Annotated in this window: 159 protein-coding genes and 7 pseudogenes; 98 read left to right on the forward strand and 68 right to left on the reverse strand. The window is 68.3% G+C overall.

Features of this window, described 5'->3' with window-relative positions; all coding sequences use genetic code 11:
- Window positions 1-295: 295 nt before the first annotated feature.
- The 7 genes from rpsB (at window position 296) to ADBZ6K_RS13120 (ending at window position 8,345) form a co-directional block, all read left to right on the forward strand.
- Window positions 296-1,129, forward strand: coding sequence for a 30S ribosomal protein S2 (gene rpsB, locus ADBZ6K_RS13090; protein WP_526347264.1), 834 nt, complete (start codon window positions 296-298; stop codon window positions 1,127-1,129).
- Window positions 1,130-1,147: 18 nt separating this feature from the next.
- Window positions 1,148-1,984 (forward strand): translation elongation factor Ts, encoded by an 837-nt coding sequence (gene tsf, locus ADBZ6K_RS13095; RefSeq protein ID WP_526347266.1) that lies wholly within the window; start codon window positions 1,148-1,150, stop codon window positions 1,982-1,984.
- A gap of 384 nt (window positions 1,985-2,368) precedes the next feature.
- Window positions 2,369-3,532 carry an ABC transporter permease gene (locus tag ADBZ6K_RS13100; RefSeq protein WP_526347268.1) on the forward strand — a complete coding sequence of 388 codons (1,164 nt, stop codon included), beginning with the start codon at window positions 2,369-2,371 and terminating at the stop codon, window positions 3,530-3,532.
- A 2-nt stretch (window positions 3,533-3,534) separates the two neighbouring features.
- Entirely contained in the window at window positions 3,535-4,101 is a 567-nt protein-coding gene (locus ADBZ6K_RS13105; protein ID WP_526347270.1) for an ABC transporter permease, read from the forward strand.
- Window positions 4,102-4,106: 5 nt separating this feature from the next.
- Window positions 4,107-4,823, forward strand: coding sequence for an ABC transporter ATP-binding protein (locus ADBZ6K_RS13110; protein WP_526347272.1), 717 nt, complete (start codon window positions 4,107-4,109; stop codon window positions 4,821-4,823).
- Window positions 4,824-4,863: 40 nt separating this feature from the next.
- Window positions 4,864-6,372 carry an amino acid permease gene (locus ADBZ6K_RS13115; protein ID WP_526347274.1) on the forward strand — a complete coding sequence of 503 codons (1,509 nt, stop codon included), beginning with the start codon at window positions 4,864-4,866 and terminating at the stop codon, window positions 6,370-6,372.
- Window positions 6,369-8,345: a primary-amine oxidase gene (locus tag ADBZ6K_RS13120; RefSeq protein WP_526347276.1), complete on the forward strand. Its 1,977-nt coding sequence runs from the start codon at window positions 6,369-6,371 to the stop codon at window positions 8,343-8,345. Before ADBZ6K_RS13115 ends, ADBZ6K_RS13120 begins: the two co-directional genes overlap by 4 nt.
- Before the next feature lie 89 nt (window positions 8,346-8,434).
- Here ADBZ6K_RS13120 and ADBZ6K_RS13125 read toward each other — a convergent pair whose 3' ends face one another.
- The gene (locus ADBZ6K_RS13125) at window positions 8,435-9,349 is read right to left on the reverse strand and encodes a LysR family transcriptional regulator (RefSeq protein ID WP_526347278.1); all 915 of its coding nucleotides are present in this window, start codon (window positions 9,347-9,349) and stop codon (window positions 8,435-8,437) included.
- 142 nt (window positions 9,350-9,491) lie between these two features.
- Here ADBZ6K_RS13125 and ADBZ6K_RS13130 point away from each other — a divergent pair, with 142 nt between their 5' ends.
- From ADBZ6K_RS13130 to ADBZ6K_RS13140, 3 genes and pseudogenes are all read left to right on the forward strand, one after another.
- A complete protein-coding gene (locus tag ADBZ6K_RS13130) occupies window positions 9,492-10,586 on the forward strand; it encodes a tartrate dehydrogenase (protein WP_526347280.1) in 1,095 nt (364 codons plus the stop codon).
- A 29-nt stretch (window positions 10,587-10,615) separates the two neighbouring features.
- On the forward strand, window positions 10,616-12,076 hold the full coding sequence (locus ADBZ6K_RS13135) for a dicarboxylate/amino acid:cation symporter (protein ID WP_526347282.1): 1,461 nt from the start codon (window positions 10,616-10,618) through the stop codon (window positions 12,074-12,076).
- A 56-nt stretch (window positions 12,077-12,132) separates the two neighbouring features.
- Window positions 12,133-12,829, forward strand: a pseudogene (locus ADBZ6K_RS13140) (glycerate kinase).
- A 51-nt stretch (window positions 12,830-12,880) separates the two neighbouring features.
- Here the strand turns inward: ADBZ6K_RS13140 and ADBZ6K_RS13145 are convergent.
- From ADBZ6K_RS13145 to ADBZ6K_RS13155, 3 genes are read right to left on the reverse strand one after another with little or no spacing between them, the layout of a single operon-like run.
- Window positions 12,881-14,008, reverse strand: a complete 1,128-nt coding sequence (locus ADBZ6K_RS13145; RefSeq protein WP_526347284.1) for a glycerate kinase — start codon at window positions 14,006-14,008, stop codon at window positions 12,881-12,883.
- On the reverse strand, window positions 14,005-14,967 hold the full coding sequence (locus tag ADBZ6K_RS13150; protein WP_526347286.1) for a 2-hydroxyacid dehydrogenase: 963 nt from the start codon (window positions 14,965-14,967) through the stop codon (window positions 14,005-14,007). The genes ADBZ6K_RS13145 and ADBZ6K_RS13150 overlap by 4 nt, the downstream gene beginning before the upstream one ends.
- A gap of 45 nt (window positions 14,968-15,012) precedes the next feature.
- Window positions 15,013-15,438, reverse strand: coding sequence for a MarR family winged helix-turn-helix transcriptional regulator (locus tag ADBZ6K_RS13155; RefSeq protein ID WP_526347288.1), 426 nt, complete (start codon window positions 15,436-15,438; stop codon window positions 15,013-15,015).
- A 45-nt stretch (window positions 15,439-15,483) separates the two neighbouring features.
- On the opposite strand from ADBZ6K_RS13155, the gene ADBZ6K_RS13160 reads away from it, so the two are divergent.
- The 4 genes from ADBZ6K_RS13160 to ADBZ6K_RS13175 all read left to right on the forward strand — a co-directional run bounded on the left by ADBZ6K_RS13160 (window position 15,484) and on the right by ADBZ6K_RS13175 (window position 18,574).
- On the forward strand, window positions 15,484-16,164 hold the full coding sequence (locus tag ADBZ6K_RS13160; protein WP_526347290.1) for a class I SAM-dependent methyltransferase: 681 nt from the start codon (window positions 15,484-15,486) through the stop codon (window positions 16,162-16,164).
- Window positions 16,165-16,286: 122 nt separating this feature from the next.
- Window positions 16,287-17,078, forward strand: a complete 792-nt coding sequence (gene pyrH / locus ADBZ6K_RS13165) for a UMP kinase (protein WP_526347292.1) — start codon at window positions 16,287-16,289, stop codon at window positions 17,076-17,078.
- Between the two features lie 53 nt (window positions 17,079-17,131).
- Window positions 17,132-17,689 (forward strand): ribosome recycling factor, encoded by a 558-nt coding sequence (frr, locus tag ADBZ6K_RS13170; RefSeq protein WP_526347294.1) that lies wholly within the window; start codon window positions 17,132-17,134, stop codon window positions 17,687-17,689.
- The gene (locus tag ADBZ6K_RS13175) at window positions 17,690-18,574 is read left to right on the forward strand and encodes a phosphatidate cytidylyltransferase (protein WP_526347296.1); all 885 of its coding nucleotides are present in this window, start codon (window positions 17,690-17,692) and stop codon (window positions 18,572-18,574) included.
- On the opposite strand, the gene ADBZ6K_RS13180 is transcribed toward ADBZ6K_RS13175, so the two are convergent.
- On the reverse strand, window positions 18,543-19,478 hold the full coding sequence (locus ADBZ6K_RS13180) for an EamA family transporter (protein ID WP_526347298.1): 936 nt from the start codon (window positions 19,476-19,478) through the stop codon (window positions 18,543-18,545). The genes ADBZ6K_RS13175 and ADBZ6K_RS13180 overlap by 32 nt on opposite strands.
- Window positions 19,479-19,670: 192 nt before the next feature.
- Here ADBZ6K_RS13180 and rlmN point away from each other — a divergent pair, with 192 nt between their 5' ends.
- Window positions 19,671-20,795 (forward strand): dual-specificity RNA methyltransferase RlmN, encoded by a 1,125-nt coding sequence (gene rlmN / locus ADBZ6K_RS13185; protein ID WP_526347300.1) that lies wholly within the window; start codon window positions 19,671-19,673, stop codon window positions 20,793-20,795.
- Window positions 20,796-20,873: 78 nt separating this feature from the next.
- On the opposite strand, the gene ADBZ6K_RS13190 is transcribed toward rlmN, so the two are convergent.
- Together ADBZ6K_RS13190 and ADBZ6K_RS13195 are read right to left on the reverse strand one after the other, a co-directional pair.
- On the reverse strand, window positions 20,874-21,128 hold the full coding sequence (locus tag ADBZ6K_RS13190) for a DUF2631 domain-containing protein (RefSeq protein WP_526347302.1): 255 nt from the start codon (window positions 21,126-21,128) through the stop codon (window positions 20,874-20,876).
- A 9-nt stretch (window positions 21,129-21,137) separates the two neighbouring features.
- Window positions 21,138-22,541 (reverse strand): cryptochrome/photolyase family protein, encoded by a 1,404-nt coding sequence (locus ADBZ6K_RS13195; RefSeq protein WP_526347304.1) that lies wholly within the window; start codon window positions 22,539-22,541, stop codon window positions 21,138-21,140.
- 88 nt (window positions 22,542-22,629) lie between these two features.
- Between ADBZ6K_RS13195 and puuE the strand changes: the two genes are divergently transcribed.
- The 13 genes from puuE to ADBZ6K_RS13260 all read left to right on the forward strand — a co-directional run bounded on the left by puuE (window position 22,630) and on the right by ADBZ6K_RS13260 (window position 35,856).
- Window positions 22,630-23,556 (forward strand): allantoinase PuuE, encoded by a 927-nt coding sequence (gene puuE, locus ADBZ6K_RS13200; protein WP_526347306.1) that lies wholly within the window; start codon window positions 22,630-22,632, stop codon window positions 23,554-23,556.
- A gap of 46 nt (window positions 23,557-23,602) precedes the next feature.
- The gene (locus ADBZ6K_RS13205; protein WP_526347308.1) at window positions 23,603-24,016 is read left to right on the forward strand and encodes an ester cyclase; all 414 of its coding nucleotides are present in this window, start codon (window positions 23,603-23,605) and stop codon (window positions 24,014-24,016) included.
- Window positions 24,017-24,119: 103 nt separating this feature from the next.
- A complete protein-coding gene (gene dxr / locus ADBZ6K_RS13210) occupies window positions 24,120-25,394 on the forward strand; it encodes a 1-deoxy-D-xylulose-5-phosphate reductoisomerase (protein WP_526347310.1) in 1,275 nt (424 codons plus the stop codon).
- Entirely contained in the window at window positions 25,391-26,629 is a 1,239-nt protein-coding gene (locus ADBZ6K_RS13215; RefSeq protein ID WP_526347312.1) for a M50 family metallopeptidase, read from the forward strand. Before dxr ends, ADBZ6K_RS13215 begins: the two co-directional genes overlap by 4 nt.
- Window positions 26,630-26,636: 7 nt before the next feature.
- On the forward strand, window positions 26,637-27,791 hold the full coding sequence (gene ispG, locus ADBZ6K_RS13220) for a flavodoxin-dependent (E)-4-hydroxy-3-methylbut-2-enyl-diphosphate synthase (RefSeq protein WP_526347314.1): 1,155 nt from the start codon (window positions 26,637-26,639) through the stop codon (window positions 27,789-27,791).
- A gap of 50 nt (window positions 27,792-27,841) precedes the next feature.
- Complete coding sequence (locus tag ADBZ6K_RS13225; RefSeq protein ID WP_526347554.1) at window positions 27,842-28,696, forward strand: GNAT family N-acetyltransferase; 855 nt, start codon at window positions 27,842-27,844, stop codon at window positions 28,694-28,696.
- Between the two features lie 37 nt (window positions 28,697-28,733).
- Window positions 28,734-29,396 (forward strand): GNAT family N-acetyltransferase, encoded by a 663-nt coding sequence (locus ADBZ6K_RS13230; protein ID WP_526347316.1) that lies wholly within the window; start codon window positions 28,734-28,736, stop codon window positions 29,394-29,396.
- A gap of 265 nt (window positions 29,397-29,661) precedes the next feature.
- Entirely contained in the window at window positions 29,662-31,479 is a 1,818-nt protein-coding gene (locus ADBZ6K_RS13235) for a penicillin-binding transpeptidase domain-containing protein (protein ID WP_526347318.1), read from the forward strand.
- A 21-nt stretch (window positions 31,480-31,500) separates the two neighbouring features.
- Window positions 31,501-32,097 carry a DUF1707 domain-containing protein gene (locus ADBZ6K_RS13240; RefSeq protein WP_526347320.1) on the forward strand — a complete coding sequence of 199 codons (597 nt, stop codon included), beginning with the start codon at window positions 31,501-31,503 and terminating at the stop codon, window positions 32,095-32,097.
- Window positions 32,098-32,161: 64 nt separating this feature from the next.
- Window positions 32,162-33,019, forward strand: a complete 858-nt coding sequence (map, locus tag ADBZ6K_RS13245; RefSeq protein ID WP_526347322.1) for a type I methionyl aminopeptidase — start codon at window positions 32,162-32,164, stop codon at window positions 33,017-33,019.
- Window positions 33,020-33,057: 38 nt separating this feature from the next.
- Window positions 33,058-34,563 carry a cobyric acid synthase gene (locus tag ADBZ6K_RS13250; RefSeq protein WP_526347324.1) on the forward strand — a complete coding sequence of 502 codons (1,506 nt, stop codon included), beginning with the start codon at window positions 33,058-33,060 and terminating at the stop codon, window positions 34,561-34,563.
- A gap of 9 nt (window positions 34,564-34,572) precedes the next feature.
- Window positions 34,573-35,238 (forward strand): hypothetical protein, encoded by a 666-nt coding sequence (locus ADBZ6K_RS13255; RefSeq protein WP_526347326.1) that lies wholly within the window; start codon window positions 34,573-34,575, stop codon window positions 35,236-35,238.
- 75 nt (window positions 35,239-35,313) lie between these two features.
- The gene (locus ADBZ6K_RS13260; protein WP_526347328.1) at window positions 35,314-35,856 is read left to right on the forward strand and encodes an alpha/beta hydrolase; all 543 of its coding nucleotides are present in this window, start codon (window positions 35,314-35,316) and stop codon (window positions 35,854-35,856) included.
- 9 nt (window positions 35,857-35,865) lie between these two features.
- Here the strand turns inward: ADBZ6K_RS13260 and ngg are convergent, their stop codons facing one another.
- A complete protein-coding gene (gene ngg, locus ADBZ6K_RS13265) occupies window positions 35,866-37,656 on the reverse strand; it encodes an N-acetylglutaminylglutamine synthetase (protein ID WP_526347556.1) in 1,791 nt (596 codons plus the stop codon).
- Between the two features lie 68 nt (window positions 37,657-37,724).
- Window positions 37,725-39,554 (reverse strand): N-acetylglutaminylglutamine amidotransferase, encoded by a 1,830-nt coding sequence (locus ADBZ6K_RS13270; protein WP_526347330.1) that lies wholly within the window; start codon window positions 39,552-39,554, stop codon window positions 37,725-37,727.
- Between the two features lie 268 nt (window positions 39,555-39,822).
- Here ADBZ6K_RS13270 and eat point away from each other — a divergent pair, with 268 nt between their 5' ends.
- The 16 genes from eat to ADBZ6K_RS13350 all read left to right on the forward strand — a co-directional run bounded on the left by eat (window position 39,823) and on the right by ADBZ6K_RS13350 (window position 54,889).
- Window positions 39,823-41,391 (forward strand): ethanolamine permease, encoded by a 1,569-nt coding sequence (gene eat, locus ADBZ6K_RS13275; RefSeq protein WP_526347332.1) that lies wholly within the window; start codon window positions 39,823-39,825, stop codon window positions 41,389-41,391.
- Window positions 41,392-41,450: 59 nt separating this feature from the next.
- The gene (locus ADBZ6K_RS13280) at window positions 41,451-42,998 is read left to right on the forward strand and encodes a xylulokinase (RefSeq protein WP_526347334.1); all 1,548 of its coding nucleotides are present in this window, start codon (window positions 41,451-41,453) and stop codon (window positions 42,996-42,998) included.
- A gap of 5 nt (window positions 42,999-43,003) precedes the next feature.
- The gene (locus ADBZ6K_RS13285; RefSeq protein WP_526347336.1) at window positions 43,004-44,347 is read left to right on the forward strand and encodes an iron-containing alcohol dehydrogenase; all 1,344 of its coding nucleotides are present in this window, start codon (window positions 43,004-43,006) and stop codon (window positions 44,345-44,347) included.
- The gene (locus tag ADBZ6K_RS13290; protein ID WP_526347338.1) at window positions 44,347-45,108 is read left to right on the forward strand and encodes a 1-(5-phosphoribosyl)-5-((5-phosphoribosylamino)methylideneamino)imidazole-4-carboxamide isomerase; all 762 of its coding nucleotides are present in this window, start codon (window positions 44,347-44,349) and stop codon (window positions 45,106-45,108) included. The genes ADBZ6K_RS13285 and ADBZ6K_RS13290 overlap by 1 nt, the downstream gene beginning before the upstream one ends.
- Before the next feature lie 9 nt (window positions 45,109-45,117).
- The gene (locus ADBZ6K_RS13295) at window positions 45,118-45,885 is read left to right on the forward strand and encodes a GntR family transcriptional regulator (protein ID WP_526347340.1); all 768 of its coding nucleotides are present in this window, start codon (window positions 45,118-45,120) and stop codon (window positions 45,883-45,885) included.
- Between the two features lie 122 nt (window positions 45,886-46,007).
- Complete coding sequence (locus ADBZ6K_RS13300) at window positions 46,008-47,366, forward strand: glutamine synthetase family protein (RefSeq protein ID WP_526347342.1); 1,359 nt, start codon at window positions 46,008-46,010, stop codon at window positions 47,364-47,366.
- 88 nt (window positions 47,367-47,454) lie between these two features.
- Complete coding sequence (locus ADBZ6K_RS13305) at window positions 47,455-48,210, forward strand: gamma-glutamyl-gamma-aminobutyrate hydrolase family protein (RefSeq protein ID WP_526347344.1); 756 nt, start codon at window positions 47,455-47,457, stop codon at window positions 48,208-48,210.
- A 28-nt stretch (window positions 48,211-48,238) separates the two neighbouring features.
- Window positions 48,239-49,612: an aldehyde dehydrogenase family protein gene (locus ADBZ6K_RS13310; protein WP_526347346.1), complete on the forward strand. Its 1,374-nt coding sequence runs from the start codon at window positions 48,239-48,241 to the stop codon at window positions 49,610-49,612.
- A gap of 8 nt (window positions 49,613-49,620) precedes the next feature.
- On the forward strand, window positions 49,621-50,394 hold the full coding sequence (locus ADBZ6K_RS13315) for a 3-oxoacyl-ACP reductase (protein WP_526347558.1): 774 nt from the start codon (window positions 49,621-49,623) through the stop codon (window positions 50,392-50,394).
- Window positions 50,395-50,407: 13 nt separating this feature from the next.
- The gene (locus ADBZ6K_RS13320) at window positions 50,408-51,151 is read left to right on the forward strand and encodes a FadR/GntR family transcriptional regulator (protein ID WP_526347348.1); all 744 of its coding nucleotides are present in this window, start codon (window positions 50,408-50,410) and stop codon (window positions 51,149-51,151) included.
- Window positions 51,152-51,160: 9 nt separating this feature from the next.
- Window positions 51,161-51,490 (forward strand): ArsR/SmtB family transcription factor, encoded by a 330-nt coding sequence (locus tag ADBZ6K_RS13325; RefSeq protein ID WP_526347350.1) that lies wholly within the window; start codon window positions 51,161-51,163, stop codon window positions 51,488-51,490.
- Between the two features lie 37 nt (window positions 51,491-51,527).
- Window positions 51,528-51,920: an ArsR/SmtB family transcription factor gene (locus tag ADBZ6K_RS13330; protein ID WP_526347352.1), complete on the forward strand. Its 393-nt coding sequence runs from the start codon at window positions 51,528-51,530 to the stop codon at window positions 51,918-51,920.
- A 377-nt stretch (window positions 51,921-52,297) separates the two neighbouring features.
- Window positions 52,298-52,984 carry an energy-coupling factor ABC transporter permease gene (locus ADBZ6K_RS13335; protein WP_526347560.1) on the forward strand — a complete coding sequence of 229 codons (687 nt, stop codon included), beginning with the start codon at window positions 52,298-52,300 and terminating at the stop codon, window positions 52,982-52,984.
- On the forward strand, window positions 52,981-53,340 hold the full coding sequence (locus ADBZ6K_RS13340; protein WP_526347354.1) for a PDGLE domain-containing protein: 360 nt from the start codon (window positions 52,981-52,983) through the stop codon (window positions 53,338-53,340). The genes ADBZ6K_RS13335 and ADBZ6K_RS13340 overlap by 4 nt, the downstream gene beginning before the upstream one ends.
- A 2-nt stretch (window positions 53,341-53,342) precedes the next feature.
- Window positions 53,343-54,122 (forward strand): cobalt ECF transporter T component CbiQ, encoded by a 780-nt coding sequence (gene cbiQ / locus ADBZ6K_RS13345; protein WP_526347356.1) that lies wholly within the window; start codon window positions 53,343-53,345, stop codon window positions 54,120-54,122.
- Window positions 54,107-54,889: an energy-coupling factor ABC transporter ATP-binding protein gene (locus ADBZ6K_RS13350; protein WP_526347358.1), complete on the forward strand. Its 783-nt coding sequence runs from the start codon at window positions 54,107-54,109 to the stop codon at window positions 54,887-54,889. Before cbiQ ends, ADBZ6K_RS13350 begins: the two co-directional genes overlap by 16 nt.
- A gap of 409 nt (window positions 54,890-55,298) precedes the next feature.
- Here the strand turns inward: ADBZ6K_RS13350 and mtr are convergent, their stop codons facing one another.
- Both mtr and ADBZ6K_RS13360 read right to left on the reverse strand, forming a co-directional pair.
- Window positions 55,299-56,711: a mycothione reductase gene (gene mtr / locus ADBZ6K_RS13355; protein WP_526347360.1), complete on the reverse strand. Its 1,413-nt coding sequence runs from the start codon at window positions 56,709-56,711 to the stop codon at window positions 55,299-55,301.
- A gap of 4 nt (window positions 56,712-56,715) precedes the next feature.
- Window positions 56,716-57,687, reverse strand: a complete 972-nt coding sequence (locus ADBZ6K_RS13360; protein ID WP_526347562.1) for an alpha/beta hydrolase — start codon at window positions 57,685-57,687, stop codon at window positions 56,716-56,718.
- A gap of 224 nt (window positions 57,688-57,911) precedes the next feature.
- On the opposite strand from ADBZ6K_RS13360, the gene mqo reads away from it, so the two are divergent.
- Genes mqo through ADBZ6K_RS13395 form a run of 7 tightly spaced genes read left to right on the forward strand, consistent with a single transcriptional unit; the run spans window position 57,912 to window position 66,731 of the window.
- A complete protein-coding gene (gene mqo, locus ADBZ6K_RS13365; RefSeq protein ID WP_526347362.1) occupies window positions 57,912-59,462 on the forward strand; it encodes a malate dehydrogenase (quinone) in 1,551 nt (516 codons plus the stop codon).
- Between the two features lie 13 nt (window positions 59,463-59,475).
- Window positions 59,476-59,943 carry a GNAT family N-acetyltransferase gene (locus ADBZ6K_RS13370; protein ID WP_526347364.1) on the forward strand — a complete coding sequence of 156 codons (468 nt, stop codon included), beginning with the start codon at window positions 59,476-59,478 and terminating at the stop codon, window positions 59,941-59,943.
- The gene (locus ADBZ6K_RS13375) at window positions 59,940-61,832 is read left to right on the forward strand and encodes a magnesium chelatase subunit D family protein (protein ID WP_526347366.1); all 1,893 of its coding nucleotides are present in this window, start codon (window positions 59,940-59,942) and stop codon (window positions 61,830-61,832) included. Before ADBZ6K_RS13370 ends, ADBZ6K_RS13375 begins: the two co-directional genes overlap by 4 nt.
- A 10-nt stretch (window positions 61,833-61,842) precedes the next feature.
- Window positions 61,843-62,457: a cob(I)yrinic acid a,c-diamide adenosyltransferase gene (cobO, locus tag ADBZ6K_RS13380; RefSeq protein ID WP_526347368.1), complete on the forward strand. Its 615-nt coding sequence runs from the start codon at window positions 61,843-61,845 to the stop codon at window positions 62,455-62,457.
- A gap of 34 nt (window positions 62,458-62,491) precedes the next feature.
- Window positions 62,492-63,859 carry a cobyrinic acid a,c-diamide synthase CobB gene (locus tag ADBZ6K_RS13385; RefSeq protein WP_526347370.1) on the forward strand — a complete coding sequence of 456 codons (1,368 nt, stop codon included), beginning with the start codon at window positions 62,492-62,494 and terminating at the stop codon, window positions 63,857-63,859.
- 22 nt (window positions 63,860-63,881) lie between these two features.
- Window positions 63,882-65,117 (forward strand): uroporphyrinogen-III C-methyltransferase, encoded by a 1,236-nt coding sequence (cobA, locus tag ADBZ6K_RS13390; RefSeq protein WP_526347564.1) that lies wholly within the window; start codon window positions 63,882-63,884, stop codon window positions 65,115-65,117.
- A 33-nt stretch (window positions 65,118-65,150) separates the two neighbouring features.
- On the forward strand, window positions 65,151-66,731 hold the full coding sequence (locus tag ADBZ6K_RS13395; protein ID WP_526347372.1) for an MFS transporter: 1,581 nt from the start codon (window positions 65,151-65,153) through the stop codon (window positions 66,729-66,731).
- Between the two features lie 121 nt (window positions 66,732-66,852).
- Here ADBZ6K_RS13395 and ADBZ6K_RS13400 read toward each other — a convergent pair whose 3' ends face one another.
- Genes ADBZ6K_RS13400 through ADBZ6K_RS13420 form a run of 5 tightly spaced genes read right to left on the reverse strand, consistent with a single transcriptional unit; the run spans window position 66,853 to window position 72,130 of the window.
- Window positions 66,853-67,296, reverse strand: coding sequence for a PleD family two-component system response regulator (locus ADBZ6K_RS13400; protein ID WP_526347374.1), 444 nt, complete (start codon window positions 67,294-67,296; stop codon window positions 66,853-66,855).
- A gap of 20 nt (window positions 67,297-67,316) precedes the next feature.
- A complete protein-coding gene (locus ADBZ6K_RS13405; RefSeq protein ID WP_526347376.1) occupies window positions 67,317-69,518 on the reverse strand; it encodes a sensor histidine kinase in 2,202 nt (733 codons plus the stop codon).
- Window positions 69,515-70,687 carry a hypothetical protein gene (locus ADBZ6K_RS13410; protein ID WP_526347378.1) on the reverse strand — a complete coding sequence of 391 codons (1,173 nt, stop codon included), beginning with the start codon at window positions 70,685-70,687 and terminating at the stop codon, window positions 69,515-69,517. Before ADBZ6K_RS13410 ends, ADBZ6K_RS13405 begins: the two co-directional genes overlap by 4 nt.
- Window positions 70,684-71,739, reverse strand: coding sequence for a hypothetical protein (locus ADBZ6K_RS13415; RefSeq protein ID WP_526347380.1), 1,056 nt, complete (start codon window positions 71,737-71,739; stop codon window positions 70,684-70,686). Before ADBZ6K_RS13415 ends, ADBZ6K_RS13410 begins: the two co-directional genes overlap by 4 nt.
- Window position 71,740: 1 nt before the next feature.
- On the reverse strand, window positions 71,741-72,130 hold the full coding sequence (locus ADBZ6K_RS13420; protein ID WP_526347382.1) for a hypothetical protein: 390 nt from the start codon (window positions 72,128-72,130) through the stop codon (window positions 71,741-71,743).
- A 357-nt stretch (window positions 72,131-72,487) separates the two neighbouring features.
- On the opposite strand from ADBZ6K_RS13420, the gene ADBZ6K_RS13425 reads away from it, so the two are divergent.
- Window positions 72,488-74,245, forward strand: coding sequence for a proline--tRNA ligase (locus tag ADBZ6K_RS13425; protein WP_526347384.1), 1,758 nt, complete (start codon window positions 72,488-72,490; stop codon window positions 74,243-74,245).
- A 160-nt stretch (window positions 74,246-74,405) separates the two neighbouring features.
- On the opposite strand, the gene ADBZ6K_RS13430 is transcribed toward ADBZ6K_RS13425, so the two are convergent.
- Window positions 74,406-74,876 (reverse strand): ferritin-like domain-containing protein, encoded by a 471-nt coding sequence (locus ADBZ6K_RS13430; protein WP_526347386.1) that lies wholly within the window; start codon window positions 74,874-74,876, stop codon window positions 74,406-74,408.
- Window positions 74,873-75,406, reverse strand: coding sequence for a hypothetical protein (locus ADBZ6K_RS13435; RefSeq protein ID WP_526347388.1), 534 nt, complete (start codon window positions 75,404-75,406; stop codon window positions 74,873-74,875). Before ADBZ6K_RS13435 ends, ADBZ6K_RS13430 begins: the two co-directional genes overlap by 4 nt.
- 150 nt (window positions 75,407-75,556) lie before the next feature.
- On the opposite strand from ADBZ6K_RS13435, the gene rimP reads away from it, so the two are divergent.
- The 7 genes from rimP to ADBZ6K_RS13470 all read left to right on the forward strand — a co-directional run bounded on the left by rimP (window position 75,557) and on the right by ADBZ6K_RS13470 (window position 83,339).
- A complete protein-coding gene (gene rimP, locus ADBZ6K_RS13440; RefSeq protein ID WP_526347390.1) occupies window positions 75,557-76,117 on the forward strand; it encodes a ribosome maturation factor RimP in 561 nt (186 codons plus the stop codon).
- A complete protein-coding gene (nusA, locus tag ADBZ6K_RS13445; RefSeq protein ID WP_526347392.1) occupies window positions 76,114-77,166 on the forward strand; it encodes a transcription termination factor NusA in 1,053 nt (350 codons plus the stop codon). The genes rimP and nusA overlap by 4 nt, the downstream gene beginning before the upstream one ends.
- Window positions 77,167-77,333: 167 nt before the next feature.
- A complete protein-coding gene (locus ADBZ6K_RS13450; protein WP_526347566.1) occupies window positions 77,334-77,582 on the forward strand; it encodes a DUF448 domain-containing protein in 249 nt (82 codons plus the stop codon).
- 77 nt (window positions 77,583-77,659) lie between these two features.
- The gene (gene infB / locus ADBZ6K_RS13455; protein ID WP_526347394.1) at window positions 77,660-80,485 is read left to right on the forward strand and encodes a translation initiation factor IF-2; all 2,826 of its coding nucleotides are present in this window, start codon (window positions 77,660-77,662) and stop codon (window positions 80,483-80,485) included.
- A gap of 35 nt (window positions 80,486-80,520) precedes the next feature.
- A complete protein-coding gene (gene rbfA, locus ADBZ6K_RS13460; protein ID WP_526347396.1) occupies window positions 80,521-81,042 on the forward strand; it encodes a 30S ribosome-binding factor RbfA in 522 nt (173 codons plus the stop codon).
- Window positions 81,017-82,009: a DHH family phosphoesterase gene (locus ADBZ6K_RS13465; protein WP_526347398.1), complete on the forward strand. Its 993-nt coding sequence runs from the start codon at window positions 81,017-81,019 to the stop codon at window positions 82,007-82,009. Before rbfA ends, ADBZ6K_RS13465 begins: the two co-directional genes overlap by 26 nt.
- Before the next feature lie 19 nt (window positions 82,010-82,028).
- Window positions 82,029-83,339, forward strand: coding sequence for an MATE family efflux transporter (locus ADBZ6K_RS13470; protein WP_526347400.1), 1,311 nt, complete (start codon window positions 82,029-82,031; stop codon window positions 83,337-83,339).
- 83 nt (window positions 83,340-83,422) lie between these two features.
- Here the strand turns inward: ADBZ6K_RS13470 and ADBZ6K_RS13475 are convergent, their stop codons facing one another.
- A complete protein-coding gene (locus tag ADBZ6K_RS13475; RefSeq protein WP_526347402.1) occupies window positions 83,423-83,983 on the reverse strand; it encodes a class I SAM-dependent methyltransferase in 561 nt (186 codons plus the stop codon).
- A 55-nt stretch (window positions 83,984-84,038) separates the two neighbouring features.
- On the opposite strand from ADBZ6K_RS13475, the gene ADBZ6K_RS13480 reads away from it, so the two are divergent.
- The 5 genes from ADBZ6K_RS13480 (at window position 84,039) to truB (ending at window position 87,694) form a co-directional block, all read left to right on the forward strand.
- Entirely contained in the window at window positions 84,039-84,305 is a 267-nt protein-coding gene (locus tag ADBZ6K_RS13480; protein ID WP_526347404.1) for a DUF2277 domain-containing protein, read from the forward strand.
- Window positions 84,302-84,892: a DUF1802 family protein gene (locus ADBZ6K_RS13485; RefSeq protein WP_526347406.1), complete on the forward strand. Its 591-nt coding sequence runs from the start codon at window positions 84,302-84,304 to the stop codon at window positions 84,890-84,892. Before ADBZ6K_RS13480 ends, ADBZ6K_RS13485 begins: the two co-directional genes overlap by 4 nt.
- A 210-nt stretch (window positions 84,893-85,102) precedes the next feature.
- Window positions 85,103-86,053, forward strand: a complete 951-nt coding sequence (gene pptH / locus ADBZ6K_RS13490; protein ID WP_526347408.1) for an ACP phosphodiesterase PptH — start codon at window positions 85,103-85,105, stop codon at window positions 86,051-86,053.
- Complete coding sequence (gene pptT, locus ADBZ6K_RS13495; protein WP_526347410.1) at window positions 86,050-86,775, forward strand: 4'-phosphopantetheinyl transferase PptT; 726 nt, start codon at window positions 86,050-86,052, stop codon at window positions 86,773-86,775. Before pptH ends, pptT begins: the two co-directional genes overlap by 4 nt.
- Before the next feature lie 19 nt (window positions 86,776-86,794).
- Window positions 86,795-87,694 carry a tRNA pseudouridine(55) synthase TruB gene (truB, locus tag ADBZ6K_RS13500; protein WP_526347412.1) on the forward strand — a complete coding sequence of 300 codons (900 nt, stop codon included), beginning with the start codon at window positions 86,795-86,797 and terminating at the stop codon, window positions 87,692-87,694.
- A gap of 30 nt (window positions 87,695-87,724) precedes the next feature.
- On the opposite strand, the gene ADBZ6K_RS13505 is transcribed toward truB, so the two are convergent.
- The 10 genes and pseudogenes from ADBZ6K_RS13505 to mntR form a co-directional block, all read right to left on the reverse strand.
- Window positions 87,725-88,000, reverse strand: coding sequence for a hypothetical protein (locus ADBZ6K_RS13505; RefSeq protein ID WP_526347414.1), 276 nt, complete (start codon window positions 87,998-88,000; stop codon window positions 87,725-87,727).
- Window positions 88,001-88,044: 44 nt separating this feature from the next.
- Complete coding sequence (locus ADBZ6K_RS13510; protein ID WP_526347416.1) at window positions 88,045-88,686, reverse strand: bifunctional 4-hydroxy-2-oxoglutarate aldolase/2-dehydro-3-deoxy-phosphogluconate aldolase; 642 nt, start codon at window positions 88,684-88,686, stop codon at window positions 88,045-88,047.
- 4 nt (window positions 88,687-88,690) lie between these two features.
- Window positions 88,691-90,583, reverse strand: coding sequence for a phosphogluconate dehydratase (edd, locus tag ADBZ6K_RS13515; RefSeq protein ID WP_526347418.1), 1,893 nt, complete (start codon window positions 90,581-90,583; stop codon window positions 88,691-88,693).
- A 296-nt stretch (window positions 90,584-90,879) separates the two neighbouring features.
- Entirely contained in the window at window positions 90,880-91,179 is a 300-nt protein-coding gene (locus tag ADBZ6K_RS13520; RefSeq protein ID WP_526347568.1) for a hypothetical protein, read from the reverse strand.
- Window positions 91,156-91,521: pseudogene (locus ADBZ6K_RS13525) on the reverse strand (NAD(P)-binding domain-containing protein); the annotation flags it as partial. The pseudogene ADBZ6K_RS13525 and the gene ADBZ6K_RS13520, both read right to left, overlap by 24 nt.
- Window positions 91,509-91,676, reverse strand: a complete 168-nt coding sequence (locus ADBZ6K_RS13530; protein ID WP_526347578.1) for a hypothetical protein — start codon at window positions 91,674-91,676, stop codon at window positions 91,509-91,511. The pseudogene ADBZ6K_RS13525 and the gene ADBZ6K_RS13530, both read right to left, overlap by 13 nt.
- Before the next feature lie 118 nt (window positions 91,677-91,794).
- Window positions 91,795-91,962 (reverse strand): hypothetical protein, encoded by a 168-nt coding sequence (locus tag ADBZ6K_RS13535; protein WP_526347580.1) that lies wholly within the window; start codon window positions 91,960-91,962, stop codon window positions 91,795-91,797.
- Window positions 91,955-92,237: pseudogene (locus ADBZ6K_RS13540) on the reverse strand (transaldolase family protein); the annotation flags it as partial. The gene ADBZ6K_RS13535 and the pseudogene ADBZ6K_RS13540, both read right to left, overlap by 8 nt.
- 191 nt (window positions 92,238-92,428) lie before the next feature.
- Window positions 92,429-92,638 (reverse strand): annotated as a pseudogene (locus tag ADBZ6K_RS13545) (L-idonate 5-dehydrogenase); the annotation flags it as partial.
- A gap of 65 nt (window positions 92,639-92,703) precedes the next feature.
- On the reverse strand, window positions 92,704-93,408 hold the full coding sequence (gene mntR / locus ADBZ6K_RS13550) for a manganese-binding transcriptional regulator MntR (protein ID WP_526347420.1): 705 nt from the start codon (window positions 93,406-93,408) through the stop codon (window positions 92,704-92,706).
- 81 nt (window positions 93,409-93,489) lie between these two features.
- Between mntR and ADBZ6K_RS13555 the strand changes: the two genes are divergently transcribed.
- From ADBZ6K_RS13555 to ADBZ6K_RS13585, 7 genes are all read left to right on the forward strand, one after another.
- On the forward strand, window positions 93,490-94,464 hold the full coding sequence (locus tag ADBZ6K_RS13555; RefSeq protein WP_526347422.1) for a bifunctional riboflavin kinase/FAD synthetase: 975 nt from the start codon (window positions 93,490-93,492) through the stop codon (window positions 94,462-94,464).
- Between the two features lie 97 nt (window positions 94,465-94,561).
- Window positions 94,562-94,831, forward strand: a complete 270-nt coding sequence (rpsO, locus tag ADBZ6K_RS13560) for a 30S ribosomal protein S15 (protein WP_526347424.1) — start codon at window positions 94,562-94,564, stop codon at window positions 94,829-94,831.
- A 372-nt stretch (window positions 94,832-95,203) separates the two neighbouring features.
- A complete protein-coding gene (locus ADBZ6K_RS13565; protein WP_526347426.1) occupies window positions 95,204-97,459 on the forward strand; it encodes a polyribonucleotide nucleotidyltransferase in 2,256 nt (751 codons plus the stop codon).
- Window positions 97,437-98,792, forward strand: a complete 1,356-nt coding sequence (locus tag ADBZ6K_RS13570) for a M16 family metallopeptidase (protein WP_526347428.1) — start codon at window positions 97,437-97,439, stop codon at window positions 98,790-98,792. Before ADBZ6K_RS13565 ends, ADBZ6K_RS13570 begins: the two co-directional genes overlap by 23 nt.
- 52 nt (window positions 98,793-98,844) lie before the next feature.
- Complete coding sequence (locus tag ADBZ6K_RS13575) at window positions 98,845-100,671, forward strand: FAD-dependent oxidoreductase (RefSeq protein WP_526347430.1); 1,827 nt, start codon at window positions 98,845-98,847, stop codon at window positions 100,669-100,671.
- Entirely contained in the window at window positions 100,664-101,149 is a 486-nt protein-coding gene (locus ADBZ6K_RS13580) for a hypothetical protein (protein WP_526347432.1), read from the forward strand. Before ADBZ6K_RS13575 ends, ADBZ6K_RS13580 begins: the two co-directional genes overlap by 8 nt.
- Window positions 101,150-101,277: 128 nt before the next feature.
- Complete coding sequence (locus tag ADBZ6K_RS13585) at window positions 101,278-102,336, forward strand: methyltransferase (protein WP_526347570.1); 1,059 nt, start codon at window positions 101,278-101,280, stop codon at window positions 102,334-102,336.
- A 4-nt stretch (window positions 102,337-102,340) separates the two neighbouring features.
- On the opposite strand, the gene ADBZ6K_RS13590 is transcribed toward ADBZ6K_RS13585, so the two are convergent.
- The 6 genes from ADBZ6K_RS13590 to ald form a co-directional block, all read right to left on the reverse strand.
- Window positions 102,341-103,993, reverse strand: a complete 1,653-nt coding sequence (locus ADBZ6K_RS13590; protein ID WP_526347434.1) for a long-chain-fatty-acid--CoA ligase — start codon at window positions 103,991-103,993, stop codon at window positions 102,341-102,343.
- On the reverse strand, window positions 103,990-107,061 hold the full coding sequence (locus ADBZ6K_RS13595) for a type I polyketide synthase (protein WP_526347436.1): 3,072 nt from the start codon (window positions 107,059-107,061) through the stop codon (window positions 103,990-103,992). Before ADBZ6K_RS13595 ends, ADBZ6K_RS13590 begins: the two co-directional genes overlap by 4 nt.
- Window positions 107,058-107,324, reverse strand: coding sequence for an acyl carrier protein (locus ADBZ6K_RS13600; RefSeq protein ID WP_526347438.1), 267 nt, complete (start codon window positions 107,322-107,324; stop codon window positions 107,058-107,060). Before ADBZ6K_RS13600 ends, ADBZ6K_RS13595 begins: the two co-directional genes overlap by 4 nt.
- A complete protein-coding gene (locus ADBZ6K_RS13605) occupies window positions 107,321-108,274 on the reverse strand; it encodes a hypothetical protein (protein WP_526347440.1) in 954 nt (317 codons plus the stop codon). Before ADBZ6K_RS13605 ends, ADBZ6K_RS13600 begins: the two co-directional genes overlap by 4 nt.
- Window positions 108,271-109,422, reverse strand: a complete 1,152-nt coding sequence (locus ADBZ6K_RS13610; protein WP_526347442.1) for a ketoacyl-ACP synthase III family protein — start codon at window positions 109,420-109,422, stop codon at window positions 108,271-108,273. The genes ADBZ6K_RS13605 and ADBZ6K_RS13610 overlap by 4 nt, the downstream gene beginning before the upstream one ends.
- Before the next feature lie 325 nt (window positions 109,423-109,747).
- Window positions 109,748-110,857, reverse strand: coding sequence for an alanine dehydrogenase (gene ald, locus ADBZ6K_RS13615; RefSeq protein WP_526347444.1), 1,110 nt, complete (start codon window positions 110,855-110,857; stop codon window positions 109,748-109,750).
- Between the two features lie 93 nt (window positions 110,858-110,950).
- Here ald and aldR point away from each other — a divergent pair, with 93 nt between their 5' ends.
- Both aldR and ADBZ6K_RS13625 read left to right on the forward strand, forming a co-directional pair.
- A complete protein-coding gene (gene aldR / locus ADBZ6K_RS13620) occupies window positions 110,951-111,466 on the forward strand; it encodes an HTH-type transcriptional regulator AldR (RefSeq protein ID WP_526347446.1) in 516 nt (171 codons plus the stop codon).
- Between the two features lie 162 nt (window positions 111,467-111,628).
- The gene (locus ADBZ6K_RS13625) at window positions 111,629-111,940 is read left to right on the forward strand and encodes a hypothetical protein (RefSeq protein WP_526347448.1); all 312 of its coding nucleotides are present in this window, start codon (window positions 111,629-111,631) and stop codon (window positions 111,938-111,940) included.
- 310 nt (window positions 111,941-112,250) lie between these two features.
- On the opposite strand, the gene ADBZ6K_RS13630 is transcribed toward ADBZ6K_RS13625, so the two are convergent.
- Window positions 112,251-113,657 carry an HNH endonuclease signature motif containing protein gene (locus ADBZ6K_RS13630; RefSeq protein WP_526347450.1) on the reverse strand — a complete coding sequence of 469 codons (1,407 nt, stop codon included), beginning with the start codon at window positions 113,655-113,657 and terminating at the stop codon, window positions 112,251-112,253.
- A gap of 155 nt (window positions 113,658-113,812) precedes the next feature.
- Between ADBZ6K_RS13630 and dapB the strand changes: the two genes are divergently transcribed.
- From dapB to ADBZ6K_RS13650, 4 genes are all read left to right on the forward strand, one after another.
- The gene (gene dapB / locus ADBZ6K_RS13635; protein ID WP_526347452.1) at window positions 113,813-114,550 is read left to right on the forward strand and encodes a 4-hydroxy-tetrahydrodipicolinate reductase; all 738 of its coding nucleotides are present in this window, start codon (window positions 113,813-113,815) and stop codon (window positions 114,548-114,550) included.
- 19 nt (window positions 114,551-114,569) lie between these two features.
- Window positions 114,570-115,037, forward strand: coding sequence for a hypothetical protein (locus tag ADBZ6K_RS13640; protein WP_526347454.1), 468 nt, complete (start codon window positions 114,570-114,572; stop codon window positions 115,035-115,037).
- Window positions 115,034-115,486, forward strand: a complete 453-nt coding sequence (locus tag ADBZ6K_RS13645) for a flavodoxin family protein (RefSeq protein WP_526347456.1) — start codon at window positions 115,034-115,036, stop codon at window positions 115,484-115,486. The genes ADBZ6K_RS13640 and ADBZ6K_RS13645 overlap by 4 nt, the downstream gene beginning before the upstream one ends.
- A gap of 122 nt (window positions 115,487-115,608) precedes the next feature.
- A complete protein-coding gene (locus ADBZ6K_RS13650) occupies window positions 115,609-116,070 on the forward strand; it encodes a hypothetical protein (protein ID WP_526347458.1) in 462 nt (153 codons plus the stop codon).
- Between the two features lie 11 nt (window positions 116,071-116,081).
- Here the strand turns inward: ADBZ6K_RS13650 and ADBZ6K_RS13655 are convergent.
- A pseudogene (locus ADBZ6K_RS13655) lies at window positions 116,082-116,414 on the reverse strand (HpcH/HpaI aldolase/citrate lyase family protein); the annotation flags it as partial.
- Window positions 116,415-116,784: 370 nt separating this feature from the next.
- Between ADBZ6K_RS13655 and ADBZ6K_RS13660 the strand changes: the two are divergent.
- Both ADBZ6K_RS13660 and ADBZ6K_RS13665 read left to right on the forward strand, forming a co-directional pair.
- Window positions 116,785-117,333, forward strand: a complete 549-nt coding sequence (locus ADBZ6K_RS13660) for an NAD(P)-binding domain-containing protein (protein ID WP_526347460.1) — start codon at window positions 116,785-116,787, stop codon at window positions 117,331-117,333.
- Window positions 117,333-118,283, forward strand: coding sequence for an NADP-dependent oxidoreductase (locus ADBZ6K_RS13665; protein WP_526347462.1), 951 nt, complete (start codon window positions 117,333-117,335; stop codon window positions 118,281-118,283). The genes ADBZ6K_RS13660 and ADBZ6K_RS13665 overlap by 1 nt, the downstream gene beginning before the upstream one ends.
- Here the strand turns inward: ADBZ6K_RS13665 and ADBZ6K_RS13670 are convergent.
- Window positions 118,274-118,828 (reverse strand): MarR family winged helix-turn-helix transcriptional regulator, encoded by a 555-nt coding sequence (locus ADBZ6K_RS13670; protein ID WP_526347464.1) that lies wholly within the window; start codon window positions 118,826-118,828, stop codon window positions 118,274-118,276. The two genes, ADBZ6K_RS13665 and ADBZ6K_RS13670, sit on opposite strands and share 10 nt — an antisense overlap.
- Before the next feature lie 131 nt (window positions 118,829-118,959).
- Here ADBZ6K_RS13670 and ADBZ6K_RS13675 point away from each other — a divergent pair, with 131 nt between their 5' ends.
- Window positions 118,960-119,415, forward strand: coding sequence for an ester cyclase (locus ADBZ6K_RS13675; RefSeq protein WP_526347466.1), 456 nt, complete (start codon window positions 118,960-118,962; stop codon window positions 119,413-119,415).
- A gap of 91 nt (window positions 119,416-119,506) precedes the next feature.
- Here the strand turns inward: ADBZ6K_RS13675 and ADBZ6K_RS13680 are convergent, their stop codons facing one another.
- Entirely contained in the window at window positions 119,507-120,388 is an 882-nt protein-coding gene (locus tag ADBZ6K_RS13680; protein ID WP_526347468.1) for a helix-turn-helix domain-containing protein, read from the reverse strand.
- A 158-nt stretch (window positions 120,389-120,546) separates the two neighbouring features.
- Here ADBZ6K_RS13680 and ADBZ6K_RS13685 point away from each other — a divergent pair, with 158 nt between their 5' ends.
- The gene (locus ADBZ6K_RS13685) at window positions 120,547-121,323 is read left to right on the forward strand and encodes an SDR family oxidoreductase (RefSeq protein WP_526347470.1); all 777 of its coding nucleotides are present in this window, start codon (window positions 120,547-120,549) and stop codon (window positions 121,321-121,323) included.
- A gap of 17 nt (window positions 121,324-121,340) precedes the next feature.
- Entirely contained in the window at window positions 121,341-122,075 is a 735-nt protein-coding gene (locus tag ADBZ6K_RS13690; protein ID WP_526347472.1) for an SDR family oxidoreductase, read from the forward strand.
- 354 nt (window positions 122,076-122,429) lie between these two features.
- Here ADBZ6K_RS13690 and ADBZ6K_RS13695 read toward each other — a convergent pair whose 3' ends face one another.
- Window positions 122,430-123,167, reverse strand: a complete 738-nt coding sequence (locus ADBZ6K_RS13695) for a dienelactone hydrolase family protein (protein ID WP_526347474.1) — start codon at window positions 123,165-123,167, stop codon at window positions 122,430-122,432.
- A gap of 229 nt (window positions 123,168-123,396) precedes the next feature.
- Here ADBZ6K_RS13695 and ADBZ6K_RS13700 point away from each other — a divergent pair, with 229 nt between their 5' ends.
- The 3 genes from ADBZ6K_RS13700 to ADBZ6K_RS13710 all read left to right on the forward strand — a co-directional run bounded on the left by ADBZ6K_RS13700 (window position 123,397) and on the right by ADBZ6K_RS13710 (window position 126,071).
- The gene (locus tag ADBZ6K_RS13700) at window positions 123,397-124,197 is read left to right on the forward strand and encodes a thymidylate synthase (RefSeq protein WP_526347476.1); all 801 of its coding nucleotides are present in this window, start codon (window positions 123,397-123,399) and stop codon (window positions 124,195-124,197) included.
- A gap of 154 nt (window positions 124,198-124,351) precedes the next feature.
- Window positions 124,352-124,837: a dihydrofolate reductase gene (locus tag ADBZ6K_RS13705; RefSeq protein WP_526347478.1), complete on the forward strand. Its 486-nt coding sequence runs from the start codon at window positions 124,352-124,354 to the stop codon at window positions 124,835-124,837.
- A gap of 16 nt (window positions 124,838-124,853) precedes the next feature.
- Window positions 124,854-126,071, forward strand: a complete 1,218-nt coding sequence (locus ADBZ6K_RS13710) for a winged helix-turn-helix domain-containing protein (protein ID WP_526347480.1) — start codon at window positions 124,854-124,856, stop codon at window positions 126,069-126,071.
- 171 nt (window positions 126,072-126,242) lie between these two features.
- On the opposite strand, the gene ADBZ6K_RS13715 is transcribed toward ADBZ6K_RS13710, so the two are convergent.
- The 4 genes from ADBZ6K_RS13715 to ADBZ6K_RS13730 form a co-directional block, all read right to left on the reverse strand.
- Window positions 126,243-126,506 carry a hypothetical protein gene (locus tag ADBZ6K_RS13715; RefSeq protein ID WP_526347482.1) on the reverse strand — a complete coding sequence of 88 codons (264 nt, stop codon included), beginning with the start codon at window positions 126,504-126,506 and terminating at the stop codon, window positions 126,243-126,245.
- Between the two features lie 68 nt (window positions 126,507-126,574).
- Window positions 126,575-127,162 carry a tRNA-specific adenosine deaminase gene (locus tag ADBZ6K_RS13720; RefSeq protein ID WP_526347484.1) on the reverse strand — a complete coding sequence of 196 codons (588 nt, stop codon included), beginning with the start codon at window positions 127,160-127,162 and terminating at the stop codon, window positions 126,575-126,577.
- Between the two features lie 135 nt (window positions 127,163-127,297).
- Window positions 127,298-127,882 (reverse strand): TetR/AcrR family transcriptional regulator, encoded by a 585-nt coding sequence (locus ADBZ6K_RS13725; protein ID WP_526347486.1) that lies wholly within the window; start codon window positions 127,880-127,882, stop codon window positions 127,298-127,300.
- A 4-nt stretch (window positions 127,883-127,886) separates the two neighbouring features.
- A complete protein-coding gene (locus ADBZ6K_RS13730) occupies window positions 127,887-129,377 on the reverse strand; it encodes an FAD-dependent oxidoreductase (protein ID WP_526347488.1) in 1,491 nt (496 codons plus the stop codon).
- 80 nt (window positions 129,378-129,457) lie between these two features.
- Here ADBZ6K_RS13730 and thyX point away from each other — a divergent pair, with 80 nt between their 5' ends.
- Genes thyX through ADBZ6K_RS13745 form a run of 3 tightly spaced genes read left to right on the forward strand, consistent with a single transcriptional unit; the run spans window position 129,458 to window position 132,827 of the window.
- The gene (thyX, locus tag ADBZ6K_RS13735; protein ID WP_526347490.1) at window positions 129,458-130,210 is read left to right on the forward strand and encodes an FAD-dependent thymidylate synthase; all 753 of its coding nucleotides are present in this window, start codon (window positions 129,458-129,460) and stop codon (window positions 130,208-130,210) included.
- Between the two features lie 24 nt (window positions 130,211-130,234).
- Complete coding sequence (gene dapA / locus ADBZ6K_RS13740) at window positions 130,235-131,137, forward strand: 4-hydroxy-tetrahydrodipicolinate synthase (RefSeq protein WP_526347572.1); 903 nt, start codon at window positions 130,235-130,237, stop codon at window positions 131,135-131,137.
- 13 nt (window positions 131,138-131,150) lie between these two features.
- Window positions 131,151-132,827, forward strand: a complete 1,677-nt coding sequence (locus tag ADBZ6K_RS13745) for a ribonuclease J (protein WP_526347492.1) — start codon at window positions 131,151-131,153, stop codon at window positions 132,825-132,827.
- Here ADBZ6K_RS13745 and ADBZ6K_RS13750 read toward each other — a convergent pair whose 3' ends face one another.
- Window positions 132,828-133,646 (reverse strand): mycofactocin-coupled SDR family oxidoreductase, encoded by an 819-nt coding sequence (locus tag ADBZ6K_RS13750; protein ID WP_526347494.1) that lies wholly within the window; start codon window positions 133,644-133,646, stop codon window positions 132,828-132,830.
- Window positions 133,646-133,960 (reverse strand): putative quinol monooxygenase, encoded by a 315-nt coding sequence (locus tag ADBZ6K_RS13755; RefSeq protein WP_526347496.1) that lies wholly within the window; start codon window positions 133,958-133,960, stop codon window positions 133,646-133,648. Before ADBZ6K_RS13755 ends, ADBZ6K_RS13750 begins: the two co-directional genes overlap by 1 nt.
- A gap of 215 nt (window positions 133,961-134,175) precedes the next feature.
- Here ADBZ6K_RS13755 and ADBZ6K_RS13760 point away from each other — a divergent pair, with 215 nt between their 5' ends.
- Complete coding sequence (locus ADBZ6K_RS13760) at window positions 134,176-136,731, forward strand: DNA translocase FtsK (protein ID WP_526347498.1); 2,556 nt, start codon at window positions 134,176-134,178, stop codon at window positions 136,729-136,731.
- Between the two features lie 93 nt (window positions 136,732-136,824).
- Here ADBZ6K_RS13760 and ADBZ6K_RS13765 read toward each other — a convergent pair whose 3' ends face one another.
- Window positions 136,825-137,340, reverse strand: coding sequence for an amino-acid N-acetyltransferase (locus ADBZ6K_RS13765; RefSeq protein ID WP_526347500.1), 516 nt, complete (start codon window positions 137,338-137,340; stop codon window positions 136,825-136,827).
- A 55-nt stretch (window positions 137,341-137,395) separates the two neighbouring features.
- On the opposite strand from ADBZ6K_RS13765, the gene pgsA reads away from it, so the two are divergent.
- From pgsA to pspM, 5 genes are all read left to right on the forward strand, one after another.
- A complete protein-coding gene (gene pgsA, locus ADBZ6K_RS13770; RefSeq protein WP_526347502.1) occupies window positions 137,396-137,992 on the forward strand; it encodes a CDP-diacylglycerol--glycerol-3-phosphate 3-phosphatidyltransferase in 597 nt (198 codons plus the stop codon).
- The gene (locus ADBZ6K_RS13775) at window positions 137,970-138,458 is read left to right on the forward strand and encodes a CinA family protein (RefSeq protein ID WP_526347504.1); all 489 of its coding nucleotides are present in this window, start codon (window positions 137,970-137,972) and stop codon (window positions 138,456-138,458) included. The genes pgsA and ADBZ6K_RS13775 overlap by 23 nt, the downstream gene beginning before the upstream one ends.
- A 102-nt stretch (window positions 138,459-138,560) precedes the next feature.
- On the forward strand, window positions 138,561-138,881 hold the full coding sequence (clgR, locus tag ADBZ6K_RS13780; RefSeq protein WP_526347506.1) for a transcriptional regulator ClgR: 321 nt from the start codon (window positions 138,561-138,563) through the stop codon (window positions 138,879-138,881).
- Window positions 138,882-139,011: 130 nt separating this feature from the next.
- Window positions 139,012-139,821, forward strand: a complete 810-nt coding sequence (gene pspA / locus ADBZ6K_RS13785; protein ID WP_526347508.1) for a phage shock protein PspA — start codon at window positions 139,012-139,014, stop codon at window positions 139,819-139,821.
- A gap of 10 nt (window positions 139,822-139,831) precedes the next feature.
- Window positions 139,832-140,644 carry a phage shock envelope stress response protein PspM gene (pspM, locus tag ADBZ6K_RS13790; protein WP_526347510.1) on the forward strand — a complete coding sequence of 271 codons (813 nt, stop codon included), beginning with the start codon at window positions 139,832-139,834 and terminating at the stop codon, window positions 140,642-140,644.
- 19 nt (window positions 140,645-140,663) lie between these two features.
- Here the strand turns inward: pspM and ADBZ6K_RS13795 are convergent, their stop codons facing one another.
- Both ADBZ6K_RS13795 and ADBZ6K_RS13800 read right to left on the reverse strand, forming a co-directional pair.
- Window positions 140,664-141,086, reverse strand: coding sequence for a DUF5313 family protein (locus ADBZ6K_RS13795; RefSeq protein WP_526347512.1), 423 nt, complete (start codon window positions 141,084-141,086; stop codon window positions 140,664-140,666).
- An 18-nt stretch (window positions 141,087-141,104) separates the two neighbouring features.
- Window positions 141,105-141,278 (reverse strand): annotated as a pseudogene (locus ADBZ6K_RS13800) (limonene-1,2-epoxide hydrolase family protein); the annotation flags it as partial.
- A gap of 82 nt (window positions 141,279-141,360) precedes the next feature.
- Here ADBZ6K_RS13800 and ADBZ6K_RS13805 point away from each other — a divergent pair.
- Window positions 141,361-142,533, forward strand: coding sequence for a glycosyltransferase (locus tag ADBZ6K_RS13805; protein WP_526347514.1), 1,173 nt, complete (start codon window positions 141,361-141,363; stop codon window positions 142,531-142,533).
- Window positions 142,534-142,542: 9 nt separating this feature from the next.
- Window positions 142,543-142,737, forward strand: a complete 195-nt coding sequence (locus ADBZ6K_RS13810; RefSeq protein WP_526347516.1) for a DUF3046 domain-containing protein — start codon at window positions 142,543-142,545, stop codon at window positions 142,735-142,737.
- A gap of 29 nt (window positions 142,738-142,766) precedes the next feature.
- On the opposite strand, the gene ADBZ6K_RS13815 is transcribed toward ADBZ6K_RS13810, so the two are convergent.
- The 18 genes from ADBZ6K_RS13815 to ADBZ6K_RS13900 form a co-directional block, all read right to left on the reverse strand.
- On the reverse strand, window positions 142,767-143,534 hold the full coding sequence (locus ADBZ6K_RS13815) for a DUF6390 family protein (RefSeq protein ID WP_526347518.1): 768 nt from the start codon (window positions 143,532-143,534) through the stop codon (window positions 142,767-142,769).
- Complete coding sequence (hypE, locus tag ADBZ6K_RS13820) at window positions 143,534-144,610, reverse strand: hydrogenase expression/formation protein HypE (protein WP_526347520.1); 1,077 nt, start codon at window positions 144,608-144,610, stop codon at window positions 143,534-143,536. The genes ADBZ6K_RS13815 and hypE overlap by 1 nt, the downstream gene beginning before the upstream one ends.
- Window positions 144,603-145,703 carry a hydrogenase formation protein HypD gene (gene hypD / locus ADBZ6K_RS13825; RefSeq protein ID WP_526347522.1) on the reverse strand — a complete coding sequence of 367 codons (1,101 nt, stop codon included), beginning with the start codon at window positions 145,701-145,703 and terminating at the stop codon, window positions 144,603-144,605. Before hypD ends, hypE begins: the two co-directional genes overlap by 8 nt.
- A complete protein-coding gene (locus ADBZ6K_RS13830) occupies window positions 145,703-146,041 on the reverse strand; it encodes a HypC/HybG/HupF family hydrogenase formation chaperone (protein WP_526347524.1) in 339 nt (112 codons plus the stop codon). The genes hypD and ADBZ6K_RS13830 overlap by 1 nt, the downstream gene beginning before the upstream one ends.
- A 35-nt stretch (window positions 146,042-146,076) precedes the next feature.
- Window positions 146,077-148,404: a carbamoyltransferase HypF gene (gene hypF / locus ADBZ6K_RS13835; RefSeq protein ID WP_526347526.1), complete on the reverse strand. Its 2,328-nt coding sequence runs from the start codon at window positions 148,402-148,404 to the stop codon at window positions 146,077-146,079.
- The gene (locus ADBZ6K_RS13840; RefSeq protein ID WP_526347528.1) at window positions 148,401-148,667 is read right to left on the reverse strand and encodes a HypC/HybG/HupF family hydrogenase formation chaperone; all 267 of its coding nucleotides are present in this window, start codon (window positions 148,665-148,667) and stop codon (window positions 148,401-148,403) included. Before ADBZ6K_RS13840 ends, hypF begins: the two co-directional genes overlap by 4 nt.
- A gap of 3 nt (window positions 148,668-148,670) precedes the next feature.
- Window positions 148,671-149,147, reverse strand: a complete 477-nt coding sequence (locus tag ADBZ6K_RS13845; protein ID WP_526347574.1) for a hydrogenase maturation protease — start codon at window positions 149,145-149,147, stop codon at window positions 148,671-148,673.
- A gap of 39 nt (window positions 149,148-149,186) precedes the next feature.
- Window positions 149,187-149,306 carry a DUF6893 family small protein gene (locus ADBZ6K_RS13850; protein WP_526347530.1) on the reverse strand — a complete coding sequence of 40 codons (120 nt, stop codon included), beginning with the start codon at window positions 149,304-149,306 and terminating at the stop codon, window positions 149,187-149,189.
- Complete coding sequence (locus ADBZ6K_RS13855; protein WP_526347532.1) at window positions 149,294-150,634, reverse strand: hypothetical protein; 1,341 nt, start codon at window positions 150,632-150,634, stop codon at window positions 149,294-149,296. The genes ADBZ6K_RS13850 and ADBZ6K_RS13855 overlap by 13 nt, the downstream gene beginning before the upstream one ends.
- A gap of 28 nt (window positions 150,635-150,662) precedes the next feature.
- Window positions 150,663-151,310 (reverse strand): DUF6084 family protein, encoded by a 648-nt coding sequence (locus tag ADBZ6K_RS13860; protein ID WP_526347534.1) that lies wholly within the window; start codon window positions 151,308-151,310, stop codon window positions 150,663-150,665.
- The gene (locus ADBZ6K_RS13865; RefSeq protein WP_526347576.1) at window positions 151,307-151,978 is read right to left on the reverse strand and encodes a DUF5947 family protein; all 672 of its coding nucleotides are present in this window, start codon (window positions 151,976-151,978) and stop codon (window positions 151,307-151,309) included. Before ADBZ6K_RS13865 ends, ADBZ6K_RS13860 begins: the two co-directional genes overlap by 4 nt.
- Window positions 151,979-152,052: 74 nt before the next feature.
- Entirely contained in the window at window positions 152,053-153,015 is a 963-nt protein-coding gene (locus tag ADBZ6K_RS13870; protein ID WP_526347536.1) for a NifU-related iron-sulfur-binding protein, read from the reverse strand.
- A gap of 3 nt (window positions 153,016-153,018) precedes the next feature.
- On the reverse strand, window positions 153,019-154,815 hold the full coding sequence (locus ADBZ6K_RS13875) for a nickel-dependent hydrogenase large subunit (RefSeq protein ID WP_526347538.1): 1,797 nt from the start codon (window positions 154,813-154,815) through the stop codon (window positions 153,019-153,021).
- A gap of 95 nt (window positions 154,816-154,910) precedes the next feature.
- Window positions 154,911-155,966, reverse strand: coding sequence for an NADH-quinone oxidoreductase subunit B family protein (locus ADBZ6K_RS13880; RefSeq protein WP_526347540.1), 1,056 nt, complete (start codon window positions 155,964-155,966; stop codon window positions 154,911-154,913).
- Window positions 155,967-156,041: 75 nt separating this feature from the next.
- Window positions 156,042-156,890, reverse strand: a complete 849-nt coding sequence (hypB, locus tag ADBZ6K_RS13885) for a hydrogenase nickel incorporation protein HypB (RefSeq protein WP_526347542.1) — start codon at window positions 156,888-156,890, stop codon at window positions 156,042-156,044.
- Window positions 156,891-156,892: 2 nt separating this feature from the next.
- Window positions 156,893-157,222 (reverse strand): hydrogenase maturation nickel metallochaperone HypA/HybF, encoded by a 330-nt coding sequence (locus ADBZ6K_RS13890; RefSeq protein WP_526347544.1) that lies wholly within the window; start codon window positions 157,220-157,222, stop codon window positions 156,893-156,895.
- A gap of 60 nt (window positions 157,223-157,282) precedes the next feature.
- A complete protein-coding gene (locus ADBZ6K_RS13895) occupies window positions 157,283-160,834 on the reverse strand; it encodes an nSTAND1 domain-containing NTPase (protein ID WP_526347546.1) in 3,552 nt (1,183 codons plus the stop codon).
- Window positions 160,831-162,228 carry a TIR domain-containing protein gene (locus ADBZ6K_RS13900; RefSeq protein WP_526347548.1) on the reverse strand — a complete coding sequence of 466 codons (1,398 nt, stop codon included), beginning with the start codon at window positions 162,226-162,228 and terminating at the stop codon, window positions 160,831-160,833. The genes ADBZ6K_RS13895 and ADBZ6K_RS13900 overlap by 4 nt, the downstream gene beginning before the upstream one ends.
- A gap of 709 nt (window positions 162,229-162,937) precedes the next feature.
- Between ADBZ6K_RS13900 and recA the strand changes: the two genes are divergently transcribed.
- Both recA and recX read left to right on the forward strand, forming a co-directional pair.
- On the forward strand, window positions 162,938-166,384 hold the full coding sequence (recA, locus tag ADBZ6K_RS13905; RefSeq protein WP_526347550.1) for an intein-containing recombinase RecA: 3,447 nt from the start codon (window positions 162,938-162,940) through the stop codon (window positions 166,382-166,384).
- The gene (gene recX, locus ADBZ6K_RS13910; protein WP_526347552.1) at window positions 166,353-166,883 is read left to right on the forward strand and encodes a recombination regulator RecX; all 531 of its coding nucleotides are present in this window, start codon (window positions 166,353-166,355) and stop codon (window positions 166,881-166,883) included. The genes recA and recX overlap by 32 nt, the downstream gene beginning before the upstream one ends.
- On the opposite strand, the pseudogene ADBZ6K_RS13915 reads toward recX, so the two are convergent.
- A pseudogene (locus ADBZ6K_RS13915) lies at window positions 166,880-167,159 on the reverse strand (amino acid ABC transporter permease); the annotation flags it as partial. The gene recX and the pseudogene ADBZ6K_RS13915 overlap by 4 nt on opposite strands.

Here is a 167,159-nt window from a genome sequence, read left to right on the forward strand (position 1 = left end):
ACACCAGCGCCGCGACGATGATCGCGATCCACCGCATGTGCCCAGCCCAGCCGACGAGGACAGTGCATGCCAGGCCGGCGCCGGAAGCTGTGGACGGGGAGCGCTCTGTGGACGGAGCGTTGCCGGGCGGCGTGTAAACTGCTACCCGCAGCTCGCACGCGCGGGCTGACTTCGCGCGCCTGCAGCCGACCGAATGCCGGTAGGTCCCCTCACCCGGGGTCCGGCATTCCGCAGGTGCCAGGGCCCGGCTTCACCCGATGCCGGGCGTCAACCGACAACAAAAGAGGCATAACTCATGGCTGTTGTGACCATGAAGCAGCTGCTTGACAGCGGCACCCACTTCGGGCATCAGACCCGGCGCTGGAATCCCAAGATGAAGCGGTTCATCTTCACCGACCGCAACGGCATCTACATCATCGACCTGCAGCAGACGCTGACCTACATCGACAAGGCGTACGAGTTCGTCAAGGAGACCGTCGCCCACGGTGGTTCGGTCCTGTTCGTCGGCACCAAGAAGCAGGCTCAGGAGTCCATCGCCGACGAGGCGACCCGCGTCGGCATGCCCTATGTGAACCAGCGCTGGCTGGGCGGCATGCTCACCAACTTCTCCACCGTGCACAAGCGTCTGCAGCGCCTCAAGGAGCTCGAGGCGATGGAGCAGACCGGTGGCTTCGAGGGTCGCACCAAGAAGGAAATCCTGATGCTGACCCGCGAGAAGAACAAGCTCGAGCGGTCCCTGGGTGGTATCAGGGACATGCAGAAGGTGCCCTCGGCCATCTGGGTCGTCGACACCAACAAGGAGCACATCGCCGTCGGCGAGGCCCGCAAGCTGGGCATCCCGGTGATCGCGATCCTCGACACCAACTGCGATCCCGATCTGGTCGACTACCCGATCCCGGGCAACGACGACGCGATCCGCTCGGCCGCGCTGCTGACCAAGGTCGTCGCGTCTGCCGTCGCCGAGGGTCTGCAGGCCCGCGCCGGCCTGGGCAGCGGCGATGGCAAGCCCGAGGCCGATGCGGCCGAACCGCTCGCCGAATGGGAGCAGGAGCTGCTCGCCAGCGCATCGACAGGTGCACCGGCGGCCGGCGGCGACGCGACCGACACCACCACCCCAGAAGTTTCCTGACAAAAGGGAAAGGCTGAAATGGCTAACTACACCGCCGCCGACGTCAAACGACTCAGGGAGTTGACCGGCGCCGGCATGCTCGACTCGAAGAACGCGCTGGTGGACGCCGGCGGCGACTTCGACAAGGCCATCGAGCTGCTGCGCATCAAGGGCGCCAAGGACGTCGGAAAGCGCGCCGAGCGCGCGACCGCCGAGGGCCTGGTCGCCGCCAAGGGCGGTGCGCTGATCGAGCTGAACTCCGAGACCGACTTCGTCGCCAAGAATGCCGAGTTCCAGGCGCTGGCCGAGCAGGTCGTCAAGGCCGCGCTGGAGGCCAAGGCCACCGACATCGACAGCCTCAAAGCGGCTCACATCCCCGGGGACCCGGCGACCCGTACGGTCGAGCAGGCCGTCGCGGACCTGTCGGCGAAGATCGGTGAGAAGCTCGAGCTGCGCCGCGTCGCCTACTTCGACGGCGCCGTCGAGCCCTACCTGCACAAGCGTGCGGCCGACCTGCCGCCCGCCGTGGGTGTGCTGGTCGAGTTTGAGGGATCCGACGGAGCGGGCAGGGATGCCGCGCACGCTGTGGCGCTGCAGATCGCCGCGCTGAAGGCCAAGTACCTGACGCGCGACGACGTACCCGAGGACGTGGTGGCCAACGAGCGCCGCATCGCCGAGGAGACCGCCAAGGCCGAGGGTAAGCCGGAGCAGGCGCTGCCCAAGATCGTCGAGGGCCGGGTCAATGGCTACTACAAGGACGTCGTGCTGCTGGAGCAACCGTCGGTGTCCGACAACAAGAAGACCGTCAAGGCGCTTCTCGACGACGCGGGCGTGACCGTGACGCGGTTCGTCCGCTTCGAGGTCGGCCAGGCCTAGTCGTACAGCTCGGTCGTACACCTCGGTCGTACAGCTCGGCGGCCCCGCGGTGTCCCGGTGATCCGGGAAGCCGCGGGGCCGTTTTGCTGCTCATTCACGGTTGTGACAGGGCGAGGGAACCCTCGTCGCCGCGACGGGCGAAGGCCCGACGACCTGATACCAGCCGGCACCCGGTCCCGACAACGGTATTCATAGGCCCGGCACCGCTGCTGGTGGGCAATTTCGAGCGTGAACCCCCACTTTGGACGACGAAATCCGTTGCCTGCTAGACCTTCCTGTGAAGCTGCTGCAGACACGCTATGTTTACAGAAACCCCTGCGAGTTAACCCCGACGACATTCGGGGCTGTGACGGGTGAAATAAGGCGATCTCACCATCGTGACTCGTGGAGACCGTTGCGCCCGTAACCACTCGAGCACCGGCGATAGCTGCGGCTCCCGGAAACACCTTCGTGTGTCTCGTCCGGTTCGCGGTGGCCAACATCCGTCGCCGTCCCGAACGGTTTGTGCTGTCCGTCATCGGCATCGCCCTGGCTATCGCCTGTGTCACCGTCGTTCGCACGATCTCGTCGAGTTTTGCCATCACCGGCGCGGATTCGGTCACCGACGTGCTCGGCGACGCGCAGCTGTGGGCGGTGCCGGCGGCGGGCGTGCAGTATGACGCCGACGCTCAGGCGCTCGTCGCCGGCGGCGCTGCACCCTCGATCACGATCCCGCCGGGGTGGACGGCCACGCGCACCCTGTCCGGGGTGTCCGACGTCGACGGGCATCGGGTGTCGGTGCGGGGCACGGATCAAATACCCAGCGGCCAAACGACTTTGGGATCCGGCCTGGCTGACCGTCTCGGGGTGGATCCGGGCGACCGCGTCGTGGTCGGTGGCCAGAGCGTGGTGGTGTCGGTCGACGGCGCCGGCCAGTCGATGACTGTGAACACCCGCCTGGCGCGAACGGTGGTCGGAGACAACGGCTGGTGGACGATCGTGGCGCCGCCCGGTGCGGAGAACCGCCGCGACCTGGCGCGGATCTTCGCCGACGAGGTCGGGCTACCGTCGACATCGGACCCGTCGACGATGCCCGACCCAGCGGAATCCGGCCTGGTCTATGACACCGTCGGCGGTTCGGGACCGCTCACCTTCGAGCAGAAGTTCTCGGCGCTGTTCTCCGGCAAGGTCACCAGCTCGACGCTCGGGCTGATCTCGACGATCGGTCTTGCCCTCGGATTCGTCATCGCCGTGTCGTCGTTCCTCGCCGCGGTGCAGGAGCGCAAGCGTGAGTTCGGGATCATGTCGAGCATCGGTCTGGCTGACGAAGTGTTGTACTTCTTCCTCGTCGAGTCCGGGATCGTGTTCCTCGCGGCGTATGTGATCGGTGTACTCGGCGCGGGTGTCGCTGTGGCGCTGGTGATTCCCGGCATCGTGACACCGATGGCGTGGCTGCAGGCGTCGGCGATGGTCGCGGCGTTCCTGCCTGCGATGGCGATCGTCGGTGCGCTCGTGCCGGTGCACCGGTTGTTGCAGCAGAGGCCGGTCTCACTCCTGGGGGAACGATAACGATGATGCGCAAAGGCCTGTCCTACGGTTGGCTCGCCGCGCGCAGGCGGGTCCGGGAGATGGTGCTGCCCGCCATCACCACCGCGACCGGCGCGTTCCTGGTGGTCATCGTGTTCGGTATGGCCGACGGAATCCGTGCGCAGTCGGCGTCTTTGGGTCACGCCGACCAGATAAACAGGGCGGTGGTGCTGATCGCCGTCACGGTGCTGCTCGTCGGTGTCGTCGAGGTGGCGGTCGCCACCACCCGTACCGTCGCCCACCGCACCCGTGAACTCGGCGTGCTCGGCGCCAACGGTGTACCGCGTAAACCGGTGGTGACCGCGCTACTCGTCGAACCCGTCATCGCGGCGGTGCTCGGCGCCCTGGGGGGCGTGGTGCTGGCCGCCATCACCGGGATCGTGCTCGGCGCCACCGGATTCGTGCCGACGGGCGTTTCGGTCGGGGGGCTGCTCCTCGGCTCTGGGATCGCCGCGCTTGTCAGCGTCATCGCGGCCGTCGCCACCAGCATCGTGCCCACCTGGAACGCGGCTTCGCGGCCGCCTATCCGATCCCTGACGTCCGGAGGATGACCCGAATGACCGCCTTGGACAAGGAACTCGAGCAACCCGACACCGCGGCCGCACCCGTCATCGAGATCTCCGACGTCTGGAAGCTGCACAAGCTCGGCGACGAAGTGGTCAAGGCCCTGGTTGCCGCCGAACTTACCGTGATGCCAGGCGAATTCGTCTGTCTGATGGGTCCGAGCGGCAGCGGCAAGTCCACACTGCTCAACATTATCGGCGGGCTGGATCGCCCGACCAAGGGCAGCGTGAAGCTGGCCGGCGCCGACACCTCCCGACTGACGGAGAGCCAGTTCGCCGCGCTGCGCCACGACACGATCGGCTTCATCTTCCAGAGCTACAACCTGATCCCGTTCCTGTCGGCCGTGGAGAACGTCGAGCTGCCGCTCATGTTCGAACCCTACGACCGCAAAGCGCTGCGCAAGCGCGCGCTCGAACTGCTCGACCTGGTGGGGCTCAGCCACCGGGTAAACCACCAGCCGACCAAGATGTCTGGCGGCGAGCAGCAGCGCACCGCCATCGCCCGCTCGCTGATCAGCAATCCGACCCTCGTTCTGGCCGACGAACCGACGGCCAACCTCGACCACCGTACGGGGGAGACGGTGGTGCGCATGTTGCGCGACCTGTGTTCGACACTCGGTGTCACGGTGGTCGCCAGCACCCATGACCCCACGGTGGCCGACGAAGCGACCCGTGTCGTCCGGATGAAGGACGGACAAATCGTCAACTGACCAAGTCTGTTGATGCCCAACAATTTTGGGAGACATTCGAATGACGCAAGAAATGGAGGCCGCGCCGCCATCAGATCGTGACAAGCTGATGACGACCGAGCTGGTTCCCGAGCAGATCCTGCCCAAGGTGATGAGCACGTTCGGATTGACGGCGGCGTACGTGTTCATCATCTGCTGGATCACCGGCTCATCGGTGATGGCGGCGGGCGGCTGGACCGCCATCCCGATGTGGGTATTCGGCATCCTGACGTTCCTGGTGCCGGCGGGTATGGCGGTTGTCGAACTCGGCAACCTGTGGCCCGGCCAGGGCGGCGTCTACATCTGGGCGTACCGGACGATGGGGGAAACCTGGGGCTTCATCGGCGGCTACCTGTCGTGGGTGCCGGTGATCCTCAACGCGGCGTCGTCGCCCGCGGTGGTCCTGCAGTTCCTGCTGCTGGCGTTCCACGCCGAACTCGGACTGACCACCAGCATCATCCTGCAGTTGGTGATCCTGTGGACGGTGGTCGCGCTGGCGCTGGCGAAACTCGCGGCCAGTCAACGCATCATGAACATCGTCTTCGTGATCTACGGGGTGCTGGCACTGACGATCTTCGTCTGCGGCCTGCTCTACGCCGGTCAGCACGGATCCGGCACACCGTTCAGCTTGCACGACGCCATCGTCCCCAACTTCGCGGCCGCCGGATTCCTGTACGGCACCGTGCTGCTGTTCCTGCTCGGTGTGGAGACCCCGTACAACATGGGCGCGGAATTCCTGTCGGTCCGCAAGAGCGGGCCGAAGATGATCCTGTGGGGGTCGGCGGCTCTGGTGGCGATCTACCTGCTGACCACCATCGGCACCATGCTGGTGCTGCCCAGTGACGAGATCGATCCGGTGACCGGCGTGATCGCCAATCTGGGGACGTCGGGATTCCCCGGCCTGATGGAGATCGCGGCGGTCGTGCTTGCCGGCATCATCATCGTCGCGTTGATGACCTACCAGGTCGCCTATTCCCGGCTGATCTTCGTCTCCGGGCTCGAGCGTCACCTGCCGCGGCTGTTCACCCACCTCAACCCGCGCACCCGAAACCCGGTGACCGCCATCCTCATCCAAGGTGTCATCACGTCGCTGATCCTGGTCGGGCTGTACTCGCAGAGCAGCATGGCCAATGTGACCATCTATCTGCAGGGCGGCCTGAGCACGGTGTGGCTGATCTCCGGGTTCTTCTTCCTGTTCCCGCTCATCATCGCCCGCAAGAAGTACGCCGATCGCTATGCCAACGAACAGTTCTGGCGTATTCCCGGCGGCATGGTCGGCGTCTGGCTGACCGTGATCGTCGGCACGCTGGGGACCATCGGCGGCATCTACTACTCGTTCGTGACGCCCTGGATCGATGTGCCAGCGGCGACCTGGATGACCTGGGTCGGCGGCATCGGCCTCGGCATGGTCGCGTTGGGGCTGGTCGTCTACATCTTCGGCCGGCGCTCGGCGCACAAGGTGTCGCAGGAAGACGCGCTTGCCCACCTCGCCGTACTCGACCTCACCGAAGGGAAGGACATCAGCAAATGACCACGGACAGCACCCTGGTGAAGACGCCGGGGACCGGCGATTCGGTGCGTTATCCGCTGGATCCGCTGAGCGGCGACGAAATCGAGGCCGCGGCGGCGGTCGTCAAGGAATCCGAATACGGCACGGCGACACTGAAGTTCGTCATGATCCAGCTCGCGGAGCCGGACAAGACGGACACGCTTACGTTCGAAGGCGCGGCAGACCTGCCCCGGCGGGCGTTCCTGACGATGTACGACGCCGCCGTCAAGCTCGTCTACGAGGCCATCGTGGATCTCGGTGCCCGGGTGATCGATTCGTGGACCGAGGTTCCCGGACGCTTTCCGTCCTACCTGGTCGAGCACATGACGGGGGTGGAGGAGAAGGTCCGCGAGGATCCGCGCTGGCAGGAGGCGATGCGCAAGCGGGGGATCACCGACTTCGACCTCGCGATGATCGACCCGTGGCCCGCGGGCTACTACGGCCCCCAGGACCAGTACGACAGCTCGGCGCTGATCTGCCGCCCGCTGACGTTCATGCGTTCTGCGTCAGGCGAACACGGGTACGCCCGGCCGGTCGAGGGCCTGATCGTCACGTTCAGCCTCGACACCATGGAGGTCATCGACGTCGAAGATCACGGTGTGGTGCCGCTGCCGCCCAAGGCGGGCAACTACTCCGAGGAATTCATGTTCGCGGACGGCAACCGCCCAGCCTTCACCCAGTTCCGCGACGACGTGAAGCCCATCGAGATCACCCAGCCCGACGGGCCGAGCTTCACCGTCGAGGGCTGGAACGTGACGTGGCAGAAGTGGTCTCTGCGGGTGGGTTTCAACCCACGTGAGGGCATCGTGCTGCACGAGGTCACCTACACCGACCGCGGCGAGACCCGGCCGATCATCTACCGCGCCTCGCTGGCTGAGATGGTGGTGCCCTACGGCGACACCTCGCCCACCCACTGGAACAAGAACGTGTTCGACATGGGTGAGGTCGGAATGGGGTTCTCGGCCAACCCGCTGACGCTGGGGTGTGACTGTCTCGGCGAGATCTTCTACTTCGACGGCACGGTCAACGACTCCGACGGCAACGCGGTCACCATTCCCAACGCGATCTGCATGCACGAGGAGGACTACGGGATCTCCTGGAAGCACACCGATTTCCGCACCGAAGAGGTGGAGGTGCGCAGGTCACGGCGGCTAGTGGTCTCGATGATCTGCACCGTGGGCAACTATGAGTACGGATTCTTCTGGTACTTCTACAACGACGCCTCCATCGAGGTCGAGGTCAAGCTCACCGGCGTGCTCACCACCGGAGCGGTGCCCGACGGCGAAACCCCGCGCTGGGGCAAGTTGGTCGCCCCCGGCATCTACGGGCCCAACCATCAGCACTTCTTCAACTTCCGCCTGGACATGAGCGTCGACGGACCGGGAAACAGTGTTTACGAAGTGGATTCGATTCCCGAGCCCGATCCGGAGCTCAACCCCCACCACAATGCGTGGATCACCCGCGACACCCTGGTGGCCTCCGAGGCCGACGGCGCGCGGGACTGGGAGTTCTCCACCGGGCGGTACTGGAAGGTCGCCAACCCGTCCAAAATCAACGAGCTCGGCAGCCCGGTCGCCTACAAGCTGGTGCCCCGCGAGGTGGTGCCCGTGATGGTGCAGGAGGGGTCGTACATCTACGACCGCGCCCGCTTCGTCCAGCACAATCTGTGGGTCACCAAATACGATCCGGCCGAACGGTTTCCGGCCGGTGAATACATGTATCAGTGCGCCGACGCGCAGGGTCTGCCAGAGTACATCGCCGACGACGCGCCGCTGGAGGACACCGACGTCGTGCTGTGGTACACCGTCGGCGCACACCACATCGTGCGGCCCGAGGACTGGCCGGTGATGCCGTGTGCGTACATCGGCTTCCACCTCAAGCCGGTGGGCTTCTTCGACGGCAACCCAGCGCTGGACATCCCGCCGTCCCCGCCGGCGGCCTGCCACCACCACTAGCCCGCTGACGCACCACTCAGCCCGCCGAGCAGACGCAAAGGTGCCCATTCCGTAAGTAAATGAGGCACTTTCGCGTCTGCTCGCGGTTGCTAGTCGGGGTGCCGGCGGGCGTGCCTGGCCGTTCGGCTGCCGTACGCGCGCGCGTGGTCCATCAGCGTGGCCGCCGGCGGGGTGAGATGGTTCTGCCGGCTGACGGCGGCGACGTGCAGGTAGGACTCGGGGACGATGCGCTGCACATGCGCCCCGGCGCGGCGGGCGGACTCGGTCCATGCGGAGGGCATGACGGCGCGGCCGAGCCCGTTGAGCACCATCGGAAGGATGGACGTGCGATGGGCGATCTCGGCCGCGATCGTCAGGTCGTTGCCGTCGGCCAGCACGTCGTCGACGAGTGCACGCATCAGTGAACCCCGTTGGGAGACGATGACGCGGTAGCCGTCGAGGTCTTCGCGCCGCACGGTGGGTCCGTCGACGACCGGGTCGTCGGGTCCGGAGATCAGCACCAGCGCTTGGCTTTCCAGTGCGACGACGCTCAGGTCGGGGGCTCGGGTCGGCTCGGGGGAGCCGAGGACGCCGATTTCGCAGACTCCGCTGCGGACGCTGCCCAGGATCTCGTCGGGGGTGAACCCCGCTTCGGCGTTGATGGTGACGTCGGGGTGCCGGCGGGCGAACGCGGTCAAGATGGTCGTCAGTGGCTCCATGCCCGGCGAGGGCATGGTGATCAGGTCGATGCGGCCGCCCCGCAGACCTTTGAGCGCGCGCATCGCCGCCGCCGCCTCGTCGACGTCGCGCAGGACGACCCGGGCCGGACCGACCAGGGCCTTCCCGGCCTCGCTGAGCACGACCCCGCGTCCGACGCGGTGAAACAGCGGGGTGCCCAGTTCGCGTTCGAATCCCGCGATGGCCTGAGACAACGAGGGCTGGGCGACCACCAGATGCTCGGCGGCCCTGCTGAACCCGCCGTGGTCGACCACCGCCAGGAAGAACTTGAGTTGTCGGACGTCCACGGCGCCACCCTTTGACCTCGCTTGATAGGCGCAGGCTATACCCCGGATCGCAACTACGTCTTGGACTCGGTTGCCGCGCGTGGCCGCTAATGAGTGACACACGCACTGTGATGCGGACAACAATCACCCAAGGAGACGGACCATGACCGAGCAGGTTTTCAAGATCGCAGCGATCCCCGCCGACGGGGTTGGCAAGGAGGTCGTCGCCGCCGGGCGCCGGGTGCTCGACACGCTGGCCGAACGGTCCGAGGGCCGGTTCAGGTTCGAATGGACCGAATTCCCTTGGGGCTGTGAGTATCACGCACAGACCGGCCGCATGATGGCCGAGGACGGCCTGGAGACGCTGAAGGCCTTCGACGCCATCTACTTCGGCGCCGTGGGATGGCCCACCGTGCCCGACCACGTCAGCCTGTGGGGGCTGCGACTCAACGTCACCCAGAACTTCGACCAGTGGGCCAATATCCGGCCGGTGAAGTTTCTGCCCGGTGTGACCTCCCCGCTGCGCAAGGCCGACGACACCGAGCTGGACTGGGTGGTCGTGCGGGAGAACAGCGAGGGCGAATACGCCGGCCTGGGCGGACGCAATCTGTCGGGCCGCGGTGTCGGCAACGAGGTCGCCCTGCAGACCGCGCTGTTCACCGAGAAGGGCTGCGAGCGCATCATGCGGTTCGCCTTCGACCTGGCCCGGACCCGCCGGGTCAAGAAGGTGTCCAGCGTGACCAAGTCCAACGCCCAGCAGTACGGCATGGTGCTCTGGGACGAGGTCTTTGCCCGGGTCGCCGCCGACTATCCCGATGTCGCCACCGAAAGCGTGCTCGTCGACGCGATGAGCGCGAAGTTCATCCTGCATCCCGAGGAGCTGTCGGTCGTGGTGGCCTCCAACCTCAACGCCGACATCCTGTCGGATCTGGGCTCGGCGCTGGCCGGCAGCCTGGGCGTGGCGGCCAGCGCGAACCTCAACCCGGAGCGGCGCTTCCCGAGCATGTTCGAGCCGGTACACGGCTCGGCACCCGATATCGCCGGGCAGGGGGTCAGCAACCCCATCGGTGCGATCGCCAGTGCGGCGCTGATGCTGGATCACTTCGGCCTGCACGAGGAGGCCCGCAGTGTGGAGTCCGCCATCGAAACCGCCACCGGCGGCGGTGTGCTCACCCGCGACATCGGCGGCACTGCGGACACCGACGCCATGACCGACGCGATCATCACCGCCCTGACCCCGGCCCTGACGCCGGCCTGACGCCCACCCGTAACGAGAAGGTTCACATCATGATCGACATCGATTCGCCGGCCGACGATCGTCCGGCACCGCAGAAGAAGCGGTGGTTCAAGCAGCTCTACTTCTGGGTTCTGGTCGCCATCGTCCTGGGCGTCCTGGTGGGCTGGCTGGCCCCGTCGGCCGGCGAGGCGCTGGAACCCATCGGGACCACCTTCGTCACCGCCATGAAGATGCTCATCTGCCCGATCGTGTTCCTCACGATCGTCGGGGGCATCGCCAGCGTCGCGGACCTGAAAAAGGTCGGCATGACCGGGATCAAGGCCCTGACCTACTTCCAGGTGGGAACCATCCTCGCGATGGTCACCGGTCTGGTGGCGATCAACCTGTTCCGCCTGGGCGACGGCGTCAACGCCGACGTCAGCACGATGCAGGCCAGTGAGTCCGCGCAGAAACTGATCACCACCGGTGAGGAGAAGCAGTGGTGGGAGTTCATCACCCACCTGGTGCCCAACAGTGTCGTCGGCCCGTTCGTCGAGGGCGACATCCTGCAGGTCATCTTCCTGGCGGTGATCTTCGGGGTGGCGCTCAACGCGGTCGGCCAGATCGGCGGCCCCGTCCTCGGCGCGGTGAACCGCCTGACGGCCATCGTGTTCAAGGTGCTGGGCTACGTCATGAAGCTGGCCCCGCTGGGCGCGTTCGGGGCGATGGCCTACGCCGTCGGCAAGTACGGCGTGTCCACCCTGACCAGCCTGGGCAGCCTGATCCTGTTGTTCTACGCCACCTCCGCACTGTTCGTGTTCGTCGTCCTCGGCTCGGTAATGGCCTACCTGCGACTCAACATCTTCCACATGCTGCGCTACCTGCGTGAGGAACTGCTGCTGATCCTGGGCACCTCGACCGCCGAACCGGCATTGCCCGGGTTGATGCGCAAACTCGAATACGCCGGGGTCAGCAAGCCAACCGTGGGTCTGGTGGTCCCGACCGGGTACAGCTTCAACCTCGACGGGGCCGCGATCTACCTGTCCCTGGCAGCGTTGTACATCGCGCAGGCCACCAACACGCCGCTGACGATCGGCCAACAGCTGGGACTGCTCGCGGTGATGTTGCTGACCTCCAAGGGCGCCGCCGGTGTGGCAGGTGGTGGGTTCATCGCCCTGACCGCCACGCTGAGCACCATCGGTCACATCCCGGCGATCGGCATCATGCTGGTGTTCGGCATCGACAAGTTCATGTCGGAGTGCCGCGCCCTGGTCAACTTCATCGGAAACGCGGTGGCCACCCTGTTCATCGCGAAGTGGAACCGTGAACTCGATGTGGACCGGGCCCGGGATGTGTTCGCCGGCAGGAACGTTCCCGATGTTCCCACACTGCCAGGTGAGAACCCTACTGAGCTCGTGACCGTCTCCGAAGCGCCGCAGCGCACCGGGGATGGGGGCACCCTCGACGCCCGCTCCGGGGGTGGCAACAGGTGCGACGGGGTGCCGGTGCTCGCGAGCACGACTGCGCATTGAACACGACTGCACTGAACACGACGCATTGATCGAACACCCACTAACAGGAGACGACCGTGACCACCGTTCTGATCGCCCCGGACAAGTTCAAGGGCAGCCTGTCGGCCGCAGAAGTCGCCGACACCCTGGCCGGCGGGCTGACCCGGGCCGGGATGGACGTACTCACGCTGCCGCTGGCGGACGGCGGCGACGGCAGCGTCGCCGCCGCCCTGGCGGCGGGCTCCACCGCCCACCTCGTCACCGTGGCGGGCGCAACCGGCAACCCGCACAACGCGACCATCGCGATCGACGGTGACACCGCCGTCGTCGAGGTGGCCAACACCTGTGGGCTGGCCGCCGCGCCCGGCGCCGGAGCTGCGGGCGGGTGTGGCTACGCCGCCGCACTGCTGGGTGCGCGAATCGTATCCGGCGCGGACTTCTTCCTCGACCTACTTGACTTCGAAACACACTGTGCCCAAGCTGATTTCGTGATCCACCGGGGAGGGGCGCCTCGACACCCAGACATTGAGCGGCAAGCTCCCCGCGCCCGTCGCCACGCGTGCGGCGGCCAAACCCGTGATCGCCGTGGTGGGCACCGACCTGCTCGGGTCCCACGCCTCGCCATTCGCCGCCGTCTTCGCGGCGTCGGACCACTCAGCCGTCGACACTGCTCGTGATCCGATTGCCACCCGTGCCGCGCTTCGGGCCATCGCCGCGCGCATCGCCGGGAGCCCGCCGAGCAGACGCAGAAGTACCCATTTCGTAGGGAAATGAGGCACTTCTGCGTTTGCTCGCGGGGAGAACAGAGGGGAGATGGGCGGGGGGCTACCCGAGTTCGCGGCAGACTTGCGCGGTCGCCCGCGTCAGGGACTGCGGGCCCTCGCGCAGTGCCTGCTCGATGGGAGTGCCCGGCGCGGTGATGCCGACGAGCCGGTCCACGCCGTGTTCGAGCAGGACGTCGGCATCCGGTGCGACGCGTCCGGCGAAGATCACCACTCGGGCGCCCGCGCCGGTGGCGACCTCGGTGACGCCGAACGGAGTCTTGCCCATCAGCGTCTGCGCGTCCACGCTTCCTTCGCCGGTGAAGACCCAGTCCGCGTCCCGAACCGCACGTTCCAGCCCGACGGTCGCTGCGACCTCCTCGACACCGGGATTGCTTTCGGCGCTGAGGAATTCGAGGAAGGCGAAGCCGAGACCGCCCGCCGCGCCCGCGCCGGGCACCTCGGAGCGCACCTCCCCGCCGCGGGTGGCGGCGGCGACCGACGCCAGCCGGCCCAACGCGGATTCCAAGCGTTCGACGTCGGCCGGGGTCGCACCCTTCTGCGGGCCGAACACCGCGCTGGCACCCCTCGGGCCGAGTAGCGGCGCGGTGACGTCACAGGCAAGTCGGACACGCACGGCGCCCAATCGGGGATCGAGTCCGCCCAGGTCGATGTGGTCGAGACCCTCGAGGGCGGCGCCACCGGGGGGCAGGGGATTGCCGTCGGCGTCGGCGAACACGGCGCCGAGGGCGGTCAGCATGCCGGTCCCCGCGTCGTTGGTCGCCGATCCGCCCAGGCCGACCAGGAACTCGGTCGCACCGTGGTCGAGCGCGGACAGGATCAGCTGGCCGACGCCAAAACTGCTGGCCCGCAGCACGTCTCGCTCGCCCGGCGCGATCAGTTCGATTCCCGCGGCGGCGGCCACCTCGATCACCGCAAGGTTGCGGTCGGCGACGTAGCCGTATTTGGCGGAGACCGGACGGCCGAGGGCGTCCTGCGCTTCGACGGTGACATAGTCGCCGTCGAGCGCGTCGACCACCGCTTCGACGGTGCCTTCACCGCCGTCGGCCATCGGAACGCCCACGCAGTCGGCGTCGGGGAAGACCGTCAGTACGCCGTCGCGCATCGCCGCCACTGCCTCGGCCGCGCTCATCGACTCCTTGAACGAGTCCGGTGCGAGGACGAACTTCATGCGACCGGGGTCAGCGCCGGGCGGCCCCCGAGGACCGCGGCGGCGTTGTCGATGGCGAGGATGGCCATTGCGTCGCGGGTCGCTTCGCCGGCACTGCCGATGTGGGGGGTGAGGACGAGATTGGGCACGTCCAGCAGTCTAGGGTCGATGTTCGGCTCGTTTTCGAAGACGTCCAGCGCCGCGCCGCCGATCCGCCCTTCTCGCAGCGCCGTGATCAGCGCGGTTTCGTCGACCACCCCGCCGCGGGCGGTGTTGATCAGATACGCGGTCGATTTCATCGTGGCGAGCGCCGCCGCGTCGATCAGATAGTGCGTCTCGGGCGTCAGCGGGGTGAGGACGCAGACGATGTCGCTGTCGGCCAGCAGCGTCGCGGTGTCGACGAACGTGACCGCGTCCTCGGCCGTTCCGGGCCCTCTGCTGCGGGCGGTCGCCAGGACCCGCATATCGAATGCCTGCGCCCGCTTGGCCACGGCCCGCCCGATGCGTCCGTAGCCCAGGATGCCCAGCGTCGCACCCGCGCTGACATCGAGTCCGACCAGCATGCGCGGCCCCCACACCCACGGCGTGCGCGACCGGACGAACCGGTCCGCCTCGGTGATCCGCCGTGTCACGGCCAGGATCAGGGCGAACGTCAGGTCGGCGGTGCAACGGTCGAGCACGCCGGGCGTGTTGGTGACGATGACGCCCGCCGCCGTCGCGGCGGCCACGTCGATGTTGTCGTAGCCGACGGCCACGTTGGCCACCACCCGCAGCCGGTCGCCCGCCGCCGCGAGTAGGTCCGCGTCGACGCGTTCGGTGATCGTCACGACGGCCGCTGCGGCCCCGGAGATGCCCTCCTCGAGTTCGGCGCTGGTCGGTGGCGCCTCTCCGCCCACCCGCAGCGGCACGTCCAGCGAGCGCAGGTGAGCCATCGCGCGTGGCGTGAGCAGCCTTGACACATACAGCGGTCCGGCGGTCATGAGCGTCCTCCTCCGACGGCGGGGGGCCTGCCGCTGGTGATCCTCTCAGTCGGTGCCCAGCGCGGCCAGCACCCGCTTGAACTCGCGGCGCTGCGCCTCGGTGAGGCCGGACATCAGCCGCCGCTCGGCGGACTGCACGCCGGCATCGGTGCGCTTCACCAGGTCCTCGCCCGCCCGGGTGAGGCGGGCGGGCAGCGCGCGTCCCGACTCGACGCTGGCGGGCCGGGCGATCAGCCCACGCTCCTGCAGGTCGCGCACGACCGTGTTCATCGCCTGCGGGGACACCCCTGCGGCGCGTGCCAGTTCGGCGTTGGACCGATCGGGGAACCGCGACACGAACCGCAGACAGATGTATTGCGGGAACGTCAGATTCAGCGGATCGAGGACCGCGGCGGTCACGTCACCGCGCAACGCATTGGCGACCCGGTACATCAGGTACCCCAGCGGCTCATCCTCCAGGCGCACATCCATGTCAGGCATCTTGACATATATCAAGCAGATTGATACGACGGAAGGATGACAACACCACAAGATCTTTTCGAGTCGGCGTACCGCGGTGAAGCTCCCGAGTTCGAGGGCTTCCGGCCACCGTGGAGCATCGGCGAACCCCAACCCGAGATCGCCGCGCTGATCGAGGAGGGACGGTTCCACGGCGACGTGCTCGACGCCGGTTGCGGCGAGGCTGCCGTCTCGCTGTTCCTGGCCGAACGCGGCTTCACCACCGTCGGGCTGGACCTGTCGCCGACCGCCATCGAGCTGGCGCGTGCGGAGGCGGCCCGCCGCGGACTGACCAACACCTCCTTCGAGGTGGCCGACATCAGCTCCTTCACCGGATACGACGGCCGGTTCGGGACCGTCGTCGACAGCACGCTGTTCCATTCCATGCCGGTGGAGGCGCGGGAGGGCTACCAGCGCTCGATCGTGCGCGCGGCCGCTCCTGGCGCGTCGTACTTCGTGCTCGTATTCGACCGCGCGGGAATGCCGGAGAACGGACCGGCCCATCCGGTGTCGCGTGACGAACTTCACGACGTCGTGTCGCGGTACTGGGCGGTCGACGAGATCAGGCCCGCCCGCATCCACGCCTACCTGCCCGAGGGGGTCACCGCCCTGGAGGAATTTGCCGGCCTGGACATCCGCGACGAACCCAACGGCCGCAAGTCGATGGCTGCCTGGCTGCTCTCCGCGCACCTGGCCTGACGAGCGCGAAACCGCGAATTCGTCAGCGGGCGCAGGGCCAACCGGGCGAACCGGCTCGCCCTTTGGGAGGATGGTTGGGTCTGGGAACTGCGCCCCGGAGGCGCTTTGAAGCGAGGAGACCGATGGCGGAGCGAGATGTCGCTGGTGAGGCAGCTTCGGGAACCAACGGCACCGCGTCGCCGGCATCCTCGGAAGACGCGCTGATCAGGCCGATGTATTCACGTGTCCTGCTCAAGCTCGGCGGCGAGATGTTCGGTGGCGGGCAGGTGGGCCTCGACCCCGACGTCGTCGCGCTGGTCGCGCGGCAGATTGCCGAGGTGGTCCGCAGCGGGGTCCAGGTGGCCGTCGTGATCGGCGGCGGCAACTTCTTCCGCGGCGCACAGCTGCAGCAGCGCGGCATGGAGCGCACCCGCAGCGATTACATGGGCATGCTCGGCACGGTCATGAACAGCCTTGCGCTGCAGGACTTCCTGCAGAAGGAAGGCATCGACACCCGGGTTCAGACGGCCATCACCATGGGGCAGGTCGCCGAACCGTACATCCCGCTGCGGGCCAGGCGGCACCTCGAGAAGGGCCGCGTGGTGATCTTCGGGGCGGGCATGGGTTTGCCGTACTTCTCCACGGACACCACCGCCGCGCAACGCGCGCTGGAAATCGGCGCGGAGGTGGTGTTGATGGCCAAGGCCGTCGACGGGGTGTTCACCGCCGATCCCAGGGAGGACCCCGACGCGGAGCTGCTGACCGCGATCACCCACCGCCAGGTCATCGACCGCGGCCTGCGGGTGGCCGACGCCACCGCGTTCAGCCTGTGCATGGACAACGGGATGCCGATCCTGGTGTTCAACCTGCTGACCGACGGCAATATCGCGCGGGCGGTCGCAGGTGAGAAGATCGGAACTCTGGTCACCACGTGACGCGTGGTACGGGAGAATCGTCCCGGGAGAGCGACTGCGACGGGAGTTAGACAGTGATCGACGAAACCCTCTTCGACGCCGAAGAGAAGATGGAGAAGGCGGTGTCGGTGGCGCGCGACGACCTGTCGTCGATCCGCACCGGTCGGGCCAACCCTGGCATGTTCTCCCGCGTCGCGGTCGACTACTACGGATCGTCGACACCCATCACACAGCTGTCGAGCATCAACGTGCCCGAGGCGCGGCTCGTCGTCATCAAGCCCTACGAGCAGGCCCAGCTCAAACCGATCGAGGATGCCATCCGCAACTCCGACCTCGGGCTCAACCCGTCCAACGACGGAAATCTGATCCGGGTCTCGATCCCGCAGCTGACCGAGGAACGCCGCCGCGACCTCGTGAAACAGGCGAAGTCCAAGGGCGAGGATGCGAAGGTCTCGGTGCGCAACATCCGCCGCAAGGCGATGGAGGAGCTCGGCCGCATCAAGAAGGACGGCGAGGCCGGCGAGGACGACGTCAGCCGCGCCGAGAAGGACCTCGACAAATCCACCCACCAGTACACCAACCAGATCGATGAACTGGTGAAACACAAAGAGGGCGAGCTGCTGGAGGTCTAGGTGACCGACCGGCACGCAAGACCCGTGGCTAGTACCGACGCCGACCCGCCGGTCGCGGCTAAGAAGCCGTCCCGCGCGGGACGCAACCTGCCCGCTGCCATCGCGGTGGGCGTCCTGCTCGGCGGTTCGGTGATCGCCATCCTGCTGTTCGCCCGTCACCTGTGGGTCGTCATTGTGGCCGCGGCGATGCTGCTGGCCACCCACGAAGTCGTGCGCCGGCTGCGTGCCGGCGGCTTCGCCATCCCGATCGTGCCGCTACTCGTCGGCGGACAGGCCATGATCTGGCTGACCTGGCCGTTCCGGGAGGCCGGCGCCCTGGGCGCGTTCGGCGGGACCGTTGTCGCGTGCCTGATCTGGCGCCTGCTCTCCGGAGGCCTGAAGAACGCTCCGGTCAACTACCTGCGCGACGTGTCGGTCACCGTCTTCCTGGCCGCCTGGATCCCGCTGTTCGGCGCCTTCGGCGTGTTGCTGGTCTATCCGGAGGACGGTTCGGCACGCGTCTTCTGCCTGATGTTGGGGGTGGTGTTCTCCGATATCGGCGGCTACACGGCCGGCGTGCTGTTCGGCAAGCACCCGATGGTGCCGGCGATCAGCCCGAAGAAGTCCTGGGAGGGATTGGCCGGGTCGCTCGTCTTCGGTGTCGCCGCATCGGTGCTTGCCGTGACGTTCCTGCTGGACAAGCCGGCCTGGGTCGGCATTCCGCTGGGCCTGATGCTGGTCGTCACCGGAACGCTGGGCGACCTGGTCGAGTCGCAGGTCAAGCGCGACCTCGGCATCAAGGACATGGGCACCTTGCTACCCGGACATGGGGGGCTGATGGACCGTATCGACTCGGTGCTGCCGTCGGCCGTCGCTACCTGGATCGTCCTGACGCTCCTGGCCTGAGCCCTTGGCGTTTGTGGCCTGCGCCCTTGGCGCTGTAGAGCCAGCACGCCGCGGCGCCCAGCACCAGCCCGAACACGATGCCGACGTCGGGACGCTGGCCGAGCATCACCCACGAAAGCAGCCCAGCCACCGCCGGTATCACCGCGAACAGCGTCGTCACCGCAGAGGCGCCGAATCGGCCGATGGCGCGCACGTACAACGTCATCGCCAGGACGGCGTTGACGAGGACGACAGCGCCGACCGCCGCCGCGGCCTTCCACGGGTCGGTGACAGTCAACGGCATCAGGGCGGCGAGGACAGCGACGGGAATCAGGCTGACGGCGTTCTGCAGCGCGGCGGTTGCGCGAAAGTCCACGCCGGCACAGAATCGCTGCTGGTAGACGCCGCCGAGCGCCAGGCTGAACAGGGCGACCACCAGCAGGACCACCACCAGGTCGACGCCGCCGACGGCCAGCAGGCGGCCGGCGCAGGCGGCCAGCACCGCGGCCACCCCGAGCGTGAGCGCGCCGACACGCGCCCAATTCAGCCGCTCACCCAGCACCACGGTCGCCAGCAGCGCCGTGATCACCGGGTTCATCGCGATGATCACCGCACCGAGGACCGCGGGTGCGCCGTGCAGCAGCGCCAGATACAGGCAGGTGAACTGCAGTGCCTGCGTCAACAATCCGCTCACGGCGACGTGCGCGAGCGTCCGTCGCGTCGGCCACGCCACCCGGGCGGCCGCGGCCCAGCCGCCCAGGATCGCCCCGGCCAGGCCGAACCGCAGCCCGAGGACCGCCATCGGGGACATCGTCGAAACGGCAAGCGCGCCAACGGGGAAGCCGAGTGCGTAGAAGAACGTGAGGATCGACGCCGCAACGGTGGGCATGGCCGGCATGGGCGCTGCTGCCGGAGATGCTGCCATGTCTCCATGGTGTCCGGTCGCGCTGGCCGACGTCCAACGAATATCGGACGGCGGGGCTGTCCGCCGCCCGCTGACCGTCGACGTATCGCACACGAATCGTCGGCTGGCGTGTCGTGAGCCCGCGTTCACCAACCACTCGGTGGACTTGGCCGCCGTATCGGCCGCGCCGGAGATGCGATACTGGCAGCACTCATGTCTGTGTCATTGCCCCTGGTGTTCGACGCGCCGCGACGTGCCATGCCGCCGCGCCATTTCGCCGACCTTGACGACCCCGGCCGTGCCGCGGCGGTCGCCGAACTCGGGCTGCCCGCCTTCCGGGGCAAGCAGCTGGCCAACCAATACTTCGGACGGCTCATCGCCGACCCACATCAGATGACCGACCTGCCCGCTGCGGTGCGCGATGAGGTCGCCGGTGCGCTGTTCCCGCGGCTGGTCGACGCGCTGCGGGAGATCGAATGCGACTCGGGGGAGACCCGCAAGACGCTGTGGCGCGCGGTGGACGGCACGACGTTCGAGTCGGTGCTGATGCGGTACCCGCAGCGCAACACGGTGTGCATCTCGTCGCAGGCGGGCTGCGGCATGGCCTGCCCGTTCTGCGCGACCGGCCAGGGCGGCCTGAAGCGCAATCTGTCCACGGCAGAGATCCTCGAGCAGGTGCGGTCGGCGGCCGTCGAGCTACGCGACCGCGACTCCGACGCGATCGCGCCGACAGCGCGCGGCGCCCGGCTGTCCAACATCGTGTTCATGGGCATGGGTGAGCCGCTGGCCAACTACAACCGCGTCCTGGCCGCGGTCCGCCGGATCATCCAGGCGCCCCCGGGCGGGTTCGGTATCTCGGCGCGCTCGGTGACGGTGTCGACGGTGGGGCTGGCGCCCGCGATCCGCAAACTCGCCGACGAACGCCTCGGCGTGACGCTGGCGCTGTCGCTGCACGCACCCGACGACGAGCTGCGCGACACGCTCGTCCCGGTCAACAACCGGTGGAAGGTCGCCGAGGCGCTGGATGCCGCGAAGTACTACGCGGAGGTGACCGGCAGGCGTGTGTCGATCGAATACGCGCTGATCCGCGACGTCAACGACCAGGCGTGGCGCGGCGATCTGCTGGGCAAACGCCTGCACGGCGCGCTCGGGCCGCTCGCGCACGTGAACGTGATCCCGCTGAACCCGACCCCCGGAAGTGAATGGGACGCGAGTCCCAAAGCGGCCGAACGTGAGTTCGTCCGGCGGGTAAGGGAGCGCGGGGTGTCGTGCACCGTTCGTGACACGCGCGGCCGTGAGATCGCCGCCGCGTGTGGTCAGCTGGCCGCCGAAGGCTGAGGCCACATCTGGGCCCCTATATCTTGGGCCTGGTTCTTATCTTGGGCCTGGTTCTTCTGCTCCTCGCGTCCGCTGGCGCTAGCGGATCCAGCCCCGGCGCCGTCCCAACCAATTGCGGAACACGACGGCCACGATGACCACGGCGAATCCGATCAGGAACCAGTCCTCGACATGGCCGACATGGTTGCCGTGGAGCATGAACAGCAGGAATGCCGCCGACAGCAGGCCACCGATCTGAAGCAGGGTGTGGTTCTCCTTGGACCAGCCCCACTCGGCGGACGGCACCTCTTCGACATCGACGCCGGTGTGTCGTTCCACCTCGGTGTTCGCCACGACTGCTCCTCACGACATCGGCTCTGACAGGGCTCGGTCAACTGCCCACATTCTGGCATACGACGCAGCGTCGTACGTCGGTATGGCGCCGTACCGGCGCAAAGCCGTGGCGCGTTCGCGTTGGTGATCGACGATCGGCTCCGGATATCCCTGCGGCCGGTCTTCACCGATGCGGTGCACATCGTCGACCTCCGCCAGCTCGGGCACCCACCGGCGGATATACGCGCCGTCGGGATCGAACTTCGCCCCCTGACTGGCCGGGTTGAAGACCCGGAAGTACGGCGCGGCGTCGGTGCCGCAGCCCGCACACCACTGCCAGCCGTGCTGATTGCTGGCCATGTCGCCGTCGACAAGCTGATCCAGGAACCATCGAGCACCCCACTGCCATGGCAGATGCAGGTCCTTCACCAGGAACGACGCCGCGATCATCCGCACCCGGTTGTGCATGAACCCGGTCTGGGCGAGCTGGCGCATCCCCGCGTCGACGATCGGGAACCCCGTCGCACCGGCCTTCCAGGCCTCGAACCGATCCCGCGCGGCGTCGTCGGTGTCCACCTCGATCCCGTCGAACGCCCGGTTCCAGTTCCACCAGGCGCTGTCCGGCCATGCGTACAGCACCGACGCGTAGAAGTCGCGAAACGCCAACTCCCGCAGGTACGCGCGGGCACCTTCGCCGCCGCCGAGGTCGACGGCCATGGACCGGGGGTGGATGGTGCCGAACTTCAGATGGGCCGACATCCGGCTGGTGGTGTCGAGGTCGGGGCGGTCGCGGTTGCGGGCATAACCCTCAAGTCCGTCCGGACCAGAGGTCACGAACGACCTCCACTGCCGCCGTGCCGCGCGCTCGCCCGCGGGCATCTCGAGGTCGGCATCCCCGTCGGGAATCTCCGTGCGAGCGGGCAGACCTGCCGGATCGACCCAGCTCGCGGTGCGCGGGCCGGTGGTCGCGGGCGCTCGCCAGCCGTGGTCGAGCCACGCCCTGAAGTACGGGGTGAACACCTTGTAGGGCGATCCGTCCTTCTTGACGACGCGGTGCGGTGACACCAGGTACGGCGAACCCGACGACTCCAGGGCCACCTCACCCAGCGCGGACCGCACGGCCGCATCGCGGCGCATGCCGAACGGTGAGAAGTCGGCCGAGATGTGCACCGACGTCGCCCCGACCGCCCTGGCCAGCTCGGGTATCCGCACCTCCGGGCGGCCGCGGCTGACGTGCAGACGGCCGTCGAGCCGGTCGTCGAGGTCGCGCAGCGCGTCGTAGAGGTACCGCAGCCGGCGCGCGCCCGACGTCGCGGCCAGCCGCGGATCCAGCACATAGCAGGCCAGCACATTGCCGTCGGGGCGCGCGGCGTCCAGCAGCGGCGGCAGATCGCTCAGCCGCAGATCCCGGCGGAACCACATCAGGGTGGGCACGTCCACCATGCTGCCCGGTGCGAGCGCCGCTCAAACGTCTCACACGTCTCAGACATCGAAGGTCGCCGCCTGCTGCCAGAATGCCTGCATGAGCCCAGGCCCCACCGACGAGTACCCGCGGGACATGATCGGCTACGGACCCCATCCGCCGGACCCGCGCTGGCCCGGCGGGGCCAACGTCGCGGTGCAGTTCGTGCTCAACTACGAGGAAGGCGCCGAGAACTCGGTGCTGCACGGCGACAGCGCCTCCGAGACGTTCCTCTCCGAAGTTGTTGGGGCGCAAGCATTTCCGAACCGGCACATGAGCATGGAGTCGCTCTACGAGTACGGCTCGCGGGCCGGGCTGTGGCGGGTGCTTCGGGTGTTCGACCGCCGTCAACTGCCGTTGACCATCTTCGGGGTGGCGCTGGCACTGGCCCGCAATCCCGAAGCGGTCGCAGCGTTCCAGGCTCGGGGCGACGAGATCGCCTGCCACGGGCTGCGCTGGATCAGCTACCAGTCGGTCGATCCCGAGGTCGAGCGCAAGCACATGGCCGAGGCGGTGCAGCTGATGAAGGAGGTGACCGGCGAGGCCCCGCTGGGCTGGTACACCGGCCGGGACTCGCCGCAGACCCGCTTCCTCGTCGTCGAACACGGCGGGTTCCTCTACGACTCCGACTCCTACGCCGACGATCTGCCCTACTGGACCCGCGTCGATGGCCGGGATCACCTGGTCGTTCCCTACACGCTGGACACCAACGACATGAAGTACGTGTCGATGAGCGGATTCCCCTCCGGCCAGGAGTTCTTCACCTACCTGCGCGACGCGTTCGACGTGCTCTACGCCGAGGGCGAGGCGGGTGCGCCGAAGATGCTGTCGATCGGCCTGCACTGCCGGCTGGTGGGGCGCCCGGCGCGGGTCGCGGCGCTGGAACGGTTCCTCGACCACATTCAGTCCCATGACAAGGTGTGGATCGCGCGGCGGGCGGACATCGCGCGGCACTGGGTGGAGCATTTTCCACCTGGCGCCGTGTAGCGCCGATACGCACCTGGCGCGGATAGTCGCGGATAGTGTGGTCGGCGTGGGCGATTCGCGCGAAGACGAGGTTCGTGAACTGACCGAATGCCTGTATGCGGCGCTGGATCGCCAGGACTGGGCGACGGTGGATCAACTGGTCTCCCGACGGATGGTGGCACATGTGGCGGGTTCGCCGCCGATGGGTTTCGACGAATGGCGCGCGGGCCTGGCGGCGTTTTACCGTGGCTTCCCCAACGGCCGCCACGTCATCGAGGAAGCGTTCGTCGACGGCTCGCACTGCATCACGCGGGGCCGGTTCGTCGGAACCCACCTCGGCGAGTTCAACGACATCGCACCGACCGGCGCGGAGGTGTCGGTGGCGCTCATCCACATCGACCGGTTCCAGGGTGACGAGCTCATCGAGCATCGCGGTCAGCTGGACTTGCACGGCCTGCTGCGGCGGATCGGATCCGCCTGACGGGGTGATCCTGCTCACGGATCCGCCGGCCTCGCTGGCGACGGCGTCGTCCTGATAGTCAAGCCCGGCACCGATCACCCGCGCGAGGCGGCACAATGGGTCGGTGAGCAGTTCCGACGGCCAGCGGCGTTGGGGGCACGATCCGTCCGGTGACGGCGATGTCCCGGACCGGCTGCGCGTGCTGATCCTCGGCAGTACGGGCTCGATCGGCACCCAGGCGCTTGAGGTCATCGCGGCCAACCCCGACCGCTTCGAGGTCGTCGGGCTGGCCGCGGGCGGTGGTAACCCCGACCTGCTGGCCCGCCAGCGCGCCGAAACCGGCGTCACCAACGTCGCCGTCGCCGACGAGTCCGCAGCGCACCAGGTCGGCGACGTCACCTACGTCGGCCCCGACGCCGCCACCCGCATCGTCGAGAACACCGAAACCGATGTCGTGCTCAACGCGCTCGTCGGTGCGCTCGGTTTGCAGCCGACGCTGGCGGCGCTTGCCACCGGGGCGCGGCTGGCGCTTGCCAACAAAGAATCGCTGGTGGCCGGCGGGCCGTTGGTCATCAAGGCCGCCGCGCCCGGGCAGATCGTGCCCGTGGACTCTGAGCACTCCGCGCTGGCGCAGTGCCTGCGCGGCGGCACCGCCGACGAGGTCGCCCGGCTGGTCCTCACCGCGTCGGGCGGACCGTTCCGCGGCTGGTCGGCCGCCGACCTGGAATCCGTCACCCCCGAGCAGGCAGGCGCCCACCCGACCTGGTCGATGGGTCCGATGAACACGCTGAACTCGGCATCGCTGGTCAACAAGGGCCTCGAGCTCATCGAGACGCACCTGCTGTTCGGCATCCCGTATGACCGCATCGACGTGGTCGTCCACCCGCAGTCGATCGTGCATTCGATGGTGACGTTCACCGACGGTTCGACCCTGGCGCAGGCCAGCCCGCCGGATATGAAGCTGCCGATTGCGCTGGCCCTCGGCTGGCCGTCGCGGGTCGCGGGCGCGGCACTGGCCTGCGATTTCACCACGGCCGCCAGCTGGGATTTCGAACCGCTGGACGCCAAGGTGTTCCCGGCCGTGGAGCTGGCCCGGCGCGCCGGCGAGCGCGGCGGCTGCCTGCCCGCGGTGTACAACGCCGCCAACGAGGAGGCCGCAGCGGCCTTCCTGGCCGGCCGCATCGGTTTTCCCGCCATCGTGGCGACGGTCGGCGACGTCCTGCACGCCGCGGACTCATGGGCCGCCGAACCAGCTACCGTGGAGGACGTACTCGACGCGCAGCGCTGGGCCAGGGAGCGGGCACGGCGGGCGATCGAGCGGGGCCCCGAAATCGGTATGGCGAGGGGCGGCGGGAAGGGCCCGGTCACCGGGGCAGGAAAAGGGCTGGTAACAAGATGATGTTCGCGATTGGCATCGTGCTGTTCGCATTGGCCATCCTGCTGTCGGTGGCGTTGCACGAATGCGGGCACATGTGGGTGGCGCGCGCCACCGGCATGAAGGTCCGCCGCTACTTCGTGGGGTTCGGGCCCACGGTGTGGTCGACGTTTCGGCCCAACAAGCTGGGCGAGACCGAATACGGCATCAAGGCTGTCCCGCTGGGCGGCTTCTGCGACATCGCCGGGATGACCTCCGTCGAGGAGCTCAAACCTGGCGAAGAGCGCTACGCGATGTACAAGCAGAAGGTGTGGAAGCGCGTCGCGGTACTTGCCGCGGGCCCCGCGATGAACTTCCTCATCGGCCTGGTGCTGCTGTACGGCATCGCCGTCGTCTGGGGGCTGCCCAACCTGCATCCGCCCACCACCGCGATCGTCGGCGAAACATCCTGTGTGGCCGCCGAGGTCACCCAGGGGGAGCTCGCCCAGTGCACCGGCCCCGGACCCGCGGCGCTGGCGGGGATCCGGGCGGGGGACACCGTGGTCAAGGTCGGCGGCACCGACGTGGCCAACTTCGACGAGCTGGTCACCGCGGTGCGCGGCCTGACCGGCCCGACCGAGTTCACCGTGCGGCGCGACGAGAACGGCCAGCCGCACGAGTTCACCACCGTCGTCGACGTCACCCAGACCCAGCGCTGGACCAGCGCGGGCGAGGGCGCCCAGCCTGCGCCCGCCGAGGTGGGGGCGATCGGCGTCGCCGCGGCCCAGTTCGGGCCGACGCAGTACAACCCGCTCTCGGCAGTGCCCGCGACCGTCGCGTTCACCGGTGACCTGGCCGTCGAGATAGGCAAGTCGCTGGCAAAGATCCCCACGAAGGTCGGGGCGCTGGTGCACGCGATCGGAGGCGGGGAACGTGATCCCGAGACCCCGATCAGCGTCGTCGGCGCCAGCATCATCGGCGGCGACACCGTCGACCACGGCCTGTGGGTGGCGTTCTGGTTCTTCCTCGCACAGCTGAACTTCGTGCTCGGCGCCATCAATCTGGTGCCACTGCTGCCCTTCGACGGCGGCCACATCGCGATCGCGGTATTCGAGAAGATCCGCAATATGATTCGTTCGGCACGCGGCATGGTCGCCGCGGCGCCGGTGAACTACCTCAAACTCATGCCCGCCACCTACCTGATCCTGTTCGTGGTGGTCGGTTACATGCTGCTGACCGTCACCGCCGACCTGGTCAACCCGATCCGACTGTTCCAGTAGGAGAACCATGACGTCCATCGGTCTGGGGATGCCCGCTCCGCCCGCACCGACGCTGGCTCCCCGCCGCAAAACCCGCCAGCTGATGGTTGGCGACGTCGGCGTCGGCAGCGACCACCCGATCTCGGTGCAGTCGATGTGCACCACCAAGACCCACGACATCAACGCCACCCTGCAGCAGATCGCCGAGCTCACCGCGTCGGGCTGCGACATCGTGCGGGTGGCCTGTCCGCGCCAGGAGGACGCCGACGCGCTGACCGCGATCGCCAAGAAGTCCAAGATCCCGGTCATCGCCGACATCCACTTCCAGCCGAAATACATCTTCGCCGCGATCGACGCCGGGTGCGCCGCGGTCCGGGTGAACCCGGGCAACATCAAGGAGTTCGACGGCCGCGTCGGCGAGGTCGCCAGGGCGGCAGGAGCGGCGGGCATCCCGATCCGCATCGGCGTCAACGCCGGATCCCTGGACAAACGGATGATGCAGAAGTACGGCAAGGCCACCCCGGAGGCGCTCGTCGAATCCGCGCTGTGGGAGGCGTCGCTGTTCGAGGAACACGGATTCGGCGACATCAAGATCAGCGTCAAGCACAACGATCCGGTCATCATGGTCGCCGCCTACGAGCAACTCGCCGCGCAGTGCGACTACCCGCTGCACCTCGGCGTCACCGAGGCGGGCCCCGCGTTCCAGGGCACCATCAAGTCCGCGGTCGCGTTCGGTGCGCTGCTCTCCCGTGGCATCGGTGACACCATCCGCGTCTCGCTGAGCGCTCCTCCGGTCGAGGAAGTCAAGGTCGGCAACCAGATCCTGGAGTCGCTGAACCTGCGGCCCCGGTCGCTGGAGATCGTGTCCTGCCCGTCCTGCGGCCGCGCCCAGGTCGACGTCTACACGCTGGCCAACGAGGTGACCGCCGGCCTGGAGGGCATGGACGTGCCGTTGCGCGTCGCGGTCATGGGCTGCGTCGTCAACGGCCCCGGTGAGGCCAGGGAAGCCGACCTCGGCGTCGCGTCCGGAAACGGCAAGGGACAGATCTTCGTCCGCGGCGAGGTGATCAAGACCGTGCCCGAGTCGCAGATCGTGGAAACACTCATCGAAGAGGCGCTGCGAATCGCGGAGGAACGCGGCTCAGATGATGCGAGCGGTTCGCCGATCGTCACCGTAAGCTGAACCGTGGCGCTGTGATCAAGGTCACCCCGGTCCTGCAGAAAGAGTCCCCGATGTCGGCTCCGCCGCTATTCCGCCTCGTCGACGAGGGCCGGGTGTCGGTGGCGCGCGACGCGGCCGCGGTGTGCCGGGTGCTGAGCGAGGACCCCGTCGGTTCCTGCATGGTCGCGTCCCGGGTCGCCGACCACGGCATCGAACCAAGCTCCATCGGCGGTGAGCTGTGGACGCGGCGGCACGTCGACCACTCCCTGTGCTACGCCGGGCCCAACCTGATTCCGGTGCGCGGCCACCTCAACGACATGTACGCATTCGCCGACAAGGCGATGAGCACCGCCCGGCGATGCTCCTCGCTGGTCGGGCGCGCCGAGTTCGTGCTCCCGATGTGGCGCCGGCTCGAGCACGCCTGGGGTCCGGCTCGCGACGTGCGTGAGGACCAGCCCCTGATGGCGCTCGACTCGGCGCCGCTGTGCGCGATCGATCCGACGGTGCGGCAGGTCCGGATGGAGGAGCTGGACGCGTATCTGGTTGCCGCCGTTGACATGTTCATCGGCGAGGTGGGTATCGACCCACGCCTGGGCGACGGCGGCCGGGGGTATCGCCGCCGGGTCGCAGGGCTGATCGCCGCCGGCCGGGCCTGGGCACGGTTCGAACACGGCGAGGTGGTGTTCAAGGCGGAGGTCGGATCGCAGTCGCCGCACGTCGGGCAGATCCAGGGGGTATGGGTGCACCCGGAGTGGCGCGGCCACGGCCTGGGCACCGCAGGGACGGCCACCCTGGCGGCCGCGATCGTGCGCGGCGGGCGGATCGCCAGCCTGTACGTCAACAGCTACAACACGGTGGCGCGGGCGACCTACGCGCGGATCGGCTTTGCGCAGGTGGGGACGTTCGCGACCGTGCTGCTCGACTGACCACTGCGCCGATCGGCGTTGCTCTACGCTTCACGTCATGACGACCGATCACGACCGTAGGGTCACGCGCCGCGAGATCGCCGACGCGCTGGTGAACGCGCTCGAACGGCGGCACGAGGTGCTCGACGCCATTGTGGAATCGCAGAATTTCGATGCCGCCGTCGACGCGATCGCCACGCTGCTCGCAACCTCGCGGGTGGCCGGCGAAGCGGTGATGGCCCTGTCGTTTCAGCGACTGACCAAGGATTCCCGCCGTAAGATCGCCGCCGAACTCGATGACCTGAACAATCAGCTCAGCTTCACCACCCGCGAGCGCCCGGCCAGTGTCGGTGACAACCTGGTGCTGCGGCCGTTCGTCGCGGCGTCGGACCGCGACATCTTCGCCTCCCGCACCGAGGATGTCGGCGCTGCCGGTGACGGTTCGGATACGCCCGCGGGCAGCGTGGACGACGAGATCGCCGCGGCGGCAGCGCGAGTGGCGGCCGAAGAGGCGGTCTGGCTGGTGGCCGTCGACGGTGCCGACAAGGTCGGCATGATCTTCGGCGAGCTGGCCAACGGCGAGGTGAACGTTCGGGTGTGGATCCGTCCCGAACACCGCAAGCGCGGGTACGGCACGGCGGCGCTGCGCAAATGCCGTTCGGAGATGGCGGCCTACTTCCCGGCCGTTCCGCTGGTGGTGCGTACCCCCGCGGCCTCTTGACGTTCAGCGCCCAGCGCTTGAGGAGCGCTTGGGGAGCGCTTGGGGAGCGGTGCGCCGAGAGTGACGCCACGGCGGGAAAACTCGAAGAATCCCGCCGTGCCGTTACCGTCGGCGCGCGGGTGGCGAGAGCCCCGTCAGTGCCCGGGCAGGCGGCGTGCGCCCCGGGCCCCCGGGGGCCGGGCAGCCGGCGAAACTCGACAGATCACGGTTCCGTCTCGGTGCGCCTTCGATAGTTTCCGCGCCGCTGCTCTTAACATCTGCCGCAATGGCAACTTTCGTCACATCTGCATCACGCGTCACGGGCTTGCTCACCGCGGTGCTCGTGGTCGCCGCCACGATCAGCGCGTGCACGCCGCGCCCGGACGGCCCCGAACCCTCGGCTGAGCGATTCTTCGCCGCGCTGGCCACCGGCGACCTCAGCGCCGCGGCCGAACTCAGCGACCGGCCCGCCGACGCCCGCGCCGCCCTCAATGCGGCATGGGCCGGACTGCAGGCCACCCGGCTCGACGCCCAGATCGTGGCATCCAAGTACGCCGAGGACACCGGCAGCATCACCTACCGCTACACCTGGCACCTGCCCAAGGACCGCACCTGGGCCTACGACGGCCAGCTCAACATGGTGCGCGACGAGGGGCGCTGGGAGGTCCGCTGGAGCGCCACCGGGCTGCATCCCAGGCTCGGCGAGCACCAGACGTTCGCACTACGCGCCGACCCGCCGCCGCGGGCCTCGGTCAACGAGCGCAGCGGTTCCGACGTGCTGGTGCCGGGAAACCTGTACCACTACCAGCTGGACGCACAGGCCGCCGGCGCGCAGCTGATGTCCACCGCACGGGCGGTCGCCGACGCGCTGCGGCCGTTCGACAACACCATGGACGCCCAGCGGCTGGCCGAACAGGCTAGCGGCGCAACGGGTCCGCTGAGCCTGATCACGCTGCGTCAGTCCGACCACGACCGGGTGGCACCGGCGATCGCCGCGCTCGCCGGTGTGGTCATCACCCCGCAGGCCGAGCTGCTTCCCACCGACGACACCTTCGCCCCGTCCATCATCCGGCAGGTCAAACAGGAGGTGATGCACGAACTCGACGGGCAGGCCGGCTGGCGGGTGGTCACCGTCAACCAGAACGGCGTCGACGTCGACGTCCTCAACGAGGTGCCGGGCAACCCCGCGCCGTCGGTCACCATCAGCCTGGACCGTGCGGTGCAGAACGCCGCCCAGAACGCCGTGAACACCGCGGGTCTGCAGGCCATGATCGTGGCCATCAAGCCATCGACCGGCGAGATCCTGGCGGTCGCCCAGAACAAGGCCGCCGACGTCGAGGGCCCCGTCGCCACGATGGGCCTCTATCCGCCCGGGTCCACGTTCAAGATCGTGACGGCCGGGGCGGCCATCGACCGCGACATGGCCACGCCCAACACCCTGCTGGGCTGTCCCGGCCGCATGGACATCGGGCAACGGACCGTCCCCAACTACGGCGGCTTCGACCTCGGCACCGTACCCATGTCGCGGGCATTCGCCAGCTCGTGCAACACCACCTTCGCCGAACTGGCCAGCAAATTGCCTCCGCGCGGGCTGACCACGGCTGCCGCGCAGTACGGCATCGGACCGGACTACCGGATCGAGGGAATCTCGACGGTGTCGGGTTCGGTACCCCCGACGGTCAACCTCGCCGAGCGCACCGAGGACGGCTTCGGTCAGGGCAAGGTGCTGGTCAGTCCCTTCGGAATGGCGCTGGTCGCCGCGACGGTTGCGGCTGGCAAAACCCCTGTGCCACAACTCATCGAGGGCCGCCCCACCACCGTCATCGGCGACCGCAGCCCGATCACCCCCAAGATGATCGACGGCCTGCGCCCGATGATGCGGCTGGTGGTGACCAACGGCACAGCCGACGACATCGCCCCGGCGGGCGACGTCCGCGGGAAGACCGGTGAGGCGGAGTTCGCCGGCGGATCGCACTCGTGGTTTGCTGGATACCGCGGCGACCTGGCCTTTGCCGCCCTGATCGTGGGTGGAGGCAGTTCGGAGTACGCGGTGCGGATGAGCAAGGCGATGTTCGACGGTTTGCCTGACGACTATCTGGCATGAGTAGCCTTGTCAGAGGTAACCATGACAAGAAACGACATCGCCATCAATCACGAACACGCGGAACTGCGCATATCCGACGCGGACCGCAACGGAACACTGCGCAGGCTGCACAATGCGGTGGCGCTCGGGCTGATCGACATCGAGGAATTCGAGGAACGATCGGCACGCGTATCGCAGGCCCGGATGCGGTCGGATCTCGACACGCTCGTCGGTGACCTGCCCGGCCCCGGCGCCATCGTCACGTCGGCCGCCGACCGGGTGGAGCTGCGCGGCGTGCTCGGCTCGCTCAAACGGCACGGTGAATGGATCGTGCCCACCCGCCTGGCGCTGGTCCGGCGGATGGGCTCGGTCGAGCTGGACCTGACGCGGGCACGGTTCGCCGGGCCGATCGTGGTCGTCGAACTGGATATGAAGCTCGGCGGGGTCGAGGTTCGGCTGCCCGACGGGGCCAGCGCCTCGATCGACGATGTCGAGGTCATCGTCGGCAGTGCCTCCGACCATCGCAAGGACGCCCCGGCGGAGGGCCGCCCCCACGTGATCTTCACCGGCCGGCTGGTGTGCGGCTCGCTGGACATCTACGGGCCGCGGCGCACCCGGTTCTGGCAGCGCGGCGCCTGACCGCCTGACCGTCGCGGTTCCATCGCGGGCCGCTGCCGGAGCTGGCACCGGTTACGCTGGCACGATGACCGTTCGCTCTGCGTTGCGCGCCGGCGTGGTGTCACCGACGCTGCCGGTGCCCAAGTCGATCCCGCGCCCGGAGTACGCCTGGCAATCGACCGTGCAGGAGGGCTCCGAGCCCTGGGTGCAGACACCCGAGGTGATCGAGAAGATGCGCGTCGCAGGCCGCATCGCCGCCGCAGCGCTGGAGGAGGCGGGTAAGTCCGTCGCCCCGGGTGTGACGACCGACACGCTGGACCGCATCGCCCACGAGTACATGATCGACCACGGGGCCTACCCGTCGACCTTGGGCTACAAGGGTTTTCCGAAGTCCTGCTGCACGTCGCTCAACGAGATCATCTGCCACGGCATCCCCGATTCGACGGTCATCGAGGACGGCGACATCGTCAACATCGACGTGACCGCCTACATCGGCGGCGTGCACGGCGACACCAACGCCACCTTCCTGGCCGGCGATGTCTCGGAGGAGCACCGCCTGCTCGTCGAGCGCACCAGGGAGGCGACCATGCGGGCCATCAAGGCCGTCAAACCCGGACGGTCCCTGTCGGTCATCGGCAGGGTGATCGAGTCGTACGCAAACCGGTTCGGCTACAACGTGGTTCGCGATTTCACCGGCCACGGCATCGGCACCACGTTCCATAACGGGCTGGTGGTGCTGCATTACGACCAGCCTGCCGTCGATACGGTGCTCGAACCGGGCATGACGTTCACCATCGAACCGATGATCAACCTCGGTTCGCTGGACTACGAGATCTGGGACGACGACTGGACCGTGGCCACCAAAGACCGCAAGTGGACCGCGCAGTTCGAGCACACCCTGGTGGTCACCGCCGACGGCGCGGACATCCTGACGGTCGCCTGAATGCGTCTGCTCGCGCAGAAAGGGTGTGCGGGAACAAGGTGAGCGCGGCGCATAGCGAGAGCGGGGCGCTGCTCGTCGCGGGCACCACATCCGACGCGGGTAAATCGATGGTCGTCGCGGGCCTGTGCCGGCTGCTGGCGCGCAAGGGCGTTCGCGTCGCACCGTTCAAGGCGCAGAACATGTCCAACAACTCGGCGGTCACCGTCGAGGGCGGAGAGATCGGCCGCGCGCAGGCGGTGCAAGCCCGCGCCGCCGGTTTGGGCCCCAGCGTCCGGTTCAACCCGATCCTGCTCAAGCCGGGCGGCGATCGCACCTCGCAGCTGGTGGTCCGCGGCACGGTCGCCGGGTCGGTGGCCGCCGCGGACTACATCACCCACCGGGACCGCCTCGCCTCGGTGGTGGCAGACGAATTGGCATCGCTGCGAGCCGAATTCGACGCCGTCATCTGCGAGGGTGCAGGGTCGCCCGCCGAAATCAATTTGCGGGCAACGGATCTGGCGAACATGGGGTTGGCGCGCGCGGCGGGTCTGCCCGTCGTGCTCGTCGGCGACATCGACCGCGGCGGCCTGCTGGCCCACCTGTTCGGCACGGTCGCGATCCTGGAGCCGCGGGATCAGGCGCTGATCGCCGGTTTCGTCGTCAACAAGTTCCGTGGTGATCCAGCGCTGCTGGCGCCTGGGCTCGATCAGCTCAAAGCCCTCACCGGACGCCCGACCTACGGCGTCATCCCGCATTGCGACGGGCTGTGGCTGGACGCCGAGGATTCGGTGTCGGTGCTGTCCGGGCGAGTGGTGGGCGCACCTCAGCCGCCGCGCGGGCGGGACTGGCTGACGGTGGCCGCGATCCGGCTGCCCCGGATCTCCAACTCGACGGACGTCGAGGCGCTCGCCTGCGAACCGGGTGTGTTGGTGCGATGGGTAACCGATACCGCCGGCCTGGCCGACGCAGACGTGGTCGTGTTGCCGGGCAGCAAGGCCACCGTCGACGACTTCGGCTGGCTGCGCGAGCGGGGCCTGGCCGACGGCATCGTCGCGCATGCCCGTGCGGGGCGGCCCGTGCTGGGCATCTGCGGCGGCTTCCAGATGCTGTGCCGCCGCATCGAGGACACCGTGGAATCTTCGGCGGGCACCGTCGAGGGCCTCGGCCTGCTCGACGCCGACATCGTGTTCGCCCGCGACAAGACGCTGCGGCACTGGGACACCCCGCTGCGCGGCTACGAGATCCACCACGGACAGGTCGGCCGGTGCGGCGAGGACACTTGGCTGGGGGTGGGGATCCGCCGCGGTGGCGTGTTCGGCACCCACTGGCACGGTCTGCTCGACAACGACGAAGTGCGCCGCGACTGGTTGACAGAGGCGGCCGACGCCGCGGGACGCGACGGGTTCGTGGTGGCGACCGACGTCGACGTCACCGCCCGCCGCGATGCCCAACTCGACGTGATGGCGGATTTGCTGGCCACCCATGTCGACATGGACGCGTTGCTTGGCCTGCTCGACGGCCCGCCGCCCGCGCGGCCTACTGTCGCGACCCGCCTGCATGAGTAGCCTGGATCCATGAGGCACGGGCCCGCCCGGGCGGTACTGGCCGTTCTGGTGACGTTGCTCGCCGCGTGTACGCACACCGTCGACGGGACGGCCAACTGGCCGGGGGCCAGGCTCTCCAGCGTGCTGCTGACTGCGCGAGACTTTCCCTCCGGTGTGCAGTTCGACCGCATCGTCGACGACGTGGGCAGCGGCCCTGGCGGGGGCGCTCCGCCGCCGATGATGTCGGCGCCTGCCGGTTGCACCGACGCCCTGACCAAGGTCATCGGGGACGACGCCGCGCGCGGACCGGGCGCGGCGGTCAAGTACGTCGTCGCCTACGACGGAGCGAGGATCGTCATGACGGTGCTCACGTCGAACCTGGACATGAAACGACTCTCCGCTGCGGCCGATCGGTGCGCCTGGTATCACACGTTCTTCGACCCGGCCGAACCCGGCATCCCGATCACCACCACCAGAATCGCGACCGACCGCCCCGACGCGCTGGCCTACCGGCAGACGATGACGCTGCGCGGCGTCGACCACAGCGTGTACTTCTCCTTCGAGAACGTCGGCGATTTGGCGGTGTTCGGACTGGCCCTGCCTACCCCGAATCCGACGATTCCCGTCAAAGGCACGCTGCCCCAAACGTTTCTGGATATCGCGGATAAGCAGGCGCAACGCATGCACACCGGATGACGGGCGAGTTATCGACCCGGGTAATCCACGGGAAATCCGGCCCAACGAGGCGTGCAGAAGCTGTAGCGTGGCCGAGTGCTCTCCACCATGGTGACCGTCGACGGGTATCCGGTGCCCGTCGACGTCGCCGTGGTGCTGCTGGGCGCCGCCCAGCACGCGCCGTCCGCCTACGACGCCGTCTGCCAGCGGTTGCACACCGCCTCGCTGCGCACCGTCGTCATCGCCACCGATCCCCGGCTGACTGCGAAGGCGGTGGTCGGCATCCTCGACGCACTCAATGTGCGGTGGGCGTTGCTGGTCGGCGACCGCGCCGGGGCCGAGCTGGCGTGGGAACTGGCGGCCACCCGGCTGGACCGGTTCATCGGGCTGGTGGTGATCGACCGGGGCCACCCGCGGGTGGCCGACCTCACCGGCGTGACCCGCGACGACAACTGCCCGCCGGTGGAGATGAACACCACCGCGCTGGTCAGCACGGCGGCGTCGCGGGCGGTGGCCAACGCCAGCCAGCGCTACGTGTACGGCGATTTCCGCCTCGTCGACATGCTCGGCAGGCGCAACGCCCAGGAGGCGACGGCTCAGCTGGCTGCCGAGATCGTGTTGCGGACCAGTAGCTGGTAGGCCGCCGATCTACGGTGCCGGGCTCCAGGGCTGAGGCAGTCCGGGCTGACCCGGAAACAGGAAGCCGACGAACGCCGCCGCGGTGGGCTGGGGTTCGTGGTTGGCCAGCCCCGGCCGCTCGTTGGCCTCGATGAACACGTAGTCGCTGCCGGACACGTCGGGCACCAGCAGGTCGATACCGGTGACGGGGATGCCGATGGCCTCGGCGGCGGCGACGGCGACCCGGCACAGCTCGGGGTTCACGTCGGCGGTGACGTCGTGGATGGTGCCGCCCTGATGAAGATTCGCCGTACGCCGCACCCGCAAATGCTCGCCTGCCGGCGGCACGCCGTCGAACGACCAGCCCGCCTCCTGGACGGTAGCCTCGGTGACCTCGTCCATCGGGATGCGGGATTCACCGCCGGTGGCCGCGGCGCGGCGCCTGCTCTGGGCCTCGATCAGCTCGCGCACGGTGTGCTTACCCGTGCCGATGACCTCCGCGGGCACCCGCAGCGCGGCGGCGACCACCGCGCCGTCGATCACCACCAGCCGCAGGTCGTCGCCCTGGTAGAGCTGCTCGATAAGCACCTCGGGATGCTGTTCACGGGCCCGGGCCAGCGCGGCGTCGAGTGCGGCGGGCCCGTCGACCCCGACGGTGATGCCCCTGCCCTGTTCGCCCCGCGTCGGTTTCACGACGACGTCGCCCACTTCGGCCAGGAACGCGTGGTCCTCGTCGTCGAACGTCGCCAGCCGGCCCATGGGCACCGCGATGCCCGCTTCGGACACGATGCGGCGGGTCAGCCGTTTGTCGTCGCAGCGGCTCATCGCCACCGCCGAGGTGTACTCCGACAACGATTCGCGGGTGACCACGCTGCGGCCGCCGTGGGACAGCCGCATCTCGCCGGTCTCGGCGTCGAGGACCTCCACCCGGATGCCGCGCCGGGTCGCCTCGTCGGCGATGATGCGCGCGTAGGGGTTCAGATCGTCGACGGTCTCCGGCGGATGGGTGAACAGCGGCTCGTTGATGGCGTTCTTGCGTTTGACGGCCAGCACCGGCACCCGCCGGAACCCCAGCTTCTCGTACAGCGCGATCGCCGCGGTGTTGTCGTGGGCGACCGACAGATCCATGTAGGCCCGGCCGCGTCGGCGGAACATGTCGGCGAGGGCGCGGGTGAGGGCCTCGCCGATGCCCGGCAGCCCGGCGGACGGATCCACCGCCAGCGTCCACAGGCTCGACCCGCTCTCCGGATCGGAGAACAGCCGGTCATGGTCGACGCCCGTGACGGTGCCCACCACCTTCTCGTCGTCGTCGCGGACCGCGACCAGATAGCCGACGGACGCGGCGTGACGGTGGTTGTCCCAGATCACGTCGACGGGTGCGGGCACCATGCCGCAGCGCACATAGACGCGGTTCATCGCGTCGGCGTCGGACGGCTCGGCCAGGCCGCGCACGGTGAAACCGGTCGGGGACGGCACCCGCTCGGTGTGGTCGTCGGTGTCGGCGGTGCCGTTCTGGGCGAACCGCAGCCGGTAGGTGTGGCTCGGATCGATGAACAGCTCGGCGGGGGCGCGTGCCACCAGCACGTGCGATTCGCGCGCGTAGATGCAGATGTCGCGCCTGCCCGCCTCCTCACGGCGCAGCACGTCGGCGAGCTCTTCGGGGTGGGCGAAGGTCTGGCCGAAAATCAGCCGGCCCCAACCCAGTTCGAGGACGACGTTGTCGGCCATGGCGTCCACCAGGTGCGGCGGCGACGCGTCGTGCAGGCCGAGCGTGATGGCTTCGCAGTGGTCGGGATCGACGGGGCGGGCGGCTCTGGTCATGCGCGATCCGCCTTCGGCTTCTCGCTTGGTCATGCGCGATCCGCCTTCGGCTTCTCGCTTGGGTCGACTCACGCCGCTGCCCCCGCGATACCGTGCCGTTGCAGCCACAGCTCAAGCAGCGCGAGCTGCCACAGCTCGTTGCCGCGCAGCGGGGTGAGCCTGCCGTTCGGGTCGGCGAGGAGACGGTCGACGGCCTCGGGGCGGAACAGGCCACGCTCCTTGGCTTCCGGCGCGTAGAGCGCGTCGCGGACGAGGTCCAGGTAGGGCCCTTCGAGGTGGGTCAGTGCCGGGACGGGGAAGTATCCCTTCGGGCGGTCGATGACATCGGCCGGGATCACGCGGCGCGCCGCCTGCTTGAGGACACCCTTGCCGCCCTGGGCGGTCTTCAGCTCGGGTGGGCAGCCGGCGGCCAGCTCGACGAGTTCGTGGTCGAGAAACGGCACGCGGCCCTCCAGCCCCCATACCATCGTCATGTTGTCGACGCGTTTGACCGGGTCGTCGACGAGCATGACGGTGGTGTCCAGTCGCAGCGCGCGGTCCACCCCGGTCTGCGCGCCGGGCCGGGCGAAATGGGCGGCGACGAACTCCCCGCTCGGGTCGGCGTCGACGTCCGATCCGGCCCAGAAACCCTGCGTCACCAGGCCGGCGACCGCCGCGGGTCCGCGGTCGAAGAAGGCCGCGCGGTAGCCGGCGACCGAGCCTGCCAGCGACGCGGCGGCCGGGTCGGCCAGCGGCGGATACCAGTGATAGCCGGCGAAGACCTCGTCGGCGCCCTGGCCGGACTGCACCACCTTGACGTGTTTGGCGACCTCCTGGCTGAGTAGATAGAACGCCACACAGTCGTGGCTGACCATCGGCTCGCTCATGGCGGCGATCGCGCCCTCCAGCGCGGGCAGCATCCGGTCGGTGTCGATGCGGATCTGGTGGTGGTCGGTGTCGAAGCGGCTGGCGATGACGTCGGAGTAGCGGAACTCGTCTCCCTCGACGCCGCCCACCGATTCGAAACCGATGGAGAACGTCGCCAGACCGTGCTGGCCTGCCTCGGCGAGCAGCCCGACGATCAGGCTGGAGTCGACCCCGCCCGACAGCAGGCACCCGACCGGCACGTCGGCCACCAGCCTGCGGTCGACGGCCACCCGCAGCGATTCGAGCACCGCGTCCTCCCAGTCGCGCTCGGACCAGTCGCTGCGGTCGGCGCGGCGGGTGAAATCGGGGGACCAGTACGTCGTGGAGGTCGTGCGCCCGTTGGGTTCCAGCGCGATCAGCGAGGCGGGTGGCACCTTCTTGACGCCGCGCAGGATGGTCAGCGGCGGCGGGACCACCGAGTGGAACGTCAGGTAGTGGTGCAGCGCGACCGCGTCGATGCGGGTGTCTATCGAACCGTCCCTGCCGCCGCCGGCCAGCAATGCGGGCAGCGACGACGCGAACCGGATGCGGTTGGCGTCCTCGGTGAGGTAGAGCGGCTTGATGCCGAGGCGGTCGCGGCCGAGTAGCACCCGCCCGGTGTCACGCTCGACGATCGCGAAGGCGAACATCCCGAACAGGTGCTCGACGAACCGGTCGCCCCAATGGTGGTAGGCCTTCAGCAATACCTCGGTGTCACTGGTGGAGAAGAACCGGTACCCGTGTCCGATGAGCTCACGGCGCAGCTGCCGATAGTTGTAGATGCAGCCGTTCCAGCAGACCGCGAGCCCCAGGTCGGAGTCGACCATCGGCTGAGCGCCCGCCTCGGACAGGTCGATGATCTTCAGCCTGCGGTGTCCCAGCGCGACCCGTCCCTGCGCCCACACACCCGACCCGTCCGGACCGCGGGGCGCCAGCGCCTCCACCATGGCCGACACCGCAGCAACATCGGGTGTTCGGCCGTCGAGTCGCACCTCGCCGGTGGCTCCACACATCGGTTCGACCCTACCCGGGCGCTATCCCGGTGTCCCTACTCGGGCGGAACCCGGGCGGGTCGGGGTCTGCGGCCCGAACTGCGTTCTGCGCGCAGACGCCGCAAACGTCGGATTTGCCAGTTTTGACATGCCGCGGCCACAGAATCAGCGATATCCCAGTTCGGAGTATCTTTCTGACCAATTGACTCCGCATCTTGACGATGCAAATTTCGAGGTTTATCGTCACAAGTTGTCTGACAACTTTGCGCCGAGAGTCGAGGAGGGCGCGATGCCGGAAAACAAGCGAGCGGTCGGATCGGTCACTTACCGAGACGCGGAGCACGGTTACTTCGAACGGCGTCAACTCCGCAGACACGCCGCGTTCTGGTCACTGTGGGCGCTGGGCGTCGGGGCGGTGATCTCGGGTGATTTCTACGGCTGGAACCTCGGCCTGGATGCCGGCGGTTTCGGTGGCCTGCTCATCGCCGGCATCGTCATCACGATCATGTATTACGGCCTGTGCTACAGCATCGCCGAGATGTCGCCCGCGCTGCCGCACACCGGCGGCGCATACTCCTTCGCGCGATCCGCGATGGGGCCGTGGGGCGGATTCATCACCGGCTTGGCCGAGAACATGGAGTACGTCATCACCCCGGCCGTCGTGGTGGGGGCGATGGGCTTCCTATCCCACGACATCGTGTACGACCTGGTCGGGATGGACGGATGGTGGAACAGCCCAGTCGTGTGGTGGGCGATCTTCTACATCATCTTCGTCGGGATCAACATCCTCGGCATCGAGATCACGATGCGGTTCACCGTGGTGATCACGGTGCTGGCGCTGGGGATCCTCGCGTTCTTCTTCCTCGCGGTGCTCGTCACGCGGTCCTTCGACGGCAGCCTGCTCACCAACATCCCGCCGGAGGAGGGCGGCAGCAGCTTCCTCCCGAAGGGCATCGCGGGCATATTCCCCGCGCTTCCGTTCGCGATCTGGTTCTACCTGGCGATCGAGGAGCTGCCGCTGGCCGCCGAGGAATCACACGATCCGAAACGCGACATCCCCCGCGCCACGATCTGGGGTCTGAACACGCTGGTCCTGTTCGCCGTTCTGACCCTGTTCCTCAACACCGGTGTCGGCGGCGGTGCGGCGACGATCGGGACGTCGGCGACCCCGTTGTTCGACGGCTTCAAGGCGGTCTTCGGCGAGGGTACGGCCGCATCTCTGCTCGCGCTGGTCGGGTTGATCGGTCTGATCGCCAGCTTCTTCACCATCATCTACGCCTACGGCCGCAACACGTATTCGCTGTCCCGGGCGGGCTATTTCCCCAAGAGCCTCTCGGTCACGCACCCGACCAGGAACACCCCCTACGTCGCGCTGATCGCCGGGGCGGTCGTCGGATACATCCTCGCGCTGATCATCTACTTCCTCGGCCAGAGCGAGAACGCACTGGCGGGCAAGATCGTCGGCGCGCTGCTGTACATGGCGGTGTTCGGTGCCGTGATCTCGTACTTCATGCAGTGCCTGTCGTTCATCATGCTGCGCCGCAAGCTGCCCCACATCGAGCGGCCCTACCGCAGTCCGCTCGGCGTCGGGGGCGCCGCCGTCGCGGGTGCGATCGCGCTGGTCGCACTGATCTCGCTGTTCCTCAACGAGGACTACCGGCCCGGCGTCGTCGGCACACTCGTCTACTTCCTGATCGGGCTGGCCTACTTCGCGGTCGTGGGCAGGCACAAGCTCGTGCTCTCCCCGGAGGAAGAGTTCGCGCTGTCCCAGGGCCAGCACGGGGCGCACCTGCAGGAGGAGGGCTACGGCTCGGTCTCGGTCACCGAGATCGGCGAGGCATCCGACCGCCAGCCATGACGCGAACCGAAGGGGGACGGCCAGACCGCCCGTCCCGCACCGCCGGCTGAGGAGGGGTCGTGTCTCTGGTCCTGGGAGTCGACGTCGGCTCGCAGAGCATCAAGGTCGTCCTCGTCGACGAGGGTGGCGACGTCGTCGGAACCGGCTCGTCCGCCCTGAGCATGGTCCACGCGCACGACGGCTGGGCCGAGCAGGACCCCCAGGCGTACCGCAGTGCGCTTCGTGACGCCGTCCGGGCAGCGACCGCGGGCGTCGACACCGCCGCGGTGGTGGGAATGGGTCTCGGCAGCCAGGTGGACGGGGTGGTGGCCTGCGACGCAGGCGGGGCCGCGCTGCGCCCGGCGATCATCTGGCTGGACAAACGGGCCACCGACGAATGCGACCGGCTGGTCGCCGCGGTGGGCCCCGACCTGCTCGCCGAACGAACCGGCCTGGTCGCCGACGCGTCCCACAGCGCGCCGAAGATGATGTGGATCCGCGACCACGAACCGCCGGTCTGGCGGCGCGCGGCGACACTGGCGCCGGTGGGGTCCTACCTGCTGCATCACCTGACCGGTGCACACGCCCAGGACGCGGCCAACGCGTCATCGACGATGGTCTTCGACGTCACCCGCGGCGACTTCGATCCCGCCCTGTGCGACGCCGCGGGCCTCGATCCCGCCATGCTGGCACCCGTCCGTCCGTCGACCGAGGTGGTCGGCACGCTGCGGCCCGAGGTCGCCGACGATCTCGGCTTGCCCGCCAGGTGCATGGTCGTCGTCGGGACGGGCGACGAACACGCGGCGTCAGTCGGGGCCGGTGCGATCGAGGCCGGCGTCGTCGTCGACGTCACCGGTACCGCCGAACCCGTCACGACGGTCTCGGCGACGCCCGTGCGGGATCCGCTGTGCCTGGTGGAAACCCACGGCCACGCGGTGCCCGGGTCGTGGCTGATCGAGAACCCAGGATTCGTCAGCGGCGGCAGCACGCTGTGGCTGGCCGGGCTGCTGGGGGTGCGGCAAGCCGAGATCTTCCCGCTCGCCCAGCGCGCCGATCCGGGCAGCGACGGGGTGCTGTTCCTGCCCGCGCTGTCCGGGGCCACGGCGCCGCGCTGGAACGACCGGATGCGTGGCGGTCTGCTCGGCCTGGCCATGAACCACACCCCCGCCCAGGTGGCGCGGGCAGTGCTGGAGGGGTGCGCCTACGCGCTGCGCGACATCGTCGAGCGGCTCGACGCGCTCGGCCTGGGCCGCGGCGAGATACGGATCGTCGGTGGCGGCGCACGCGACGACCTGTGGGCCACCATCAAGGCCAACGTGCTCGGCAGGCCGGTGCGCCGCGTGCTCACCGAGGAGGCGACGGCAGTCGGCGCGGCGATGGTCGCCGGGGTGGGGGCCGGGGTGTTCGGTGACTTCGGTGCAGCGTCGGTGGCCGTGCGGCTCGCCCCGGACGCGATCGAACCCGAGCCCGCGGTCAGCCGCCGCTACGACGCGGCCTACCGGCGCTATCACGCCGCCTTCGACGCGGTCGAGTCCGCGCTCGCCCCCACGCACGTGGAGGCGCTGCCGGCGGGTCCTGATCTGCCGGCTCGGCCGGCCCGTCCTGATTTGCCGGCTCGGCCGGCGTGATCACCATGCCCGACCCGGCCGCCCTTCTCGCCGAGCTGCGCGCGGACGGCGACACCGATCTGCCCGGCGTGGACATTCGCATCGGCGCGTCCGTGCTGGCGGGCGCGATCCGTGACTCCGTCGCGTCGGCTCCCGGCGGCGCGCCGGTGATCCTCAGCGACGGCGGTCCGTACCGAACGGCGGCCGGGCCCGTGGTCGACCGACTCGCGGTGGATCTCGGGGCCTGTCCCGTCATCCAGCTGGGCACGGGAACGGTCCGGGCCGACGAGGCGACCGTCGAGGCCGCGGTCGCGCGGGTCGGCCCGCACCGGCTGCTCATCTCCGTCGGCTCCGGCACGCTCACCGACATCGCCAAGGTCACCGCCCGGCGCACCGGCAGCCGCCATGTCGCCGTCCAAACCGCGTGCAGCATCAACGGATTCGTCGCCGACCGCAGCGTCCTGGTCATCTCCGGGGCCAAGCGCACGGTCGCGTCGAGATGGCCGGACCTGCTGGTGGCCGATACCGACATCCTCATCGGCGCGCCATGGCGGTTGAACCTTGCCGGGGTGGGCGATCTCTCGACGGTGCCCAACGCGGTCGCCGAATGGCAACTCGCGGCGCGGCTCGGCCACGGCCCGTCGTACCGGCCCGCCGTCGTGGAGCCGGTGCTCGCCGCGATGCCGGCACTGCCCGCCCTCGCCCGCGCGGCCCGCGACGCCGACCCGGAGGGGGTCGCCGATCTCGCCCGGCTGCTGGCGGTCAGTGGGCTGTCGATGGGCATCGTCGGATCCACCGCGCCTGCGTCGGGCAGCGAACACGCCGTCTCCCACCTGATGGAGATGGCACTGGGTCTGCAGCGCCTGCCGACCGCCGCACATGGGATGCAGGTCACCGTCGCCACCCGGCTGGCCGTGCGGGTGTGGCGGCTCGTCCACCATGCGATCCGGTCGGGGGCCACGGTCCGGGTGCCGGACGAGGAGGCGTGCCGCGACGCGGTACACCGCGCATTGGCCCGGTTCGGGGACCGAACGGTGCAGGAGTGCTTGACGGCGTACGCGGCGAAGCGGGCGTTCCTGCTGGCCCACCGGCAGGCGATCGAGGCGCTGGTCGGCGCCTGGGATGCGGTCTTCGCGGAACTGGCGGTGCCGTCGCCCGAAGCGTTCGACGAGGTGAGCAGCGCCAGCGGGCTGCCCGCCCGGGCGGGTGACCTCGGCGCGAGCTACGACGAAGGGCTGCTGTTCTGGGCGTTGCGGAACTGTCATTTGTTGCGGGAGCGGATCTCGATCGTCGACCTGGCCGACCTGCTCGGGGTGTGGTCCGACGAGGCGGCGCGGTCGATCGTCACCGACGCACAGAAGGAGGGGTAATGGCCGAGTTCATCTTCATGCTCACCCACGACGACCGAACCGTCGACAACGCGGCGCAGATCGTGCCCGCGCTTGCGGGCACCGGCCTTCGCTACATCGGGTTCAAAGACGTGGGGGCCGATGCCGCCCACCAGCGTGAGCTGACGTCGCTGGCCCACGACGCCGGTTTCGAGGTGATGCTGGAGGTTGTGTCGACCAGCAAGGACGAGGAGATGTCGTCGCTGAGCGGAGCGGCCGCCGCCGGGGTCGACTGGGTACTCGGGGGCACGCACGCGGCCGACGCAGCAGGTGTGCTGCCCGAGGGAGTCCGCTACTGCCCCTTCCCCGGCCGCGTCGTCGACCATCCGAGCGTTCTGCTGGGCGAGATCGAGGAGATCGCCGCCGACGCCGACCGGCTCACGGCGCTCGACCATGTCGCCGGCGTCGACCTGCTGGCCCTGCGACACCCCACCGCCGATCACGACGCGCTGATCCGCGCGGTGGTCCGACGCTCCCGCGGGCCGGTGATCGTGGCGGGATCGATCGCCGACGTCGAGCGGATCAGCGCCGTCGGTCAGGCGGGCGCCTGGGGCTTCACGATCGGCAGCGCCATCTTCGACGGCCTGCTGCCCGGCGCGCCGTCGGTCGCCGACCAGGTCCGCCACGTCCTCGAGGTGACCGCAGCACTGCCGGTGGCGGCCGAGATCGATGCGCCGGTGACGGCCGAGATCGATGCGCCGGTGACGGCCAAGACCGATGCGACGGCGACGACCGGCACGTAGGGTCGGAGCATGCCAGGGCGAACGCCGCTCGCCGACCGGCTGCGCGACGAACTGCTCGAGGAGATCACCAGTTCGCAGCTGGCACCGGGGACGAAGCTGCCGACCGAGGGGGAGCTGGCCAAACGCTTCGGAGTGTCGCGGGCCACCGTCCGCGATGCGGTGCGGGCCCTCGTCGAGGCCGGATATGTCGTCCGCCGTCGCGGTTCGGGCAGCTATGTCGCCGAACGCAGGCGGATGCCGCACGGGCTCGACTCGACCCTCAGTTATCTCGCGATGATCGAGAGCGCGGGTGCCCGCGCCGGGATGCGAATCCTGCGGGCCGGATTCGAACAGGGCGGCAAAGACGCCGGCGCGCTGCAGCTCGACCCGGGTGACACCGTCCTGGCCGTCGAGCGGGTGCGCACCGCCGACGGAGCGCCGGTGATCTACTCGCACGACCGGATCCCCGCGCATCTGCTGCGACCGGATCTCGATCTGCACCAACTGGACCCGTCGCTGTTCGCGCTGCTGAGTTCCTCGGGGCATGCGGCCGACCACGCGACGGCGACGCTGCGGGCGGTGGCCAGCACCGGCCACACGGCATCGGTGCTGGGGATCCGACGGGGCAAGCCGCTGCTCTACATCGAGGAGATCGACTACGACCGCGACGGCGTCCCGGTCATGCTGTCCCGGGAATGGCACGTCTCCGAAGCGTTCGACGTGCGCATCAACCGGAAGGCCAATCCGCTGCGCGACGCGTATGCGGTGCCGGTCGGCGCGTCGCACGCCGTGGGTTGACCAGCCGTGTGACGTGTGTGGACCGGCTTATTGGTCGGATCTCCTACCTTTAGACGCCGCACACTGGTAGATTCACCTGGTCGGATGATGGGAAGGCGGTCATCAATGGTTGAGGTCTCGTCATGACGGGCTTACTGGAGCGGACCGAGCTGGAGCGCCTGGTCGCCGCCGGTGACATCGACACCGTGATCGTCGCGTTCTGCGATATGCAGGGCAGGCTCACCGGCAAACGTGTCGCGGCGCGGCTGTTCGTCGACGACGTCGCCGCCCACGGCGCCGAATGCTGCAACTACCTGCTGGCCGTCGACGTCGACATGAACACCGTCGACGGGTATTCGATCTCCAGCTGGAATACCGGCTACGGCGACATGGTGATGACGCCGGACTTCTCCACCCTGCGGTTGCTGCCCTGGCTGCCCGGCACCGCGCTGGTGATGGCCGACCTGAGCTGGACCGACCACAGCCCGGTCCGGCAGGCGCCGCGCAGCATCCTCAACCGGCAGATCGACCGGCTGACCGAGCGCGGCCTGGTGCCCTACGTCGGCACCGAACTCGAGTTCATGGTCTTCGACGACAGCTACCGCCAGGCCTGGGCGAGCGGCTACCGTAACCTCACCGCCGCCACCGACTACAACGTCGACTACGCCATGCTGGCGTCGACGCGGATGGAACCCCTGCTGCGCGACATCCGGGTCGGGATGGACGGGGCGGGCATGTACTGCGAGGGCGTCAAGGGCGAGTGCAACCTGGGCCAGCAGGAGATCGCGTTCCGCTACGACCACGCCCGGGTCACCTGCGACAACCACACCATCTACAAGAACGGTGCCAAGGAGATCGCCGACCAGCACGGCAAGAGCCTGACCTTCATGGCGAAATACGATGCCCGCGAAGGAAACAGCTGTCACATCCACATCTCGCTGCGGGGCGACGACGGCAGCGCGGTGTTCGCCGATTCCGATGCGCCCGACGGGATGTCGCCGATGTTCCGCAGCTTCATCGCGGGCCAGATCGCCACCCTGCGCGAGCTGACGCTGTTCTACGCGCCGAACATCAACTCCTACAAGCGGTTCGTGGACGGCAGCTTCGCGCCGACCGCAATCGCGTGGGGGATGGACAACCGCACCTGTGCGCTGCGGGTGGTCGGGCACGGGCACGGCATGCGGATGGAGTGCCGGGCGCCCGGCGGTGACGTCAATCAGTACCTGGCCGTCGCGGCGCTCATCGCGGGCGGCCTGCACGGCATCGATCTGCAGCTGGAACTCCCGGAACCGTTGGCGGGCAACGCCTATATCAGCGACGCCGATCGTCTGCCGACCACCCTCGCCGAGGCGGCCGCGTTGTTCGGCGAGTCGAAGGTGGCGCACGAGGCGTTCGGCGACGAGGTCGTGGAGCACTACCTCAACAACGCCCACATCGAGCTGACCGCCTTCAACGCAGCGGTCACGGATTGGGAGAGGGTACGTGGCTTCGAGCGGCTCTAGCAGTCCCGGCGCGAGCGGTCCCGGCGCCAGCAGACGCAAAAGTCCCGAAATCGCCGGCGTGTCGGGTGCATTTGCGTCTGCTCGGCCGGTGATCGGGCTGACCACCTACCTGCAGCAGGCGCAGACGGGCATCTGGGATGTGCACGCCAGCTTCCTTCCCGCCGTGTACTTCGAGGGTGTGCACCTGGCGGGCGGGGTGGCGGTGCTGCTGCCGCCGCAGCCGGTGGACGCAGGCACCGCCGATCGGGTGCTCGACGGGCTGGACGCGCTGGTGATCACCGGCGGCAAGGACGTCGACCCGGCCCGCTACGGTCACGCGGCGCACCCCACCTCCGACGAGCCGGACCGGGTGCGCGACGCCTGGGAGTTCGCGCTGCTGGACGCGGCGCTGCGGCGCGGCATGCCGATCCTCGGGATCTGCCGCGGCGCGCAGGTCCTCAACGTGGCACTGGGCGGCACCCTGCACCAGCACCTGCCCGACGTCATCGGACACACCCACCATCAGCAGGGCAACGCGGTGTTCGGCACGTCGGCGGTGCGCACCGTGCCGGGCACCCTGCTGGCGGGCCTGATCGGCGAATCGTCGGATGCGCAGTGCTATCACCACCAGGCCGTCGACCGGCTCGGCGACGGCCTGATCGTCAGCGCCAGGGACACCGACGGTGTGATCGAGGCGGTGGAGGCCGATCCCGGGGGCTCGCCCAGTGCCTTCCTGCTCGGTGTGCAGTGGCATCCGGAGGAGCGCCTGGACGACTTGCGACTGTTCGCGGGCGTGGTCGGTGCCGCGGCCGACTATCGGAGGGCGGGAGCAACGACACAAGAGACGGGGAGGTTGGGGGCATGACCGACGAGCGCTTGCGCGAGGAGCCGACATGACCGCCGCGACGACAACCGAGGTGATCAACCCGGCCACCGAGGAGGTGCTGCGAACCGTCGAACGGGTGGACACCGCCGGGGTCGACGACGCGGTCGGGCGGGCGGTTGCGGCCCAAAAAGGCTGGGCCAGGCTGGCACCCGCGCACCGGGCCGCCGCGCTGCGGTCCTTCGCCGCCGCCGTCGATGCGCACATCGGCGAGCTCGCAGCGCTGGAGGTCGCCAACTCCGGGCACCCGATCAGCAGCGCCGAAGCCGAGGCCGGGCACGTGCGCAACGTGCTGCAGTTCTACGCCGCCGCCCCGGAACGGCTGTCCGGCAAGCAGATTCCCGTCGCGGGCGGGCTGGATGTCACGTTCAACGAGCCCATCGGGGTGGTCGGCGTCATCACGCCGTGGAACTTCCCGATGACGATCGCGTCGTGGGGTTTCGCGCCCGCCCTCGCGGCGGGCAACGCGGTGCTCGTCAAACCCGCCGAGTGGACCCCGCTGACCACCATCCGGCTGGGCGAACTCGCGGTGGAGGCAGGGCTGCCCGCCGACGTGCTGCAGGTGCTGCCGGGGAAGGGCTCGGTGGTGGGGGAGCGCTTCGTCACCCATCCCGATGTGCGCAAGATCGTGTTCACCGGGTCCACCGAGATCGGCACGCAGGTGATGGCCGGGGCGGCCGCACAGGTCAAACGGGTCACGCTGGAGCTGGGCGGCAAGAGCGCCAACATCGTGTTCGACGACTGCGACCTCGAACGCGCCGCCGCCACCGCCCCCTACGGCGTTTTCGACAACGCCGGGCAGGACTGCTGCGCTCGCAGCCGGATCCTGGTGCAGCGCAGCGTCTATGACCGCTTCATGGAACTGCTGGAGCCCGCCGTCAAGGGGGTGGCGGTGGGGGATCCGCAGGCGCGCGACACTGAGATGGGCCCGCTGGTGTCGCGTGCGCACTGGAATTCGGTGTCCGCCTATGTCCCCGACGACGCGCCGGTCGCCTTCCGCGGTCACGCGCCGTCGGGCCCCGGTTACTGGTTCCCGCCCACCGTATTGACGCCGAACCGCACCGACCGCACCGTCACCGACGAGATCTTCGGCCCGGTGGTCACCGTGCTGCCGTTCGACGACGAGGCCGACGCGATCGCACTGGCCAACGACACCCCGTACGGGCTGTCCGGATCGATCTGGACGGAGAACCTCTCGCGGGCGCTGCGGGTGTCGCGCGCGGTGGAATCGGGCAATCTGTCGGTCAATTCGCATTCCTCGGTGCGCTACAACACCCCGTTCGGGGGATTCAAGCAGTCCGGGCTGGGCCGTGAACTCGGGCCCGACGCGCCGCTGTCCTTCACCGAGACCAAGAACGTGTTCATAGCGATTGGAGAGGCGTAGTGGCCCGGATCGACCTGACGCAGCGGCTGGCAGGCAGGGTCGCGGTGATCACCGGCGCCGGAAGCGGCATCGGCCTGGCCGCGGCCCGGCGCATGCACGCCGAGGGAGCCACGATCGTCGTCGGCGACCTGGACGCCACCGCGGGTGAGACGGCCGCCGACGAAGTCGGCGGACTGTTCGTGCCCGTCGACGTGTCGGATGAGGGCGCCGTCGACAACCTCTTCGATACCGCCGCGGGGACTTACGGATCCGTCGACATCGCGTTCAACAACGCGGGTATCTCACCGCCGGATGACGACCTAATCGAGCACACCGAACTGCCGGCGTGGCAGAAAGTGCAGGACGTCAACCTGAAATCGGTATACCTGTCCTGCCGCGCGGCGCTGCGGCATATGGTGCCCGCAGGCCGCGGGTCGATCATCAACACCGCATCCTTCGTGGCGGTGGTCGGGTCGGCGACCTCCCAGATCAGCTACACCGCATCCAAGGGCGGTGTGCTGGCGATGTCGCGGGAGCTGGGAGTTCAGTTCGCGCGCAGCGGGATTCGCGTGAACGCGTTGTGCCCCGGCCCGGTGAACACCCCGCTGCTGCAAGAACTGTTCGCCAAGGATCCCGAGCGCGCCGCGCGCCGCCTGGTGCATGTGCCGCTCGGGCGGTTCGCCGAGCCGGAGGAACTGGCCGCCGCGGTGGCCTTCCTGGCCAGCGACGACGCCTCGTTCATCACCGCCTCGACCTTCCTCGTCGACGGCGGAATCTGCTCCGCCTACGTCACCCCGTTGTGACGCCCCGCTGATCATGTCGGCCGAACCGGACGCCACCGAGCCCCCCACGGTCGCCGCAGAGGCGGCGGACGCCCTGTTGCGTCCGGTGCGCCCCGGCAACGCCTTCGAGGACACCGTCGGACGGCTGCTGCAGACGATCCGCCTCGGCGTGCTTTCGCCGGGGGAGTCGCTGCCGCCGGAACGCGAGCTCGCGGCCCGGCTCGGGGTCAGCCGCGACACCGTCCGCGAGGCGATCAAATCGCTGGCCGATGCCGGTTACCTGGTGTCGCGCCGGGGCCGATACGGCGGGACATTCCTGGCCGAGCGGCTGCCGATGTCCACCGAGGGGCAGGCGCACGTCAGCCGCGAGGAGATCGACGACGCCTTGCGGCTGCGCGAGATCCTCGAGGTCGGGGCGGCGCGGATGGCCGCCTCCCGCACGCTGACCGCCGCCGAACGCGAGGTGCTGTGGACCCGGCTGACCGACGTGACCGCCGCCGGCCTCGAGGACTACCGCCGCCTGGATTCACGGCTGCACCTGGCGATCGCCGAGGCCGCGGGCGCGCCGTCGCTGGTGCCACTGGTCGCCGAGAACCGGATGCGGCTCAACGGACTGCTCGACCGCATTCCGTTGTTACCGCGCAACATCGCCCACTCCAACGAACAGCATGAGGCGATCGTGATCGCCATCCTGACGGGCGACGATGACGCGGCCGGCGCGGCGATGCGCGCACATGTCGCCGGGTCGGCCGCGCTTCTGCACGGGTTTCTGGACTAGATTCTCTTCATGGACTCCGATGAGGAGCACGTCCACGTGGCGTTGGCGTCCTCGGCGTTGTCGGACGTGGACATCGCCGGCTGGACGCTGCGTTTCGACCTACTCTCCGATCCCAACCGCCTGGAGATCCTGCTCGGCCTGCACCGCGCCCCCGGCATCTGCGTCGGCGACCTGGCCGCCGCGCTCAATCGGTCGGAAAACACTGTCTCGCAGGCACTCCGGGTATTACGCCAGCAGGGCTGGGTGACCTCGACACGCGTCGGCAGGCAGGTGAGCTACCGGCTCGAGGATCACACCGTGCACGATCTGCTGCACTGGATAGGCGCACGGCACGGCTGACGCCCGCGGCCACCGCCCGGGTTGTTAGTATCTGCGTATGAATGCAGAAAGTCGTCCATTGGGGCGGCTGCCCGACGACCAGGTCAACTTGATCGTCGAAGTGTTCCGGATGCTGGCCGACGCCACCCGGGTCCGGATTCTGTGGTTGCTGGCCGAGGGGGAACTGTCCGTCAACGAACTCGCCGAGCAGGTGAGCAAGCCCGCGCCGTCGGTATCTCAGCACCTGGCGAAGTTGCGGATGGCCCGCCTCGTGCGTACCCGCAGGGCGGGGACGGCGATCTACTACAGCCTGGAGAACGATCACGTCCGCCAACTGGTCGTGGACGCGGTGTTCAACGCCGAGCACGCCGGTCCCGGCGTGCCGAGTCACCACCGCGCCGACGGTGCCCTGCGAGAGGCAAGACGGGTTACTGCCCAACCGGGTAGGTAGGCCCAGGGCCGCGGCGGTCTCAACACTCCATCGAATGGAGATGAGACAGGAGTGCCGGCAGTGACCGACGAGCAGACCGATCAGCAGACCGAATGGCATCCCGCACTCGCGCGAGCGTGTTCGCTGCCGGCGTCACGTGCATCAGGCGGGGCTCGAGCAGAGCACGTGCACACCCACCGGTGAGCCGCACTACCCGACTCGACGGGTCCGCCGCGTCCCCCAGGGCAGGTGACCGGGAACCGATTGACGGGGCAATTTCCTGACATCTGTACACCTAGACAGGTGAACAGGTGGACCACTAGGCTCTCCCGTAAGCCCATAGGAGGAGTGCCGTGTCCTCGACTGTTGTGCCCCAAGAGGGCGTTTCGTTTGTCGCGATGCACATGAGCGACGGCATCGTCAATGCCCCGACCTCGCTGCTGTTCGCCGCCGTGGCGATCGCCGCCCTCGGTATCTGCGCCTGGAAGGCCAGGGGTGAACTCGATGAGCGGACGGTGCCGCTGGCCGGGCTCGTCGCCGCGTTCATCTTCGCCGTCCAGATGGTCAACTTCCCGATCCTGCCCGGCGTGAGCGGGCACCTGCTGGGCGGTGCGCTCGCGGCGATCCTCGTGGGCCCCTACACCGGCGCGCTCTGCATCGCGATCGTGCTGGTCGTGCAGTCGCTGTTGTTCGCCGACGGCGGCGTTACCGCACTCGGAACCAACATCACCAACATGGCCGTCATCGGCGTCGCGGCCGGTTACACCACCGCCGTCGTTCTGTACTCGCTGGTGCGCCGGCGCGACACCGTGACCCGGATACCGGTGCTCGGCGTCGTCGCATTCCTGTCGGCGCTCATCGGAACCGTCTGTGCGGCCATGGGTTTCGTCCTCGAATACGCAATCGGCGGTGCGGCGACGACCTCGCTGGGCACCGTGGCCGCATACATGTTCGGCACTCACATCCTCATCGGCGTCGGTGAGGGAGTGATCACCGCGCTGACGGTGATGGCCGTCGCACGATCCCGACCCGATCTGGTCTACCTGCTGCGCACCCGCCGTGCCGAGGCGAAGGTCGCGGCATGACCGGGGTCAAGCGTTCGCGGCTGTTCTTCGTCGGCTTCGCCCTCGTGACGCTGATCGTCGCCGGTGTCGTCTCGTACTTCGCCAGTTCCAGCCCCGACGGCCTCGACTCGGCCACCCTGCAGGGATGTCAGGTCGTGGAGACGCAGGCCGGTGAGGAACTGACGGGGTCCTGCATCGCCCAGCACGCCACCGATCACCACCTGGCCGGCTCGCCGCTGGCCGATTACGCGATCGAGGGCAGGGCGGGCACCGGCGGGCTCGCCGGGATCATCGGCGTGCTGGTGACGGTCGCCATCGCGGGCGGAGCGTTCTGGCTCATCTCGCGCGCCAAGACCAGATCCGGGTCCGGTACCTGACGGTGGGCGCCGGCCACTCTCATCCGCTGTATCGCGATAGCGCCTCCCCGGTGCATCGCGCACCGGCCGAGGTCAAGATCGTCTGCCTGGTGGTGTTCGTCCTCGCCGTCGTGGCGACACCGCGGGAGTTGTTCTGGCCGTTCGGCATCTACGTTCTGATCGTCCTCGCGGTGTGGCGGGTGGCGCAGATCCCGCTGCGGTGGATCCTGCCGCGGATGCTCATCGAGGCGCCTTTCCTCGTGCTCGCAGTGCTGTTGCCGTTCTCCGAGGGTGGGGAGCGGATAGAGGTGGCCGGCATGCACCTTTCGGTGGCGGGCCTGTACGCGGCGTGGGGGATCGTCATCAAGGGGACACTGGGGGTGGCCGCCTCGCTGACAGTGGCCGCCACGACGACCGCCGGGGAGCTACCCCTTGGCCTGAGCAGGCTGGGTGTGCCCGCGATCGTCATCTCAGTGCTGGTCCTGATGATCCGCTACATCGACGTGCTGTCGGCCGAAGCGAGCCGGATGCGGATGGCGCGGGTGTCGCGCGGCGACTCGCCGCGCACCCTGCATCAGGTCGGCGCGATCGCAAAATCTGTTGGGGCGCTGTTTCTGCGCTCGTACGAGCGGGGCGAACGGGTGTACCTGGCGATGTTGTCAAGGGGTTATCAGGGCAAGATTCCACAGTTGGCGATCGGCGCGGGTGGCACCGCGGAAGCCTCTGTACGGCAATGGTTCACGGCCCTGCTGCCCGCCGCCGCCGCCGTCCTCGTCGCATCGTCGGCATGGGTGGTGCGGTGAGTCCGCCGGCGATCCGGGTCAGCGGGCTGCGCTATGCCTATCCTGACGGGCACAAGGCACTGGATGGCATCGACCTGACGGTCGAGACCGGTGAGCGGGTGGCGGTGCTAGGCCCCAACGGCGCGGGCAAGACGACGCTTATGCTGCACCTCAACGGCGTGCTGACGGGCACCTCGGGGTCGATCGAGATCGCCGGTATCCCGGTGAACCGCAAGAACCTTCGCGAAGTGAGGCGACGGGTCGGCCTGGTGTTCCAGGACCCCGACGATCAACTGTTCATGCCCACGGTCGCGCAGGACGTCGCCTTCGGCCCCGCGAACTTCGGGCTGAAGGGTGAGGCGTTGGCCGCCCGGGTGCACCGGGCGCTGGAAACCGTCTCGCTAGCCGACCTGGCCGACCGCAGCCCGGCGCACCTGTCGGGCGGTCAGCGCCGGCGGGCCGCGCTGGCCACGGTGCTGGCCTGCGATGCGGAGGTCCTTGTGCTCGATGAGCCGTCGGCCAACCTCGACCCGGTCGCGCGGCGCGAACTGGCGGAAACCCTTCTGGGGCTTGATGCGACGATGTTGATCGTCACCCATGATCTGCCCTATGCGGCACAGCTGTGCCGGCGTGCCATCGTCGTCGACCACGGGGTTGTGGTGGCCGACGGCGACATTGCGACGATCCTCGGCGATGCCGCGCTGCTTTCTGCGCACCGGCTCGAACTGCCGTGGGGCTTCGACGTGGTGGCCGCGTCGCGAGAGCGGCAGCACGTAGGACGCCGGTAGCGCCGAACCGGTGTCCAGATGACAAGACTTCAGTGTCGGATGTCGCCGAACGTAACGGCACGGCGCTGATCCGGGGCGGTTTCCGCCCTGGCGTTACGTTCGCCGCACACAGCGCACCGGCGATGCCGAGGACGCGAGCGCGACTGCCGTCCAGCGGCGCATCCGCGACGGCCGCGCCTGCCACCGAGGAAGCCGAGACGGCGAGGGCGAGTGTCGGACCATCTGGCAGAGGGCCGCCCGCGGCGGCGTGCGCGCCGATCGTCAGATCGGCCGCGCAGGCTCCCACCAAGGTGCCGCGCCACAAGCGCGCGCGTGACCTCGGTTCATCCACCTGCCGGACACTACCCGGCTACTACACGGGCTAGTAGCCCGGTGGCATGGCGCCAATCTCGGTGCCCGCCCGACAGGATCAGTGCCGCCGGGCGCGAGGCCAGGGCGGCTCTCCACACAGCGCCAGCAGCGCGTTCTCGATCACCTCGGGCAGCGCGGGGTGGATCCAGTACTGGCCGCGCGCCATCTCCTGGGCCGGCAGCCCGAAGCTCATCGCCTGGATGATCGGCTGGAGCAGCGACGACGCCTGATGCCCCATGATGTGTGCACCGAGGATCAGGCCGGTGTCGTCGTCGACCACGATCTTGCAGATCCCGATGGTGTCCTCCATCGCCCAGCCGTAGGCGACGTCGGCGTAGTCCTGGATCTTGGCCTTGGTCCGGTAGCCGGCCGCCCTGGCCTGGTTCTCGGTCAGCCCGACGCTGGCGATCTGCGGTTCGGTGAACACCGCCGACGGCACGTATCGGTGGTCGGAGGGCATCAGCGCGTCGGTGTCGTCCCAGTCGGCGAGCAGGTTGTTGCGGACCACCCGGGCCTCGTGATTGGCGACGTGTTTGAGCTGGTAGGGCGAGGACACGTCGCCCAGCGCGAAGATATTGCGCGCGGTGGTGCGCTGATATTCGTCGACGGCGACGAGCCCGTCCTGGACCTTCACGCCGGCCAATTCGGCGTCGAGTTGGTCGCCGTTGGGGATGCGGCCGGTGGCGACCAGCAGGGTGTCGGCCCGCACCGTTGAGCCGTCGTCGAGCCGAAGCGTCACACCCGAGCCGTCCTGGGTCGCGCCGGCGACGGTGTGCTGGTTGCGGATCTCCCACTTCTTCGACGCCACATCGGTGAAGCGTTCGCAGATGTCGTCGTCACAGTTGGTCAGCAGCGTCGACCCGCGAATAACGAAGGTCACCCGGGAGCCCAGCGAGGAGAAGACGTGCGCGAATTCGGCGGCCACAAACCCACCGCCGACGATCACCAGATGCTCGGGCACCTCGGCGATCCGCATGATCGTGTCGCTGGTGTGATAGCTCACTCCCGACCGGAGGATGTCCTCCGGCACCATGGCACGCGAACCGGCCGCGATCACCACCTGATCCGCGGTGAACTCGTCACCGTCCTCGGTGCGCAGCATGTGCCGCCCGTCAGGCCGGGTCGGCCCGAAACGGGTATGGCTGGCGAACACCGTCACATTCGGCGAAGAACGCCGGTAGCGCTCGCCGCTCAACGCGATCGGGTCGATCCGGCCGAAGACGCGGGACACGATGTCGCCCCAGCGGACGCCGTCGATGTGCGTGTCGACCCCGAACCGGGCGGCGTCGCGCACGGTGTGAGCCACCTCGGCGGCGTAGACGAACATCTTGGTCGGGATGCAGCCGACGTTCAGACAGGTCCCGCCGAACGTGCCCTGCTCGCAGATCGCCACCCGCTTGCTCGTGTAGCGGTCGTCGAGGATGCTGTTGCCCGAGCCGGTGCCGATGATCGCGATATCGAAGTGGTCCATGCCGTCATCTCCGTTCGATTCGGGTCTGCGTGCCGGTGTTCAGCCAATCGACGTACCAATCCAACCAGCGGTCGAGTTCGCGGTATGCGGCGCGCCGCGGTTCGGCCAGTGACAGGAACACGTCGTGTTTGGCGTCGGCGATCGGCACCAGGGTGGTCCGGTTGCCGATGCAGCCCGCCCAGCGCGCGATCTGGGTGACGTCGAGCACCGCATCGCCACGCTGCAGCGCAGCGCCATCGGCGCTTTCGCTCACACTGTGATCTGAGCGGAGTATGAGATTGGGCACACCGACGTCGAGGCCGCGATGCAGCCGGGCCTGACCCCGGCGGATCGCGTTCAGCCAGCCGAAGGTGACCGGGAAACCGCCGATCGGTTTCCACTCCAGGTTGTATTCGAACTCGCCGTAGAAGTCGCGGTGCAACGTGGAGCCGTAACCGCCCTCCGGAACGGGGGCGCGCACCACCAGCCGCTTGCGGATCCGAGAGACCGTCCCGATGGCCGCGGACGCGCCCGCGGTGCGCAACACCGCGGGTCCGTGCAGGTCCAGCCACGGGCTGTTGAGCACAAGTCCGCTGATGTGCTGCGCGGCGCTGCGTCGGTTGCGCCGCACCCGGTCCAGCCACAACGACACGATCAGGCCGCCCGCGGAGTGTCCGTAGATCAGAACGGGCGGTTGACCGCTCTCGGAGGCGATGATCTCGACGGCCCGCTCCAGTTCGGTGTCGTAGCGGGCCAGGTCGGTGGTGAAGTGCGGGGTCTGGCCCTCGCGCCGCGAGCGTCCGCATTTGTGCAGGTCCAGTGCGTATACGGCGAACTCGCGGTCGCCGAAATGGTCGGCCAGCTCGGTGTGGAAGAAGTAGTCGGTGAATCCGTGCACCACCAGCACCGCGCGGGTCGCCCGCGGTTCGGGGTCGCCGCGCCGGACGAGGGTGGCCTCGAGTGCGCCCTCACCGTCCGGATCGGGGCCCAGCGCCATGGTGTGCCGCCAGTAGCCGGGCAGCACATCGGGCTCCCACCCAGGCTCCCAAGGCGTCACACCCGTCACTTTATCGGTTCACCCGCGGGCGTTCCGGTGTCCGTGATACGAGCCGGACTACGGTCGGCACGTTGGCTCCGTCACCCTCGGGATAACCTTGTGCTTCAGTAGCCGTAGGTAAGCCGTGCTGACGGACCGCGCGACCACGAAGGACCAACGATCCGGTGTCTGAGCCTCAGGTAGCCAATATCAAAAGCGACGTAGTGCTTATCGGAGCCGGCGTCATGAGTGCCACCCTGGGGGCACTGCTGCGGCTGCTGGAGCCGGACTGGACGATCACGATGGTGGAGCGTCTCGACGGCGCCGCCGCCGAGAGCAGCGACCCGTGGAACAACGCGGGCACCGGTCACTCCGCGCTGTGCGAGCTCAACTACACGCCCCAGCGCAAGGACGGCACGATCGACATCGCCAAGGCCGTCAACGTCAACGAGCAGTTCCAGGTGTCGCGGCAGTTCTGGGCGTACGCCGTGGAGAACGGGGTGCTGCCCGACGTCCGCAGCTTCCTCAACCCCATCCCGCACGTCAGTTTCGTGCACGGTGAGGGCACGTCCGACTACCTCAAACGCCGCCGCGACACGCTCGCAGCCAACCCACTGTTCGCCACCATGGAGTACATCGACGACAAGGACGAGTTCGCCCGCCGCCTGCCGCTGATGGCCGAGAAGCGCGACTTCTCCGAACCGGTCGCGCTGAACTGGACACAGGACGGCACCGACGTCGACTTCGGTTCGCTGTCACGTCAGCTGATCGCCTACACCGCCGGGCGCGGCATGGACACCCTGTTCGGGCACGAGGTGACCGACCTCGACAAGCAGTCCGACGGTTGGACGGTCAAGTGCGTCAACCGCCGCACCGGTCTCAAGCGCAAGATCCAGACCCGGTTCGTCTTCGTCGGCGCGGGCGGCGGGGCGCTGGCGCTGCTGCAGAAGTCGGGGATCGCGGAGGTCAAGGGATTCGGCGGCTTCCCGGTCGGAGGACAGTTCCTGCGCACCGGCAATCCGAAGCTGACGGCGGCCCACCAGGCCAAGGTGTACGGCGCGCCGCCGCTGGGTGCGCCTCCGATGTCGGTACCCCACCTGGACACCCGCGTGGTCAATGGGAAGTCGGCGCTGCTGTTCGGGCCGTTCGCCGGCTGGTCGCCGAAGTTCCTCAAGCAGGGCAAGGTCACCGATCTGCCGTTCTCGGTAAAACCCGACAACCTGGCGTCGATGCTGGGCGTGGGCCTCTCCGAGATGGGGCTGGTCAAGTATCTGGTCGGCCAGCTGGCGCTCAGCGAGGCCGCCCGTGTCGACGCGCTGCGTGAATTCGCCCCCAGCGCAGTCGATTCGGACTGGGAGATCGAGGTCGCCGGCCAGCGGGTGCAGGTCATCCGGCGCAAGGGCAAGGGCGGCGTGCTCGAGTTCGGCACCACCGTCATCGCCGCCGCCGACGGCAGCATCGCCGGACTGCTCGGCGCGTCACCCGGGGCGTCGACGGCGGTGCCCGCCATGCTCGACGTGATGGAGCGTTGCTTCGGGGACCGCTATCAGTCCTGGCTGCCCAAGCTCAAGGAGATGGTGCCGTCGCTGGGCACAGCGCTGTCGAACGAGCCCGCGTTGTTCAGCGAAGTCTGGGACTGGGGCACCAAGGTGCTGCGGCTGGACGCACCGGCGAACGGCGTCCCTGCGACTCGGGAATCCACGGCTGGGACGGCTCATATCGCCGAGACGTCCTGACGGTTTCTTGCCTATGACGGTCTCATTGCGACGTAGCTGGGCGAAGGATCTCGATGCCGCGACGCTCTACGAATTGCTGAAGTTGCGAATCGAGGTGTTCGTCGTCGAGCAGGCCACGCCTTACCCGGAGCTCGACGGTCGCGACCTGCTGGCCGAGACGCGGCACTTCTGGCTGGAAGGCGATGACGGCGAAGTCATCACGACGCTGCGATTGATGGAGGAACATCCCGGCGGGGAGAAGGAGTTCCGCATCGGGCGGGTCTGCACCAAACGGTCCGCTCGTGGGCAAGGCCACGCCGCGCGGCTGCTGCGGGCGGCGCTGGCCGAGGTGGGCAACTACCCGTGCCGGGTGAACGCGCAGACCTACCTGGCCGACATGTACGCAATCCTCGGATTCACCCCTGACGGCGACGAATTCCTCGACGACGGGATACCGCATGTGCCGATGGTGCGCCGCGCAGGTGACGGCGAGCAGCGGTGACACCCGGCTACCCGTTCAGCGCCATCGTCGGCCACGATCGGCTTCGGCTCGCGCTGGTGCTGTGCGCGGTGCGGCCCGACATCGGCGGGGTGCTGATCCGTGGCGAGAAGGGCACCGCGAAGTCCACCGCGGTGCGCGCGCTGGCCCAGGTGCTGGCCGCCGTCGACAACGCCCGGCTGGTCGAGCTGCCGATCGGCGCGACGGAGGACCGCGTCGTCGGTTCGCTGGACCTGCAGAAGGTGCTGCGCGACGGTGAGCACGCCTTCTCACCCGGCCTGTTGGCCAGGGCGCACGGCGGGGTGCTCTACGTCGACGAGGTCAACCTGCTGCACGACCATCTGGTGGATGTGCTGTTGGATGCCGCGGCGATGGGCCGGGTGCACGTCGAACGCGACGGCATCTCGCACTCTCACGACGCCCGGTTCGTGCTGATCGGCACCATGAACCCGGAGGAGGGCGAGCTTCGGCCCCAGCTGCTGGACCGGTTCGGCCTCACCGTCGACGTGCACGCCTCCCGCGACATCGACGTCCGCGCCGAGGTCATCCGCCAGCGGATGGCCTATGAAGCCGACCCGGCCGGGTTCGCGTCCCGCTACGCCGCCGACGACGCCGAACTCGGCCGCCGCATCGCGGCGGCGCGCGCGCTGCTCGTAGGCGTCGAATTGCCGGACGGCGAGTTGCGTCGCATCGCCGCGTTGTGCGCGGCGTTCGACGTGGACGGGATGCGCGCGGACCTCGTCGTCGCGCGCACAGCGGTCGCCCATGCGGCCTGGCGCGCATCCGAAAGTCGCGCGGGCGCAACGATTTCCGTCACCGAGCAGGACATCCGGGTGGCCGCAGAGCTGGCCCTGCCGCACCGGCGCCGCCGCGACCCCTTCGACGATCCCGGGCTGGACCCCGAGCGACTCGACGACGCGCTGAAGCAGGCGGGCGACGCCACCGAAGCGCCTGACGAGCCCGAGCCCGACCCCGATCCGCCAGGCGGGGGATCGAGCCTTGAATCCGACAGCACCGGCGGTGCTGTCCCAGCTGTCCCAGCTGTCCCACAACGTAATTCGTCATCCCAGACGCGCCAGAGCGCACCGCCGTCGGCGCTGTTTCGGACCAAATCACTGGTGGTGCCCGGGGTCGGCGCGGGCGCGCCCGGCCGGCGGTCGCGGGCGCGCAACCGCACCGGCACCGTCGTGTCGGCCACCGCGCAACCGGAGTCGGGCCATGGCGTGCACGTGTTCGGCACCCTGTTGGCCTCGGCCGCGCGGCAGCGGGTACCGGGCAGGCCGCGACCCGGTATCGACGATGTGCGCCGCGCGGTGCGCGAAGGCCGTGAGGGAAACCTGGTGATCTTCGTGGTCGACGCGTCGGGATCGATGGCCGCGCGGGACAGGATGTCGGCGGTCACCGGTGCCACGCTGTCGCTGCTGCGGGACGCGTACCAGCGCCGCGACAAGGTCGCCGTCATCACGTTCCGCCAGGACCAGGCGCGGCTGCTGCTGCCGCCGACGTCGTCGGTGTATATCGCCAGCCGCAGGCTGGCCCGCTTCGACACCGGCGGCAAAACCCCGCTGGCCCACGGTCTGCAGGCCGCCCGCGATGTCGTCGTCCGGGAGAAGGTCAGGGACCGGGCGCGCCGAAGCCTGGTGGTGGTACTGACGGACGGGCGCGCGACCGGTGGCCCCGATCCGCTCGGCCGCACGCGGGTGGCGGCCGCCCGGCTCGTCGCCGAGGGTGCGGCCGCGGTCGTGGTGGACTGCGAAACGTCGTATGTGCGTTTGGGATTGGCTACGCAGCTGGCCGAACAGCTTGCGGCGCCGTCGATCCAGTTGGCGGCGCTGCGGGCCGACGATCTGACCGCGCTGGTCCGGTCGCAGGCCGACCGCGGCGCTGCGTGAGGGCCCGCCGATGCCGAAGGGTCAACCGCTCATCGTCCCCGAAGACGGGCTGACCACCCGCGCCCGCCGCAACGCACCGTTGCTGGCCGTCCACACTGGTGCCGGCAAGGGGAAGTCGACCGCGGCGTTCGGAATGGCGCTGCGGGCGTGGAATCAGGGATTCGACATCGCGGTGTTCCAGTTCGTCAAGAGCGCCAAGTGGAAGGTGGGCGAGGAGGCCGCCTTCCGCGAACTCGGCAGGTTGTACGACGAGCGCGGGGTCGGTGGCCCCGTCGAGTGGCACAAGATGGGTGCGGGCTGGTCGTGGTCGCGCAAGCACGGCACCGACGTGGACCACGCCGCGGCCGCCGCCGACGGCTGGGCCGAGATCGCCGACCGGCTGGTGGCGCAGCGCCACGATTTCTATGTGCTCGACGAGTTCACCTATCCGCTCAAATGGGGCTGGGTCGACGTGGAGGACGTCATCGCGACGTTGACGGCCCGCCCGGGCGCTCAGCATGTGGTGATCACCGGCCGCGACGCGCCGCCCGCACTGCTCGACGCCGCCGACCTGGTCACCGAGATGACGAAGATCAAGCACCCGATGGATGCGGGCCGTAAGGGCCAGAGGGGAATCGAGTGGTGACCCGTTGGCCGGGCGCGATTGCGAGGGTGGCCGGGTGAGCGCGCCCGCCGTGGTCATCGCCGCGCCCGCATCGGGCAGCGGAAAGACCACCGTGGCGACCGGTTTGATGGGTGCACTGCGGCGCGCGGGCAACGCCGTCGCCCCGTTCAAGGTCGGGCCCGATTTCATCGATCCGGGCTACCACGCGCTGGCGTCGGGCAGACCCGGCCGCAACCTCGATCCGGTGATGGTCGGCGAGGAGCTCATCGGCCCGCTGTACCGGCACGGCAGCGCGGGCGCCGACATCGCGGTGGTCGAGGGTGTGATGGGTCTGTTCGACGGGCGCATCGAACCCGGCGGCGGCGGCACCGCACGGGGATCCACCGCACACGTCGCGGCGCTGCTTGGCGCCGCCGTGATCCTCGTCGTCGACGCGCGCGGCCAGAGCCACAGCATCGCGGCGCTGCTGCACGGGTTCTCGACGTTCGACCCGTCGGTTCGCATCGCGGGTGTCATCCTCAACCGGGTCGGCACGCCGCGCCACGAGGATGTGCTGCGCCAGGCGTGCGCGCACGCGGGTGTGCCCGTCCTCGGTGCGCTGCCGCGCACCGACGTCCTCAGCGTGCCGTCGCGCCATCTCGGGCTCATCACGGCCGTCGAATACGGGGACCGGGCCCGCGTCGCGATCGAGGCGATGACGGACCTCGTCCGACGTCATGTCGACCTCGCCGGTGTGCTGGCGGCGGCGGGGGGACGCGTGACAGCGGCGCCCTGGGATCCGACAGCCACCGAACCCGTGCCGCGCCAGGTGACGGTCGCGATGGCCGCGGGCCCGGCCTTCAGCTTCGGCTATGCCGAGCACGCCGAACTGCTGCATTCGGCAGGCGCCGATGTCGTCGCCTTCGACCCGCTCGTCGATGCCCTGCCCCCCGGGACCGGTGCCGTCGTGCTGCCCGGCGGATTCCCCGAACAGTTCGCGGCCGAGTTGTCCGCCAATGACGGTGTGCGCCGCCAGATCGGCGCATTGGCGGGGGCGGGCGCGCCGGTGCACGCGGAATGCGCGGGACTCACCTATCTCGTCGACGACCTCGACGGCCACCCGATGTGCGGGGTGCTGTCGGGATCTGCCCGGTTCACCGAACGGCTCACCCTCGGCTACCGCGAGGCGATCGCGGTGGCCGACTCGCCGCTGCACACCGTGGGTGAGCGCGCCGTCGGACACGAGTTCCACCGCACCACGGTGGAGTTCACCAAGGTCTACCCGCCTGCCTGGGTCTTCCGCGGTGCCGACGGGAACGTCGTCGAGGACGGCGCCGTCCACGGCGGCGTGCACGCCGGTTATGTCCACACCCACCCGGCGGCGCACCCGCAAGCGGTGGCCCGCTTCGTGAGCGCCGCCGCAGCCTCTAAGCTCGCCGGGTGAGGAGCGGACGCGAGCAACCATGATGTCATCGGAGCCATCGGGGACATCGGGGACATCGGGAACATCGGAGAACGCGTACCTGGTCGGCCTCCGGCTATCGGGCAGGAAGGTCGTGGTCGTCGGGGGAGGCTCCGTCGCACAGCGCCGGCTGCCCCTGCTCATCGCCAGCGGCGCCGACGTTCACGTCATCACCCGCGCCGCGACCCCGGTGGTGGAGGCGATCGCCGGCCTCACCCTCACCCTGCGGGACTACCGCGAGGGGGATCTGACGGGCGCCTGGTACGCCATCGCCGCCACCGACGACCCCGATGTGAACGCCGCCGTCGTCGCCGAGGCGGAATCCAGGGCCATCTTCTGCGTCCGGGCCGACGCCGCCCGCGAGGGCAGCGCCGTCACGCCCGCGTCGTTCGACTACGAGGGTCTGTCGGTCGGTGTGCTGGCCGGGGGTGAGCACCGCCGGTCTGCCGCCATCCGATCCGCGATCCACGAGGCGCTGCAGCGCGGCGTCATCACTGCCGAGGCCGCGGTGACCACGCAACCCGGCGTGGCCCTGGTCGGCGGCGGCCCCGGGGATCCCGAACTGATCACCGTGCGCGGCCGCCGGCTGCTGGCGCAGGCCGACGTCGTGGTCGCCGACCGGTTGGCGCCGCAGGAGCTGCTCGCCGAACTGGCGCCCCACGTCGAGGTCATCGATGCCGCCAAGATCCCCTACGGCCGGGCGATGGCGCAGGACGCGATCAATCAGGTGCTCATCGACCGGGCCCGGGAGGGCAAGTTCGTGGTGCGGCTGAAGGGCGGCGATCCGTTCGTGTTCGCGCGCGGATACGAAGAGGTGCTCGCGTGTGTGGATGCCGGTGTTTCGGTCACCGTCGTGCCGGGTGTGACAAGTGCCATAGCGGTGCCCGCGCTCGCAGGCGTTCCGGTCACCCATCGCGCCGTCACGCATGAGTTTGTGGTGGTCAGCGGCCACGTGGCGCCCGGTCACCCCGAATCGTTAGTGAATTGGAATGCGCTGGCCGCGATGTCGGGGACGATCGTGTTGCTGATGGCCGTCGAGCGGGTCGAACTCTTCACCCAGGCGCTGCTCGATGGGGGACGACCTGCGGATACGCCGGTGCTCGTCGTACAGCACGGGACGACATCGGCCGAGCGAAGTTTGCGGGCAACCCTGCGGGACGCGCCGGAGGCGATCCGATCCGAGGGAATCCGGCCGCCCGCGATCATCGTCATCGGGCCGGTGGCGGCCTTCGGCGGTTAAAGGATTCTTAAGAGTACTGTAAGGTAACTCGCTATGACCGCTCTCAACGACGCGGAGCGAGCCGCTATGTATCGAGACGCCGCAGGCGGAGCGAACGGTTCGCTTCCGGGGCGCGTGGACCGCCCGTCGGTGCCGCGGAATGGCAGGTTCCCCGACTGGCTTCCCTCCCGGCGGTTCATCGCCGCGGTGGTCGCGATCGGCGGCATGCAGTTGCTGGCCACGATGGACAGCACCGTCGCAATCGTCGCGCTCCCCAAGATCCAGGACGAACTCAGTCTGTCGGACGCCGGCCGGAGCTGGGTGATCACCGCCTACGTTCTGACCTTCGGCGGGTTGATGCTGCTGGGTGGACGCCTCGGCGACACCATCGGTCGCAAACGCACCTTCATCGTCGGCGTCGCGCTGTTCACCATCGCCTCGATCCTGTGCGGGGCCGCGTGGGATGAGGCGACGCTGGTGATCGCCAGGTTGCTGCAGGGTGTCGGCGCCGCCATCGCTTCTCCGACCGGGCTGGCCCTGGTCGCGACCACGTTCCCGAAGGGCCCCGCCCGCAACGCGGCAACCGCCGTTTTCGGTGCGATGACCGCCGTCGGTTCGGTGATGGGCCTGGTCGTCGGCGGTGCGCTCACCGAACTGTCGTGGCGGCTGGCGTTCCTGGTCAACGTGCCGATCGGCGTGTTGATGATCTATCTGGCGACCACCACGCTGCGCGAGACGCACCGGGAGCGGATGAAGCTCGACGCCACCGGCGCCATCCTGGCCACCGTGGGCTGCACGGCCGCGGTGTTCGGGTTCTCGATGGGGCCGGAGCACGGCTGGCTGTCGCCGGTCACCCTGGGCTCGGGGCTGGCCGCGATGGTGGCCCTGCTCGCGTTCGTCATGGTCGAGCGCACAGCCGAGAACCCCGTCGTGCCCTTCGATCTGTTCCGCGACCGCAACCGGGTGGCGACGTTCGCGGCCATCTTCCTGGCCGGCGGCGTGCTCTTCACGCTGACCGTGCTGATCGGCCTGTACGTGCAGGACATCATGGGTTACAGCGCGCTGCGCGCCGGTATCGGCTTCATCCCGTTCGTCATCGCGATGGGCATCGGTCTTGGCGTGTCGTCGCAGCTGGTGTCGAACCTTCCGCCGCGGGTGATGGTGATCATCGGCGGCGTGCTGGTGCTCGGCGCGATGATCTACGGCTCCACGCTCAATCGCGGCATCCCTTACTTCCCGAATCTCGTGATCCCGATCGTGGTCGGTGGTATCGGTATCGGGCTGATCGTCGTGCCGCTGATGCTGTCGGCGATCGCGGGCGTCGGGTTCGACCGAATCGGCCCCGTCTCGGCGATCGCGCTCATGCTGCAGAATCTGGGCGGTCCTGTTGTGCTCGCGATCATTCAGGCCGTCATCACCTCGCGCACCCTGTATCTGGGTGGCACCACCGGCCCGGTGAAGAACATGAATGACGCCCAGCTCGCCGCGCTCGACGCCGGCTACACCTACGGGCTGCTGTGGGTCGCCGCAGTGGCGCTGATGGTCGGAGCGGTGGCGCTGTTCATCGGGTACTCCTCGCAGCAGGTGGCGCATGCGCAGGAGGTCAAAGACGCGATGGACGCCGGAGAGCTTTAGCTCGACATTGGGCCCGGAGAGCTTTAGCTCGACATTGGGCCCGGAGAGCTTTAGCTCGACATTGGGCCCGGAGAGCTTTAGCTCGACATTGGGCGGGGGAGAGCGGGCGCGCGCGGCGCAGTCAGCCGATCAGGTCACGAACCTTGCGGAGCAGCACCTCGACGTCGCCGCTCTTGCCCACGTAGCCGCTGTTCGCCGGCAGCGCCTGGTTGTCGCGCTCCAGGTCGCTGCGTTCGAGGATCGTGTACAAGATCACGGGGACCTTGCGTAGCCTCTCGTCCGCCTGTAGGAGATTCGCGCAGCGCAGCCCGGCGCGGTAGTAGCCGCCCTCGGCAACCTCGGGCGGCGGCGCCGGCGCGTTCGGTGCCGGCAACGTCCAGCGCAGCATCACGTCCAGCAGCACCAGGTCGGGAGGCGATTCCCGCATCGTCGTGAGATGCTCGCGGAACTGGTACTCCGAGCTGAGGGTCGTCACCTCGGCGTCGGCGAAGGTCAGTTTCAGGCGGTCCTCCAGCGGACCCTTCTGCAAGTGGTCGTCCTCGACGATCACGAAATGTGGTGCCACGGGAGCCTCCTCGAACTCGGCTAGGACATGGGCAAGATCAGGGCGACGGTGAGGGACTCGCCGGCGGGCTCGAGCTCGACTCGCCCCTTCATCGACTTCATGAGATGGTCCACGATCCACAGACCGATGCCGGAGCCTTCGCCGGTCAGTCTGCGCGCGGCCTCGCCCCGCCAGTTGCGCTCCAGACAGCGCGGTCGGTCGTCCAACGGCAGCGGTACGCCGGTGCTGGCGACCTTGATCGCGAACTGCGGGCCCGTCACCGCGGCCGTCACGATCACTTCGGTCTCGGGGTAGCTGTACTTGTCGGCATTGTCGAGCAGGTTGCCGACGCACTGCTGCAGGAACGAGCTGTCGGCCTGCACGCATTGCCGGCCCAGGCCGTCCACCGAGGCCCGGTCCACGGTGAAACGCCGGTGCAGATCGGGGTCGCTCAGGATCTGGCAGTCAGCCGCGGCCGCGATCAGCATCCGCTGCAGATCGCCGCTGCCGAGCAGTTCGGTCCGCGGGTTCGGCAGTCGACCCTTGCTGAGCGTGGCGAACACGCCCGCGGACATGGCGACCCGACTGGCCTTGCGGCACAGCCCGCGGGCCGCCTCGAGCTCGCGCTGGGTCTTGCTGTCGAACCGCCCGCGACGCAGCACCAGATCTGTCCGATCGGTGGCTGCCCGCAGCGGGCTGACGAGCTGGTGCTTGAGATCCTCCATCGCCCCGGCCTGCTCGGCGAGGTTCGCCTTCAGCTCGCGCTGCGCCGCCTTCAGCTCGTCCATGGTGTGCGCAAGATGGCCGTAGAGGCCGAGCTGGTCGCTGAGGATGTCATAGACCTGCGCGGAATTCGGCGGCGGCACAGCCCCCGGCCCCTCGGCGGCCAACGCGCCGTACGCCTGGTGCCCGACGCAGATCGGCGTGCTCACGATCCAGCCGCTGTCCGACCCGTCGCCGACTTGCGGGGATGTGCCGTCCGTCGTTCGCTGGGTCCGCGACAGGTACGCCGTCTCGGCCTGAGCGCGTGCGGCCGGGCTGACGTCATGACATTCGCCGACGCAGGCCAGGGCCGACGACGGCCGCTCTCCCCGCCCGCTCACGGCTGGTGGGCGGCCCCTCGGCGCGATGTAGACAGCGCTGGCGGTCGCGGCGGGGACGACACTGTTGGCGACCCGCAGGGCTGCGGCGACAACGTCGGCCTGACGGTCCGTGGCCGCCCCGCCCCGCCGCAGCGCGTCTGCCAGCGTCTTGTTGAAGTCGGTGATGCCGTCCGCCAAATGCCGCCAGGACTCGTTCTCCTCGAAGATCGCTCGACGGTTCAGCCAGTTCTCCCAGTAGCGCGCGAGCTGCGCCGCGACCGGCCTCAGCAGGGAGCGTTCGGAGTGGGTGAAGTAGGCGGGCGGTCCGGGCACCGGCCTGCAACCGAGCACTCCCCAGACGTGGTTGCCGTTGATCAGTGGCTCCGAGATCCCCACCGCATCCGGCTTCGGGGAAGGCCGGCGCGCCTCGGTCGCGTCGACCGCTGCCCAGTCGGACCGGCGCTCGGTCGGGCCGCCGACCGCGTACCCGCGGAGCACGTCGAGCTCGCGCTCCCGCAGGTCGAGGGAGATCTGCGCACCGTGCAGCGCCTCGCTCAACTTGGCGCACACCTGGTCGAAGTAGTCGAGCAGTTCCTCGCGGGTCAGCGGCTGACTGGCGGAGGCGAGATCGGCCTGGTGGAGGATGTCGTCGGATGCGTTGACCAGGGCCAGCGTCCGGCGTTCCCGGATCACCGTGAAGACCTCCGGCAGGATCGTGAGCAACTCGGTGGCGGTATCGAAGGCGGCACCCGACAGCTCGCCGGCGCCACACAACGTCACCACTCCTCGGGAGCCGTCGGCATAGTCCACCGGGAGTGCACCGTCCACGCTCAAGCTCATCAGCGAAACTCCGACGCGCTTCGGGAGCGCCAGCGTCCGCCGCAGGTCCGCCTCCCGGGTCACCTGGTCGGGTCGCAGCGTCGTCTCGTTCAGCCTCGGCCCGCCCGCATGCCGCCAGGCGGCGAGCACGCAGAGCTCGCCGGCGTCGTCGGAGGACTGCGGGGACTCCCAGAGGACAGTTCCGCGCGAACCCGTCGCGCGACCGATCAGTTCGGCAGCGTCGGCGACCGAACCCGGCGGGTCTCCGAGCGCGATCTGGCTCAGGCGTCGGAGCCAGTAATGCAGCGGCGGTTTGGCGGTCGCTACGGAGAGCGCGCTCATCCTACGGTGACCTCGGCGAGCCGAAGCAGCGCGCTGCACCGTCGATCCGAGCGCCCGATCAGGCTGGTGTCGTCGCGGGCGCCGTACTCGGCGATCTGCTGCAGCGTGTGCACCGCGGAGCCGATGAGCGCGTTATCGCTGCCGTATGGGCACTGGATCAGATCCTGCTCCAGCCAAGACGCATGGCTGCGGAGCTGATCGGCCGTGTCGGGCGCGGCGACCGCCTCGGTGAGTGTGCCCAGCAGGCGGCTCTTGCTCGCGCGGTACTCGAAGTGTCGGGGCAGCAGCTCCAACAGCTCGGTGTAGACGACTACGTGACGGCAACCCGCGGGCAGCACGTCCAGCTCCTCGAACAGCCCCGGCGACGGTGCGCGGTCGCCGCCGATGCCCTCCACCACCGGGATCAGCCCGTCCAGACCGGTGACGGGGCTCTTGCGGACCTCTGCCCGTACCCGGTGAATCGCCGTGGTGGCGACCAGACGACCCGGCGCTGCCCAGTCCGAGGTCGGCACGGCCAGCGCCAGCACCAGATCGACGAACCGCCCCACCAGGCCGGACATCAGCTGGAGGTCGACGTCGCGAGCACGGACCTGCAGTCGTCTCGCGGACGCGACGATGTCGCGCGGGTCCGGGTCCTGCCCGTACAGACCCTGTTTGGTCAGGCAGGCTACCGCTTCGGCGACCTGCAGGCGGGTCAGCGTGACCGCGTCGACGTCCAGGTTTTCCAGGACCAGGCTGCCCGGCGCGATCTCGACCTTCCACCACACGCGGGGCGTCGAGGACATGCCCGCTGCCGCCTGCTGCAGAGCGTTCGTCGTGGCCATCAACTGCAGCCGGCGCTCCTCGTACGGGCGCTGGTCGTCCCAGCTCAACAGCGACTCCTCCGCGTAACGTAGCCGGGTCTCGGCCAGATCGTCGGTTGGCCGGAAGCGGGGCCGCGCGACGGACGTCTGTTCGGAGGCGCCGAGGGCGCGGCTGCGGCGGCGCAGCCCTTTCTGGTCGATGACTCGCCACCGGTCATCCGCCTCCCCGACCCGCTGGACACAACTCGAAGCCTCGGTGAGGACGGCGACGATGACGTCGTGCGGTTCGTCGCAGAATGCAGCGACCTGGTCGAGGTCGAACTCTCGCAGCGCCGCGGCTGCCGAGAGCACCCGCGACGCGGTCATGTCGCGACCGCTGCCGCGAGCAGAGCCTCGGTGTCACGGTCTGCGTCCCACATCCTCAAGGCGTTCTCCAGGTCGGGCGGCATCGGGTCGCTCAACTTGGTGACGAACACCTCTTTCTCGACCAGTGGTCGATCCACCTGGTTCAACCTGACCGCCAACCACGACACAGTTGCCTTGGCCTCGTCGGCATCACAGCCGACCTCGCATTCGAACCAGGTGCGCAGGGTCTCCGCGCCGGCGTGCCCCAACCGGCGAGCCCGACCCGCTGCGGTCCCGTGCTTGACCAGGAGATCGCGCAGCTTCTGCGCGTGCATCCGAGCCGCCTGTGACAGACCCGGGTCGATTCCGCTGGCCCACATGTCGAGGTAGTAGTAGGCCGCCCAGTCCATCAACCCTTCGGCGAAGACGGAGTCGTTCTTTACCAGGTCCTGCTTGGCGGCAACGTGACAGACGAGCTCGTGGACCAACAGGCTGGGCACCGCGGCGTAGGCCGCCGGGCCGAATTCGTCGCAGCAGATCAGCAACTGAACCGCGGCGATGTCGGCGTCTCCCGACGAGGGCGTGCACATGGCGGTGACGACGTACGGATCATCTTTGGGCGTGGCGCTTCGGGGATGGCCGAGGATGTGCGCGAGCCCCAGCGTCGGCGGGCGCCACCCCTCACCGTAGATCACCCGGGCACGGTCGTTGATCCGCTCGAACATGCGCCGGAACGGGTCGGTGGCGCAGGCGTCGTGAGCCAACGCGCGGGCCGCCGTCAACAACTCGCGGACGTCATCCTCAAGCTGGGCCATTCCCAATCTGTTAGTGAGCACGGCATCCCACGCGGCGACCACCCGCCTCACGGTCTCCTCGTCGTCGAGGTCGCAGGCGGCGCAATCGGCGACGTGCATCGCCAGGTCGATGAACGCACCCTGGACCGGTCCTCCCTGCTCGAGCAGGTCGCCGAGGGCCACCAGCCGCGTACGCAACGCGTGGTAGATCGCTCCCTTGGCCAAGATGTTGCGCCAGCGAACAGGTTCCAGCTCGGCGTACGGCGTCGGAATCGTCATGTCAGGACGCCCCGCTGCCCGACTCGTCACCGCCTGACGGGCTCCCGCCGGAGCCGGAGGTCTGCTCCCTGACCGCTGTCCAGCCCAGGCGGCGCCGGATCCGAGGCCAGAGGACGTCCTTCCATAGGCTCTCGGCCACCTTCGAGCCGATGCTGACAGCGATGCCGACGACAATCGTCGTCGCGATGGGCTCGACGCCTTGTTGTCCCTCTCTCACCTGAACCTGAGCCTCGGACAGATCGCCGACATCGAGCCCGGCGGCTTGGGCGGCCTGCGCGGCTTCGCTGTCCGGCGAGCTCAGCTCGGTGAGCACCTCGTCCACCACGCTCTGCAACTGAGTGGCGCTCGCGTCACCGCGCCGGAACTCCAGCTGCAGGATCTGTCCGTCCATCTCGACCCCCAAAGCGTCGTCTCGCCCCCCCAGACTTGCGATTGTTCGCCGGCTTACGACGTCGCGCCCGAGTAGTCGACTACTCGAATCCGCTCCGGTTCCCACACCGGTGTCCGGCGTAGGCGCCGCAACTCGCGACCCTCCCCATGCCCGGGCCAACCGCTTGGCGGAGCTGGGCTGACACGAGTTCGCGCTGGGCCGAGGTCCTCGCCGTGGAGTTACTGCGGGCGCGCTTGAGCCCACACCTGTCCACCGCGGTCGTGATGGTGACCGCGAGCACGCTGGCGGTATCGGGATTCCTGATCGCCGACAATCGCGCGGAAACCGCCTGAGTGCCGGAGGCTAAGGTGGTCGGCTGTGATCACCCGCATGTCCGAGCTGTTCCTGCGCACCTTGCGCGACGACCCTGCCGATGCCGAGGTCCCCAGCCACAAGCTGCTCATCCGGGCCGGCTACGTCCGTCCCATCGGGCCGGGCCTGTACAGCTGGCTGCCGCTGGGTCTGCGGGTGCTGCAGAAGATCGAGAACATCGTGCGCGCGGAGATGAACGCCATCGGCGGGCAGGAGATTCGGTTCCCGGCATTGCTGCCGCGCGCACCCTATGAGGCCACCGGCCGCTGGACCGAGTACGGCGACAACCTGTTCCGGCTGCAGGACCGGCGCAAGAACGACTACCTGCTCGGGCCCACCCACGAGGAGCTGTTCACACTCACCGTGAAGGGGGAGTACAGCTCCTATAAGGACTTTCCGGTACTTCTGTACCAGATCCAGACCAAGTACCGCGACGAGGCGCGGCCGCGCGCGGGGATCCTGCGTGGGCGTGAGTTCATCATGAAGGACTCGTACTCCTTCGACGTCGACGATGACGGCCTCAAGGCCGTCTACCACGCCCACCGCGAGGCGTATCAAAGGATCTTCGCGAAGCTGGGCGTGAAGTACGTGATCGTCTCGGCGGTGTCGGGCGCGATGGGGGGCAGCGCGTCGGAGGAGTTCCTTGCCGAGAGTGAGGTCGGCGAGGACACCTTCGTGCGGTGCCTGCAGTCCGGCTACGCCGCCAACGTCGAGGCTGTGGTGACGGCGGTGCCCGACGCGTTACCGCTCGACGGCGCACCCGAGGCCACGGTGTACGACACCCCGGGCACGCCGACGATCGCCACGCTGGTGGACTGGGCCAACGGCGCGGACCTGCCCCAGTTCGCGGACAGGCAAGTCACCGCCGCCGACACGCTGAAGAACGTGCTGCTCAAGACCCGGCAGCCGGGTGGGGACTGGGAACTGCTGGCCGTCGGGGTGCCCGGCGATCGCGAGGTCGATGACAAACGTCTCGGCGCCGCGCTCGAACCCGCGGAGTACACGCTGCTCGACGAGGCCGACTTCGCGGCCAACCCGTTCTTGGTCAAGGGCTACATCGGTCCGAAGGCATTGCTGGCCAACGGAGTTCGCTTTCTCCTCGATCCACGGGTGGTGGACGGGACGGCGTGGATCACCGGCGCGGACGAGCCGGGCAGGCATGTCGTCGGCCTGGTCGCCGGTCGGGATTTCACTGCCGACGGAACGATCGAGGCCGCCGAGGTGCGCGACGGCGACCCCTCGCCGGACGGGGCCGGGCCGCTGGTGTCGGCCCGCGGCATCGAGATCGGCCACATCTTCCAGCTGGGCCGCAAGTACACCGACGCGTTCACCGCCGACGTGCTCGGTGAGGACGGCAAGCCGGTGCGCCTGACCATGGGTTCCTACGGCATCGGCGTTTCCCGGATGGTCGCGGTGATCGCCGAGCAGCACCACGACGAGCTCGGGCTGCGCTGGCCGGCGTCGGTGTCGCCGTTCGACGTGCACGTGGTGATCGCCAACAAGGACAGCGGGGCGCGCGCCGGGGCTACCGAGCTGGCCGCCGAACTCGACGCGCTCGGCTTGCAGGTGTTGCTCGACGATCGGCAGGCTTCTCCCGGGGTCAAGTTCAAAGACGCTGAGCTGCTTGGTGTTCCGTGGATCGTCGTGGTCGGCCGCGGCTGGGCGGGCGGTGTGGTCGAGCTCCGCAACCGGTTCTCCGGCGAGACGACGGAGATCCCCGTGGACGCCGCCGCGGCGGACATCGCCGCCGCGCTGACCCCTTAGCCATCCGGGCGCCGAACCTCCCCACCCACTGCCCACCCTTCCCGCCGCGAACAGTCGCAAACTGCCCAAAATCGCCGCGGAAACGGGGAACTTGACGTCTGCTCGCCGAGGAAAGTGTCGAGGAAAGTGTCGAGGAAGGTGGGCCCTCGCGCCGGGAGTATTACTCCGTTCCGCCGGGGAAGGCCACGGTGATCGGCCAGATCTCCAGGACCTGACTCCAGCGGGCCGCGCTGAGCGCACTCGCGGTCAGCGCGGTGAGCGCGAATTTCCGCGTCTCGTCGGTCGCCGCCTGCTCGAGGACGGCCCGCCAAGCCACCGCGGAGTCCTTCTCCATCCGCACCGCCAGCTTGGCGGCGTCGATCGGGGTGACGACCTTGATCGGCAACTGGTAACCCGCGGCGGGCAGCGGCGCGGTGACCCCACGCGCGTCGAGCATCGCGATCGCCTCCTCCCGGCGCGTGCGGTGCTGCGCCAGCGTCGACGAGACCAGCTCGTTGCGGTCGGGTGTGGTGTGCGCCGACACGAAGCCGTAGCCGTAGATGACGGCGTGTTCGGTGACGACGGCGTCGTATAGCGCGGCGTCGTCCGGGTCGGCCGGCCGCGTGGGGCCGGGAGGCTCGGTCGAGGTCATGGCGCCCCCGGCGGGGCCAGCGCCACCAGGTAGGCCGCCGCGCACGCCGCCGATATCGACCCGAGCAGGCCGGCGCGATACCCCGAGTAGCCGACGGCAAGGTCCGCGGCGCTGTCCGCGGACCTGCGCAGGGCCGCGATGACATCCCGAGTGGTCGGGGGAGCGGCGGCCTGAGCCGTGCCGCTCGTGGTCGCAGGCGAGGACCCGGCGGTGGATGTCTCGGTCCCCTCAGACGCTTCCGGCCCGAGGATCCGGGCGAGTTCGTCGGTCAGGGCGCGGGCGTGTGCGGTGCGTTCCGATGCCACCTCCGTCAGTGCCCTGGCCTGCGGGGGACGTGCTCGGGTGGCGGCGTCACTGGCCAACAGGCTGTCGGCACGTGCCCGGTCGACCTGAGCGCGCAGCTCGTCGACCTCCGGGGGCGGTGGTGGCTTGCCGCACGCCAGCGCCCCCGAGCCCACCAGCGCCAAGGTCGCCGTTGCGGCCAGCACGCGTCGCCTGCTCAGGACGGGACGGCTCGGCACGAGCAACATCCTGCCATTGCCACGCCGGGAAGCGCCGGGCGTCGGGCCCGGAGCCGGTTTGCCGTTGACGGCGGCTGGCCTGGCGTATCGTGGATACTCGATTCCGCGGGGCGCACCTGCGGGAATCATGTCAGGACAACTCAAGATGAGGAGCTCGCCGTGGCACCGGATCCCAGCTCGCGGTCTGCGGGATTGCCGTCGCAGCAGCAGGTCATCGAGCTACTTGACGGCGAGTTCACCCGCGCCGGCTATGAGATCGAGGACGTCGTCATCGATGCCTCAGCGCGACCTCCGCGCATCACCGTCGTCGCCGACGGCGAACAGGGCCTTGATCTGGATTCGATCGCTACGCTTTCCCGGTCGGCATCCGACCTGCTCGATGGCGTCGACTCGGCCCCCGGCCGCGGCGTCCCTTATGTCCTGGAGGTCACCAGCCGCGGGGTGGACCGTCCGCTGACAAGTGAGAAGCACTACCGGCGTGCGCGCGGACGCCGGGTCGAGGTGACACTGTCCGACGGATCGCAGTTGACCGGCCGGCTGGGCGAGACCCGCGACGGCACCGTGGCACTCGTCGTTCGCGAAGGTGCGCGTGCCGACTACACACTCCGTGAGCTGCCGCTGAGTGAGATCGCGAAAGCCGTTGTGCAGGTTGAATTTTCGCCTCCGAATCAGCGGGAGCTGGAACTCGCCGGCCAGTTCGGAAAGGAGGCCGGATCGTGAACATCGACATGGCAGCGCTGCACGCCATCGAGGCCGACAAGGGCATCTCGGTGGATGTCGTCGTCGACACCATCAAATCGGCGTTGCTGACCGCCTACCGGCACACAGAGGGCCATGAGGCCGACGCCCGCATCGACATCGACCGCAAGACCGGCGTGGTGAAGGTGCTCGCCCGCCAGACCGACACCGACGGCAACCTCATCCATGAATGGGACGACACCCCAGAGGGCTTCGGCCGTATCGCGGCCACCACCGCTCGACAGGTCATCCTGCAGCGCCTGCGCGACGCCGAGAACGAGAAGAACTATGGCGAGTTCTCGGCGCGGGAGGGCGACATCGTGGGCGGCGTGATCCAGCGCGACGCCCGGGCCAACGCCCGCGGCCTGGTGGTGGTGCGGATGGGCAGCGAGACCAAGGGCTCGGAGGGCGTCATCCCGGCTGCCGAGCAGGTCCCCGGCGAACAGTACGAGCATGGCGACCGCCTGCGCTGCTACGTCGTCGGTGTCACCCGGGGCGCCAGGGAACCGTTGATCACGCTGTCCCGCACGCATCCCAACCTGGTCCGCAAGCTGTTCTCGCTGGAGGTCCCCGAGATCGCCGACGGATCCGTCGAGATCATTGCGGTAGCCCGCGAGGCCGGGCACCGCTCGAAGATCGCGGTCACCTCGCGAGTGCCGGGACTGAACGCCAAGGGTGCCTGTATCGGGCCGATGGGTCAGCGGGTACGCAACGTGATGAGCGAACTGTCCGGCGAGAAGATCGACATCATCGATTACGACGAGGACCCGGCGCGCTTCGTCGCCAACGCGCTGTCCCCGGCCAAGGTGGTGTCGGTGTCGGTCATCGACGAACATGCTCGGGCGGCCCGCGTCGTCGTCCCCGACTTCCAGCTGTCGCTCGCCATCGGCAAGGAGGGCCAGAACGCCCGGCTGGCAGCCAGGTTGACCGGCTGGCGCATCGACATCCGCAGTGACTCGGCACCCGCAGGTCAGGCCCCTTCCGGGCGCGACGCCGCGCACGGGCCGATGCACGATCGACAGGTGAGGTAGCCGAGTTTCAATTCGCGACGGGGGTGACGGTAGACTGAGCCGTGATCCAGCGCGAGACTCCGGCTCCGGAGCATCGACGCACCCCCGGCCCATCGGCCGGACCTGTGCGGACGTGTATCGGGTGCCGGAAGCGAGAGCTGGCCGTCGAACTGCTTCGAGTGGTCGCCGTGTGCGGCGGGAACGGTCAATGCGCCGTTACCGTTGATGTGGCCAGTCGTCTGCCGGGGCGGGGTGCGTGGTTGCATCTCGACCGGCAGTGCCTCCAGGCGGCAGTGCGGCGGCGAGCGTTCGCACGAGCGTTGCGAATCACCGGTTCACCGGACATCTCCGGGGTGACCGACCATATCGAGGTCATCTCGGGCGGTCGGCCCACCGCGGCAAGAGAACAGGTAGCGAAGAACATGAGCACACCGTGAAGTCCCGATGACCATGCGTCATAGCTAACCGAGGCGCGGCGCCGACCACCGCTGTCGCCTCCTAGACAGGAGATGTAGTGGCAGGTAAGGCCCGTGTACACGAGTTAGCCAAGGAACTCGGTGTCACAAGTAAGGAACTTCTCGCAACGCTGAAAGAGCAGGGCGAGTTCGTCAAATCCGCTTCATCGACGGTGGAGGCGCCCGTCGCTCGGCGGTTGCGCGAGACATTCGGGGCGAAATCCTCGTCCGACAAGGTGCGGTCCGGGGGCAACGGCGCGGCTGGCGCCGCCAGGGTGGCCGCCGCAGGCCCGGCGACCGCCGCGCGTCCGGGGCCAAGGCCGTCGGCTCCCAAGCCGACCCCGCCGACCCCGCCGGCCCCGCCGGTGGCTCCCCCCACGCCCGCTGCGCCGGCCGCGCCCGCAGCGCGCACACCGGCCCCGCCCGCTGCGCGCACACCCGCGGCGCCTGCGGCTCCTGCTCCCGCGGCATCCTCGGCCCCGACGCCCGCTCCGGCGCGTCCCGGCCCGACTCCGGGGGCGACTCCCGGCCCGCGGCCGGGACCGGTACCCGGCGGCCCGAAGCCCGCACCGCGCACCCCGCGCGTCGGCAACAACCCGTTCTCCTCGCAGCAGCCCACCGAGCGGCCGATACCCCGGCCACAAGGCCCCCGGCCCGGCGCAGGACCCTCTGGCGCACCCCGGCCCGGTGGCGGACCCCGCCCCGGCGTCACGCCCGGCAACATGCCGCCGCGCCCCGGAGGCCCCCGGCCCCCGCGGCCCGGTGGCGGACCGCGTCCCGGCCCAGGCGGCGGACCCCGTCCCGGTGCAGGCCAGGGCGGTCGTCCCGGTGGGGGTGGCGGTAACTATCGCGGAGGCGCAGGCGGTGGCGGTGGCGCTCCCGCCGGCGGCGGTGCCGGCGGCGGTTACCGCGGCCGTCCCGGTGGCGGTGGTGGCGGCGGTGGCGGTCGTCCCGGTCAGCGCGGTGGCGCGGCAGGCGCGTTCGGCCGGCCCGGTGGCGCCCCGAAGCGGGGCCGCAAGTCCAAGCGGCAGAAGCGCCAGGAATACGACTCGATGCAGGCCCCGGTCGTCGGCGGCGTGCGGTTGCCGCACGGCAACGGCGAGACCATCCGGCTGGCCCGTGGTGCGTCGCTGTCCGACTTCGCCGAGAAGATCGACGCCAATCCGGCCTCGCTGGTCCAGGCGCTGTTCAACCTCGGCGAGATGGTGACCGCCACGCAGTCGGTGGGTGACGAGACCCTCGAGCTGCTCGGCAGCGAGATGAACTACGTCGTGCAGGTCGTGTCCCCGGAGGACGAGGACCGAGAGCTGCTGGAGTCGTTCGACCTGTCCTACGGCGAGGACGAGGGCGGCGAGGAGGACCTCGAGGTCCGCCCGCCCGTCGTCACCGTCATGGGTCACGTCGACCACGGCAAGACGCGACTGTTGGACACCATCCGACAGGCCAACGTTCGCGAGGGCGAGGCCGGCGGCATCACCCAGCACATCGGCGCCTACCAGGTCGGGGTCGACCTGGACGGCGACGAGCGGCCGATCACCTTCATCGACACCCCGGGTCACGAGGCGTTCACCGCTATGCGTGCCCGCGGTGCGAAGGCCACCGACATCGCGATCTTGGTGGTTGCCGCCGATGACGGTGTCATGCCCCAGACGGTGGAGGCCATCAACCACGCGCAGGCCGCCGACGTGCCGATCGTGGTGGCGGTCAACAAGATCGACAAGGAAGGCGCGGATCCGCAGAAGATCCGGGCACAGCTCACCGAGTACAACCTGGTCGCCGAGGACTACGGCGGCGACACGATGTTCGTCGACATCTCGGCCAAGAACGGCACCAACATCGAAGCGCTGCTGGAGGCGGTGCTGCTCACCGCCGACGCGGCTCTGGACCTGCGGGCCAACCCCGACATGGAGGCTCAGGGTGTGGCGATCGAGGCGCACCTGGACCGCGGCCGCGGCCCGGTGGCCACGGTGCTGATCCAGCGCGGCACACTGCGGGTCGGCGACTCGATCGTGGCGGGCGACGCCTACGGCCGTGTCCGCAGGATGGTCGACGAGCACGGCGACGACGTCGAGGCGGCACTGCCGTCGCGGCCCGTCCAGGTCATCGGCTTCACATCCGTCCCCGGCGCAGGCGACAACCTGTTGGTCGTCGACGAGGACCGCATCGCCCGTCAGATCGCCGACCGGCGCAGCGCGCGCAAGCGCAACGCGCTGGCCGCCAGGGCGCGCAAGCGGATCAGCCTGGAGGACCTGGATTCGGCGCTGAAGGAAACCAGCCAGCTGAACCTGATCCTCAAGGGCGACAACGCCGGTACGGTCGAGGCGCTCGAGGAGGCCCTGCTGGGCATTCAGGTCGACGACGAGGTGGAGCTGCGGGTCATCGACCGCGGTGTCGGTGGCGTCACCGAGACCAACGTCAACCTGGCGTCGGCCTCGGACGCGATCATCATCGGGTTCAACGTCCGCGCGGAGGGCAAGGCCACCGAGCTGGCCAACCGCGAGGGTGTGGAGATCCGCTACTACTCGGTGATCTACCAGGCCATCGACGACATCGAGGCCGCGCTGAAGGGCATGCTCAAGCCGGTCTACGAGGAGAAGGAGCTCGGTCGCGCCGAGATCAGGGCGGTGTTCCGCTCGTCGAAGTTCGGCAACATCGCGGGCTGCCTCGTGCAGTCGGGTGTCATCCGCCGCAACGCCAAGGCGCGGCTGCTGCGCGACAACGTCGTCGTCGCCGAGAACCTGTCGGTGCAGTCGCTGCGCCGGGAGAAGGATGACGTCACCGAGGTGCGCGACGGTTACGAGTGCGGCCTGACGGTCGGCTACTCCGACATCAAGGAGGGCGACGTCGTCGAGACGTACGAGCTGGTCGAGAAGGAACGGGTCTAGGCACCCTATGAGCGCTTGCGCGAAGAGCATCTGAGATGGCGGATCCTGCGCGCGCACGCAGGCTGGCCAAGCGCATCTCGACGATCGTCGCCTCGGCGATCGAGTACGAGATCAAGGACCCTCGGCTGGCCGGCGTGACGATCACCGACGCGAAGGTGACCGGCGACCTGCACGACGCCACGCTCTACTACACCGTCATCGGGCGGTCGCTGTCCGACGAGCCCGACTATGCGGGCGCGGCGGCGGCGCTGGAGAGTGCGAAGGGTGTGCTGCGCACGAAGGTCGGCGCGGCGATCGGGGTGCGGTTCACCCCGACCCTGGCGTTCCTGCGCGACACCGTGCCCGACGCGGCCCACCGGATGGAGGAGCTGCTGGCCCGGGCCCGTGCCGCCGACGCGGATCTGGCACGGGTCAGGCAGGGCGCCAAGCATGCCGGCGACGTGGACCCGTACCGTAGCGACGGGGCGGGGGAGCCTGACGACACCGGTGCGCTCGACGGGGACACGGGCACGCTTGACGCTGAGGACACCGGTGACCGCGATCGAACCGACGACTGAGGCGGTTGGAGCGCGGGTCGACGCCCGCGCAGCGGCCGAACTGCTTGCCGCCGCCGACATCGTCGGGGTGGTGTGCCACGTGTATCCCGACGCCGACACCATCGGCGCCGGGCTGGCACTGGCTCTGGTGCTCGACGCCGCGGGCAAGGACGTCCAGGTCGGGTTCGCGGCGCCGGCGACGCTGCCGGAATCGCTGCAGTCGCTGCCGGGCGGGCATCTGCTGGTCGACGTCGACGCGATGCGCCGTGACGTCGACCTGGTGGTGACGGTGGACATTCCCAGCGTCAACCGGTTGGGGTCGCTGCGCGAACTCGCCGAGGCGGGCCGCGCGGTGCTCGTCATCGACCACCACGCGTCCAATCAGCTGTTCGGCAGCGCCAACTACGTCGATCCGTCGGCGGACTCCACCACCATGCTGATCGTCGAGGTGCTCGACGCCTGGAACAAACCCATCGACCCCGCGGTGGCGCACTGCGTGTACGCCGGGCTGACCACCGACACCGGATCGTTCCGGTGGGCCAGCGCACGCGCGCACCGGCTGGCGGCGCGGCTGGTCGAACTCGGTGTGGACAACGCGTCGGTCAGCAGGGCGCTGATGGACAGCCATCCGTTCGCCTGGCTGCCGATGCTGTCGCGCGTGCTGGCCTCCGCGGCCCTGCTGCCGGACGCCGCCGGCGGCAGGGGGCTGGTGTATGCCGTTGTGGGACACCAGGAATGGGCCAATGCCCGGCCCGAAGAGGTGGAGAGCGTCGTCGACATCGTGCGGACCACGCAGCAGGCCGAAGTGGCCGCCGTCTTCAAGGAGATCGAGCCGGGCCACTGGTCGGTGTCGATGCGCTCCAAGTCCCTGAACCTCGCGCCGGTGGCCACCGCATTCGGTGGTGGCGGCCATCCGCACGCGGCCGGCTACTCCGCGTCGGGCGAGGTGGACGAGGTAGTGCACGCGCTGCGCAGCGCCCTTGACTGACGCCCCGGATGATGACGGTGTGCAGGCCCCGGTCACCAGTAGGCGCATCGCGGGTCTGGCCCTGCCGGCGCTGGGGGTGCTGGCCGCCGAACCCATCTATCTGCTGTTCGACATCGCCATCGTGGGCCGGCTCGGTGCGCTCAGCCTGGCCGGGCTCGCCGTCGGTGGGCTGATCCTGAGCGTGGTCAGCTCGCAGCTGACCTTCCTGTCCTACGGCACCACGGCGCGCTCAGCCCGGTACTTCGGGGCGGGTAACCGGGCCGCCGCGGTCGGCGAGGGCGTTCAGGCAACCTGGCTCGCCCTCGGCCTCGGGCTGTTGATCGCCATCGCGGTGCAGGCCGCCGCTGACCCGTTGCTGAAGCTCATCTCCGGTCCTGGTGACATCGCCGACACCGCGCTGCCCTGGCTGCGGATCGCGATCCTGGCCGCGCCGGCCATCCTGGTGTCGTTGGCGGGCAACGGCTGGATGCGCGGCGTCCAGGACACCGTGCGCCCGCTGCGATACGTCGTCACCGGATTCGTGCTGTCGGGGGTGTTGTGCCCGCTGCTCGTCTACGGCCTGCTCGGCATGCCGCGGCTCGGCCTGGAAGGGTCCGCCGTGGCCAACGTGGCCGGCCAGTGGCTGGCCGCGGTGCTGTTCCTGCGGGCGCTGCTGGTCGAGCGGGTGCCGCTGCGGATCCAGCCCGCGGTGCTGCGCGCACAGCTGGTGATGGGCCGGGATCTGCTGCTGCGCACCCTGGCGTTCCAGGCATGCTTCGTCTCCGCGGGTGCCGTCGCCGCCCGGTTCGGCGCCGCGGCGGTCGCCGCCCATCAGGTCGTGCTGCAGCTGTGGAATTTCCTTGCGCTGGTGCTGGATTCGCTGGCGATCGCCGCGCAGTCCCTGGTCGGCGCTGCGCTGGGGGCCGGCGAACTCGCCCACGCCAAGTCGGTGGCCTGGCGGGTCACGGTGTTCTCGACGGTCGCCGCGACAGTGCTGGCCGCGGTGTTCGCCGTTGGGGCGCCGGTGCTTCCCGGTGTCTTCACCAACGACCGGTCCGTGCTCGACGCGATCGGCGTTCCGTGGTGGTTCCTGGTCGCCCAGCTGCCGGTGGCGGGGATCGTGTTCGCACTCGATGGGGTGCTGCTGGGTGCGGGTGACGCGAAGTTCATGCGCAACGCGACGCTGATCAGCGCTCTGGTGGGGTTCCTGCCGCTGATCTGGCTGTCGCTGGCGTTCGGCTGGGGACTGCTGGGGATCTGGTCGGGGCTGAGCACGTTCATGGTGCTGCGGCTGGGGTTCGTCGGCTGGCGGGCGTTCTCGGGTCGCTGGCTGGTGCCCGGGACGGGCTGATCGACGCGTCGATTTCTGCCTGACGGTCGTGACACCGGCGAGTGGAGCGCGCCTCGCGCAGACGTCGGTGGACGGATTGCCGCTCAGAGTCGGGCGACGGCCGCCCAGCCGAACTCGCTGGTCTTCACGTGGACGTCGCCGAAGCCTGCGGCGGCCAGACGGGCCGGCAGTGTCGCGGGATCGACCGGGTTGTATGTGTCGCCCTCGTGGGCTGCGGCCAGTTCGTCGCTGCCGAGGCTGTCGCTGGCGACCAGCGCGGCGCCCGGCCGCAGCACGCGCGCCACCTCGGCGAACAACTTGTCCTGCAGCGCGACCGTCGGGACATGATGCAGCATGGTGAAACATGCTGCGCCGGTGAATCGTCGGGCCGGGTAACCAAGATCGGTGGCGTCACCGTCGACGACGTGAACCGACGGCATGTCGTGGAAGCGCTCGCGCAGCATGGCGGCCAGCGCGCCGTCGATCTCGACAGAGGTCAGCCGCGGGGTCATGGTGCTGAGCACATCGGTGGTCGCGCCGTAGCCGGGGCCGACCTCCAGCACATCGTCGCCGAGGTCGGTGTGGTCCAGCGCCCACGGCAGGATCACCTCGCGGATCAGTGCGCGCCATTCCTCACTGCCGCAGAACGCGTGGGCCTCGTTCACCCGATGCAGCCTACGACGGTGGCCGCCGCGGCCGTCAGCGCCTACATTGGCGCCCATGTGCCGAAACATCACCGAGCTGCGCGGACTGGAACCGCAGGCCACGCCCGAGGAGATCGAGGCCGCTGCTCGGCAGTACGTCAGAAAGGTCAGCGGCATCACCCGGCCCTCCCCGGCCAACGCCGAAGCGTTCGAGGCCGCGGTCGCCGAGGTCACCGCCAGCACGGCCCGGCTGCTGGCGGGTCTGCCGCCCCGTCGTCAACCGCCGAAGACAATCCCGCCGCTGCGCCGCCCCGAGGTGCGAGCACGGATGGCGGCGCGGTGACCACAGGGGACGCAACGCTCCATTCCCGGGCGACCCAGCCCGCCCTCAAGGAATGGAGCGCGGTGGTACACGCCCTGCTCGACGGCGGGCAGACGATCCTGCTGCGTAAGGGCGGCATCCACGAGAAGCGCTTCGACGTCGCCGCGTCGCGCTTTCTGCTCTTCCCGACGGTGGCGCACAGCCACGCCGAACGCGTCCGCCCCGAGTACCGCGATCTGGTGGCCGCCGCCGAGGCCGACAGCACCGACGACGCGGTGGTGGTGCGCGCGGGCGCCCGGGTGATCGACGCGATCGAGGTGAACGACCCGCAGCGCGGCAAGGGCATTGCGGACATTGCGCCGCTTCATATCTGGACGGCGGAGTCGGTGCGGGCCGACCGATTGGACTTCCGGCCCAGGCACCGTTTGACGGTGCTGGTGGTGCAGGTCGTTCCGCTGCTGCAGCCGGTGCGGCTGGCCCGCACCCCCGACTTCGCCGGCTGCAAGAGCTGGGTGAAGTTGCCCATCGAGCCAGTCTGGAGTGTTCCCGTCCACGGCGACAACGTCCTCGCCGGCATCGCCAGGCGGGTGCGCGCGGCGGTCGGCTGAGCCCAATACACTTCGATACACACATGCGGCGCCAGTCCCCGTGCGCGCGCCGGGGGTGGGCGGCGTGTCGGCCAGGCGCACCCTGGCTGCCATCACACCCACTCGCCCTCGTCGGCCGTGTCCTGGAGTGCACAAGCCGCGGGCCCAAACAAGAACGTGTTCCAGTTGTCGGGCGAGCGAACGCGCCCCGCCACAGTAGGCTGGCGGGTTGTGGCGAACCAGCATTACCCCAGGGATCGCAGGCCGATCCTCTGGGCGATCAGCGACCTGCACACGGGTCACACCGGCAACAAGCCGGTCACCGAGTCGCTGCATCCGAACTCGCCGGACGACTGGCTGATCGTCGCCGGGGACGTCGGTGAGCGCACCGACGAGGTCCGTTGGGCGCTGGATCTGCTGCGTAAGCGGTTCGCCAAGGTCATCTGGGTGCCCGGGAACCACGAGCTGTGGACCACCAACCGCGATCCGATGCAGATCTTCGGCAAGGCCCGCTACGACTACTTCGTCGACATGTGCGACCAGATGGGCGTCGTGACCCCCGAACATCCGTACCCGGTGTGGACGGAGGAGGGCGGGCCGGCCACCATCGTCCCGATGTTCCTGCTCTACGACTACACCTTCCTGCCCGCGGGGACGGCCACCAAGGCCGAGGGCATGGCGCTGGCCAGGGAACGCAACGTGGTCGGCACCGACGAGTTCCTGCTGTCGTCGGAGCCCTATGCCACCCGCGACGCGTGGTGCCGCGACCGCGTCGCGTCCACCCGTAAACGGCTCGAGGATCTCGACTGGATGATGCCGACCGTCCAGATCAACCATTTCCCGATGGTGCGCGAACCCTGCGATGCGATGTTCTACCCCGAGTTCTCGCTGTGGTGCGGCACCACGGCCACCAAGGACTGGCACACCAGGTACAACGCGATCTGCTCGGTCTACGGTCATCTGCACATTCCGCGCACCACCTGGTACGACGGCGTGCGCTTCGAAGAGGTGTCGGTGGGCTACCCGCGGGAATGGCGCCGCCGCAAGCCCTACCGGTGGCTGCGGCAGGTCCTGCCCGACCCGAAATATGCGCCGGGATACCTCAACGAGTTCGGCGGTCACTTCGAGATCACCCCGGAGATGCGCGCGAACGTCGAGCGCATCAGGTCGCGCAACCGATGAGCAACGCGCCGTTGTTGTCCGGTGTGCTGCCGAGCGAACCCGCCGATCTCGCCGCCGCCGAGCTGTATGACGATCCGCCGCAGCTGGTCGCGTTCGCAGAGGAGGAGCCGCTGATCGTGCGGGCGGTGGCCAAGCGGCGCAACGAGTTCGTCACCGTCCGGCACTGCGCGCGGGTGGCGCTGGGCGATCTGGGTGTCGCCCCGGCGCCGATCCTCAAGGGGGACAAGGGCGAACCCTGCTGGCCGGACGGGGTCGTCGGCAGCCTGACCCACTGCGCGGGGTTCCGCGGAGCCGCCGTGGCCCGCCGTGGCCTGGTGCGCGCGGTAGGCATCGACGCCGAGCCGCACGACGTTCTGCCCGACGGCGTGCTCGGGGCCATCAGCATCCCCGCCGAACGCCACGAGATCGGCCTGTTGCCCACCGGACTGCACTGGGACCGGATCCTGTTCTGCGCCAAGGAAGCCACGTACAAGGCCTGGTACCCGCTGACCCATCGGTGGCTCGGATTCGAGGATGCGCACATCACCCTGGAGATCGACGGCGAAATCGACGGCAGCGACGGCATCGGCAGCGACGGCAAGGGCAGCGGGAACGGCGCGGCCGGGACGTTCAGCTCGCGGATTCTCGTCGACCCGGCCGCCGAACATGGTCCGCCGCTGCGGACCATGGCAGGGCGGTGGTCGGTGCGCGACGGGCTCGCGCTGACCGCGATCGTGCTGTGAGCGGGCACCCCACACCGCGATGACCTCCCCACCCCCCGGCCCCGTGGCGGGCCTCGTCATCGTCGACAAGCCCCCGGGACTGACCAGCCACGACGTCGTCGGCCGGTGCCGGAGGATCTTTGCGACCCGCAAGGTCGGCCATGCGGGCACGCTGGACCCGATGGCCACCGGTGTGCTCGTCGTCGGCATCGGCAGGGCCACCAAGATCCTGGGCCTGCTCACGCTCACCGACAAGCACTACCGGGCGACGATCCGGCTCGGCCAGAGCACCAGCACCGACGACGCCGAGGGTGAGATCGTCGCGTCGGCACCGGCGGACGAGGTCTCCGACGGCAACCTCGCCGCGGCGGTGGCCGCGCTGCGCGGTGAGATCGACCAGGTGCCGTCGGCGGTGAGCGCGATCAAGGTCGGCGGTCAACGTGCCTATCGCCTGGCCAGGGAGGGGCAGGCGGTCGAGCTTGCGGCGCGCCGGGTCCGCATCGACCGGTTCGACGTGCTGGCCATCCGCCGCCAGCCCGATGTTCTGGACGTGGACGTCGACGTGGCGTGTTCCTCGGGCACCTACATCCGGGCGCTGGCCCGCGACCTCGGATCCGCGCTGGGCGTCGGCGGGCACCTCACCGCGCTGCGCCGCACCCGGGTCGGCCCCTTCGGGCTCGACGAGTCCCACCCGCTCGACGACCTGGCCGCCTGTCCGCGGCTGAGTTACTCCCTCGATCAGGCCTGCCTGCTGGCGTTCGCGCGCCGCGACCTGACCGAGCAGGAGGCCGAGGACACCCGGCACGGCAGGCCGCTGGCGCCTGCGGGCATCGGCGGCACCTATGCGGCAGCGGCGCCCGACGGCAGCGTCATCGCGCTGCTGACCGACGGGCCCGCCCGCACGAAGTCGGTGGTGGTGCTGCGCCCGGCGACGCTGTGAGCCGGCAGTCCACGAACGCGCCGAAAACTGTCAGACGCCTTCGTCGTCCAGCAGATGGATGATGCTCTCCCGCCACTTGGAATCGTTGAGTTCGACCGCGGCGCGGCTGCTGGTGTCTGCGACGTAGCGTCGAACTGCGACGACCCCAGGCACCCCCGCGATGGACTGGGCCACGGCTTCGGCGTCCTGGTCGGACAGATCGGTGCGCAGTGTAACCAGCAATCCGCTATCGCTGGGATCGGGCGGGTCTGGCTGTTCCCCGTCGGTGGCGGCGTTGCCCGGTTGTTGTTCGGTGTCGTCGGCCATGGTGTTTACCGCACTTTCATGGTTGGGCGGAACCGTGGGGTTGCCTAGGCTGGGCGAAGTTTCGCGGCCTCGCGGGCAAGCGTCTCGATCCTGGCCCAGTCGCCGTTGGCCACGGCGTCCTTCGGGGTGATCCACGAGCCCCCGACGCAGGCGACGTTGGGTAGGGCGAGAAAGTCCGGGGCATCGGTCGCGTCGATGCCCCCGGTCGGACAGAACCGGAAGTCCGGTATCGGTCCCGCAAGCGCCTTGAGGTAGGGGATCCCGCCGGCCGGTTTGGCGGGGAAGAACTTGCCGTGTCCCAATCCACGGTCGAGGAACACCATGACCTCCGACGCGGTCGCGGCACCGGGTAAGGGGGCGGCGCCACTGTCGAGCATGGCGTCGAGCACGGCCGGTGTGGAACCGGGGCTCACCAGGAACTCGGCGCCGGCCTCGACGGATGCCGCAACGTCCGCCGGGGTCAATATCGTGCCGGCGCCGACGACCGCGTCCGGCACCTCGTCCGCGATGTGTTTGATCGACGCGAGGGCGCATTTGGTGCGCAGGGTGACCTCGAGGACTGTCAGCCCGCCCGCGACGAGGGCCTGCGCCAGCGGCACCGCGACGGCCTCGTCGTCGATGACGATGACGGGGATCACCGGGGCGCGGTTGAGCAGATCGCCGATGTGATGCCTGGATGCGGCCACGGGTCTAACCTCCGGCGGACGTGGGAACGGAAACCGGCGGCTGCCGGTCCAGGGGTGATGCGGCGGGCAGCCCGAAAACCGCCGCGCCGGTGTCGGCGCCGCCCACCGCATGGCGGAAGACGTTGAACAGTTCCCGGCCGGTGCCGACCCAGTCGTCGTCGCTGAGCGGCGCGCCCGAGCCTGCGCGGCTGAGCAGCTCGGCATCGGTCAGCTCGACGTGAAGTGTCCCGGCCTCGCTGTCGAGGCGGATCCAGTCGCCGTCGCGCACGCGGGTGAGGGGGCCGCCGACGGCGCACTCGGGAGTGAGGTGAATCGCTGCGGGGATCTTGCCGGAGGCGCCGGACATGCGGCCGTCGGTGATCAGCGCGACGCGGTGCCCGCGGTCCTGCAACACGCCCAGCAGCGGCGTGAGCTTGTGTAGCTCGGGCATCCCGTTGGCCCGCGGACCCTGGTAGCGCATGACGACGACGACGTCGCGTTCCAATTCGCCGCTGGCGAACGCCTGCACGACTTGCGCCTGGTCGTCGAACACCCGAGCCGGCGCCGTGACCACCCGATGCGACGGCGCCACCGCCGATACCTTGATGACCGCGCGGCCGAGGTTGCCTCGCAGAACGCACAGGCCGCCGTCGGCGGTGAAGGGGTCGTCGATCGGGCGCAGCACCTGCGAGTCGAGGCTTTCGGCAGGTCCGGGTCGCCAACCCAGTGAACCGTCCGCTCCCAGAAACGGCTCCTGCCGGTAGCGGCTCAGACCGTCGCCGGCCACGGTGTGCACATCTTCGTGCAGCAGGCCGCCGTCGAGCAGCTGACCGATGACGAACGCCATCCCACCGGCCGCCTGAAAGTGGTTCACATCAGCCGTGCCGTTCGGATACACGCGCGCCAGTAGCGGAACCACTTCGGACAGATCCGAGAAGTCGTCCCAGCTGAGCTGGATTCCGGCAGCCGCGGCCACCGCGACGAGGTGCAGGGTGTGATTTGTTGATCCGCCCGTTGCATGCAACCCGACGACGGCATTGACGATCGCTTTCTCGTCGACGATCCGACCCATCGGGGTATAAGCGGGACCGGTGGCGGTCAGCTCGGTGACGCGCCGGGCTGCGGCCGCGGTCAGCGCCGCCCGCAGCGGCGTACCGGGGTTCACAAAACTCGCGCCCGGCAGATGCAGACCCATGATCTCGACGATCATCTGGTTCGAGTTGGCCGTGCCGTAGAACGTGCACGTGCCTGGGCCGTGGTAGGAGGCGGACTCCGCGGCCAGCAGCTCCGCGCGGCCGACCTTGCCCTCGGCGTAGAGCTGGCGGACCCGGCTCTTCTCGCTATTGGACAGTCCCGAGGTCATCGGACCGCCCGGGACGAGCACGATCGGCAGGTGACCGAATGCCAGACCACCCATGAGCAGGCCCGGCACGATCTTGTCGCAGATACCGAGCAACAGCGCGCCATCGAACATCTCGTGCGACAGTGCCACCGCGGTCGCCATGGCGATCACGTCCCGGCTGAAGAGTGACAGCTCCATCCCGGGATGCCCCTGTGTAACCCCGTCACACATGGCCGGCACTCCACCGGCGAACTGCGCCACGCCCCCGGCCGCGGCCACCGTCTCCTTGATCGCGCGCGGGAACGTTTCGTACGGCTGGTGGGCCGAGAGCATGTCGTTGTAGGACGACACGATCGCGACGTTGGGCTTGATGGTGCCGCGCAGATCGTCCTTGGCGATTGGTTCACACGCCGCGAAACCATGGGCGAGGTTGGCGCAGCCCAGGTCCAGCCGGGCGGGCCGGCGGCGGGCGGCCTGGTCGATCCGTTCGAGATACCGTTGCCGCGTCTGGGCGCTCCGTACCCTGATCCGCTCGGTGACGTCGCGGACAACGGGATGCAGTGCGAGTTTGGTCAACGGTTACCTCCCGGATCGGGTCTTTTCGGCCACGGCTGTGGCCATGAGTCCGCGGGCATCGCGATTGTCACCTTCCGGCAACCAGGCCGGAACCCGACGGAACCCGGACTCACGGTTTTGCTGCCCGCCTGACGTCGCCGTTCGACGGGCGCTGGGTTGGGCAGGCTCCCCACAATCTCGAGTCATCAGCCACCAGGACCCCCTCCGACATCGATGGATGTCTCCGAACACCGCGCCTGGCGTGTCCCCAGACCCGCTGTCCAGCGCGGTCTGTTCGTCACGTAATCCGAGCATCATTATGCGTGTAATGCGGCCGGTGAACTGCTGACTTCCCAGTTTTCGTCAAGATCGCGGCCGCACCCGCCGATGTCAGTAGCCAGGATCGACGACAACGGCCGTCCGGGCCATCGGACGCTGATCTCGGTGCGGTCACCGGACCACTGGGTGTGGTAACTGCCTTGCCGGTCGACGCGCTGGTAGCCGTGGGCACCGAAGAAGTCGCGCTGACCTCGGATGATCGAGGCCGGCAACCGGGCGGAACGCAGCCCGTCGTAGTAGGCCACGGCGGCCCCGGCGGCGTCGACGACGACGTCCACGAAGGGCTTCCCGGTGTCGGCATCGACGTGACGGAGCACTTCGGCGGTGATCTCGATGAGGAACGAGTCCAGGTCGCCGCGGTTCCATTTCTGGTAGGCCTCCGCGGATCCGCCCGGCATGATGGATGGACCTTTCAGTGCGCCTTCCTCGCCGCCGGAGATGCCGCAGCCGACGAAGTGGATGCCTTTCTTGCGCAGGGCCGCTTCCCGGCGGCGGGTGTCCTGGAATCTGGCGTTGCCGCCGTCGATGAGGATGTCGCCCGGTTCGAGGAGTCCGGCGAGTTCGTCGATGACCGCGTCGGTGGGAGCGCCGGCCTTGACCATGATGATCACTTTTCGCGGGGTGGCCTCGCAGCCGGGTGGAGGTCGTCGCCTTCGGCGAGGTCCCACCCCAGCTGTCCGGCGAGAATGCCGGCGACGGTGGACTTTCCGGAGCCGGAGACGCCCATGATGACCAGGACCGGCTGTGGTGGTTGTGCTTTCGGGTTCTCATTCACGAGCTCACCTTTGAGGGTTTGCAGGAAATCGCGGGCCCGCACGGCACGAGATGTCAGGGCTCCTCGTGAGGTTCGCGTTGTCGACTCGTGCGTTGCGGGTCGATCGTTTCTCCTCACATCAGCGGATGTGAGACCGCCCGTTGGCGGCCCTTGCCCGATCCAGTTCTTGGCTGACGGATTCGAGTAGTTCGTTCCAGGACGCCTCGAATTTCTCGACGCCCTCGGTTTCCAGGACCCGGAAGACGTCGATGAGGTCGATTCCGAGGGCTCGCAGCGAGTCGAACACGGAAGATCAGGGTGACGTTCACGCTGATGCCCTGCGCGATGACGGCGGTGATCGCGGGCAGCCCGGCCGGGGTGGCCGGGATTTTTATCAGCACGTTTGGGCCGGTCGACGATCTCGGCCAGTTCCCGGGCCTGGGCGACGGTGGCGGCGGTGTCGTGCGCGAGGCGGGGGTCAACCTCGATGGAGACCCGGCCGTCGAGTCTGTCGGTGGCCAGGAAGGTGGCGGTAAACAGGTCACAGGCGTCCCGGACGTCGTCGGTGGTGACTTCGCGGACGATCGCAGTCGTCGGACGGGCGGAGCACGACCTTGCCGGAGATGGCCGGGTCGGCTGCAAGGTCCATCGCCGCGGTCGCGTCGAGCAGGTCGAACGTGTGGGTGATGACCGGGTCCAGTGCGGTGGAGCCCGGCGAGCAGGGCGATCGATTCGTCGAATTCGGTGTCGAATCGGAAGGCGCCGCGATAGTCGATTTCCTTGGCCACCAGGGCGGATAGCTCGGCGGGGCGTGGCCCGGGTGCAAACATGCCCAGTTGCACAACGACGCCGCGGCGTCGCACCGCGGCCAGGGTGGCACCGACCGCGGCCGAGGCGCCGGAGGCCTCGACGGCCACATCGAAGTACTGGTCGGGCAGTGTTTCGGCGTCGATCCGGACGGTGCGGTCAACACCGACGGCCATGGCGATCCGCAGCGGATGATCAAGCAGGTCGGTGGTCCAACACCCAACCGCGGACGCCGGCCCGGCTAGCTGGCGACAACCCAGATCGCTTGTGCCGCAGGGCGTCCCAGCTCAACAGTGGATTCCACCCCGCCGGGTGACCCGGGGTTGTTGACGCTCACCGAGATCATCCCGGCGAAGTCGCGGCGGGCGACCACCCGCACCCGCGAGTCCAGGCTGATCCCGACGCTGTCGAAGTAGCGCAACATCTCGGGGTCGGCGTCGGAGATCCGGGCCACCGTACCCGTCTCCCCGTCGGTGCAGTCGGACAACTGGCGCGCGGGCGGGGTGGGAACTCGACCGTCCGCCGCGGGGATCGGATCGCCGTGCGGGTCGCGGGTGGGGTGGCCCAGCTTGGCGTCGATGGCGTCGAGCATGCGCTGCGAGACCGCGTGTTCGAGCACCTCGGCCTCGTCGTGCACCTCGTCCCAGCCGTAACCCAGTTCCCGCACCAGGAACGTCTCCATCAGCCGGTGCCTGCGCACCATCGCCAGCGCAGCGCGCTGCCCGGCCTCGGTGAGCGTCACCGCACCGTACTTCTCGTGGTTGACCAGCCCCTGCTCGGCCAGCTTGCGGATGGATTCCGACGCGGTGCTCGGGGACACGCCGATGCGCTCGGCCAACATCTTCGTGCTGACCTTCTCCAAGGACCACTCCTGGGCGGTCCAGATGACTTTGAGGTAGTCCTGGGCCACCGCAGACAGTTCCCGGGCGTCCCCGTCTGGACTCACGGTCTCAAAGTTTAGGCAATCGTCATCTGATCCGGTGATCCGGCGCAGACGATGGCCGCCGCGCGCCGTAGGCTTGCGGCTGTGCAGCGCTGGCGGGGCCAGGATGAGATCCCCACGGACTGGGGCAGGTGCGTCGTCACCATCGGCGTGTTCGACGGTGTGCACCGGGGACACGCGGAGCTGATCAGCCACGCCGTCAAGGCAGGCCGGTCGCGCGGTGTGCCGACGGTTCTGATGACCTTCGACCCGCACCCCATGGAGGTGGTGTTCCCAGGCAGCCATCCCGCGCAGCTGACCACCCTGACCCGACGCGCCGAACTGGTCGAGGAGCTGGGCGTCGACGTCTTCCTGGTCATGCCGTTCACGTCGGACTTCATGAAGCTCACCCCCGAGCGCTACGTCCACGAACTGCTTGTCGAACGCCTGCACGTGGTCGAGGTCGTGGTCGGGGAGAACTTCACGTTCGGCAAGAAGGCCGTGGGCAGCGTCGACCTGTTGCGCAAGGCGGGGGAGCGATTCGGCTTCGCGGTCGAGGGCATTTCGCTGGTGGCCGAGCATCACCGCGATGAGACGGTGACGTTCTCGTCCACCTACATCCGGTCCTGCGTGGACGCCGGTGACGTGGTAGCCGCCACCGAGGCACTCGGCCGCCCGCACCGCGTCGAGGGGGTCGTCGTGCGCGGCGACGGCCGGGGCCGTGGGCTGGGGTTCCCGACCGCCAACGTCGCCCCGCCGATGTACTCGGCGATCCCCGCAGACGGGGTGTACGCGGCATGGTTCACGGTGCTGGGCCACGGCCCGGTGATGGGTACCGTCCTCCCCGGCGAGCGCAACCAGGCGGCGGTGTCGGTCGGCACCAATCCGACGTTCTCGGGCCGCACCCGCACCGTCGAGGCGTTCGTCCTGGACACCTCGGCCGACCTCTACGGTCAGCACGTCGCGGTGGACTTCGTCGCGCGGATCAGGGGCCAGGAACGGTTCGACTCGATCGGCGACCTCGTCGTGGCCATGCGGGCCGACACCGAGCGTGCCCGCACGATTCTTTCGGCGCACTGATCGGCTGCTAGACTTCCGGCCGACCCCGGCGTGTGCTGCAGTTCGCGGCGGCCGCTGCCGATGACGACCCTCGCGGACCGACAGATGGAGTAATTCCGTGGCGCTCACCGCCGAACAGAAAAAAGAGATCCTGGGTTCCTATGGCCTGCACGAGACCGACACCGGTTCGCCGGAGGCACAGGTCGCACTGCTGACCAAGCGGATCGCCGACCTCACCGAGCACCTGAAGGTGCACAAGCACGATCACCACTCGCGTCGCGGCCTGCTGCTGCTGGTCGGCCGTCGCCGCCGGCTGCTGAAGTACGTCGCGCAGGTCGACGTCGCGCGCTACCGCGCACTGATCGAACGGCTGGGTCTGCGTCGCTGACGCAGCACCGTGCCGCTGTCGCGCGGCCGTTCCCGCTGTCACGGGTGCGGCCGCGCCGCTCGTTGGCGCGACGGGACGCGCGTTGCTGACGTGTAACATGGGACCGTTCGACTGCCGTTCGAGCACTGGTGCGATGTCCGCAGATCCGCGGATGCCGTTCCTGCGCGTCACGTCAGGGCCGCCTGATCGGACGGTCTTCGGTAGTGGCTGCCGGGTGCCCTGCGTTTGAGCAGAGTCTCCGGCCGCTTCGATCGACGGCCGTAGCCGCATCCAGGCCGGTCGCCTGCGTCCCCGGTCACCGGGCCCGCGGGTGAATCCGCCTGAAGACAGCGCGAAATAGCTGAATGAATCCAGAGAGGCCACACGGACTTCATGTCTGTAGTTGAAATTGAAGACGGCGTGTTCGAGTCCACCGCCGTCATCGACAACGGGAGCTTCGGCACCCGCACCATCCGGTTCGAGACCGGCCGGCTCGCCCAGCAGGCGGCGGGCTCCGCCGCCGCCTACCTCGACGACGAGACGATGCTGCTGAGCGCGACCACCGCCAGCAAGAACCCCAAGGACCACTTCGACTTCTTCCCGCTCACCGTCGACGTCGAGGAGCGGATGTATGCCGCGGGCCGCATCCCCGGCTCGTTCTTCCGCCGCGAGGGCAGGCCGTCCACCGACGCGATCCTGACTTGCCGGCTCATCGACCGCCCGCTGCGCCCGTCGTTCGTCGACGGGCTGCGCAACGAGATCCAGGTCGTCGTGACCGTCCTGAGCCTGGACCCCGCCGAGCTGTACGACGTCCTCGCGATCAACGCGGCGTCCATGTCGACGCAGCTGGCAGGGCTGCCGTTCTCCGGGCCGATCGGCGGCGTGCGCGTCGCCCTGATCGACGGGACCTGGGTCGGGTTGCCCACCGTCGAGCAGCTCGAGGGCGCGGTGTTCGACATGGTGGTGGCCGGGCGGGTTGTCGCGGGGACCGGCGACGACGACGAAGTGGCGATCATGATGGTCGAGGCCGAGGCCACCGAGAACGTGGTCGAGCTGGTCGCAGGCGGTGCGCAGGCGCCGACGGAGGCGATCGTCGCCGAGGGGCTGGAGGCCGCGAAGCCGTTCATCAAGTCGCTGTGTGCCGCCCAGCAGGAACTGGCCGAGCGCGCAGCCAAGCCGGTCGGCGACTACCCGGTGTTCCCCGACTACGCCGACGACGTCTTCGGCGCGGTCGCGTCGGTCGCCTCTGACGCGCTGTCGCAGGCGCTGACGATCGCGGGTAAGACCGAGCGCAACGATCGCACCGACGAGATCAAGGTCGAGGTGCTCCACCGGCTGGCCGAACAGTACAGCGGCCGGGAGAAGGAGATCGGCGCCGCATTCCGTTCGCTGACCAAAAAGCTTGTCCGCCAACGTATTCTGACCGATCACTTCCGTATCGACGGACGCGGCATCACCGACATCCGGGCACTGTCGGCCGAGGTCGCCGTGGTGCCGCGGGCGCACGGCAGCGCGCTGTTCGAGCGGGGCGAGACCCAGATCATGGGTGTCACCACGCTGGACATGATGAAGATGGCCCAGCAGATCGACTCGCTGGGACCCGAGACCACCAAGCGCTACATGCACCACTACAACTTCCCGCCCTATTCGACCGGTGAGACCGGCCGGGTGGGTTCGCCCAAGCGCCGCGAGATCGGTCACGGTGCGCTCGCCGAGCGTGCGCTCGTGCCGGTGTTGCCGTCCGTCGAGGAGTTCCCGTACGCCATCCGACAGGTGTCCGAGGCACTGGGCTCCAACGGTTCGACGTCGATGGGTTCGGTGTGCGCCTCGACGCTGTCGCTGCTGAACGCGGGCGTACCGCTGAAGGCGCCGGTCGCCGGTATCGCGATGGGCCTGGTGTCCGACCTCGTCAACGGTGAGGCTCGCTACGTCGCGCTGACCGACATCCTGGGGGCCGAGGACGCCTTCGGCGACATGGACTTCAAGGTCGCCGGCACCAAGGATTTCGTCACCGCCCTGCAGCTGGACACCAAGCTGGACGGTATTCCCTCCCAGGTCCTGGCTGGTGCGCTGGCCCAGGCCAAAGACGCGCGCCTGACCATCCTCGAGGTGATGGCCGAGGCCATCGACTCACCCGATGAGATGAGCCCCTACGCGCCGCGGATCACCACCATCAAGGTGCCGGTGGACAAGATCGGCGAGGTGATCGGGCCCAAGGGCAAGGTCATCAACGCGATCACCGAGGAGACCGGCGCTCAGATCTCGATCGAGGACGACGGCACGGTGTTCGTCGGTGCGTCCGACGGCCTGTCGGCGCAGGCCGCGATCGACCGGATCAACGCGATCGCCAACCCGCAGCTGCCCAAGATCGGGGAGCGTTTCCTGGGCACCGTCGTCAAGACCACCGATTTCGGTGCGTTCGTGTCGCTGCTCCCCGGGCGCGATGGCCTGGTCCACATCTCCAAGCTGGGCCGCGGCAAGCGGATCGCCAAGGTCGAGGATGTGGTGAAGGTCGGCGAGAAGCTGCGCGTCGAGATCGCCGATATCGACAACCGCGGCAAGATCTCGCTGGTCCTCGTCGAGGAGGAAGAGTCCGCTCTCGCCGAGGCGCCGGCAGCGCCCGTAGATGCCGCAACCGCCAGCAGCTGACCGCGGCGGGGCGCGGGGATTGCGCAGGTCACGCGCCGCCGACCCATCGTCGGCGGCGGTGCACCGCACCACGCTGCCGGGCGGTCTGCGGGTCGTCACCGAATTCATCCCGTCGGTGCGTTCGGCGTCGGTCGGTGTCTGGGTCGGCGTGGGGTCCCGCGACGAAGGCAAGAGCGTCGCGGGTGCCGCGCATTTCCTGGAGCATCTGCTGTTCAAGTCGACGCCGACGCGCACCGCAGTGGAGATCGCCCAGGCGGTCGACGCCGTCGGCGGCGAGCTGAACGCGTTCACCGCGCGCGAGCACACCTGCTACTACGCCCATGTGCTCGACACCGACCTGGAGCTGGCCGTCGACCTGGTCTCCGACGTGGTCCTCAACGGGCGCTGCGCCCATGACGACGTCGAACTCGAGCGGGATGTGGTGCTCGAGGAGATCGCGATGCGCGACGACGATCCCGAGGACACGCTCGGCGACGTCTTCCTGTCGGCGATGTTCGGCTCGCATCCGGTCGGCCGCCCGGTCATCGGCAGCGTGGAGTCGATCACGGCGATGACGCGCGCCCAGCTGCACTCGTTCCACCAGCGCCGCTACACGCCGGACCGGATGGTGGTGGCGGTGGCCGGAAACGTCGACCACGACGAGGTAGTCGCGCTGGTGCGCGAGCACTTCGGCTCCCGGCTGGTGAGCGGCAGGGCGGCGGCGGCGCCCCGGAAGGGCACCGGCCGCGTCGGCGGCAGGCCCGCGCTGTACCTGGTCGACCGCGACGCCGAGCAGACCCACCTGTCGCTGGGCGTACGCACCCCCGGCAGGCACTGGGAACACCGGTGGGCGCTGTCGGTGCTCAACGGCGCCATCGGCGGAGGGCTGAGTTCACGGCTGTTCCAACAGGTTCGGGAAACCCGCGGGCTGGCCTACTCGGTGTACTCGACGGTGGACACGTTCTCCGACAGCGGCGCGCTGTCCATCTACGCGGGCTGCCTGCCCGAGCGGTTCGACGAGGTGGTCCGGGTGACCACCGACGTGCTGGAAGACGTTGCCCGCGACGGCATTACCGAATCGGAGTGCCGCATCGCCAAGGGGTCGCTGCGCGGCGGACTGGTGCTCGGGCTGGAGGACTCCGCGTCGCGGATGAACCGCATCGGGCGAAGCGAACTCAATTACGGGGAGCATCGCAGCATCGAGCACACGCTCGCCCAGATCGACGCGGTGACGCTCGACGGGGTCAACGCGATCGCCCGCAAGCTGCTGACCCGGTCCTACGGTGCGGCGGTGCTCGGTCCACACCAGTCGGCGGACACGCTTCCGGTGCGGTTGCAGGCGATCGCGGGCTGATCGGTCCCGTTGACCACCCTGATCCTCCCCGAACTGCACTAGCGTCGGTGCAATGGTGGAGGGGGGAGGTGCCGAGCACGTGAACGAGGGCTGCGATGTCGTGATCGTCGGCGCCGGGCCGGTGGGCGCGACCGCGGCTCTGCTGCTCGCCGGCCACGGCATCACGAGCACCGTGGTGGAGTCCCGTTCGGTCGTGGGGAGTCATCCCGCCGCGCATGTGCTTTCGACTCGGTCGCTGGAGATCTGGCGCGAGATCGGCCTCGAACGTGACATCCGTCGGCTCAGCGCCCCGATGCGCGAGCTCCGCTGCATCACCTACTGCACCACCCTGGCCGGGCCCGAACTCGGGCGCGTCCCGCTGGCCGACATGCCCGAGACACAATTGGACGCAATCGAATCGATCAGTCCCACCCGCAGCGCGCACCTGCCCCAGACCGCCCTCGAGCCGTTGCTGTGGCGGCACCTGCGGGACAGCAGGTGCGTCGACGTGCGCACCGGTTGGCGTTACCTCGGACACACCGAGGTCGCCGACGGCGTCGCGGTCGAAATCGCCGACACCACGACCGGATCCGGCAGGACGATCACGGCGCGCTATCTGCTCGGCGCCGACGGCGCGGCCAGCGCGGTGCGGCGCGCCCTGGGCGTCACGATGGCGGGTCCGGTCCTCAATCATGTGATCAGCGTGCATTTCTCCGCCGACCTCGAACCATTTCTGCGCGCCCGTCGTGGTCCTGTTATGTGGACGCACACCGGCAAGGGGCTCGGTGTCGTCATCGTGCATCGATCGCCGCACGATCTGGTGTTCCAGATCCCCTATTTTCCGCCGTTCGAGTCGCCCGACGACTTTCCCGCCGAGGTCTGCCGCGACCACATCGTCGACGCGATCGGTGACCCCGGCGTGGACGTCGAGATCAAATCGATTACGTCGTGGGCCATGCACGCTCAGGTCGCAACGCGTTACCGCGCCGGCCCCGTGTTCCTGGCGGGCGATGCGGCGCACCGCTTTCCGCCGACCGGCGGGCTCGGGCTCAATGCGGGCGTCGCCGACGTGCACAACCTCGCGTGGAAGCTGGCGTGGGTCATCTCCGGACGCGCCCGCGACGGGCTGCTGGACACCTATGCGCACGAACGCCGCCCGGTGGCAACGGACACCACCGCCGACTCGGTGGCCAACTATGAGCGCTTGTTCGATGTTGTTGCCGCGCTTGGGATGTCGCGACGCGCCATCCTTACCCTGCCGCGCATGGTCGACGCCGTCCCCGGATGGGTGCCGCGGCGGCCGGTGCGGGCGGCCATCCGCGGGCTCACCGCGCTGGGTTATCGCCCGCTCGGGCTGGCGAAGTCACCCGGTCCGGTGGGCAGGCGGCTGCGTCGGCGGGCCGCCCGGGCGATCGACGGTCAGGGGCCGCACTACCGCAACTGGGGCCGTGACCTCGGGGTGCGCTATCAGGGCGGCGCCGTCATCGCGGACGGGCTGCCGCCGCCGCCGGACGATCCGGAGTTCTACACCCCCTGCGCACGCGCGGGCGGCCGGTTGCCGCACGCCTGGATCGAGGAGGGCGGCAGGCGGATGTCCACACTGGATCTGGTCAGCCGAGATCGACTCACGCTGCTGGTATCCGCCGACGACCACGCGGCGCACGCCGCGTGGTCGTCGGCGGCCGGCGGACTCCCGTTCGCGCTGGTGGCTGTCGGCGACGCGGCGAAGACGGTGTTCGACACCGGTGTCGCGGGGGCCGACGCCGACGCCCTCGTCGTCCGCCCCGACGGCCACATCGTCGCCATCCTGCACTCCCGCCGGCACGGCGCACCGCACCTGCGGCGGGCACTCTTGGTGGTAGGCATCGCACCGCAGACGGCGGGAGAGCTACATGACTGACAGGTCGCCGGACGTCGAATTACGGCTGCTCACATACCGTCCGGAGGAGATGGCGGCCTGGTGGTCGGCCCTGATCGGCGGCGCCCCCCGGTCGCTGAACGCCCGGGCGACCGCCGTGACCGGTGCCGGCCTCGGTGTCGTCATCGAACGATCGCAGATTGCCCTCGACTATCACCCCGAAGCCAGCGGTGTCATCGCCATCCACGTTGCCCCGGGTGACATCGAAGCGGTACGGCAGTCGGTGAATCGGTTGGCGCAGATCAGTTCTCACCCCTACCGGGCAAGCAGGGAGTCCGGTGCGACGGCGTTGTGGTTCCACGATCCCAACGGGACCGACGTGGCGCTGAACTTGCCCCCGGACCTTCCCCCGGCGGTCGGGAACCCGCCCGTCGCTGACGGGTCGCCCGAGGAAATCGATCCCGCAGAAGTGCTCACGTACATCAGCACCACCCACGACCCCGAGGAGCCGGCGCAGTGAAACGCATTCGACAGCCGCGGTGGGCGTTCCTCGCTGCACCGGCAAGTCTTTATGCACGTCGGGACGGCGCACGTGCTGGCGGGTCGCCGGGGGTCGGCGGGCGGTGGAACGCGGTTCCGCCGCCGGCGGTGGCCCGGGTGGTCGAGCGGGGCCGGCAGGGGCTGTCCCGGCTGCATATGCACAGCGCCCCGCCCTATGCGGTGATGCTGGAGTTGATCGTCAACTCCTGGACGTCCCAGGCCATTACAGCGGCGGTGCAACTCGGTGTCGCCGACGCCCTTGCCGACGGCCCGCTGCGGATCGACGAGCTGGCCGAGCGTGTCAATGCCGATCCCGACGCGCTGGGCCGCCTGCTGCGGGCACTGATCGGCCGCGGCATCTTCCGCCGGCGCCGCGACGGTCGCTACGCGCTGAACTCGCTGGCGCGCACGCTACGTTCGGACGCCCCGCTGTCGGCCGCCGGGATGGCCCGGCTGGTGGGGTCGCGCCAGCATCGCGAGTTATGGAGCCACCTGGCCGACGCCATCCGGACCGGCGGCTCGATGACCGTCGCGGTGCACGGAACCGACCCGTTCGACCTGCTCAGGCAGGAACCCGAACTCGCCGACGCCTTTCACCAGGCCATGGCGGACACCACCGAGATGGTGGTCGCTCCGATCACGGCCGCCTTCGCATTCGACGCCTACTCGGTCGTCGTCGATGTCGGTGGAGGGGTGGGCCGGCTGCTGGGCGCCATCCTGGGTGCGGCGCCGAACGCGCAGGGCGTTCTCTACGACCTGCCCGAAGTGGTCGCCGATGCGCCACGGGTGCTGCGGCGCCACCGCGTCGCCGATCGGGTGCGGGTGGAGCCAGGATCGTTCTTCGACGGCGTGCCCAAGGGCGGCGACATCTACGTGCTCAAGCAGGTCATCCACGACTGGCCCGACGACAAGGCGCTCGAGATTCTGCGAAACGTCCGCGCGGCGGCGGCGACGGGCGCGACCATCCTGTTGATCGAATTGGTGATCCCGGATGGCAATCGCGAACATTTCGGTCACTGGAGCGATCTGGAGATGCTGCTGACCCAGGCGGGCCGCGATCGCACCGAGCCGCAGTACCGCCGGCTGCTCGCCGCCGCGGGATTCCAGGTGACGCGCGTGGTTCCGACCGCGTCGCCACTGAGCCTGGTGGAGGCGCGGGCCGTGTAGCCGCTCAGGAGTGCAGCAGGTCGCGGGCCCTGTCCCTGCGCACTTTGCCCGACGGCGTCTTGGGCAACGTGCCGCGCGGAAACAGCCGCACATCGCTCGGGAGGTGTCCCACGTGGCGGCTGACCCGGACGGCGATGTCGCGGCGGATCCGCAGCCGCGCGTCCTCGTCGTCCGGATGGTGCACCTCTGCCAGCACTGCAAAGCCCTCCGGGTCGGCGCCGGGGGCGGCGTCGATGCGCAGGGCTATCACGCAGCCCTTGCGTACCCCCTCGACGTTCTCGGCGGCCCGCTCGATGTCGTGCGGGTAGAGGTTGCGGCCTGCCACCACGATGAGGTCCTTGCTGCGGCCACAGACGTGAACCCGCCCGGCCTCGTCGAGGTAGCCGAGATCCCCGGTGTCGAACCAGCCCTGGTCATTGTCGAGCGGCACGACGCCCTGCGCGGTGAGATAGCTGCGGGCGACGGCGGGACCGCGGAGTTCGATCGTACCGATCTCCCTGGGCGCCAACGAGTTTCCGGCTCTGGTGATGCGTACCCGCATACCGGGCACGGGGCGGCCCAGACACACGATGTGCCGCGCGTCGGGGGCGGCGTCGCCGACCGGACGGGCGCGGTGCTCGTGTGCGAGGGCGAGCCGGGAAATGGTGTCGACGGTCGGTGGCTCATGCGGCGGTCCCAGCGCCACCACCAGTGTCGCCTCCGCGAGCCCGTAGCCGGGCATCGGTGCGGAGGGTTTGAGGCCGAAACGTGCGCCGACGGCGGCGAACTCGGCGAGGTCGGCGTGATTGATGGGCTCGGCCCCGTTCACCGCGATCCGCAGCGAGGAGAGGTCGATCCGGGCCGGGTCGGCCTGGCGGAGGACCCGGGTGAGCACGGAGTACGCGAAGTTCGGTCCCGAGGTGATGGTGCCGCGGTAGGTGCTGATCGATTCCGCCCAGACGATCGGGCGGCGCAGGAAGTGCTCGGGGGTGATGACGACGGCGTCGACACCCAACTGCATGGGGAAGCAGACGAACGCGATCATGCCCATGTCGTGGGACAGCGGCAGCCAGCTGAGCATCACATCGGTCTCGAGGTCGAGGTCGAGGGCCTCGCGCTGGGCGTCGGCGTTGGCGGCGAGATTGCCGTGGGTGATCTCGACGGCCTTCGGATCGCCCGTCGATCCGGACGTCAGCTGACGGATGGCGACATCCGCCTCCTCGGCGTGCTCCGCCTCCGCCAAGCCGACAAGTTCGGTCCCGCAGAGGGATTCGACATCGCAGACCTCCACGCCGCAGGCCGCGAGGTGGTCCCGCACCGCACCGAACGGCTCGCCGAGTACGACCAGGTCGGCGTTGATCATCCGGATGGCCCGCACCGTGTCGGCGAGCCAGACCGTCAGGTCGATGCGCGGTGTGGGTTGCTGCAGCATCGTCAGCGCCGCGCGGCGCAGCCAGATCGCCTGCGCGAGCGGCGCCACCTCCGCTGGGTCGGCGGCCAACACCGCGACCGAACCATGTCGGCCCACCTGTCTTTCCGCCAATCCGGCGGCCATCCGGCACGCCCTGTTGTGCACCTCGCCCCAACTGAGCCGGATCGGATCGGGTCCTGCGACTGCGGTGAAATGACGCGGCGACGAAGCGGCGGCGGCCAGTATGCCGCGGATGAAGTGGCTCACGGGGATCGGCTCCCTTCTAGTGGCATGCCGCAGGTGGATACCGTGCGGGTATCCCGGGCACGTTCGAGTCGCTGCGTCACGAAGTCGACGAGATCGCCGACGCTGTGAATCCTCGGAAGCACATCGGCGACGGTGATGTGCGCCAACGGGGGAAATTCCGTCCGCAGGCGTTCCAGCAGGCGAACTTGCAGCAGCGAGTCGTAGCCGAGATCCTCGGCCAGCCGGCTGGCCGCGGTGAGGGCGGTGGCCGGGTATCCGCCGATCTCGGCGATCAGGTTCAGCACCGCACGGTCGATGGCCGACGTTGTCGCGCTTGCAGTTTCGGTGCCGGTGGCGGTGGCAGTCGGGGTGTCGGTAGGGGCGCGGACGGCGGCGGGTGGCGCCGCCGGCGCGAAGTGATCGACGGTGACACCGGGATCGAACCAGTAGCGGCGGGAGGGGTCGAAGACATACGGCGGCAGCCGGTGCAGGACGCCGGCCGGACGACCGTAGAGCGGCGTCAGATCCGGTGAGAAGCCGTCCCGCAGCAGCGTCGCGGCCACGGTGAACATCTCAGTACCCTTCGGCCCCGTGCCTTTCGACCCTGCGCCTTTCGACCCAGCCGCCTTCGACCCTGTGCCCTGCGATCGTCGACCGTCGCACAGTACGAGCGAAGCGGTGTCCGGCGGCAGCCCGCACCCGCGGGCCAGGGTCAGCAGGGTGGATCCGGGACCGGCTTCGGCGGCGTAGTCGGTAGGCACCGCGGCGACGGCGGCGCGCACGGCGTCGAGGAACCGCACCGGAGCGCAGATCTGGCGCGCCCAGTAGTCGGCGTCCAGCTCGGGGCCCTCGACCCGCGTGCCCAAAACCGTTGAGAACAGCGGGAATTCGGCGCGCCGCGGTTCGAGGCTCGTCAGCTCCCGGCGGAATGCGTCCACCATTGGCTGCATAAGCGGTGAATGGAAGGCGTGGGACACCGACAGGTCCGTTGTCTTGCCACCGTGGCGCTGGACCGCCGCGCGGGCGTGCGCCACGGCATCGGCGGCTCCGGAGATGGTCAGCGACCTCGGCCCGTTGACGGCGGCGATCACACAGCCGGGTGCCTCGGCGAGTGCGGCCCGGGCGGTCGCCGCGTCGAGGTCGGCAGCGATCATTGCCCCACCGGACGGCAATGAGCCCATCAGGCGGCCCCGGATCGCGACGAGGCGGCCCGCATCCTCGACCGACAGCACACCGGCAAGGCAGGCGGCGGCGATCTCCCCGAGGCTGTGGCCGATGCCGAACGCGAACCGGATTCCGCTCTGCAGCAGCGTTTGTCCGAGCGCGTAGGACACCGCGAAGAGCGCGGGTTGCGCCAGGGCGGTGTCGTCGAGGCCTGCCCCGTCCCCGAAGATCACCGCGCGCAGATCCGACCCGACATGCGGGTCGAGTGCTTCCAGCACGGCGTCGAGGTTGCCGCGGTACACCGGATTGACGTCATACAGCGGCCGGGTCATGCCCGGGAAGGGTGTGCCCTGCCCGGAGCACAGCAGCCCGACCCGTGCCGCGGCGGTGCGCGGCGGGGTGGACGACGCAAGGGCGGCGTGCGCGCCCGCGCCGAACTGCCGTAGACCACCGAGGATCGCATCGCGGTCGCCGTCGAGGACGAGGCGTTGGCGCAGTGAGCGTTTGACGGCGTTGGTCGCGCGGCACCAGGCGGCCAGTCGGTTGGCGTCGACAGTGTCCATCGCGCGGGCGACCGCCTCGGCGTTGCGGCGCAGCGCCTGCGGGGACGGTGCCGATATCGTCAGCACCCCGTACTCTCCGGGTGCGGACGGGGATGCGATCGGTGCCGACTGCAGCACCGCGTGGGCGTTGCTGCCGCCCAGGCCGAATGAGCTGACTGCGCCAAGCGCGTCGTCGGACAGGCGCTGTGCCTGGTCGGCGAGCCGAAGACCGTTGTCCTCGAGCCGAAGTCGCGGGTTGGCGGCGGCGCCGAACACCGTCGGCGGCAGAGTGCGATGGTGCAGGGCCAGGCACGCCTTGACGAACGCCGCGATCCCCGCACTGCCCTCGGTGTGTCCGATATTGCCCTTGACCGAACCGAGTAGGCATGGCGTACCGCCCCGGTTTCGGTGGATGTCGCCCAGCGCGTTGGTCTCGATCATGTCGCCGAGCACGGTGCCGGTGCCGTGCGCTTCGACGAAGCCGACCTGACCGGCGTCGACTTCGGCCAGCTGCAGCGCGCGGCGCATCAGCGCGACCTGCGACCGCCGGTTGGGGGCGGTGATCCCGTTGCTGCGGCCGTCGTGGTTTGCGACCGAGCTCTTGACGACCGCATAGATGGGCTGCCCGTCGGCGACGGCGTCGTCGAGGCGGCGCAGCACCACCGCGGCCACGCCCTCACCCCGACCGATGCCGTCGGCGCCCTGCCCGAAGGGTTTGCACCGTCCGTCAGGAGCGGACAGCCGGGCCTGGGTGTAGAAGATCGAAAGCGCCGGTATCAGAAGCAGATTCGCGCCGGCCGCGATGACGGTGTCGGTCTCACCGGCGCGCAGCGCAGAGCACCCCTGGTGGATAGCCATCAACGACGACGAGCAGGCCGAGTCGATTGCCATGCTGGGCCCGGTCAGGCCGAGGTGGTAGGAGATGCGGTTGGCGGCCATGAAGTACCCGCCACCGGTGCCGCGCACCGCCGTCAGGCCGCCGGGATCGACCATCTGCCGGGTGCTCCACTCGCTGGACATCACCCCGACGAACACCCCGGTCGGCGTGCCCGCCAGCGACCGGGGGTCGATGGCCGCGTCCTCGAGAGCACGCCACGAGGACTGCAGCAGCAGGCGCTGCTGCGGGTCGAGCGCGGCCGCCTCGACGGGCGCGATGCCGAAGAAGTCGTTGTCGAAGGCATCAGCGTCGTCGATGAAATGTGCGCGGCGGGTGTTCATCGTGCCGGGGATGCCGTCGGGGTGGTAGTAGGAGTCGATGTCCCACCGCTGCGCAGGCACTTCGGTGTCGGTGACGACACCGTCCATCAACAGCCGCCAGAACGCGTCCTTGTCGGATGCGCCGGGGAATCGGCAGTCGATGCCGACCACCGCGATCGGTGTCACGACGCCGCCTCGTCGGCGACCAGGTGCGCCGCGATGGCCTCGATCGTTGCGTAGTCCCACACGATGGTGGTTTCGACGGCAAATCCCTTCTCGCACTCCAGGTCCGCGCACAACGCCAAACTCGCCGCCGAGTCGATCCCGTAGTCGGCCAACGGGGTGTCCACCGCAATCAGCTCCGGAGCCACGTTGAGATACCCCGCCACCTTGGCCGTGAGCCATTCGGTGAGTTCCTGCCGCTGGCGCGAGCGGTCGTAGGGGGTCATCCCTCACTCCTCGCCCGCGCCGCCGCTACCTCCGGCTGGCCGAACGTGATCCCGTCGCCGACGTACCTGCGCATGCGGGTGGTGAACCGCGCACCGCCGGCCAGCGCGGCGAACGCGATGACCGGCAGCCCGACCACGATCGCGATCCCCAGCGCGAGCACGAAGGCGGCCAGGCCGGCGGCGTTGGCGACCGGGCCGAATCGGTGGGCCGACCGGATCGTGGCGCCCCATCGGCGGAACACCCGGCCGGCGAGCAGATCGGCAGCGGCCAGGGCGGGTACGACGGGTGCGGCGTCGCCGGGCAGCGGTCTCGACTCGGCGATACACCGGCCCACATCGGCGACGCGCTCGAGTTCGTCGGGCCCCACCCCGGCGCGCCCGTACCACAGGAAGGGTTCGCGGTTGCCGGTCAGCAACCACCGCAGCGTCGTCACCAGAGTGGTCGACGACCGTCGTGTGTCGGTCGCGGCGACCACCCGCACACTGCGTGCACCCGCCGATCTCAGCAGCGCCGCGAGTTCGACCGCTGCGGAGTACCACATGTTGCGGCAGGCGATCAACGCCACCACGTCGCGGTCGCGGACGGTTTCGGGGTGCGCGTTGAGCAGCGAGCGGATCGGCAGTGAGGGGGAGAGGTACCACACCTGGGATGTCAGGATCACCAAATCACCTGCGCCCGAACCGAAGCCGCCAGGAGGATCGACGAGTTCCACCAGCGCGTCGGGATCCACCGCCCGGGGGAACACCCCGAAGAACCGTCGAATCGGCCACGGAAACGGAAACGCGACTCGCGGCGTCACCTCGACCCAGCCGACGTCCCACCCCTGAGTACGCAGCGGGGCGGTCAGCGCCTCGGCGACCTCGCGCATCTGCCCGGTCTGCGTATAGAGATATACGACCGCACGACGGCCGCCCCACCCGTTCAAACTGTCCCCGGGTGCCCCCGTCACCAGTGCGATTCCGACGCCGGGCTCGCCGACACCGCGGTCAGGTGCATGAACGAGATCGCGAAGCGGCCGGATTCAGGGACCATGCAGAGCAGCGTGTCGCCGTCCCTGATCAGACCCTCGCTGAGCATCTCGTCGAGGATGAGGTACATCGACGCACTTCCGACGTTGCCCACCGTCGTCAGGTTGCTGTACCACATCTCGGGGCTACCCGCGTTGACCCCGCGGCGGGCGAACTCGCTCAAGACGATGGATTTCATCCGCTCGCTGGAGTAGTGCGCGGGTATCCAGGTCAGGGTCGTCGGATCGAATTTGCCCAGGCCGAGCAGGCGCTCGTACTCGTCGATCCCGACACTGACCAGGTGGGGCAGCAGCGACAGGTCTTGGCGCAGCACCATTGCACCGTCGGCATCGGCGGCGGACGCAGACGGGTAGTCACCCCACGACTTTCCGCGGGCATTGTCGGTGGCGCCCGCGAACATGCAGGCCTTCTCGGTGTTCGCGTACGACGTGAGGGAGATCCAATCGATCCGCAGGCTGATTCCCGATGCGGCCGGCTCGTCGGCGATCACCACGGCTCCCGCGCCGTCGGAGAGCATATAGCGCAGGAACGCCGCTTCCAGCGGAAGCGATCCCTCCTCCGCCGATGTCCCCATCTCGACATAGCGGGTGTTCTTGAAGAACCGGGATGCGAACTCGCTCGCCACGCTGACCGCGGTGCGCTTCTCACCGAGGGCCACCTGCAGGTAGGCGTTCTTCAGCGCCATGATGCCCGAACTGCACACCCCGTGTGCGCTTGCGATCTCCAGCGGGCCGTATCCGAGCTCTCCGTGCACCATGCTGGCGTGTCCGGGCGTCAAGACGTCAGCGATCGTCGTTGCCGCACTGAGCAGTTCGACGTCGGCGGGGTCGATCCCTGCGCGGTCGACCGCGTTGCGGATGGCACCGGCGGCCATCGCCGCATTCGATATGACGGTTCGCTGATCCTTGTCTATCGCGTAGTAGCGGGTTTTGATGCCGCAGTTCGCCAGCGTGATGTCTCGCAGGTCGCTGGTGGCGCGGCCCGCCTTTCCGATGTAGTCCTCGATCTCCTCGTTCGACACCGGCTCACCGGGCAGAAATCTACCGGTGGCTGTGATGTATGCACTCATGATGTCGCTCCGGTCGTTGTCTGGGCAATAAAGTAGATACGAGCAGTATCGGGTTGCGGTTCAATTTCGGTGCGGTCAATTTGAGCGCCCACACCCCGGGGGCCGTGAGATCTCGGAAAGCCCGCGAGGAGCCGTTCGAAGATGCTCAGGGATCACACAGGTGTGGCGGGTCCGGACCCTGGAATGCCTGTGACTGCCCGGGCTGACACAATGCGCCGACCGCGCACTGAGCGGGTCATCGCCCGGGCCGCGCCGCTCAGATCGGGCCCGAAAATGTCATCGCCCGGCCGACGCAATGCGCAGACCGGGCGATGGGGGAGATGTTCTAGATGGCGGCAGGGTCGGTGAACTGGAGTCCCAGATCGGCGGCGACCTGGGCGCTGAGCAGTGCCCCGTCGTGCGTCGACAAGCCCTTCGCCAGCGCGGGATCGGCCTGGCAGGCCGCGCGCCAGCCCTTGTCGGCCAGCTGGAGCACGTAGGGCATGGTCGCGTTGGTCAGCGCGAACGTCGATGTGCGCGGCACCGAGCCCGGCATGTTGGCGACGCAGTAGAACACCGTGTCGTGCACCGGGAAGGTCGGTTCGTCGTGGGTGGTCGGCCGCGAGTCCTCGAAGCAGCCGCCCTGGTCGATGGCGATGTCGACCAGCACCGCACCCGACTTCATCTGTGCCACAGTTGAATTCGTCACGAGCTTGGGAGCCTTGGCGCCGGGGACGAGCACCGCGCCGATGACCAGGTCGGCGTTCTTGACCGCGTCGGACAGGTCGAGCGTCGAGGAGTAGCGGGTGTGGATCCGTCCGCCGAACTCCGCGTCGAGCTCACGTAACCGGTTGATGTTGACATCGAAGATGGTGACCTGCGCGCCCATCCCACAGGCGATACGGGCCGCGTGGTAGCCAGCGGTGCCACCGCCGATCACGACGACCTCGGCGGGTGCGACACCGGGCACGCCGCCCATCAGTGTGCCGCGGCCGCCCTGGGTGCGCATCAGGTGGTAGGCGCCGACCTGGGCGGACAGCCTGCCGGCCACCTCGCTCATCGGTGCGAGCAGGGGCAGCGCACGGTCGGCGGTCTGGACCGTCTCGTAGGCGATCGAGGTGGTCCCCGATGCCAGCAGCGCGTCGGTGCACGGCCTCGACGCGGCCAGGTGCAGGTAGGTGAACAGGGTCTGGCCTTTGCGCATGCGGGCGTATTCGGGCTCGATCGGCTCCTTGACCTTCAGCAGCAGATCGGCCTCGGCCCAAACCCGCTCGGGGCCGTTGATGAGGTGGGCGCCTGCGGCTTTGAAGTCGGCGTCGGTGATCGCCGATCCCTCGCCCGCGCCGGCCTGGACGACCACTTCGTGGCCACGGTTGACCAGTTCGGCGACGCCGGCCGGGGTGATGGCGACGCGGAATTCGTTGTTCTTGATCTCAGTCGGGATGCCGACGCGCATGATCACTCCTCGTATCGTGGTGGGGTACAAGAATTATGAAGAAACTACAGCCAACTAGCAATCTAGTTGGTAATTATTCGATAAAGTGTAGCTGTGACTGAAGGATCGACGAGATACCTGCGTGTAGGGTCGCGGACTCCGAAGGATGTTCAGGCGGTCGAGGTCGATGACACCGACCGGCGGATTCTGAGCGCGCTGCACGCCGACGCCCGGATCTCCAACAGTGCCCTCGCCGAGCTCGTCGGCATCGCCCCGTCGACGTGTCACGGCCGGGTGCGTCGGCTCCAGGAGCTCGGAGTGATCCGGGGGTTCTACACGGATGTCGACCCTGCCGCGATGGGACTTGCGCTGCAGGCGATGGTCTCGGTGACGTTGCAGTCCAATGCCCGCGGCAAGATCCGCAGCTTCATCCAGCAGATCCGGCGCAAGCCCCAGGTGATGGACGTCTATTTCCTGGCAGGTGCCGATGATTTCATCCTGCACGTGGCGGCGCGCGACACCGAACACCTCCGATCGTTCGTGGTGGAAAACCTCAACGCCGACGCCGACGTGGCGGGCACGCAGACGTCGCTGATTTTCGAGCACCTCCGGGGCGCATCGCCGCTGTAAGTCCGTGCCCGGGTCGGTTGGTCCGCCCCTGTGACGCCTTCGTTCGAGCGCCCGTTGAAGCCGCTGGTCTGCGCACCGATCCGTCCCGGGATCTGTAACGAATGGAAGGCAACTGCGCACTGCAGTCCAGAAGCAAAACCACTTTCGGTTCGGGAGGTTCCAATGAAGTCGTTCACTTTCACCGTTCTTGCTGCCGGTGTGATCGCCACTGCCGCTGTGGGTTTGGCGGCCGGGGCGCACGCGGCTCCGTCGGAGCTGGCCAGCGCCCAACAGACCGTCGAGCAGTTGCGCGCCAACGGTTTCCAGGTGATCCTCAACAAGGTCGGCACGCACCCGCTCAGCCAATGCACCATTCGGGGCATTCATCCGCAGACGCTGAGCCGGATGGACTCCGGCTCCGGTGCGCCGGGCGCCCAAGACGACATTGTGACCACAGTGACCTCGATGGTCGCCTACGTCGACGTGGTGTGCTGACGGCGGCCGCGGTGGCCTGTGCGGCATGTGGCGGCATGTAGATGCGCGCCGGTTCGCTGGCCTGGTCGTCCGCTCGCGGGCAGTCGGGCAACACGGCCGCGCGTGATCGTGTGTAGTCGGTGCCACGCTTGCCCTGACTGATGAGCGCGCAGCACGCAACCCCGCTCGCCGGTGGTCCTCGCGCAGGCGGGCGCCCTTACGGCGGTTGTTGATCACCAAAGCGGAGACCGCGGTGGTCCTCGCGCAGGCGGGTGCCCCGGCTTACCCTGTCGGGGCACCCTGCCGGCCGTGTTCGTGGCGTGCATCGCCCTCACCCACTGTCCGGGTCCTCGTCGTTGTCGGGTTTGAGGAGGTGTTCGGGGTGGTGCAGGTTATTGATACGGTCTTGGCCCGTGTCCAACTCCGGGGGTGGAATCCACTCAATGCGGCCGTCGTCGCGGGTGTGGGTGGTCCATGCGGTGGTCTCGATGAGCCGGTTGTCCGGGCCGCAGGCCAGGGTGAGTTCGTCGATGTCGGTCTGCCCCTGTGAGGCCCACCCGTTGACGTGGTGAACCTGGCAGTAGTAGCCGCCGGTGGTGCAGCCGGGTTTGGTGCACCCGCGGTCCCGCGCCAGTAGCACGATGCGTTGTCCGGGCGAGGCCAACCGCTTGGTGCGCCCGAGGTAGAGCGGGATCTGCCGGTGGTTGTCGAACACGGCCAGGTAGTGGTGGGCGTGGCTGGCCAGGCGCAGCACCTCGGCCATGGGCAGCAGGGTGCCCCCGGCGGTGATCGCGTAGCCGGTGACCCCGGCCGGGCGCAGCGCCCCGCTGGACGCTGATTCCAGCTCTTTGAGGGTGGTGGTGACGATGAGGGTGGTGGGCAGCCCGTTGAGCTGCCCTAGCTGTCCCGACGCGAGCAGGGCGCGGCCCATCGCGGTCAGCGCGTCGTGGCGGCGCTGGGCGGGGGTGCGGGTGTCGCGGCGGGCCTGCTCCTCAGAAGCTTCCCCGTCGACCTGGGGGGTGGGGTCCTCGGGGTTGGCCATGCCGGGGGCGGCCAGTCTGGCCCACACGGCCTCCAGGGTCGCCCGTGCGTGCGGATCCAACAAGCCCTTCAGCTCACTCATCCCGTCTGCGCCTTGTTTGCCCAGGGTGATGCCGCGCCGTCGGGCCCGATCTACGTCGTTGGGCAGGGTGCCGTCGGGATCGAGCAAGGCCCGCAGCCGGTCGGCGGCCTTGCGCAGTCCTTCGGGACGCTGCCCGGCGGCGATCTCGGCCAGGCTGGCCTCGGCCTGAGCGCGCGTGTCTTGATCGACCGCGGCGGGCAGGTCGGCGAAGAAGGCCCGGATAATCGCCACGTGTTCGGCGTTGACCGTCCCGGCGGTCTGCGCATCTGCGGTCTGGCTCAGCAGGGGCGCCAACGTCTGTCCAGTCAGGGCCCGCCGCGGCCCCAGATCGTCAGCCTGCCCCAATCGGCGCCGAGCCTCCGACGAGGAGATCCGCAACCGCTCCGCGAGCACCTGCGTCATATTCTTGGCGCCCAACGCGATCGGGGAGGCTTCGGCCTGCAGCCGGGCCAGCGCCCGATGCTCTACGGCGGGCAATTGCCGCCGCACCACCTCGATCTGCTCGAGCACCCCCAACACCTCCCGGTGGGTCAGCCCCTCGAGATCCACCGTCATCACGGCGTCCAGCCCCGCGCGCAACTGCGCCACCGCTGCGTCGACACCGCCCAACCCCATGTATCGAACACTAGTTCGATATACCGACAAATTCGGCTGGAATGTGACGTGTGAAACCACAGTGACGCAAGATGTTTCGCCGCCGCAACGCCCACAAGTCCCGGTGCACCCACGTGCGCGGGGGCGGCCGATGTCGGGACGGTTAGGGTAAGCCCATGCGAGTCGGCGTTCTCGGTGCAAAGGGCAAGGTTGGCGCGACGATCGTGACCGCCGTCGACGCCGCGGACGATCTCACGTTGTCGGCCGCCGTGGACGCCGACGACTCGCTGAGCTTGCTCGTCGACAGTGGCACCGAGGTGGTCATCGACTTCACCCATCCCGACGTTGTGATGGGCAACCTGAAGTTCTTGATCGACAACGGAATTCACGCTGTCGTCGGTACCACGGGATTCACCGACGAGCGCCTGTCGCAGGTACGCGATTGGCTGGCGGACAAGCCGGACGTTGCGATCCTCATCGCGCCCAACTTCGCGATCGGTGCCGTGCTGTCCATGCATTTCGCCAAGCAGGCGGCGCCGTACTTCGAGTCGGTCGAGGTGATCGAACTCCATCATCCGCAGAAGGCCGACGCTCCGTCGGGCACTGCCGCACGCACCGCCCGACTGATCGCCGAAGCGCGAAAAGATCTGCCGCCCAATCCCGACGCCACCAGCACCGGACTCGACGGAGCCCGCGGCGCCGACGTCGACGGCATACCCGTCCACTCGGTGCGGCTTGCGGGTTTGGTGGCTCACCAGGAGATCCTGTTCGGCACCGTGGGGGAAACCCTCACAATCCGACACGACAGCCTCGATCGCACGTCGTTCGTACCCGGGGTGTTGCTCGCCGTTCGTCAGGCGGGCCGGCGCCCCGGGCTCACCGTCGGTATCGAGCCGCTTCTCGATCTGCGCTGAGCCCGGAAGGGATGACGTCATGAGCGACGGGTCGCGTTCGCTGCGCATTCAGGTCGTGATCGGCTTCATGTGCGTGGCGTTGATCCTCTACTTCGTGATGCTGGGTCGGATCGCGATGGCGTTCATCACCTCGGGCAGCCTCGCTGCGGCCGCCCTGGGCGTGGCGTTGCTGGTTTTCCCGATGATCGGGGTCTGGGTCATGGTCAGCACACTTCGGGCAGGGCTCGCACACCAGCGCCTTGCCCGTCTCGCCCGCGAGGAGGGGATGGAACTCGACGTCAGGGATCTGCCGCGCAGGGCATCGGGCCGCATTGAGCGCGATGCCGCCGACGCCCTGTTCATGACGGTCCGTGACGAGCTCGAAGAGGATCCGGACAACTGGCGGCGCTGGTATCGGCTCGCCCGGGCATATGACTATGCCGGCGACCGCAGCCGGGCGCGGGAGGCGATGCGAAAGGCGGTCGAACTCCAGGAGAAGGAGCGATGACGACGCTGCTCGTCGTCCACCACACGCCGTCGCCGCATTGTGAGGAGATGTTCCAAGCGGTGTTGGCCGGTGCGACCGACCCCGATATCGAAGGTGTCGAGGTGGTGCGGCGACCGGCGCTGACCGTCGCGCCCGTCGAGATGCTGGAAGCCGACGGCTACCTGCTGGGGTCGCCGGTCAATCTGGGATACATGAGCGGAGCCCTCAAGCACGCGTTCGACCAGTGTTATTACCCGTGTCTCGACGCAACCCGGGGCCGACCGTTCGGCGTCTACCTCCACGGCAACCAGGGCACCGAGGGAGCCGAACGCGCGCTCGACGGCATCACCGCCGGGCTGGGTTGGGAGCGTGCTGCGCAGACCGTCATCGTGTCGGGCAAGCCGACCAAGGCCGACCTCGAGGCGTGCTGGAACCTCGGCGCGACGGTCGCGGCAACGTTGATGGGGTAGGGCGACGTCGGCCACCGTCGGCTCGAACGGCGCGCGTCGCCGCTACCCTGCAGCGGTACCGAGATCAGCGGCCGAAGGCGATCGACCGATGACGCCGATGGATCGACGAAGGAGACGACAGCATGCCCGGAATTGCCGAATTCGCACTCGCAGGCGCACCGATCGCCGGCGGTGCACTCCTCGGAATCGCCGCCGGAAACCTGAGGGCGCCCGATGTCCGCGCCAGCATCCAAAAGGATATGGATCTGCTGGATCGGATCCCGCCGGAACAGGTCGAGCGGCGCGCCCAGCTGCAACGCGTTATCGACATGCGCATCGACGACATTGTTACGACGGTCGAGAAAAACCGCGAGATCCGCAGGATCGCGGCGTCCTATGAGGGGAACTGGCGCGACATCGTGGTGTTCATCTGCGCGATTCTGTTCACGATCATCTGGTGGAACGTCAGCCACAGTCGCAGCAACTGGTTGCTGATGTTCATCCTGCTCATCGTGCTGTCGATCTTGGCAGGCACCTACGCGGCGCGCGGCATCTTCCGCGGAATCGCCACGTACCTCCATTCACGCGGACGCCACAAGGCCTGACGACATCACTATCAGTAGTGACAGGTGTCCGACGGGGCGGGGATGTGTGCCGGGTCGTCGACGTCGTCGAACACCGACACCTCGATGCCGTAGAGCGCGCCAGATCCAGAATCTTGTTGGCCCGGCGATGCGCGACAGATCGGAGCCGTTGCGGATCTCCCCGCCGTCGCGTTCGAATTCGACGAAAAGCTCCTTCGCCCAGCCGATCTCCTCCTGCGACGGTGACAATCCCTCGTTGACCGTGCCGCACTGTTCCGGCGCAGACAGATCTTGCCGGTCATCCCGAACTCGGCGGACACCGCCGTTGCTTCGCCGAGTTTCAGCGCGCTGGACCACACGGTGGGCCGGGCATGGGTCCGCGTAGCCGAGGTTCTCGCCGAAACCGTTGTTGCGCCCGCTATCTGGCGCCGGATCTGGGTATGTACTGCTGTTCCCTGTTAGGCAGTGAGGGGTGGGATCGGCCTAATGGGAACCGCTGCAGCCCTTAGCGTTCCCGGTTCGGAGTGGACTGATGTTGTGCACGGTCCGCAGCGGGATTGTCAAACGTCATTCAGGTCCGGGTGGCGCCGTCCTGCGTCACCCACCATTTGCAGCTGCCACCCGCACTGCGAGATGACAAACCGGGCCATTGCTGGTGTTGCCGAGGCGGGAGAGCCAGGGTAATTTTGCGGACACGTCACCAATTCTCAAACGTGGCCGTGAAGGGTGGAGTCTGTGAAGATCTTGGTGATCGGGCGTGGCCATGTCGGTGGCGGCTTGGCGCGATTGTGGAGGAGTCGCGGTTACCAGGTCAGCGCGCTCGGCCGCGAGGGCGGCGACGCGTCAGACGCCGACGTGGTTGTCGTTGCTGTTGCGGCAGAGCAGATCCCGGCAGCACTCGGTGCCGTCACCGGGCTGACCGCCCAACCCACGATTGACGCCTGCAACATCTACACCGAACGCCAGGACGCGTTCCCGTCGTTGTCGCATCAGATCAAGTCGATCATCGGCGGCCCGACCGCCAAGGCGTTCTCCACCAATTTCGCCGGCATCTACGAACATATCGGCGAGCAGCGGGTGGCTCCGAGCAACCTGTACGCCGCGGACGGTGAAGCCCGGCGATATGCCGAACAGCTCAGTGTCGACGCCGGTTATGAACCGCTGTACGTGGGTCCGTTAGACCCAGGTGCGCGGCTGCTGGAGGACAGTTCAGGTCTGACGCGGGCGTTGGCCGCCCAGCTCGGGCCGTTCTTCCACCGCTACGCACGGCCGGGCCAGTTGTGATGCGGGCGGTGAGGTTCACCCGATATGGCGGCCCGGACGTCCTTGACGTTGTCGAAGTGCCCTGCCCGGCTGCCGATTCAGGTTGTGTGGTCGTGGCCGTGGTGGCCGCGGCCACTAATCCGGGTGAGATCGGTATTCGGGAAGGGCGTTTCGCCGAACTATGGCCGGCCCATTTCCCCGAGGGACAAGGCAACGACTTCGCCGGGTATGTCGCCGAGATCGGCTCGGCTGCCGATGATTTCGCTGTCGGCGACCAGGTTATAGGCTTCGCGCCCCGCGCCGCGCAGGCCGAATACGTGGCGCTGCGCGTAGATCGGGTCGCCCCTAAACCCGCCCAGCTGTCGTGGGAGGCGGCTGCGACGATCGCCGGAGCAGGAGCCACTGCGTGGGCATCGGTCGCCGCGGTAAACCCACAACCCGGGGAGACGATCGTGGTGTCGGCGGCGGCCGGCGGTGTCGGGATTTATGCGGCCCAGCTGGCCCGGCTGCGGGGCGCCGAGGTCATCGGCACCTGCGGGGAAGCCAACGTCGGCCTGCTGGAATCGATGGGAATCCGGCCGGCGCTGTACGGGCCCGGCCTGGCGCAGCGGCTCCAAAACCTTGCGCCTGACGGAATCAACGGCTTCATCGACACTTTCGGATCAGGCAACGTCTCGCTTGCGATCAGTCTCGGTGTGCAGCCCGACCGCATCAACACGCTCATCGACCACGATGCGGTCCAGCGTTTCGGGGTGCACTCCGATGCCCAGGAACAGGCTGACACGCCGGCGATTTGGGGCGAACTGGCGCAACTGGTCGCACGCAACGACATCTCGGTGCCGATCGCGAAGGTCTATGACTTCACGACCGAACACGTCCGCCAGGCCTACCGTGCCGTGGGCACCCGCCACGTGAGCGGCAAACGCGTTCTGCGGATTATGCCGTCACACCGTCAAGCCTCTTATCCATGATGTTGAATGCCGGTGCGGCGCTTGGCTCGCCCGGAATTTGGACGCCGCTGACCCTCGTCAACCTCGTCGGTGGTGTGTTGGGCCGCGTATTGGCGGACGGCAGCCAGGATCTGGTCCAGCGCGTGGCCCAATGCGTCGAGTTCATCATCGGAGAGCGGATCGAAGAACAGCTGACGAACCTGGCCGACGTGGCGGGGCGCGGCCTTCTCGATAGCCGCCCGGCCCGCCGGGGTGAGTCGCACCATCGTGCCTCGGGCATCATCTTCGCAGAACTCCCGCGCGACAAGGCCGCGTTTGATCATTCGGGTGACTTGATGCGATGTGCGGCTTCGATCCCAGCCAAGAGCGATACCAAGATCCTTGGTCCGCAATTGCCCGTTCGGGGCCTCCGTCAACGGAACCATGACGGCGTAGTCGGCCGCCGACATGCCTTCCTCCCGGTACAACTGCAGATGGAACGCGGCTTGCAACTCGCGGCGCACATCCCGGTAGGACTGCCAGATCGATGCTTCCCGCTTCGTGAGCCATCCAGACCTTCTCGCCACAGAACCCAAGCTAGCAGGCCTTTTCACTTCGGCCCGACTCCGAGTGCTTCGGTCAGGAACGAGCGCAGCGCCCGCAAGACCCCCCGAATCGAGGCAGCTCTCATTCGCGTCTACAGAAAGGTAGGTACACCGTGACCCATCCGGAATCTTCCGAGGCCACTTCACCCGGCGGCGAGGCCGACGCCATCAAGGCGGTGGTGCGCCGCAATACCGAGAAGGTGCAGGGCCGCGGCGACTTCACTCTGTTTGAGGAATTGTTCGCCGACGACTTCGTCGATCACACACCCCAACCCGGCACCACACCCGATAAGGCCGGCGTGCTGGTTCTCTACAAGCGTCTGCGGGACGCGTTTCCTGATTTCCGGCCCGAGATCCATTGGCAGACCGTCGACGGCGACATCGTCACCACCTACAAGGTCTACCACGGCACTCACCATGGCGACTTTCTTGGCATTGCCCCCACCGGCAAGACCATTCACTTCGAAACGGTGGACGCCATGCGTGTACGTGACGGCAAAATCACCGACCACTGGGGGGTCGCCAATCTGTACTCGGCCTTGCAACAACTCGGACATCTCGCCACCTAAGTGCAGGCTTCCCGAGTGGATGAAGGGTGAACGTTGTGATGAAAGATCCAGCACCGGTTTCTGATTCATCCGTGAAGCTGGCGACGGACGGCTAGGATCGGCCGTCGATCGAGCAGCGCTGCCCGGCTCCGTCGTGCCAGTTTGCCAACAGCCGCAACGCGGTTTCGTCGGCCGATCCGGGTTCGGTGGTGTAGACGATGAGGAACTGATCAGGATCCCCAGAGGGGTTGAGCGCCTGGTATTTAACGGTGAGATCACCCACGAGCGGATGGTGGTAGGCCTTGGTTCCGGTGGTGCGGCGCTGCACATTGTGGTTCGACCACCAGCAGCGGAATTCCACCGACCTGATGGACAGCTCGCCCACCAGCGCCGACAGTTTCTCGTCGTCGGGGTAGCGCCCGGCGTCCATACGCAGCATCGCAACCGTGTCGGCGGCCACTTCGTTCCAATCCGCATACAGCTCACGCGCGTGCGGATCGAAGAAGACGAATCGCGCCTGGTTCCGCAGGGGAGCCGGAAGTTCACGAAACTCGGCGATCAATGCCCCGGCCAACCGGTTGTGCGCCAGCACGTCGAGTCGGCGGCCGAGCACGAATGCCGGGGACCACACCTCGTCGAGCAGCTCCAACAGGCGCAGCGTCGCCAAGTCCACCGATTGGGGGCGAGCCCGCCGTTTCCGTTGCGCCGGTTGCGGCTTGGCCAGCAGATGCAGATGCTGACGCTCGGCGTCGGTCAGTTGCAGTGCCGTGGCCAACGCGTCGAGCACATCTGCGGATGCGCTGCGGCTGCGGCCCTGCTCCAACCGCGTGTAGTAATCGACGCTGACTCCGGCCAGCCTGGCCAGTTCCTCGCGGCGCAGACCGGGCACACGCCGGCGTGTGCCCGGCCCCTCCATGCCCACGTCCTGGGGAGTGAGCCGCGCACGGCGCACGCTGAGGAACTCGGCCAGCTCCGTGGGCTTGCGCTCAGTCACGGCACACAGTCTGCCCCGACGGAGTCGTCCGTGTCGGCACGTATCGTGGCCCAACTTGTCCCCCGATACGTCGGGCCACCTTGCGCCCACATTGTCGCCCTTTGCAGCTGTTGTCTCGAAGGCACACACCCAATCAATCTCGAAGGGGAACCAACCGCATGTCCATAGTCATCACCACGGCCCCGCTGGCGGGTCGCGTCGCCTTCGTCACCGGAGCGTCCAGCGGTATAGGTCAAGCCACCGCGATCCGGCTGGCGGCGCTGGGCGCCAAGGTCGCTGTCGCGGCGCGCCGCACGGACAACCTTGAGGCGTTGGCTGCGCGCATCAACGCTGCCGGCGGCACTGCGCTCGCCGTGCCGCTCGACGTCACCGATCGGTCGGCGGTCACGACGGCCGCCCGGCAGATCACCGATCAGTTCGGGCCGGTCGATTTGGTCTTCAACAATGCTGGTGTCCAACTGATCTCACCGATCGAAGACGTGAGATCCGATGACTGGCAACAACAGATCGACCTCAACATCACCGGTGTCATGAACGTCATCGGTGCGTTCGTCCCGCAACTCATCGCCGCGGCCTCAGCGGGTAAGCCCGCTGATCTGATCACCACGTCCTCGATCGCGGCCACCCGCGTCCTGGAGAAATTCTCGGTGTACTCCGGCACCAAGGCATACATCAGCCAGCTGACCAGGCTCTTGCGCGTCGAGCTTGGCCGCAAGATGGTGCGGGTATCGACCATCGAGCCAGGGATGGTCGATACCGAACTGCCCCTTCATGTCACCGATCCCGATGCCACCCGGCTGATGGCCGATCTGATCAACGACATCGACGTGCTCAGCGCGGCCGACGTCGCGGAAACCGTCGCGTTCATCGCCTCGGTACCCCGCCACGTCAACCTCACCGAGATCACCATCCTGCCCACCCAGCAAGCCGTGTAAGGAATGCGAACACCACGATGAGCAAGAACCCGAAAACAATCCTGATCACCGGCGCCAGCAGCGGAATCGGGCAAGCCGCCGCCCTGCGCCTGGCCGACGACGGTCACCAGCTCTTCCTCGGTGCCCGGCGCACCGAGCGACTCGAAGCCTTGGTCGGGCAGATCAATGACGGCGGCGGGACCGCGGACTTCCGCCGGCTGGATGTCACCGATACCGCGGACGTCCACCGCTTCGTCGCCGACGCCACCGCAATCTATGGCCGCGTCGACGTCCTGATCAACAACGCCGGCGTCATGCCGCTGTCGGCGCTGGCCGAAAACAAGGTCGCCGAATGGAACCAGATGATCGACGTGAACATCCGCGGTGTTCTGCACGGGATCAGCGCTGCGCTTCCTGTGATGGAGGCCCAGGGGGGCGGGCACATCATCAACCTGGCCTCCATCGGCGCACACGAGGTCGAACCGACCGCAGCCGTCTACTGTGCCACCAAATTCGCCGTCTGGGCCATATCGGAGGGTTTGCGCAAAGAACACTCCGGCGATATCCGGGTTAGCGTCATCTCACCCGGCGTGACGGAATCGGAACTCGCCGAATCGATCTCAGATAGGCAGGCCCGCGACGCCATGCGGGAATATCGGGCCCTCGCGATTCCTGCCTCGGCCATTGCCGAGGCAATCGCCTTCGCCATCGGCCAGCCCCCCGAGGTGGACGTCAACGAGATCATCGTGCGCCCGGCCGCCAGTACCCATTGATGAACGACGACGCCGCGCCACCCATGTTCACCCACACCGCAGGTGTCGAACGTTCCCTTGGCGGCCGCGATGTCGGTGATGCGCTGCAGGCCGCGCGCGGTCTCGACGTTCTCCCGAGCTACCGCCTTATCCTTCGGCCCGACCGCGTCCTCGATGTCGAGTACGACGATGTCGGCTCGCCATCGTTCCGTGGGTGCGAACCGGTCACACTGGGCGCCGTTGACGAGCGGCCAGCTTCGGGCCAGCACCGGTCGATGCGTGATCGCTGGGAATCGGATTCGGTGAAGGCCTGGTCGTACACGCGTCCCATCGTCGCCTATGCGTGCTGTACGCCCCTGAAAAGGGGTGGCGAGTTCAGGTCAGGTGGACGCCGAAGAAATCCTTCGTCGCCGTCCAGTGGCGCTGCGCGGCGGATTCGTCGTAGGTCGTGTTGTCGGGCACCGCGAACCCGTGTGCGGCGGGATAGAACTCGACCGTGTGGTCGACGCCCGCCGCGGTCAAGGCCTTGTCGAGCGTCTCCGCATGCTCGGAGGTGAACGACTGGTCGTCCTCCGCGCCGGCGACGTGGACGGCCGCCCGTATCCGGTCGGCGAGCAGGTGCGGGCTCCCGGGATCGTCGCTGACCAGGCCGCCGCCGTGAAACGACATCGCCGCCGCCACTCGATCGGGTACCCGACCTGCGACGACCAGCGACGTGCGGCCGCCCATGCAGTAGCCCGTCGTCCCGAAGGCGGTACCGCTGACCTCCGGACGGGATTGGAGGTAGTCGAAGAAGGCGGTGGCGTCGGCGGCCATGACGTCCGGTGTCACGGCGCGCATCATCGCGAACAGCCGCGTCCGTTCGTCGGGATCGGTGAACGCGGTGGTGATGTCGAAGGGCGCCCACTGGCCGTTGCGGTAGTAGATGTCGGGCACCAGCACCGCATAGCCGTATCCCGCGAGCCGCTCCGCCATCTCACGAATGATCGACCGGGCGCCGCCCGCGTCCGGATACATCACCACGCCGGGCCACGGGCCCGTCCCGTCGGGGGTGGACAGCGTCACGGAACAGTCCCCGTCGGGGGTGGTAATGACATCGGAGATCGTCGGCATGACGTCCGTTCTACGCTTCCAACCTGGCACGGCGGCGATCAGACGACGCTCGCCGCGGTGAACTGCCGTGGCGGTGCGCCGAGGATGCGCTTAGATCGGCAATCGGCCGCAGATCTCGATCTGTGTGCACCCTCGGTGGGCGCCGCGCGGGTGAGCGCACCGTCGGGTGGGCGGACGCGCGCGCCGGACGAGGCGGTCGCAACGAAGCGGGTGGCGGTAGGCTGACCGCGTGCCGATCGCCACACCCTACGAGGATCTGCTGCGTCTCGTATTCGACCAGGGCACTCCCAAATCCGACCGTACCGGCACCGGCACCCGCAGTCTGTTCGGCCATCAGATGCGTTACGACCTCAACGCCGGGTTCCCGCTGATCACCACCAAGAAGGTGCATCTGAAGTCGGTAATCTACGAGCTGCTGTGGTTCCTGCGCGGCGAGTCCAACGTCCGCTGGCTGCAGGACCGTGGCGTCACGATCTGGGACGAATGGGCCTCTCCGACAGGCGAACTGGGCCCGGTGTACGGCGTCCAATGGCGGTCATGGCCGACGCCGTCCGGTGACCACGTCGACCAGATCAGCGCGGCCCTGGCGCTGCTGAAGCGCGATCCCGACTCAAGGCGCAACATCGTCTCGGCCTGGAACGTCGGCGAGATCCCGCAGATGGCGTTGCCGCCGTGTCACGCCTTCTTCCAGTTCTATGTCGCCGACGGCAGGCTGTCCTGCCAGCTGTATCAGCGCAGCGCCGACCTGTTCCTCGGGGTGCCGTTCAACGTCGCGAGTTATGCGCTGCTGACCCACATGATGGCGGCGCAGGCGGACCTGGGCGTCGGTGAGTTCATCTGGACCGGCGGGGATTGCCACATCTATGACAACCACGTCGAGCAGGTCGCGCTGCAGCTGAGTCGCGAACCTCGCGCCTACCCGGAATTGGTTCTGGCGCCCCGAGCTTCGATCTTCGACTACACCTACGACGATATCGAAATCAAGAACTACGACCCGCATCCGGGCATCAAGGCCCCGGTGGCGGTGTGAGGACTGCTTGCAGGTCCGAACCGGGTATCCCGAGGACTGCTTGCAGGTCCGAACCGGGTATCCCGAGGACTGCTTGCAGGTCCGAACCAGGTACCCCGAGGACTGCTTGCAGGTCCGAACCAGGTACCCCGAGGACTGCTTGCAGGTCCGAACCATGACGGTGAGCCTGGGTCTGATCTGGGCGCAGTCATCGACGGGAGTCATCGGCCGCAGCGGCACGATCCCGTGGCGGCTGCCCGAGGACCTGGCCCGCTTCAAGAACCTGACCATGGGTCACACGGTGATCATGGGCAGGCTCACCTGGGAGTCGCTGCCCAAGTCGGTGCGGCCGCTGCCGGGTCGCAGAAATGTCGTAGTGACCCGGCAAGCTGAGTACATGGCACAAGGAGCAGACGTCGTCTCGTCCATCGAGGACGCTCCGCTGGACGACGCGTGGGTGATCGGCGGTTCACAGATCTACGGGTTGGCGTTGCCGCTGGCGACGCGCTGTGAGGTCACCGAGGTGGAGATCGACCTGCGCAGGGAGGACGACGACGCGCTCGCGCCGGTTCTCGACGAATCGTGGGTGGGCACTCAGGGGGACTGGCAGGACAGTTCGTCGGGGTTGCGTTACCGGTTCTCCAGCTACACCCGCGCTTAGACATGACCACCAGGACATGACCGCCAGGCTGAGTGCCGCTCAGGCGCGGCGGGTGGCCGTCGCGGCCCAGGGTTTCCACGAGACCAGACCGGTGGGTCCGGTGAACCGCGCCCATCTGCGTCGGCTGCTCACCAGAATCCAGGTGTTGCAGCTGGATTCGGTGTCGGTCGCCGTGCGCGCGCACTACGCGCCGGTGTTCAGCCGGCTGGGGCCCTACGACCGCGACATCCTCGACCGGGCGGCGTGGAGTCATTCGGCACGCTCACCTCGTCTGCTCGTCGAGTACTGGGCGCACGAGGCGGCCCTGATGGCGATCGACGACTGGCCGCTGCTGCGCTGGCGGATGCGCGAATATGAGCACGGCCGGTGGGGCACCGAGATCGTCAGGCGCAACGCCAAGCTGGCCCAGGACATCGTCGCCGCCGTCGCCGAGCTCGGCCCCTCGACGGCGGGCCAGATCGAGGCGCACCTGGAGTCCGAGCCCAAGGGCCGGAAGGGCCCGTGGTGGGACCGCAGCGACACCAAGTGGGTGGCTGAGGCGCTGTGGTCGGCAGGGGTGTTGACGACGGCGACCCGGGTCGGGTTCGCGCGACACTACGACCTCACCGAGCGGGTGCTGCCCGCGGAGGTGCGCAGTCGCCACGTCGACGACGACGAAGCCGTCCGCGAACTCGCGCTTCGGGCCGCGACGGCGCTGGGCGTGGCCACCGAGGCGGATATCCGCGACTATTTCCGGCTGGGCGCGCGACAGATCAAGCCTGCGCTCGCCGAATTGCTGGCGATGGGCGAGCTCGAGCGAGTCGAGGTGGATGGCTGGACGCAGCCCGCGTACCTGCGGGCGGGTCAGATCGTGCCGCGCCGCGACCGCGGGACGGCGCTGCTGTGCCCCTTCGACCCGCTGATCTTCTTCCGGCCCCGGGTCGAGCGGCTCTTCGGAGGGTTTTTCTACCGCATCGAGATCTACACTCCGGCGCCCAAACGGCAGTTCGGTTACTACGTGTGGCCGTTCCTGCTGGACGGCGAGCTCGTCGGCCGCGTCGACCTCAAAGCCGACCGGGCGGAAGGTGCGCTGCAGGTCGTCGGTGCGTTCAGCGAGGACGGGCGGGACCGGTCACGGGTGGTCGATGGGCTGGCGGGCGAACTCAAGTCGATGGCGGGCTGGCTCGGATTGGGGGAGGTGCGTGTGGGCGAGCGCGGCGATCTTGCGGGGGAGCTGGCGCGATGCATTGGCTAGCGACGATTTCTACCCAGCGAGTGGTCGATGTTTACCGTGAGTTGAACCTCAGCACGAAATTGCCGCTGTTCGTCGGCGACGGCCTCATCCACACCGAACTCGAGCCGGCCTGTCCTGACGTGAACGGGCCACGGGGGAGTCGCATGCCCGGCACCGTCGTCGGGTCCGTCATCACTGGCTCAGCGCAGGCACTCCGCGTCCACGAAACACGTTGACGCCGAAGATGATCGCGCCGAAGTTCACCAGCGACGAGATCAACCCGATCTGCCCGACGAAGAACAGCACCAGCTCGATCGCCAGAAACACCCGGTTGAGGATCTTCAGCGAGCCGACTCCGAGCCGGCTGATGGCGGTGTTGACGACCACGAACACGATCGCCCACCCGGCGATGAAGCCGAGACCGGGATGGATACCCCGCCCGACGTAGGAGAACACCCGACCAGCACATCTCGGCGGCGATGCGCCGCGCGGGTGTGCTGACCGACGGGGCCATCAGCGCCCCGCTAATTCAGCGGAATAGCGTTGTCGCCCTTGGATTCCTGGTACTCCGCCGACAGCGCGTCATAGCGGTTGCGGATGCGTCGCTGCTGGTCGCGCAGCTCGGTGCGCAGCGGCTCGGGTTCGGCGTCGGCCAGCGCGGGAATCGAATACGCGGTCCAGAACTCGTTGGCGCGCCGGTACCCGCCGGGATCGAGCCCGAACACCTCCTTGAGGATCTTCAGGTCGTGCGGGATGGCGAAGCTGTCCCGGGAGTCCTCGTGGCTGTAGAAGTAGTAGTAGTTGTCGAATCCGGCCCAGGTGATCGCCGACATGCACAGCGTGCACGGTTCGTGGGTGGTCACGAACAGCAGCTCGCTGGTCGACGGGCGGTCGGAGAACTCGTAGAACTGCTTCAGCGTGTGAACTTCACCGTGCCACAAGGGATTCCGTGTCTCGTCATTAGTTCCCGCGATCACCAGGGACAGATCGGACTTGCGCAGCAGCGCCGCGCCGAACACCTTGTTGCCCGCCGCGACTCCTCGTTCGGTGAGCGGCAGGACGTCGTGTTCGATGACGTCCAGCAGGCGCGACGGGGGAGCGGTGTCGGTCATGTCGGCTCCTCGCGCAAGCGCTCGTCGGTCATGGCAAGACCCTAGCGCCAGGCCGGGTGCTGCGCGCACCGTTAGCCGGCCCGATCGGCCCTCACACACCCTCCCAACCTCTCACACACCCGCGCGCAGCGCGTCTCACACACCCGCGCGCAGCGCGTCGAAGGCCGCGTCGACGAGCGCGACCAGTGCGGCGGGATTCGCGTCGTCCAGGTCGGCCCATGCCGCGAGCGCGGGCAGCATCGCCGCCAGCACCGCCGAAGCCTGGACCTCGATCGCGAAATCCGCCGTCGTCGCGCCCGCGCGACGTGCGAGCGCATCCGCGATCAGCCGGCGGGTGTCGACCTGGGCGTACCAGTTTCGCGCCTGCAGGGCCGGGGTTCGAAGTATCAGCCGGGTCCGCGCCAGCAAGGCGTCGTGGTCGCCGGCCAGGATCTGCTCGAACGCGCACCGGATCGCGCCGTGCACCGCCTCCAGTGGGGTCTCATGCGCAGGCCGCCCCACGATCAGCTCGACGAGCATCGGGTCGTAGTCGTCGTACTCGACCACCACCTCCTTGCGCGGAAAGTGCCGGAAGAAGGTCATGTGCGACACACCGGCGGCCGCCGCGATCTCCTCGACCGTCGTTTGTTCGTAACCCTTTTCGGCGAACAGCCGCAGCGCGTGCTCCTGAATGGTGCGGCGCGTCGTGGCCCTGCGGCGAGACCGCCAGTCGGTGGTCACGGTCTCACGCCGCCGCGGATCGCGGCGCGTCCAGCACGGCGTCGAGGCAGCGCCGCAGCTCCGGGTGTGACGTGCCGTGCCACGCCAGGTGGCCGTCCGGGCGGATCAGCTGCGACTCACCGTCGTGCGGCAGTGCGACGACGTCGCCGAGCCGGTCGGCGGCCACCGGCGCCAGCGCCGCATCGCCCAGCAGCGCCCATGCCGGACCCAGTTCGGCATAGAGTCGAGTCGCGCTCCCGTCGGCGCGTAAGCAGGCCCGGTCGGGGATGCGGTCGCCGATGTGCAAACCCGGCAGCAACCCGTGCAGCGGTGAATCGCCAAGCGGCCCGCGCCGGTAGGTCACCTGCAACTGCGAGGATTTCTCCGCGATCCGCCGCTGCAACCAGGTGGTGTTCATCAGCGGAACGGCGATGCGGTCGCGGACGAAGCGGGCCGCCCTGCTGTCTCCGACCAGGGTCTGGGTCAGGCCGCTGGTGGTCTCCAGCACCGTCTCGGCGATCGGCCTGCGTTCGGCCCCGTAGGTATCCAGCAGCGTGTCATCGGCGCGCCCGCGGATGACCAGTGCCAGCTTCCATGCGAGGTTTTCGGCGTCGCCGATGCCCGTGTTGAGCCCCTGTCCGCCGAGCGGGCTGTGGATGTGCGCGGCGTCCCCGGCCAGCAGCACCCGGCCGCGCCGGTAGGTGTCGGCCAGCCTGCGCTGGATCCGGAAGGTGGACACCCACTTCACCGAGGTGACCCGGCCGCGTGCCTCGTCGGCAAGGCGCCGTCCCAGATAGTCCACGATCTGGTTGGACGTGGCGTCGGCCGGCAGCTCCGGCGGCGCCGGGGCCATCAGCCGCCACACGTCACCGCCGGGCAGCGGGAACGCGGCAAGCAGCCGTGTGCCGCGCAGGTAACCGTGGGTGGAGTTGCGGGGCAGATCCAGTTCGGCGTGCACATCGGCGAGCAGGAAGCGTTCGACGAGCGGTGTCCCGGGGAAGGCGATCCCGGTGGCCTTGCGCACCGCGCTATGAGCGCCGTCGGCGCCGACCAGCCAGCGCGAGCGCAGCACCCCACCGCCGGCGAAGTGCGCGGCCACCGAGCTGTCGGAGTCGGTGCCCAGCGCGAGGTGCGTGAGCTCATGACCCCACTCGACGGCCCCGCCGAGGTCGTGCAGGCGCTCGCGCAGCGCTTCCTCGATGTCGGCCTGCGACATGAGCAGCGGCCGCGGGCCTGCCAGCCGGGTCGAGCGGGTGAGGGGCAGATCCGCCAGCGGATGCCCGTCGACGGTGACCCGGACCCGCTCGACGGGCAGCCCCCGATCGGGCAGGAAGTCCAGGGCGCCGATCCGGTCGAGCACCTCGACCCCGCGCGGCTGCAGGCCGAGTGCCCGGGACGTGACGGCAGGGCCGGTGGCCTTGTCGAGCACCCGCACGCCGATGCCTGCGTGACGCAATGCGCAGGCCAGCGCCAGGCCGGTGGGGCCGGCGCCGATGACGAGGACGTCCTTGTCCATCACCACTCCTTTGAGGTTAGTCACTAACGCGTTAGTCGCTAACATCACGGTACGCCGACGCGCACGCGTTACCCTCAGGCGTGGCTGAGACCGCGCCGCTGCGCGTGCAACTGATCGCCAGGACAGAGTTCCTGGCACCGCCCGACGTGCCGTGGAGCACCGACGCCGACGGCGGCGCCGCGCTGGTGGAGTTCGCCGGGCGGGCGTGCTATCAGAGCTGGTCAAAGCCCAATCCGCGGACGGCCACCAATGCGGCCTACGTGCGGCACATCATCGACGTCGGTCACTTCTCGGTGCTCGAACATGCAACGGTGTCCTTCTACATCACCGGCATCTCGCGCTCATGTACCCACGAGCTGATCCGCCACCGGCACTTGTCCTACTCACAGCTCTCCCAGCGGTTCGTGCCCGAGCACGACGCGCAGATCGTGGTTCCGCCCGGCCTCGAGGACGACCCCGACCTGAGGGAGATCGTCGAGGCCGCCGCCGACGCCAGCCGCGCCACCTACACCGAGCTGCTCACCCGGCTGGAGGCCAAGTTCGCCGATCAGCCCAACGCCATCCTGCGGCGCAAACAGGCACGGCAGGCGGCGCGTGCGGTGCTGCCGAACGCCACCGAGACGCGCATCGTCGTCACCGGGAACTACCGGGCCTGGCGGCACTTCATCGCGATGAGGGCCAGTGAGCACGCCGACGTCGAGATTCGGCGCCTGGCGATCACGTGCCTGCGCCAGCTCGTCGACGTGGCCGGGCCGGTATTCGCCGATTTCGAGATTTCCACGCTGGCCGACGGCACGGAAGTCGCGACGTCACCGCTGGCGACGGAGGTGTGAGCCGGGAAGGTAGGCTTGATGGCCGTGAGCACCAGCGGATTCGACGTGACCGCCCGGCTGGGCACCGTGCTGACCGCGATGGTGACGCCATTCAAACCCGACGGCTCGCTGGACACCGATGCCGCGGTCCGCGTGGCGACTCATCTGGTCGACTCCGGCTGCGATGGCCTCGTCCTCTCCGGCACCACCGGCGAGTCCCCGACCACCACTGACGATGAGAAGCTCACGCTGCTGCGCGTCATCCTCGAGGCGGTCGGCGATCGGGCCCGGATCATCGCCGGTGCCGGTACCTACGACACCGCGCACAGCGTGCGCCTCGCCAAGGCATCAGCGGCCGAAGGTGCACACGGCCTGCTGGTGGTGACGCCCTACTATTCGCGGCCGCCGCAGTCGGGTCTGCTTGCCCACTTCACCGCGGTCGCCGACGCCACCGACCTGCCGATCGTGCTGTATGACATCCCGGCGCGGTCTATGGTGCCGATCGAGTGGGACACGATCCGCCGACTGGCCGGCCACCCCAACATCGTCGCGGTCAAGGATGCCAAGGGCGACCTGCACGGCGGCGGTCAGATCATCGCCGAGACATCGCTGGCGTATTACTCCGGTGACGACGCTCTGAATCTGCCGTGGCTGGCGATGGGGGCGGTCGGCTTCGTCAGCGTGTGGGGGCATGTCGCCGCCGGCGCGCTGCGAGAGATGCTGTCCGCGTTCTCATCCGGCGACATCGCAACGGCGCGCAAGATCGGTGTCGCGCTCGGGCCGCTGAACGCGGCGCAGGCGCGGCTCGGCGGTGTCACCCTGGCCAAGGCCGGTCTGCGGCTGCAGGGCATCGACGCGGGTGAGCCCCGGCTGCCTCAGGTGCCCGCCACCCCGGAGCAGATCGAGACGCTGGCCGTCGACATGCGCGCCGCGGGCGTGCTTCGGTGAATCGGCGCCGGCGGTGACCGCCGTATCAGGGCCGCCCCGGCCCCTGGCTCCGGGCGGCCTTCGCATCACCGCCCTCGGCGGGATCAGCGAAATCGGCCGCAACATGACCGTTTTCGAGCACCTGGGCCGACTGCTCGTCGTCGACTGCGGCGTGCTGTTCCCCGGACACGACGAACCCGGCGTCGACCTCATCCTGCCCGACCTGCGCCACATCGAGGACCGCCTCGACGACGTCGAGGCGCTGATCCTCACCCACGCCCACGAGGACCACATCGGCGCCATCCCGTTCCTGCTCAAACTGCGGCCCGACATCCCCGTCGTCGGGTCGAAGTTCACCGTGGCGCTGGTGGCCGAGAAATGCCGTGAACACCGCATCAAACCGAAGTTCGTGCAGGTCGCCGAGGGACAGCGGAGCACCCACGGCGTCTTCGAGTGCCAGTACTTCGCCGTCAACCACTCCGTGCCGGGATGTCTGGCCGTGGCGCTGCACACCGGCGCGGGCACCGTCCTGCACACCGGCGACATCAAACTCGACCAACTGCCCCTCGACGGGCGGCCCACCGACCTGCCCGGGATGTCGCGGCTGGGCGACGCCGGGGTCGATCTGTTCCTGTGCGATTCGACCAACGCCGAGATCCCCGGTGTCGGGCCGTCGGAGAGCGAGGTCGGGCCGACCCTGCACCGGTTGATCCGCGGCGCCGAGGGCCGGGTCATCGTCGCTTGCTTCGCGTCCAACGTCGACCGAGTGCAGCAGATCATCGACGCCGCCGTAGCCCTCGGCCGGCGGGTCTCCTTCGTCGGGCGCTCGATGGTACGCAACATGGGCATCGCGCGTGAGCTGGGCTATCTGCGGGTCGACGACGCCGACCTGCTCGACATCGGCGCGGCCGAGATGATGCCGCCCGAACGGGTGGTGCTCATCACCACCGGGACTCAGGGCGAGCCGATGTCGGCGCTGTCGCGGATGTCGCGCGGCGAGCACCGCAGCATCACGCTGACCTCGGGCGACCTGATCATCCTGTCGTCGTCGCTGATACCGGGCAACGAGGAAGCCGTCTACGGCGTGATCGACGCACTGTCCAAGATCGGTGCCCGCGTCGTGACGAACGCTCAAGCGCGCGTGCATGTTTCGGGCCATGCCTACGCAGGTGAGCTGCTGTTCCTCTACAACGGGGTGAAGCCGCGCAATGTGATGCCGGTGCACGGCACCTGGCGGCATCTGCGCGCCAACGCCGCGCTGGCCGCCCGTACCGGGGTCCCGCCGGAGTCGATCATGCTGGCAGAGAACGGCGTCAGCGTCGATCTGGTGGGCGGCAAGGCCAGCATCGCGGGTGCGGTTCCGGTCGGCAAGATGTTCGTCGACGGACTGATCACCGGCGACGTCGGCGACGCGACCCTGGGTGAACGCCTGATCCTGTCGTCGGGCTTCGTGGCGGTGACGGTCGTCGTGCGCAGGGGTACGGGCCGTCCCGCCGCACCCGCGCACCTGCATGCACGCGGGTTCTCCGAAGATCCCAAGGCGCTGGAGCAGGTCGCCGTCAAGGTCGAAGCCGAACTGGAAGCGCTTGCGGCCCAGAAGGTCACCGATCCGGTGCGGATCGCGCAGGCGGTGCGGCGGACCGTGGGCAAGTGGGTGGGGGAGACCTACCGTCGCCAGCCGATGATCGTCCCGACCGTGATCGAGATCTAGCTAGCGCTTGTTGACAAAGCCCGCATCCACCGGCAGCGTCACGCCGGTCAGGTAGCGCGCCTCGTCGGAGACCAGCCAGGCGACCGCCGCGGCGATGTCCTCCGGTTCGAGGTGCTCCACGGGCAGCGCGTTGCCGGTGTCCACCGGGTTGCCCGTCTGTTCCTCGAGTGCGGCCAACCAGCCGCGGGTGAACTCGTTGTCGATCATCGGCGTGTTGACCCCGGACGGATGCAGCGAGATCACCCGAATGCTGTGCGGGGCAAGGTGATTGGCGTAGGCCCGCATCAACCCCACGACGCCGTGTTTGGCGGCGGTGTAGCCGAGTGAACCGGCGTCGGCGCCGCCGATTCCGACCAGGCCGGCCACGGAGCTGATCAGCACGATGGCGCCGCCCGAACCCTGCTCGATCATTGTCGGCAGAGCCGCCTCGACGGTGTTGTGGACGCCGGTCAGGTTCACGTCGATCACGTCGCGCCAGCCCTGCGCACCCGACATCATCGGGGCGATACCGGCGTTGGCGACCACGATGTCGAGGCGGCCGAATTCGGCGATACCGGCCGCCAGCGCCGTCCCCAGCGCGGCGGAATCGCGAACGTCGGCGTGCCGCGTCACGATTCGTGCCCCGGTGTCCCGCACCAGTTCGGCTGTGGCAGCGAGATCGTCGGCGGTGGCCAGTGGGTAGGGCACCGAGGCAATCTGATCGCACAGATCGACGGCGATCACGTCGGCGCCGTCGGCGGCCAGCCGCACCGCCTCAGCCCGACCCTGACCACGGGCCGCTCCGGTGATGAACGCGACCTTGCCGTCGAGCGCGCCCATCAGGGGCGCAGCCTGCCCTTCTCGGCGTCGCCGGCGATCACGGGTTCTAGCACCTTGATGTCCGGCGCCCCGTCGAGGAGTTCGCCGACAGTGCCGAACAGCTCCAGCACCGCCGGTGCGGTGCTGTGCGTCTTGAGCGCGTCGGCGTCGGCCCACTGCTCCACGAACACGAACGTGCCGTCCGCCTCGTGCAGTGCGTAGAGTTCGCAGCCCGGTTCTTGGTGGACCGCCGCGATCGCCTTCGCGCAGGCCGCCCGCACCTCGTCAACCGACTCGGGTTTGGCGGTCATGGTCGCCACAACAACAGTTGGCATGAAATCGACTCCTCGGTGAGTGCGACGGTCAAGTGCGAACCGGGCGCGCGAATCAGCCCGCGGATTCGCCGAACGGCCATGTCCCACCCTACTCATCGGGTCGCGGCCGCCCGACAGGGTGACGGGCGGAGCGGCCGTGTACCCGGCCCGGCACTTGACCTGTGGCCCGTGTTGTAAATGGTGCAGATGGGACTATTGGGACTACGCTTGGGGCCATGGCTGGTAAGACCGACACCCGGTCCGGTACCCGTTCGAGCAGGTCAAAGGCCAGTTCACGGAATGGCGGCGCACCCCGCCGGCCCGCGCCGCCCCGGCGCAAACCCGCCCGCAGGCGAGACACGTCCCCGCTGGCGACCGCGGGGGTGGCGGTCGGCCGTGGGGCCCGGGCGGGGTGGTTGATGGTGGCCAAGGGCGCCGGGACGACGGCGCGCTCGGTGGGTCGCGCCCGCGACATCGAGCCAGGACATCGCCGCGACGGCATTGCGCTCGCGCTGTTGGGACTGGCCGTGGTCGTCGCCGCCGGTTCCTGGTTCGACGCCGCGCGCCCGGTCGGGCAGTGGATCGACGTGGCACTGCGGACGATTGTCGGAACGGGCGTACTGCTCGTGCCGATCGTGCTCGCCGGCGCCGCCGTCGCCCTGATGCGGTCCGAACCCGACCCCGACGCGCGGCCGCGGCTCATCCTCGGGGCGAGCATGATCGCGTTGCCCGCCCTGGGGCTCTGGCACCTGTGGTCGGGGTCGCCAGAGTTGCCGGAGGCCCGCAGGCAGGCGGCTGGCTTTGTCGGATTCGCGATCGGCGGTCCGCTCGCCGACGGCTTGACCGAGTGGATCGCCGCGCCGCTGCTGTTCATCGGTGTGCTGTTCGGCGTGCTGCTGGTCACCGGCACGACCCTCCGCGAGGTGCCGTCCACGGTGCGAACGATGTTCTCCACCCGGATGTTCGCCGGGCGGGACAGGTATGTCGATGAGGACGACTACGAGGACTACGAGGACTACGGCGACTACGGCGACCGAGAGGTGGCGCAGCAGCCTCGCTCGCAGGATTTCTCAGACGGCTACCACGACGGCGACGAACAGTACGGCGACGAACCGCAGAGCTGGCCCGGGCAGGCCACACTGACATCGGGGGCGCCGTCGGGCACACCGATGGACAACTACCCGCTCGACGACCCGCCCTTCGACGACGCGCCGACGGTTCCGGAGCCGGCGCGCAAGTCGCGCCGCAAGAAGTCGGTCAAGACCGACACCCTGGCGCTGGACCGCGTCGTCGACGGTTCTTACACCCTGCCCGCGCTCGACCTGCTGATCGCCGGTGACCCGCCGAAGCGGCGCAGCGCCGCCAACGACCAGATGATGGACTCCATCACCTCGGTGCTCGAGCAGTTCAAGGTCGACGCCGCCGTCACCGGCTGCACCCGCGGCCCGACCGTCACCCGTTACGAGGTGGAGCTCGGGCCGGGCGTCAAGGTGGAGAAGATCACCGCGCTGCACCGCAACATCGCCTACGCCGTGGCGACCGAGAGTGTGCGCATGCTCGCCCCTATCCCCGGAAAGTCCGCGGTCGGCATCGAGGTGCCCAACACCGACCGCGAGATGGTCCGGCTGGCCGACGTGCTCACCGATCCAGGCACCCGGCGCGACCACCACCCGCTGGTGATCGGCCTGGGCAAGGACATCGAGGGCGACTTCATCTCGGCCAACCTCGCCAAAATGCCCCACCTGCTGGTGGCGGGCTCCACCGGCTCGGGTAAGTCCAGCTTCGTCAACTCCATGCTGGTGTCGCTGCTGGCCCGCGCCACCCCGGAGGAGGTCAGGATGATCCTGATCGACCCGAAGATGGTGGAGCTGACACCGTATGAGGGCATTCCGCACCTGATCACGCCCATCATCACGCAGCCGAAGAAGGCTGCGGCGGCGCTGGCGTGGCTGGTCGAGGAGATGGAACAGCGCTATCAGGACATGCAGGCGTCCCGGGTACGCCACATCGACGTGTTCAACGAGAAGGTGCGGTCGGGGGAGATCACCACACCGCTCGGCAGTGAACGCGTCTACAAGCCGTATCCCTACATCGTGGCGATCGTCGACGAGCTGGCCGACCTGATGATGACCGCTCCGCGTGACGTCGAGGACGCCATCGTGCGCATCACGCAGAAGGCGCGGGCAGCCGGCATCCATCTGGTCTTGGCCACACAACGGCCCTCGGTGGACGTCGTGACCGGCCTCATCAAGACGAACGTGCCGTCCCGGCTTGCGTTCGCCACGTCGTCGTTGACGGACAGCCGGGTGATCCTCGATCAGGCGGGCGCGGAGAAGCTGATCGGCATGGGTGACGGCCTGTTCCTGCCGATGGGCGCCAACAAGCCGATCCGCCTGCAGGGTGCCTTCATCACCGACGAGGAGATCCACGCCGTCGTGTCGGCCAGCAAGGAGCAGGCCGAGCCGGAGTACACCGACGGTGTCACCGCCGCCAAGCCGACCGGGGATCGCGCCGATGTCGACCCCGACATCGGTGACGACATGGACGTCTTCCTGCAGGCCGTCGAGCTGGTGGTGTCCTCGCAATTCGGGTCGACGTCGATGTTGCAGCGCAAGCTGCGGGTCGGGTTCGCCAAGGCGGGCCGGTTGATGGACCTGATGGAGACCCGCGGGATCGTCGGACCGTCGGAGGGCTCCAAGGCACGCGAGGTGCTGGTCAAGCCCGACGAACTGGCCGGCACGCTGGCGCTGATCCGCGGCGGCTCCGACGCGGCAGGCGGCGGCGAGGACTGACGCCCCGTCTCACCCCGGCCCATGCCGCGAGATCCACCTTTTGCAGGCATCGTGCGAGTGAGTTCCTGCAAAACGTTGATCTCGCGGAGGCGGTCAGAGGAGAAGCAGCATCCGGGTGTTGCCGAGGATGTTGGGCTTGACGTAGGACAGGTCGAGGAACTCGGCGACACCGGTGTCGTAGGAGCGGCACATCTCCTCGTATACCTCGGCCGTCACCGGGGTTCCCTCGATCTCCTCGAACCCGTGCGCGCCAAAGAACTCCACCTCGAACGTGAGCACGAAGATGCGCCCGAGGTGCAGGTCACGGGCCACGTCGAGGAGCCGCTCGACGATGCGGTGGCCTACGCCGCGCCCGCGGACGTCGGGGTGGACGGCGACGGTGCGCACCTCGCCGAGGTCCGACCACAGCACATGCAGGGCGCCGCATCCGATCAGATGACCGTCCAGCTCGGCGATCCAGAACTCCTGGACGGCCTCGTAGAGCGTCACGAGATTCTTCTCGAGCAGAATTCGTCCCGCATAGAGATCGATCAGTGCCTTGATCGCAGGCACGTCCGACGTACGGGCGCGGCGCACCACCACCGGGCCGGCGTCAGGTGCAGCGCTCACGCTGCGAGAGTATCGGCCCGGTCGTCACCTGCCGGCAACCGGATATTCTGTTTCGGTGCCGGGCCAACCTCATACCGATCCGGTGGTGCCGCGCGCGCGGGTAGCCAACCTCGCCAACATCCTCACCGGCATCCGGATGGTCCTGGTTCCCGTCTTCCTGGTCGTGCTGTTCATCGGGGACGGTCACGAGACATTCTGGCGGATAATCGCTTTCACCATCTTCACGGTCGCGGTGATCACGGACCGGCTGGATGGGGCGCTGGCGCGCAGCTACGGCATGGTCACCGAGTTCGGGACGCTGGCCGATCCGATCGCCGACAAGGCCCTCATCGGGTCCGCGCTGATCGGGTTGTCGATGCTCGGGGACCTGCCGTGGTGGGTGACCATCGTGATCCTGGTGCGCGAGATAGGTATCACGCTGCTGCGCCTGGCGGTGCTTCGCCACGGGGTGATACCCGCCAGCCGCGGGGGCAAGCTCAAGACGCTCGTGCAGGCCGTGGCGATCGGGCTGTTCATCCTGCCGCTGTCCGGTCCGTGGCTGTCCGCGGCGTGGGTCATCATGTGGGCCGCCGTCGTGCTGACCGTGCTCACCGGTGTGGACTACGTCGTCTCGGCCATCAGGGATTCGCGTGGACGACCCGCTCGTCACTGACGACGCGCGGGCGCTGGTCGCCGACCTGACCGTGCGCGGCGAGAGCGTGGCCACCGCCGAATCCCTGACCGCCGGGCTGCTGGCCGCCACGCTCGCCGGCGTCCCCGGCGCCAGCGTGGTGCTGCGCGGCGGGCTGATCACCTATCTCGAGGAGACCAAGATCTCGCTGGCCGGGGTGGCGCCGCAGGTGCTCGACGCGGTCGGACCGGTCGCCGGCCCGACGGCGCGGGCGCTGGCCGTGGGAGCGCGTCAGCGCTGCGTGGCCACCTGGGGTATCGGACTGACGGGGGTCGCCGGACCCGACCCGCACGGCGGACGCCCGCCTGGCACGGTGTTCGTCGGCCTGGCCGGGCCGGTCGACACCGAGGTCATCGAGCTGGCGTTGTCCGGCTCACGCTGGGACATCCGTTTGGGGGCGGTCAACGCGGCGATCGCCAGGTTGCGCGTGCTTGTCGAGCAGCGGTGAGCCCGCGGCAACAAATCAGCCGGCCCGGGAACCTGCCGGTGGCGGCGCGCGTTCAGCACATAGCGAATCGGCCGGGCGAGTCAGGGTATGAAGGAGGCCACGATGGCGGCACTGCTGCGCGAGGTGATTGGAGACGTGCTGCGTCGGGCCCGCACCTCGCAGGGACGCACGCTGCGTGAGGTGTCGGACTCCGCACGGGTGAGCCTGGGTTACCTCTCGGAGGTGGAACGCGGACGCAAAGAGGCCTCGAGTGAACTCCTCAGCGCCATCTGCGGGGCGCTGGATGTCCCGCTGTCGCGGGTGCTCGCCGACGCCGGGGAGAAGATGGCCCGTCAGGAACGTGCACGGATCGCGAGCGCGACGCGTATCGACGCGACGACAAAGGTCGTCATCCCCCAGGTCGTCTCGATGGCGGTGGCCTGAGCCCTCACGGCTGGGCGGCCGCAATTCGACTGACAGGGGTGTGGTGACCTTGGCAGAACCGATAAGTTGGCAGTAGCGCCCCCAGCGGCATACAGGTCACAACTCCAAGACATGAAGGCGGAATGAACACATGGCCAATCCGTTCGCCAAAGCGTGGAAGTACCTCATGGCGCTGTTCAGCTCGAAGGTCGACGAATACGCGGATCCCAAGGTGCAGATCCAGCAGGCCATCGAGGAGGCCCAGCGCCAGCATCAGGCGTTGACGCAGCAGGCGGCGCAGGTGATCGGCAATCAGCGTCAGCTGGAGATGCGGCTCAATCGCCAGCTGGCCGATGTGGAGAAGCTCCAGGTCAACGTCCGCCAGGCGCTTACTCTGGCCGACCAGGCCATGGCCTCCGGTGACGCTTCCAAGGCCACCGAATACAACAACGCCGCCGAGGCGTTTGCCGCACAGCTGGTGACCGCCGAGCAGAGCGTGGAGGACCTCAAGGGTCTGCACGATCAAGCGCTCAACGCCGCGGCGCAGGCCAAGAAGGCTGTCGAGCAGAACGCGATGATGCTGCAGCAGAAGATCGCCGAGCGCACCAAGTTGCTCAGCCAGCTCGAGCAGGCCAAGATGCAGGAGCAGGTCAGCGCGTCGCTGCGGTCGATGAGCGAGCTGGCCGCGCCGGGCAATACCCCGAGCCTCGACGAGGTCAGGGACAAGATCGAACGCCGCTACGCCAACGCCATCGGGTCAGCGGAGCTGGCGCAGAACTCGGTGCAGGGCCGGATGATGGAGATCCAGCAGGCCAGCGTCCAGATGGCGGGGCATTCCCGGCTCGAACAGATCCGCGCCTCGATGCGCGGCGATGCGCTGCCCACCGGCGGCTCCACCGCGAAGCCGGCCACCCCCGCGACAAACCCGAACCCGACCCCCGAAAACCCACTGAGCCAATAGTTTCCAGACGATGACAGTGAATCCACGCACCGGCACCTGGCGCTCCCTGATGCAGCGCGGCGTCGACACCGCCGCCGAGATCTCAGACGTCGTCGCCGAAAAGCTCAACGCCGCCGCCGATCCGCGCGCCAAACTGCTGCGGAAGCGACGCTGGGCGGCGCGCATCGGCGTGTTCTTCGCGATCGCGAGCGTGTTCTGGGTGCTGGTCACGGCGCTGCTCGCGGCGTGGAGCACACCGGTGTGGGTGCTGATCATCACCGGGTCGATCGCCGCGGGCGCCGCGTTCCCGGCGACCCTGTTGCTCTTGCGGTACCGCTGGCTGCGGGCCGCGCCGCTGCCACCCGAGCGGTCCAGGGCGGGCCGGCGGCTGCCGCCGTGGGGTTCGGCGGCGCGGGCGCCGATGGCCGCGCTGGTCGCTTCGGAGCGTGGGCTGTTCTCCCTGCTCGGTGTCATGGACCGGGGCCGGATGCTGCCAGCTGACGAACTGCGCGAGCTGACCGTTGCGGCCAACCGCACCGCGGAAACCATGGCCGCGACCGCCAATGAGGTGGTTGCGATGGAACGCGCGATGAGCTCGGCGCCGTATTCACGTTCGCAACTGCGCCCGACCGTCGGCGCGCTGGTCGCGCAAATGGATACCGGGGTACGGCAGTACAACGAAATGGTCACCGCCGCTGCTCAATTGGTGTCGGCCGCCAACGCGTCACCGATCAGTGGCAGGATTAACGGCCAGCGGTACCGCGACGACGTGGTGGATGCGACGGACCGGCTGCTGGGCTGGGCGAGCGCCTTCGACGAACTGGGCCGGTTGCGCGGCGCCTGATCCGCCCCAACGGCGCCGCTCAGATGTCGTGGCTGCTGCGCCGGACCGAATCGGGCCGGGGCCCGTACTTTTCGATGTACGCCTGGTGCACGTGGGCGTTCTTCTCCCGGGAGATGTAGTCGACGAGGTCGGGGTCCAGGTTGTGCTTGCGCAGCATGTGGCGGCGCCACACCTTGTTGAGGGCGTGCGAGAAGAACACGAACGGGATGAGGATGGGGATGGTCATCCCCAGGTGGACGTACAGCGTCGTGGGGATCAGCCAGAACGGCGCGAGCACCAGCACGGCCGGGATGAATACGCGCACCATCATGCGCCGGGTCGCGCCCCTGCCCGCGAGGTCATCGGCCACCCACTGCCGCATGGAATCGGGGAGCCGCCGTCCGTAGCAGTAGGTGATGTACTCCACGAAATTGGGTTTGGTCCGGGATGTGTCCTTGCTCACGTTCGCGCCGCACCTTCCTCAAAACGATGGCCGCAGTGCGGGTACGGCGGTTGCCGCGACTGCCCGCACGACGGTCCTGATGGCCTTGATGGCCTTGACGATGCTCACGAAGTCGAAGTAATCGCGCCACAGCGTGATGCGGCCGTCTCGCACCGCGAAGACGCCGAACCCCCAGAACTGCTCCCGCAGCGGACTCGTCGCGGTCGGCGCGTGCGCACACGTCGGCTCCGTCATGAATGGCAGCCTAACCCCTGGCTGTGGCACTCTGACTCCGATGCGTGTCGCTGTGGTGGCCGGACCCGACCCTGGTCATGCGTTTCCTGCCCTCGCCCTGTGTCTGAGATTCCTGGCCGCCGGTGACGCGCCGACGCTGCTGACCGGTACCCGCTGGCTCGACACCGCACGCGCCGCCGGCATCGCTGCTGTCGAACTTCGGGGTCTTGATCCGACCGACGCCGACGACGACACCGACGCGGGTGCAAAGATCCATCGGCGCGCGGGCCGGATGGCCGTACTCAACGCACCCGTGCTCCACGAGCTCGCACCCGAGCTCGTGGTGTCGGATGTCATCACCGCCTGCGGCGGATTGGCCGCCGAGTTGCTCGGTGTGCCGTGGATCGAGCTGAACCCCCACCCGCTGTACCGGCCGTCGAAGGGGCTGCCACCGCTGGGCAGTGGGCTGGCGCCCGGCGTCGGGATCCGCGGCCGGTTACGTGACACGGTCATGCGCGCGCTGACCGCCCGGTCGTGGCGGGAAGGCCTGCGCCAGCGCTCGGCCGTGCGGGTGGAGATCGGCCTGCCCGGTGAGGACCCCGGTCCGCAGGTGCGGCTGATCGCCACCCTGCCCGCCCTCGAGGTGCCGCGACCGGACTGGCCGCCGGAGGCGGTCGTGGTGGGTCCGCTGCATTTCGAGCCGACGACGGCGGTGCTGGACGTGCCCGCGGGCCCGGGGCCGGTGGTGGTGGTCGCACCGTCGACGGCGGTTACGGGCGCCGCCGGGCTCGTCGATGTGGCGCTGGACACGCTGGCCCCTGGCGCGGGGCTGCCCGACGGCGCCCGGCTGGTGGTGTCACGGCTGGAGGGACCCGATGCGGACCTGCCCCCGTGGGCGGCCGCTGGCCTGGGCCGCCAGGACGAACTCCTGTCCCGCGCGGATCTGGTGATCTGCGGCGGAGGGCATGGCATTGTGTCCAAGACGCTGCTGGCAGGGGTCCCGCTGGTTGTGGTTCCCGGCGGGGGTGACCAGTGGGAGATTGCCAATCGTGTTGTGCGCCAGGGTAGTGCGCGGCTGGTGCGGCCGCTGACGGCGGAGACGCTGGGCGTGGCGGTAAGTGAGGTGCTGTCCTCGCTGAGTTATCGCGACGCGGCGCGACGGGCCGCGGCCACGGCGGCCGATGTGTCCGATCCGGTACGAGTGTGCCAAGAAGCGCTCACCCCGTCGGCGTAGGTTGATCTGGTGCGATTGACGGAATTCAATGAACTCGTCGAGGGGCAGTTCGGCCCCGTCCGGGGTCCGTCGCTGCTCGTCGACCACGTGTTGTCGGCGCTGGGCGGGCGCACCGCCGCGCAGGCGATCGAGGATGGTGCGGAACCGCGCGACGTTTGGCGCGCGCTGTGCGCCGACTTCGACGTCCCGCGCGAACAATGGTGACTCAATCCACCCGCCGAGCAGACGCAAAATTACCGCAACACGCCGTGGCCGAGGCGCGTTTGCGTCTGCTCGCGGGGTGCGGAGCGGGCGGCGTTGACCAGGTCGAGGGTCGCCTGCGTGGCGGTGTCCAGCGCGTGCGCGTCGGCCACACCGAGCGTCGCGCACACCCAGTCCCAATGCGCGGCGACGATCTCACCGGGCGCCGGTGCCGAGGGCATCAGGGCGACGCCGTCCCTACGCCACCGCACGCGCTCGGAACAAGCCTCGCCGACGGCCAATTCGCCGTCTCGGAACCTCAGCGGCCGGCTGGCGATGACCGCATGCTCGGTTTCAACGGATTCAACTGTGCCCCAACGAATCCGGCAATCCTGCAGAACGCGAAGCGGGGTGGCATTGTCGGTGCTGGGACTCAGAAATCGCACCCACGGGTACACCACGAACACGTGAAAGCTGTGGTGCGCCAACACGGGCGCCGAGGTGTCCAGGTCGCCGAGCAGTCCGGTCACCTGGCCGGCGAACGCGCCACGCAACCGGGTCAGTAACTGTTCCGGGTCGACCGACGCCAACTTCGGCCCGCCCACCCAGTATGCGGTGACGACGTCGGGGTCCAGCGGATCGGTGATGCCGCCCGCCGCGGCGATCGCCTCCAGATACGGCCAGGCGCCGTCGAATTCCCGCGCATGCGCCCCGAGCTCCTCGTGGCTGGTACCTCCCGGTCCGCAGTAGCCGAGCTCGTTGGGCGGAAAGGCGTACCGCGCGAACAACCCGCGGCCGGTGAACCGATCGGCCCCCGTCATCAGCAGATCCGGGGCAGCTGCTCGCCGATCGGCAGATCGACGACACGGTTGCCGCCGAGCGCCGTTCGCGCCACCACCATGCCCGGATGCTCGGCCACGCAACGCCCGATTACCGTCGAGCGGGCGCCCTGGGGGTGGGCGCGCATGGCCGCCAGTACCCGTTCGGCGTCGTCGGGCGGGACGAACGCGACCAGCTTGCCCTCGTTGGCGACGTAGAGCGGGTCGAGGCCGAGCAGGCCGCAGGCGTCGCGGACCTCGGTGGGGATCGGCAGGCTCCGCTCATCCAGCGACACACCCACGCGCGCCGATCTGGCGATCTCGTTCAGCGTCGCGGCCATACCGCCGCGCGTCGGATCCCGCAGCGTGTGGATGTCCGCGCCGGTGTCGATCATCGCGGAGACCAGGCCGTGCAGGGGTGCGGTGTCGCTGGTCACGGTGGTGGCGAACTCAAGACCCTCCCGGCAGCTCATCACCGCCACGCCGTGCACGCCGATGTCGCCGCTGACGATCACGACGTCGCCGACTGAGGCGCGCTGCGGCCGGATGTCGGCGCGCGCATCGACCAGGCCGATCCCCGCGGTGTTGATGTACACCCCGTCCCCGTGACCGGCGTCGACCACCTTGGTGTCACCGGTGACGAGCTTCACCCCGGCCGCCAGGGCCGCCGTACCCAGCGCCTGCGCAACCCGAGCCAGCTCGTCGAGAGCGGTGCCTTCCTCGAGGATGAACGCCGTCGACAGCGCCAGCGGCGTCGCACCCGCCATCGCCAGGTCGTTGACGGTCCCGTTGACCGCCAGGTCGCCGATGGTGCCGCCGGGAAACACCATCGGTTTGACGACGAACGAGTCGGTGGAGAACGCCAGCCGGGCGCCACCGACGTCGACAACCGCCGAATCGCCCATCCCCGCCTCGGCGGCCGGGCCGAACGCGGGCAGGAACAGGTGCTCGATCAGCTCAGCGGACATCGCCCCGCCGCCGCCGTGGCCCATCACGATGTTGGGGGCATCCCGCAGCGGCGCCGGGCACACCCAGGCCTCCATGTCGATGTCGGCCTGCCGCGTCGACGGTTCAGGCATGGGAGATCTCGAGACGCCGGTACAGGTAGTAGGCCGCGCACGCACCCTCCGAGGACACCATGGTGGCGCCCAACGGGTTTCGCGGAGTGCATTGCGTACCGAACGCGGCGCACTCGTGCGGTTTGATCAACCCCTGCAGCACCTCACCGGACCGGCACACCGCCGACTCCTCGGTGTGGATATCGGTGACGGCGAACCGGTACTCCGCGTCATAGTCGCGGTAGGCGTGCGAAAGCCGCCAACCGCTGCTCGGGATCATCCCGATTCCGCGCCAGCTGCGGTCGGTGACCTCGAAGACGTCGAGCAGCATGGCCTTCGCGGCCGAGTTCCCGCCGTCCTGTACCGCGCGCGGGTAGGCGTTCTCCAGCTCGTGGCGGTCGGACTCGAGTTGCAGCACCGTGCGGCGAATGCCCTCGAGAATGTCCAGCGGCTCGAAACCCGTGACCACAATGGGTATCCCGTACTTGTCGCACAGTGGGGGATACTCGTCGGTGCCCATCACCGTGCACACATGCCCGGCTGCCAGGAACGCCTGCACGCGGCAGGTCGGAGACTCCATGATCGCCGAGATCGCGGGCGGTACCAACACATGCGACACCAGCAGCGAGAAGTTCTCGATTCCCAGCCGCTTGGCCTGATAGACAGTCATCGCGTTTGCGGGCGCGGTGGTCTCGAAGCCGATACCGAAGAAGACGACCTGCTTGTGGGGGTTGTCCCTGGCGATGGTCAGCGCGTCCAGGGGCGAATAGACGACCCGTACGTCACCGCCCTGGCTCTTGATCCGGAACAGATCCTTCGCACTGCCCGGGACGCGCAGCATGTCGCCGAATGAGCAGAAGATGACGTCGGGCCTCGATGCGATCTCCAGGGCCTTGTCGATGATCTCCAATGGCGTCACGCACACCGGGCAGCCGGGTCCGTGGATCATCTCGATCTCGTCGGGAAGCAGCTGGTCGATGCCGTGGCGTATGATCGAATGCGTTTGTCCGCCACAGACTTCCATGATCGCCCAGCGCCTGCTTGTGGACCGTTTGATCTGCTCGATGAGCTTGCCCGCAAGTGCGGGATCGCTGAATTCGTCGAGATACTTCATCACTTCACCCCGGCACTTCCGTTGTTGCGGCCATCGGCCAGCTCCGCCACGGCGGGGTTGGCCACGCCGGCCTGCCTGGCGGCCAGCTCGAACCCGTCGCCGAACTCCTCCTTGAGCACCCCGAGGTGCTCGAACTCGTCCAGTGTGCGTTTGGCCGACTCCTCATCGAGGCGCTGGATCGCGAAACCCACATGGACAACCACATATTGGCCAATCTCGGCGTCGGGCAGGTACTGCAGGCACACGTCCTTCTGGACGCCGCCGAAGTCGACGATCGACATCAGCGTCCCGTCACACTCCTCGATGCGCACGATCTTCCCCGGTACCGCCAAACACATCAGCGACTCCTTTCTCCTGAAGTCTTGGCCCCCGTCTACCCCGAATTTCCCACCATCAGCTGACCCAGCGCGATGCCGCCGTCGTTGGGCGGTACCAGCCGGTGAGTGATCGCCTCGAAGCCGTTGGCGCGCAATCCGTTCAACGTCATTCCCAGCAGCAGCGCGTTCTGGAACACGCCACCGGAAAGCGCTATCGGGTACGGACCGGCGGGCTCGATCGCGGCGAGTTCGACGATCAGCGCAGCGACCGCATGGTGGAACCGCGCGCCGATCACGCCTGCGGACACACCGGCGCGGACATCGGCGATCACCGCGGCCAGCACAGGAGCCGGGTCGACCACCGCGTATGGCTTCTCGCGGCCGATGGCGAAGGTGTAGCGACCACCGGCGGCGTCTGATCCGCGCGCGAGGCCCTCGAGTTCGATGGCGGCCTGCGCCTCGTAGGCCACCTCCTGGCGGACGCCGGCGAGTGCCGACACGGCGTCGAACAGGCGGCCCATGCTTGAGGTCGGCACGCAGCCCAAGCCGGTCTCGAGCTGATGACGCAGCACCTTTCGCTCATCGGGCGGGCACGCCCGGACCGGCGGAAGGTCGTCGTCCCAGGGCAGTCCGGCCGCCCACAGATGCGCCAGCGCCATGCGGTAGGGGCGCAGCACGCTGACGTCACCGCCCGCAAGAGGCACATACCGCAGGGCGGCGAGCCTGCGGTAGTCCTTGTAGTCGGCGAGCAGCACCTCGCCGCCCCACACGGCACCGTCCGGACCGTAACCTGTTCCGTCGAAGGCGAATCCGAGAACCCGACGCGAGCCGTCCATGCCGTGCTCGGCCATCACGGCCGCGATGTGGGCGTGGTGATGCTGCACCGTGCGCACCGGGCGGTCTGCGGCGTTGCGATGCGCCCACGCCGCCGATCGGTACAGCGGATGGCCGTCGGCGACGAGCACCCCGGCGTCGACGCCGGTCAGGGCGCGCAGATGGCGCTCGGCCGAATCGAACGCCGACAGGGTGGCGAGATCATCCATGTCGCCGATGTGCTGACTGAGCCACGCATAGTTGCCCTCTGCCACCGCCATGGTGTTCTTGAGATCCGCCCCGACCGCCAGGGTGGGCGGCACCGGCACGGGAAGCGCCACGGGCAGCGGTGCGTACCCCCGCGAACGCCGGATCGGCAGCTCGGTGGCACCGTCGGGGGAGATGATCACACGGACGACGGAATCGTCGCACGGCACCAGGATGGGGCGGTCGTGCATCAGCCAGCCGTCGGCCAGGCCGGCCAGGCGATCGGCGGCGTCGTCATCGGTGAAGCAGATCGGCTCGCCGCCCAGGTTGCCCGATGTCATCACCAGCACCTCTGGGCCGGGCGTGTCGCCGGGCAGGCCGAACAGCAGGGTGTGCAGCGGGGTATACGCGAGCATGACGCCGAGGTCCGGGTTGCGCGGCGCGACGGCGTCGGCGACCGAGGCGCCAGGTCGCCTCGGGAGCAGGACGATGGGCCGACGGGGGCCGCACAGCACCCGGGCCGACGCGTCGTCGACTGTCACCAGCCGGCGGGCGGCGCCGAGATCGGTGACCATCACCGCAAAGGGCTTGTCGCCCCGGCGCTTCCGTCTGCGCAACTCGGCGACGGCCGAGTCGTCGGCGGCATCGCAGGCCAGGTGGTATCCGCCGATGCCCTTGACGGCGAGCACACCCCCGTCGCGCAGCAGCTGCCTGGCCAGGCGCAGCGCGTCCCCTTTGACACCGCCCTGCCGGTCGCGGTATTGCAGCGTAGGGCCGCAGGCGGGGCAGCAGATGGGTTGTGCGTGGAACCGGCGGTCGGCGGGATCGGAGTATTCGCGCAGGCACTCGGCGCACATCGGGAAGCCCGCCATCGTCGTGGCCGGGCGGTCGTAGGGCAGCGAGGCGATGATGGTGAAGCGGGGCCCGCAGTTGGTGCAGTTGACGAAGGCGTGCCGGTGGCGTCGGTTGGCCGGATCGCGTTGTTCTGCGGCGCAGTCGGCGCACATGGCGACGTCGGGAGAGGCCAGGGTGCGGCCGCCGGAGCGCGACGAGTCGCCGATGGTGAAGCCGGTGCCGCCGGCGAGCGGGATCGGTTGACTGTCAATCGATTCGATGACCGCCAGCGGCGGAGGACGCTCACGCAGGGTCGCCATGAAGCCCTCGAGGTCGTCGGTGGCGCCCTCGACTTCGATCACGGCGCCCGAACTGTCGTTGCGCACCGATCCGGACAGGCCGAAGGCCGCGGCGGTGGTGTAGACGAACGGCCGGAAGCCCACGCCCTGGACCACACCGCGGACGGTCAGCACCAGCCGGCGGCGCGGGCCCAACGCGCGATTGGCGTCCGCTTCGCGCTGTCCCGTCATGGCGGGCCCTCGGCCTCATCGCCCGACGCCGGACCCGCACCCATCAGCCGCAGGCCCGCCATCGCCGCATCGGCGCCCGTCCTGTCGGTCTTCTCGACGACGAACCCCATGTGGATGATCACCCAGTCGCCGGGGGAGAAGGTCTCTTCCGGCAGCATCCCGACGTTGACCTTGCGCTGCTGGCCCGCGACGTCGACGAGTGCCAGCTGTCCGCCGTAGCCGTTCAGCATGCCGATGACCTGGCCGGGTATGCCCAGACACATGGTTCAGCCCTCCCGCACCGGCGTCGTCAGGAGCTCCACGACCTCGCCGACCGCGCGGACCGCCCCGGGAACGGCCGCGGCCACTTCCTCCGACAGGCCGATGCCCTCCTCGACGGTACGCACCTCACAGCCGATCACGACGGTGTGCGGCGGCGAGCCGCCCAACGCCGCCAGGCTGCCGAACACCGCCGCCGGGTCCATCGCATGCGCGTCGACACCTGTTGTCGTCGTGAGGCTTTCGTGGTCGGCCTCGAAGACATGCAGGGTGCCGGGTGCGCCGCGGTCGGGGAGCGCGTCGACAAGGACGAGCGCGTCGTATCCGTCCAGCAGATCGTAGGCCAGATGCATCCCGCCGATGCCGTAGTCGACGACCCGGACGCACGGGTCACCGGACCGCTCGACATGACGAAGCACCTCGGAGCCGAATCCGTCGTCCCCGAGGAAGATGTTGCCGATCCCGGCTACCAGTATCCGGGTGATGGCCTCTCCATCTGTCGTGTGTCCCGTTGTCTTCGGGTGCTACATCCTGCGCATTCTCATGTAACGCTTGGCATCCGGAATGGAACGAACTCCCACCAGCGCCCCGGCCACGATGACTGCGGCGACAACACCGACCGCCACCCAACCTAGTGTCTCCATTGCGCACTCCTTTCACTGAGTGGTTCGACTTCATCAGGTGCGAAGTACAGGTACCGGCCATACCATTCGTGCAGATCGGCGCCGGGGTCGTCCTCCAGCACCACGCCGACGTGCTGGTCGCCGTCGACGTCCTCGTGCACCGAGGTCACCCGCGCGACGCGGCCCGCGAAGAACAGATCCTGCGCGTCGGCGCGGCGCGACGGCCGCAGCCGGACCCGGCTGCCACGGGTCACCCGAATCCCGTTGACCAGCACGGCGTCGATCTCCGGACGCACCGCATTGTCCGCCAGCGGATCCCACCAGTCGATGCCGTCGGGAATCTCGGGAATGAGCCCAAGGCCCAGGGTTCCGGCATGCGGGTCACGCAGCACCCCGTGCAGGTTCAGCATCGCCTCGGGTGTCATCGAATCGCATCTGTCGATGATCTGCGCGGCGCGGGGGTCGGTGGCGCGGGCTTGCGCCTTCTCCTCGTCGGTCATGGTCATCACCCGCAGGGTGAGAATCTCGTCGATCTCGGTGGAGTCGTAGAGGTCGCCGCCGCTCTGTTCGGCGATCTCGGGATGGTCGTAGAGGATGATCGGCGACACCAGGCACAGGCTGTGGTCGCCGGGCGGGCCGGCAAGGACGGGAAAACAGCGGTGCTGCCGGCATCGCCCCGCGGCTGCGGTGGCCCCGTCCGGCGGTTCGAGCAGCGAGACGAGTTCGCCATCGGTGACCTCGACGATGAGGTGCGTGCCGATCATCGACACCGCGATCGCGTCGTCCTTGTCCGCGGCGGGGGGCGCGGTGTTCTCGACGTCGAGGGTGATGCGGACCAGATCTCCGTCGTGTTCGGCGGACATCGCGAGCCTGCCCCTCAGTTCGCGGCGGGTGCGCACCAGCCTGCCGCCGTCCACCGGATCGATGTCGACGCCCCCTGGGATGGAGATATCCACCCCGTGCGGCAGGGTCGCCACCCGCAAGAGGCCGGTTGTCACCTCGCGGTCGACTGCCTCATCCCAGCTCAACCATGTTTGGGACCCGCACGTCAGCTCCGTGACGGGTTCGAACGAGCCGTTGCCCAGATCCCTTTCGGCACCGCGATGTTGCAGCTGCAGAAAGCGAACCACCACTGACAGCGCCGCGGCGCCGAGTGGGCGTACGAGCAGTTGCGTTGACAGCGTGGCGTTCTCGCCGATACCCACCGACTCCGCACCCGGCGGTCCCAGCACGCCGAATTGCCAACGGGTCTGGTTCTTGCGTGACGTCGCCCGGTACGGGTACAACAGGTACCCCTCGTAGAGGACGGCGTCGGCGACGGCGCGGGCACGCTCCCAGCCGGCGCTCATCGGTGCCTTCTGCTCTTCGCGCAAGCGCTCATCGGTCGGCCCCCGCGGCGGTGATGAGCGCACTGACGGCCTCGTCGAACGACAGCATCCCGTGCGCGGACCGGTACGCACCCAGCGCGGTAACGGTGTCGTGGTTGAGCCGCACCCAACCCGTGCCCGGATAGTGCTGCCGGATGAGGTCGTGCCACACCGACACCGGCATGTCGTAGCGGTCCTCGCGGTCCCACGGCACCTGCTGGACGGAGAATCCGCGCTGACCCTGGACGAAAATCGTTCCGCTGAACAGGAATTGCAGCGGAACCGTCCCGTCACGCAGCGCGTGGAGGTACTTGGCTGCGGCGACCTCGAAGTCGTAGGTGCACTCGAGGGGCAGTTCCACCTGGGTGGCGCTGGTGAACCCAGGCACCATCGCCGCCGCGTGCTGCCAGAGGAAGGTGTGCTGTGTGGTGGCCCAGCGATCCCGCGGCCCGAACAGGTCGGCCAGTCCGTTGGCCTCCGCGTCGGAGTAGGCCCGGCGGCCCGGGTCGATACGGACCTGGCAACGCAGCGCGATCGCGTGAATCGGCGAATCACCCATCGCGGCGATCCCGACCCGCGCTGTGAGCATCGGGGAGACGGCGAACGCCTCCGGCGCCACGTCCAGCACCGCGAAGGTCACCTCCGTCGGATCGGTCATCGGGCCGCCACCTTGCTGCGCTCGTCGAGCGCACCGAAGAACTCGGCGATGAAGGTCCGGGCGTCCTGGCCGCCGTCGAAGCCGCGCCACAGCATCCGCAGGCGGCCGACGAACTCATAGCACGCGTCGATTGGCAGCAGATAGCAGCTCGGCGCGTCGTCGTCAGCGTCGTCCGGGTCTTGTGGCGGCACCCGGATCAGCAGCGCTTCGGTGTCGTCGGCGAGGAGGTCCACCCGCGGGTCGGCGGCCCGGATGTCATTCCAGGCGGCCAGATCCAGCTCCGATTCCGTAGCACCGGCCGGGCCGGGATAGAACGCGACGACCCGGCCGAGCGCCGAATTGCGGAAGAGGAACGCCAGACCCACCGGGATCTGCAGCGCGTCCCACCGGCGGCGGTCCAGGGCGAAGTCGGTCAACGCCAGATACCGGTCGGGTACGGACCGGTAGCGCAGGTCGGCATGCGTATCGGTAAACAGGAGATAGCAGCCGCGGCAGACGCACATCAGTTGGCGCCCTTCGACATTCACCACATGCTGGTGTTCGTCAGCGATGGCCTCCGAGCACATCTCACAGCGTTCGCCCGCGGGCTGGGGACTGCCGCGATTCGCCCGGATACGCGCCAGGACGGCCGAGACATCCGTTGTCCCGGTGAGCTTTTCGCTCCTCACGTCCGCGGTGGCTTTTTCGCTCCTCACGTCCGCGGTGGCTCTTTCGCTCCTCACGTCCGCGGTGGCCCCGCCCATCACGCCACCTCCTCGGGCACGGCCATGGACAGCACGCCGCCGCGGACGAGGACCGGAATCGGCTCGAGATGACCGTCGCGATCGCCGGTCACAGCCGCCCCGGCGTGCACGACGTCGTACCCGGTGCCGCAGCATGGACAGGCCAACACCGCCCCGTCGAGGTGGGTGCCCGCCAGCGAGCCGGTGCAGTTCGGGCATCGGTCGGCATAGGCGTAGACATTGTCACCGACATTGTCACCGACATCGCCACCGACATCGCCACCGACATCGGCACCCACCCGGCAGGCCAGCACCACGGTGCCTGCGACGGAGAACCCACCGACCTCGCCTGGTGCCAGCTCGGCCAGTTCGGGTACCGGTTGCCAGGATGCCTTGTGCCCGTTGGCGTGGACGCGGCCGAGCAGCGAGTCGGGCGGTATGACGCCCGGCTCGGCCTGCGGTGCGGAGATCACCTCGATGGAGCCGATCTCGGGAGCTGCGGCGCGGACCGCATCCTGGACCGCCAACTCGAGCGTGACCGCCGAGGACGGGCAGCTCTTGCAGCTCCCCGCGAACTGCAGGCGTACCACGTAGTCACCGTCGGGCCCTGGGTCGACGCCAAGCAGATGCACATCGCCGCCATGCGATCCGAGGTACGGCCGCACGCTGTCCAGCGCGTCGGCGACGCGCCGTTCGATGTCGTATGGATGCAGACCGTGCACGAGGAGCAGACTGGCCACCAGGTCGTCGGCGGCGAGCCGGTCCGCAAGGCCTGGATCGGCGGAGGTCGCCATCGCGAGAATGCGCTGCAGCCCCGCGCCGTAGAGATCAGTCACCTCGCGGACCAGCTGTTCGGCGCGTTCCCGCGCCGCGACCCCGCCCGACGCACTGGCGTCGAGCAGTGTCTGGATCCGTTCGCCCGCTGCGCGCCACTGGGTGTCGTCCTCGGGTCCGTTGAGGCCTGGGGGATGAGCGGGCGGCATACGCTATTCCCCGGTCGCGGTCTGAGTCGGAGAATGCAGTCTTTCCAAGGTCTTTCCGTCACCGAGATACATGTGCACCCCACACGGAAGGCACGGATCGAAGCTGCGCACCGTGCGCATGATGTCGATGCCCTTGAAGTGCTCCCTGTCGTTCTCCTCGAAGATGGGTTGACCCTGCACGGCATCCTCGTAGGGTCCCGGCGTGCCGTAGCTGTCCCGCGGATTGGCGTTCCATGGCGTCGGCGGATACGGGTGGTAGTTGGCGATCTTGCCGTCTCGAATCACCATGTGGTGGCTCAGCACACCGCGCACCGCCTCGGTGAATCCGCAGCCGATGCCTTCGTCAGGCACCTCGAACTTCTCCCACGTCTTCGTCCGGCCGGCGCGGATCTCTTCCAACGCCTTCTCGGCGAAATGCAGCGCGCAGGCCGCGGAGTACGCCTGGAAGTAGGTCCGCGCCCGGTTGCGCTCGATGGTGTTGCTGCCGTATTGCGGTATCCTCCACTCGAATTCGACCGGGCCCTTCAGCGCGGTCTTCGGAAGATTGATCTGCACGCTGTGACCGGTGGCCTTGACGTAACCGATGTCCACCAGCCCGGCCAGCGCGGTTGCCCACAGCCGTGCCAGCGGACCCCCGCCGGTGTCCAACGCCAGGTGGTCCGTGCCGTCGAACCAGCGCGGTGCCATCACCCAGCTGTACTTGTCGTCGAAGTCGCGCTTCTGCGGCCTCGGGTTGGTGTGCTGATTCCACGGGTGGCGGCGGTCGATCGGGTTGCCGAGCGGGTCGGTCTTGACGAACATCTCCTGGTCGGTCCAGTCGTCATAGTAACTGTGGCCCAACAGGATCCGGATACCGAGGTTGATGTCCACCAACGAGTGCGTGACCAGTTTGCCGTCGACGACCACGCCGGGCGTGACGAACATGGCGTTACCCCAGCGCTCCATGTCCCGGTAGGCGAAGTTGCAGACGGCGGGGTCCTGGAAGGAACCCCAGCAGCCGAGCAGGGTACGCCGCAGCCCGACCTTGTCGTAGCCGGGTAAGGCCTCGTAGAAGAAGTCGAACAGGTCGTCGTGCATGGGCACGACCTTCTTCATGAACTCGACGTAGCGCATCAGCCGGCTCATGTAGTCGGTCATCAGCTGGATCGTCGCGGTGGTGCCGATGCCGCCCGGATACAGCGTGGATGGATGGACGTGCCTGCCCTCCATGAGGCAGAACATCTCTCGGGTCCAGCGGCTGACCTGTAGGGCCTCCCGGTAGAACTCGCCGGTGAACGGGTTGAGGGCCCGCATGATGTCGGCGATCGTGCGGTAACCGTGCGCTTCGGCCCGCGGGGACTGGGTGTTCTCGGCCTTGGCAAGCACGCCGGGATTGGTCTCGGAGACCATCTTCTCGCAGTAGTCCACACCGACCAGGTTCTCCTGGAAGATGTTGTGGTCGAACATGTATTCTGCGGCCTCACCGAGATTTATCAGCCATTCGCCGAGGTGGGGTGGCTTGACGCCGTATGCCATGTTCTGGCAGTAGCACGAACAGGTGGCGTGGTTGTCGCCGCAGATGCCGCAGATGCGGCTGGTGATGAAATGGGCGTCGCGGGGGTCCTTACCCTTCATGAAGATCGAATAGCCACGGAAGATCGACGATGTGCTGTGGCATTCGACGACTTCCTTGTTGTCGAAGTCGATCTTGGTGTAGATGCCGAGGCTGCCGACGATTCTCGTGATCGGATCCCACGCCATCTCCACCAGCTGGCCGGGCTCGCGCTTCGCGTGTGACGGTTCGGGGATGATGGTTGTCATCGAACGTCTTCTCTTTTCAGGTCATGCGCCGCAATGCAAGTGGTTCGTCGACACCTGACGGCGTCGGGCAGCAGCGGGCAGGAAACGATGCGCACCTACCAGGTGCGCGTCGCTCCGGTTTCGAGTGTCGGGCCGCGATGGCGCCACTTAGGCTCTTTGTCGACCGTGCGACCGGTGACGTGGCGCAGGCTGCGGATCACCGAGCCGTAGAGACCCGATGCCGCCGTGGAGACCTTGCCGCCCGGCGGTTCGTCCATGAACGGCATGAACTTGTCGGGGAAGCCGGGCATCGTGCACCCGATGCAGATCCCGCCGACGTTCGGGCAACCGCCGATTCCGTTGATCCAGCCCCGCTTTGGCACGTTGCACTTGACCACTGGGCCCCAGCAGCCAAGCTTGACAATGCATTTCGGTGACCCGTACTCGGTTGCGAAGTCGCCCTGCTCGTAGTAGCCGGCGCGATCACAACCTTCGTGCACCGTGTTGCCGAACAACCACTTCGGACGCAGCGCTTCATCGAGCGGGATCATCGGGGCCTGATCGGTGGCCATGTAGAGCAGATAGGTGAGCGTTTCGGCGAGATTGTCCGGCTGGATCGGGCAGCCCGGCACACAGACGATCGGAATGCCGGCCTTGCTCTTCCATTCCCAGCCGAGGTAGTCTGGTACGCCCATCGCGCCGGTAGGGTTGCCCGCCATCGCGTGAATACCGCCGTAGGTAGCGCAGGTGCCCACGGCCACGACAGCAGTTGCCTTGGGCGTCAGGCGATCCAGCCATTCGCTTGTGGTCATCGGCTGGCCGGTGGCCGGGTTGTTGCCGAACCCGCACCAGTACCCTTCGTTCTTGATCTGTTCGTTGGGGATGGACCCCTCGACGACGAGAACGAACGGCTCGAGTTCGCCGCGGTCGGCCTTGAAGAACCATTCGAGGAAATCGTCGGCGCCCCCGGTCGGTCCGCATTCGAAGTCGATCAGGGGCCAATGGACGGCGATCTTGGGCAGACCGGGAAGCGCGCCTAGCGCGATCTCCTCGATGCTGGGCTGTGTGGCGGCAGTCAGCGCCACGGAATCGCCATCGCAACTCAGTCCGGCGTTGATCCACAGCACATGGATCAACGCGTCTTCTGCTTTGACTGCTGCCTCACTCGGCATGTGTCACAGCTTCCCGGGGTCCGGGCTGGGAACCCCTGCGGCACAGGAGTCGACCTTCGGCCCACTTGCGTGCCGTTAACTTTTCGGTTTACTCCGGTGGGATTGGCTTGTCAACGATTGTTGGGACATCGCCGCATTTGCGCGATCGTCGATCCATTGGTGCCATGCGTCAATGCCATCGCCGCGTGTCGCCGACACTGGCAAAATCTCGACACCCGGGTTGACCGACCGGGCGTGTCGCATCAACACGTCAACATCAAAGTCGACATACGGGAGGAGGTCGACCTTGTTGACGACCACCAGATCCGCTACAGCAAACATGTGGGGGTACTTGAGCGGTTTGTCGGCACCCTCCGTCACCGAGACGACAACTACTTTGCTGTGCTCTCCGAGATCGAAGAGGGCCGGGCACACCAGATTGCCTACGTTTTCGATGAACAGCAGCGACGCGGGTGGGGGGTCAAGTGCGTCGAGCGCGCGATGCACCATGGCGGCATCGAGGTGGCAGCCCGCGCCCGTGTTGACCTGGACCGCGCGGGCGCCGGCCGCGCGAATCCGGTTCGCGTCAAGCAACGTCTCCTGATCGCCCTCGATGACGGACACCGTGTGGGTCCGGCCGAGTTCGCGAATGCTGCGCTCGAGCAGGGTGGTCTTGCCCGCCCCGGGGGAGCTGGTCAGGTTGAGCGCGAGAATGGCGCGGTCGGCGAGCCACTGCCGATTTCGTTCTGCGAGGGCTTCGTTTTTCGCGAGGACCCTTTGCTCGAGCGAGACGGTCTCGAGCGAGACGGTCTCGAGCGTGACGGTGTGGGTGTGCGGGTGGTCGTGATCGTGGTGGTGGTCGTCAACGTGGTCGTGGTCCTCGCCCGCGATCGTGATGACGGCATTGTCCCCGGCGTCTCCGCTGCAGCCGCAGGTTGCGCACATCGTCAACTCACTTCCATCGACAGGATCCGAAGGTCTTTGCCGGCAAGGACTTCGACATCGGCGCTTCCGCAGGGGCACAACAGGATCAGGTCAGGAAGCTCGAAATCCCGGCCGCAGGTTCGGCAGTGCGCTTGGCCGGGCAGCACGTCCAGTTCGAGCCTGGCGCCGTCGGCGACGGTGCCTTCGGTCGCCAGGTCGAAACAGAACTGCATCGAGTCGGGCACGACGGCGCACAGTGCCCCGACCTCGAGCTTGACGCTGTGCACACGGCGACCTGCGGCGTGCTCGCACACCGCATCGACAACACTTTGCGTGATCGCCATCTCGTGCATGTCTGTCTCTACGATAGGCGCGGGAGCAGGCCGTGGCGATGAGTCACGGCGCCCGATCGTTCAGTTGCCTGCTCTGTCCGGGATTGGCAATCCAGGACAGAGCGTGATGTACCCGCGGTCGCGGGGCATCGAGTCGCGCCAGTCATCACGGCTCATGTTGGTTGTGAGTTTGTCGCACACCAGTTCCGGTGACGCGTCGGTCGGCCACAGCCGCACCCCGTCGAGGCTGCCGGTGGCGAGCCGGTGCCCGTCGGGGCTAAACGCCACAGCGACCATCGGACCCGTGTAACCGATGAGCGGGTCCCCGAAGGGCTGGCGGGTATTGATATCCCACTGCCGCGCAGTCAGGTCGAGGCTGGTGGTGGCGAGCCGCTGCCCGTCGGGGCTGAACGCCACCCCGGTCACCGTATCGGTGTGGCCTTTGAGGGCGTCGCCGAGCTGTTGGCCGGTGGCCGGGTCCCACAGCCGCACCGTGCCGTCGGCGCCGGCGCTGGCCAGCAGGTGCCCATTGGGGCTGAACGCCACTTGCCACACCGCACCGGTGTGGCCTTTGAGTTCGCGGAGCTGTTGGCCGGTGTCGGGGTTCCACAGCCGCACGGTGCCGTCGTCGCCAGCCGAGGCCAGCTGCTGCCCGTTGGGGCTGAACGCCACTTGCCACACCGCACCGGAGTGGTCTTTGAGTTCGCGGAGCTGTTGGCCGGTGTCGGGGTTCCACAGCAGCACCCAGCCGCTTCTGCCGGCGCTGGCCAGCAGATGCGCGTCGGGGCTGAACGCCACGTCGTACACCGCGCCGGAGTGGTCTTTGAGTTCGCGGAGCTGTTGGCCGGTGTCGGGGTTGAACAGCCGCACCGTGCCGTCATTGCCGGCCGAGGCCAGCTGCTGCCCGTCGGGGCTGAACGCCACGTCGTGCACCGCGCCGGTGTGGCCTTTGAGTTCGCGGAGCTGTTGATCGGTGTCGGGGTTCCACAGCCGCACCGTGCCGTCATTGCCGGCCGACGCCAGCCGCTGCCCGTCGCGGCTGAACGCCACACCGTATACCCCGCCGATATTGCCGGTGAGGGCGCCGCCGAGGGGCTGGCGGGTGTCGGGGTCCCACAGCCGCACCGTGCCGTCATTGCCGGCCGAGGCGAGCCGCTGCCCGTCGGGGCTGAACGCCATTTCGGACACCGCGCCGGTGTGGCCTCTCAGAGGGTCGCCGAGCTGTTGGCCGGTGTCGGGGTTCCACAGCAGCACCCAGCCGCTTCTGCCGGCGCTGGCCAGCCACTGACCGTCGGGGCTAAACACCACATCGGACACCCCGCCGATGTCGCCAAACATGGTCTCGTCGAGAGATTGGCCGGTGGCCGGATTCCACAGCCGCACCGTGCCGTCGTCGCTGGCCGAGGCCAGCCGCTGCCCGTCGGGACTAAACGCCACCCCGCCCACATCGTCGGTGTGGCCTTTGAGTTCGCCGAGCTGTTGGCCGGTGTCGGGGTTCCACAGCCGCACTGTGTCGTCGTCGCCGGCGCTGGCCAGCAGATGCGCGTCGGGGCTGAACGCCACTTCGTTCACCGCGTCGGTGTGGCCTTTGAGTTCGCGGAGCTGTTGGCCGGTGTCGGGGTTGAACAGCCGCACTGTGTCGTCGTCGCCGGCCGAGGCCAGCTGCTGCCCGTCGGGGCTCAACTCGACGTCGTTCACCGGGCCGCTGTGGCCCATCAGGGGCTCGGGGAGGGGTTGGCCGGTGTCTGGGTTCCACAGCCGCAGCGTGCCGTCGTCGCCGGCCGAGGCGAGCCGCTGCCCGTCGGGGCTGAACGCCACGTCGTACACCGGGCCGTTGTGGCCTCGGAGGGGTTCGCGGAGGGGTTGGCCGGTGGCCGGGTCCCACAGCCGCACCGTGCCGTCGTCGCTGGCGCTGGCCAGCCGCTGCCCGTCGGGGCTGAACGCCACATCGGACACCCGGTCGGTGTGGCCGGTGATGATCTTGACGGTGCTGGCCCGTTGGACGACGGCGGTGTAAAGCACACCATCGTCCGGGGCGGTGAGGGTGCGGGCGGCCAGGATCTGCTGCAGGGCGAGTGCGTCCCCGCCGGGTGCGGTGCCGACCAGCATGTGCAACGCCTCGGCGTTCATCTTCTGCGCGGTCGCCTCCTGCTCTTTGATCTGCGCCTGGTGTTGCGCCTTCTCGGCGGTTCTGGAGGCAGATAAGGCGATGCCGGCCAAGACCACGACGACCACAAGGAGCGCTCCAAGAATCCATGAGAGTCTCCGCAGCTTGGCCGCGCTGCGCATGCTGGCTTGCAGTTCGGCTCGCTGGCGTCGCTGTTCGGCCTCGGCCTGCTTTGCGCGGGCCTGCAGTTCTTCTGCACGCCGCTGGTCACGGTGCTCGCGCACGACCGTTGTGAGCACGTCGTGGGTGAGTTCGATCCGTTGGGCGCCGTAGTAATCCACTATTCGCAATAGCCGCGCGCCGACGAGCCGGTCGAGTTCGTCGTTACTGAGAACCGACGGCACCGCATCCTCGCGCGGGTAATTGTTACGGAACCCCTTTTCGCTGATCAGCTGATCTTCGATAAACATCGCAACCTGCGGCAGGTCGCCTACGCACGACGCATAGAAATTCGACAGGATGCCGCTCTTGGCGCTCTCGACCAACTGCTCCTCGAAGCGCTCTTGGCCAAGGTCCTTCCGCCGCTCGTTGAGTTCATGGCAGAACAGGCTGAGCAAGGCGGGTTCCAAATATAAAGATTTGTGGCCATTGCCATAACCCTCAAGATCCGTGACCGCGGTTTCGTCGTCGCGGTGCAGGTTTTCTCCCGCGACGATGTCCACTACGCGCTTCGCCAGTGCGGCCGTCATCAGGTCCTTGGCCGGCTCATGCACCGCATCAAATGCGTCATCCCTGTTCAACCGAAGCAGTCGCATCCGCGAGCGCCCCAGTACGGGAATCAGCCGGCACCATTCTTCGAGGTCGGGAAGATAGTCTTCGCGCAGGCTGACCATCAGCTTGTAGTTGCGGGAGCGCAAATCGAAGCGCGTAGCCACAGCCTCGTCGGCTTCGATCCGCGCCGACAGATCCGCGGGAATGCGGTTCTCGGCCAAGTCACCGAAGTCGTTTCGAAATGCCTCAACCAGTGCTGGTGCCCGCTCACCTAGGGTGAAGAGTTCTTCGAACTGATCGAGGACAATCACCGGAGTGAGGCGATCGTTCGCAGCGCTCCGAAGCTCGATGTCCCTGCGGTGCAGGTATTCCCAGAGAGACTCGTCATCTGCCGGCTGCACGGCATCGGGCAGTTCGGCCTTAATACAGTCGCGTACCTTTTGGTGTAGCTGGCGGGCCAGCGGTGGCGCGCCCGGCTTGACCTGGAAGCGCACATAGACAGGCAGAAAATGCCGTTCGGGCAGCAGACGCTGTTCGCGCAACCGGGGGAACAGGCCCGCTCGCAGCAGCGACGTCTTACCCAGGCCAGACCGCCCGTATAAGACCGTGACGTAGGCATCGAGCACATGCTGCAGCAGTGCTTTGGCTTCGCGATCTCGTCCGAAGAAGAACGCGCGTTCGCTCTCCTGAAACGACTCCAGTCCGGGCCACGGGTTCTCGCTGTCGAGCTGCGGCCTGGCCATAGTGCTCGTCATGCCGCACCGGGTCGGTTTATCGCATCGATTTCATTGCTCAGCAGCGTGGTTAGCGCGGCATCCGGCTCGCCGGCGGGCGCACTGCCAAAGTGTAAGCGCTTGAAGAACTCTCGACCTTTCGGGTACCGGCTCAGATCACCGTCGTAGTCGTCGACGATCACGGGCATGATGAAGTGTCCGCTCGAAACTCTGAGTTGTTGTTCAAGCGCTTCCCTCCACTCCCGGAAGACGTAGCCTCGGTGCTCTCGTTCGGTGTTCGCCGAGATCACCGGGACGAACAACCGGACAGTTTCGCCGATCGCGGTCAGAATCTCTTTCTCCCAGTCATCGCCCACCTCAAGGCGTTGGGTGTCCAACCAGGCGTTCCCGCCGAGTCGGGTGATCGCACTCTCCAGCCGCCGGGCAGCCTCGAGATCCTCGCGCATGTAGCTGATGAAGATCGACGGTGTAGCCGAGCCGTGAGAACTACGGGAGCCATCCGGAATCCATGGCCGCGCTGTTTGCGGTGCCGCGACATCGTGTTTCGCGCAGCGTGCACGCAACGCCGAAACAAACGCGGTCGGCTCCATCTCCAAATGCTGGACCATTGGCCGACGGCAATAAGTCTCGAAGAAATCGGACAGGGACCGTTCCTGTGTGTTTGACGAGCCGACGAAAAAGAACTGCTTGTGTTCGTCCGATAGCCGCTCGGTGCTTGACAAACGCAGCAGGAATCGCCCGATCCAGTCAGGAATCTCACAGCCGATGAAAAGCATCGGCCGATGCCGCAGTTCATAAGCCAGCCACTCCGGCAGGCGCGCTGCGTCGGGAAGCAATGCGTGCAACCATTCCAACCGGTCCTCCTCGTGGATTGCGTACTCGGGAGTGGAGGTGGCCCGACCGAACAGATTCAGAACGACGGTATCGGCCGGCGCGGTCGATAGTTCGAATTGTTGTGCCTGTCCGCTGGTTGCCCAACTCAGCGAAAAGCTAAGTTCACGCGTCAGTTCTCTACCCCGGAAGCGGACCTCGTTGAGCGCCTTCGCAAGCAGGCGGTCAGGCGTCGTACTCACGAAGAGGCGCAAGTCATCGATGGCCGCGAGATCGAGGAGCGCATCGCACGGTTCCTGATCGACTTCCTTGATGATGCGGTTAATTTGGTTATATAAGGGACCAACCTGATCCCGGCCGTGCTTCTGCAGGATCGCCGCCACCGCCTCCTGCATGGTTCTCATCTCAGACGACGTGCTCAGGTCATATTTGCTTGCGAGGCGCTGGCCTATCAGAGAAGTGAACGTCTGTCTGACATTTCCGTTCCTGACCACCGTCAATTCGGGCCCAACAACCGGCAACAGCCTCTTATCCTCGATATACCCGAGGATGAGATCCCAAAAATTATCGTCTTTTGCGCCCACGCGGTGCCCCTTAGAACCCCGAATCGCAGCAGGCAGCCCCTGTGTTGTCAGGGTAGCGCTGCATAAGCACAGGCAGGATCCAAACCCGTGAGATCCACGACGCGCGGCCTACACGTTGCACCTCAAGCCCTCGCCGCAGTCCGACAGCGTCACGGCCGGTGTAACTCAGAATGGCGACGGACACAAACCGATGGTGCTACCCGATACAGCCGCGGCATAGAGTAGTCAGCCACTCGATCGATGTCCGGTATCGGTTCCGGATACCTACTGCAGATGATCGCGCCACTTGTGGACCTGCTCGCCGCGCGAACACCTTGCCGGTAGTTTCATCCGCTCCGCTCCGCTCCGCTCCGCGGCGTTGCGGCCCTGGTCACCAAAGACCGGGACCACGCGCGTTCGCCCGAGGTCCGTGATGCAGCGTGCCGTAGGCTTCCGGCTGCTCGCCGTGGGAGGGGATGCGGACATCCTCGCGCTGCTTTGCTGCGGCCATCGCACCGCACGGTGTCCGCGCGGGTCTGGGAGTCATCGGCGTGTCCGCTTGAATCGAACACGTGTTCGTCTACTGTGGTCAGTGTTCGACGGCTAGATGCTGGCCTGGGTGAGTGCAGCGGCGGGACGGCGTGAGCCCGACTTGTCGGTGGCGGCCTCTAGCGTCACGGCCAACAGATCGATACCGATCACCCGAACACACGAGGACGGAGACCATCCCATGGCCCAGCAGGCCCCTGATCGCGAGAAAGCGCTCGAACTCGCGATGGCGCAGATCGACAAGAGCTTCGGCAAGGGCTCGGTGATGCGCCTCGGCGAAGAGGTTCGCCAACCCATCACGGTCATCCCGACCGGCTCCATCGCGCTGGACGTCGCACTCGGCATCGGCGGGCTGCCGCGCGGCCGGGTCGTCGAGATCTACGGCCCGGAGTCCTCGGGTAAGACCACCGTCGCGCTGCATGCGGTGGCCAACGCCCAGGCGGCGGGCGGCATCGCGGCGTTCATCGACGCCGAGCACGCGCTGGACCCGGAGTACGCCAAGAAGCTCGGCGTCGACACCGACGCGCTGCTGGTGTCCCAGCCCGACACCGGTGAGCAGGCGCTGGAGATCGCCGACATGCTCGTGCGCTCCGGTGCGCTGGACATCATCGTGATCGACTCGGTGGCCGCGCTGGTGCCCCGCGCCGAGATCGAGGGCGAGATGGGGGACAGCCACGTCGGTCTGCAGGCCCGGTTGATGAGTCAGGCGCTGCGGAAGATGACCGGCGCACTGAACAACTCCGGCACCACCGCGATCTTCATCAACCAGCTGCGGGAAAAGATCGGAGTCATGTTCGGGTGTCTTTCCTATGGCACCCGGGTCCAGTTGGCCGACGGCAGCACCGAGAAGATCGGCAAGATCGTCAACCAGAAGATGGACGTCGAGGTGATGTCCTACGACCCGATCTCCGATCAGATCGTGCCGCGCAAGGTGGTGAACTGGTTCAACAACGGTCCCGCTGAGCGGTTCCTGCAGTTCACGGTCGAGAAGTCCGGTGGCAACGGCCGATCTCAGTTCGCCGCGACACCCAATCACCTAATCCGCACCCCGGGCGGCTGGACCGAAGCCGGCGACGTCATCGCCGGCGACCGCGTGATGGCCACCGAGCCGCACCGGCTGAGCGATCAGCAGTTTCAGGTGATCCTGGGCTCGCTTATGGGCGACGGCAACCTTTCGCCAAATCGCCGGGATCGGAATGGAGTCCGCTTCCGGATGGGCCACGGCGCCAAGCAGGTCGACTACCTGCAATGGAAGGTCGATCTGCTGGACAACATCAAACATTCGCTCCGGGAGAACGAGAAGGGTTGCCGCTTCGCGGACTTCACCCCGCTGCCCGAGCTCGGTGAGCTGCGCCGCGCGGTGTACCTCGGTGACGGCAAGAAGTTCTTGTCCGAAGCCTATTTGAAGGCGTTGACCCCGCTTGCGTTGGCGATCTGGTACATGGATGACGGCGCGTTCACCGTGCGGTCCAAAGGGCTGCAACAGCGCACGGCTGGTGGCAGCGGGCGTATCGAGATCTGCGTCGAGGCTATGAGCGAGGGTTCGAGGGCACGTCTCCGCGATTACCTGCGCGACACACACGGGCTGGATGTCCGGCTGCGTTCATCCGGGGCAGCGGGTAAGGCCGTGTTGGTGTTCTCGACCGCTGCGACCGCGAAGTTCCAAGAGCTGGTGGCGCCGTACATGGCTCCGTCGATGGAGTACAAGCTGCTACCGCGATTCCGTGGGCTCGGGACTGTCGTTCCGCAGTTCGTTGGCCCCACTCAACGGTTGGTCCCAGCGCGGGTGCTCGACGTCCAGGTCAAGCCGCCCACCCGGTCGATGAACCGCTTTGACATCGAGGTCGAGGGTTCGCACAACTACTTCGCCGACGGCGTCATGGTGCACAACTCGCCCGAAACGACCACCGGCGGAAAGGCTTTGAAGTTCTACGCCTCGGTCCGGTTGGATGTCCGGCGCATCGAGACGCTCAAAGACGGCACCGACGCGGTCGGCAACCGCACCCGCGTCAAGGTGGTCAAGAACAAGTGCCTCGCCGAAGGCACCCGTATCTTTGATCCGGCCACCGGTACGACGCATCGGATCGAAGACGTGGTCGATGAGCGCAGGCAGATCCACGTCGTCGCGACGGCCAAGGACGGAACCCTGCACGCGCGCCCGGTGGTGTCCTGGTTCGACCAGGGGGTGCAGGATGTGGTCGGACTGCGGATCGCAGGCGGCACCACCGTGTGGGCCACGCCCGATCACAAGGTCCTCACCGAGTACGGCTGGCGTCAGGCCGGGGAACTCCGCAAGGGGGACCGAGTGGCTCAGCCGCGCCGCTTCGAGGGATTCGGCGGCGGCGTGCCCATCCCTGCGGATCACGCCCGGCTACTGGGCTATCTGATCGGGGACGGTTATGTCGGCGGTAAGACCCCCGTCAACTTCATCAACGTCGAGCAGTCACTTATCGACGACGTGTCGCGAATCGCCGCGACGCTCGGCTGCGCGGCCCATCCGCAGGGGCCGCTATCCCTGGCGATCGCTCACCGGCCCGGTGAACGCAATGGTGTCCTCGATCTTTGCCGGCGGGCAGGCATCCACGGCAAGCTTGCATGGGAGAAGACGATCCCGAGCTGGTTCTTCCAACCGGACATCGCAGCTGATGTGGTCGGTAACCTGCTGTTCGGTCTGTTCGAGACCGATGGCTGGGTGAGCCGGGAGCAGACGGGTGCGCTCCGAGTCGGCTACACGACGACCTCCGAACAGCTTGCACACCAGATCCATTGGCTGCTCATGCGATTCGGCATCGTGAGCACCGTTCGGGATTACGATCCGACGCAGAAGCGCCCGAGTATCGTCAACGGGCGGCGGGTCCAGAGCAAGCGTCAGGTATTCGAGGTCCGCATCTCGGGCATGGAGAACGTCGCGGCATTCGCCGACGCGGTTCCCATGTGGGGACCGCGAGGTATTGCCCTGACGCAGGCCATTCCGGAGGCCGTGCAAGGGCGGTGGCGCGGATCGCAGGCGATGTATCTGTCGGCTGAGACGGCCGATGCCGTGCTCAACTACCTCGGCGAACGTGGCGTCACCGCGCAGGAGGCGGCGGCCATGATCGGCGAAGGCGCCGGGGATCCCCGTGGCGGGATGAGGCAGGTCCTGGGCGCCAGCCGCCTCCGCCGGGATCGCGTGCAGGCACTGGCCGATGCGTTGGACGATAGGTTCCTCCACGAGGTGCTGGTCGAAGAACTCCGGTACTCCGTGATCCGAGAGGTGCTGCCGGCGCGACGGGCGCGGACGTTCGATCTCGAAGTCGAGGAACTGCACAATCTGGTCGCGGAGGGCGTCGTCGTGCACAACTGCTCTCCCCCCTTCAAACAAGCCGAGTTCGACATCCTCTACGGCAGGGGCATCAGCCGCGAGGGCTCACTCATCGACATGGGTGTGGACCAGGGGTTCATCCGCAAGTCCGGCTCCTGGTTCACCTACGACGGTGAGCAGCTCGGCCAGGGCAAGGAGAACGCTCGCAACTTCCTGCTCGGCAACATCGACGTGGCCAACGAGATCGAGAAGAAGATCAAAGAGAAGCTCGGCATCGGTGCCGTGGTGACCGACGATGACGCGCTCCCGGCCCCCGTCGACTTCTGAGGTTTCCGGGGCCGCACGCGAGGAGCAGGCGAAGGCACTGTGCCTTCGCCTGCTCACCGCCAGGGCTAGGACTCGGGCCGAGCTGGAGGGACAGCTCGCCAAGCGCGGTTATCCCGGCGAGGTGAGCGTCCGGGTGCTCGACCGCCTCGGTGAGGTCGGACTCGTCGACGACGCCGACTTCGCCGAGCAGTGGGTGCGGTCCCGCCGCGCCCATGCGGGAAAGGGTAAGCGCGCCCTGGCCACCGAGCTGCGCACCAAGGGCGTGGACGACGACGTGATCAGCGCCGTGCTGGACGACATCGACGCGGGAGACGAGCGCGTCCGAGCAGAGCAACTGGTACACGACAAGCTGCGCAGGGAGCGATTGGCCGATGGGGACGACACCAAGGTGATGCGCAGGCTCGTCGGCATGCTAGCCCGCCGCGGGTACGGCCAGTCCATGGCCATCGACGTGGTGACCGCGGCGCTGGCCGGCGAGCGGGAGAGACGCCGGGTCTAGGTGCGGGTGTCGTCCAATGGCGGGGCGACCTGGACGTGTGCGCCCGGCGCCCCTTCTTGTTCGATCGCCTCGGGGTCCAGGGGGGTCGGTGCACGGCGGGACCGGCGCAGCCGTTTCTCCAGCCAAGTCGCGAGCACCGACAGGGCGAAGTTGACGCTGATCATCAGTAGGGCGATGACGATGAGCGCGGGGATGTAGTTGCCGTAGGAGGAGCCGACGACGGTGCCTTGGCGAACCATTTCGACGAAGGTGATCTGGTAGCCGATTGCGGTGTCC

The organism is Mycobacterium sp., assembly GCF_044223235.1.
Taxonomy (GTDB): Bacteria; Actinomycetota; Actinomycetes; order Mycobacteriales; family Mycobacteriaceae; genus Mycobacterium.

Bases quoted from the DNA above. Each gene is read 5' to 3' on its own strand.
- rpsB (WP_526347264.1), top strand. From the start codon at position 296: ATGGCTGTTGTGACCATGAAGCAGCTGCTTGACAGCGGCACCCACTTC.
- tsf (WP_526347266.1), top strand. From the start codon at position 1,148: ATGGCTAACTACACCGCCGCCGACGTCAAACGACTCAGGGAGTTGACC.
- ADBZ6K_RS13105 (WP_526347270.1), top strand. From the start codon at position 3,535: ATGATGCGCAAAGGCCTGTCCTACGGTTGGCTCGCCGCGCGCAGGCGG.
- ADBZ6K_RS13110 (WP_526347272.1), top strand. From the start codon at position 4,107: ATGACCGCCTTGGACAAGGAACTCGAGCAACCCGACACCGCGGCCGCA.
- ADBZ6K_RS13115 (WP_526347274.1), top strand. From the start codon at position 4,864: ATGACGCAAGAAATGGAGGCCGCGCCGCCATCAGATCGTGACAAGCTG.
- ADBZ6K_RS13120 (WP_526347276.1), top strand. From the start codon at position 6,369: ATGACCACGGACAGCACCCTGGTGAAGACGCCGGGGACCGGCGATTCG.
- ADBZ6K_RS13130 (WP_526347280.1), top strand. From the start codon at position 9,492: ATGACCGAGCAGGTTTTCAAGATCGCAGCGATCCCCGCCGACGGGGTT.
- ADBZ6K_RS13135 (WP_526347282.1), top strand. From the start codon at position 10,616: ATGATCGACATCGATTCGCCGGCCGACGATCGTCCGGCACCGCAGAAG.
- ADBZ6K_RS13145 (WP_526347284.1), bottom strand. From the start codon at position 14,008: ATGAAGTTCGTCCTCGCACCGGACTCGTTCAAGGAGTCGATGAGCGCG.
- ADBZ6K_RS13150 (WP_526347286.1), bottom strand. From the start codon at position 14,967: ATGACCGCCGGACCGCTGTATGTGTCAAGGCTGCTCACGCCACGCGCG.
- ADBZ6K_RS13155 (WP_526347288.1), bottom strand. From the start codon at position 15,438: ATGGATGTGCGCCTGGAGGATGAGCCGCTGGGGTACCTGATGTACCGG.
- ADBZ6K_RS13160 (WP_526347290.1), top strand. From the start codon at position 15,484: ATGACAACACCACAAGATCTTTTCGAGTCGGCGTACCGCGGTGAAGCT.
- pyrH (WP_526347292.1), top strand. From the start codon at position 16,287: ATGGCGGAGCGAGATGTCGCTGGTGAGGCAGCTTCGGGAACCAACGGC.
- ADBZ6K_RS13180 (WP_526347298.1), bottom strand. From the start codon at position 19,478: ATGGCAGCATCTCCGGCAGCAGCGCCCATGCCGGCCATGCCCACCGTT.
- rlmN (WP_526347300.1), top strand. From the start codon at position 19,671: ATGTCTGTGTCATTGCCCCTGGTGTTCGACGCGCCGCGACGTGCCATG.
- puuE (WP_526347306.1), top strand. From the start codon at position 22,630: ATGAGCCCAGGCCCCACCGACGAGTACCCGCGGGACATGATCGGCTAC.
- ADBZ6K_RS13215 (WP_526347312.1), top strand. From the start codon at position 25,391: ATGATGTTCGCGATTGGCATCGTGCTGTTCGCATTGGCCATCCTGCTG.
- ispG (WP_526347314.1), top strand. From the start codon at position 26,637: ATGACGTCCATCGGTCTGGGGATGCCCGCTCCGCCCGCACCGACGCTG.
- ADBZ6K_RS13225 (WP_526347554.1), top strand. From the start codon at position 27,842: ATGTCGGCTCCGCCGCTATTCCGCCTCGTCGACGAGGGCCGGGTGTCG.
- ADBZ6K_RS13230 (WP_526347316.1), top strand. From the start codon at position 28,734: ATGACGACCGATCACGACCGTAGGGTCACGCGCCGCGAGATCGCCGAC.
- ADBZ6K_RS13235 (WP_526347318.1), top strand. From the start codon at position 29,662: ATGGCAACTTTCGTCACATCTGCATCACGCGTCACGGGCTTGCTCACC.
- ADBZ6K_RS13240 (WP_526347320.1), top strand. From the start codon at position 31,501: ATGACAAGAAACGACATCGCCATCAATCACGAACACGCGGAACTGCGC.
- map (WP_526347322.1), top strand. From the start codon at position 32,162: ATGACCGTTCGCTCTGCGTTGCGCGCCGGCGTGGTGTCACCGACGCTG.
- ADBZ6K_RS13255 (WP_526347326.1), top strand. From the start codon at position 34,573: ATGAGGCACGGGCCCGCCCGGGCGGTACTGGCCGTTCTGGTGACGTTG.
- ngg (WP_526347556.1), bottom strand. From the start codon at position 37,656: ATGACCAGAGCCGCCCGCCCCGTCGATCCCGACCACTGCGAAGCCATC.
- ADBZ6K_RS13270 (WP_526347330.1), bottom strand. From the start codon at position 39,554: ATGTGTGGAGCCACCGGCGAGGTGCGACTCGACGGCCGAACACCCGAT.
- eat (WP_526347332.1), top strand. From the start codon at position 39,823: ATGCCGGAAAACAAGCGAGCGGTCGGATCGGTCACTTACCGAGACGCG.
- ADBZ6K_RS13285 (WP_526347336.1), top strand. From the start codon at position 43,004: ATGCCCGACCCGGCCGCCCTTCTCGCCGAGCTGCGCGCGGACGGCGAC.
- ADBZ6K_RS13290 (WP_526347338.1), top strand. From the start codon at position 44,347: ATGGCCGAGTTCATCTTCATGCTCACCCACGACGACCGAACCGTCGAC.
- ADBZ6K_RS13295 (WP_526347340.1), top strand. From the start codon at position 45,118: ATGCCAGGGCGAACGCCGCTCGCCGACCGGCTGCGCGACGAACTGCTC.
- ADBZ6K_RS13300 (WP_526347342.1), top strand. From the start codon at position 46,008: ATGACGGGCTTACTGGAGCGGACCGAGCTGGAGCGCCTGGTCGCCGCC.
- ADBZ6K_RS13310 (WP_526347346.1), top strand. From the start codon at position 48,239: ATGACCGCCGCGACGACAACCGAGGTGATCAACCCGGCCACCGAGGAG.
- ADBZ6K_RS13320 (WP_526347348.1), top strand. From the start codon at position 50,408: ATGTCGGCCGAACCGGACGCCACCGAGCCCCCCACGGTCGCCGCAGAG.
- ADBZ6K_RS13325 (WP_526347350.1), top strand. From the start codon at position 51,161: ATGGACTCCGATGAGGAGCACGTCCACGTGGCGTTGGCGTCCTCGGCG.
- ADBZ6K_RS13330 (WP_526347352.1), top strand. From the start codon at position 51,528: ATGAATGCAGAAAGTCGTCCATTGGGGCGGCTGCCCGACGACCAGGTC.
- ADBZ6K_RS13335 (WP_526347560.1), top strand. From the start codon at position 52,298: ATGCACATGAGCGACGGCATCGTCAATGCCCCGACCTCGCTGCTGTTC.
- ADBZ6K_RS13340 (WP_526347354.1), top strand. From the start codon at position 52,981: ATGACCGGGGTCAAGCGTTCGCGGCTGTTCTTCGTCGGCTTCGCCCTC.
- ADBZ6K_RS13350 (WP_526347358.1), top strand. From the start codon at position 54,107: ATGGGTGGTGCGGTGAGTCCGCCGGCGATCCGGGTCAGCGGGCTGCGC.
- mtr (WP_526347360.1), bottom strand. From the start codon at position 56,711: ATGGACCACTTCGATATCGCGATCATCGGCACCGGCTCGGGCAACAGC.
- ADBZ6K_RS13360 (WP_526347562.1), bottom strand. From the start codon at position 57,687: ATGGCGCTGGGCCCCGATCCGGACGGTGAGGGCGCACTCGAGGCCACC.
- ADBZ6K_RS13370 (WP_526347364.1), top strand. From the start codon at position 59,476: ATGACGGTCTCATTGCGACGTAGCTGGGCGAAGGATCTCGATGCCGCG.
- cobO (WP_526347368.1), top strand. From the start codon at position 61,843: ATGCCGAAGGGTCAACCGCTCATCGTCCCCGAAGACGGGCTGACCACC.
- cobA (WP_526347564.1), top strand. From the start codon at position 63,882: ATGTCATCGGAGCCATCGGGGACATCGGGGACATCGGGAACATCGGAG.
- ADBZ6K_RS13395 (WP_526347372.1), top strand. From the start codon at position 65,151: ATGACCGCTCTCAACGACGCGGAGCGAGCCGCTATGTATCGAGACGCC.
- ADBZ6K_RS13405 (WP_526347376.1), bottom strand. From the start codon at position 69,518: ATGAGCGCGCTCTCCGTAGCGACCGCCAAACCGCCGCTGCATTACTGG.
- ADBZ6K_RS13410 (WP_526347378.1), bottom strand. From the start codon at position 70,687: ATGACCGCGTCGCGGGTGCTCTCGGCAGCCGCGGCGCTGCGAGAGTTC.
- ADBZ6K_RS13415 (WP_526347380.1), bottom strand. From the start codon at position 71,739: ATGACGATTCCGACGCCGTACGCCGAGCTGGAACCTGTTCGCTGGCGC.
- ADBZ6K_RS13420 (WP_526347382.1), bottom strand. From the start codon at position 72,130: ATGGACGGACAGATCCTGCAGCTGGAGTTCCGGCGCGGTGACGCGAGC.
- ADBZ6K_RS13430 (WP_526347386.1), bottom strand. From the start codon at position 74,876: ATGACCTCGACCGAGCCTCCCGGCCCCACGCGGCCGGCCGACCCGGAC.
- ADBZ6K_RS13435 (WP_526347388.1), bottom strand. From the start codon at position 75,406: ATGTTGCTCGTGCCGAGCCGTCCCGTCCTGAGCAGGCGACGCGTGCTG.
- rbfA (WP_526347396.1), top strand. From the start codon at position 80,521: ATGGCGGATCCTGCGCGCGCACGCAGGCTGGCCAAGCGCATCTCGACG.
- ADBZ6K_RS13480 (WP_526347404.1), top strand. From the start codon at position 84,039: ATGTGCCGAAACATCACCGAGCTGCGCGGACTGGAACCGCAGGCCACG.
- pptT (WP_526347410.1), top strand. From the start codon at position 86,050: ATGAGCAACGCGCCGTTGTTGTCCGGTGTGCTGCCGAGCGAACCCGCC.
- truB (WP_526347412.1), top strand. From the start codon at position 86,795: ATGACCTCCCCACCCCCCGGCCCCGTGGCGGGCCTCGTCATCGTCGAC.
- ADBZ6K_RS13505 (WP_526347414.1), bottom strand. From the start codon at position 88,000: ATGGCCGACGACACCGAACAACAACCGGGCAACGCCGCCACCGACGGG.
- ADBZ6K_RS13565 (WP_526347426.1), top strand. From the start codon at position 95,204: ATGTCTGTAGTTGAAATTGAAGACGGCGTGTTCGAGTCCACCGCCGTC.
- ADBZ6K_RS13570 (WP_526347428.1), top strand. From the start codon at position 97,437: ATGCCGCAACCGCCAGCAGCTGACCGCGGCGGGGCGCGGGGATTGCGC.
- ADBZ6K_RS13575 (WP_526347430.1), top strand. From the start codon at position 98,845: ATGGTGGAGGGGGGAGGTGCCGAGCACGTGAACGAGGGCTGCGATGTC.
- ADBZ6K_RS13580 (WP_526347432.1), top strand. From the start codon at position 100,664: ATGACTGACAGGTCGCCGGACGTCGAATTACGGCTGCTCACATACCGT.
- ADBZ6K_RS13600 (WP_526347438.1), bottom strand. From the start codon at position 107,324: ATGACCCCCTACGACCGCTCGCGCCAGCGGCAGGAACTCACCGAATGG.
- ADBZ6K_RS13610 (WP_526347442.1), bottom strand. From the start codon at position 109,422: ATGAGTGCATACATCACAGCCACCGGTAGATTTCTGCCCGGTGAGCCG.
- ald (WP_526347444.1), bottom strand. From the start codon at position 110,857: ATGCGCGTCGGCATCCCGACTGAGATCAAGAACAACGAATTCCGCGTC.
- ADBZ6K_RS13625 (WP_526347448.1), top strand. From the start codon at position 111,629: ATGAAGTCGTTCACTTTCACCGTTCTTGCTGCCGGTGTGATCGCCACT.
- ADBZ6K_RS13630 (WP_526347450.1), bottom strand. From the start codon at position 113,657: ATGGGGTTGGGCGGTGTCGACGCAGCGGTGGCGCAGTTGCGCGCGGGG.
- dapB (WP_526347452.1), top strand. From the start codon at position 113,813: ATGCGAGTCGGCGTTCTCGGTGCAAAGGGCAAGGTTGGCGCGACGATC.
- ADBZ6K_RS13640 (WP_526347454.1), top strand. From the start codon at position 114,570: ATGAGCGACGGGTCGCGTTCGCTGCGCATTCAGGTCGTGATCGGCTTC.
- ADBZ6K_RS13645 (WP_526347456.1), top strand. From the start codon at position 115,034: ATGACGACGCTGCTCGTCGTCCACCACACGCCGTCGCCGCATTGTGAG.
- ADBZ6K_RS13650 (WP_526347458.1), top strand. From the start codon at position 115,609: ATGCCCGGAATTGCCGAATTCGCACTCGCAGGCGCACCGATCGCCGGC.
- ADBZ6K_RS13665 (WP_526347462.1), top strand. From the start codon at position 117,333: ATGCGGGCGGTGAGGTTCACCCGATATGGCGGCCCGGACGTCCTTGAC.
- ADBZ6K_RS13685 (WP_526347470.1), top strand. From the start codon at position 120,547: ATGTCCATAGTCATCACCACGGCCCCGCTGGCGGGTCGCGTCGCCTTC.
- ADBZ6K_RS13690 (WP_526347472.1), top strand. From the start codon at position 121,341: ATGAGCAAGAACCCGAAAACAATCCTGATCACCGGCGCCAGCAGCGGA.
- ADBZ6K_RS13695 (WP_526347474.1), bottom strand. From the start codon at position 123,167: ATGCCGACGATCTCCGATGTCATTACCACCCCCGACGGGGACTGTTCC.
- ADBZ6K_RS13705 (WP_526347478.1), top strand. From the start codon at position 124,352: ATGACGGTGAGCCTGGGTCTGATCTGGGCGCAGTCATCGACGGGAGTC.
- ADBZ6K_RS13710 (WP_526347480.1), top strand. From the start codon at position 124,854: ATGACCGCCAGGCTGAGTGCCGCTCAGGCGCGGCGGGTGGCCGTCGCG.
- ADBZ6K_RS13720 (WP_526347484.1), bottom strand. From the start codon at position 127,162: ATGACCGACACCGCTCCCCCGTCGCGCCTGCTGGACGTCATCGAACAC.
- ADBZ6K_RS13730 (WP_526347488.1), bottom strand. From the start codon at position 129,377: ATGGACAAGGACGTCCTCGTCATCGGCGCCGGCCCCACCGGCCTGGCG.
- ADBZ6K_RS13750 (WP_526347494.1), bottom strand. From the start codon at position 133,646: ATGGGCGCGCTCGACGGCAAGGTCGCGTTCATCACCGGAGCGGCCCGT.
- ADBZ6K_RS13755 (WP_526347496.1), bottom strand. From the start codon at position 133,960: ATGCCAACTGTTGTTGTGGCGACCATGACCGCCAAACCCGAGTCGGTT.
- ADBZ6K_RS13760 (WP_526347498.1), top strand. From the start codon at position 134,176: ATGGCTGGTAAGACCGACACCCGGTCCGGTACCCGTTCGAGCAGGTCA.
- clgR (WP_526347506.1), top strand. From the start codon at position 138,561: ATGGCGGCACTGCTGCGCGAGGTGATTGGAGACGTGCTGCGTCGGGCC.
- pspA (WP_526347508.1), top strand. From the start codon at position 139,012: ATGGCCAATCCGTTCGCCAAAGCGTGGAAGTACCTCATGGCGCTGTTC.
- pspM (WP_526347510.1), top strand. From the start codon at position 139,832: ATGACAGTGAATCCACGCACCGGCACCTGGCGCTCCCTGATGCAGCGC.
- ADBZ6K_RS13805 (WP_526347514.1), top strand. From the start codon at position 141,361: ATGCGTGTCGCTGTGGTGGCCGGACCCGACCCTGGTCATGCGTTTCCT.
- ADBZ6K_RS13815 (WP_526347518.1), bottom strand. From the start codon at position 143,534: ATGACGGGGGCCGATCGGTTCACCGGCCGCGGGTTGTTCGCGCGGTAC.
- hypE (WP_526347520.1), bottom strand. From the start codon at position 144,610: ATGCCTGAACCGTCGACGCGGCAGGCCGACATCGACATGGAGGCCTGG.
- hypD (WP_526347522.1), bottom strand. From the start codon at position 145,703: ATGAAGTATCTCGACGAATTCAGCGATCCCGCACTTGCGGGCAAGCTC.
- ADBZ6K_RS13830 (WP_526347524.1), bottom strand. From the start codon at position 146,041: ATGTGTTTGGCGGTACCGGGGAAGATCGTGCGCATCGAGGAGTGTGAC.
- hypF (WP_526347526.1), bottom strand. From the start codon at position 148,404: ATGACGGGACAGCGCGAAGCGGACGCCAATCGCGCGTTGGGCCCGCGC.
- ADBZ6K_RS13840 (WP_526347528.1), bottom strand. From the start codon at position 148,667: ATGTGTCTGGGCATACCCGGCCAGGTCATCGGCATGCTGAACGGCTAC.
- ADBZ6K_RS13850 (WP_526347530.1), bottom strand. From the start codon at position 149,306: ATGGAGACACTAGGTTGGGTGGCGGTCGGTGTTGTCGCCGCAGTCATC.
- ADBZ6K_RS13855 (WP_526347532.1), bottom strand. From the start codon at position 150,634: ATGAGCGCCGGCTGGGAGCGTGCCCGCGCCGTCGCCGACGCCGTCCTC.
- ADBZ6K_RS13860 (WP_526347534.1), bottom strand. From the start codon at position 151,310: ATGACCGATCCGACGGAGGTGACCTTCGCGGTGCTGGACGTGGCGCCG.
- ADBZ6K_RS13870 (WP_526347536.1), bottom strand. From the start codon at position 153,015: ATGCCGCCCGCTCATCCCCCAGGCCTCAACGGACCCGAGGACGACACC.
- ADBZ6K_RS13875 (WP_526347538.1), bottom strand. From the start codon at position 154,815: ATGACAACCATCATCCCCGAACCGTCACACGCGAAGCGCGAGCCCGGC.
- ADBZ6K_RS13880 (WP_526347540.1), bottom strand. From the start codon at position 155,966: ATGCCGAGTGAGGCAGCAGTCAAAGCAGAAGACGCGTTGATCCATGTG.
- hypB (WP_526347542.1), bottom strand. From the start codon at position 156,890: ATGTGCGCAACCTGCGGCTGCAGCGGAGACGCCGGGGACAATGCCGTC.
- ADBZ6K_RS13890 (WP_526347544.1), bottom strand. From the start codon at position 157,222: ATGCACGAGATGGCGATCACGCAAAGTGTTGTCGATGCGGTGTGCGAG.
- ADBZ6K_RS13895 (WP_526347546.1), bottom strand. From the start codon at position 160,834: ATGACGAGCACTATGGCCAGGCCGCAGCTCGACAGCGAGAACCCGTGG.
- recA (WP_526347550.1), top strand. From the start codon at position 162,938: ATGGCCCAGCAGGCCCCTGATCGCGAGAAAGCGCTCGAACTCGCGATG.
- recX (WP_526347552.1), top strand. From the start codon at position 166,353: ATGACGCGCTCCCGGCCCCCGTCGACTTCTGAGGTTTCCGGGGCCGCA.